The 227,808-nt window shown below is 58.2% G+C and carries 202 protein-coding genes, 10 tRNA genes and 13 pseudogenes (2 of these 225 running past the window's edge); 136 read left to right on the top strand and 89 right to left on the bottom strand.

The window, feature by feature from the left end:
* Positions 1–1,424 carry the 5' portion of an aldehyde dehydrogenase family protein gene (locus tag ACYZTM_RS05385; protein WP_461987455.1) on the bottom strand. Its footprint begins 67 nt before the window's first position, so 1,424 of the gene's 1,491 nt are visible here — the first part of the coding sequence; its start codon is at positions 1,422–1,424; its stop codon lies beyond the left edge, outside the window.
* A gap of 286 nt (positions 1,425–1,710) precedes the next feature.
* On the opposite strand from ACYZTM_RS05385, the gene ACYZTM_RS05380 reads away from it, so the two are divergent.
* Positions 1,711–1,965 carry a DUF1652 domain-containing protein gene (locus ACYZTM_RS05380; RefSeq protein ID WP_131059815.1) on the top strand — a complete coding sequence of 85 codons (255 nt, stop codon included), beginning with the start codon at positions 1,711–1,713 and terminating at the stop codon, positions 1,963–1,965.
* Between the two features lie 49 nt (positions 1,966–2,014).
* Here the strand turns inward: ACYZTM_RS05380 and ACYZTM_RS05375 are convergent, their stop codons facing one another.
* Positions 2,015–2,371, bottom strand: a complete 357-nt coding sequence (locus ACYZTM_RS05375) for a hypothetical protein (protein WP_131059816.1) — start codon at positions 2,369–2,371, stop codon at positions 2,015–2,017.
* A 345-nt stretch (positions 2,372–2,716) separates the two neighbouring features.
* On the opposite strand from ACYZTM_RS05375, the gene peaA reads away from it, so the two are divergent.
* From peaA to peaD, 4 genes are all read left to right on the top strand, one after another.
* A complete protein-coding gene (peaA, locus tag ACYZTM_RS05370; RefSeq protein WP_461987452.1) occupies positions 2,717–4,297 on the top strand; it encodes a quinohemoprotein amine dehydrogenase subunit alpha in 1,581 nt (526 codons plus the stop codon).
* Between the two features lie 93 nt (positions 4,298–4,390).
* Positions 4,391–5,821, top strand: coding sequence for a quinohemoprotein amine dehydrogenase maturation protein (gene peaB, locus ACYZTM_RS05365; RefSeq protein WP_131059818.1), 1,431 nt, complete (start codon positions 4,391–4,393; stop codon positions 5,819–5,821).
* 1 nt (position 5,822) lies between these two features.
* The gene (gene qhpC, locus ACYZTM_RS05360; RefSeq protein WP_008027961.1) at positions 5,823–6,146 is read left to right on the top strand and encodes a quinohemoprotein amine dehydrogenase subunit gamma; all 324 of its coding nucleotides are present in this window, start codon (positions 5,823–5,825) and stop codon (positions 6,144–6,146) included.
* Positions 6,147–6,169: 23 nt separating this feature from the next.
* On the top strand, positions 6,170–7,288 hold the full coding sequence (peaD, locus tag ACYZTM_RS05355) for a quinohemoprotein amine dehydrogenase subunit beta (protein WP_461987450.1): 1,119 nt from the start codon (positions 6,170–6,172) through the stop codon (positions 7,286–7,288).
* Positions 7,289–7,408: 120 nt separating this feature from the next.
* Here peaD and ACYZTM_RS05350 read toward each other — a convergent pair whose 3' ends face one another.
* Complete coding sequence (locus tag ACYZTM_RS05350; RefSeq protein ID WP_131063537.1) at positions 7,409–8,404, bottom strand: IS110 family RNA-guided transposase; 996 nt, start codon at positions 8,402–8,404, stop codon at positions 7,409–7,411.
* A 312-nt stretch (positions 8,405–8,716) separates the two neighbouring features.
* Entirely contained in the window at positions 8,717–9,118 is a 402-nt protein-coding gene (locus ACYZTM_RS05345) for a lysozyme inhibitor LprI family protein (protein ID WP_461987448.1), read from the bottom strand.
* 274 nt (positions 9,119–9,392) lie between these two features.
* On the opposite strand from ACYZTM_RS05345, the gene ACYZTM_RS05340 reads away from it, so the two are divergent.
* The 4 genes from ACYZTM_RS05340 to ACYZTM_RS05325 all read left to right on the top strand — a co-directional run bounded on the left by ACYZTM_RS05340 (position 9,393) and on the right by ACYZTM_RS05325 (position 13,729).
* A complete protein-coding gene (locus ACYZTM_RS05340; protein WP_461987446.1) occupies positions 9,393–9,881 on the top strand; it encodes an SRPBCC family protein in 489 nt (162 codons plus the stop codon).
* Between the two features lie 7 nt (positions 9,882–9,888).
* Positions 9,889–10,689 (top strand): aminoglycoside phosphotransferase family protein, encoded by an 801-nt coding sequence (locus tag ACYZTM_RS05335; protein ID WP_461987444.1) that lies wholly within the window; start codon positions 9,889–9,891, stop codon positions 10,687–10,689.
* Between the two features lie 461 nt (positions 10,690–11,150).
* Positions 11,151–12,299, top strand: a complete 1,149-nt coding sequence (locus tag ACYZTM_RS05330) for an acyl-CoA dehydrogenase family protein (protein WP_461987442.1) — start codon at positions 11,151–11,153, stop codon at positions 12,297–12,299.
* 116 nt (positions 12,300–12,415) lie between these two features.
* On the top strand, positions 12,416–13,729 hold the full coding sequence (locus ACYZTM_RS05325) for an IS4 family transposase (protein WP_461987440.1): 1,314 nt from the start codon (positions 12,416–12,418) through the stop codon (positions 13,727–13,729).
* A gap of 114 nt (positions 13,730–13,843) precedes the next feature.
* On the opposite strand, the gene ACYZTM_RS05320 is transcribed toward ACYZTM_RS05325, so the two are convergent.
* From ACYZTM_RS05320 to ccoN (ACYZTM_RS05235), 18 genes are all read right to left on the bottom strand, one after another.
* Entirely contained in the window at positions 13,844–14,392 is a 549-nt protein-coding gene (locus ACYZTM_RS05320; RefSeq protein WP_461987438.1) for an adenine phosphoribosyltransferase, read from the bottom strand.
* A 79-nt stretch (positions 14,393–14,471) separates the two neighbouring features.
* The gene (gene fnr / locus ACYZTM_RS05315) at positions 14,472–15,206 is read right to left on the bottom strand and encodes a fumarate/nitrate reduction transcriptional regulator Fnr (protein ID WP_131059978.1); all 735 of its coding nucleotides are present in this window, start codon (positions 15,204–15,206) and stop codon (positions 14,472–14,474) included.
* A 156-nt stretch (positions 15,207–15,362) separates the two neighbouring features.
* The gene (hemN, locus tag ACYZTM_RS05310) at positions 15,363–16,745 is read right to left on the bottom strand and encodes an oxygen-independent coproporphyrinogen III oxidase (protein WP_131060010.1); all 1,383 of its coding nucleotides are present in this window, start codon (positions 16,743–16,745) and stop codon (positions 15,363–15,365) included.
* A 194-nt stretch (positions 16,746–16,939) separates the two neighbouring features.
* A complete protein-coding gene (locus ACYZTM_RS05305; protein WP_131059977.1) occupies positions 16,940–17,623 on the bottom strand; it encodes a sulfite exporter TauE/SafE family protein in 684 nt (227 codons plus the stop codon).
* Positions 17,616–17,834: a cbb3-type cytochrome oxidase assembly protein CcoS gene (gene ccoS, locus ACYZTM_RS05300; RefSeq protein WP_109628926.1), complete on the bottom strand. Its 219-nt coding sequence runs from the start codon at positions 17,832–17,834 to the stop codon at positions 17,616–17,618. The genes ACYZTM_RS05305 and ccoS overlap by 8 nt, the downstream gene beginning before the upstream one ends.
* Before the next feature lie 22 nt (positions 17,835–17,856).
* Positions 17,857–20,307, bottom strand: coding sequence for a heavy metal translocating P-type ATPase (locus ACYZTM_RS05295; RefSeq protein WP_131059976.1), 2,451 nt, complete (start codon positions 20,305–20,307; stop codon positions 17,857–17,859).
* 174 nt (positions 20,308–20,481) lie between these two features.
* Positions 20,482–21,021, bottom strand: coding sequence for a FixH family protein (locus ACYZTM_RS05290; protein WP_131059975.1), 540 nt, complete (start codon positions 21,019–21,021; stop codon positions 20,482–20,484).
* A gap of 11 nt (positions 21,022–21,032) precedes the next feature.
* A complete protein-coding gene (gene ccoG / locus ACYZTM_RS05285) occupies positions 21,033–22,448 on the bottom strand; it encodes a cytochrome c oxidase accessory protein CcoG (RefSeq protein WP_461987434.1) in 1,416 nt (471 codons plus the stop codon).
* A gap of 206 nt (positions 22,449–22,654) precedes the next feature.
* A complete protein-coding gene (locus tag ACYZTM_RS05280; protein ID WP_131059973.1) occupies positions 22,655–23,065 on the bottom strand; it encodes a type II toxin-antitoxin system VapC family toxin in 411 nt (136 codons plus the stop codon).
* The gene (locus tag ACYZTM_RS05275; RefSeq protein WP_178083828.1) at positions 23,065–23,319 is read right to left on the bottom strand and encodes a type II toxin-antitoxin system Phd/YefM family antitoxin; all 255 of its coding nucleotides are present in this window, start codon (positions 23,317–23,319) and stop codon (positions 23,065–23,067) included. Before ACYZTM_RS05275 ends, ACYZTM_RS05280 begins: the two co-directional genes overlap by 1 nt.
* 178 nt (positions 23,320–23,497) lie before the next feature.
* The gene (ccoP, locus tag ACYZTM_RS05270; RefSeq protein ID WP_131059971.1) at positions 23,498–24,481 is read right to left on the bottom strand and encodes a cytochrome-c oxidase, cbb3-type subunit III; all 984 of its coding nucleotides are present in this window, start codon (positions 24,479–24,481) and stop codon (positions 23,498–23,500) included.
* Positions 24,478–24,663 carry a CcoQ/FixQ family Cbb3-type cytochrome c oxidase assembly chaperone gene (locus ACYZTM_RS05265; protein WP_003175465.1) on the bottom strand — a complete coding sequence of 62 codons (186 nt, stop codon included), beginning with the start codon at positions 24,661–24,663 and terminating at the stop codon, positions 24,478–24,480. The genes ccoP (ACYZTM_RS05270) and ACYZTM_RS05265 overlap by 4 nt, the downstream gene beginning before the upstream one ends.
* Positions 24,664–24,668: 5 nt before the next feature.
* Positions 24,669–25,277, bottom strand: a complete 609-nt coding sequence (gene ccoO / locus ACYZTM_RS05260) for a cytochrome-c oxidase, cbb3-type subunit II (RefSeq protein WP_131059970.1) — start codon at positions 25,275–25,277, stop codon at positions 24,669–24,671.
* The gene (gene ccoN / locus ACYZTM_RS05255) at positions 25,277–26,719 is read right to left on the bottom strand and encodes a cytochrome-c oxidase, cbb3-type subunit I (RefSeq protein ID WP_131059969.1); all 1,443 of its coding nucleotides are present in this window, start codon (positions 26,717–26,719) and stop codon (positions 25,277–25,279) included. The genes ccoO (ACYZTM_RS05260) and ccoN (ACYZTM_RS05255) overlap by 1 nt, the downstream gene beginning before the upstream one ends.
* Before the next feature lie 483 nt (positions 26,720–27,202).
* Complete coding sequence (gene ccoP, locus ACYZTM_RS05250; RefSeq protein WP_131059968.1) at positions 27,203–28,156, bottom strand: cytochrome-c oxidase, cbb3-type subunit III; 954 nt, start codon at positions 28,154–28,156, stop codon at positions 27,203–27,205.
* Positions 28,153–28,353 (bottom strand): cbb3-type cytochrome oxidase subunit 3, encoded by a 201-nt coding sequence (locus tag ACYZTM_RS05245; RefSeq protein ID WP_131059967.1) that lies wholly within the window; start codon positions 28,351–28,353, stop codon positions 28,153–28,155. Before ACYZTM_RS05245 ends, ccoP (ACYZTM_RS05250) begins: the two co-directional genes overlap by 4 nt.
* Positions 28,354–28,356: 3 nt before the next feature.
* A complete protein-coding gene (gene ccoO / locus ACYZTM_RS05240) occupies positions 28,357–28,965 on the bottom strand; it encodes a cytochrome-c oxidase, cbb3-type subunit II (RefSeq protein WP_461987431.1) in 609 nt (202 codons plus the stop codon).
* A gap of 10 nt (positions 28,966–28,975) precedes the next feature.
* A complete protein-coding gene (gene ccoN, locus ACYZTM_RS05235) occupies positions 28,976–30,400 on the bottom strand; it encodes a cytochrome-c oxidase, cbb3-type subunit I (protein WP_131059965.1) in 1,425 nt (474 codons plus the stop codon).
* A gap of 99 nt (positions 30,401–30,499) precedes the next feature.
* Between ccoN (ACYZTM_RS05235) and ACYZTM_RS05230 the strand changes: the two genes are divergently transcribed.
* Complete coding sequence (locus ACYZTM_RS05230; RefSeq protein WP_461987428.1) at positions 30,500–31,177, top strand: alpha/beta family hydrolase; 678 nt, start codon at positions 30,500–30,502, stop codon at positions 31,175–31,177.
* Positions 31,178–31,386: 209 nt separating this feature from the next.
* Here the strand turns inward: ACYZTM_RS05230 and ACYZTM_RS05225 are convergent, their stop codons facing one another.
* The 3 genes from ACYZTM_RS05225 to acnA all read right to left on the bottom strand — a co-directional run bounded on the left by ACYZTM_RS05225 (position 31,387) and on the right by acnA (position 36,936).
* A complete protein-coding gene (locus ACYZTM_RS05225) occupies positions 31,387–32,952 on the bottom strand; it encodes a methyl-accepting chemotaxis protein (RefSeq protein ID WP_131059963.1) in 1,566 nt (521 codons plus the stop codon).
* 103 nt (positions 32,953–33,055) lie between these two features.
* Positions 33,056–33,847 carry a CPBP family intramembrane glutamic endopeptidase gene (locus ACYZTM_RS05220; protein ID WP_131059962.1) on the bottom strand — a complete coding sequence of 264 codons (792 nt, stop codon included), beginning with the start codon at positions 33,845–33,847 and terminating at the stop codon, positions 33,056–33,058.
* A gap of 347 nt (positions 33,848–34,194) precedes the next feature.
* On the bottom strand, positions 34,195–36,936 hold the full coding sequence (gene acnA, locus ACYZTM_RS05215) for an aconitate hydratase AcnA (RefSeq protein ID WP_461987425.1): 2,742 nt from the start codon (positions 36,934–36,936) through the stop codon (positions 34,195–34,197).
* A gap of 210 nt (positions 36,937–37,146) precedes the next feature.
* On the opposite strand from acnA, the gene rlmM reads away from it, so the two are divergent.
* Positions 37,147–38,220 carry a 23S rRNA (cytidine(2498)-2'-O)-methyltransferase RlmM gene (gene rlmM / locus ACYZTM_RS05210; RefSeq protein WP_461987423.1) on the top strand — a complete coding sequence of 358 codons (1,074 nt, stop codon included), beginning with the start codon at positions 37,147–37,149 and terminating at the stop codon, positions 38,218–38,220.
* Positions 38,221–38,414: 194 nt separating this feature from the next.
* Complete coding sequence (gene tusA / locus ACYZTM_RS05205; protein ID WP_123403368.1) at positions 38,415–38,666, top strand: sulfurtransferase TusA; 252 nt, start codon at positions 38,415–38,417, stop codon at positions 38,664–38,666.
* On the opposite strand, the gene ACYZTM_RS05200 is transcribed toward tusA, so the two are convergent.
* Positions 38,663–40,072 (bottom strand): MATE family efflux transporter, encoded by a 1,410-nt coding sequence (locus ACYZTM_RS05200; protein ID WP_131059959.1) that lies wholly within the window; start codon positions 40,070–40,072, stop codon positions 38,663–38,665. The two genes, tusA and ACYZTM_RS05200, sit on opposite strands and share 4 nt — an antisense overlap.
* Before the next feature lie 331 nt (positions 40,073–40,403).
* Between ACYZTM_RS05200 and pdxB the strand changes: the two genes are divergently transcribed.
* The gene (gene pdxB, locus ACYZTM_RS05195) at positions 40,404–41,546 is read left to right on the top strand and encodes a 4-phosphoerythronate dehydrogenase PdxB (protein ID WP_461987421.1); all 1,143 of its coding nucleotides are present in this window, start codon (positions 40,404–40,406) and stop codon (positions 41,544–41,546) included.
* 185 nt (positions 41,547–41,731) lie between these two features.
* On the opposite strand, the gene ACYZTM_RS05190 is transcribed toward pdxB, so the two are convergent.
* Entirely contained in the window at positions 41,732–41,911 is a 180-nt protein-coding gene (locus ACYZTM_RS05190; protein ID WP_131059957.1) for a PA1571 family protein, read from the bottom strand.
* A 257-nt stretch (positions 41,912–42,168) separates the two neighbouring features.
* Here ACYZTM_RS05190 and ACYZTM_RS05185 point away from each other — a divergent pair, with 257 nt between their 5' ends.
* Both ACYZTM_RS05185 and ACYZTM_RS05180 read left to right on the top strand, forming a co-directional pair.
* Positions 42,169–43,935, top strand: a complete 1,767-nt coding sequence (locus tag ACYZTM_RS05185; RefSeq protein ID WP_461987418.1) for an ABC transporter transmembrane domain-containing protein — start codon at positions 42,169–42,171, stop codon at positions 43,933–43,935.
* A gap of 68 nt (positions 43,936–44,003) precedes the next feature.
* Positions 44,004–44,737: pseudogene (locus tag ACYZTM_RS05180) on the top strand (Fic family protein).
* Positions 44,738–44,817: 80 nt separating this feature from the next.
* Here ACYZTM_RS05180 and ACYZTM_RS05175 read toward each other — a convergent pair.
* Positions 44,818–46,746 (bottom strand): transglycosylase SLT domain-containing protein, encoded by a 1,929-nt coding sequence (locus ACYZTM_RS05175; protein ID WP_461987416.1) that lies wholly within the window; start codon positions 46,744–46,746, stop codon positions 44,818–44,820.
* Positions 46,747–46,959: 213 nt separating this feature from the next.
* Between ACYZTM_RS05175 and ACYZTM_RS05170 the strand changes: the two genes are divergently transcribed.
* Entirely contained in the window at positions 46,960–48,879 is a 1,920-nt protein-coding gene (locus tag ACYZTM_RS05170) for an ATP-binding cassette domain-containing protein (RefSeq protein WP_461987414.1), read from the top strand.
* Between the two features lie 190 nt (positions 48,880–49,069).
* Here ACYZTM_RS05170 and ACYZTM_RS05165 read toward each other — a convergent pair whose 3' ends face one another.
* Entirely contained in the window at positions 49,070–49,507 is a 438-nt protein-coding gene (locus tag ACYZTM_RS05165; protein ID WP_008151425.1) for a universal stress protein, read from the bottom strand.
* Positions 49,508–49,611: 104 nt separating this feature from the next.
* Here ACYZTM_RS05165 and ACYZTM_RS05160 point away from each other — a divergent pair, with 104 nt between their 5' ends.
* The 7 genes from ACYZTM_RS05160 to ACYZTM_RS05130 all read left to right on the top strand — a co-directional run bounded on the left by ACYZTM_RS05160 (position 49,612) and on the right by ACYZTM_RS05130 (position 58,030).
* A complete protein-coding gene (locus ACYZTM_RS05160) occupies positions 49,612–50,049 on the top strand; it encodes a hypothetical protein (protein WP_131059952.1) in 438 nt (145 codons plus the stop codon).
* A 540-nt stretch (positions 50,050–50,589) separates the two neighbouring features.
* Positions 50,590–52,737 (top strand): fatty acid oxidation complex subunit alpha FadB, encoded by a 2,148-nt coding sequence (gene fadB / locus ACYZTM_RS05155; protein WP_131059951.1) that lies wholly within the window; start codon positions 50,590–50,592, stop codon positions 52,735–52,737.
* 32 nt (positions 52,738–52,769) lie between these two features.
* Positions 52,770–53,945 carry an acetyl-CoA C-acyltransferase FadA gene (gene fadA, locus ACYZTM_RS05150; RefSeq protein WP_008007076.1) on the top strand — a complete coding sequence of 392 codons (1,176 nt, stop codon included), beginning with the start codon at positions 52,770–52,772 and terminating at the stop codon, positions 53,943–53,945.
* Positions 53,946–54,045: 100 nt separating this feature from the next.
* On the top strand, positions 54,046–54,282 hold the full coding sequence (locus ACYZTM_RS05145) for a DUF1653 domain-containing protein (RefSeq protein WP_461980604.1): 237 nt from the start codon (positions 54,046–54,048) through the stop codon (positions 54,280–54,282).
* 114 nt (positions 54,283–54,396) lie between these two features.
* Positions 54,397–57,024 carry a type I DNA topoisomerase gene (gene topA / locus ACYZTM_RS05140; protein WP_461987411.1) on the top strand — a complete coding sequence of 876 codons (2,628 nt, stop codon included), beginning with the start codon at positions 54,397–54,399 and terminating at the stop codon, positions 57,022–57,024.
* 141 nt (positions 57,025–57,165) lie between these two features.
* Positions 57,166–57,690, top strand: coding sequence for a DUF6586 family protein (locus ACYZTM_RS05135; RefSeq protein WP_131059949.1), 525 nt, complete (start codon positions 57,166–57,168; stop codon positions 57,688–57,690).
* Positions 57,691–57,796: 106 nt separating this feature from the next.
* A complete protein-coding gene (locus ACYZTM_RS05130) occupies positions 57,797–58,030 on the top strand; it encodes a hypothetical protein (protein WP_010456352.1) in 234 nt (77 codons plus the stop codon).
* Between the two features lie 93 nt (positions 58,031–58,123).
* Here ACYZTM_RS05130 and sulA read toward each other — a convergent pair whose 3' ends face one another.
* Positions 58,124–58,597, bottom strand: coding sequence for an SOS-induced cell division inhibitor SulA (gene sulA, locus ACYZTM_RS05125; RefSeq protein WP_461987409.1), 474 nt, complete (start codon positions 58,595–58,597; stop codon positions 58,124–58,126).
* Positions 58,598–58,607: 10 nt separating this feature from the next.
* Positions 58,608–59,216, bottom strand: a complete 609-nt coding sequence (gene lexA, locus ACYZTM_RS05120; RefSeq protein ID WP_026286346.1) for a transcriptional repressor LexA — start codon at positions 59,214–59,216, stop codon at positions 58,608–58,610.
* Positions 59,217–59,445: 229 nt separating this feature from the next.
* Here lexA and ACYZTM_RS05115 point away from each other — a divergent pair, with 229 nt between their 5' ends.
* The 4 genes from ACYZTM_RS05115 to ACYZTM_RS05100 all read left to right on the top strand — a co-directional run bounded on the left by ACYZTM_RS05115 (position 59,446) and on the right by ACYZTM_RS05100 (position 65,414).
* Complete coding sequence (locus ACYZTM_RS05115; RefSeq protein WP_131059947.1) at positions 59,446–60,153, top strand: TetR/AcrR family transcriptional regulator; 708 nt, start codon at positions 59,446–59,448, stop codon at positions 60,151–60,153.
* 170 nt (positions 60,154–60,323) lie between these two features.
* A complete protein-coding gene (gene nagZ / locus ACYZTM_RS05110; protein WP_461989101.1) occupies positions 60,324–61,322 on the top strand; it encodes a beta-N-acetylhexosaminidase in 999 nt (332 codons plus the stop codon).
* Positions 61,323–61,334: 12 nt separating this feature from the next.
* A complete protein-coding gene (locus ACYZTM_RS05105; RefSeq protein WP_131059945.1) occupies positions 61,335–62,072 on the top strand; it encodes an S-methyl-5'-thioinosine phosphorylase in 738 nt (245 codons plus the stop codon).
* Positions 62,073–62,117: 45 nt separating this feature from the next.
* The gene (locus ACYZTM_RS05100; RefSeq protein ID WP_461987406.1) at positions 62,118–65,414 is read left to right on the top strand and encodes a DEAD/DEAH box helicase; all 3,297 of its coding nucleotides are present in this window, start codon (positions 62,118–62,120) and stop codon (positions 65,412–65,414) included.
* Positions 65,415–65,562: 148 nt separating this feature from the next.
* Here ACYZTM_RS05100 and ACYZTM_RS05095 read toward each other — a convergent pair whose 3' ends face one another.
* The 3 genes from ACYZTM_RS05095 to mfd are packed head-to-tail and all read right to left on the bottom strand — an operon-like array spanning position 65,563 to position 72,294.
* On the bottom strand, positions 65,563–68,256 hold the full coding sequence (locus ACYZTM_RS05095) for an SNF2-related protein (protein ID WP_461987404.1): 2,694 nt from the start codon (positions 68,254–68,256) through the stop codon (positions 65,563–65,565).
* 11 nt (positions 68,257–68,267) lie between these two features.
* Positions 68,268–68,834 (bottom strand): CsiV family protein, encoded by a 567-nt coding sequence (locus ACYZTM_RS05090; protein WP_461987402.1) that lies wholly within the window; start codon positions 68,832–68,834, stop codon positions 68,268–68,270.
* A 10-nt stretch (positions 68,835–68,844) separates the two neighbouring features.
* The gene (gene mfd, locus ACYZTM_RS05085; RefSeq protein ID WP_131059941.1) at positions 68,845–72,294 is read right to left on the bottom strand and encodes a transcription-repair coupling factor; all 3,450 of its coding nucleotides are present in this window, start codon (positions 72,292–72,294) and stop codon (positions 68,845–68,847) included.
* A gap of 363 nt (positions 72,295–72,657) precedes the next feature.
* On the opposite strand from mfd, the gene ACYZTM_RS05080 reads away from it, so the two are divergent.
* Positions 72,658–74,121: a glyceraldehyde-3-phosphate dehydrogenase gene (locus tag ACYZTM_RS05080; RefSeq protein ID WP_131059940.1), complete on the top strand. Its 1,464-nt coding sequence runs from the start codon at positions 72,658–72,660 to the stop codon at positions 74,119–74,121.
* Between the two features lie 171 nt (positions 74,122–74,292).
* Here the strand turns inward: ACYZTM_RS05080 and tcuC are convergent, their stop codons facing one another.
* A complete protein-coding gene (gene tcuC / locus ACYZTM_RS05075; protein ID WP_461987399.1) occupies positions 74,293–75,591 on the bottom strand; it encodes a tricarballylate/proton symporter TcuC in 1,299 nt (432 codons plus the stop codon).
* A gap of 444 nt (positions 75,592–76,035) precedes the next feature.
* Here tcuC and ACYZTM_RS05070 point away from each other — a divergent pair, with 444 nt between their 5' ends.
* Together ACYZTM_RS05070 and sthA are read left to right on the top strand one after the other, a co-directional pair.
* Positions 76,036–76,980 carry an FAD:protein FMN transferase gene (locus ACYZTM_RS05070; protein WP_461989100.1) on the top strand — a complete coding sequence of 315 codons (945 nt, stop codon included), beginning with the start codon at positions 76,036–76,038 and terminating at the stop codon, positions 76,978–76,980.
* A gap of 207 nt (positions 76,981–77,187) precedes the next feature.
* Entirely contained in the window at positions 77,188–78,582 is a 1,395-nt protein-coding gene (gene sthA, locus ACYZTM_RS05065; RefSeq protein WP_007907752.1) for a Si-specific NAD(P)(+) transhydrogenase, read from the top strand.
* Positions 78,583–78,624: 42 nt separating this feature from the next.
* On the opposite strand, the gene ACYZTM_RS05060 is transcribed toward sthA, so the two are convergent.
* Together ACYZTM_RS05060 and ACYZTM_RS05055 are read right to left on the bottom strand one after the other, a co-directional pair.
* Positions 78,625–79,347: a glycerophosphodiester phosphodiesterase gene (locus ACYZTM_RS05060; protein ID WP_131059938.1), complete on the bottom strand. Its 723-nt coding sequence runs from the start codon at positions 79,345–79,347 to the stop codon at positions 78,625–78,627.
* A 14-nt stretch (positions 79,348–79,361) separates the two neighbouring features.
* On the bottom strand, positions 79,362–79,940 hold the full coding sequence (locus ACYZTM_RS05055) for a PilZ domain-containing protein (protein ID WP_131059937.1): 579 nt from the start codon (positions 79,938–79,940) through the stop codon (positions 79,362–79,364).
* 94 nt (positions 79,941–80,034) lie between these two features.
* Between ACYZTM_RS05055 and ACYZTM_RS05050 the strand changes: the two genes are divergently transcribed.
* The 3 genes from ACYZTM_RS05050 (at position 80,035) to ACYZTM_RS05040 (ending at position 83,286) form a co-directional block, all read left to right on the top strand.
* A complete protein-coding gene (locus tag ACYZTM_RS05050) occupies positions 80,035–81,285 on the top strand; it encodes a lipoprotein-releasing ABC transporter permease subunit (RefSeq protein ID WP_131059936.1) in 1,251 nt (416 codons plus the stop codon).
* Positions 81,286–81,292: 7 nt separating this feature from the next.
* A complete protein-coding gene (gene lolD, locus ACYZTM_RS05045; RefSeq protein WP_165557440.1) occupies positions 81,293–81,976 on the top strand; it encodes a lipoprotein-releasing ABC transporter ATP-binding protein LolD in 684 nt (227 codons plus the stop codon).
* Positions 81,977–82,041: 65 nt separating this feature from the next.
* Complete coding sequence (locus tag ACYZTM_RS05040) at positions 82,042–83,286, top strand: lipoprotein-releasing ABC transporter permease subunit (protein ID WP_461987396.1); 1,245 nt, start codon at positions 82,042–82,044, stop codon at positions 83,284–83,286.
* 38 nt (positions 83,287–83,324) lie between these two features.
* Here ACYZTM_RS05040 and ACYZTM_RS05035 read toward each other — a convergent pair whose 3' ends face one another.
* The 3 genes from ACYZTM_RS05035 to ACYZTM_RS05025 all read right to left on the bottom strand — a co-directional run bounded on the left by ACYZTM_RS05035 (position 83,325) and on the right by ACYZTM_RS05025 (position 86,816).
* Complete coding sequence (locus tag ACYZTM_RS05035; protein ID WP_461987394.1) at positions 83,325–84,638, bottom strand: IS4 family transposase; 1,314 nt, start codon at positions 84,636–84,638, stop codon at positions 83,325–83,327.
* 148 nt (positions 84,639–84,786) lie between these two features.
* Positions 84,787–86,136, bottom strand: coding sequence for a heavy metal sensor histidine kinase (locus ACYZTM_RS05030; protein WP_131059933.1), 1,350 nt, complete (start codon positions 86,134–86,136; stop codon positions 84,787–84,789).
* Positions 86,136–86,816: a heavy metal response regulator transcription factor gene (locus tag ACYZTM_RS05025; protein ID WP_461987391.1), complete on the bottom strand. Its 681-nt coding sequence runs from the start codon at positions 86,814–86,816 to the stop codon at positions 86,136–86,138. The genes ACYZTM_RS05030 and ACYZTM_RS05025 overlap by 1 nt, the downstream gene beginning before the upstream one ends.
* A 155-nt stretch (positions 86,817–86,971) precedes the next feature.
* On the opposite strand from ACYZTM_RS05025, the gene copI reads away from it, so the two are divergent.
* Both copI and queF read left to right on the top strand, forming a co-directional pair.
* Positions 86,972–87,496, top strand: a complete 525-nt coding sequence (copI, locus tag ACYZTM_RS05020) for a copper-resistant cuproprotein CopI (RefSeq protein WP_461987389.1) — start codon at positions 86,972–86,974, stop codon at positions 87,494–87,496.
* Between the two features lie 61 nt (positions 87,497–87,557).
* Positions 87,558–88,388: an NADPH-dependent 7-cyano-7-deazaguanine reductase QueF gene (gene queF / locus ACYZTM_RS05015; protein WP_461987387.1), complete on the top strand. Its 831-nt coding sequence runs from the start codon at positions 87,558–87,560 to the stop codon at positions 88,386–88,388.
* 171 nt (positions 88,389–88,559) lie between these two features.
* On the opposite strand, the gene ACYZTM_RS05010 is transcribed toward queF, so the two are convergent.
* Both ACYZTM_RS05010 and ACYZTM_RS05005 read right to left on the bottom strand, forming a co-directional pair.
* The gene (locus ACYZTM_RS05010; protein ID WP_131059929.1) at positions 88,560–88,823 is read right to left on the bottom strand and encodes a DUF4404 family protein; all 264 of its coding nucleotides are present in this window, start codon (positions 88,821–88,823) and stop codon (positions 88,560–88,562) included.
* 109 nt (positions 88,824–88,932) lie between these two features.
* The gene (locus ACYZTM_RS05005) at positions 88,933–89,553 is read right to left on the bottom strand and encodes an HAD family phosphatase (RefSeq protein ID WP_131059928.1); all 621 of its coding nucleotides are present in this window, start codon (positions 89,551–89,553) and stop codon (positions 88,933–88,935) included.
* Positions 89,554–89,753: 200 nt separating this feature from the next.
* Between ACYZTM_RS05005 and ACYZTM_RS05000 the strand changes: the two genes are divergently transcribed.
* Positions 89,754–90,443, top strand: coding sequence for an MlaA family lipoprotein (locus ACYZTM_RS05000; protein ID WP_131059927.1), 690 nt, complete (start codon positions 89,754–89,756; stop codon positions 90,441–90,443).
* Between the two features lie 61 nt (positions 90,444–90,504).
* Here the strand turns inward: ACYZTM_RS05000 and ACYZTM_RS04995 are convergent, their stop codons facing one another.
* Positions 90,505–90,804 carry a PilZ domain-containing protein gene (locus ACYZTM_RS04995; protein WP_131059926.1) on the bottom strand — a complete coding sequence of 100 codons (300 nt, stop codon included), beginning with the start codon at positions 90,802–90,804 and terminating at the stop codon, positions 90,505–90,507.
* 276 nt (positions 90,805–91,080) lie between these two features.
* On the opposite strand from ACYZTM_RS04995, the gene rssB reads away from it, so the two are divergent.
* The gene (gene rssB, locus ACYZTM_RS04990; protein WP_010456296.1) at positions 91,081–92,262 is read left to right on the top strand and encodes a two-component system response regulator RssB; all 1,182 of its coding nucleotides are present in this window, start codon (positions 91,081–91,083) and stop codon (positions 92,260–92,262) included.
* Positions 92,262–92,744, top strand: a complete 483-nt coding sequence (rssC, locus tag ACYZTM_RS04985; RefSeq protein ID WP_007935262.1) for an anti-sigma factor antagonist RssC — start codon at positions 92,262–92,264, stop codon at positions 92,742–92,744. The genes rssB and rssC overlap by 1 nt, the downstream gene beginning before the upstream one ends.
* Before the next feature lie 114 nt (positions 92,745–92,858).
* Here rssC and tal read toward each other — a convergent pair whose 3' ends face one another.
* On the bottom strand, positions 92,859–93,785 hold the full coding sequence (tal, locus tag ACYZTM_RS04980; protein ID WP_461987383.1) for a transaldolase: 927 nt from the start codon (positions 93,783–93,785) through the stop codon (positions 92,859–92,861).
* Positions 93,786–94,125: 340 nt separating this feature from the next.
* Here tal and ACYZTM_RS04975 point away from each other — a divergent pair, with 340 nt between their 5' ends.
* Positions 94,126–94,509 (top strand): hypothetical protein, encoded by a 384-nt coding sequence (locus tag ACYZTM_RS04975; protein ID WP_131059925.1) that lies wholly within the window; start codon positions 94,126–94,128, stop codon positions 94,507–94,509.
* Between the two features lie 16 nt (positions 94,510–94,525).
* On the opposite strand, the gene ACYZTM_RS04970 is transcribed toward ACYZTM_RS04975, so the two are convergent.
* The gene (locus ACYZTM_RS04970) at positions 94,526–95,482 is read right to left on the bottom strand and encodes a glycosyl hydrolase family 5 (RefSeq protein ID WP_461987381.1); all 957 of its coding nucleotides are present in this window, start codon (positions 95,480–95,482) and stop codon (positions 94,526–94,528) included.
* Between the two features lie 316 nt (positions 95,483–95,798).
* On the opposite strand from ACYZTM_RS04970, the gene ACYZTM_RS04965 reads away from it, so the two are divergent.
* The 8 genes from ACYZTM_RS04965 to ACYZTM_RS04930 all read left to right on the top strand — a co-directional run bounded on the left by ACYZTM_RS04965 (position 95,799) and on the right by ACYZTM_RS04930 (position 105,392).
* Positions 95,799–96,239 carry a low molecular weight protein-tyrosine-phosphatase gene (locus ACYZTM_RS04965; protein ID WP_461987379.1) on the top strand — a complete coding sequence of 147 codons (441 nt, stop codon included), beginning with the start codon at positions 95,799–95,801 and terminating at the stop codon, positions 96,237–96,239.
* A gap of 44 nt (positions 96,240–96,283) precedes the next feature.
* Entirely contained in the window at positions 96,284–98,512 is a 2,229-nt protein-coding gene (locus ACYZTM_RS04960; protein WP_461987377.1) for a polysaccharide biosynthesis tyrosine autokinase, read from the top strand.
* A 105-nt stretch (positions 98,513–98,617) separates the two neighbouring features.
* On the top strand, positions 98,618–99,700 hold the full coding sequence (locus tag ACYZTM_RS04955; protein WP_461989099.1) for a glycosyltransferase: 1,083 nt from the start codon (positions 98,618–98,620) through the stop codon (positions 99,698–99,700).
* Between the two features lie 14 nt (positions 99,701–99,714).
* Positions 99,715–100,827, top strand: a complete 1,113-nt coding sequence (locus ACYZTM_RS04950) for a polysaccharide pyruvyl transferase family protein (RefSeq protein ID WP_131059922.1) — start codon at positions 99,715–99,717, stop codon at positions 100,825–100,827.
* The gene (locus tag ACYZTM_RS04945; protein ID WP_131059921.1) at positions 100,824–102,044 is read left to right on the top strand and encodes an MATE family efflux transporter; all 1,221 of its coding nucleotides are present in this window, start codon (positions 100,824–100,826) and stop codon (positions 102,042–102,044) included. Before ACYZTM_RS04950 ends, ACYZTM_RS04945 begins: the two co-directional genes overlap by 4 nt.
* A complete protein-coding gene (locus tag ACYZTM_RS04940) occupies positions 102,044–103,147 on the top strand; it encodes a hypothetical protein (RefSeq protein ID WP_131059920.1) in 1,104 nt (367 codons plus the stop codon). The genes ACYZTM_RS04945 and ACYZTM_RS04940 overlap by 1 nt, the downstream gene beginning before the upstream one ends.
* 12 nt (positions 103,148–103,159) lie before the next feature.
* Entirely contained in the window at positions 103,160–104,197 is a 1,038-nt protein-coding gene (locus ACYZTM_RS04935; protein WP_461987374.1) for an acyltransferase family protein, read from the top strand.
* 43 nt (positions 104,198–104,240) lie between these two features.
* Positions 104,241–105,392: an SGNH/GDSL hydrolase family protein gene (locus ACYZTM_RS04930; protein ID WP_461987372.1), complete on the top strand. Its 1,152-nt coding sequence runs from the start codon at positions 104,241–104,243 to the stop codon at positions 105,390–105,392.
* A 4-nt stretch (positions 105,393–105,396) separates the two neighbouring features.
* Here ACYZTM_RS04930 and ACYZTM_RS04925 read toward each other — a convergent pair whose 3' ends face one another.
* Together ACYZTM_RS04925 and galU are read right to left on the bottom strand one after the other, a co-directional pair.
* A complete protein-coding gene (locus ACYZTM_RS04925) occupies positions 105,397–105,804 on the bottom strand; it encodes a mannose-1-phosphate guanylyltransferase (RefSeq protein WP_461987370.1) in 408 nt (135 codons plus the stop codon).
* Between the two features lie 28 nt (positions 105,805–105,832).
* Positions 105,833–106,666, bottom strand: coding sequence for a UTP--glucose-1-phosphate uridylyltransferase GalU (gene galU / locus ACYZTM_RS04920; RefSeq protein ID WP_131059916.1), 834 nt, complete (start codon positions 106,664–106,666; stop codon positions 105,833–105,835).
* 304 nt (positions 106,667–106,970) lie between these two features.
* Between galU and galE the strand changes: the two genes are divergently transcribed.
* The 6 genes from galE to ACYZTM_RS04890 all read left to right on the top strand — a co-directional run bounded on the left by galE (position 106,971) and on the right by ACYZTM_RS04890 (position 113,081).
* Positions 106,971–107,987 (top strand): UDP-glucose 4-epimerase GalE, encoded by a 1,017-nt coding sequence (gene galE / locus ACYZTM_RS04915; protein WP_461987368.1) that lies wholly within the window; start codon positions 106,971–106,973, stop codon positions 107,985–107,987.
* 142 nt (positions 107,988–108,129) lie between these two features.
* Positions 108,130–108,372: a hypothetical protein gene (locus ACYZTM_RS04910; protein ID WP_131059914.1), complete on the top strand. Its 243-nt coding sequence runs from the start codon at positions 108,130–108,132 to the stop codon at positions 108,370–108,372.
* A gap of 86 nt (positions 108,373–108,458) precedes the next feature.
* Positions 108,459–109,568, top strand: coding sequence for a polysaccharide biosynthesis/export family protein (locus tag ACYZTM_RS04905; RefSeq protein ID WP_461987366.1), 1,110 nt, complete (start codon positions 108,459–108,461; stop codon positions 109,566–109,568).
* Between the two features lie 14 nt (positions 109,569–109,582).
* Positions 109,583–110,248 carry a YjbF family lipoprotein gene (locus tag ACYZTM_RS04900; RefSeq protein WP_131059912.1) on the top strand — a complete coding sequence of 222 codons (666 nt, stop codon included), beginning with the start codon at positions 109,583–109,585 and terminating at the stop codon, positions 110,246–110,248.
* The gene (locus tag ACYZTM_RS04895) at positions 110,245–111,006 is read left to right on the top strand and encodes a capsule biosynthesis GfcC family protein (protein ID WP_461987363.1); all 762 of its coding nucleotides are present in this window, start codon (positions 110,245–110,247) and stop codon (positions 111,004–111,006) included. Before ACYZTM_RS04900 ends, ACYZTM_RS04895 begins: the two co-directional genes overlap by 4 nt.
* Positions 111,003–113,081, top strand: coding sequence for a YjbH domain-containing protein (locus ACYZTM_RS04890; RefSeq protein ID WP_461987361.1), 2,079 nt, complete (start codon positions 111,003–111,005; stop codon positions 113,079–113,081). The genes ACYZTM_RS04895 and ACYZTM_RS04890 overlap by 4 nt, the downstream gene beginning before the upstream one ends.
* 256 nt (positions 113,082–113,337) lie before the next feature.
* On the opposite strand, the gene ACYZTM_RS04885 is transcribed toward ACYZTM_RS04890, so the two are convergent.
* The 4 genes from ACYZTM_RS04885 to ACYZTM_RS04870 form a co-directional block, all read right to left on the bottom strand.
* Positions 113,338–114,732 carry an undecaprenyl-phosphate glucose phosphotransferase gene (locus ACYZTM_RS04885; RefSeq protein WP_461987359.1) on the bottom strand — a complete coding sequence of 465 codons (1,395 nt, stop codon included), beginning with the start codon at positions 114,730–114,732 and terminating at the stop codon, positions 113,338–113,340.
* A gap of 360 nt (positions 114,733–115,092) precedes the next feature.
* Positions 115,093–115,782 (bottom strand): helix-turn-helix domain-containing protein, encoded by a 690-nt coding sequence (locus ACYZTM_RS04880; protein WP_131059908.1) that lies wholly within the window; start codon positions 115,780–115,782, stop codon positions 115,093–115,095.
* Between the two features lie 29 nt (positions 115,783–115,811).
* Positions 115,812–116,564, bottom strand: a complete 753-nt coding sequence (locus ACYZTM_RS04875; protein WP_461987357.1) for an EAL domain-containing protein — start codon at positions 116,562–116,564, stop codon at positions 115,812–115,814.
* Between the two features lie 28 nt (positions 116,565–116,592).
* On the bottom strand, positions 116,593–117,333 hold the full coding sequence (locus ACYZTM_RS04870) for a winged helix-turn-helix domain-containing protein (protein ID WP_461987355.1): 741 nt from the start codon (positions 117,331–117,333) through the stop codon (positions 116,593–116,595).
* A gap of 500 nt (positions 117,334–117,833) precedes the next feature.
* Between ACYZTM_RS04870 and ACYZTM_RS04865 the strand changes: the two genes are divergently transcribed.
* Positions 117,834–118,667 (top strand): undecaprenyl-diphosphate phosphatase, encoded by an 834-nt coding sequence (locus ACYZTM_RS04865; RefSeq protein ID WP_131060005.1) that lies wholly within the window; start codon positions 117,834–117,836, stop codon positions 118,665–118,667.
* 59 nt (positions 118,668–118,726) lie between these two features.
* Here the strand turns inward: ACYZTM_RS04865 and dusA are convergent, their stop codons facing one another.
* Positions 118,727–119,722, bottom strand: a complete 996-nt coding sequence (gene dusA, locus ACYZTM_RS04860; RefSeq protein WP_461987353.1) for a tRNA dihydrouridine(20/20a) synthase DusA — start codon at positions 119,720–119,722, stop codon at positions 118,727–118,729.
* 250 nt (positions 119,723–119,972) lie between these two features.
* Positions 119,973–120,257 carry a type II toxin-antitoxin system YafO family toxin gene (locus tag ACYZTM_RS04855; protein ID WP_256656906.1) on the bottom strand — a complete coding sequence of 95 codons (285 nt, stop codon included), beginning with the start codon at positions 120,255–120,257 and terminating at the stop codon, positions 119,973–119,975.
* A 551-nt stretch (positions 120,258–120,808) separates the two neighbouring features.
* Here ACYZTM_RS04855 and ACYZTM_RS04850 point away from each other — a divergent pair.
* A pseudogene (locus tag ACYZTM_RS04850) lies at positions 120,809–121,010 on the top strand (hypothetical protein).
* A gap of 134 nt (positions 121,011–121,144) precedes the next feature.
* Here ACYZTM_RS04850 and ACYZTM_RS04845 read toward each other — a convergent pair.
* The 4 genes from ACYZTM_RS04845 to ACYZTM_RS04830 all read right to left on the bottom strand — a co-directional run bounded on the left by ACYZTM_RS04845 (position 121,145) and on the right by ACYZTM_RS04830 (position 124,811).
* Entirely contained in the window at positions 121,145–121,930 is a 786-nt protein-coding gene (locus ACYZTM_RS04845) for a transporter substrate-binding domain-containing protein (RefSeq protein ID WP_461987350.1), read from the bottom strand.
* Positions 121,931–121,976: 46 nt separating this feature from the next.
* Complete coding sequence (locus ACYZTM_RS04840; protein ID WP_131059512.1) at positions 121,977–123,158, bottom strand: PAS domain-containing sensor histidine kinase; 1,182 nt, start codon at positions 123,156–123,158, stop codon at positions 121,977–121,979.
* Complete coding sequence (locus tag ACYZTM_RS04835) at positions 123,145–123,963, bottom strand: alpha/beta fold hydrolase (RefSeq protein ID WP_131059513.1); 819 nt, start codon at positions 123,961–123,963, stop codon at positions 123,145–123,147. Before ACYZTM_RS04835 ends, ACYZTM_RS04840 begins: the two co-directional genes overlap by 14 nt.
* A gap of 143 nt (positions 123,964–124,106) precedes the next feature.
* Positions 124,107–124,811 carry a murein L,D-transpeptidase catalytic domain family protein gene (locus ACYZTM_RS04830; protein WP_131059514.1) on the bottom strand — a complete coding sequence of 235 codons (705 nt, stop codon included), beginning with the start codon at positions 124,809–124,811 and terminating at the stop codon, positions 124,107–124,109.
* Between the two features lie 81 nt (positions 124,812–124,892).
* Here ACYZTM_RS04830 and ACYZTM_RS04825 point away from each other — a divergent pair, with 81 nt between their 5' ends.
* Positions 124,893–126,644, top strand: coding sequence for a L,D-transpeptidase family protein (locus ACYZTM_RS04825; protein ID WP_461987347.1), 1,752 nt, complete (start codon positions 124,893–124,895; stop codon positions 126,642–126,644).
* 73 nt (positions 126,645–126,717) lie between these two features.
* Here the strand turns inward: ACYZTM_RS04825 and ACYZTM_RS04820 are convergent, their stop codons facing one another.
* Positions 126,718–127,185 carry a hypothetical protein gene (locus ACYZTM_RS04820; protein ID WP_131059516.1) on the bottom strand — a complete coding sequence of 156 codons (468 nt, stop codon included), beginning with the start codon at positions 127,183–127,185 and terminating at the stop codon, positions 126,718–126,720.
* Between the two features lie 49 nt (positions 127,186–127,234).
* Between ACYZTM_RS04820 and ACYZTM_RS04815 the strand changes: the two are divergent.
* A pseudogene (locus ACYZTM_RS04815) lies at positions 127,235–128,593 on the top strand (sensor domain-containing diguanylate cyclase); the annotation flags it as partial.
* A gap of 142 nt (positions 128,594–128,735) precedes the next feature.
* On the top strand, positions 128,736–129,311 hold the full coding sequence (locus ACYZTM_RS04810; RefSeq protein WP_131059517.1) for a DUF1254 domain-containing protein: 576 nt from the start codon (positions 128,736–128,738) through the stop codon (positions 129,309–129,311).
* A gap of 640 nt (positions 129,312–129,951) precedes the next feature.
* On the opposite strand, the gene ACYZTM_RS04805 is transcribed toward ACYZTM_RS04810, so the two are convergent.
* Both ACYZTM_RS04805 and ACYZTM_RS04800 read right to left on the bottom strand, forming a co-directional pair.
* On the bottom strand, positions 129,952–131,220 hold the full coding sequence (locus ACYZTM_RS04805; RefSeq protein ID WP_461983557.1) for an IS110 family RNA-guided transposase: 1,269 nt from the start codon (positions 131,218–131,220) through the stop codon (positions 129,952–129,954).
* 293 nt (positions 131,221–131,513) lie between these two features.
* Positions 131,514–132,087 (bottom strand): annotated as a pseudogene (locus ACYZTM_RS04800) (GNAT family N-acetyltransferase).
* Positions 132,088–132,256: 169 nt separating this feature from the next.
* Between ACYZTM_RS04800 and ACYZTM_RS04795 the strand changes: the two are divergent.
* The 3 genes from ACYZTM_RS04795 to ACYZTM_RS04785 all read left to right on the top strand — a co-directional run bounded on the left by ACYZTM_RS04795 (position 132,257) and on the right by ACYZTM_RS04785 (position 136,661).
* Complete coding sequence (locus tag ACYZTM_RS04795; protein ID WP_461987344.1) at positions 132,257–134,827, top strand: bifunctional diguanylate cyclase/phosphodiesterase; 2,571 nt, start codon at positions 132,257–132,259, stop codon at positions 134,825–134,827.
* Between the two features lie 99 nt (positions 134,828–134,926).
* Positions 134,927–135,721: an exodeoxyribonuclease III gene (locus tag ACYZTM_RS04790; protein WP_461987342.1), complete on the top strand. Its 795-nt coding sequence runs from the start codon at positions 134,927–134,929 to the stop codon at positions 135,719–135,721.
* 112 nt (positions 135,722–135,833) lie between these two features.
* On the top strand, positions 135,834–136,661 hold the full coding sequence (locus ACYZTM_RS04785; protein WP_461987340.1) for an arylamine N-acetyltransferase family protein: 828 nt from the start codon (positions 135,834–135,836) through the stop codon (positions 136,659–136,661).
* 106 nt (positions 136,662–136,767) lie between these two features.
* On the opposite strand, the gene ACYZTM_RS04780 is transcribed toward ACYZTM_RS04785, so the two are convergent.
* Positions 136,768–137,100 (bottom strand): BrnA antitoxin family protein, encoded by a 333-nt coding sequence (locus tag ACYZTM_RS04780; protein ID WP_131059521.1) that lies wholly within the window; start codon positions 137,098–137,100, stop codon positions 136,768–136,770.
* Between the two features lie 3 nt (positions 137,101–137,103).
* A complete protein-coding gene (locus ACYZTM_RS04775) occupies positions 137,104–137,385 on the bottom strand; it encodes a BrnT family toxin (protein WP_131059522.1) in 282 nt (93 codons plus the stop codon).
* 254 nt (positions 137,386–137,639) lie between these two features.
* Here ACYZTM_RS04775 and ACYZTM_RS04770 point away from each other — a divergent pair, with 254 nt between their 5' ends.
* Positions 137,640–139,157, top strand: a complete 1,518-nt coding sequence (locus ACYZTM_RS04770; protein WP_461987337.1) for a nucleobase:cation symporter-2 family protein — start codon at positions 137,640–137,642, stop codon at positions 139,155–139,157.
* A gap of 120 nt (positions 139,158–139,277) precedes the next feature.
* Here the strand turns inward: ACYZTM_RS04770 and ACYZTM_RS04765 are convergent.
* Positions 139,278–139,353, bottom strand: a tRNA-Asn gene (locus ACYZTM_RS04765).
* A 227-nt stretch (positions 139,354–139,580) separates the two neighbouring features.
* Here ACYZTM_RS04765 and ACYZTM_RS04760 point away from each other — a divergent pair.
* Complete coding sequence (locus ACYZTM_RS04760; protein ID WP_131059524.1) at positions 139,581–139,811, top strand: hypothetical protein; 231 nt, start codon at positions 139,581–139,583, stop codon at positions 139,809–139,811.
* Here ACYZTM_RS04760 and ACYZTM_RS04755 read toward each other — a convergent pair.
* On the bottom strand, positions 139,808–140,017 hold the full coding sequence (locus ACYZTM_RS04755) for a hypothetical protein (RefSeq protein WP_131059525.1): 210 nt from the start codon (positions 140,015–140,017) through the stop codon (positions 139,808–139,810). The genes ACYZTM_RS04760 and ACYZTM_RS04755 overlap by 4 nt on opposite strands.
* Before the next feature lie 237 nt (positions 140,018–140,254).
* Positions 140,255–141,451 (bottom strand): amino acid aminotransferase, encoded by a 1,197-nt coding sequence (locus tag ACYZTM_RS04750; protein ID WP_131059526.1) that lies wholly within the window; start codon positions 141,449–141,451, stop codon positions 140,255–140,257.
* A 351-nt stretch (positions 141,452–141,802) separates the two neighbouring features.
* On the opposite strand from ACYZTM_RS04750, the gene uvrB reads away from it, so the two are divergent.
* Positions 141,803–143,818 carry an excinuclease ABC subunit UvrB gene (uvrB, locus tag ACYZTM_RS04745; protein ID WP_131059527.1) on the top strand — a complete coding sequence of 672 codons (2,016 nt, stop codon included), beginning with the start codon at positions 141,803–141,805 and terminating at the stop codon, positions 143,816–143,818.
* Positions 143,819–144,004: 186 nt separating this feature from the next.
* Here the strand turns inward: uvrB and ACYZTM_RS04740 are convergent.
* Positions 144,005–144,196 (bottom strand): annotated as a pseudogene (locus ACYZTM_RS04740) (HlyD family secretion protein); the annotation flags it as partial.
* 220 nt (positions 144,197–144,416) lie between these two features.
* On the opposite strand from ACYZTM_RS04740, the gene gltX reads away from it, so the two are divergent.
* Entirely contained in the window at positions 144,417–145,898 is a 1,482-nt protein-coding gene (gltX, locus tag ACYZTM_RS04735; protein WP_461987334.1) for a glutamate--tRNA ligase, read from the top strand.
* 101 nt (positions 145,899–145,999) lie between these two features.
* Here the strand turns inward: gltX and ACYZTM_RS04730 are convergent, their stop codons facing one another.
* On the bottom strand, positions 146,000–147,313 hold the full coding sequence (locus tag ACYZTM_RS04730; RefSeq protein ID WP_131063535.1) for an IS4 family transposase: 1,314 nt from the start codon (positions 147,311–147,313) through the stop codon (positions 146,000–146,002).
* A 235-nt stretch (positions 147,314–147,548) separates the two neighbouring features.
* Between ACYZTM_RS04730 and ACYZTM_RS04725 the strand changes: the two genes are divergently transcribed.
* The 9 genes from ACYZTM_RS04725 to ACYZTM_RS04685 all read left to right on the top strand — a co-directional run bounded on the left by ACYZTM_RS04725 (position 147,549) and on the right by ACYZTM_RS04685 (position 151,841).
* Positions 147,549–147,624 (top strand) — tRNA-Ala (locus ACYZTM_RS04725).
* Positions 147,625–147,703: 79 nt separating this feature from the next.
* Positions 147,704–147,779, top strand: a tRNA-Glu gene (locus ACYZTM_RS04720).
* A 53-nt stretch (positions 147,780–147,832) separates the two neighbouring features.
* Positions 147,833–147,908 (top strand) — tRNA-Ala (locus ACYZTM_RS04715).
* 80 nt (positions 147,909–147,988) lie between these two features.
* Positions 147,989–148,064, top strand: a tRNA-Glu gene (locus ACYZTM_RS04710).
* 183 nt (positions 148,065–148,247) lie between these two features.
* On the top strand, positions 148,248–148,787 hold the full coding sequence (locus ACYZTM_RS04705) for a TetR/AcrR family transcriptional regulator (protein WP_008028313.1): 540 nt from the start codon (positions 148,248–148,250) through the stop codon (positions 148,785–148,787).
* Positions 148,788–148,818: 31 nt separating this feature from the next.
* A complete protein-coding gene (locus tag ACYZTM_RS04700) occupies positions 148,819–149,652 on the top strand; it encodes an alpha/beta fold hydrolase (RefSeq protein WP_131059529.1) in 834 nt (277 codons plus the stop codon).
* Between the two features lie 48 nt (positions 149,653–149,700).
* Entirely contained in the window at positions 149,701–150,150 is a 450-nt protein-coding gene (locus tag ACYZTM_RS04695; RefSeq protein WP_131059530.1) for an acyl-CoA thioesterase, read from the top strand.
* 168 nt (positions 150,151–150,318) lie between these two features.
* Entirely contained in the window at positions 150,319–151,278 is a 960-nt protein-coding gene (locus ACYZTM_RS04690; protein WP_461987331.1) for a tRNA dihydrouridine synthase, read from the top strand.
* 119 nt (positions 151,279–151,397) lie between these two features.
* Positions 151,398–151,841: an Hsp20 family protein gene (locus ACYZTM_RS04685; RefSeq protein ID WP_131059532.1), complete on the top strand. Its 444-nt coding sequence runs from the start codon at positions 151,398–151,400 to the stop codon at positions 151,839–151,841.
* Positions 151,842–152,070: 229 nt separating this feature from the next.
* Here ACYZTM_RS04685 and ACYZTM_RS04680 read toward each other — a convergent pair whose 3' ends face one another.
* Together ACYZTM_RS04680 and ACYZTM_RS04675 are read right to left on the bottom strand one after the other, a co-directional pair.
* A complete protein-coding gene (locus tag ACYZTM_RS04680) occupies positions 152,071–155,349 on the bottom strand; it encodes a PAS domain S-box protein (RefSeq protein WP_131059533.1) in 3,279 nt (1,092 codons plus the stop codon).
* Positions 155,350–155,414: 65 nt separating this feature from the next.
* The gene (locus tag ACYZTM_RS04675) at positions 155,415–156,305 is read right to left on the bottom strand and encodes a LysR family transcriptional regulator (RefSeq protein WP_131059534.1); all 891 of its coding nucleotides are present in this window, start codon (positions 156,303–156,305) and stop codon (positions 155,415–155,417) included.
* A gap of 147 nt (positions 156,306–156,452) precedes the next feature.
* Between ACYZTM_RS04675 and leuC the strand changes: the two genes are divergently transcribed.
* From leuC to ACYZTM_RS04555, 24 genes and pseudogenes are all read left to right on the top strand, one after another.
* Entirely contained in the window at positions 156,453–157,871 is a 1,419-nt protein-coding gene (leuC, locus tag ACYZTM_RS04670) for a 3-isopropylmalate dehydratase large subunit (protein WP_131059535.1), read from the top strand.
* A gap of 11 nt (positions 157,872–157,882) precedes the next feature.
* On the top strand, positions 157,883–158,527 hold the full coding sequence (leuD, locus tag ACYZTM_RS04665; protein ID WP_131059536.1) for a 3-isopropylmalate dehydratase small subunit: 645 nt from the start codon (positions 157,883–157,885) through the stop codon (positions 158,525–158,527).
* 177 nt (positions 158,528–158,704) lie between these two features.
* Positions 158,705–159,472 (top strand): annotated as a pseudogene (locus tag ACYZTM_RS04660) (class I SAM-dependent methyltransferase).
* Between the two features lie 51 nt (positions 159,473–159,523).
* Positions 159,524–160,606, top strand: coding sequence for a 3-isopropylmalate dehydrogenase (gene leuB / locus ACYZTM_RS04655; protein ID WP_461987328.1), 1,083 nt, complete (start codon positions 159,524–159,526; stop codon positions 160,604–160,606).
* A 69-nt stretch (positions 160,607–160,675) separates the two neighbouring features.
* Positions 160,676–161,788, top strand: coding sequence for an aspartate-semialdehyde dehydrogenase (gene asd / locus ACYZTM_RS04650; protein ID WP_054052925.1), 1,113 nt, complete (start codon positions 160,676–160,678; stop codon positions 161,786–161,788).
* 252 nt (positions 161,789–162,040) lie between these two features.
* Positions 162,041–163,051: an aspartate-semialdehyde dehydrogenase gene (locus ACYZTM_RS04645; RefSeq protein ID WP_131059539.1), complete on the top strand. Its 1,011-nt coding sequence runs from the start codon at positions 162,041–162,043 to the stop codon at positions 163,049–163,051.
* 208 nt (positions 163,052–163,259) lie between these two features.
* A complete protein-coding gene (locus ACYZTM_RS04640) occupies positions 163,260–165,905 on the top strand; it encodes a FimV/HubP family polar landmark protein (protein WP_461987325.1) in 2,646 nt (881 codons plus the stop codon).
* Between the two features lie 280 nt (positions 165,906–166,185).
* A complete protein-coding gene (truA, locus tag ACYZTM_RS04635; protein ID WP_461987322.1) occupies positions 166,186–167,040 on the top strand; it encodes a tRNA pseudouridine(38-40) synthase TruA in 855 nt (284 codons plus the stop codon).
* Between the two features lie 63 nt (positions 167,041–167,103).
* Complete coding sequence (locus ACYZTM_RS04630; RefSeq protein ID WP_461987320.1) at positions 167,104–167,727, top strand: phosphoribosylanthranilate isomerase; 624 nt, start codon at positions 167,104–167,106, stop codon at positions 167,725–167,727.
* Between the two features lie 213 nt (positions 167,728–167,940).
* The gene (gene accD, locus ACYZTM_RS04625; protein ID WP_461987318.1) at positions 167,941–168,861 is read left to right on the top strand and encodes an acetyl-CoA carboxylase, carboxyltransferase subunit beta; all 921 of its coding nucleotides are present in this window, start codon (positions 167,941–167,943) and stop codon (positions 168,859–168,861) included.
* The gene (gene folC / locus ACYZTM_RS04620; protein ID WP_461987316.1) at positions 168,858–170,165 is read left to right on the top strand and encodes a bifunctional tetrahydrofolate synthase/dihydrofolate synthase; all 1,308 of its coding nucleotides are present in this window, start codon (positions 168,858–168,860) and stop codon (positions 170,163–170,165) included. The genes accD and folC overlap by 4 nt, the downstream gene beginning before the upstream one ends.
* Positions 170,149–170,814 carry an SPOR domain-containing protein gene (locus tag ACYZTM_RS04615; RefSeq protein WP_131059545.1) on the top strand — a complete coding sequence of 222 codons (666 nt, stop codon included), beginning with the start codon at positions 170,149–170,151 and terminating at the stop codon, positions 170,812–170,814. Before folC ends, ACYZTM_RS04615 begins: the two co-directional genes overlap by 17 nt.
* A 98-nt stretch (positions 170,815–170,912) precedes the next feature.
* On the top strand, positions 170,913–171,473 hold the full coding sequence (locus tag ACYZTM_RS04610; protein WP_109633196.1) for a CvpA family protein: 561 nt from the start codon (positions 170,913–170,915) through the stop codon (positions 171,471–171,473).
* 41 nt (positions 171,474–171,514) lie between these two features.
* Entirely contained in the window at positions 171,515–173,020 is a 1,506-nt protein-coding gene (gene purF / locus ACYZTM_RS04605) for an amidophosphoribosyltransferase (protein WP_131059546.1), read from the top strand.
* Positions 173,021–173,152: 132 nt separating this feature from the next.
* Positions 173,153–174,364, top strand: coding sequence for an O-succinylhomoserine sulfhydrylase (locus tag ACYZTM_RS04600; protein ID WP_461987314.1), 1,212 nt, complete (start codon positions 173,153–173,155; stop codon positions 174,362–174,364).
* Positions 174,361–175,137, top strand: coding sequence for an SDR family oxidoreductase (locus tag ACYZTM_RS04595; RefSeq protein ID WP_131059548.1), 777 nt, complete (start codon positions 174,361–174,363; stop codon positions 175,135–175,137). The genes ACYZTM_RS04600 and ACYZTM_RS04595 overlap by 4 nt, the downstream gene beginning before the upstream one ends.
* A 193-nt stretch (positions 175,138–175,330) precedes the next feature.
* A tRNA-Val gene (locus tag ACYZTM_RS04590) sits at positions 175,331–175,406 on the top strand.
* A gap of 55 nt (positions 175,407–175,461) precedes the next feature.
* Positions 175,462–175,538: transfer RNA gene (locus tag ACYZTM_RS04585), tRNA-Asp, on the top strand.
* 105 nt (positions 175,539–175,643) lie between these two features.
* A tRNA-Asp gene (locus tag ACYZTM_RS04580) sits at positions 175,644–175,720 on the top strand.
* 248 nt (positions 175,721–175,968) lie between these two features.
* Positions 175,969–176,478, top strand: coding sequence for a sigma-70 family RNA polymerase sigma factor (locus ACYZTM_RS04575; RefSeq protein WP_461987311.1), 510 nt, complete (start codon positions 175,969–175,971; stop codon positions 176,476–176,478).
* Entirely contained in the window at positions 176,475–177,425 is a 951-nt protein-coding gene (locus ACYZTM_RS04570; RefSeq protein ID WP_461987309.1) for a FecR domain-containing protein, read from the top strand. Before ACYZTM_RS04575 ends, ACYZTM_RS04570 begins: the two co-directional genes overlap by 4 nt.
* Positions 177,426–177,492: 67 nt before the next feature.
* A pseudogene (locus tag ACYZTM_RS04565) lies at positions 177,493–179,914 on the top strand (TonB-dependent siderophore receptor).
* 222 nt (positions 179,915–180,136) lie between these two features.
* Positions 180,137–180,745, top strand: a pseudogene (locus ACYZTM_RS04560) (c-type cytochrome); the annotation flags it as partial.
* 1 nt (position 180,746) lies between these two features.
* Positions 180,747–181,717 (top strand): annotated as a pseudogene (locus ACYZTM_RS04555) (XdhC family protein).
* 142 nt (positions 181,718–181,859) lie between these two features.
* On the opposite strand, the gene ACYZTM_RS04550 reads toward ACYZTM_RS04555, so the two are convergent.
* A complete protein-coding gene (locus tag ACYZTM_RS04550) occupies positions 181,860–183,143 on the bottom strand; it encodes an NAD(P)/FAD-dependent oxidoreductase (RefSeq protein ID WP_461987307.1) in 1,284 nt (427 codons plus the stop codon).
* Between the two features lie 183 nt (positions 183,144–183,326).
* On the opposite strand from ACYZTM_RS04550, the gene ACYZTM_RS04545 reads away from it, so the two are divergent.
* The 3 genes from ACYZTM_RS04545 (at position 183,327) to ACYZTM_RS04535 (ending at position 184,541) form a co-directional block, all read left to right on the top strand.
* Positions 183,327–183,403, top strand: a tRNA-Val gene (locus ACYZTM_RS04545).
* A 140-nt stretch (positions 183,404–183,543) separates the two neighbouring features.
* The gene (locus ACYZTM_RS04540) at positions 183,544–183,720 is read left to right on the top strand and encodes a hypothetical protein (RefSeq protein WP_461987305.1); all 177 of its coding nucleotides are present in this window, start codon (positions 183,544–183,546) and stop codon (positions 183,718–183,720) included.
* 626 nt (positions 183,721–184,346) lie between these two features.
* Entirely contained in the window at positions 184,347–184,541 is a 195-nt protein-coding gene (locus tag ACYZTM_RS04535; protein ID WP_131059553.1) for a hypothetical protein, read from the top strand.
* A 72-nt stretch (positions 184,542–184,613) separates the two neighbouring features.
* Here ACYZTM_RS04535 and ACYZTM_RS04530 read toward each other — a convergent pair.
* Positions 184,614–185,055 (bottom strand): annotated as a pseudogene (locus tag ACYZTM_RS04530) (carbonic anhydrase).
* A 219-nt stretch (positions 185,056–185,274) separates the two neighbouring features.
* Here ACYZTM_RS04530 and istA point away from each other — a divergent pair.
* The 3 genes from istA (at position 185,275) to ACYZTM_RS04515 (ending at position 188,672) form a co-directional block, all read left to right on the top strand.
* Positions 185,275–186,789, top strand: a complete 1,515-nt coding sequence (gene istA / locus ACYZTM_RS04525) for an IS21 family transposase (RefSeq protein WP_461984080.1) — start codon at positions 185,275–185,277, stop codon at positions 186,787–186,789.
* A gap of 20 nt (positions 186,790–186,809) precedes the next feature.
* Positions 186,810–187,565 (top strand): IS21-like element ISPsy14 family helper ATPase IstB, encoded by a 756-nt coding sequence (gene istB, locus ACYZTM_RS04520; protein ID WP_461984078.1) that lies wholly within the window; start codon positions 186,810–186,812, stop codon positions 187,563–187,565.
* 651 nt (positions 187,566–188,216) lie between these two features.
* The gene (locus tag ACYZTM_RS04515) at positions 188,217–188,672 is read left to right on the top strand and encodes a DUF2214 family protein (protein ID WP_461987303.1); all 456 of its coding nucleotides are present in this window, start codon (positions 188,217–188,219) and stop codon (positions 188,670–188,672) included.
* 194 nt (positions 188,673–188,866) lie between these two features.
* On the opposite strand, the gene csrA is transcribed toward ACYZTM_RS04515, so the two are convergent.
* Positions 188,867–189,061 carry a carbon storage regulator CsrA gene (csrA, locus tag ACYZTM_RS04510; protein WP_007938114.1) on the bottom strand — a complete coding sequence of 65 codons (195 nt, stop codon included), beginning with the start codon at positions 189,059–189,061 and terminating at the stop codon, positions 188,867–188,869.
* Positions 189,062–189,311: 250 nt separating this feature from the next.
* Here csrA and ACYZTM_RS04505 point away from each other — a divergent pair, with 250 nt between their 5' ends.
* Both ACYZTM_RS04505 and ACYZTM_RS04500 read left to right on the top strand, forming a co-directional pair.
* Complete coding sequence (locus tag ACYZTM_RS04505; protein WP_131059555.1) at positions 189,312–189,677, top strand: SPOR domain-containing protein; 366 nt, start codon at positions 189,312–189,314, stop codon at positions 189,675–189,677.
* 101 nt (positions 189,678–189,778) lie between these two features.
* Positions 189,779–190,690 carry a siderophore-interacting protein gene (locus ACYZTM_RS04500; RefSeq protein ID WP_131059556.1) on the top strand — a complete coding sequence of 304 codons (912 nt, stop codon included), beginning with the start codon at positions 189,779–189,781 and terminating at the stop codon, positions 190,688–190,690.
* Between the two features lie 57 nt (positions 190,691–190,747).
* Here ACYZTM_RS04500 and ACYZTM_RS04495 read toward each other — a convergent pair whose 3' ends face one another.
* The 3 genes from ACYZTM_RS04495 to ACYZTM_RS04485 form a co-directional block, all read right to left on the bottom strand.
* Positions 190,748–191,437: an endonuclease gene (locus ACYZTM_RS04495; RefSeq protein WP_131059557.1), complete on the bottom strand. Its 690-nt coding sequence runs from the start codon at positions 191,435–191,437 to the stop codon at positions 190,748–190,750.
* 4 nt (positions 191,438–191,441) lie between these two features.
* Entirely contained in the window at positions 191,442–191,732 is a 291-nt protein-coding gene (locus tag ACYZTM_RS04490; RefSeq protein WP_131059558.1) for a DUF1654 domain-containing protein, read from the bottom strand.
* 169 nt (positions 191,733–191,901) lie between these two features.
* Positions 191,902–192,990 carry an asparaginase gene (locus ACYZTM_RS04485; RefSeq protein WP_131059559.1) on the bottom strand — a complete coding sequence of 363 codons (1,089 nt, stop codon included), beginning with the start codon at positions 192,988–192,990 and terminating at the stop codon, positions 191,902–191,904.
* 344 nt (positions 192,991–193,334) lie between these two features.
* Between ACYZTM_RS04485 and ACYZTM_RS04480 the strand changes: the two are divergent.
* The 8 genes and pseudogenes from ACYZTM_RS04480 (at position 193,335) to ACYZTM_RS04445 (ending at position 200,938) form a co-directional block, all read left to right on the top strand.
* Positions 193,335–193,772 (top strand): annotated as a pseudogene (locus ACYZTM_RS04480) (hypothetical protein).
* 188 nt (positions 193,773–193,960) lie between these two features.
* Entirely contained in the window at positions 193,961–194,917 is a 957-nt protein-coding gene (locus tag ACYZTM_RS04475) for a substrate-binding domain-containing protein (protein ID WP_461987299.1), read from the top strand.
* Between the two features lie 54 nt (positions 194,918–194,971).
* A complete protein-coding gene (locus ACYZTM_RS04470; protein ID WP_131059561.1) occupies positions 194,972–196,525 on the top strand; it encodes a sugar ABC transporter ATP-binding protein in 1,554 nt (517 codons plus the stop codon).
* On the top strand, positions 196,522–197,499 hold the full coding sequence (locus ACYZTM_RS04465) for an ABC transporter permease (RefSeq protein ID WP_010455954.1): 978 nt from the start codon (positions 196,522–196,524) through the stop codon (positions 197,497–197,499). The genes ACYZTM_RS04470 and ACYZTM_RS04465 overlap by 4 nt, the downstream gene beginning before the upstream one ends.
* 3 nt (positions 197,500–197,502) lie before the next feature.
* Positions 197,503–198,522, top strand: a complete 1,020-nt coding sequence (locus ACYZTM_RS04460; RefSeq protein WP_461987297.1) for a LacI family DNA-binding transcriptional regulator — start codon at positions 197,503–197,505, stop codon at positions 198,520–198,522.
* 24 nt (positions 198,523–198,546) lie between these two features.
* Positions 198,547–199,464 carry a ribokinase gene (gene rbsK / locus ACYZTM_RS04455; RefSeq protein ID WP_131059563.1) on the top strand — a complete coding sequence of 306 codons (918 nt, stop codon included), beginning with the start codon at positions 198,547–198,549 and terminating at the stop codon, positions 199,462–199,464.
* A complete protein-coding gene (rbsD, locus tag ACYZTM_RS04450; RefSeq protein WP_461987294.1) occupies positions 199,461–199,865 on the top strand; it encodes a D-ribose pyranase in 405 nt (134 codons plus the stop codon). The genes rbsK and rbsD overlap by 4 nt, the downstream gene beginning before the upstream one ends.
* A gap of 44 nt (positions 199,866–199,909) precedes the next feature.
* On the top strand, positions 199,910–200,938 hold the full coding sequence (locus tag ACYZTM_RS04445; protein WP_461987292.1) for a nucleoside hydrolase: 1,029 nt from the start codon (positions 199,910–199,912) through the stop codon (positions 200,936–200,938).
* Positions 200,939–200,974: 36 nt separating this feature from the next.
* Here the strand turns inward: ACYZTM_RS04445 and ACYZTM_RS04440 are convergent, their stop codons facing one another.
* Complete coding sequence (locus ACYZTM_RS04440) at positions 200,975–201,184, bottom strand: hypothetical protein (RefSeq protein WP_461987290.1); 210 nt, start codon at positions 201,182–201,184, stop codon at positions 200,975–200,977.
* A gap of 133 nt (positions 201,185–201,317) precedes the next feature.
* Here ACYZTM_RS04440 and ACYZTM_RS04435 point away from each other — a divergent pair, with 133 nt between their 5' ends.
* Together ACYZTM_RS04435 and ACYZTM_RS04430 are read left to right on the top strand one after the other, a co-directional pair.
* A complete protein-coding gene (locus ACYZTM_RS04435) occupies positions 201,318–201,623 on the top strand; it encodes a hypothetical protein (RefSeq protein WP_131059567.1) in 306 nt (101 codons plus the stop codon).
* A gap of 166 nt (positions 201,624–201,789) precedes the next feature.
* Positions 201,790–202,110, top strand: a complete 321-nt coding sequence (locus ACYZTM_RS04430; RefSeq protein WP_131059568.1) for an I78 family peptidase inhibitor — start codon at positions 201,790–201,792, stop codon at positions 202,108–202,110.
* Between the two features lie 72 nt (positions 202,111–202,182).
* Here ACYZTM_RS04430 and ACYZTM_RS04425 read toward each other — a convergent pair whose 3' ends face one another.
* The gene (locus ACYZTM_RS04425) at positions 202,183–202,395 is read right to left on the bottom strand and encodes a cold-shock protein (protein ID WP_007905882.1); all 213 of its coding nucleotides are present in this window, start codon (positions 202,393–202,395) and stop codon (positions 202,183–202,185) included.
* 290 nt (positions 202,396–202,685) lie between these two features.
* The gene (locus ACYZTM_RS04420; RefSeq protein ID WP_131059569.1) at positions 202,686–202,988 is read right to left on the bottom strand and encodes a hypothetical protein; all 303 of its coding nucleotides are present in this window, start codon (positions 202,986–202,988) and stop codon (positions 202,686–202,688) included.
* 373 nt (positions 202,989–203,361) lie between these two features.
* On the opposite strand from ACYZTM_RS04420, the gene thrS reads away from it, so the two are divergent.
* From thrS to ACYZTM_RS04375, 9 genes are all read left to right on the top strand, one after another.
* The gene (thrS, locus tag ACYZTM_RS04415) at positions 203,362–205,284 is read left to right on the top strand and encodes a threonine--tRNA ligase (protein WP_131059570.1); all 1,923 of its coding nucleotides are present in this window, start codon (positions 203,362–203,364) and stop codon (positions 205,282–205,284) included.
* On the top strand, positions 205,284–205,835 hold the full coding sequence (gene infC, locus ACYZTM_RS04410; RefSeq protein WP_176469887.1) for a translation initiation factor IF-3: 552 nt from the start codon (positions 205,284–205,286) through the stop codon (positions 205,833–205,835). The genes thrS and infC overlap by 1 nt, the downstream gene beginning before the upstream one ends.
* Before the next feature lie 60 nt (positions 205,836–205,895).
* Positions 205,896–206,090: a 50S ribosomal protein L35 gene (rpmI, locus tag ACYZTM_RS04405; RefSeq protein WP_008145659.1), complete on the top strand. Its 195-nt coding sequence runs from the start codon at positions 205,896–205,898 to the stop codon at positions 206,088–206,090.
* A 27-nt stretch (positions 206,091–206,117) separates the two neighbouring features.
* A complete protein-coding gene (gene rplT, locus ACYZTM_RS04400; RefSeq protein ID WP_007905879.1) occupies positions 206,118–206,474 on the top strand; it encodes a 50S ribosomal protein L20 in 357 nt (118 codons plus the stop codon).
* Between the two features lie 109 nt (positions 206,475–206,583).
* Positions 206,584–207,600, top strand: a complete 1,017-nt coding sequence (pheS, locus tag ACYZTM_RS04395) for a phenylalanine--tRNA ligase subunit alpha (RefSeq protein WP_007905876.1) — start codon at positions 206,584–206,586, stop codon at positions 207,598–207,600.
* 26 nt (positions 207,601–207,626) lie between these two features.
* Complete coding sequence (gene pheT, locus ACYZTM_RS04390; RefSeq protein ID WP_131059571.1) at positions 207,627–210,008, top strand: phenylalanine--tRNA ligase subunit beta; 2,382 nt, start codon at positions 207,627–207,629, stop codon at positions 210,006–210,008.
* 3 nt (positions 210,009–210,011) lie between these two features.
* Positions 210,012–210,314 (top strand): integration host factor subunit alpha, encoded by a 303-nt coding sequence (gene ihfA / locus ACYZTM_RS04385; protein WP_002553164.1) that lies wholly within the window; start codon positions 210,012–210,014, stop codon positions 210,312–210,314.
* A complete protein-coding gene (locus tag ACYZTM_RS04380) occupies positions 210,295–210,651 on the top strand; it encodes a MerR family transcriptional regulator (protein ID WP_003179985.1) in 357 nt (118 codons plus the stop codon). Before ihfA ends, ACYZTM_RS04380 begins: the two co-directional genes overlap by 20 nt.
* An 89-nt stretch (positions 210,652–210,740) precedes the next feature.
* Positions 210,741–210,817: transfer RNA gene (locus ACYZTM_RS04375), tRNA-Pro, on the top strand.
* 84 nt (positions 210,818–210,901) lie between these two features.
* Here ACYZTM_RS04375 and ACYZTM_RS04370 read toward each other — a convergent pair.
* The 3 genes from ACYZTM_RS04370 to ACYZTM_RS04360 form a co-directional block, all read right to left on the bottom strand.
* Positions 210,902–211,174: a hypothetical protein gene (locus tag ACYZTM_RS04370; protein ID WP_131059624.1), complete on the bottom strand. Its 273-nt coding sequence runs from the start codon at positions 211,172–211,174 to the stop codon at positions 210,902–210,904.
* Between the two features lie 417 nt (positions 211,175–211,591).
* On the bottom strand, positions 211,592–212,299 hold the full coding sequence (locus ACYZTM_RS04365) for a metallophosphoesterase (RefSeq protein ID WP_461987286.1): 708 nt from the start codon (positions 212,297–212,299) through the stop codon (positions 211,592–211,594).
* A 163-nt stretch (positions 212,300–212,462) separates the two neighbouring features.
* A complete protein-coding gene (locus tag ACYZTM_RS04360; RefSeq protein WP_131059626.1) occupies positions 212,463–212,663 on the bottom strand; it encodes a hypothetical protein in 201 nt (66 codons plus the stop codon).
* Positions 212,664–212,922: 259 nt separating this feature from the next.
* Between ACYZTM_RS04360 and ACYZTM_RS04355 the strand changes: the two genes are divergently transcribed.
* The 5 genes from ACYZTM_RS04355 to ACYZTM_RS04335 all read left to right on the top strand — a co-directional run bounded on the left by ACYZTM_RS04355 (position 212,923) and on the right by ACYZTM_RS04335 (position 217,187).
* On the top strand, positions 212,923–213,438 hold the full coding sequence (locus ACYZTM_RS04355; RefSeq protein WP_131059627.1) for a gluzincin family metallopeptidase: 516 nt from the start codon (positions 212,923–212,925) through the stop codon (positions 213,436–213,438).
* Positions 213,432–214,637 carry a gluzincin family metallopeptidase gene (locus ACYZTM_RS04350; protein ID WP_461987283.1) on the top strand — a complete coding sequence of 402 codons (1,206 nt, stop codon included), beginning with the start codon at positions 213,432–213,434 and terminating at the stop codon, positions 214,635–214,637. Before ACYZTM_RS04355 ends, ACYZTM_RS04350 begins: the two co-directional genes overlap by 7 nt.
* Positions 214,638–214,743: 106 nt before the next feature.
* On the top strand, positions 214,744–214,887 hold the full coding sequence (locus ACYZTM_RS04345) for a hypothetical protein (protein WP_461987281.1): 144 nt from the start codon (positions 214,744–214,746) through the stop codon (positions 214,885–214,887).
* A 4-nt stretch (positions 214,888–214,891) separates the two neighbouring features.
* Positions 214,892–216,337 (top strand): MBL fold metallo-hydrolase, encoded by a 1,446-nt coding sequence (locus ACYZTM_RS04340; protein WP_461987279.1) that lies wholly within the window; start codon positions 214,892–214,894, stop codon positions 216,335–216,337.
* A 343-nt stretch (positions 216,338–216,680) separates the two neighbouring features.
* Positions 216,681–217,187: a hypothetical protein gene (locus tag ACYZTM_RS04335; protein WP_461987277.1), complete on the top strand. Its 507-nt coding sequence runs from the start codon at positions 216,681–216,683 to the stop codon at positions 217,185–217,187.
* A 174-nt stretch (positions 217,188–217,361) separates the two neighbouring features.
* On the opposite strand, the pseudogene ACYZTM_RS04330 reads toward ACYZTM_RS04335, so the two are convergent.
* Positions 217,362–217,496: pseudogene (locus ACYZTM_RS04330) on the bottom strand (cupin domain-containing protein); the annotation flags it as partial.
* Positions 217,497–217,560: 64 nt separating this feature from the next.
* Here ACYZTM_RS04330 and ACYZTM_RS04325 point away from each other — a divergent pair.
* Positions 217,561–218,817 (top strand): IS256 family transposase, encoded by a 1,257-nt coding sequence (locus ACYZTM_RS04325; RefSeq protein WP_461964636.1) that lies wholly within the window; start codon positions 217,561–217,563, stop codon positions 218,815–218,817.
* 39 nt (positions 218,818–218,856) lie between these two features.
* Here ACYZTM_RS04325 and ACYZTM_RS04320 read toward each other — a convergent pair.
* Positions 218,857–219,370 (bottom strand): annotated as a pseudogene (locus tag ACYZTM_RS04320) (helix-turn-helix domain-containing protein); the annotation flags it as partial.
* Entirely contained in the window at positions 219,367–219,534 is a 168-nt protein-coding gene (locus ACYZTM_RS04315; protein ID WP_461987275.1) for a hypothetical protein, read from the bottom strand. The pseudogene ACYZTM_RS04320 and the gene ACYZTM_RS04315, both read right to left, overlap by 4 nt.
* 276 nt (positions 219,535–219,810) lie before the next feature.
* Here ACYZTM_RS04315 and ACYZTM_RS04310 point away from each other — a divergent pair, with 276 nt between their 5' ends.
* The 3 genes from ACYZTM_RS04310 (at position 219,811) to ACYZTM_RS04300 (ending at position 222,546) form a co-directional block, all read left to right on the top strand.
* Positions 219,811–220,026 (top strand): TOBE domain-containing protein, encoded by a 216-nt coding sequence (locus ACYZTM_RS04310; RefSeq protein WP_461987271.1) that lies wholly within the window; start codon positions 219,811–219,813, stop codon positions 220,024–220,026.
* Positions 220,027–220,283: 257 nt separating this feature from the next.
* A complete protein-coding gene (locus ACYZTM_RS04305) occupies positions 220,284–221,303 on the top strand; it encodes an ABC transporter substrate-binding protein (RefSeq protein WP_461987269.1) in 1,020 nt (339 codons plus the stop codon).
* A gap of 16 nt (positions 221,304–221,319) precedes the next feature.
* On the top strand, positions 221,320–222,546 hold the full coding sequence (locus ACYZTM_RS04300; protein WP_131059632.1) for an RtcB family protein: 1,227 nt from the start codon (positions 221,320–221,322) through the stop codon (positions 222,544–222,546).
* Between the two features lie 54 nt (positions 222,547–222,600).
* Here the strand turns inward: ACYZTM_RS04300 and ACYZTM_RS04295 are convergent, their stop codons facing one another.
* Entirely contained in the window at positions 222,601–223,014 is a 414-nt protein-coding gene (locus ACYZTM_RS04295; protein WP_461987267.1) for a VOC family protein, read from the bottom strand.
* A 36-nt stretch (positions 223,015–223,050) separates the two neighbouring features.
* On the opposite strand from ACYZTM_RS04295, the gene ACYZTM_RS04290 reads away from it, so the two are divergent.
* Complete coding sequence (locus ACYZTM_RS04290; RefSeq protein WP_131059634.1) at positions 223,051–223,326, top strand: hypothetical protein; 276 nt, start codon at positions 223,051–223,053, stop codon at positions 223,324–223,326.
* Here the strand turns inward: ACYZTM_RS04290 and ACYZTM_RS04285 are convergent.
* From ACYZTM_RS04285 to ACYZTM_RS04270, 4 genes are all read right to left on the bottom strand, one after another.
* Positions 223,323–224,207 (bottom strand): hypothetical protein, encoded by an 885-nt coding sequence (locus ACYZTM_RS04285; RefSeq protein WP_131059635.1) that lies wholly within the window; start codon positions 224,205–224,207, stop codon positions 223,323–223,325. The genes ACYZTM_RS04290 and ACYZTM_RS04285 overlap by 4 nt on opposite strands.
* Before the next feature lie 4 nt (positions 224,208–224,211).
* The gene (locus ACYZTM_RS04280) at positions 224,212–225,003 is read right to left on the bottom strand and encodes a HipA family kinase (protein WP_461987264.1); all 792 of its coding nucleotides are present in this window, start codon (positions 225,001–225,003) and stop codon (positions 224,212–224,214) included.
* 338 nt (positions 225,004–225,341) lie between these two features.
* Positions 225,342–225,947, bottom strand: coding sequence for a TetR/AcrR family transcriptional regulator (locus tag ACYZTM_RS04275; protein WP_461987262.1), 606 nt, complete (start codon positions 225,945–225,947; stop codon positions 225,342–225,344).
* Positions 225,934–226,785 (bottom strand): 3-hydroxybutyryl-CoA dehydrogenase, encoded by an 852-nt coding sequence (locus ACYZTM_RS04270; protein ID WP_131059639.1) that lies wholly within the window; start codon positions 226,783–226,785, stop codon positions 225,934–225,936. Before ACYZTM_RS04270 ends, ACYZTM_RS04275 begins: the two co-directional genes overlap by 14 nt.
* A 165-nt stretch (positions 226,786–226,950) precedes the next feature.
* Here ACYZTM_RS04270 and ACYZTM_RS04265 point away from each other — a divergent pair, with 165 nt between their 5' ends.
* On the top strand, positions 226,951–227,808 hold the 5' portion of the coding sequence (locus ACYZTM_RS04265; RefSeq protein ID WP_461987260.1) for an AraC family transcriptional regulator. 174 nt of this gene lie beyond the right edge of the window; 858 of the gene's 1,032 nt are visible here — the first part of the coding sequence; it begins with the start codon at positions 226,951–226,953; its stop codon lies off the right edge, out of view.

The raw sequence follows: 227,808 nt of genomic DNA, 5'->3' as shown, positions 1-227,808 counted from the left end.
CCAACCCCGGACATCTTGTACCCGCCAAACGGCAGCGCCGGGTCCAGGGCGCTGTGGCAATTGACCCACACCGAGCCTGACTTGATCCGCGGAATCATCCGATGCACCGCCGCCAGATCGTTCGACCAGATACTCGCGCCCAGCCCATAAGGACTGTCATTGGCCATGCGCAACGCATCGGCTTCATCATCAAATGGAATCGCCACCAGCACCGGGCCGAAGATCTCTTCCTGCACCAGCGAGTGCTTCTGATCGACATCGACAATCACCGTCGGTTTGACGAAGAACCCCGGCCCGAACTGCTCGCCGCCGCAGGCGATGGTCGCGCCACTTTCCCGACCCTTTTCGATGTACCCATACACCCGTTCCTGCTGCCGCGCCGAGATCAGCGGCCCCATCTCGACACTCGGGTCCAGCCCGTTACCGAGCTTCATGGCGTTGGCAATGTCGGCGATGTCCGCCACCACATTGTCGAAATGCTTGCGCTGCACATACAGCCTGGAACCTGCGCAGCACACTTGGCCCTGATTGAAGAAAATCGCGCTGGCGGCACCGGCCGCGGCGGTTTTCATGTCGGCATCGGCCATGACGATGGTCGGCGATTTACCGCCCAGTTCCAGGGTGACCCGGGTCATGGACTCCATGGCGATCTTGCCGATCTGCTTGCCCACGGCGGTGGAACCGGTGAAGGTCAGCTTGTCCACCAGCGGATTGTGGGTCAGCGCCGAGCCGGCGGTGATGCCGGTGCCGGTGACCACGTTGAACACGCCCTCGGGATAACCGGCTTCCAGCACCAGTTTGGCGAGTTTCAGTGCAGTCAGCGGGGTTTCGTCGGCGGGCTTGAGCACCACGGTGCAACCGGTGGCCAAGGCCGGGCCGAGTTTCCAGCAGGCCAGCAGCAGCGGGAAGTTCCAGGCGACGATGGCACCCACTACGCCAACCGCTTCGCGGCGGATGAAGCTGTGGAACTGATCGTTGGGCATCAGCGGCAACGACACTTCAACGCTGGAACCCTCGATCTTGGTCGCCCAGCCCGCCATGTAGCGTAGAAAATCGATGGACAGCTGCACGTCCATCACCTGGGCCACCGCCGCGCTTTTGCCGTTGTTCAGGCATTCCAGTTGCGCCAGCAGTTCGGCGTCGCGTTCCATCAGATCGGCGAGTTTCCACAACAGGTTCTGCCGCTCCCGTGGGCGAGTGCGGGTCCAGGCCGAATCATCGAAGGCCTGACGAGCGGCGAGCACGGCGCGGTCGACATCCTCGGGCGTGGCCATCGGAACGACGCACAGCACTTCACCGGTGGCCGGGTTGTGCAGGGGCATGGTCTGGCCATCGGCGGCCTCGACCCAGGCACCGCCGATGAGCATGCGCGGGGCGCACTGGATGAAGGCGCAAGTGGCGGGAAGCAGATAGGGGAGGGGCATTTGGCGAGACCTCTTGTTGTTCGTGAAAACGTGGCTTTCTTAACGGCTGGCAATGGCTGTGCCAAGTACCTGCAAAGGCAGGAGCGCCCCTGGCCGGCGGGGTTTTGGGACGCTAAAGGGCATCGCGGACGCTGTGGCGCTGTTGCAAATTGCGACAACCATGAGACGACGAGCGACCCGCTTGCGGTCTTGAGGCACTCAGCGTTCAGGACTAGAATTTTCAGGCTCGGTGGGTGATATGAAGGAGCAATTACCCGGCCACACATCTGGCGTGAGGGAGGTAACGATGTTCCTTTCAACCCTGGAAATTCAAAACATCATTGAACACAGCATGCTGCCCGCCGTCTGCACATGCAGCATGGAGGCAGACCAGTCCATGACGATCCGGGTCTGTGATTGCATGACTGGCAAAGTGGAACTGGTGGCGACTCATGTTCCGCTATGGGAACTGGACAGCCCCCATGCGATCGCCTCGCTGGTGGCGGACATGCGGCTGGAAATCGAAGCGCACAAAGGCATTCAGCCGACGTCCTTTAGCTGAAGTGGCGACACGCCGCACCACAGAGGTGGTGCGGCGAGCCGCCGACGTTTCACGCGGGTATTTTCCGCAAAATCTCTTCGAACGTGGCGCCATCTACGGCAGCCAACAGCTTTTTGTCATCTTTGAGCGTCGCCAGAAAGGTCACTTCGGTTTCCTTGCCGGCCATCATAAACCCGGCAATCGCGCCGATAGGGCCCAACAGCATCGCGCCCGCCACGCCGAAGCCGATGGCGTCCTTGATGTGGTTGATCGATTCCTCGTTGGCGACTTCCACGCACTTGAACGATGAGAGCGGGAGGGTGATGCCGGGCCACGGGTGAAGCGACGTTCTAAGGGTAAAAACGCCGTCTCGGTACTCTCCATCACCCTGCAGAAAGTCCCCCGCCAGGACAGTGATGCTTGCCATTTTGTCAGCTCCTGACTAGCAATCGGTGAACAACCATTTCGCACCCGCCTGCAACGGCCGTCAATCGTGGGGCGATGAACTGTCCCGGGCGGGGCATCTATGCTTGTCTCAGGTTGCAACACCTGTCGCGATATTAGACGCAGGTGAACTCGCCCAGACGCGATTCAAAGGCTTTGTCTTTGCGTAACTGCTTGATAAGAAAGGCTATACGCAAGCTGGCACGCTCCGTGTATTGCTCATCGCAGACGTTTCTCTTGCCTCCGTCAGCGGTGCGCCGCCGACGGCAGAAACCATAAAAACGATAAGCCACAAAAATAAGAAAGCACCGTGCGAGGTTCGACGTTGATGAAGAGAAGACTCCGATCAGGCCTGAGCGCCAGCCTGCTGGCCGTGGCCGCGTGTGTGGCGCTGCATTCGCCTGACAGCCTGGCAGCCCGCGACGCCCATACCATCCTCAAGGAAACCTGCCAGGGCTGTCACACCCCCGAAGCCGACAATGCCTTGAGCCGCATCAGCCACCAGCGCAAAACCCCGGAAGGCTGGCTGATGAGCATCGCCCGGATGCAGACCATGCACGGTTTGCAGATCAGCGATGACGACCGCCGCACCCTGGTCAAATACCTGGCCGATACCCAGGGCCTGGCGCCGAGCGAGACCGATGGCGTGCGGTATGCGCTGGAGCGTCGACTCAATACCGTCGAGAAGTTCGACGACCAGACCAGCCAGATGTGCGGCCGCTGCCACTCCGGTGCGCGGGTCGCCCTGCAACGGCGTCCGGCGCAGGAATGGGAACGTCTGGTGAACTTCCACCTCGGCCAATGGCCGTCCCTGGAATACCAGGCCCTGTCTCGCGACCGTGACTGGTTCGACTTGGCTCGAAAAGACACGGTGCCGCTGTTGGCCAAGCGTTATCCGCTGGACAACCCGGCCTGGAAAAAATGGCTGAGCACAGCACCGAAAGCCGAGGCGCTGGTGGGCGACTGGAGCTTCAGCGGCCACTTGCCGGGTAAAGGCGAACTGGCCGGGGTGATGAGCGTCACGGCCGATGGCAGCGACACTTTCAAGGTCAGCGTCAAAGGCCAATACGCCGACGGCAGCCCGTTCAACGGCGATGGCAGCGCGATTCTCTACACCGGCTACGAATGGCGCGGCAACGTGATCATCGACGGCGTGACCATGCGCCAGGTGTTCGCCGCTCAAGGCAACGCGATGCGGGGCCGGATGTTCGAGGCCGAGCATGACGAGCGCGGGCTGGACTTCGTCGCCGCCAAACAGGGCAGCAGTCGTTTGCTGGCGGTTCAACCGGGTTACCTGAAGGCTGGCGTCGAGACTGAAATCACCCTGATCGGCAGCGGTCTCACCGGCAAACCGAATTTCGGCAAAGGCGTGGAAGTGGTCGAAGTGCTGGAGCAAAGTCCTGAGCGTCTGCGCGTCAAACTCAAGGCCGCTGCTAACGCCCAACCGGGCCTGCGCAATGTCACTGTCGGCACGCTGAAAGGCCCGACCCTTTCGGTCTACAGCAAAATCGCCGAGGTCAAAGTGGTGCCCGAGTTCTCGGTGGCCCGCGTTGGTGACGGCGGTGGTTCGACGCCGAAAGTCCAGGGCCGTTTCGACGCTGAAGCCTGGGGCAAGGGCGCTGATGGCAAGCCGTATCGCATCGGCGTGTTCCCGGCGCAGTGGTCGGTCGAAGCCTTCGACGATCGCGCCAAGGAAGACGAAGACGTCAAGTTCGCCGGCACCATGCAGGCCGACAGCGGCGTGTTCACACCGGGCGATGCCGGGCCGAACCCGCAACGCAAGATGTCCACCAACAATGCCGGCAATCTCAAGGTGATCGCCGCGGTCGACGACGCAGGGAAATCCCTGACCGGCGAAGGCCACATGATCGTCACCGTGCAACGCTGGAACAATCCACCCATTCCATGAGCTTGAAAACGTGAGCTGGCTGACTTAACGGTTTCAGACACTTTTTGGAATGACCGCAAGCCCCGTCAGACGGGGTTTGCACAGGAGGTTGCAATGGGCGCTATTTTGAATCTGGTCGAGCGGAACCTGCACGAAGTGCACGTCGATGCCGACCGCATGCTGTTTCACATTCCCAGCAGTTCGCTGTTCGCCAGCGATGAGCTGACGGGCACCATCATCGATACGTTGCGCGGTCCCGGCTGTTCGTCGGACGACCTGATCCAGCGTTTGGCTTCGCGGTTCAACGGCGAGGAAATCACTGAGACCCTGCGGGAGCTGATGTCCCTGGAACTGGTCAGCGACGGCTCGCCGCTGACCCCGGACATCGGCACCAAACGGGTCGAGCGCACTGCGATCAACACCGTGGTGCTCAACGTCAACACCGGCTGCAATCTGAGCTGCACCTACTGCTACAAGGAAGACCTCGACAAGCCGTCGGCCGGCAAGAAAATGGACGTCGAAACGGCGGTCGCGTCGGTGGAAATGCTGCTGCGCGAATCGCCCGACGAAGAGCGTTTCACCGTGGTGTTTTTCGGTGGCGAGCCGCTGAGTAATCGCAAGCTGATCGAGTACATGGTCGACTATTGCGAGAAGCGTTTTCGCGAGGCCGGCAAGTTCGTCGAGTTCGTCATGACCACCAACGCCACGCTGCTCACCGAAGAGACCGTGGACTATTTGAATGCCCACCGTTTCGGGCTCTCGGTGAGTATCGACGGGCCGAAAACCGTGCACGACCGCAACCGCATCACCGTGGGCGGGCAGGGCACGTATGACGTGGTGCGGCGCAAGGCCGAGATGCTGCTGTCGCGCTACAACAGCCGCCCGGTGGGTGCTCGGGTCACGCTGACTACCGGCGTCACCGATGTCGAAACCATCTGGGATCACTTGTTCAACGAACTGGGTTTTGCCGAAGTCGGTTTTGCCCCGGTGACCTCTGGCGACATCAGCACTTTTAACCTGTCGAGCGACGAGCTGATCGAAGTCTTCGCCAACATGAAGAAGCTCGGTCGGCGTTATCTGGAGGCGGCGCTGGAACACCGAAATATCGGTTTCTCCAACCTGCACCAGTTGATCACCGATATTCACGAAGGCCACAAAAAAGCCCTGCCATGCGGCGCGGGCCTGAAGATGCTGGCGGTGGATCACAAGGGCGAACTGAACCTGTGCCATCGCTTTACCGGTTCGAGTCTGCCGACCTTCGGCAACGTGCACAGCGGTGTGAAACAGGTCGAGTTGAACGACTTCCTGTCCCAGCGCCTGGACCGCACCAACACCGGTTGCGAAGACTGCCAGATCCGCAATCTCTGCTCCGGCGGCTGCTACCACGAGAGCTACGCCCGTTACGGCGACCCTACTCATCCGACCTATCACTACTGCGAACTGATGCGTGACTGGGTCGACTTCGGCATCGAGGTCTACACCCGGATCATGGCCCACAACCCTGCGTTTATCAGCAGCTACATCACTCCGCGCAAGGCTCACTGATATGAAACATCTGAAGGCAATCAATAACAAAGCGTTGAAGCTCGATGAAGCCGCGGCCGAAAACCGTATCGAAGAAGTGGTGGCGATGAGCTCTGTTGCGGGCTGCGCCTCGACCACCGACCCGGGTTGGGAAATTGATGCGTTTGGTGGTGTGTCGTCGCTGTGCCAGCCGATGGAAGCCGACCTTTATGGCTGCTCCGACCCGTGCTGGTGGCCGGCCCAGGTGCCCGACATGATGAGCACCTACCCGGACTGGAACAAGGATGCCCAGGCGTCCAACGACAACTGGCGCAACCTCGGGACTGTCTTTCCAAAAGACAAGTGATCGGATTTCAGAAGGATTCCAGCATGCACAGCATCAAAGCCTGCGGCCTGGCCGCGTTTGCCGTCCTGAGCGTCTGTTCGCTCACTGTTCTGGCCGATGAAAACACTGCATTGCAAGCGGGTCACGAGTACATGGTGACCACCAATTACCCGAACAACCTGCACGTCATCGACCTGGCCACCGACACCGTGCTCAAGACCTGCAAGATGCCGGACGCCTTCGGCCCCGGCAGCGTCCAGATGTCGCCGGATCGCAAGACCGCTTACGTACTCAACAACCACTACTCCGATGTCTATGGCGTCGAGCTCGACAGCTGCAAACAGGTATTCCACGCCAGCATCACCCAGAAACCGGGGGAAAAAGCGAAGTCGATGTTCGCCTTCACCCTCAGCCACGACGGTAAGGAACTGTTCGCCATCGCCAACCCGACATTGATGCTCAACGACCGTTACGAAGTGCAGCAGCCTCGGCTCGATGTGTACGCTACCGACGCCGGTATGGACGCCAAACCCGTGCGCAGTTTCCCGGCGCCGCGGCAACTGACGATCATGCAGAGCGGTGACGACGGTACGTTGTACGTGGCGGGGGCGGATGTATACAAGGTCGACGTGAAGACCGGCAAGTTCGATGTACTGATCCCCAGTCGTCACTGGAAACGGGCGAACTACAGTGCGCCGGACGTGCTTTACGTGTGGAACCAGCAGACCTATCGCCATGATTTCTCGCTGCTCTACACCACGGCGAAATTCAAGGACAAGAAACAGGATCCCGCCACCGCTGAATACCTCTACGGACTGTTCAGCATCGACCTGAAAACCGGCAAGACCGAAACCAGCGACATTGGTCCTCTGACGGAAATCTACTTCAGCGGCATGCGCTCGCCCAAGGATCCGAACCTGATGTTTGGCGTGCTGAACCGCTTGGCCAAGTACGACATCAAGGAGAAGAAAATGCTGCATGCGGCGACGCTGGATCATTCCTACTACTGCATTTCCTTCAACAAGGACGGCAGCAAGATCTATCTGGCGGGGACGTTTAATGATGTGGCGATCTTTGATCCCGAAAGCATGAAGCAGATCGGCAACATCAAATTGCCGGGTGGGGATATGGCGATCACCACTGCGCAGATATTTGTCCGGTAAAGGGTGGCGTCTGACCTGACGCCTTCGCGGGCAAGTCGGATCGCCGCCCGCTCGCTCCTACAGGTCGAAGTCGTACCCAATGGTGCGATCACTCCGAACCTGTAGATACTCTGTTCACGGTCAAGCTTTCGCGAGATGTTTTTCGCTAAAAAGCTTGGCCGTATTAAATTCTTCTCCAGAACGCATGCATGCCCATAACCCGGTCAGGTATTTACGCATCACTGCTCCGATGGCCTGCATTTTCTTCTTGCCGCGGGCTACCAGCGCCTCGTAAAAGGCTTTCACATTCTCATCACAGCGAATTGCCGTCATTGCCGGCATGAACATCGCTGCCCGTAAATACGCGTTGCCGCATTTGGACATTCGCCCTGGCCGGTTCACGCTGGTGCCTGACTGGGTCAGTCTTACATCGAGTCCTGCATAACGGCTTACCTGCGCCGATTTAAGCGTCACAGGAAGTGTCGTCAACTCAGCCAGTGCTGCGATGGCCGAGGCCTCTCCCACGCCGGGTGCAGCCATCATGCAGCGAAACTGCAAACTCAGATCCGGGCATTTGGCGATGGCCTCGCGTGCAGCCTTCTTCAAACGATCAATCCGTGTGTCTAGCGCTGCAATCGCATCTTTTTCATCCTCGATCAGCAGCTCAACGCTCGTTTGCGTCGCTTGTAGTGCGTGCAACTCGTTCTTGGCTCGGGTCCGATGGCCAATCAGCCGGTTGATATGGCGCCCAATCGCACGCAGCATCAGTTGATCTGCGGTAGGTGGCACCCACAGTCTTGGCGCCATGCGTTCGCCATACTCGGCCAGCAACTGAGCATCAATCTGGTCAGTTTTGCTGTTTTGCAGCATCAGCTTGGCAAAGTTATGGAAGCTTTTGGGGTTGATCACCGAGACCGGTAAGCCGGCGGCATGCAACTCTATCGCCAGGTCCAGGTAGTAAATGCCGGTGGCCTCCATGACCACGCTCAGCGGTTTGAGGCCCAACATCTTGGTCACGGCAGCCTTACGCCCCTTGGGGGTGTGCTGAATGTCCCACTGGCCTGATGTTTTACCGTTCTGCCGCCATCCCATAGCAGACGTGCGGGCACCAATGTCTATGCCGACATGAGTATTCATGGTTTTCACTTCCCTGATTTTCGGTAAGATTGCTCCTGGTTCCCCCGACCCCGAACTTCATGCCACTGCAACCTTGTAATGCGAAGTCCGACTTGTCGGCTTCTCGATACTCTTCGTGGTGGGCAATGAGGCGGGGGGGCCTCTCTACAGACAAGGTCAGGAGCAAATCCTGCCTTCAGGAGCGATCGGCCTCCCCCAGAAACGCACTTGCTGTTGTATGAATCCTTAAGCGTAACCTCTCTCGTTGGAATCAGGGTCAACATACAAGGAGCGAGGCTTGCCCGCGAAGAGGCCCTCACAGGCACCGAATCATCAAACCCTAGGCACCGGGCAACCCATATCACCTTCCTGACACTTCAAATAATTCTTGAAAGTTTCCACCCGCGCCTTGGTCAATTCAGTCACGCAGTTGCTGTAGATCAGCGGATACACACTCCCGCCTTCCACCGCAGACGCCGAAAACTTGCACTCGGCATCCCGAAACGCAATCCACGAACGCTGCGCCCCCAACAGCAACTTTTTACTGTCCGGATTGCTCTTCAAACGGTTGGTGATCTGCTGGTAAAGCGCATTCAATTCCTTATCCGCAGCCTTGTGCTGCTGCGCCGCACACTGGTTCATCGTGGCCTGGTTGGTGGCGTTGTCGCAGTCGTCCGCGTGAACAACGGTGGTGAACAGCAAAGGCGTCAGCGCCAGAAGGAAGCGTGGGTGCATAGTGATTCTCGCTGTGATGGGTAAAAGTTGAGATGCAGTGTATCGAAGAGGGTGGTCAATCAATTACGAAGTCAGGCGCAACCTCTTTAGCCACAGGGCTTGTCTGTGTCGACGGTCCGCCCCTTTTTACCAGGCATTCGTCTGCGAACCAGAACTTACCACTGCAAATGCAGCCGAATATTTCAGACATGCTTGATTACAACGCCCCATTGATACAACTTTAGGGTTGGTCTTGTGGTCTTACAGGCCTACTGTTCAGTACAGGAGGTGACTTATGAATCCAGCATCAGATCGCATCGAAAGGAAAATCCTGCTCAAATCACCGCGCTCGCACGTTTGGCGCGTGCTGGCCAATGCCGAAGCCTTCGGGCAGTGGTTTGGCGTGGCGCTGGAGGGTAAGCGCTTTGTCGCCGGTGAATGGACGCAAGGGCAGATTACCTACCCGGGTTATGAGCACTTGCTGTGGAACGTGCTGGTGGAGCGGGTCGAGCCAGAGCGGGTATTTTCGTTTCGCTGGCACCCGTATGCGATTGAGCCCGAAATCGATTACTCCCAGGAACCCACCACTCTGGTTAAATTCGAGCTCGAAGACATGGATGAAGGCACCTTGTTGAAGGTCACTGAGTCCGGTTTCGATCACATCCCGCAAACCCGCAGGCTCAAGGCGTTCCGCATGGACAGCCGTGGCTGGGATGAGCAGATGAGCAATATCGAAGAGTTTCTGAAAACCAGCGCCAAGGCTCACGAGCGCCAGGAAGAGTAAAGGCTGGATGTTTGAACCTTGGTTGAAGCGCTGGGCCCTGGTGCCGGACGGTGAACCCATCATTACGCCCGGCAGTCGTTTGCTGCCGGTACGGATGGGTGATTCGCCGGCCATGTTGAAGATTGCCGTCGATGCCGAGGAAAAGTTCGGCAATCTGCTGATGACCTGGTGGGACGGCGAGGGCGCTGCGCGGGTTTACGCTCATCACGGCGATGCGTTGGTGCTGGAACGTGCCGAGGGCGAGCGATCGCTGATGCACATGGCGCTCAACGGCCAGGATGACGAAGCCAGCCGGATTCTGTGTGCGGCGCTGGCTCGGCTTCACGCTCCGCGTCCCTCTTTGCCACCACCGCTGGTTCCTTTGTCATCATGGTTCGCTTCGTTGCGCCTGACGGCCGAACAGCAAGGCGGCACGTATTTACTCAGCCTGAAAACCGCCGAAGCGTTGCTCGCCGAGCCGCAGGATGTGGTGGTTTTGCACGGCGATATACATCACGACAATGTTCTGGATTTCGGTTCGCGAGGCTGGCTGGCCATCGATCCCAAGCGGGTGATCGGCGAGCGCGGATTCGACTTCGCCAACCTGATCTGCAATCCCGAATTGCCGACGGCGACTGATCCGCAGCGATTGCGCAGGCAAATCGACGTAGTGGCGCAAGCCGCGGAGCTTGAACGTAGGCGGCTTCTGCAATGGGTGTTGGCGTTTGCCGGTTTGTCGGCGGCATGGTTTCTTGAGGATAACGATGACGTAGCTGCACGAGGTCAGCTGCAGGCCGCTGAACTCGCGGCTTCCCTGCTGGTTGCCTGACACGTCTAAGGGTTTTCGGAAGGGCGGGTATAGCGAATGTCTTACGCGCGATGGTAGCTATGTCGTCTATTGCACATTGGATCCGAAGCGTAATCTAGCCTCATCAACTGAAGCACAGGAAGCGCTTCAGGATCACGGACGATCGACCATTAGCAAGGATTCGCTGCCGACAGGGAGTCGATATGGTCTTGGGAAAACCCGCTTCGGCGGGTTTTTTTTCGTCTGCTGAAACTGCGATCCCATGTATCAGCTGCCGAAGGCTCGGGCCGCGTTCGGACGAAGCAGTCGCAGGATCAGACCCTGCGACCTTTCAGGTACACCGAGTTCGCAGGGTTTACGAGTGCTGTAGGAGCGAGGCTTGCCCGCGAAGGCCGCGCCTCGGTCTATCTGATTCACACAATTCTATTGAAAACCAAGCAAGCGCTCGGTTAACTTCGCTGAACCTTCAGTGGAGCTCGCCGATGTCTGCCTTTCAGGAATACTTCGATCCCAGCCACCAATTGGTCCGCGACAGCGTCAGACGTTTCGTCGAGCGTGAGATTCTTCCGGACATTGATCAGTGGGAAGAAGCTGAAAGCTTTCCCCGCGAGCTCTATCTCAAGGCCGGTATGGCGGGGATTTTGGGCATTGGCTATCCCGAATCCCTGGGCGGCAGCCACGAAGGTGATCTCTTCGCCAAGGTCGCTGCCAGCGAAGAGCTGATGCGCTGTGGTTCCGGCGGTCTGGTGGCCGGCCTCGGTTCACTGGACATCGGACTGCCGCCGATTCTCAAATGGGCCAGGCCTGAAGTCCGTGATCGTGTCGTCCCGCAAGTGCTGGCCGGCGAGAAGATCAGCGCCCTGGCCGTCACCGAGCCCAGCGGCGGCTCCGATGTGGCCAATCTGCAAACCCGCGCTGTGCGTGACGGCGACTTTTACAGGGTCAGCGGCAGTAAGACCTTTATCACCAGTGGCGTCCGCGCCGATTTCTACACCGTTGCGGTGCGCACGGGCGAGCCGGGTTTCGGAGGCATCAGTCTGCTGCTGATCGAAAAGGGCACGCCCGGTTTCACCGTCGGTCGTCAGTTGAAGAAAATGGGCTGGTGGGCGTCGGACACGGCCGAATTGTTCTTCGACGATTGCCGGGTGCCTGTGGGAAATCTGATTGGCGCCGAGAACATGGGCTTCGCCTGCATCATGGGCAACTTCCAGAGCGAACGCCTGGCGTTGGCGTTGATGGCCAACATGACGGCGCAGTTGGCGCTGGAGGAAAGCCTGAAATGGGCGCGTCAGCGCGAAGCCTTTGGCAAACCCATCGGCAAGTTCCAGGTGCTTAAACACCGCCTCGCGGAAATGGCCACGGCATTGGAGGTATCACGGGAGTTCACTTACCGTCAGGCGGCGAAAATGGCGGCGGGGCAGAGCGTGATCAAGGAGATTTCCATGGCCAAGAATTTTGCGACCGACACGGCTGACCGGATTACGACGGATGCGGTGCAGATCCTCGGCGGTCTTGGTTACATGCGCGAGAGTCTGGTGGAGCGGCTGTATCGGGATAACCGGATTCTGTCGATTGGTGGCGGGACGCGGGAAGTGATGAACGAGATCATCAGTAAACAGATGGGGCTTTAATCCTGGGTGTGGCGGCTGACGCTTTCGCGGGCAAGCCTTAATGCCAGTCAGTTAAGAAATTGACTTGCCCGCCCAGCAGTAATAGAAACGGGCTTATGTTTTTATGAGCCCGCTTCATGTCCCTACAAAACGCCCTTCAAGAAGTTACCAAACTCAATCCGATCTCTTTCGAACGCTTTGCGCAACTGATCGATCCCCTGTGGATCGAGCAAGCGCTGGCCTCGACCGGAACGGTTTCTCTGCGCCGTAGACGCCTGCCGGCCGAGCGTATTGTCTGGTTGGTGGTGGGGTTGGCCTTGTTCAAGAACGAGCCGATTTGGCTCATCGTGCAGCAGCTGGGACTGGCTTTGGGCGAAGCAAAGGTGCCTGTGCCCAGCGCAGCAGTCCAGGCCCGGCAACGGCTGGGAGCAGAGCCCCTTGCCGCACTGTTTAAGCAATTGGCAGAGTCATGGGGCGGTGCTGAGCAGCCAGCTTCGGCTGGCTTTTTAGGGTTACGCAGCTTTGCGGTAGACGGCGTGGTTTGGTCCACCCCTGACACACCAGAAAACCGCCAAGCCTTTGGTGGCGGGCGGACTCACTCGGGAGACGGAGCCTGGCCACAAGTGCGCGGTGTTTGCCTGATGGATACCTATAGTCACTTGATTCGGGCTGCCTGTTTTGGCGAGTTTGCTGTCGGCGAACTTCGCTATGCCAAAGGTCTGGAGAAAGCGGTAAGCGATCATTCGGTGACGATTTTTGACCGCGCCTATTACTCGGCGGCCCTCTTGCTCGACTGGCAGCACAGTGGAACCGAACGGCACTGGCTCATGCGGGCACGCAAACCGCTCAAGTACGAGGTGATCGAAGAGTTGGGCGTCGGTGATTGGCTTGTGCGACTGACGGTTTCCAGAGATGCGCTCAAGCAACGTCCAGACCTTCCTAGCCATTGGCAGGCAAGACTGATTGAGTACTCGATAGACGACAAACCCCGCCGCTATCTCACCTCGTTGATCGATGCCGAACGTTACCCTGCCAATCAGGTGGCGGGGCACTACAACGAACGCTGGGAAATCGAGTTGGGTTACCGCGAGATCAAGCAAAACCTGCTCAAAGGAGAGCAATTACGCAGTAAACAACCTGATCTGGTGCGTCAAGAACTGTGGGGAACTCTGCTGGCCTACAACCTGATCCGTCAGGAAATGCGCTTGATGGCTGAAGAAATAAAGGTGGTACCGCAACGCTTGAGTTTTCTCTGGTTGTCTCAAGCGGTCAGCAATGCGCTGCGCTTCTGTCCGCTGGAAACGCCAGGCACGATCCCTAAACGACTGGCAGAACTGAGAATCCAGGCTCAGCACTTCATACTGCCAGCCAGACGAGAGCGAAGTTACCCAAGAGTGGTCAAGCCTAGACCAGTCAAATACCCCAAAAAGAGGGCTGGAGGGCTTAACTGACTGGCATTAGGGCAAGCCTCGCTCCTACGAATTTCTGTTAGGGCCGAATTTTCGACACAACTCTAATCTTGTAGGAGCGAGGCTTGCCCGCGAAGGCGTCAGTGAGGACGCCGCTTACTTCTCGCTCAATGCAAACTGCGTCAGGCAAAAAGTCGGAATCCCCATCTCTTTCAGCCGCTGCGACCCACCCAGCTCCGGCAGATCAATAATCGCCGCCGCTTCATGAATCCGCGCGCCCATGCGCCGAATCAGGTTCGCCGCCGCAATCAGCGTACCGCCGGTGGCGATCAAATCATCAAACATCACCACCGAGTCACCTTCGCACAGGCTGTCGGCGTGCACTTCGAGGAAGGCTTCGCCGTATTCGGTGGCATAGCCCTCGGCCAGCACGTCGGCCGGCAGTTTGCCTTGCTTGCGGAACAGCACCAACGGCTTGTTCAGCTGATAGGCCAGGACCGAGCCGATCAGGAAACCACGGGCATCCATCGCGCCGATATGCGTAAAGTCTGCTTCGACATAACGATGAGCGAAGCTGTCCATCACCAGGCGCAGGGCCGTAGGCGACTGGAACAACGGCGTGATGTCGCGAAAGATAACGCCCCGCTTGGGGAAGTCGATCACGGGGCGGATCAGGGATTTGATGTCGAAGGAGTCGAAGACCATCGTCGAAGTGTCCTGGCAGGCTGCAAACGTCGCAGTATAACGGCGGCTGAACCGTTTCGCTCAGCCGCAATTGTTGCCGTCAGCCTTCGAGTGAGCCACCGGCCAGTGCGCAGAGCTGGATTGGGTCGAGGATATGGATTTCCTTGCCTTCGGCGGCGATCAGCTCGTTTTGCTGGAAGCGCGTGAACACCCGGGAAACGGTTTCCACCGCCAGGCCCAGGTAATTGCCGATTTCGTTGCGCGACATGCTCAGGCGGAACTGGTTGGCCGAGAAACCCCGGGCGCGGAAACGTGCCGAGAGGTTGACCAGAAACGTGGCGATGCGCTCGTCGGCGGTTTTCTTCGACAGCAGCAACATCATTTGTTGATCGTCGCGAATCTCGCGGCTCATGACACGCATCAGCTGACGGCGCAGTTGCGGCAGTTGCAGGGCCAGTTCGTCGAGGCGTTCGAAGGGGATTTCGCACACCGACGTGGTTTCCAGGGCTTGCGCCGAGACCGGGTGCTTTTCCGTGTCCATGCCCGACAGGCCGACCAGTTCGCTCGGCAAGTGGAAACCGGTGAGCTGTTCTTCACCGCCATCGCTAAGGCCGAAGGTCTTGAGGGCGCCGGAGCGGACTGCATAAACGGAATCGAAGGTGTCGCCCTGGCGGAACAGAAACTCGCCTTTTTTCAGCGGACGCCCACGTTTAACGATCTCGTCCAGCGCATCCATGTCTTCCAGATTCAGAGAAAGTGGCAAGCAGAGGGGGGCCAGGCTGCAATCCTTGCAATGGGCCTGACTGTGAGCGCGCAGCTTTACTGGCTCGGACATTTCTTCAATCCTTGTGGGAAAACACACATAAGCCGTAAGGGTAACTCACGGGAGGACATTCAGGCCAGTTTGTGCCGTTTTTGTCGCATGGTGATAAAGGGCCGCGGTCGGCGGCCAATAACCTTGCATCCGAACTCGTGCAAGGTTTCACGGCCATCAGATCACCCGGGAAAACCGCTGGTGATTGTGCTGTTGCAAATAGGCATCGAACACCATGCACACCGAGCGCACCAACAAGCGACCGGCGGGCAGTACGCTGATCCGATCGTTGTCGAGGCTGATCAATCCGTCATCGGCCATGGTCAGTAGCTGAGGCCACAGTTCACCGAAGTAACCGCGAAAATCGATGTTGAAGGCCTGTTCGATGTCCGCGAACTCCAGGGTGAACGTACAGATCAACTGCTGAATCACCGCCCGCCGCACGCGGTCGTCGGCGTTGCATTTCAGGCCGCGGCTGGTCGCCAATTGCGCGACGGCGAGGGCATTCTGGTACTGGTTCAGGTCGCTGTTGTTCTGGCAGTAGAGGTCGCCGATCTGACTGATTGCCGACACCCCCAAGCCGATCAAATCGCAATGACCGTGAGTGGTGTAGCCCTGAAAGTTGCGCTGCAGGGTCGATTCTTCCTGGGCAATCGCCAACTCGTCGTCGGGCAGGGCGAAGTGGTCCATGCCGATGTAGCGGTAACCGGCAGCGGTCAGCTGTTCGATGGTGCGCTGGAGCATTTCCAGTTTCTGCGCCGGCGTCGGCAGTTCGTTGCTGTTTATTCGCCGTTGCGGCATGAAGCGTTCCGGCAGGTGCGCGTAGTTGAACACCGAAAGCCGATCCGGTTGCAGCGCGATGACTTCGTCGACCGTGCGGGCGAAGTTTTCCGGTGTCTGCTTCGGCAGGCCGTAGATCAGGTCGATGTTGATCGAGCGAAATTGCAGGGTCCGGGCGGCGTCGATCACGGCGCGGGTTTCTTCCAGGCTTTGCAGGCGATTGACCGCCCGTTGCACTGCCGGATCTAGGTCTTGCAGGCCAATGCTGACCCGGTTGAAGCCCAACTCGCGGAGCAAGCCCATGGTCGACCAATCGGCTTCGCGAGGATCGATCTCGATGCCGTAGTCGCCGGAATCGTCGTCCAGCAGGTTGAAGTGCTTGCGCAACTGAGCCATCAACTGGCGCAGTTCGTCGTGGCTGAGAAAGGTCGGGGTGCCGCCGCCGAAGTGCAGTTGTTCGACTTTTTGCGTCGGGTCGAGGTGGCAGGCGATCAGCTGAATTTCCTGCTCAAGGCGCTGCAAGTAGGGCAGGGCGCGGCCCCGGTCCTTGGTGATGACTTTGTTGCAGGCGCAGTAGTAGCAAATGTTCGCGCAGAACGGCACGTGCACGTACAGCGACAATGGGCGCAGGGCCTTGCGGCTGTCGCGCAGGGCGTGGAACAGGTCGAACGTGCCGACTTGTCCGTCAAATTGCACCGCAGTCGGGTAAGAGGTGTAACGCGGCCCCGCCAGGTCGTAACGGCGGATCAGATCGGTGTCCCAACGAATGGCGTCGAGCATCATGCGGGCATTCCCCCGGATAGGCTGGCAGTGTTTGCAAGTCTATGGGGTGCGACGCTGGGGCATCTTGATTTGCATCAACGGTCAGGATTTGTGTTGTCAGTGAGGGCCTCTTCGCGGGCAAGCCTCGCTCCTACAGAAGTTTGCGATCCCTTGTAGGAGCGAGGCTTGCCCGCGAAGGGCGCCCCGCCGATCTAATGCCCCATGAGCCAATGCTGATGCGGCCCCGGCAATGTCCAGATACCGAACAGCATCACCAGCAACCCGCCCGTCATGCGCACACCACGTTTGCGCAACAACGCCGTGACGCGCTCCGCCGCCAGTCCGGTGGCCAGCAGCACCGGCCAGGTGCCGAGCCCGAACGCGAGCATCAGCAGCGCACTGTCCAGCGCATTGCCCTGGCTCGCCGCCCACAGCAACGTGCTGTAAACCAACCCGCACGGCAGCCATCCCCACAGCGCGCCCAGCAGCAACGCGCGGGGCAGGCTCGACACCGGCAGCAGTTTGTTGGCAACCGGCTGGATATGCCGCCAAAGGCCGCGACCGAGGCTTTCGATGCGGGTCAGGCCGCTCCACCAACCGGCGAGGTACAAGCCCATGGCGACCAACAGCAATCCGGCGATGACGCGCATGAACATCGCCGCCGGGCTATTGGCCACTGCCCAACCCGCCAGGCCGATCAGCAGGCCGGCCGTTGCATAGCTGAGAACTCGCCCCAGGTTGTAGGCCAGCAGCAGTCGAAAGCGTCGGCTGCGTTGTTCCTTGGGAATCGCCAGGGTCAGCGCGCCCATCAAGCCGCCGCACATGCCCAGGCAATGCCCGCCACCGAGCAGGCCGAGAATCACCGCAGACACCAGCAGTGGCGCCAACTCAAGCATGAGGCGGTGCCTTGTCGTCCGGTTTGGCAGGATGGCCGCTGGCTTCGTCGACCGCAGCCTTGTGGTTCGGGTCCTGGTCGTCGAACAGAATGCTGTGGGCCGGGCCGTCGAGGTCGTCGTACTGACCGCTGTCGACCGCCCAGAAGAAGATAAAGATAGCGATGGCCACGATCAGCAGCGCGGCCGGGATCATCACGTAGAGAGCTGGCATCTGGACTCCATGCCCGCGCGGCTCAGGCCGGCAGCGGACGGGTTTCTGGCGTGGTGCGGGCAGCAGGCGCGCTCGGCAGGCGAGTCAGGCGCAGGGCATTCAGCACCACGGTCAACGAACTGATGGACATGCCGACCGCAGCCCACACCGGCGTGATCCAGCCGAGGGCGGCGAACGGCAACATGAGGCCATTGTACAGCCCGGCCCACAGCAGGTTCTCGATGATTACCCGACGGGTGCGCCGTGCCAGGCTGAAGGCTTGCACCAGCGCGTCGAGACGGTTCGACAGCAACACCGCATCGGCACTGGTTTTCGCCAGATCAGTGGCCGAACCCATCGCCACGCTGATGTCGGCGGCGGCCAGCACCGGCACGTCGTTGACCCCGTCACCGAGCATCAACACCTTGCGGCCTTCCTTGTGCAGCTGTTGCAGGACCTGCAATTTATCGTCCGGACGCAAACCGCCCCGGGCTTCGTCGATGCCCAGTTCGGCGGCCACGCTGGCGACCATCGGCGATGTATCACCCGACAACAGCAATGTGCGCCAGCCGCGAGCCTTGCAAGCTTCCAATAGCGCCGGGGCATCGGCGCGCAAACGGTCATCGAGGACGAACCACGCGAGCGGGCTCTGGCTGTTGCCGAGCAGCAACCATTGGCCCGCTTCGTCGGGCATCACCGGTACAGCAGCGCCACTGAGTTCGCAGACAAAACCCGGCTGGCCGATACGCAAGCGTTGCGTGCCGACCAGACCTTCAAGACCAAGCCCCGGCATGCTGAGAACTTCTTCGGCCGCCAGTGGCGCTCGGCCAAATGCGCGAGCGATCGGGTGTTCGGAGCGGTTTTCCAGGGCTGCGGCCAGGCTCAGGCATTGATCGCTATCGAGCGCGCCGAGAGGGCGGATCGAACGCAAGGCCAGGCGACCTTCCGTTAACGTGCCGGTCTTGTCGAATATCACCGTGTCGATCTGGTTCAGGCCTTCCAGCACATGACCGCGCGTCAGCAGCAAGCCGAGTTTGTGCAGCGTGCCGGTGGCGGCGGTGAGGGCGGTGGGCGTGGCCAGCGACAAGGCGCACGGGCACGTTGCAACGAGCATCGCCAGGACAATCCAGAAGGCTCGTGATGAATCCAGTTCCCACCACAGCAGGCCGATGCAGGCGGATGCGATCAGCGTGAGCAACAGGAACCATTGCGCGGCGCGGTCGGCGATTTCAGCCAGTCGCGGCTTCTCGGCCTGGGCGCGGTCCAGCAGACGGACGATGGCTGAAAGCCGCGTGTCCTGACCCAGTGCCAGCACTTCCACGGTCAACGCGCCTTCCACGTTCAGGGTGCCGGCGGTGACCGCATCGCCCTGTGCGCGCGGCTGTGGCAGGTACTCGCCGGTCAGCAGCGATTCGTCGATGCTCGACTGGCCATCGAGGATCTTGCCGTCGGCCGGCAGGATCGCGCCCGGATGCACCAGCACCTGATCGCCGACGCGCAGTTCATTGAGCAGGATCCGCTCGCTCTGGCCGTTGGCACTCAGGCGCAGGCACGAAGCAGGCAACAGGTTTACAAGCTGTGCGGTAGCGGCGGCGGTGCGCTCCCGGGCGCGACGTTCCAGATAACGCCCGGCCAGCAGGAAAAGCGCAAACATTCCCACCGCATCGAAATACAACTCGCCGACCCCGGTGATCGAGGTCCAGATCCCGGCGATGTAGGCACTGCCGATCGCCAATGACACCGACACATCCATGGTCAGGTGGCGTGTACGCAAATCGCGCATCGCCCCTTTGAAGAACGGAGCGCAGCTGTAAAACACGATCGGCGTGGTGAGGAACAGCGCGACCCAGCGCAGGATGGTGTGCAACTCGGGGCTCAAGTCGATGTTGAATTCCGGCCAGGTGGCCATGGTCGCCATCATCGCCTGGAACCACAGCAGCCCGGCGACACCGAGTTGGCGCAAGGCCAGACGGTTTTCGCTGGCCAGTTGTTCACTGGCGCGGTCTGCTTGATACGGGTGCGCGGCGTAACCGATGTGGCGCAATTCGCTGAGGACCTGGCTCAACGGCAATTGCGCGTCGGCCCAACGCACGTGAAGGCGATGGTTGGACAGGTTCAACCGTGCCTCGGCCACCGCCGGCAAGGCGCGCAGGTGTTTCTCGATCAACCAGCCGCAGGCGGCGCAGCTGATGCCTTCCATCAACAGAGTGGTTTCGGCGAGTTCACCGTCGTGGCGCACGAAGGGCTTTTGCACGTCGGCGCGGTCGTAGAGCGCCAACTCATCCACCAACTGCACTGGCAAGGCTTCGGGGTTGGCCGATGACTCGCTGCGATGCTGGTAGTAGCTTTCCAGCCCACCGGCCACGATCGCTTCAGCCACGGCCTGGCAACCCGGGCAGCAGAACTCGCGGGTTTCACCGAGGACGGCGGCGGTGAAGCGGCTGCCGGCCGGGACGGGCAGGGCGCAGTGGTAGCAGGGCAGTTGAGTGGTCATCTAAGTGGCCATGAAAACAATTGTTAAAACCGGGCCAGGTTCTGTGGCGAGGGGATTTATCCCCGTTGGGCTGCGAAGCGGCCCCCTGCATTCTTCCAGTCATATTTTGCTAACAGGTTTCACGACTGCTTCGCAGCCGAACGGGGATAAATCCCCTCGCCACATTGCTGGTTGTTACTTCTTCAGGTCTTCCGCGCCTTGCAGCGGTTCATCACCCAGCAGCAGGTCCTTGTCATGGCTGACCAGTTCTTCTTCGAACATGCGCCAGATGTGGTCGTCCTGTGTGCCTAGCAATTCGACAAAACGACGGCCTTCAACCTTGTCGCTCAACTGACCGATGTAGCGGCCCTGTTCGGTTTCGCTGCGGGCGAGGCTGATTTTGCGATCCTTCTCCGGCTGGGTCGGTGAAATAAGGTTCAGCTCAAGGGTTTTTGGTTGGCTGTTGCCGCTCAGGCGCAGATCGACTTCACCGGTCACGTCATCCAGGTGAACGCTGGCCCGCAGCAGCAGGGTCTGGGCCAGCAGCTCGCGGTCGAGGGAGCGGTTGATGCCTTTGCCGGCCTCGTAGTAGTTGTCGTTGACCAGGTTATCCGGGTTGTTCACCGCGATCGTCACCATGGACAACGTCAGGGTCACGGAACAGGCCAGGATGGCGATGATGATCCACGGCCAAAGATGCTTGTACCAAGGGCTTGCGGCGTTTGCTGCGGGCATGATCACTTCTCTCAACGAATTTGTGGGCCGATAAATCGGCTCTTGGCTTCAACGTGGACGCTGTCGTCGTCGGCATCCTTGAGGATGAATTTCACCTCGTTGGTGCTCGACGGCAGTTTTTCCGGTGCGATCGACAGTTCGACCGGCTGGCTGAAAATCTCCCCGGCGGCGACTTTGATTTCGCGCTTGCCTTGCAGCTTCAGGTCCGGCAAACCAGAGGCTTCCAGCACATAGGTATGGTCGCGCTGGTCTTTGTTCATGATCTTCAGGCTGTAGACGTTCTCGATTCGGCCTTCAGCGTTCTCGCGGTACAGCACACGGTCCTTGCTGACGTCGAAACCGACCAGCGAACGCATGAAGAACGCGCCCGCCAGCAATCCCATCATGGCCAGCAGCACCAGGGCATAGCCGATCAGGCGCGGGCGCAGTTTATGGGTTTTTTGCCCGGACAGGTTGTGTTCGGTGGTGTAGCTGATCAGGCCGCGAGGGTAGTCCATCTTGTCCATGATGCTGTCGCAGGCATCGATACATGCCGCGCAGCCGATGCATTCGATCTGCAGACCGTCGCGAATGTCGATACCGGTCGGGCAGACTTGGACGCACATGGTGCAATCGATGCAGTCGCCCAGGCCCTGGGCTTTGTAGTCAACGCCTTTCTTGCGCGGGCCGCGGCTTTCACCACGGCGCGGATCGTAGGAAACGATCAGCGTGTCCTTGTCGAACATCACGCTCTGGAACCGCGCATACGGGCACATGTAAATGCACACTTGCTCGCGCAACCAGCCGGCGTTGCCGTAGGTGGCCAGGGTGAAGAAACCGACCCAGAAATACGACCAGCCATCTGCTTCGCCGGTGAAAAAATCGATCGTCAGTTCACGAATGGGCGAGAAGTAACCGACGAAGGTCATGCCGGTGACGAAGCCGATCAACAGCCACATCGTGTGTTTGTTGAATTTGCGCAGGAATTTGTTGGCGCTCATTGGCGCCTTGTCGAGCTTGATGCGCTGGTTGCGGTCGCCTTCGGTGACCTTTTCGCACCACATGTAAATCCACGTCCAGACGCTCTGCGGGCAGGTATAACCGCACCACACACGACCGGCGTACACGGTAATGAAGAACAGGCCGAAGGCGCTGACGATCAAAATGCCTGAGAGCAGGATGAAGTCCTGAGGCCAGAAGGTTGCGCCAAAAATAAAGAATTTGCGCTCCGGCAGGTTCCACCAGACGGCCTGATGACCACCCCAGTTCAGCCAGACCGTACCGAAATACAGCAGAAACAACCCGGCACCGCCCATCATCCGCAGGTTACGGAACAAGCCGGTGAAGGTGCGGGTGTAGATCTTTTCTCGTGAGGCGTAGAGGTCGACGCTGTTGTTCGCGTTCTTGGCAGGCGGAGTGACGTCGTGTACCGGAATCTGATTGCTCATCATTGCATCCCACGGCAGTGGAAAAACGCCTCGGTCAGTACATGCCGACCGCGGTCAAAAAGAGGTGTTGCAGTGGCGCAATGATACGCCTGTCGCTCTAGCTCAAGGGTGCGACCTTTGGTCACGTTGGTTGAAATCAACTGACGGTGTAATGACTTGAATCAATTGACTTGTGAATTATGGACGGTTTTACGAGTGCCTACGTTTCAATCGGCCCATGGATTGATCAAGGCAACGCCGCTGGATTGAAAGTCGCCGATATTGCGAGTGACCACCGTCAGACCATGAACCAGGGCAGTCGCTGCAATCAAGGCGTCGCTTTCATTTGCGCTGCCTGGAACATGCAAACCGGCACAGCGCAGAGCCACGGCGGCGTCGACCGGCAAGATTCTGGCATCAAAGGCTGGCATGACATGTCGCTTCAGCCAGGTACGCAAAACCTTTCCCTGCGCGGGGTCACGACGCTCCATTCGCAGAACACCGGCCTCCAGCTCCTTTAGGGTAATGGCGGAAATAAACATACGTGGCGCGATGACACTTTTGGCCCAGGCGACGACGTTTGCGTCCGCCCGGGGTTTGCGTAGTTCAGAAATCACATTGGTGTCGAGTAGAAACATCAGGACAGGTCCACGGGTCGATGAGTGATCACGGCGCGCTCGGTTTCGAGCTCGATATCTGCCGCTTCCGGCATCACCAATAGATCGACGATGTTGACGTTGCTGCCGGTGAGATTTTGGTAGTCCTCAATGCTTAGCAGTACATGGGCCGGCTTGCCACGGTCGGTGATGATTACCGGACCCTGACGCGTGGCTTTTTTGGCACTACTTGTGTCCTGGTTGAATTCACGACTGGAAATGGTGGTGATGGCCATCATGGTTGCCCCTCCTGAAGTACTTTGTAGAAACGTTACTACCAGGCGGGCCGGATCGCAACCACGAAGGGGTAAGCGTCGCTACCGCTGGTCGCTGGGGCCGGACTTGAGGGGCAAAAAAAACGGCCCCGCCAATTCACATTGGCGGGGCCGTTTTTTGTTGCATCAAGCGTTTGCCTTACTGGGCGTCCGCCACCGGCGCTTTCTCACCGTGAGACAGGCTGTAGACGTAAGCGGCCAACAGGTGAACCTTGTCGTTGCCTTGCAGCTGTTCTTGCGCAGGCATCTGGCCCTGACGGCCGTAACGGATGGTCTGCTGCAGTTGAGCGAAGCTCGAACCGTAGATGAACCCGGCCGGGTGGGTCAGGTCGGGGGCGCCCATCGCTGGCGTACCTTTGCCTGCCGGGCCGTGGCACACCGCACAGTTGGCGGCAAACAGCTTCTGGCCGGCAACCGGATCGGCCTTGGTGCCTTCCGGCATTTTGCGGCCGTCGAGGTTGGTCAGCACGAACGAAGCAACGTCCGCAACGCCTTGCTCGCCGATCACGTCAGCCCACGCCGGCATGACCGCGTGACGGCCGCCCATGATGGTGGTCTTGATGGTTTCCGCTTCACCGCCCCAGCGCCAGTCGGCGTCGGTCAGGTTCGGGAAGCCATAAGCGCCTTTGGCGTCGGAGCCGTGGCAGACCGAGCAGTTGGAGGCGAACAGGCGGCCACCCATCTTCAGGGCTTGCGGGTCCTTGGCGACTTCTTCAATCGGCATGGAAGCGAACTTGGCGAAGATCGGACCGAACTTCGCGTCCGACTTGGCCATTTCCTTTTCCCACTCGTGAACGCCGGTCCAGCCGGTCTGGCCGTTGGCGAACGCGGTCTGCTTTTCGTTATCCAGGTAGTTGTAACCCGGCAGCAGGCCTTTCCAGTTGCCCAGGCCCGGGTACAGCACCAGGTAGCCCAGGGCGAAGATGATGGTGCCCACGAACAGCATGAACCACCATTTCGGCAGGGGGTTGTCGTACTCCTCGATCCCGTCGAAGGAGTGGCCAACCGTTTCCTCTGTCTGCTCGGCGCGCTGGCCCTTGCGGGTAGACAGCAGCAGCCAGGTCAGGGCGAAGATGGTGCCGAGACTGAGGACTGTGACGTACAGACTCCAGAACGTAGTCATTCTTTGTTACTCCTAGAAGCTTGCTCGACGTGCTTAATGGCTTCGGGATCATCCGCGAAAGGCAGCAAGGTCGCGTCTTCAAACTCCGACTTGCGCTTGGGGCTGAACACCCACAGCGCCAGTCCGATGAAGGCCACCATCACAACAACGGTGCCCAGGCCACGAATCATCCCGATATCCATCTAAATCACCGTTTGCTTTTGATGATGGTGCCCAGGCCTTGCAGATAGGCCACCAGCGCGTCCATTTCGGTTTTGCCCTTCACAGCATCCTTGGCACCGGCGATGTCTTCGTCGGTGTAAGGGACGCCGAGCGTGCGCAAGACTTCCAGTTTCTTGGCGGTGTCTTTGCCGTCGAGCTTGTTTTCCACGAGGAACGGGTAGGCCGGCATTTTCGACTCAGGCACCACGTTGCGCGGGTTGTACAAGTGCGCACGCTGCCAGTCATCGGAGTAACGACCGCCGACACGGGCCAGGTCCGGACCGGTGCGCTTGGAGCCCCACAGGAACGGGTGGTCCCAGACGCTTTCACCGGCAACCGAATAGTGGCCGTAACGTTCGGTTTCAGCGCGGAACGGGCGGATCATCTGCGAGTGGCAGCCGACGCAACCGTTGGCGATATAGACGTCACGTCCTTCGACTTCAAGGGCGGTACGAGGCTTCATGCCTTCGACCGGCTTGTTGGTGACGTCCTGGAAAAACAGCGGAACGATCTGGGTCAGGCCGCCGATGCTGACGGCGATAACCATGAAGAAGGCCAGCAGGCCAATGTTCTTCTCGACTGCTTCATGCTTCATCAGTGAGCTCCAACTACAGCAATCTGAGCGGCTGCTTCGGCTTCAGCCGGGTTCGAGGCACGTACGGTGCGCCATACGTTGTAGGCCATGAACAGCATGCCGCTGGCAAAGAACGCACCGCCCAAGGCGCGAACGATGAAGCCAGGGTGGCTGGCTTGCAGGGCTTCGACGAACGAGTAGGTGAGGGTGCCGTCGTCGTTGATTGCACGCCACATCAGACCCTGGGTGATGCCGTTGACCCACATCGAAGCGATGTACAGAACGGTACCGATGGTCGCGAGCCAGAAGTGCGTGTTGATCAGGCCGATGCTGTGCATCTGCGCGCGACCGAACAATTTCGGGATCATGTGGTAAATGGCGCCGATCGAGATCATCGCAACCCAACCCAAGGCACCGGCGTGTACGTGGCCGATGGTCCAGTCGGTGTAGTGCGACAGCGAGTTGACGGTCTTTATGGCCATCATCGGGCCTTCGAAGGTCGACATGCCGTAGAAGGCCAGCGATACCACGAGGAAGCGCAGGATCGGGTCGGTGCGCAGCTTATGCCAGGCGCCCGACAGGGTCATCATGCCGTTGATCATGCCGCCCCAGCTCGGAGCCAGCAGGATGATCGACATCGCCATGCCCAGGGACTGAGCCCAGTCCGGCAGGGCGGTGTAGTGCAGGTGGTGCGGACCGGCCCAGATGTACAGGGTGATCAGCGCCCAGAAGTGCACGATCGACAGGCGGTAGGAGTAGATCGGACGCTCGGCCTGCTTCGGAACGAAGTAGTACATCATCCCCAGGAAGCCGGTAGTCAGGAAGAAACCGACCGCGTTGTGGCCGTACCACCACTGGATCATCGCGTCAGTCGCACCGGCGTAGGCCGAGTAGGACTTGAAGAAGCTGACCGGCAGGGACGCGTGGTTGACGATGTGCAGCATCGCCGTCACGACGATGAAGGCACCGTAGAACCAGTTACCCACATAGATATGCTTGGTGTTGCGCTTGGTGATGGTGCCGAAGAACACCAGACCGTAGGACACCCAGACGATGGCCAGCAGAATAGCCAGGGGCCATTCCAGTTCCGCGTATTCCTTGGTGGTGGTGTAACCCAGCGGCAAGGTAATGATCGCGCCGACGATCACCGCTTGCCATCCCCAGAAGGTGAAGGCGGCGAGGCTGTCGGAAATCAGTCGCGTTTGGCAGGTTCGCTGCACGACGTAATAAGAAGTGGCAAACAGAGCACAACCACCGAAGGCGAAAATCACCAGGTTGGTGTGCAACGGGCGTAAGCGTCCAAAAGTCGTCCACGGCAGACCGAAGTTCAATTCCGGCCATACAAGCTGTGAGGCGATGAAGACACCAAGCCCCATGCCAAGGATCCCCCAGACCACCGTCATGATGGCGAACTGGCGGACTACCTTATAGTTATAAGCAGTCGGACTGATTGCTGTGCTCATTCTAAGGTTCCACGGTTTGGGTGTTTTATTAGGAGTAAAAATCGGCCGCAAGTATGTAGAAAGCGGGGGGTCATTGCAACGCGCCATGACCTGGGTCAATGCTTTCAAAAGCTGATTCTGCGGCCTTTCCATGCGCCGCGTAAGGACAAAATCGGCCTAGGACAAAACGTCGCAGCGAACGAAAAGGGTGAGGGGGTCAGGTCAGTTGTTACGGGGTGTGTTCAAACACAACGAGCAGGTGACCGATGGCAATTGGCATGACAGCCGGTATCTACCAGCCTTTGCGGCTTGTCATCGAGCAGATTTGTCGAACACATCGGGTTGGGTCGACCTGGAACCGGCTCATGCCAGTCCGCATCGGAGCAAGCTTAGACCCGAATGTGGTGAACCGAAAGGAGGACCATCGGAGGGGTGCGACACTTGGTCGCAAAGAGGCAGGGAACTGCCGCATCCGGGAGAATGCGGCAGTAGAGCGGTCGAGATTTATTCGCGTTTGCCTTCAGCTTGCAAACGCTCGGTGCTCAAACCGTGAGACAAGCTGTAAACGTAAGCGGCCAGCAGTTGCACCTTGTCGTTGCCGAGCAATTCGTTCTGCGCTGGCATATGACCCTGACGGCCATGACGAATGGTCTGTTGCAATTGCGCCAGGCTGGTTCCGTAAATGAATCCGGCCGGTTGCGTCAGATTCGGCGCCCCCATGGCTTCAGTGCCCTGGCCGTTTGCCCCATGACAGGCTACGCAGGTGGTGCTGAACGCTTGCTGTCCGGCTTGCAGATCGGCGGTGCTGTCCGCGGGCAGTGGCAGGCCGGCCAATTCATGACGCACATACGCGGCAACGTTTTTCACGCCGGCATCACCGAGGATTTCACCCCAAGCCGGCATTGCCGCTACGCGACCACCCATGATCGTGGTCTTGATCATCTCGGCATCACCGCCCCAGCGCCAGTTGCTGTCGGCCAGGTTCGGGAAGCCGAAGGCACCCTTGGCATCCGAGCCGTGGCACACCGAGCAGTTGGACGCGAACAGGCGACCACCCATTTTCAGCGCTTGCGGGTCCTTGGCCACTTCTTCAACGGGCATGGCGGCGAATTTGGCGAAGATCGGTCCGAACTTCGCGTCCGCCTTGTTCATCTCCTTTTCCCATTCGTGGACGCCCGTCCAGCCGTCCTCGTAACCCGGCAGGACGCCTTTCCAGTTGCCCAGGCCCGGATAAAGGATCAGGTAACCCACGGCAAACACCAGCGTGCCGGCGAACAGCATGAACCACCACTGCGGCAGCGGATTGTCGTACTCCTCGATGCCGTCGAAGCTGTGGCCCATGGTCTGGTCGACGCTGCCCTTGGTTTCGCCCTTGCGGGTGCCGATCAGCAGCCAGGTCAGGCCGATCAGGCTGCCGATGGTCAGTACGCAGATCCACGTACTCCAGAAGGTGGTCATGGCCGGGTACTCCTTGTTGTTGCGGGTTCTTGGGTGCTGTCGGGTTGTGGTTCGTCGGCGAACGGCAGCAGGCGCGCTTCGGCGAATTCCGGGCCGCGCTTGCTGTTGAACACCCACAGGGTCAGGCCGACGAATGCCACGAACACCACGACAGTGCCGAGGCCGCGGATCAGGCCCGTGCTCATTTCAAAGACCATGGCTCACCTCTTGCTCTTGATCGCAGTGCCGAGCACTTGCAGGTAAGAAACCAGGGCGTCCATTTCAGTCTTGCCCTTGATGCTGGCCACCGCGCCGCTGATGTCGTCGTCGGTGTACGGCACGCCGAGGGTGCGCATGACCTTGAGCTTGGTTTCGGTGCTGCTGCTGTCCACCGGTTGGGTGACCAGCCATGGGTAGGCCGGCATCTTCGATTCCGGTACCACGTTGCGCGGGTTGTACAAGTGCGCACGGTGCCAGTCATCCGAGTAGCGCCCGCCGACCCGGGCCAGGTCCGGACCGGTGCGTTTGGAGCCCCAGAGGAACGGGTGATCCCAGACGCTCTCGCCCGCCACCGAGTAGTGCCCGTAACGTTCGGTTTCGGCGCGAAACGGGCGGATCATCTGCGAGTGGCACTGCACGCAGCCTTCACGGATGTAGATGTCGCGACCTTCCAGTTGCAGCGCGGTGTAGGGTTTCATGCCTTCCACCGGTTTATTGGTCACGTCCTGGAAGAACAGCGGGACGATCTGGGTCAGACCGCCGATGCTCACGGCCAGGACCATCAGCAGCATCAGCAGGCCGACGTTTTTCTCGATTGTTTCGTGTTTCATGGCGGACTCCTCAGGCCATCTGCGCGGCAGCGGCGACTTCGGCAGGCTGCGAGGCCCGCACGGTGCGCCAGGTGTTGTAAGCCATCAGGAACATGCCGCTGAGGAAGATCGCACCGCCCACCAGCCGCACGACGAAGCCTGGGTGGCTGGCCACCAGGGTTTCGACGAAGGAGTAGGTCAGCGTGCCGTCTTCGTTGACTGCACGCCACATCAGGCCCTGGGCGATGCCGTTGACCCACATGGACGCGATGTACAGCACGGTGCCGATGGTGGCGAGCCAGAAGTGCGCGTTGATCAGGCCGATGCTGTGCATCTGCGGGCGACCGAAGATTTTCGGGATCATGTGGTACAGCGCGCCGATGGAAATCATCGCGACCCAGCCGAGTGCCCCGGCGTGAACGTGGCCGATGGTCCAGTCGGTGTAGTGGGAGAGGGCGTTGACCGTCTTGATCGCCATCATCGGCCCTTCAAAGGTCGACATGCCGTAGAAAGCCAGCGATACCACGAGGAAGCGCAGGATCGGGTCGCTGCGCAACTTATGCCAGGCGCCCGAGAGAGTCATCATCCCGTTGATCATCCCGCCCCAGCTTGGCGCCAGCAGGATCAGCGACATCACCATGCCCAGCGACTGCGCCCAGTCCGGCAGCGCGGTGTAGTGCAAGTGGTGCGGGCCGGCCCAGATGTACAGGGTGATCAGCGCCCAGAAGTGTACGATCGACAAGCGGTAGGAATACACCGGACGCTCGGCCTGTTTCGGCACGAAGTAGTACATCATCCCGAGGAAACCGGCGGTGAGGAAAAAGCCTACGGCGTTGTGTCCGTACCACCACTGAACCATGGCATCGGTCGCACCCGCGTACACCGAGTAGGACTTGGTGAAACTCACCGGCAGCTCAAGGTTGTTGACGATGTGCAGAATCGCCACGGTGATGATGAATGCACCGAAGAACCAGTTGCCGACGTAGATGTGCTTGGTCTTGCGATTCGCCAGCGTGCCGAAGAACACCACGGCGTAGGCGACCCAGACGATGGTGATCAAAATGTCGATCGGCCATTCCAGCTCGGCGTATTCCTTGGAGCTGGTGTAACCCAGCGGCAAGCTGATGGCCGCCAGCAGGATCACCACTTGCCAGCCCCAGAAGCAGAACGCGGCGATTTTCGGTGCGAACAGTTGCGTTTGGCAGGTGCGTTGCACCGAATAGAACGAACTGGCGAACAGGGCGCAACCGCCGAAGGCGAAGATCACTGCGTTGGTGTGCAGCGGGCGCAAGCGGCCGAAACTGGTCCACGGTAAATCGAAGTTGAGTTCAGGCCAGACCAATTGAGCCGCGAGAAAAACCCCGAGCCCCATGCCGACGATGCCCCACACCACCGTCATAATGGCGAATTGGCGGACCACCTTGTAGTTGTAGGCGGTACTGATAGAAGTGTTCATGGTTCCCCATCCACGGTTCAGCCGAAGTGAGCACGCTTGCAACAAAAAGGCAGCGCGTCCTTCGCCTGGAGTTATAGGCAGACTAAAAGCGAGGCAAGCATGGACAAACAGCACAAGGCCAGTATTGACGGGGATCAATGGGCGCAGTGTGTGCGGGATCACGGATGGTTGTGGAATGCCGCCTCAGGACCTGCATCGGCAACGCTGATCCTCGCCCATGGTGCCGGCGCACCGATGGACAGTGGCTGGATGAACGACATGGCTGCACGCCTCGCCGATCAAGGCATCAACGTACTGCGCTTCGAGTTTCCGTACATGGCGCAACGGCGTGTTGACGGGGGCAAGCGTCCACCGAATCCGGCGCCGAAACTGCAGGAATGCTGGCGTGAGGTGTATGCGGAGGTGCGACGCCATGTCACTGGGCGTTTGGCCATTGGCGGCAAGTCCATGGGCGGGCGGATGGCCAGTCTTTTGGCGGATGAGCTGCAAGCGGACGCGCTGGTGTGCCTGGGGTATCCGTTTTATGCGGTCGGTAAACCGGAGAAACCTCGGGTCGAGCATTTGGCCGGGCTCAAGACGCCGACGTTGATTGTTCAGGGTGAGCGGGATGCGCTGGGCAATCGTGAAGCGGTCGAGGCTTACACGTTGGCGCCGAGTATCGAGGTGTTCTGGCTGGGGGCGGGGGATCATGATTTGAAGCCATTGAAAGCTTCGGGGTTTACCCATGAGCAGCATTTGGCTTCGGCGGTGAGTCGGGTAGCTGCATTTCTCAAATGAGATTTGTGTTGGGCATCAGGGCCTCTTCGCGGGCAAGTCGGATCGCCGCCCGCTCGCTCCTACAGGTTGTCGGTGCTCGGATGAACGGTACCAAACCTGTAGGAGCGAGGCTTGCCTGCGAAGAGGCCCTGACAGGCGCCATCACTTTCAGATTGGCAATAAAAAACCCGGAAGCTTTCGCCGTCCGGGTTCTTTGTTTCCAGCATCAATCAGCGATTAAACCGCTCCACCAACGAATACTGAGTATTCGCCGTCTTCGTCAGCTCCTCACTCAACAACGCCGAGTGCTGCGCCTGTTCCGAGGTCTGATCCGCCAGTTGCGAGATGTTGCTGATGTTGCGGCTGATCTCTTCAGCCACCGCACTTTGCTCTTCGGTCGCGGCAGCGATCTGGGTGGTCATGTCGGTGATGTTGGCCACGGCTTCGCTGATCCCGACCAGTGCCTGGTCCGCCTCAAGTACCCGCGCCACACCTTCTTCCGCCTGGCGATGCCCGGCTTCCATGGTTTGCACGGCGGTGCTGGCGGTTTGTTGGAGCTTGGCGATCAGGGCGTGAATCTGCCCGGTGGATTCGCTGGTACGTTGTGCCAGTTGGCGTACTTCGTCAGCCACCACCGCAAAACCACGGCCCATCTCGCCGGCACGCGCGGCTTCGATAGCGGCGTTCAGGGCCAGCAGGTTGGTCTGGTCGGCGATGCCTTTGATCACATCGACCACGCCGCCGATTTCGTCGCTGTCCTTGGCCAGTTGGGTCACGGTCAGCCCGGTTTCACCGACCACCGCCGACAAGCGCTGGATGGCTTCACGAGTTTCGCCGGCGATGTCGCGGCCGCGACCGGTCAGGCGATTGGCTTCCTGGGTGGCGTCGGCGGTGCGTTGTACGTGGCTAGCGACTTCCTGGGTGGTGGCGGCCATCTGATTGACGGCGGTGGCCACTTGCTCGGTTTCGACCCGTTGACGTTCCAGGCCAGTGGAGCTGTTGTGGGCCAGGGCGTCGGACTGTTTGGCTTGCTCGGTCAGGTGCTCGGCGGTGTCCTGCAGGCGGGTCAGGCAGGTTTTCAGGCGCGCTTCCTGGCTGAGAATCGACATCTCCAGGCGTGCCTGAGCGCCACGACTGTCGGTGTACATCTGCGCGATCAGCGGGTCGGAGGTGGTCTGCTCGGCCAGGCGCAGCAAGCGCTTGAGGCCACGCTGTTGCCAGCTCAGGCCCAACAGGCCCAACGGCACCGAAAGACCGGCGGCGAGGGCGAAGCCCCACTGGGAGTTGAGGGACGCACCGATCATGAAACTCAGCTGGCTGACCAGAATGAACGGCAGCCAGTCCTGAAGCACCGGCAACCATTTGTCTGTCGAAGGGACGGCCGACTTGCCCTGGTTGATGCGTTGGTAGAGCGCTTCGGCACGGCGGATCTGCTCGGCGGTGGGTTTGACCCGCACCGATTCGTAACCGATCACCTGATTGCCTTCGAAAACCGGAGTGACATAGGCGTTAACCCAGTAGTGGTCACCGGTCTTGCAGCGATTCTTGACAATGCCCATCCATGGCAAGCCTTGTTTCAGTGTGCCCCACATGTGCGCGAACACCGCGGCCGGGACGTCGGGGTGACGGACCAGGTTATGCGGCGCACGGATCAGCTCCTCACGGGAAAACCCGCTGATTTCGACAAAGGCGTCGTTGCAGTAGGTGATCACGCCTTTGGCATCGGTGGTGGAAATCAACCGTTGCTGAGCCGGGAAGGTCCGTTCGCGTTGTGTGGTGGGCTGGTTGTTACGCATGGCTTTTTCAATCCGCAAGGCTTTGAGAGGTTGTCGGCGGCGTCAGGATTTTATTGAAATTATTTTTCAATAATCAGCGGCGCGTCGCAAAACGGCCATTGCATCAGCCGGCGAGCATCGGGTAGGTGAACAGTGCGAAATGCAGCAGGTTCAAGCCGAAATGGGTGGCGATGGCCGCCCCCAAACCGCCAAAACGGTAGGCCAGACCATAGCCGATACCTGCCAGACTCGCCAGCAGCACCCATTGCCAACCCGCCCCCACATGCACCAGACCGAACAACAGCGACGCAAGCAGCAACGCCAGGTTTTCACCGTAGGGCAGGTTTTTGAACTGCCGACTCAGACCGCCCTGGATATAACCGCGAAACAGCGCTTCCTCCACCAGCGTGACCAGCAGCAGATTGTTCAGCACCCACAACCCGGCTTGATCCGGCCACTTCGGTGCCCAACTGATCACACCCAGCACAAGTGCGCCGCCCAAGGCCAGCACGGTGCTCAGGGTCAGGGCGAGTGCCGTGGCATAAGCCGAAAGGCGCAGGGAGCGCCGGCCGACAATCCAAGGGCACACCAGTAACAGCCAGAAGCCGATCAGGGGTTTGTCCTGATTCAGGTACATGGAAAACGGCACTGCATCATCGGTGAAGCGTTGCGGATCGATGCCTCGACCGTTGTAGAAACCCGGCAGCCAGTGCATCGCCAGCGCCAAGGCCAGGAAGATGAACAAGCCGTGGCCTAGGAAGCGAGCGATGGGCAGCTTTTGTTGGCGGACGGCGAAACCGGCGACCAGTAGCAGCGCGACGGAGATGCCGGCCAGCCAGCCGAGTTGGCCGTAAGTCAGAGCGAGGGCGTAACCGAGGGAGAGAAGGGCCAGGTAGATCCATGGCAGGGCAATCATGTGAAGTCCTTGTGTCCAGAAATTTGCGTGGCGCCGCGGTCCCTTGTAGGAGTGAGCCTGCTCGCGATAGCGGAGTATCAGTCAACGATTAGTTCAATGTGATGTCCCCATCGCGAGCAGGTCGAATCGTCGCACCGTCACTCCCACAGGGTATTGATGTTGTTCACATTATCGAGGCCCGACACATCATACCTGTGGGAGCGAGCTTGCTCGCGATAGCGGAGTGTCAGTCAACGATGATTTTGAGTGTTATGGCCTCATCGTCGAAACTCCACCCGGAGCAAGCTCGCTCCCACATGACACAAACAAAAACACCGCCCGAAGGCGGTGTCCGTGTCAGCAGGCGGTTACGACGCAATCAACTGCCGCAACACGTAATGCAAAATCCCCCCCGACTTGAAGTACTCCACTTCATTGAGCGTATCGATTCGGCACAACACCTCGACTTTCTCGCGGCTTCCATCCTCGCGGGTAATGATGAGTGTCAGGTTCATCCGTGGCGTCAACTCCACGCCAGTCAAACCCAGGATATCCAGCGTCTCCTTGCCGGTCAGGTTCAGGCTCTTGCGGTTCTGATCCAGCTTGAACTGCAATGGCAGCACGCCCATGCCCACCAGGTTGGAGCGGTGAATCCGCTCGAAGCTTTCAGCGATGACCGCTTTCACACCCAGCAGATTGGTGCCCTTGGCCGCCCAGTCGCGGCTTGAGCCGGTGCCGTATTCTTGACCGGCGATCACCACCAGCGGCGTTCCCGCCGCTTGATAACGCATGGCCGCGTCGTAGATTGGCATCCGCTCCCCGGTCGGAATGTAAATCGTGTTGCCGCCTTCTTCGCCGCTGAGCATCTCGTTGCGAATGCGGATGTTGGCGAAGGTGCCGCGCATCATCACTTCGTGGTTGCCGCGACGCGAACCGTAGGAGTTGAAGTCCCGTGGTTCCACGCCTTTCTCGCGCAGGTAATGACCGGCCGGGCTGTCGGCCTTGATGTTGCCGGCGGGGGAGATGTGGTCGGTGGTCACCGAATCGCCGAGCAGCGCAAGGACCCTGGCACCGGCGACGTCCTTGACCACGGGTGGCGGGCCGCCGATGTCATCGAAGAACGGCGGATGCTGGATGTAGGTCGAATCATCCTGCCAGACATAGGTCGCCGCTTGCGGCACTTCAATCGCTTGCCATTGCTCGTCGCCGGCAAACACTTCGGCGTATTCCTTGTGGAACATGGCGGTGTTGACTTGATTCACGGCGTCAGCAATCTCTTGGGTACTCGGCCAAATATCTCGCAGGTAAACCGGATTGCCATCCTTGTCGTTGCCCAACGGCTCGCTGCTGATGTCGGTCCGCACCGTACCGGCCAGTGCATAGGCCACAACCAGAGGCGGGGAGGCCAGCCAGTTGGTTTTCACCAGCGGATGCACCCGACCTTCAAAGTTACGGTTGCCCGACAGCACCGAGGCGACGGTCAGGTCGGCAGCCTGGATGGCTTTTTCGATCGGCTCCGCCAAGGGACCGGAGTTGCCGATGCAGGTGGTGCAGCCGTAGCCGACCAGGGCAAAACCCAACTCATCCAGGTACTGGGTCAGGCCGGCAGCCTTGTAGTAGTCGGTGACCACTTTCGAGCCTGGGGCCAGCGAACTCTTGACCCACGGTTTGCGCTTGAGGCCTTTCTCCACCGCTTTTTTTGCCACCAGCCCGGCGGCCATCATCACGCTCGGGTTGGAAGTGTTGGTGCAGGAGGTGATCGCGGCGATCACCACCGCGCCGTTTTTCAATCGATAGATCTGGCCGTCGTATTCGTAGTCGGCTTCACCGGCCAGGTCGGCATTGCCTACCGCGACACCGCCGCCGCCTTCGCTTTCGAGGCGACCGACTTCCTTGCTGGTGGGTTTGAATTGCAGGTCGATGAAATCACTGAACGCTTGCGCGACATTCGGCAGCGAGACCCGGTCCTGTGGGCGTTTCGGCCCGGCCAGGCTGGCTTCGACGCTGCCCATGTCCAACGCCAGCGTGTCGGTGAACACCGGTTCCTGGCCCGGCAGGCGCCACAGGCCCTGGGCTTTGCTGTAGGCCTCGACCAGTTTCACGGTTTCATGTGGGCGACCGGACAGGCGCAGGTACTCCAGCGTGATGTCGTCCACCGGGAAGAAGCCGCAGGTGGCGCCGTATTCAGGGGCCATGTTGGCGATGGTCGCGCGGTCGGCCAGCGGCAGATCGGCGAGGCCGTCACCGTAGAACTCGACGAATTTGCCGACCACGCCTTTCTTGCGCAGCATCTGTGTGACGGTCAGCACCAGGTCGGTGGCGGTGATGCCTTCCTTGAGCTTGCCGGTGAGTTTGAAGCCGATCACTTCCGGAATCAGCATCGACACCGGCTGGCCGAGCATCGCCGCTTCCGCTTCAATCCCGCCGACGCCCCAGCCGAGTACGCCGAGGCCATTGATCATGGTGGTGTGGGAATCAGTGCCGACCAAGGTGTCCGGGAAGGCGTAGGTGCGGCCGTCCTCGTCCTTGGTCCAGACCGTGCGACCGAGGTATTCCAGATTGACCTGGTGGCAAATGCCCGTGCCCGGCGGCACCACGCTGAAGTTGTCGAAGGCGCTCTGGCCCCAGCGCAGGAACGCATAACGTTCTCCGTTGCGCTGCATTTCGATGTCGACGTTCTGTTCGAAGGCGCTGGAACTGCCGAATTTGTCGACCATCACCGAGTGGTCGATCACCAGGTCCACCGGCGACAACGGGTTGATGCGCTGCGGATCGCCGCCGGCCTTGGCCATGGCCGCACGCATGGCGGCCAGGTCGACCACCGCGGGAACACCGGTAAAGTCCTGCATTAATACCCGCGCGGGGCGGTATTGAATTTCACGGTCGGAGCGACGCTCCTTGAGCCAGGCGGCAATCGCCCGAAGGTCAGCGCCGGTGACAGTTTTTTCATCTTCCCAGCGCAGCAGGTTTTCCAGCAGCACTTTCAACGACATCGGCAGCTTGTCCAGATCGCCCAGGCTTTTGGCGGCATCCGGCAAGCTGAAATAGTGATAGGTCTTGTCGTCGATTTGTAAGGTTTTAAGGGTTTTCAGGCTATCGAGGGACGGCATTGAAATGACTCCTTTGGGTCCGCACGGCTACGGACTGAGGGAACGAACTGAGGTTTAAACCTAGTCCTGTTTGATGCTTAAGGCTAATTACTGGACTCTATGGCCAAGTCCAAGGTTCCGAACTCGGCTATCATGCGCCGGTTTTCGTGACAGGCTTTGCTACAGGGCAAGTTTGCGCATCGATTCATTGCCGATTGCCCAGGAGATTCAATGAACACCCTCTTTATGCATTGCCGGCCGGGCTTCGAAGGCGAAGTCTGTTCCGAGATTTCCGAACACGCTGCGCGGCTGAACGTGGCCGGTTATGCCAAGGCCAAGACCGCCAGCGCCTGCGCCGAATTCATCTGCACCGAAGAAGACGGCGCCGAGCGCCTGATGCGCGGCCAGCGTTTCGCCGAGCTGATCTTCCCGCGCCAATGGGCCCGCGGGATTTTCATCGACCTGCCGGAAACCGACCGCATCAGCGTGATCCTCGCCCACATGGCGGACTTCCCGCTGTGCGGCAGCCTGTGGCTGGAGATGGTCGACACCAACGATGGCAAGGAACTGTCGAACTTCTGCAAGAAATTCGAAGGCCACCTGCGCAAAGCGCTGATGGCGGCCGGCAAGTTGGTCGAAGATGCGCATAAACCACGCCTGCTGCTGACCTTCAAAAGCGGCCGTGAAGTGTTCATGGGCCTGGCAGAGTCCAACAATTCGGCAATGTGGCCGATGGGCATTCCGCGGCTGAAGTTTCCCCGTGAAGCGCCGAGCCGTTCGACGCTGAAGCTGGAAGAAGCGTGGCACCACTTCATCCCCCGCGACCAGTGGGATGAACGCTTGCACAGCGACATGACCGGCGTCGACCTCGGTGCCGCACCCGGCGGCTGGACCTGGCAACTGGTCAACCGCGGCATGCTGGTGACCGCGATCGACAACGGCCCGATGGCCGAAAGCCTGATGGACACCGGTCTGGTGCAACACTTGATGGCCGACGGTTTCACCTTCAAGCCGCGGCAGCCGGTGGACTGGATGGTTTGCGACATCGTCGAGAAACCGGCGCGCAACGCCGCGATGCTGGAAGAATGGATTGGCGAGGGGCATTGCCGCGAAGCGGTGGTCAACCTGAAGTTGCCGATGAAACAGCGTTACGCCGAAGTGAAACGCTTGCTGGAGCGCATTGCCGAGGGGTTCAAGGAACGCGGGATTCGGGTCGAGATCGGCTGCAAACAGCTGTATCACGACCGTGAAGAAGTAACCTGCCACTTGCGCCGACTCGACGTAAAGAAACCCAAGTCCCGCTAATGCACACTGCTTACCCCCGTATATGCGGGGCGCCACACAACCCTGTAGAGCGAGGCTTGCCCGCGAAGCTTTTGGCGTCTTCAAGGACGCCTTCGCGGGCAAGCCTCGCTCCTACAAGGGCGGGGGCGGTGTACGACACAGATGACCGAACACCCGGCAATACGCGACAATGCCGGCAGTTTCAGGAGTGAATCATGAGTGAAATGATTGATACGCCGGTAGACGGCACCCTCGACGCCACCGGCCTCAACTGCCCGGAACCGGTGATGATGCTGCACCAGCACATCCGGGACCTGGCACCCGGCGGCCTGCTCAAAGTGATCGCGACTGACCCATCGACCCGTCGCGACATTCCCAAGTTTTGCGTGTTTCTGGATCACGAACTGGTCGGGCAGCATGAAGAGGCAGGCACCTACCTCTACTGGATCCGCAAGAAACTCGCTTAACCCGCCGAATGACTGATGCGGATCCGCTTGCGTGCACTGCGCGTCAGGCGGATCGACAGCATCAGCGCCGCGCAACTCAAGCCCACAATCAAACCCTGCCACAGCCCACTCGGGCCGCTCGGCGTGCCGAACCAGTCGGTCAGGCCCAGCGCGTAACCCACCGGCAAACCGATCCCCCAGTAGGCGAACAGCGTCAGGATCATCGTCACCCGAGTGTCCTGATAACCACGCAACGCGCCGGCCGCAGTGACCTGGATCGCATCGGAAAACTGGAACAGCGCCGAATACACGATCAACATTGCCGCCACTCGAATCACCGTCGGGTCGGCGGTGTAGATCGTTGCGATGTGTTCGCGCAACAACAGCATCATGCTCGCCGAAATACACGCATACGCCAGCGCCGTGCCCATGCCGACACCCGCGGCGAAGCGGGCTTCACGCGGCTCCTGACGACCGAGCGCCTGGCCGACCCGCACGGTCACGGCCATGCCGAGGGAGTAGGGGATCATGAACACCAGCGAGCTGAAGTTCAGGGCAATCTGGTGTCCTGCAACCACGGTGGCGCCGAGGCTGCCGATCAGCAGGGCGATCACGGCGAAGATGCTCGACTCGGCGAACACTGCTATGCCGATGGGCAGGCCGATGCCCAGCAGGCGTTTGATCACCGACCATTGCGGCCAGTCGAAACGGCTGAACAACTGGCTCGACTGATAGGCCGGTGCCCAGCGCTCCCAGCCGGCCATGCCCAGCGCCATGACCCACATCACAATCGCCGTGGCCCAGCCGCACCCGACACCGCCCATGGCCGGCACACCGAAGTGGCCATAAATGAAGATGTAGTTCAGCGGGATGTTCAGCGCCAACCCGCACAGGCCGAGGACCATCGCCGGGCGCGTACGCCCCAGGCCGTCACTGAAACAGCGCAGCACATGATAGAAGGCGACGGCGGGCAGGCCGCTGGCGATGCCGTGCAGGTATTGCATGCACGGGCCGATCAGTTCGGGATCGACCTTCATCATGTGCAGGATCGGTTCGGCACTGAACAGCATGCCAGTCGCCATCAAACCCACCACCAAGGCCAGCCATAACGCCTGGCGTACGATCGGACCGATTTCGCTGTGGGTGCCGGCACCGAAGCGCTGCGCGACTTTCGGGGTGGTGGCCAGCAAGGTGCCGGTCATCAACAGAAACACCGGAACCCAGATCGAGTTGCCGAGCGCCACGGCCGCCAGGTCACGAGGGCCGACCCGACCCGCCATCACCGCATCGACAAAGCCCATGGCGGTGGTCGCCAGTTGCGCGATCATGATCGGCAACGCCAGGCCGAGCAGGTTTTTCAGCTCCAGGCGAACCCGGGCCGGGCGGGTGAGGGAAATAGCGGCGGGGCGGTCAGTCACGGAATTCAAGGGCGAAACGTCCAGAGATTTTGATGCACGAGGCGGCGCATTCTACGCCTTGACGCAGTGGTCAGGAAAAGTCCTGTGTTACCTATTTGTAATTGCCTTTGAAGTGCTGCGATCCCCTGTGGTGAGGGGATTTATCCCCGTTCGGCTGCGAAGCCGTCGCCAAACCAGTGCACGCGGAGTGTCTGCAATAACGCGGATTCAGGAACAGGGGCCGCTTCGCAGCCCAACGGGGATAAATCCCCTCACCACAAGGACCGTGGTGATCCTTAATGCCCGCTGGTCCACTACAGGCATCTGCGCCTACACTGCCGATCCGCCAAAGGAGCCTGCCATGCTGATTGTTGCCGACGAAAATATCCCGCTGCTCGATGCCTTCTTCGAAGGGTTCGGCGAAATCCGCCGGGTGCCGGGACGTTCCATCGACCGCGCTACCGTCGAGCAGGCCGATGTGCTGCTGGTGCGTTCGGTGATCAACGTCAATCGCGCGTTGCTCGAAGGCAGCAAGGTGCGCTTTGTCGGCACCTGCACCATCGGCACTGATCACCTGGATCTGGATTACTTTCAGCAGGCCGGCATTACCTGGTCCAGCGCGCCCGGCTGCAATGCCCGGGGCGTGGTCGACTATGTGCTCGGCAGTTTGCTGACCCTGGCCGAAATCGAAGGCGCTGACCTGACTCGGCGCACTTACGGCGTGGTCGGTGCCGGTGAAGTCGGCGGTCGACTGGTCAACGTCTTGAAGGGCCTGGGCTGGAACGTGCTGGTCTGTGATCCGCCAAGACAAGCCGCTGAAGGTGGCGATTACGTCAGCCTCGAACAGATCATCGAGCAGTGTGACGTCATCAGCCTGCACACCCCGTTGAAGAAACACGGCGCTCAGTCAACCTGGCATCTGTTCGATAAAAATCGTCTGAACCAACTCAAGCCGGGCACCTGGCTGATCAACGCCAGTCGTGGCCCGGTGGTGGACAACGCCGCCCTGCGCCAGGTGTTGTTGCAGCGCGAAGACCTGCAAGCGGTGCTCGACGTTTGGGAAGGCGAGCCTGAAGTTGATGTGGCGCTGGCCGAACTCTGCGTGCTGGCGACGCCGCACATTGCCGGCTACAGCCTCGATGGCAAACAGCGAGGGACAGCGCAGATCTATCAGGCCTATTGCGAATTTATCGGGCAGCCGGCCCAGGTCAGCTTGAGCGATTTGCTGCCGGCGCCGTGGTTGTCGCAAGTGACCCTGAACGCTGAAAGCGATCCGGCCTGGGCGCTGGCGATGCTGTGCCGCGGCGTGTACGACCCGCGCCGGGACGATGCGGATTTCCGACGCAGCCTTGTAGGCAATGTGAGCGAGCAGCGTGCGGCGTTTGATGCGTTGCGCAAGCATTACCCGCAGCGGCGGGAGATTGATGGGTTGGCAGTGCGGATTGAGGGCGAGTCGGCTGAGTTGCAGAAGATTGTGGCGGCTTTGGGCGCTACGGCTGTCTGAATATCGAGTTGGCCCTTTCGCGGGCAAGCCTCGCTCCTACAGGATTTGGGTGTTCGCTAAATAGGCGGACGACGCCAACCTTGTAGGAGCGTGGCTTGCCCGCGAAAGGGCCGCACCGCAATTCCCGGATAAGCACCCATAAAAAACCCGGCCATCAGGGCCGGGTCAAGAAGACGGTGGCTATATCACTTTTGTTCGGCAGGCTTGACCAATCGCTGCTCCAGTTCGCGGCAAGCGTCCTGGATCATGCCTTCAGTGATCGGTACTTCGCGCCCTTCCTTATCGATAATCGAGCAACCCAGAGACTGGTTTGGCTGCGTGCGGATCACTTCAATTTTGTCTTCGCTGCTGTTTTGCAAGGACATGGCCTGTCTCCTCATCAGGTTGTGTGCTTACTCTAAAACCGTCAGGTGACCGGGCTGTGACAACTCCCTACGGTCTCTCCCGAGCGGCAACGTCAGTCCACCAGAAATCCCCCAACGTTGCCACCCGGACTTTAGACCAATAGCGTCTAGGCGCTAGTCGTTGTGGTCATAATTAACCTGACTCATTGTGATTTACAGAGTTCCACCCCACTTAAGCGGTATAGGCTGGCCCCATCAATTGCGTACTGGATAACCCGATGCTCTCTGCCCGTCACCGCCGCGCGATTCGCCTGACCAGTCGTTTTCTTGCACCTTATCGCTGGCCGGCGTTTGGCGCGTTGTTCGCCCTGATCGTCACCGCCGGCATCACCTTGTCGATGGGGCAGGGCATTCGTTTGTTGGTGGATCAAGGGTTCATGACCCAATCGGCGCATTTGCTCAACCAGACCATCGGTCTGTTCATGGTGCTGGTGATCGGGCTGGCGATAGGCACTTTTGCGCGCTTTTATCTGGTGTCGTGGATCGGCGAGCGCGTGGTCGCTGACATCCGCAAGCATGTGTTCAACCACCTGGTTTATCTGCATCCGGGTTTCTATGAAGACAATCGCAGCTCCGAAATCCAGTCACGGCTGACCGCCGACACCACGTTGCTGCAATCGGTGATCGGCTCTTCGTTGTCGCTGTTTTTGCGCAATTTGCTGATGGTGATCGGCGGGATCGTCTTGCTGTTTATCACCAACCCCAAACTCACCAGCATCGTGGTCGTGGCATTGCCGCTGGTGATCGCGCCGATTCTGATTTTCGGCCGCCGGGTACGCAGCCTGTCGCGCCTGAGTCAGGACCGAATTGCCGACATTGGCAGCTACGTCTCCGAAACCCTCGGCCAGATCAAAACCGTGCAGGCCTACAACCATCAGGTCCAGGACGAGCAGCGCTTCGCCGTGACGGTAGAGGAGGCATTCAACACGGCGCGCAAACGCATTTTTCAACGGGCCTGGCTGATTACGCTGGTGATCGTGCTGGTGCTGGGCGCGGTTGGCGTAATGTTGTGGGTCGGCGGCATGGACGTGATCGCCGGACGGATCTCGGCAGGTGAACTGGCGGCATTCGTCTTTTACAGCCTGATCGTCGGCAGCGCCTTCGGCACGTTGAGCGAAGTGATCGGTGAGTTACAGCGAGCGGCGGGCGCGGCCGAGCGGATTGCCGAACTGCTACGTTCGGAAAACATCATCCAGCCGCCAACCTCGGGTTTGGTCACCTTGCCTGATCGGGTGAAAGGCGATCTGGCGCTGCAAGACGTGCGCTTTTCCTACCCGTCGCGTCCAGAAAGCTATGCCGTCGACGGCTTGAGCCTGACCATCAATGCGGGCGAAACCCTCGCCCTGGTCGGTCCGTCCGGTGCCGGTAAATCCACGGTGTATGACCTGCTGCTGCGTTTTTACGATCCCGCCTCGGGACAGATCCTGCTCGATGGCGTGCCGCTGATCCAGCTCGATCCCCTTGACCTGCGTCGCTGCTTCGCGTTGGTCTCGCAAAACCCGGCACTGTTCTTCGGCAGCATCGAAGAGAACATCCGCTACGGCAACCCGACAGCAACCCTGGCCCAGGTCCAGGAAGCGGCAAAAATCGCTTACGCACACGACTTCATCGAGCAAATGCCCCACGGCTACCAGACACACCTCGGCGACGGCGGCCTCGGGTTGTCCGGCGGCCAACGCCAACGCCTGGCCATCGCACGGGCGCTGCTGGTGGACGCGCCGATCCTGTTGCTGGACGAAGCCACCAGCGCCCTTGATGCACAGAGCGAACACCTGATCCAGCAAGCTCTGCCGAGCCTGATGAAAAACCGCACCACCCTAGTCATCGCCCACCGTTTGGCCACGGTGAAAAATGCCGACCGGATCGCGGTGATGGATCAAGGAAAACTGGTGGCGGTGGGGACGCATCAGGAGTTGATTGCCAGCAATGCGCTGTATGCGCGGTTGGCGGCGTTGCAGTTTAGTGATGGGCACGAAGCGGCATGAATGAGAGCTGCTGAATGCTGCAAGGTTCGGGCATTATGTCGGCCTCAGTTGCGAGCCTGGATGAGGATATGAGCCGTTATCAACCACCGTTGACCCTGATCACCAGAATGCTGACGTTGATCGCCGGGATCAGCGAACAAATCGGTCAGCTTACGGCTGTGGACGAACGCCTACAGACGCCTCAACTACGTCGCAGTAATCGAATTCGTACGATTCAGGCTTCTTTGGCGATCGAGAACAACACCCTTAGCATTGAGCAGGTGACCGCAGTTCTGACTGGGCGACGGGTTCTTGGGCTGCCGCGAGAAATCCAGGAAGTGCGTAACGCGTTTGCGGCTTATGAAGCCATGCCCGAATGGCGGTCGAGCAGCCGGTCCGACCTGCTACGGGCACATGAATTGCTGATGGGCGGATTGATTGATGACTGCGGGCAGTTTCGCCGAGCGGGTGTGGGTATTTGCCGTGGCGAAAAATTAGTCCACATGGCACCGCCGCCGAGTCGTGTTGCGCACTTGATGGACGATTTGCTGGCGTGGCTCAGCGAATCAGATTGGCACCCTTTGATCGTCAGCCCGACCAAGTAGCGAAACTACTCATCGCTCTGCGTGGAACCGCTCCACTCAAGGTTAATGATCTGATGGCAGAGGTTGGTCTAGCCCACAAGGCGACCTTCAGGGCTAACTATCTCAAGCCCGCATTAGCTGTCGGCTTGATTGAAATGACTGACCCCGATTCCCCCCGCAGTCCGGTTCAAAGGTATCGCCTGACCGAGCTTGGCGAACGAACGGCGGTGCGGTACTGACTCGACATAGCTGTTTGAACACCATGAAAAAATGCCCGCATTTCTCAATGCGGGCATTTTTTTAGCGCGTCAAACCACCATCACTGATCGTCGAAGTACCGCTCATGCCAATCCACCAACGGTTGTGGCGAGTTAAGCTTCTGGCCGTAGATCACCGAGTACGACAGCACGTTCTGCACATACTGGCGGGTCTCATCGAATGGGATGCTTTCCACCCAGACGTCGAAGCTAAGGTGATCAGCACCGCGCAACCACTGGCGCACACGGCCGGGGCCGGCGTTGTAGGCGGCGGAGGCGAGGACGCGGTTGCCGTTGAACTGGCTGTGAACCTGGCTCAGGTAAGCGGCGCCGAGCTGGATGTTCTTGTCCGGGTCGAACACTTGCTGCGGCGAGGCCAGCGGGATACTGAACTTGCGCGCGGTTTCCTTGGCGGTGCCAGGCATCAGCTGCATCAGGCCGCTGGCGCCGACGCCGGAGCGGGCGTCGTCCATGAAGGCGCTTTCCTGGCGGGTAATGGCAAACACCCAGCTCGAGTGCAGGCCACGGACCTTGGCTTCGCGCACCAGGGTCTCGCGGTGAGCCATCGGGAAGCGAATGTCCAGATCGTCCCAGTATTGCGCCTGGCTGATGGTGCGGATCGCCGGGAAATACCATTTCAGGTCGTAGGCCAGTTTCGCCTGGGCGACCATTTCGTCACGGCTGAAATGACGGCTGACGTGGTACCACTCGCGACGACCGTCGACGATTTGCCCGCGGGCGTGGAACTCAAGGGCGCGACGAACGCCTGGTGTGTTGCGCACCTTGTTGATCAGCGCCTGGCTCAGTACCAAGGGTTTGTTGTTCAGCGAATAAGGTGATTGCGAACGATCGGCAGCCAGGAAACCGTAAAAATCCCGCTCACGAGCGAGGTTCTTGTAAAGCGTTTGCGCTTCCGGGTTCTGTGGTTGCGCCAGTTCCAGGCTGCGGGCCTGCCAGTAGCGCCAGCGGTTGGTGGTCGCCAGATCCTGCGGCAAGCGGCGAGTCAGCTGATAGGCATCATCCCAGCGGGCCAGACGCAACAGCAGGCGCATACGCCATTCGGACACAGTGTTGTCGCGCAGTTCCGGGTCGTACCGGGTCATCATGTCCAGCGCACGAGGATCGAAGCGTTTGGCGAGGGTCAACCCGATTTCACGGGCGATCGCCACTTTTTCATCGCGGGAGAAGTGCATGCTGCTGGCATAGCCGTCGAGCAGGTTCATGGCCTTGTCGGGGTCCTGGCGGGCCAGGCGGCGCAGGCCGAGGCTGACCACGTCGGACATCGGTTCATCGGCCGGGGTAAAGCGCGAAGGTTGGTTCAGCAGTTCGGGTTTCTGCGCCACATCCACCAGCAAACGACCGCGAGGGGCGAGGGTGGTCAGGCCGTTGACCAGGCTGTTGGCCAGCGGATAGTTGCGCGCCTGGGCGGCGAGCTTGGTGCGTTCCCAGCGTTTTTGTTCGGTCAGTTGACCTTCGGCAGCCCATTGCCCGAACAGCGCGTCGCAGGCGGCAGGCTGGGATTTGCCGGTCAGCCAGAGTTTGTTGGCGTTGGTGTAGCCTTCGGTTTTCTGGTTATGACCGATCTGGTACTGCGCGTTCAGGCAGTCCAGTTCGGTGAAATTGAGCTTGGGGTCGTAGTACTTGAGGAAGGTCGCCCAGTCGCCGCGATCGGCCAGCCAGCGCAACCAGCGCAATTTCATCCAGTTGGCCTGGGGCAAGTCACCGTGTTCGGCGAGGAATTTTTCGATCTCGTCATTGCTGGCGGTTTTCAGGCGCGCGGTCAGTTCGTCATAAGCCAGATACGGCTCCAGCGGATAATCGCTGAGGGCCTGGCTATAACGAAAATAAGGGCCGGTATCGCCCTTGGCCAAGGCACGCTTGGCCTCATCGTAATATTGACGCTGGGTGGACAAGTCCACCGCCTGGGCGGTTTGAACGGCAGTGGCAGAAAGAAGCAAGCAAGATAAAAGACTGAAAAGGCGACTGCGCATGAGACGTCCGGGCAGAGAAATCACGACAAGCGCAGGCTTAACCTGCACTGAATTGTCTGTAGCTTAGCCTTTTGCCAGCAACGGGCGAAAGCTTTGCCGGCCTCTCTGCACAAGTTCGCAACAATTGTCATGCAGAGTGCTTCGACATTGAAATAGCCGGCCTTCTGAAGCCTCAAGTCAGGTAGAATGCGCGCCCGGTTTTTGGAGAAGCTCATGACCCTGCTCAAATTCAGCGATGTGTCCCTTGCTTTCGGCGCTATGCCGTTGTTGGACAAGGTGTCCTGGCAGATCGCCCGTGGTGAGCGGGTGTGCATTATCGGCCGCAACGGCACTGGCAAGTCGAGCATGATGAAGCTCGTCAAGGGCGACCAGAAGCCCGATGAGGGCTCCGTTTGGCGCGCCCCCGGCCTCAAGATTGGCGAATTGCCGCAAGAATTGCCGGTAGCCGACGAGCGGACCGTGTTCGACGTAGTGGCCGAAGGCCTGGACGGTGTGGGCGAGCTGCTCGCGCAGTATCACCACCTGAGCCAGAACATCGTCACTGACGCCGACCTGGACAAGTTGATGCACGTCCAGCACGACCTCGAGGCCCGCGACGGCTGGCGTTTGCAGCAATTGGTCGACAGCACCTTGAGCCGTCTGCAGTTGCCGGCCGACAAGACCCTCGCCGAATTGTCCGGCGGCTGGCGTCGCCGCGTCCTGCTGGCCCAGGCCTTGGTTTCCGAGCCGGACCTGTTGCTGCTCGACGAACCGACCAACCATCTGGACATCGGTGCAATTGCCTGGCTCGAAGAAGCGCTGAAGGATTTCCAGGGCGCCGTGCTGTTCATCACGCACGACCGTTCATTCCTGCAGAACCTCGCGACCCGCATTCTGGAACTGGATCGCGGCGGCCTGATCGACTGGAACGGCGACTACGCCAGTTTCCTCGTGCACAAGGAAGCCTCCCTGGCCGCTGAAGAAACGGCCAACGCGCTGTTCGACAAAAAGCTGGCCCAGGAAGAAGTCTGGATCCGCCAGGGCATCAAGGCCCGCCGCACCCGTAACGAGGGCCGAGTGCGCGCATTGAAAGCCCTGCGCGTCGAGCGTAGCGAACGTCGCGAGCGCACCGGCAAGGCCAACATTCAGCTGGATACCGCTGATAAATCCGGCAAGCAGGTGATGGTGCTCGAGAACGTGAGTTTCGCGCATCCAGGTGGCCCGTTCCTGATCAAGGATTTCTCGATGGTCCTGACGCGCGGCGACCGTATCGGTCTGCTTGGCGCCAACGGTACCGGTAAAACCACGCTGCTCAAGCTGATGCTCAGCGGTTTGCAACCAACCAGCGGCAAAGTGGAAGAAGGGACGCGCATCGACGTGGCCTATTTCGACCAGTTGCGCCATCAGTTGGACCTGGAAAAGACTGTGATCGACAACGTGGCCGAAGGTCGCGACTTCATCGATATCGATGGTCAGAGCCGCCACGTGCTGAGCTACCTCGGCGACTTCCTGTTCAGCCCGCAGCGTGCCCGCACGCCGGTCAAGGCGCTGTCGGGTGGTGAGCGTGCGCGTCTGTTGCTGGCCAAATTGTTCAGCAAACCGGCGAACCTGCTGGTCCTCGACGAACCGACCAACGACCTCGACGTGGAAACCCTCGAACTGCTGGAAGAGGTCTTGCTGACCTTCAACGGCACCGTGCTGATGGTCAGTCACGACCGGGCATTCCTCGACAACGTGGTCACCAGCACCTTGGTCTTCGAAGGTGAAGGCAAGGTTCGTGAATACGTTGGTGGTTACCAGGACTGGCTGCGTCAGGGCGGCTCGCCGCGCCTGCTGGGCGTGACCGAGAGCAAGTCCGGCAAAGCCGACCTGACTTCGGCGGTGGTGACGGCGCAAGCGGCGCCGGTTGCTGCAGCAGTCGAAGCGCCGGTGGTGAAGAAGAAGCTCAGCTACAAGTTGCAGCGTGAGCTGGAGATGTTGCCGGCTCAGATCGAAGCCATGGAACAGCAGATCGCTGCCGTCGAGGCTCAAATGGCCGATGCCGGTTTCTATCAGCGTCCTGCGGTCGAGACCGCTGCCGTGATCGCTCAGCTTGAGCAGTTGCAGGCTGAGCACGACGTGATGGTCGAGCGTTGGGCCGAGCTGGATGCCTGATTGATCCTGCAATAAAAAAGCCCGGCGTTCAGTGATGAACGCCGGGCTTTTCGTATGAAATGCGATCTACAGATTGACGCAAATCCCCTGTGGGAGCGGGCTTGCTCGCGAAGGCGGCGTATCAGTCGACACTTATATTGACTGATCCACCGCATTCGCGAGCAAGCCCGCTCCCACAATGGAAAGTATTTCAGCTTTTGATCAGGCGCACCGCGAGCACATCGCAAGGCGCACCGTGGAGCACGTCATTGGCCGTCGAGCCCAGCAGCAATGCCAGGCCGTGTCGGCCATGGCTGCCCACCACGATCAGGTCGCAGGTCTGTTCCTTGGCCAGGTGGTGGATCTCCTGGCGTGGCTGGCCGTAGGTCAGGTGGCTGTATTCTTTGGAAAGCTCCGGGTACTTCACGATCAGTCGGTCCAGGCGTTCCTTGGCCTGATCGAACTGCTGCTGTTGCAGTTGTGACAGGTCCATGGGGACGTCGCCACCAAAGGCCATGGCCATCGGTTCGACGATGTGGACCAGGGATAATTTCGCTCCGTTGCTCACCGACAACTCGCGAGCACGATGGATTACAGGGTCGCACTCTTCGGTTAGATCTACAGCGACCAGAATGTGGTTGTAGGGCATGAGGTGCTCCTCCTGAGGATTGCAATATTGGTAAGTATGGCTGGTTTCAAGCGCATTGGTTCCAAAGTGGCTCAAAGCGCTCATCAAGAATCGGGAGTACAGATATGACGGTCTGGATAGTGGTGTCAATCCTGCTGGTGGTACTGAGTCCGCTGGCATGGTTGCGACCGTCCCGTGGGCAGAGCGGGCGCATGGCCTTGCGCATGGAGGCGCGGCGTATCGGATTGGCTATGCAGCTTGCGCCCCAGGAATGGCCGCACTGGCTGAGCCAGGAGCCACCGAGCCCTTGCGCCCAGTACCATCGGCCGCGTCGTGGCAATCAGCCGGCGTGCTGGAGTTACTGGCAAAAATCGCCGGGTGTGTGGGTGAACCAGTGGCAGGAGGTTTGCGAAGACCGAGCGCTGCTCAATCATTTCGAAAAATTGCCAACCAACGTCTACAAGGTTGAGGCGGACAAGCAGATGATCACCCTGTACTGGGGCGAGAAGGGCGAGGCGACGATTTTGCAGGACATTGATGCAGTGCTGAAAGCGCTGGCATGATTCACGGACATTTCGCGCTGCAATGGCGCGAAACCTCCGACAGACAGGCAATAAAAAGCCCGACATCATCATCGGGCCGGGGTTGGCCAGGCAGGCCGGTAATTCTTTGTGCCGCTGATCTTGCGCCGGGCGTTCGCCCAAATTGTTTATATTTTTTTATCGAGTTCCCGCCAGCGTAGCCTGTTAAACAAAGGCTGTAGCGAATTAGGGCGACTTTTCTAACTATTGATACTATGAATGGGCTCACATGCAGATGCGTGTTGAAGATCTTCGCAGTACGGAAGTGACCGCAAAGTCGCGTTTCAACCCGTATTTTGGGCGATTGACAATTGTCGGAAATTCCGTGAAGGTGGCGTACCCAAATCAAACGGGCGTATGAATTGAGCGTTTGTATTTCAGACCGCTCCTACAGAATCCCGACTATCGCGTTGGCGGGTGTGCCGGGTGGATTGGCGTTAGCATCGACGATAAGCGTCCTGCCGAGCCATTCGCCTGCGTCCGACGTGTACTGTTCAGCTTCCATATCGTGGAGATCAGTTGATGATTTACGAAGGTAAAGCCATCACGGTTAAGGCTCTTGAAAGTGGCATCGTCGAATTGAAATTCGACCTCAAGGGTGAGTCCGTTAACAAGTTCAACCGTCTAACCCTGAACGAACTGCGTCAGGCCGTAGACACTATCAAGGCAGATGCTTCGATCAAGGGTGTGATCGTCAGCAGTGGCAAGGACGTCTTCATCGTCGGCGCCGACATCACCGAATTTGTCGAGAACTTCAAGCTGCCTGATGCAGAGCTTGTTGCTGGCAACCTGGAAGCCAACAAGATTTTCAGCGATTTCGAAGACCTCAATGTCCCGACTGTCGCCGCGATCAACGGCATCGCGCTGGGTGGCGGTCTGGAAATGTGCCTGGCGGCGGACTACCGCGTCATGTCCACCAAGGCCAAGATCGGTCTGCCGGAAGTCAAACTGGGCATCTACCCGGGCTTCGGCGGTACCGTGCGTCTGCCGCGCCTCATCGGTGCCGACAACGCCATCGAGTGGATTGCCGCCGGCAAGGAAAACCGTCCTGAAGACGCGCTGAAAGTCGGCGCCGTCGATGCCGTGGTTGCCCCTGAGAAATTGCAGGAAGCCGCCCTGGAGCTGATCAAGCGCGCCATCTCTGGCGAGTTTGACTACAAGGCCAAGCGTCAGCCGAAGCTGGAAAAGCTGAAACTGAACGCCATCGAACAAATGATGGCTTTCGAAACCGCCAAAGGTTTCGTGGCAGGTCAAGCCGGTCCGAACTACCCGGCACCGGTTGAAGCGATCAAGACCATCCAGAAAGCCGCGAACTTCGGTCGTGACAAGGCGCTGGAAATCGAAGCTGCCGGTTTCGTCAAGCTGGCCAAGACTTCTGCTGCGCAGAGCTTGATCGGTCTGTTCCTGAACGATCAGGAGCTGAAGAAAAAAGCCAAGGCCTACGACGACATCGCCAAAGAAGTGAAGCAGGCTGCCGTATTGGGCGCCGGCATCATGGGTGGTGGTATCGCTTATCAGTCGGCTTCCAAAGGCACGCCGATCCTGATGAAGGACATCAACGAGCACGGCATCGAGCAGGGCCTGGCTGAAGCCGCCAAGCTGCTGGTCGGCCGCGTTGATAAAGGTCGCATGACCCCGGCGAAAATGGCTGAAGTGCTTAACGGCATTCGTCCGACCCTGTCCTACGGTGATTTCGGTCACGTGGACCTGGTTGTTGAAGCTGTTGTCGAGAACCCGAAGGTCAAGCAAGCCGTTCTGGCCGAAGTCGAAGACAAGGTCAAAGAGGACACTATCCTCGCGTCCAACACCTCGACCATTTCCATCACCTTGCTGGCCAAAGCCCTCAAGCGTCCGGAAAACTTCGTCGGCATGCACTTCTTCAACCCGGTGCACATGATGCCGCTGGTTGAAGTGATTCGTGGCGAGAAGTCCAGCGAGCTGGCTGTTGCCACCACCGTTGCCTACGCCAAGAAAATGGGCAAGAACCCGATCGTCGTCAACGACTGCCCGGGCTTCCTGGTCAACCGCGTCCTGTTCCCGTACTTCGGCGGTTTCGCCAAGCTGGTCAGCGCTGGCGTGGACTTCGTCCGTATCGACAAGATCATGGAAAAATTCGGCTGGCCAATGGGCCCGGCCTACCTGATGGACGTGGTCGGCATCGACACCGGTCACCACGGTCGTGACGTGATGGCTGAAGGCTTCCCGGACCGCATGAAAGACGATCGCCGTTCGGCTATCGACGTGCTCTACGAAGCCAAGCGCCTGGGCCAGAAAAACGGCAAGGGTTTCTACGCTTACGAGACCGACAAGCGCGGCAAGCAAAAGAAAGTGGCCGATCCGTCGGTGCTGGAAGTGCTCAAGCCGATCGTTTACGAGCAGCGCGAAGTCACTGACGAAGACATCATCAACTGGATGATGATCCCGCTGTGCCTGGAAACCGTGCGTTGCCTGGAAGACGGCATTGTCGAAACTGCCGCCGAAGCCGACATGGGTCTGGTCTACGGTATTGGTTTCCCTCCATTCCGTGGCGGTGCGCTGCGCTACATCGATTCGATCGGTGTTGCCGAGTTCGTTGCCCTGGCTGACCAGTACGCTGATTTGGGCGCGCTGTACCACCCGACCGCAAAACTGCGTGAAATGGCCAAAACCGGCCAACGGTTCTTCGGTTAAGCGTCCCAACACTTGAGCGAGAGTGAAATTTTATGAGCTTGAATCCAAGAGACGTCGTGATTGTCGACTTCGGTCGTACTCCGATGGGCCGCTCCAAGGGCGGCATGCACCGCAACACCCGCGCCGAAGACATGTCGGCGCACTTGATCAGCAAATTGCTGGAACGCAACGTCAAGGTTGACCCGAGCGAAGTCGAAGACGTGATCTGGGGCTGCGTAAACCAGACTCTGGAGCAGGGCTGGAACATTGCCCGCATGGCGTCCCTGATGACGCAGATCCCGCACACTGCTGCCGGCCAGACCGTCAGCCGTCTGTGTGGTTCGTCGATGAGCGCGCTGCACACTGCCGCACAAGCGATCATGACCGGCAACGGTGACGTGTTCGTTGTCGGCGGCGTCGAGCACATGGGCCACGTGAGCATGATGCACGGTGTCGATCCGAACCCGCACATGTCGCTGTACGCGGCGAAAGCCTCGGGCATGATGGGCCTGACCGCTGAAATGCTGGGCAAAATGCACGGCATCACTCGCGAACAACAGGACGCTTTCGGCGTGCGCTCCCACCAGCTCGCTCACAAAGCGACCCTGGAAGGCAAGTTCAAAGACGAAATCATCCCGATGCAGGGCTACGACGAGAACGGTTTCCTGAAACTGTTCGACTACGACGAAACCATTCGTCCGGAAACCACCCTGGAAAGCCTGGCGGCTCTGAAGCCAGCGTTTAACCCCAAGGGCGGCACCGTAACGGCCGGTACTTCGTCGCAGATCACCGACGGTGCTTCGTGCATGATCGTGATGTCGGCGCAACGTGCACAGGACCTGGGCATCCAGCCAATGGCGGTTATCCGCTCGATGGCAGTGGCAGGTGTGGACCCGGCAATCATGGGCTATGGTCCAGTACCGGCCACTCAGAAAGCACTGAAGCGTGCAGGCTTGGGTATTAACGATATCGACTTCTTCGAGCTCAACGAAGCTTTCGCGGCACAGGCCCTGCCAGTGCTGAAAGATTTGAAAGTGCTCGACAAGATGAACGAGAAGGTTAACCTGCACGGCGGCGCGATCGCCCTGGGTCACCCGTTCGGTTGCTCCGGTGCCCGTATCTCCGGCACTTTGCTGAACGTGATGAAGCAGAATGGCGGCACCTTCGGGGTAGCCACCATGTGCATTGGTCTCGGCCAAGGCATCTCCACCGTCTTCGAACGCGTTTAAGCGTTTCGCTGATGGAAGCCGGGGCCAAGTGCCCCGGTTTTTGTTTTTCTGAATTTATTTTTTGTTTTTATTTTTAAAAGATTTGAGTGAGGGCCAAACCATGCCGATACAACCTGGGCTCTACCAGCATTACAAAGGTCCGCAGTACCGCGTATTCAACATCGCGCGGCATTCGGAAACTGAAGAAGAAGTGGTCTTCTACCAAGCCCTGTATGGCGATTACGGCTTTTGGGTGCGTCCCTTGAGCATGTTCCTTGAGTCAGTCGAGGTTGACGGCGAACAGGTGCCGCGCTTTGCTTTGGTGCAAGCCGAACCGAGCCTTTTTTCCAAGCCATAAGCTGAGTGCGCGCAAGACCCTGCGCTTGACCTCACCTTGTAGCCACTATATATAGCGGTGCCGCGTCAGGCGCCAACCGCCTTTCACTTCTAGAATTCAGGAATTTTCTGATCCATGGGCAAATCGCTGGTCATTGTGGAATCCCCGGCTAAGGCCAAGACCATCAACAAGTATCTGGGTAACCAATACGTGGTGAAGTCGAGTATCGGCCATATCCGAGACCTGCCCACCAGCGGTTCGGCTAGCGCCAGCAAAGAGCCAGCCGCCAAACGCGGCAAGGCCGCCGCGGGTGAAGGTCCGGTGCTCACGCCGAAAGAAAAGGCGCGCAAGCAGCTGGTCTCGCGGATGGGTGTTGATCCCGATCATGGCTGGAAAGCCAAGTACGAGATCCTCCCGGGCAAGGAAAAGGTCATCGAAGAGCTGCGCCGGCTCGCCAAAGATGCTGACACCATCTATCTCGCAACCGACTTGGATCGCGAGGGGGAAGCCATTGCCTGGCACCTGCGCGAAGCCATCGGTGGTGATGACAGCCGCTACAAGCGCGTGGTGTTCAACGAAATCACCAAGAAAGCAATCCAGGAAGCCTTCTCCAAACCGGGCGAGCTGGACATTGACCGTGTAAATGCACAACAAGCGCGTCGTTTCCTCGACCGCGTGGTGGGTTACATGGTTTCGCCGCTGCTGTGGGCCAAGGTCGCCCGTGGCTTGTCCGCCGGTCGCGTGCAATCGGTTGCCGTGAAGCTGGTGGTCGAGCGCGAACGTGAAATTCGCGCGTTCAACCCGGAAGAATACTGGGAAGTCCACGCCGACCTCGGCACCGCCAAGGGCGCGACTGTGCGCTTCGACGTGGCGCGTGAGAAGGGCGAGGCCTTCAAGCCGCTCAACGAAGCCCAGGCCATGGCCGCGCTGGAGAAGCTCAAGTCTTCCAGCTATAGCATCGTCAAGCGCGAGGACAAACCGACCAGCAGCAAGCCGTCGGCACCGTTCATCACGTCCACTCTGCAACAGGCCGCGAGTAACCGCCTGGGCTTTGGCGTGAAGAAAACCATGATGATGGCCCAGCGTTTGTACGAAGCTGGCTACATCACCTATATGCGTACCGACTCCACCAACCTCTCGGCCGATGCCGTGACGATGGCACGCACTTATATTGAAGGCGAGTTCGGCAAGAAGTACCTGCCGGAAAACCCGAATGTCTACAGCAGCAAGGAAGGCGCACAAGAGGCTCACGAAGCGATTCGTCCGTCCGACGCCAACACCGAGCCAAGCAAGCTGTCGGGCATGGAGCGTGATGCAGAGCGGCTCTACGAGCTGATCTGGCGCCAGTTTCTCGCTTGCCAGATGCTGCCGGCCCAATACCTGTCGACCACGGTCACAGTCGGTGCCGGCGATTTCGAGTTGCGCGCCAAGGGCCGCATCCTGAAATTCGACGGTTACACCCGCGTCATGCCGCAAATTGCCAAGCCAGGCGATGACGACGTGCTGCCGGACATGGCCCAGGGCGACGCGATGAAGCTGATCAAGCTTGATCCGACCCAGCACTTTACCAAGCCACCTGCGCGTTACTCGGAAGCGAGCCTGGTTAAAGAAATGGAAAAACGCGGCATCGGTCGTCCTTCGACCTACGCGGCGATCATTTCGACCATTCAGGACCGTGGCTACGTAGCGCTGCACAACCGTCGTTTCTATTCGGAAAAGATGGGCGACATCGTGACCGAGCGTTTGGCCGAGAGCTTCTCCAATCTCATGGACTACGGCTTCACCGCCGGCATGGAAGAGAACCTTGATGACGTGGCCCAGGGCGAACGCGACTGGAAAAGCGTGCTCGACGAGTTCTACGGCGACTTCAAGAAGAAGCTCGAAGTAGCTGAAAGCGCCGAAGGCGGCATGCGTGCCAACCAGCCGGTGATGACTGACATTCCGTGCGTGTTGTGCGGTCGTCCGATGCAGATTCGTACCGCATCGACCGGCGTGTTCCTCGGTTGCTCGGGTTACAGCCTGCCGCCGAAAGAACGCTGCAAGGCTACCGTCAACCTGGTGCCGGGCGACGAAATCGCTGCGGATGACGAGGGTGAGTCCGAATCTCTGGTGTTGCGTGGCAAGCACCGCTGCCCGATCTGCAGCACGGCGATGGACGCTTATCTGCTGGATGAGAAGCGCAAGCTGCACATCTGCGGTAACAACCCGGATTGCGCTGGCTATGAAATCGAAGAGGGCACCTATCGCATCAAGGGCTACGAAGGTCCGAGCCTGGAATGCGACAAGTGTGGCAGCGAGATGCAGCTCAAGACCGGCCGTTTCGGCAAGTTCTTCGGTTGCACCAACGCAACGTGCAAGAACACCCGCAAGCTGCTGAAAAGCGGTGACGCTGCGCCACCGAAGATGGACCCGGTGAAGATGCCTGAGCTGAAATGCGAAAAGGTAAATGACACCTACATCCTGCGCGACGGTGCTTCCGGCCTGTTCCTGGCGGCCAGCCAATTCCCGAAAAACCGCGAGACGCGTGCTCCATTGGTCATCGAAATTGTGCCGCACAAGGATGAGATCGATCCGAAGTACCACTTCCTCTGCGAAGCACCAAAGAAAGATCCGGACGGCCTGCCTGCTGTAATCCGTTACAGCCGCAAGACCAAAGAGCAGTACGTGCAGACTGAAGTCGACGGTAAGCCGACTGGCTGGAAGGCGTACTACGACGGCGGTAAATGGACGGTTGAAGACAAGCGTCCGGCAGCCAAAGCGTAAAAGAGGCTGTACACAAAAGGCCGCATGACAACCCTCGGGTTTTCATGCGGCCTTTTTGTTTTGTGCTTGCGGTCAGCTCGGCTGATCCTCGACACTGTCTGACCTGCGTTAAGCAATTATTTCGTTGTGGAGGCTGCCGTCATGGCCCACGAACTCTATACCCGTACCAACCAGAAGATTTATTTCGCCGGCCTGTCGCTGGAAGCGCTCGCCAGAGCCGAAGAGGGGCGAGCGATGAATTCTCTGGCACTGATTCAGGCCGGGCGCGAGTCGGCGTTGTTTCATCTGTACGGCGCGTTGCTGGGGCTGTGCCATGAAATTGCCGGCTTCTACCGCTTGCCTCAGGCCAATGCGCCCCGGGCAGAGATGTTGCTAACTCGCGAAGTGCTGGAAGCCATCGCCATCCCTGAGATGGCTGAGATGGTCGAGCTGGCTCAGAATCGGGAAACCTGGCTAGCCAAGCTGCTGGCGGCTCACGCGGCGATGTTTCAACCGCCTCGCGCTCCGCACAAGCCCAAGGGTGACGTGACCCAGCCGCTCATCCTCGCGGTTAACCTGGATGAAGAAGAGGCGCCTGAGGAGTTGAGTCGCGAAGAGCTGGAGAGCTGGCGTCAAAACCTGAAAGCGCTGGCGATCCGGTTTCGCGAAGGCTTGAACGAGTGCTGATCGACTGAGAGCCGGCGGTGCGATTAAAAGCGCTGCTGGTCAAGTTACCGAGCGAAGCCTGGCCGATGCCTATATAATCCCCGCCTTTCGTGGAGAACAGACCTTTATGCCAACGTCCTTTCTAGAAATTGTCGAGTTACCAGACGGCCGAATCGAGCTGCGCAGGGCCGAGGACGAGGGTTCTCTGGTTACTTTGGATTTCTCCGAGGATGCCAAGGCTTTCCTGCAGGGCCAGCACGTGGAAGTCGCCAAGGCGATGTTGAGCGTCGGTGTCCAGATGGCAGGACGCCTGGTTGAAGGCGAATTCAATACCGATGAGAGTTCGCGGGTCCTCCACTGATCCCATTCTTCGCTTTCTGCTGATATGGCTACGGATCGGCTTCTCTATCCTTTGAGAAGCCCCGCGCTATGCATTGCGCGCTTTGTTTACACGTTAACCCAAGCGAATATTCAGGCTCTGCGCATCCCCGATACGGGCTGCGTTGATCAACTGTTGCCGTGAATTTGTGTTCAGCGGGTTGAGCCAGCTGACAACCGTGTGGCTGCGGCCCAGGCGCAAGGCTTCGCAGGTCAGCTGCTGAGCACTTTGAGTGCCGCGAGGTTGCAGAAGCAGGATGCGTTCACGGTTAAGGCCGGCGTCTCGCAACCACGCCTGAGTCAGGCTGGCGGGTGGGGCGATCAGAGTCAGCCACCGCGCGTCCTGATCCTGACTCAGTTCCCGGAGAATCGACGCCAAAAGGTTCAGGCAGTTCCCGGCCGCACCACGCAGTGAAAGCTCGCTGAAGACTTCAGGTTCGGCACTCCAGGGCGACTCGACCACGTCTTTCAGAATCGGCGCCAACGGTTGCACCATGAATGCCTCGAACAACGGCAGTTGGGCTTGCTGTGATGTGTGTGGGAACTGCATAAAGCCTCCTTTAGCGGCGAATGACGCCGACACTCAAGCCTTCGATCACTAGCTCCTGATCTTTCAGGTTTACTTCGATAGGGGCGAATTCAGGGTTTTCCGCAATCAACCAGACCTTGCTGCCATCGCGCTTGAAGCGCTTGACGGTCACTTCGTCGCCGATTCGCGCCACTACGATCTGGCCGTTACGGGCTTCACGGGTGGTGTGCACGGCCAGCAGGTCACCGTCGAAAATGCCCACGTCCTTCATGCTCATGCCATGAACCCGCAGTAGATAATCGGCGCGAGGATGGAAGAACGAAGGGTTGATGTTGCAGGATTCCTCGATGTGCTGCTGGGCCAGAATCGGCGCACCGGCAGCCACTCGGCCAATGATCGGCAGGGTGGAATCGTCGGCCTTGGCTTCGAAGCCCGGGATGCGAATGCCGCGGGAAGCGCCCGGGGTCATCTCGATCGCACCCTTGCGGGCCAGCGCCTTGAGGTGTTCTTCCGCCGCGTTGGGCGACTTGAAACCCAGTTCCTGAGCGATTTCCGCACGGGTCGGCGGGTAGCCGTTGTCTTCGAGGCAGCGTTTGATGAAGGCCAGAATCTCTGCTTGGCGTGGCGTCAGCTTTAGCATATTGATCGCTCTGTCTTTTTATACAGTGACTGGGATTATATACAGTGGACCGGTCTTGGCAATGCCCCTTTTTTGGCCGGCCGCTGGACGGTCAATCAGCCTGCTGATTAAAGCCTCGCCGTTGTATGGTTAAATAGCTGACCGACCATTCCCAAAACGAACCGGCAAGCTTGACAACGCACAGGCTGAAACGTATGTTTCAAACAAGTGTTTGTCAGGCGGAGTAGCCATGGCCCAGTCGGAAACCGTTGAACGCATTCTTGATGCTGCCGAGCAGTTGTTCGCGGAAAAAGGTTTCGCCGAAACCTCGTTGCGTCTGATCACCAGCAAGGCTGGGGTCAATCTGGCGGCGGTCAATTATCACTTCGGTTCGAAGAAGGCGCTGATCCAGGCTGTCTTCTCGCGCTTTCTCGGGCCGTTTTGCCTGAGCCTTGATAAAGAGCTGGAGCGGCGTCAGTCCAAGCCTGAAAACAAGCCGACCCTTGAAGAGCTGCTCGAAATTCTCGTCGAGCAGGCCCTCGTCGTGCAGCCTCGCAGCGGCAACGATCTGTCTATCTTCATGCGTTTGCTGGGGCTGGCGTTCAGTCAGAGCCAGGGCCACCTGCGTCGTTATCTGGAAGACATGTACGGCAAGGTGTTCCGCCGCTACATGATGCTGGTCAACGAAGCCGCGCCGCGCATTCCACCGATCGAGTTGTTCTGGCGCGTGCACTTCATGCTCGGCGCCGCAGCGTTTAGCATGTCGGGGATCAAGGCATTGCGGGCCATTGCCGAGACCGATTTCGGCGTCAACACGTCCATTGAGCAAGTGATGCGCCTGATGGTGCCGTTCCTGGCCGCAGGCATGCGTGCCGAAACCGGCGTCACCGACGCGGCCATGGCCACCGCGCAATTGCGTCCGCGCAGCAAGTCGGCCCCGGCTGCCGCCAAGGTTTAACCGCGCACGGGTGGGCGCGGCGGCTGACATCCGCTAAGCTAGCCGCCCATGCCGACTCTCGTTCTGAATTCGCTTCCCATTGATATCGCCGACCTGCCGGGCACAGCCCAAGGCGGCGTATTTACGCGAGCCGGGTTTTTCGTTATCAAGGAATTTCTATGACTGCTGGCCTGCAAGGCTCGTTGATGGTGGACGTCGCCGGTACCTGGCTGACGGCCGAAGATCGCCAATTGTTGCGTCAGCCCGAAGTGGGCGGCCTGATCATTTTCGCCCGTAACATCGAAAACCCGCGCCAGGTGCGCGAGCTGAGCGCCGCGATCCACGCCATTCGTCCCGATCTGTTGCTGGCGGTGGACCAGGAGGGCGGTCGCGTTCAGCGTCTGCGCCAAGGCTTCGTGCGATTGCCGGCCATGCGCGCCATCGCTGACAATCCGAACGCCGAGTACCTGGCCGAGCAGTGCGGCTGGATCATGGCCACCGAAGTGCTGGCCGTCGGCCTCGACCTGAGCTTTGCCCCGGTGCTGGACCTGGATTACCAGCGCAGCGCCGTCGTCGGCACCCGTTCGTTCGAAGGTGATCCTGAGCGCGCAGCGCTGCTGGCCGGTGCATTCATTCGCGGCATGAACAGCGCCGGCATGGCCGCCACCGGCAAGCATTTCCCCGGTCACGGTTGGGCCGAGGCGGATTCCCACGTCGCGATCCCGAACGACGAACGCAGCCTCGACGAAATCCGCGCCAACGACCTTGTGCCGTTCGCCAAATTGAGCAAGCAACTGGCCGCCGTCATGCCGGCCCACGTAATTTACCCGCAAGTTGATTCCCAGCCCGCCGGATTCTCCCGTCGCTGGTTGCAGGACATCCTGCGCGGCGAGCTGCAATTCGATGGCGTGATCTTCAGCGACGACCTGTCCATGGCCGGCGCCCATGTGGTTGGCGATGCGGCCAGCCGTATCGAAGCCGCGCTGACCGCTGGTTGCGACATGGGCCTGGTATGCAACGACCGCGCTGCTGCGGAACTGGCCTTGAGCGCCGCCCAGCGCTTGAAGGTCCAACCGTCCGATCGCATTGCGCGGATGCGTGGCCAGTCGTATGCCAATACTGAATACCGTCAGAACCCGCGCTGGCTGACCGCCATAGGCGCGCTTAAAGAAGCTCAACTGATTGAATAAGGACTTTTCGTTATGACGGTTTACGCGATTATCGGTGGCACCGGCCTGACTCAACTTGAAGGTCTGAGCATTCGTCAGTCACTGGCGGTGGATACGCCCTTTGGCCCGCCTTCGGCAGAAGTGCAGATCGGTGAATACGCCGGCAAGGAAGTGCTGTTCATCGCCCGTCACGGTCACCCACACCGTTTTCCTCCGCATCAGGTGAACTACCGCGCCAACCTCTGGGCGCTGAAACAGGCGGGGGCCGAAGCGATCCTCGCGGTCAACGCCGTGGGCGGGATTCATGCAGCCATGGGCACCGGGCATTTCTGTGTGCCGCATCAACTGATCGACTACACCAGCGGCCGTGAACACACCTATTTCGCCGATGACCTGGAGCACGTCACCCACATCGACTTCAGCTATCCCTACAGCGAATCACTGCGTCAGCAATTGATCGCGGCGTTGGCGGCTGAAGGTGTCGATTACAGCAGTCAAGGCGTCTACGCCTGCACTCAGGGTCCACGTCTGGAAACCGTCGCTGAAATCGCGAAACTGGAACGTGATGGCTGCGACATCGTCGGCATGACCGGCATGCCGGAAGCGGCATTGGCGCGTGAACTGGAACTGGATTACGCGTGTCTGGCGCTGGTGGTGAACCCGGCAGCGGGCAAATCCACGGCGGTGATCACCATGGCCGAGATCGAGCAGGCGTTGCAGGACGGGATGGGGAAGGTCAAGTCGACGTTGGCGCGGGTGTTAAAAGTCTAAGTTGTACGCCACCATCATTAATTCATTATCAAAAGCATTGAGTGTATGTCGACAATCATCGAGCAACTTCAACAGCTGCCGTGGGCGGAGGCATTCAGTCATCGCGCTCTGGATAAGGCGCGCAGATATGCCCCTGAGCATCGGGTAAAAATCCTCGAACTTGATGATGTGTTGGTTCGTGCGACCTGCAGGGGCTCCCAAGGTAACGTCTACGAACAGCACATTGAGCTGGTCGAAGATGCCAATGGTACTTTTGAGCTGGACTGCAACTGCTCATGCCCCGTTGTGATCGATTGCAAACATTGCGCAACCGTTATCTATCACCTGCAAGACCTTCCGGTCGCTGTTGCTGACAGTACGGCTTCCATTCACCTGAATCGTGAACTGGAGCGCTGGCTTGACGGTATTCCATCTGCCAGCAATCCCCCCGATGAGCCGTCGCAGGTGACGAGTACGCGCCTGTTTTACAAACTCAGGGCCACGCCAACCGCCGGGAAATGGACGCTAGAGATCTTCAAGGCGCGTCAGCTCAAGGACGGCCGTATGCAAGACATCAAGTCGATGTACTCGCTGTCGGACACGCTGATACGCCAGCCCGGTTACCTGACCGAGCTCGACCTTCGAATCGCCAGGCTATTAGTCGCCGTTCACTCCCATCACGCCTATTACGCAGGCTACCCCTTGGAAGGCAGCAGTGGCGCCGAACTCATCGAAATGCTGTTGCGAACCTCGCGCCTTTTCCTGGATCTCGAACAGCCACAACCCCTGACGCCGGGAATGAGAAGAACGGGTCAATTTGCTTGGGCCGAACAAGCCAATGGCAGTTTTCGCCCGCAATGGGGCAGTGACGCGGCCCCAGTGGAAACGATCCTGGCCCTGGAGCCCTTGTACTATCTGGATCGCGAGCGGCTGCAAGTAGGGCCGCTGTTCAGCGAGATGGATGAAAAACTGGCTTGTCACTTGTCGTTGGTCCCGGATATTCCGGCGCGTCAGGCAATGCAGTTCAGTCATCGAATGAGGGCGGCGACGCAAGTTGCACCGCCGCCTCACACACTGACGGAGCGGGTCATTGACGGCGTTTTTCCTCAGGCTCACCTGACACTCGCCAGCGGCAAGCGCTACGTCCGCTGGCAGCATGAGCCAGAGCATCGCGCCGCATTGGTGTTCACCTACAACGGCCATCCGACGTCGGACAGAAATCCGGAAGTGTTAATCCTTTCCGGGACTGAAACCCAGCGTATACAGCGCAACCCCTCCGCCGAGAAAGCCCTGCGTCAGGCCCTGCAAAAACACGGTTTTAAAAAGGCCGCGCGCAAAAGCAGCCTGGACCGTCCCGGCGAAATGTTCACCCTGGCGGATGACGCAGCCTGGCTTGCCTTTGCTCAGGACGGAGTCCCGGCGCTGAGGGAGAAAAACTGGCTGATCGATATCAGCGATAACTTTCACTTCAACTTGCAGCCTGTAGAAGAGTGGTATGCGCAAGTCGAGGAAGGATCGGGGCACCAGTGGTTCGATCTGCAACTGGGTATCGTCGTCAACGGCGAACGTCACAGCCTGCTGCCGATATTGCTGCATTTGCTGCGTAGCCAGCCACAGTTGATGGATCCCGCAAGCCTGGCCCAACGCAACGATGACGAACTGTTGCTGATTGGACTTGGTGATGGGCGTTTCGGTGCCAAACCCCATGGCAAAGTCGCGCTGCCCTATGGTCGGATCAAACCGCTGATGGTTACCCTGGGCGAGTTGTACCTGGGGACGCATCAAGGCGATTCATTGCGTTTGAGTTTGCCGGATGCCGCGCGCCTCAGCGCGCTGGAAGGCGTCCCGCTAATTTGGCAGGGCGGTGAACGACTGCGCAGTTTTGCAAAGCGTCTGCGTGAGTCGAACCATGCTCATGTCTCGGCGCCCGAGGGGTTGAAAGCGACACTGCGACCGTATCAGCTTGAAGGGCTGAACTGGATGCAAACCCTTCGTGAACTGGAGGTCGGCGGCATCCTCGGCGACGATATGGGCCTGGGGAAAACCCTGCAAACCCTGGCTCATTTGCTAACGGAAAAGCAGGCTGGGCGGCTTGATCGTCCGGCACTTGCCGTGATGCCCACCAGCCTGATCCCCAACTGGCTCGACGAGTCACTGCGCTTTGCTCCGCAGCTCAAGGTACTGGCGCTGCATGGCGCCGCGCGGCAAAAAGACTTTGCCCGCCTTGCCGAATACGACTTGGTGTTGACCACCTACGCATTGCTGCCTCGGGACCTGGAGGTATTGCAGCCTCAGGTATGGAGTGTGCTGATTCTCGATGAAGCGCAGAACATCAAGAATCCGGTCAGCAAAGCTGCTCAGGCAGCCCGCGACCTGCAGGCCCGCCAGCGATTGTGCCTGTCCGGCACTCCGCTGGAAAACCACCTCGGCGAGTTGTGGTCGCAGTTTCACTTTTTGCTGCCCGGCTGGCTTGGCGACAGCAAAACCTTTAATCGCGACTACCGCACGCCGATTGAAAAGCACGGTAACACCGAGCGGATGCAACACCTGACGGCCCGGATAAAGCCCTTTTTGCTACGTCGCAAGAAAGATCAAGTGGCGACCGAGTTGCCGCCCAAGACCGAGATTGTGCATTGGGTTGATCTCAGCGATGGACAACGGGATGTGTATGAAACCGTGCGCGTGGCGATGGACAAGAAGGTGCGTGACGAAATTGCCCGCAGTGGTGTCGGGCGCAGTCAAATCATCATCCTCGATGCATTGCTCAAGCTGCGTCAGGTGTGCTGCGATCTGCGGCTGATCAAAATGCCGCTCACCGCCAAGGCCCTTCGTTCTGGTAGCGGAAAACTGGTCAGCTTGATGGAGATGCTGGAAGAGTTGCTCAGCGAAGGTCGCAAGGTGTTGCTGTTTTCACAGTTCACTTCGATGCTTGCCTTGATTGAGGAAGAGTTGCAGCAACGTGGTCTGGGCTACTCGTTGTTGACGGGTGAGACGACGGATCGGCGCACGCCGGTCAAGGATTTCCAGAGCGGTAAAGTACCGCTGTTTCTGATCAGTTTGAAGGCTGGCGGCACAGGTCTGAACCTGACGGCTGCGGATACGGTCATCCATTTCGATCCCTGGTGGAACCCGGCGGTGGAAAACCAGGCGACTGACCGGGCCTACAGGATCGGGCAAAACAAACCTGTGTTTGTCTACAAGCTGATAGCCCGTGGCACCGTAGAAGAAAAAATACAGGCACTGCAGCTAGAGAAGGCTGCGCTGGCCGGGGCGGTGCTTGAAGGTGGAACGACTGGCGGCTGGAAGCTTGAGCAGAGTGATATTGAGGCGCTGTTTGCGCCGTTGCCAAATCTCAAGTCCTGATGTCTTCAGTGAGATCGAGTCGATCCCTTCGCGGGCAAGTCAGATCGCCGCACCGCTCGCTCCTACAGGATTGGTGTGAACCCTGTAGGAGCGAGCGGTGCGGCGATCCGACTTGCCCGCGAAGACGATCTACCAGACGACGAAGATTTCAGCGCTTTTCCAGCTTATCCGGCAACGGTGCAAACAACGCTTCGATATCATCGCTCTGCAACTTCCAGTCACCAGTCTTGCGCCCATCCAGCACCCCCGCCGCCAGGTCGGATTTTTCCTTTTGCAGGTGCTGAATCTTCTCTTCCACCGTGCCACGGGCAATCATCTTGTAGACGAATACCGGCTTCTCCTGGCCGATGCGATACGCCCGGTCAGTCGCCTGGTTTTCCGTCGCCGGGTTCCACCAGGGATCGTAGTGGATCACCGTATCCGCCTCTGTCAGGTTCAAACCGACACCACCGGCCTTCAAGCTGATCAGAAAGATCTGACGCTTGCCGCTCTGGAAGTCTTTCACCGGCGCCCGTCGGTCACGGGTCTGCCCCGTCAGCAATGCATATTCAACACCGCGTTTCTTCAGTTCGACCTCGATCAGCGCCAACATCGACGTGAACTGCGAAAACAGCAAAATCCGCCGACCTTCCTCAAACAATTCATCCAGCATTTCCATCAAGCTGTCGAGCTTGCCCGAGGTGCTGCCGCGAGTCGGCAGCACGGCATCGTTGACCAGGCGTAAATCGCAGCACACCTGGCGCAGCTTCAGCAGCGCTTCAAGAATGATGATCTGGCTGCGTGCCACGCCTTTGCGAGTGATCTCGTCGCGGACTTTCTTGTCCATCGCCAGGCGCATGGTTTCATACACATCGCGCTGGGCTTCGTTGAGCTCGACCCAATGGATGATTTCGGTCTTCGGCGGCAACTCCGTCGCCACCTGCTCCTTGGTTCTGCGCAGCAGGAACGGTTTGATCCGACCATTGAGGTGCTGAAGCCTGACTTCGCTGGCGCGCTTTTCGATCGGCACGCGGTAATCGCGGTTGAAGCTTTTTACGTCACCGAGCCAGCCAGGCAAGAGGAAGTGAAACAGCGACCACAGTTCACCCAAGTGGTTTTCCAGCGGCGTGCCACTCAGGCACAGACGCTGGCGCGCATTCAACTCACGGGCAGCGTGAGCGGCCTTGCTGTTGGGGTTCTTGATGTACTGCGCTTCATCCAGAACCAGCACATGCAGAGGCTGCGCCGCCAGACGTTCGACGTCCTTGGGCAGCAACGCATAGGTGGTCAGAATCAGGTCGTAATCGGCCAGATTGTCGAAATGCTTTTTGCGACTGGCACCGTACAACGCCAGCACTTTGAGTTGCGGCGTGAAGTGCGCGGCTTCGTCGAGCCAGTTAGGGATCAGGCTGGTGGGCATCACCACCATGCACGGCCGATCGAGGCGTCCGGCGTTTTTCTCACTGAGAATATGCGCCAGTGTCTGTAGGGTTTTACCCAAACCCATGTCGTCCGCGAGAATTCCGCCGACTTCAAGTTGCCGCAACGATTGCATCCAGCTCAAGCCTTCCAGCTGATACGGGCGCAAGGTTGCGTTCAAGCCTTCGGGGGCCGTCGCGGTGTAGTCCTTGACGTCCCGCAGGCGCTGGGCAAACGTGCGGATCTGCTCGCCACCTTCCCAAAGCAGCGGCATGCCTTCCAGTGGATTCAGGCGCGTGGCGTCGGCCTTGCTCAGGCGCAGCGTGGTTTCGCCAGGCTCTTGCAGGTAGAACTCGCCGAGGGTTGCCAGCACCGGCTTCAACCGACCGAAGGGCAGGGCGACCTGTAAGGGACCGTATTGGGAGTTCGGGCGGTTGGGAATGTTCACCAGAATCAGTTCGTCGTCACGACGTCGGGCGAGGCGTTCCGGATTGAGGATTTCGGTGTGGGAACGCATCAGGTTCAACAGGATCGGCAGCAGACTCAGGCGCTCGCCGTTGACGATGATCCCCAGTTCCAGATCAAACCAGTCGCGTTCCGGCGCCTGCTCGACGGTGGCGTACCAGTCATCCACGGCGGTCAGGTCGAAACCGAATTCCTCGTCGATCTGCAGCTCCCAGCCCTGGGTGCGCAACTTCGGCAGCTCGTTGAGGGTGAAGGTCAGCCAGGCGCTGTCGTTGACCATCTCATACAGATCGCCGGCACTTTCCGGCAAGGCTTTGCTCTGGCGGGTGGCGATTTTGAAGCCGAGGATTCGCAACTGCTCCCTGTAGGCCTGTTCGGCTTCCGGATGGCGATTTATCCGCAGCGTCTGGGTTTCCTGCCGAATCAGGACGTCGGCGTTTTTCTGCCCGCAGACGTATTCATCCAGGTAGCTGAAAGACAGCGCCGCACGATGCTGGATGTAGCGCTGCATCTTACCGTTGCGCGGTTCGAAGGCGCTGAACTCGATGCTCGCCAGCCACAGGCGCGGCACCGGTTGCACGTTATCCACAAGGACTTGGGGCGGGGCCTTCGGGCTGCGGTTTTCCAGCACGGCCTGAAGTTTTTCCAGCAGTTCGGCGTCTTGGGCGGCTGCGGGATAGGCCAGGGTTTCCTGCACTTTCAGCAACACCGCCGCGCAATGTTTGCAGTTGGCGTGAACCGGGCAAGTGCACGTGGCGTCGACCATCAGCAACGTCGCTTTGGCTGACTCGCGAAGGCGAATGGTCTGACGGTAAACGTTACCGCCAGAGCCTTCGCAAGCGGCGACGATCGTGGCGTCGCCTGCCTCGACGATCCTGACGCGGTTCTCCAGCGCGTAGCGACGGCCACGCTCCAGGCTCTGTTCCTTGAATCGGCTGACCCAGGAAGGTGCGAGGGGTTTGCTCAGGGTCGGAGGCATAAGGACTTCAATCAGTCCGGAATTTCATCAGGGACTGGCCGAGGCGCAGGGGCGGTCAACGAGGTGATCTTGATCAACATCCCCAGATGGCCGTTATCGAGGAAATTCAGCTGGCCGTTCTTGGTGTGGCTTTCCTGCTTCATGCGTTCGCTGGCGGTGACCATGCCATTGGCGTCGATCTGGTTGACCCAAAAGTCCGCATCCACATCCGTGAAGCGCCCCAGTTTCAGGCTCAGGGTGCCCTCGATCGGGAACTGGCCGAACTGCTCCGTGCCGTCGCTGATCGCGATTTTGCTGGCTTCTTCACCGAGGGTCTGCTGCCAGGCCTTATGCAGCAACACGGTGTATTCGTTGCTGGCGGTCAGTTTTTCCACTTCGCCATTCAGGCTTGGCGTGCGCAGGCTGTCGGGGTTGATACGTTGGGCGCCGGCAGCCCAGTCTTCGGGTGCGGCTTTGCTGACAACGGCAGGCACAGCGTTCTGGCGGACCAGAATCATTTCAATCTGATACAGGTCGTCGGCAAAGGCCGTTGGGGCGACCAGGGTGGTCAGCAAGGTCAGTAAACGAAACAGGCGCATGCGGCGTCCTTCAAGCAGTTTTCGGAATGAGGCACTCAAGCAGCGCCTCTACAGTATTAAAGCGCTCTTGCGGGCTTTCCATCGGGACCATGAATTTAAACATCGTGGCACCTTCGAATTTGTAGCGTTTGGGCTGGCCCTGAATCAGTTTGATCAGGGTCAGCGGGTCGACCGGCGTCTGCGCCGCGAACTCGATCCGGCCGCCTTGCGGGCCGCCGTCGACTTTCTTGATGCCCAGCAATTCGGCTTGCAGCTTCAACGCCGTGATGCGCATCAGGTTCTTGGTCGGCTCCGGCAGCAAGCCGAAGCGGTCGATCATCTCCACTTGCAGGTCCTTGAGGCCTTCCTCATCGGTGGCCGAGGCAATGCGTTTGTAGAGAATCAGTCGGGCATGCACATCCGGCAAGTAGGCTTCTGGAATCAACGCCGGGACACGCAGGTTGACTTCGGGGCCACCGCCCAGCGGCTGATCGAGGTTCGGTTGTTCGCCCTTGCGGATCGACTTCACCGCGCGCTCGAGCATCTCCATGTACAGGGTGAAACCGACGGCCTGGATCTGACCGCTTTGACCGTCACCCAGCAATTCACCGGCGCCACGGATTTCCAGGTCGTTGGTGGCGAGCACGAAGCCCGCGCCGAGGTCCTGGGTGTTGGCGATCGCTTCCAGGCGCTTTTCCGCGTCCGGGGTGATTTGCTGGCGTGGCGGCGTCAGCAGGTATGCATAAGCCTGGTGGTGACTGCGACCGACGCGGCCGCGCAACTGGTGCAACTGCGCCAGGCCGAATTTGTCGGCACGCTCGATGATGATGGTGTTGGCACTCGGCACGTCGATGCCGGTCTCGATGATGGTCGAGGCGATCAGCACGTTGAAGCGCTTGTGGTAGAAGTCGCTCATTACCTGTTCGAGATCGCGTTCGCGCATCTGCCCGTGGCCGATGCCGATCCGTGCTTCCGGCACCAGTTCGGCGAGGTCGGCGGCGCACTTCTCGATGGTCTTCACGTCGTTGTGCAGGTAGTAGACCTGGCCGCCACGCAGCAACTCACGCAGCAAGGCTTCTTTGACCGTGCTCTTGTTCTGCTCCATGACGAAGGTCCGCACCGACAGGCGACGGGCCGGCGGTGTGGCGATGATCGACAGGTCGCGCATGCCCGACACCGCCATGTTCAGCGTGCGCGGAATCGGCGTGGCGGTCAGGGTGAGAATGTCGACTTCACTGCGCAAGGCCTTGAGCTGTTCCTTCTGACGGACACCGAACCGGTGCTCTTCGTCGATGATCACCAGCCCGAGGTTTTTGATCTTCACGTCGTCCTGCAGCAGCTTGTGCGTGCCGATGACGATGTCGATCTTGCCTTCGGCGAGGTCCGCGACCGCGGCGTTCACTTCCTTGGTCGACTTGAAGCGGCTCATCACTTCCACGCTCACCGGCCAGTCGGCGAAGCGGTCGCGGAAGCTGTTGTAATGCTGCTGGGCGAGCAGGGTGGTCGGCACCAGAATCGCCACCTGACGACCGCCGTGCACCGCGATGAACGCCGCACGCATGGCCACTTCGGTCTTGCCGAAACCCACATCGCCGCAAACCAGTCGGTCCATCGGTTTTGGCGCGAGCATGTCGGCGCGCACGGCATCGATGGTGGTTTGCTGGTCCGGGGTTTCTTCGAACGGAAAACCGGCGCTGAAGGTTGCGTAATCGGCTTTCGGGTCTTCGAACGCGTAACCTTCGCGAGCGGCGCGACGTGCATAGATGTCGAGCAGTTCGGCGGCGACGTCGCGCACCTGTTCGGCGGCTTTGCGTTTGGCTTTCTGCCAGGTTTCGGAGCCGAGACGGTGCAGCGGGGCCAGGGCATCGTCGCTGCCGGTGTAACGGGCGATCAGGTGCAGGTTGGCCACCGGCACGTACAACTTGGCGCCTTCGGCGTATTGCAGAGTCAGGAACTCGGCGGCTTGATCGTCGATTTCCAGGGTCGCGAGCCCGAGGTAGCGACCGACGCCGTGATCGATATGCACCACCGGCGCACCTTCGCGCAGCTCGGTGAGGTTCTTGATGACGGCATCGTTGTTGGCGTCGGTGCGTTTTTCGCGGCGACGACGCTGCATCACGCGCTGACCGAACAACGGGCTTTCGGCGACCAGCGCCAAGGCAGGGTTGTCGAGCACCAGACCTTCATCGAGCGGAGCGATGGTGATCGCCAGGCGCTCCTTGCTCGCGACGAAGTCCGGCCAACTGTCGACGGTTTTCGGTCGCAGCTTCAGGCGTTCGAGCAGCTCCAGCAGCACTTCACGACGGCCCGCGGACTCGGCGGTAAACAACACGCGCCCGGGGAACTCGTCGAGGAAACCGGCCAGCGCCGCCAACGGCTGAGTGGCCTTGGCTTCGATGGCCAGGTTCGGCAGTTCTCGTGCCGGGAAGCGCTCGCGGCCGACACCGGTTTCCACGTCCTGTTGACTGGCAACCACCCGTGGCCAGCTCTTCAGGCGTGCGAAGCAATCGTCCACCGGCAAGAACAGCTCAGCCGGTGGCAATAAAGGACGGGACGGATCGACGCGGCGCTCTTCATAGCGATTGCGCACATCGTTCCAGAAGTTCTCTGCGGCCTGCTCGATGCCCGGCAGGGAAAACACTTGGGTGTCCTGGGGCAGGTAATCGAACAGCGTCGAGGTTTCGTCGAAAAACAGCGGCAGGTAGTACTCGATACCGGCCGGTGTAATCCCGCTGCTCAAATCCTGGAAGATCGGGCAGCGACGGAAGTCGACATCGAAGCGCTCACGAAAGCGTGCCTTGAAGCGGGTGACCGCATCTTTTTGCAGCGGGAATTCCCGCGCGGGCAGCAGGCGGACGGTGTCGACCTTGTCGATGGAGCGCTGGTTTTCCGGATCGAAGGTACGCAGCGTCTCGATTTCGTCGTCGAACAAGTCGATACGGAAGGGCAGTTTACTGCCCATCGGGAACAGATCGATCAACGAACCGCGGACGGTGAACTCGCCGTGCTCGTACACCGTGTCAACGTAGCGATAGCCGCTGGCTTCAAGTCGGGTGCGCATCTGCTCGACGTCGAGCTTCTGGCCAACGTCCAGCACCAGGCTGCTGCCGAGCAGGAATTTGGTCGGCGCGAGGCGGTGCAGCGCCGTGGTGATCGGCACGACCAACACGCCATGACTCAGCTCCGGCAACCTGTATAAGGCGGCGATGCGCTGGGAAATGATGTCCTGGTGTGGCGAAAACAGATCGTAGGGCAGGGTTTCCCAGTCCGGGAAATGCAGTACGGGCAAATCCGGGGCGAAGAAACTCAGCTCCTGTTCCAGCCGTTCGGCACTTTGGCTGTCGGCGGTCAGCAGCAGGGTAAAGCGCTTGGCAGCGCTGGCAGCCTCGGCGATGGCCAGGCTCAGGGCGGCACCGGGCAGGTTGCCCCAGTGCTGTTTACCTGCCGCGGCAGGGAGAAGCGGTAGACGCAGAACGGGCACGGAAGGTTGAGCTCCAAGCGTTGCGACAAAGTCGGTAATTGTAGCGGCCTCGGGTGCCGCCTGTCAGTTGCAGACTGTGTCTATTACGCAGGTTTGGCGAAATGTAGTGGTAAAGACAAAATCCGCCGGTTTTTTACCGAAAATTGATGATTATGTAGTGGCAAAACGACTGAGTGTTACGGAGGGTTACGGATAAGACAGCGGTGTCTCCAAAAAATTGACTGCGCTGAAGGCCGCGGTTTTACTGGGCTTTAGCGGTGCGTAATTTTTTTGAACAGGAATTTGTTACGGATCGCACGACAGGCGCGCATTGCTACGGGAGGCACTCGGCGGCATAATGTAGCCCCTTTTTTCTGCCCCTACATGTGGAAGGTTCCCGTGACTCAGAAGCCCGACCAGTGTCTTGGTGAATGGATCGACCGTGAAGCACTCGCAGAAGCGATGATTCCGCTTATCGGTCAGCTCTACCGCAATAACAACGTGGTGAGCTCGATCTATGGCCGCAGCCTGATCAATCGTTCAGTCATTGCGATTCTCAAAGCTCACCGCTTTGCTCGTCATCGTCAGTCCGATGACAGCGAATTGTCCGTCCACGAAACATTCCCGCTGCTCAAAGCGATGAGCGAGCTCAAGCTCGGTGCCGCTTCGGTTGACCTGGGCAAGCTTGCGGTCAAGTTCAAAGCCGAAGGCAATGGCCGCACCGCCGAGCAGTTCGTCCGCGAAGAACTGGCTGACGTCGTGGGTCAGCAAAACGTTGCCGCCCGCAAAGGCACCGACGTTGTCCTGTACGGTTTCGGTCGTATCGGCCGTCTGCTGGCGCGCATCCTGATCGAGAAAACCGGTGGTGGCGACGGCCTGCGTCTGCGCGCCATCGTTGTCCGCAAGGGCGCCGAGAACGATCTGGTCAAGCGTGCAAGCCTGCTGCGTCGTGACTCGGTTCATGGTCCGTTCGATGGCACCATCACCATTGATGAAGCCAACAACACCATCACCGCCAACGGCAACCTGATCCAGGTTATCTACGCGAAAAACCCGACTGAAGTGGATTACACCCAGTACGGCATCAAAGACGCGCTGCTGGTGGACAACACCGGCGTATGGCGTGACGCCGAGGGCCTGGGCCAGCACCTGGCTTGCCCGGGTATCGATCGCGTTGTTCTGACCGCTCCGGGTAAAGGCAAGCTGAAGAACATCGTTCACGGCATCAACCACGGTGAAATCACCGCTGACGACAAGATCGTTTCGGCTGCCTCCTGCACCACCAACGCCATCGTGCCGGTGCTGAAAGCTGTCAACGACAAGTTCGGCATCATCAATGGCCACGTTGAAACGGTTCACTCGTACACCAACGACCAGAACCTGATCGACAACTTCCACAAAGGCGATCGCCGTGGCCGTAGCGCCGCGCTGAACATGGTGATCACCGAGACCGGTGCTGCCACCGCTGCTGCCAAGGCGCTGCCTGAACTGGCCGGCAAGCTGACCGGTAACGCGATCCGCGTTCCGACGCCAAACGTGTCGATGGCCATTCTCAATCTGAACCTTGAGAAAGCCGCCACCCGTGAAGAGATGAACGAGTACCTGCGCTACATGGCGTTGCACTCCGATCTGCATAAGCAAATCGACTACGTCAACTCGCAGGAGGTGGTTTCCACCGACTTCGTTGGCTCGCGCCACGCAGGCGTTGTGGACGCTGAAGCAACCATCACCCAAGACAACCGCGTTGTTCTGTACGTTTGGTACGACAACGAATTCGGTTATAGCTGCCAGGTGGTTCGCGTGATGGAAGACATGGCCGGTGTAAACCCGCCAGCATTCCCGCGCTAAGCGTTAGCTGCACATGAAAACGCCCCGACTTTGGTCGGGGCGTTTTTGTTTGTGTGTCTGTTGGATCTTTGTTGCCTGTACCGGCCTCATCGCTAGCAGGCTAGCTCCCACAGGGGCTTTTGAGCGCCACAGATCCAGTGTGGGAGCTAGCCTGCTAGCGATGGCGATCTGTCAGGCGCCGCCGACTACCGCCGCTTGCGCAGTCCGCAATTCATGTCGATTGCCTTTGAACAACACCAGCGTCGCAATCAACCCCAACACCGCCGCGCCACTGAGCCAGATTCCTGGCGCAGCCTTGTTGTCCAGCACGTGGATGAGGTACGTGCAAGCCGCGGGCGTAAACCCGCCGAACGTTGCAGTCGCCAGGCTGTAGGCCAACGAAAAACCGGTCGTACGAACTTCCACCGGCATGATCTCGGTCAGCGCCACGACCATGGCGCCGTTGTACAAGCCATACAGGAACGACAGCCACAACTCGACGATCAGCAAATGGCTGAAGCTCGGGTTCGCCACCAGCCACGACAAGGTAGGGTAGGCCGTGAGGATTGCCAGAATTGTCGCCGCCAGGAGTAGAGTTTTGCGTCCGATCTTGTCGGACACAGAACCCATCACCGGCAGCCAGAAGAAGTTGGACAGGCCGATACACACCGTCACCAGCAACGCATCCAGATCCGACAGGTGCAGTTCGGCTTTGCCGAAAGTCGGGGTGTAGGCGGTGATCAGGTAGAACGATACGGTGGTCATCACCACCAGCGCCATGCCGGCGATGACGATGCCGAAGTTCTGACTGATCGAGCGGACGACGTCACCCAGGGTAGGGCGGTGTTTACGCGCCTGGAACTCCGGCGTTTCTTCCAGTGAACGACGAATCACGAAGATCACCGGCACAATCATGCAGCCGATCAGGAACGGCACGCGCCAGCCCCAGTCGCCCATTTCTTCGGGGCTGAGCCAGTGGTTCAAGCCGACCCCCAACAGGCCGGCGAACACCACCGCGGCTTGCTGACTGGCAGACTGCCAACTGACAAAAAAGCCCTTGCGACCCGGCGTGGAGATCTCCGCCAGGTACACCGACACACCGCCCAGTTCTACGCCGGCCGAGAAGCCTTGCAGCAGGCGGCCGAACAATACGAGCAGTGGCGCGGCGACGCCGAGGGTGGCGTAACCCGGCACGCACGCAATCAGCACCGTGCCGGCCGCCATCATCGCGAGGGTAATGATCAGGCCTTTGCGGCGGCCATGACGGTCGATGTAGGCCCCGAGGAAAATCGCCCCCAAAGGACGCATCAGGAAGCCGGCACCGAACGTGGCCAGCGATAACATCAGGGAGGCGAAAGCGCTGTCGGCGGGGAAGAAGGTTTTAGCGATGGCCGTGGCGTAAAAGCCATAGACCATAAAGTCGAACATTTCGAGAAAGTTACCGCTGACAACGCGAATAATCGCTATGCCTTTGCCCGTATTCGAGGACATTTCAACGTGCTCACTTTGGCTATCTTGTCGGAAATCCCTGATTTAGACGCGTCCTCGCTGTCGCCATGAAGGCGGGTTCCCTCGGCGAACAGTTTGTAACGATATGTGTATGAAGATCGTTAGGCAACAACTAGTTAGCTTGCTGCTTAAACGATATAGCCATTAAGCGGTATGAATCTCGGAGTGGAGCGAATTAAAAATTTCTGACCGGCGCCGATTAAATGTGGGAGCGGGCTTGCTCGCGAAGGAGGCGCTGCGGTGTATTCAGGATAACCGCGTCATCGTTCTTCGCGAGCAAGCCCGCTCCCACCTTTCTATCGCATAATGGCTGGCCTTGGCGGTGGGTCAGGTAATGCTTTTGGGAGTGTGGAATTGTTGAATGGGTGTCGGGGCGTTTTATTGGTTCTGCTCGGCGCACTGTCCGGCTGCGGCAACTCCAACTCCATGGAAACCTTCGGAGGTCCAACCATGGGCAGCACTTATTCAATCAAATATGTGCACCACACCGGTCTTCCCGCTCAAAAGGACATCAAGGCGCAGGTCGAAAAGATCCTGGCCGACATCGATCAGCAAATGTCCACCTACCGCAGCGATTCGGACATCGAGGTTTTCAACGATCTCCCGGCCCATCGCTGTCAGAAAATGCCCGCGTCGATCCTTAAGCTGGTCCGCGTCGGCGAGCAGCTCTCGGAACAAAGCGAAGGCTCCTACGACCTGACGGTCGAACCGCTGCTCAACCTCTGGGGTTTCGGCCCGCAGGCCCGTGAGGAAAAAGTGCCCGCTGCCCAGGCGCTCGCCGGAGTACGGCAGCGGGTGGGTTACCAACACCTGCGCATCGACCGCGATCAGTTGTGCAAGGACGCCGCCGTCGAAGTCGACTTCAACAGCATCGCCGCCGGTTACGCCGTCGACACCATTGCCGAAAAACTCGAAGCGCTGGGTATCCACAACTACCTGGCCGAAGTCACCGGCGAGCTCAAGGCAGCGGGTAAAAAACTCGACGGCTCAGCCTGGAAAATCGCCCTGGAAGTGCCCCGCGACGACCAGCAGGTCGCGCAAAAAATCATCGTGGTCGATGGCTATGGCCTGTCCACCTCCGGCGACTACCGCAACTATTTTCAGCAGGACGGTAAGCGTTATTCTCACACCTTCGATGCCCGAACCGGTGCGCCGGTCTCACACACCCTGGCGTCAGTCACGGTCATTAATCCTTCAGCGTTAATGGCCGATGGCTTATCGACGCTGTTGCTGATTCTCGGCCCGGAGCGCGGTTGGGACTACGCCGAAAAACACGATATCGGCGCATTTTTTGTGATTCGTGCCGATACAGGTTTCGTCACACGAACCAATCAGGCTTTTGAACGCCTCAGTGGCAGCAAAACCGAATGATTGCAGCGATCCGCGCATTGAAGAATGGCGTTGTAGTGCAGGCAAAACTAGCCTACGACGCGACCAAGGGTTAATGTGCCCGGCGTTGACGCTTCTATAGACTGTGTCCGGGTTCTGCACTGGCCCCAAATTGTTCCTTCACGCCGCAGATCGGCGTGATTTAGCCGCAGGTGCCGAGGGCGCCGCGGCCTGTTCTGAGGAGTACGCATGGCTGTCTACAACTACGACGTGGTGGTGCTGGGTTCCGGCCCGGCGGGAGAAGGCGCGGCAATGAACGCCGCCAAAGCAGGGCGCAAGGTGGCGATGGTCGATAGCCGTCGCCAGGTCGGCGGCAACTGCACCCACCTGGGTACCATCCCGTCCAAGGCACTGCGTCACTCGGTCCGGCAGATCATGCAGTTCAACACCAACCCGATGTTCCGGGCCATTGGTGAGCCGCGCTGGTTCTCGTTCCCGGACGTGCTGAAAAGCGCCGAAAAAGTCATTTCCAAACAAGTCGCCTCGCGCACCGGCTACTACGCCCGTAACCGCGTCGACGTGTTCTTCGGCACCGGCAGCTTCGCCGACGAGCAAACCATCGAAGTGGTCTGCGCCAACGGCGTGGTCGAAAAACTGGTGGCCAAGCACATCATCATCGCCACCGGTTCGCGTCCTTATCGCCCGGCGGACATCGATTTCCATCACCCGCGTATCTACGATAGCGACACCATCCTCAGCCTCGGCCACACCCCGCGCAAACTCATTGTTTACGGCGCTGGCGTGATCGGTTGCGAATACGCGTCGATCTTCAGTGGCCTGGGTGTACTGGTTGAACTGGTGGACAACCGCGGTCAGTTGCTGAGCTTCCTGGACTCGGAAATTTCCCAGGCCTTGAGCTACCACTTCAGCAACAACAACATCACGGTTCGCCACAACGAAGACTACGACCGCGTCGAAGGCGTGGACAACGGCGTGATCCTGCACCTCAAGTCCGGCAAGAAGATCAAGGCCGACGCCTTGCTCTGGTGCAACGGCCGTACCGGCAACACCGATCAGCTGGGTCTGGAAAACATCGGCGTCAAGGTTAACAGCCGTGGCCAGATCGAAGTCGACGAAGCCTATCGCACCTGCGTTCCGAACATTTACGGAGCCGGTGATGTGATCGGCTGGCCGAGCCTGGCCAGTGCTGCGCACGACCAGGGCCGTTCGGCCGCTGGCAGCATCGTCGATAACAACAGCTGGCGCTTCGTCAACGACGTGCCGACCGGCATCTACACCATTCCCGAGATCAGCTCGATCGGCAAGAACGAGCAGGAGCTGACTCAGGCCAAGGTGCCGTACGAAGTGGGCAAGGCGTTCTTCAAGAGCATGGCGCGTGCACAGATTGCCGGCGAGCCCCAGGGTATGCTGAAAATCCTGTTCCACCGCGAGACACTGGAAGTGCTGGGCGTTCACTGCTTCGGTTATCAGGCGTCGGAGATCGTTCACATCGGTCAGGCGATCATGAGCCAGCCGGGCGAATTGAACACGTTGAAGTACTTCGTCAACACGACGTTCAACTACCCGACCATGGCCGAAGCCTATCGGGTAGCGGCATACGACGGCCTCAACCGGCTTTTTTGAGTGGCTCCGGCCGGTGGCCTGAGCCGGCCGGGGAGACCGATTTCAGCAATTCTCGAGGGTGGCGCTGGCCAAACCGGGAAAGTCTGTAATCAGGCTGTCAACGCCGAAGTCGGCGAGTCTGCGCATCAGCGCGGGCTCGTTGACTGTCCACACCGACACATGCAGCCCCTGACGCTGCGCCTTCTGCAGGCGTTCCGGCGTACACAGGGTCCAGTTCAGCGCCAGAATCTCACAGCCATAACTTTGCGCGACCTTCAACGGGTCAAGCCACGCGTACTCGGCCACCAGACCGCGGGACACGTCCGGCACCAGGTCCAGCGCGGCTTTCAATACTTCACGTGAACTCGACGTGATGGTGACCTTGTCGAGCAGGCCGAAACGCTGAGCCATTTCGCGAATCGCCAGCACGGTCGTCGCGGCGCGGGTGCGTGAAGCGCTTTTGACTTCCAGTTGCCAGTGCTCGAAATCGCATTTCTCGAACAGTTCTTCCAGTGTCGGAATCAGGCAGGGCTTGATCCAGCCCGGGCCGCCCTTGCGTGCGTCGTAGGTCACCAGGTCTTTTGCGGTGTGCTCGACGACCTTGCCGCGTCGGTCGGTGGTGCGCTTGAGCGTCGGGTCGTGGATGACCATCAGCTCGTTGTCCATGGACAGGTGCAGGTCCAGTTCGCAGCGGCGTACGCCGTGCTGGAGGCATTGCTGAAAACCGGTCAGCGTGTTTTCCGGTGCTTCGCCCTTGGCGCCGCGATGGCCGTAGATGAGGGTCACGGTTCTTCCTTAAATTAAATGCCGGATTCGTTTTCGCGGGCCAGACGTCGTTCCTGGGCCTGCTTCTGCAAAATGTAGCGGGCCAGCAATTGGCGTTGGGCATCGGTCGGGTATTGGAACTCGGTGCCGACGTCGTAGGCGCCAGCCTTGCGATCGCAATGCGTGACCTTGGCCCGCAGCAACAGGCCGAGGGCTTGCGGCATCAGTACCAGTTTGACCGACAGGTGCGCGCCCACGGCGATGGGTGTCGGGTACTGAAAGTCGATGCCGCCTTCGGAAATGATCACCGGCTGCGGCTCGCCGATCTGCCCGAGCACGGTGATGGCGATCACCTGGCTCATTAGATCGATGCGTTTGTTCTGGGATTTCAGGAACGCCGCGAGGTTGCGGTCGCGCTCGCTGATCTGGCGTAACAGGTGTTGCGACTCGAATTCGCTCAGGTGCAGTTCGCTGAGCAAGTTGAACAGTGGGGAAGCATCCTGCAACACTTCCTGGCCTGCGGCTTCGGGAGCGGACAGGGGCCGAATTTCCAGTGCGATCGTGTCCTCGATACGGTAGTATTCTCGGCGATCTTCTTCATCTAATGTCGACATGGCGAACCCATGGTAGCGGCGGTGGTCTGAGTGTAAAGCTGGTTATCGACCCCCGCCACAAGGACGTTCCTTTTCCCTCCGAACAAGCCCCGACATGTTCAGACCTCTCTTCGTATTTATTGGCACGCGTTATACCCGTGCAAAGCGTCGCAATCATTTTGTGTCATTCATTTCCCTGACCTCGATGATCGGACTCGCCCTCGGCGTGGTCGTGATGATCGTCGTGCTTTCGGTCATGAACGGCTTCGATCATGAGATGCGCACCCGCGTGCTGGGCATGGTGCCCCACGCGACCATCGAGTCCGGTGAACCGATCAGCGACTGGCAAAGCCTGGCTGCCAAGGTCAAGCAGAACCCGCAGGTGACGGCCGTGGCGCCGTTCACCCAGATGCAGGGCCTGCTGACCAACAACGGCAAGGTTTCCAAAGTCCTGCTCAATGCCATCGACCCTGCGCTGGAACGGCAGGTCTCGATCATTGATAACTTCATGCAGCAGGGCAAACTCGACGATCTCACGCCGGGCAGTTTCGGCATCGTCATCGGCGACAAGGCGGCCGCCAAGCTCGGCGCTGCGGTCGGCGACAAGCTGACGTTCGTGGCGCCGGAAGTCACGGTGACCCCGGCCGGGATGTTCCCGCGCATGAAACGCTTTACCGTTGTGGGCATTTTCCATGTCGGCGCCGGTGAGATCGACGGGTATCTGGGTGTCACCAACCTGCAGGATCTGGCGAAGCTGCATCGCTGGAAGCCGGATCAGGTTCAGGGCATCCGCCTGAAGTTCGACGACCTGTTCCAGGCCCCGCGCACGGCGTGGAATATCGCCCAGCAACTCGGCGAAGACCATTTCTATGCCCGCGACTGGACGCGCACCCACGGCAATCTGTATCAGGCAATCCGCATGGAAAAAGCCATGATCGGCCTGCTGTTGCTGCTGATCGTCGCCGTCGCCGCCTTCAACATCATTTCCACGCTGGTGATGGTGGTGAATGACAAGAAGGGCGACATCGCGATTCTGCGCACCCTTGGCTCCACGCCGGGGCAGATCATGGCCATCTTCATGGTCCAGGGCACGGTCATTGGCGTGATCGGTACGCTGATCGGCGCGGTGGTCGGGATCTTCGCCGCGCTGAACGTCAGCGCCGCGATCTCGGCCCTCGAAGGCCTGATCGGGCACAAGTTCCTCAACGCCGACGTGTACTTCATCGATTACCTGCCGTCGCAAGTGCAGAGCCAGGATGTGTTGATGGTCTGCGCCGCCGCGTTGGTCCTGAGTTTCCTCGCCACCCTGTATCCAGCCTGGCGTGCCGCGCGCACCCAGCCTGCGGAGGCGCTACGTTATGAGTGAGTTGGGCATGAGTGATAAAGCAATCTTGAGCTGCCGCAACCTGGGCAAATCCTACGAGGAAGGCCCGGAGTCGGTAGAAGTTCTGGCCGGCCTGCAACTGGAGCTGCATCCGGGTGAGCGCGTGGCGATTATCGGCACCTCGGGTTCGGGCAAAAGTACGTTGCTCAATCTGCTGGGCGGCCTCGATACGCCGACCAAGGGCAGCGTCTGGCTGGCCGGTGAAGAGCTGTCTGCGCTGAACGAAAAGGCTCGCGGTTTGCTGCGCAATCGGTCGCTGGGTTTCGTTTATCAGTTCCACCACTTGCTGCCTGAGTTCACCGCGCTGGAAAACGTCTGCATGCCGCTGCTGATCGGCAAAACCGCAATCCCGGAAGCGCGTCAGCGTGCGACCGCGTTGCTGGAGCGAGTAGGGCTGGGTCATCGCCTGGAGCACAAACCGTCCGAACTGTCCGGCGGCGAACGTCAGCGCGTGGCCATCGCCCGCGCTCTGGTGAACAAGCCAGGCCTGGTGATGCTCGACGAGCCGACCGGCAACCTCGACTCCCACACCGCCCAGGGCATTCAGGATTTGATGCTGGAACTCAGCACCTCGATGCGCACGGCGTTCCTGGTGGTGACTCACGACATGAACCTGGCTCGCCAGATGGATCGCGTCCTGCATTTGCAGGAAGGTTGCCTGACGCCCATCTGATTGACCAAAACCCGGCGTACTGAAGAGTACGTCGGGTCTTTTATTTTTTTACGGTGCCCCAGCGAATGTTCAGACCGTTATCGATCTTTATCGGCATGCGCTATACCCGCGCCAAGCGCCGCAATCGCTTTGTTTCCTTCATCTCGATGACCTCGATGATCGGCCTCGCCCTCGGCGTGCTGGCGATGATCGTGGTGCTGTCGGTGATGAACGGCTTCCAGCGCGAAATGAGCTCGCGCATCCTTGGCATGGTGCCGCACGCGACCATCGTCGGCGTGAACCCGATCGACGACTGGCAGCCCGTGGCCGCCGCCGCGATGAAAAATCCGGAAGTCACCGCCGCCGTGCCGTTCACCGAGATGGAAGGCATGCTCTCCTATAAAGGCACGATGCAGCCGATTCAGGTCAGCGGCATCGACCCGGCGCAGGAGGGCAAAGTGTCGATCGTTGCCCTGCACATCGTTCAGGGCCGTCTCGATGCATTGAAGCCGGGCGAGTTCGGCGTGGTGATCGGTGAGATCACCGCGCGGCGTTTCCGCCTGAATGTCGGCGACAAGATCACCCTGATCGTGCCGGAAGTCAGCACGGCACCGGGTGGCATTACCCCGCGCATGCAGCGGCTGAATGTGGTCGGCGTGTTCAAGGTCGGTGCCGAGCTGGATGGCTCGATGGCGCTGATCCACGTCGCCGATGCTGCGCAGATGCAGCACTGGGAGCCGAATCAGGTGCAGAGCGTGCGGCTGGCGGTGAAGGATTTGTACGCTGCGCCGAAAGTCTCCAGCGATATTGCTGGCGGACTGGGCACTGCTTACAAGGCTGACGACTGGACCCACACCCAAGGCAGTCTGTTCAGCGCGATGAAGATGGAAAAAACCATGATCGGCCTGCTGTTGCTGATGATCGTCGCCGTGGCGGCGTTCAACATCATCGCAACGTTGATCATGGTGGTGAACGACAAGGGCGCGGACATCGCGATCCTGCGCACCATTGGCGCTACACCCCGACAGATCATGGCGATCTTCATGGTGCAGGGCACGGTGATCGGGATTGTCGGCACCTTGATCGGTGGCGTGCTCGGCGTGATTGCGGCGTTGAACGTCAGTGAGCTGGTGGGGTGGATGGAGCGGGTCAGTGGCCAGCACATCTTCAGTTCTGACGTGTATTTCGTCAGCAACTTGCCGTCGGAATTGCAGGGTGGGGATGTGTTGTTGATCTGCTCGGCGGGTTTCATCTTGAGCTTCCTGGCGACGGTGTACCCGGCCTGGCGTGCAGCGAAAATCGAGCCGGCTCACGCGTTGCGGTATTCGTAAGCCGTTACACCGCTTTCGCGGGCAAGCCTTAATGCCAGTCAGTTAAGCCCTCCAGCCCTCTTTTTGGGGTATTTGACTGGTCTAGGCTTGACCACTCTTGGGTAACTTCGCTCTCGTCTGGCTGGCAGTATGAAGTGCTGAGCCTGGATTCTCAGTTCTGCCAGTCGTTTAGGGATCGTGCCTGGCGTTTCCAGCGGACAGAAGCGCAGCGCATTGCTGACCGCTTGAGACAACCAGAGAAAACTCAAGCGTTGCGGTACCACCTTTATTTCTTCAGCCATCAAGCGCATTTCCTGACGGATCAGGTTGTAGGCCAGCAGAGTTCCCCACAGTTCTTGACGCACCAGATCAGGTTGTTTTCTGCGTAATTGCTCTCCTTTGAGCAGGTTTTGCTTGATCTCGCGGTAACCCAACTCGATTTCCCAGCGTTCGTTGTAGTGCCCCGCCACCTGATTGGCAGGGTAACGTTCGGCATCGATCAACGAGGTGAGATAGCGGCGGGGTTTGTCGTCTATCGAGTACTCAATCAGTCTTGCCTGCCAATGGCTAGGAAGGTCTGGACGCTGCTTGAGCGCATCTCTGGAAACCGTCAGTCGCACAAGCCAATCACCGACGCCCAACTCTTCGATCACCTCGTACTTGAGCGGTTTGCGTGCCCGCATGAGCCAGTGCCGTTCGGTTCCACTGTGCTGCCAGTCGAGCAAGAGGGCCGCCGAGTAATAGGCGCGGTCAAAAATCGTCACCGAATGATCGCTTACCGCTTTCTCCAGACCTTTGGCATAGCGAAGTTCGCCGACAGCAAACTCGCCAAAACAGGCAGCCCGAATCAAGTGACTATAGGTATCCATCAGGCAAACACCGCGCACTTGTGGCCAGGCTCCGTCTCCCGAGTGAGTCCGCCCGCCACCAAAGGCTTGGCGGTTTTCTGGTGTGTCAGGGGTGGACCAAACCACGCCGTCTACCGCGAAGCTGCGTAACCCTAAAAAGCCAGCCGAAGCTGGCTGCTCAGCACCGCCCCATGACTCTGCCAATTGCTTAAACAGTGCGGCAAGGGGCTCTGCTCCCAGCCGTTGCCGGGCCTGGACTGCTGCGCTGGGCACAGGCACCTTTGCTTCGCCCAAAGCCAGTCCCAGCTGCTGCACGATGAGCCAAATCGGCTCGTTCTTGAACAAGGCCAACCCCACCACCAACCAGACAATACGCTCGGCCGGCAGGCGTCTACGGCGCAGAGAAACCGTTCCGGTCGAGGCCAGCGCTTGCTCGATCCACAGGGGATCGATCAGTTGCGCAAAGCGTTCGAAAGAGATCGGATTGAGTTTGGTAACTTCTTGAAGGGCGTTTTGTAGGGACATGAAGCGGGCTCATAAAAACATAAGCCCGTTTCTATTACTGCTGGGCGGGCAAGTCAATTTCTTAACTGACTGGCATTAGGGCAAGCCTCGCTCCTACATGATCGCGTAGGAGCGAGGCTTGCCCGCGAAGGGGCCGGACCTGCTGGCCTCATTCTCCCTTGGGCATGTCAATCACAAACCGCGTCCACCCATTCTCCGATTCACACCGAATCTGCCCACCATGGGCTCGGATGATCGACTGGGTAATCGCTAACCCCAACCCTGCATGCTCACTGCTACCTTCCTGACGCGCCGGATCCGCGCGATAAAACCGGTCAAACAATCTCGGCAGCAACGCCCCGTCAATCCCGTCCCCGCTGTTCTCAATCGTCAAACTCAAGCCTTTGACCTGATCAACAATCCGCACCCGCACCTCTCCATCAGCGGGCGTAAACCGCAACGCGTTATCCAGCAAATTGGACAGCGCCCGCCGCAACATACTGCGGTCACCCTCCATCTGCGCGCTGCCCTCGCGGCTCAACGTCACTCGGGCGTCTTCAGCCAGCGGCGCAAAAAATTCCAGCAACACATCCGCTTCCTCTGCCAGCTCCAGGGATTCCCGCTTGGGCGTCAGCAACCCATGGTCAGCCTTTGCCAGGTACAACATGTCGTTGACCAGTTGCGCCATCCATTGCAGTTCTTCGAGGTTGCTGTGCAGCGCTTCCCGGTAATCGTCGATAGGCCGAGGGCGGGTGAGGGTGACCTGGGTGTGGGTCAGCAGATTCGACAGGGGTGTGCGCAGTTCATGGGCAATGTCGGCAGAGAAGGCCGATAGCCGCTGAAAAGAGTCGTCCAGGCGTCCGAGCATGGCGTTGAAGCTGTGGGCCAATTCGGTGAGTTCCGACGGCATATTCTCTTCGGGGAGCCGGGCGTTTAGCGATTGCGCCGAAACGCCGCTGGCGATCGCACTCATGCGCCGCAACGGGCGCAAGCCACTGCGCGCCGCCCATGCACCGAGCAACGCGGTGGCCAGGGCTGACAAACCGACGGTCAGCCAGATCAGGCGCTGCATGCGTTGCAGAAAGTGCTGGTGATGGGTGATGTCCAGCAGCAAGGTCAGTTGCGGTGAGTCGGGCCGATCGACAAACAGCGGCGCATTCAGCACGCGATAATCGGTGCCGTCGTCGTTCAACGTGGATAAGCCGGGTTTATGCGGGAGCTTTTCCGGCAGGTGCGTCGAGCTGTCGTACCAGCGCTGGCCATCGCTGCCGGTGATTCGCAGCGACAGATCCGCCTGCCGGCTCAGTTCATCCGCCAGTTTGACTTCACTTTCACTTGATCGAACGTCGTGCAGCGCGCGGCGCAAACCAATCAACTTACCGTCCAGCAACTGCTGATCGAGCTCGATGAAATGCGCCTCACTGGCGCGACTGAACAACACCCCGGCAAACAACGAAACCACGGCCGTACAGGCCGCAAACAGCAGCGCCAGGCGACTGCTTAACGAAAGTCGACGCATCAGACAGGGCGCTCTTCAAGGACATAACCCATGCCGCGCACGGTATGAATCAGCTTGTTGGGGAATTCATCGTCGATTTTCAGACGCAAACGGCGGATCGCGACCTCGATGACATTGGTGTCGCTGTCGAAATTCATGTCCCAGACCTGGGAGGCGATCAGTGATTTGGGCAGCACTTCGCCCTGGCGCCGCAGAAGCATTTCCAGCAAGGCGAACTCTTTGGCGGTCAGGTCGATACGCTGACCACTGCGTTCCACCCGGCGGCGGATCAAGTCCAGGCGCAAGTCGGCAAGTGCAAGGCTCGTTTCCTGAGGCGAAACGCTACCGCGTCGCAACAGGCTGCGGACCCGAGCCAGCAATTCGGAGAAGGCGAACGGTTTGACCAGGTAATCGTCGGCGCCGAGTTCGAGGCCGTGAACTCTGTCCTCCACCGCATCTCGCGCTGTCAGAAAAAGTACCGGCGTATCCAGACCGGCACTGCGTACCGCTTGCAGAATTTGCCAACCATCACGACCGGGCAGCATCACATCAAGGATCAACAACGCGTAGTCACCACTCAATGCCAGTTGTTGGCCGGTGTTGCCGTCGGCCACCAGCTCGGTGTTGAAACCGGCCTCGGTCAGGCCCTGGCGCAAGTAATGGCCGGTTTTCGGTTGGTCTTCGACGATCAGCAGCTTCATAGGCAACTCGAGGCAAATGGAACGAACGCTTTATACCGTGGGCAGCGTAAACACAGGTCAACCTGACAAAGTTGTAATCTGGCTGTCAGGTTGTGGGCAGTGACGACAGTTTAGAGTTTTCCACAGGCTGAACCTTATCTTGTTGGAGTACGACTATGTTTTTGCGCAAGCCTCTGGTGCGGGCCGCGTGTTTGTTGGCATTGAGTTCGCCGGTGTGGGCATCGCCGGCGCATACCTACGATTTCGGTCAACCGGCCCCGACGGCCAAGGCTGCCCGCAGTGTTGAAGTGGTGATGGGCGACATGTCCTTCACGCCCAAGGCGATCGATATCAAGGCCGGTGAGACGGTTCGTTTGGTGCTGGTGAATAAAGGCCAGTTACTGCACGAATTCAACCTGGGTGATGCGGCGATGCATGCCAAACATCAGCAGGAAATGATGAAGATGCAGCAGAGCGGCATGCTCACGCCTACAGGCATGAAGGAAATGGACCACGGTTCGATGGCTGGCATGGATCACGGAATGATGAAGCACGACGACCCGAATAGCGTCCTCGTCGAACCGGGAAAAACGGCAGAGCTGACCTGGACCTTTACCAAGGCCACCAACCTGGAATTTGCCTGCAATATTCCCGGCCATTACCAGGCGGGCATGGTCGGCAAACTGACTGTCAGTCAGTAAGCACTCTAAGGCGGACGCAAAGGCTGGTAGAATCCGCTGATTCTTCAGTCAGGTTTCCGCCATGCATCCCGCAGCCGAACACTCGCCGCTGGGCAAATCCAGCGAATACATCGCCACCTATACGCCGTCCTTGCTGTTCCCGATCCCGCGCACCGCGAAATGGGCCGAGTTGGGCCTGACGGCGCAAACCCTGCCTTATAAGGGTGTGGATTTCTGGAACTGCTTCGAGCTGTCGTGGTTGTTGCCGTCGGGCAAGCCGGTGGTGGCGATTGGCGAGTTCAGCATCCCGGCGGATTCGCCGAACATCATTGAGTCGAAGTCGTTCAAGTTGTATCTGAATTCGTTGAATCAGACGCCGTTTGCCGACACCGCGACCCTTGAATCGACGCTGGTGAAAGACCTCTCGGCCGCCGCCGGCAAGCCGGTTGGCGTGCGGATTCGCAGCCTCAAGGATGTTGAAGCCGAAGGCGTCGTGGCGTTGCCGGGTGTGTGCATCGATGACCTGGAGATCAGTGTCAGCAGCTACGAGCATCCGCGTCCCGAACTGCTGCGTTGCGATGATTCGCGCATTGTTGAAGAGAGCCTGCACAGCCATTTGCTCAAATCCAACTGCCCGGTCACCAGCCAGCCGGACTGGGGCAGCGTGGCGGTGGAATACCGTGGCGCGGCGCTGGATCACGCGAGTTTGCTGGAATACATTGTGAGCTTCCGTCAGCACTCGGACTTCCATGAACAGTGCGTGGAGCGGATTTTCCTCGACTTGCAGCGGTTGCTGAAACCGGAGAAGTTGACGGTTTATGCACGGTATGTGCGACGCGGTGGGTTGGACATCAACCCGTATCGCAGCACTGAAACTGTTCAACTGCCGAACCACCGCCTGGTCCGCCAATAAAGATCTAATGTGGGAGCGAGCCTGCTCGCGATGGCGATGGCTCATCCAACATAGATGTCGCCTGACACTCAGCCATCGCGAGCAGGCTCACTCCCACAGGGGGGATTGCATTGCACACCGATAAGAAAAAGCCCCGCTAGCGATAGCAGGGCTTTTTTTCATCTGGCAGGTTCAGATCCCCATGTTGCCGAGGGCTTGCACGATGTTGCGCAAGGTTCCGGCAAGGGTAGGGTGTTCAATTTCGAAGCGCTCGACGGCCAGGTTCACATTGTCGGCGAGGTTGGTGTCCTGGGTTTTGGTTTCAAGTTCAAGCTCAAGTTCGATCTGTGCCATCAGCGCGTGCAGGTCTTCGCGCTCGGCTTCGGTCAGCGGTGGATTCTGTTCCAATTGCTCGCGCAGAGTATTGAGCTGTTGTTGCAGTTCGCGGGCAGGCATGGCGTTCTTCCTTTTATCGATAGGCACTGGCATAGACCGCAGCAGCGCGCCAAAGGTCTATGGCTTGCCTTTAGATTAATCCACTCCAGCTGAACCTGCATGATCTCGATCAGGGCTTTTCGCCCTTGAGCCGACGCAGACTGATGTCGGCCAGGCAGGTATCCAGTTCGCCCAGATGATCGATCACCGAATGCACCCCCAGACCGAACAGCTGTACCGTCGCTTTGCCGCGCAGGTGTTCGCGTTCCTTTTGGCTCAAGGCCTGCCATTCACTGGGCGCCAACCCGCAGAGCGAGCCGCAGGACGCCAGGCCGATCGTCCACAGCCCGGCATTCAGTCCCGATTGCAGCAATCGCGGTTCGCCGCTGACCAGTACGCAACCATCGAGTTGTTCGACATTCAATGCCATTAACGCTTGCCAGCAAGCGTTCGGCGCCGGCCACGGATTGATTGTTGCGGGGTGTTGCGAAGGTTTGATCCACGCCGGCAGGGCGCCGGCCAGGGAATGGCTGACGGCCGGGGGCAACTCGTCGAGCCAGGCGCAAGGAATCTGCTGGCGCTGCAAGCTGTTCAGACTGTCCAGCGCGCCGGGCGTGACCTCGGCGTGCTCGGGCGTGTGAGTATCGTGCTGGCGCATCCGGGCGCCGAAATCCACCAGGCAACCACTGAGCCCGAACAGTACGGCGGTCAGGCTGGGTGCAGCGAGGGGCAAGGTTTCGGCGTGCGGCATATCAACGTCCCTGAAATAGTGACAAGGCTATGCGCCGCCGGTGACAGTTGAGTGACACTGATGTGAAGCGCTATCAATCAGGACGAATCATCCGTAGGCCATCACTTGCGAGGCTGCCCTAAATCGGCTTTTCCGTCTTATACTAGCCAGCTTATCGCCTGGGCCAAGCGCCCTTGCCAGTACAATCCAAGGAGTTTTCTATGCGCTGGAGCAATCGTCTAGCTCAGCTTTGTGTGTGTGCCAGCGTTTTGCTGGTTCCGTTCGCAGCCCAGGCTGCCACGGAAGAAGACCCTTGGGAAAGCGTCAACCGTCCTATCTTCCAGTTCAACGACTTCGTCGACACTTACGCACTGAAGCCAATCGCTCAAGGCTATGAGTTTGTGACGCCGCAGTTCCTGGAAGACGGCATTCACAACATGTTCCGCAACGTCGGTGATGTTACCAACCTTGCCAACAATGTCTTGCAGGTCAAACCTGCTGCAGCGGGCGTAGACACCGCGCGTCTGATCTTCAACACCACCTTCGGCCTGCTGGGCTTCTTCGATGTCGGCACCCAAATGGGCCTGAATCGTAGCGACGAAGACTTCGGCCAGACGCTCGGTTACTGGGGTGTGGGCAGCGGTCCGTACGTGATGTTGCCGCTGATGGGCCCAAGCACCTTGCGTGATGCACCTTCCAAGTTCGTCGACGGCTACACCGGCCCGTACCGCTACATCAACGACGTGCCGGTGCGTAACTCGGTCTTCGGCCTGAATATCGTCGACACCCGCGCCAGCTTGCTGTCGAGCGAGAAGTTGATCAGCGGCGACAAGTACACCTTCATCCGCAATGCGTACTTGCAGAACCGCGAGTTCAAAGTCAAAGACGGCCAGGTCGAAGACGATTTTTGATCTCGACCAGTAAAATGAAGAAGGCGGCCAATCGGCCGCCTTCTTTCGTTTGGATCCGGGCTTATTTCATCTTCAAGATTGTAAGCCCGAGTTTCTGAGTGCCACCGTCCTGTTCTTTCACCCTCACCACTTCGGTATCGGCCTCAAGCCCTTTGAGCGCTGCGTGATCGGAGTCGATGCGCACGCTGATCCGGTCCCCGACCTTGAACAGGCGGGGTGCCTCAACCTGCATACCGCTGCTGGAAAGGTCGATGCAGACGGCTGGCACCTCATCGCCTTCGTGAATCAGCGACACATCGGCATCGACCCGCATGCGGATGAAATCGCGCTTTTCGCTGTAGTCCCGATCGGTTTGACTCATGGGCTTCATCCTTCCATAGGGTTACGGTTTTACCTGTTCTTATAACTCCCGGTGATTTGACAAGTAAAGACGTCAAGCGACCATCGGCGTGAGCTTGAAACGCCCCGCGGATGGGAGTACCGTCTGCGCCTTAGAAGGGCACCTCTGGTGAACCTGTGTGTAGGGCAAACGCTCGAAAACGGTGCAGTAGAGAGGCTAGAAAGCGAATCCAGTAGTGTGAGCCGGGACAAAACCCCTGCCTGCTACGCCAACCTAATTCTGGCGCCGTTTGCCCACATGCCAAAAACCAGTGCCACGCTGCTGATAATCGATGATGACGAAGTAGTGCGCGCGAGCCTCGCGGCCTACTTGGAAGACAGTGGTTTCAGTGTCCTGCAGGCCAGCAATGGCCAGCAGGGACTTCAGGTATTCGAGCAAGACAAGCCCGACTTGGTCATCTGCGATCTGCGCATGCCGCAGATGGGCGGACTCGAACTCATTCGCCAGGTCACCGAGCTGTCGCCGCAAACCCCGGTGATCGTGGTTTCGGGTGCCGGCGTGATGAACGACGCGGTCGAGGCCCTGCGCCTGGGCGCGGCGGACTACCTGATCAAGCCTCTCGAAGATTTGGCTGTGCTCGAGCACTCTGTGCGCCGGGCCCTGGATCGCGCGCGCCTGCTGCTGGAAAACCAGCGCTACCGCGAGAAGCTGGAAAAGGCTAACCGAGAGCTCGCCGCCAGCCTGAACCTGCTCCAGGAAGACCAGAACGCCGGTCGCCAGGTGCAGATGAACATGCTGCCGGTCAGTCCCTGGACCATCGATGAGTTCCAGTTTGCTCACCAGATCATCCCGTCGCTGTACCTGTCGGGTGATTTCGTTGACTACTTTCGGGTCGACGAGCGTCGGGTAGCCTTCTACCTGGCGGACGTTTCCGGTCATGGCGCCTCTTCAGCCTTCGTTACCGTGCTGTTGAAGTTCATGACCACGCGCTTGCTGTTTGAATCCAAGCGCAGCGGCACATTGCCAGAATTCAAGCCTTCAGAGGTCCTTGGTCATATCAACCGAGGCCTGATCAGTTGTAAGCTGGGTAAACACGTCACAATGGTCGGTGGAGTCATCGACGAGGAGACAGGTTTGTTGACCTATAGCATCGGTGGTCATTTGCCGTTGCCTGTGTTGTACACGCCAGACAGTGTTCGTTATCTGGAAGGGCGCGGTCTGCCGGTGGGCCTCTTTAATGAAGCTACCTATGAAGACCACGTGCTGGAGCTGCCGCCGACGTTCAGCCTGACGCTGATGTCCGACGGCATTCTGGACCTTTTGCCAGAACCTACACTCAAAGAAAAAGAAGCGGCTTTGCCCCAACGGGTCAAGGCAGCGGGCGGCAGCCTGGATGGTCTGCGGCAGGTTTTCGGATTGGCCACGCTAGGGGAGATGCCGGATGATATCGCCCTGTTGGTGTTGAGCAGGAATCTTTAATGAGTACCGGTAGAATCCAGTTCGCCGAGCAGGATGGCACCTTCGTCCTGAAGTTCGTCGGTGAAGTTCGCCTGACCCTGTGTTCGGCATTGGATGCGACTATTGAGCGGATCTTCACCGCGTTGAACTTCAACGCGATCGTGATCGACCTGACCGAAACCCGCAGCATCGACAGCACCACCCTTGGCCTGCTGGCCAAACTGTCGATCCTGTCGCGGCAAAAGGTCGGCCTGCTGCCGACCGTCGTCACCACCCACGAAGACATCACCCGTCTGCTGCAGTCCATGGGTTTCGAGCAAGTGTTCAACATCGTTGACCGCCCGATCCCGTGCCCCGAATGCCTGACCGACCTGCCAGACCAGGATCAGTCCGAAGAAGTCGTGCGGATCAAAGTGCTTGAAGCACACAAAATCCTCATGGGCCTGAACGACTCCAATCGTGAAGCTTTCCATGATTTGGTGAATGCTTTAGAGCGTCATTGATCCTTGTAGGAGCGAGGCTTGCCCGCGATGGCGACATAACAAACACCCCAAATTCAAAGCATAAAAAAGGGCGAACCCGTTAAGGTTCGCCCTTTTTTGCATTTGCTTACTGAATCAGAGCTTGGCTTGCAGCAGTGCTTCGAGTTTTTCCTGGTCGCGGGCGAACTGACGAATCCCCTCAGCCAGTTTCTCGGTCGCCATCGCATCCTCGTTGGACAACCAACGGAACTGCGCTTCTTTCAGGCTCAAGCGCGCCTCACCCGCATGGCCCGGAGCCAACTTGCGCTCCAGCTTGCCAGTGTCAGCCGCCAGCTTCTCCAGCAGGTCCGGGCTGATGGTCAGGCGATCACACCCAGCCAACTGCTCGATCTGATTGAGGTTACGAAAGCTCGCGCCCATGACCACAGTCTTGTAGTCATTGGCCTTGTAGTAGTTGTAGATACGCGTCACCGACTGCACGCCCGGATCATCCGCGCCAATGTAGTCGTTGCCGTTAGCCTTCTTGTACCAGTCGTAGATGCGACCTACGAACGGCGAAATCAGGAATACCCCGGCGTCAGCACAGGCCGCAGCCTGAGCAAACGAGAACAGCAGCGTCAGGTTGGTCTGAATGCCTTCCTTTTCAAGCTTCTCGGCGGCGCGGATGCCTTCCCAGGTGGAGGCGATTTTGATCAGCACGCGGTCGCGGCCAATGCCGGCCTTGTCGTACAGCTCGATCAGACGGTGCGCACGCTTCAATACGGCGTCAGTGTCGAACGAAAGGCGCGCATCCACTTCAGTGGAAATTCGGCCCGGTACAACCTTCAGAATCTCTTGGCCTACCGCCACGCCAAAACGGTCGCTGGCCAGGCCCACATCGCCCTTGCAGTCGTGAACGCAGGCGTTCAGCAACTCGGCATAACCGGGGATGGCAGCGGCTTTCAGCAGCAGGGAAGGGTTGGTGGTAGCGTCGACGGGTTTTACGCGAGCGATAGCTTCGAAGTCGCCGGTGTCGGCAACTACGGTGGTCATTTGTTTGAGTTGTTCCAGCTTGGAAGTCATGGGCGTGCTCTGTCCTATGGGTCTGATGACATTACCCGAGCGCTGACAGCCACTCAAGGGCGCATGTACGTATCGGTGGCCCCGGTGGCAACAACCGGGAAACGGATGTTTGAAAGGCGGGGCGCGGGTATCGGTAAATACGATGCCAAAACGCGGCGCAGGTTCAAAGCAACTGACCGTTGACGCTTCGCTGGCAACTCCGGCGACTGCGCTGCCATGCCTGCATTCGGGTGCCTGTGACTGTTAGAAATAGTCAAGTTCAGTCGTTATAAGATGTCAATTAGTGCCACCCGGATGGCGTGTAATGTGGCGCCGATAAATGTAGGTATTGGATGGGGAAATGACTTCACAAGGGGAGCGGGTGTCTGCAATTGTGGAGGCCTTCGATGACTTTATTCTCGGTTATGTCTTGAAGAAATTGACCGAAGTATTTGAAGAACTGATGACTGCTTCAAAGAAGAACCACCCGGACAATATGAATGGTCTGGTGGAGATGGGAAGAGTGAAAGCCGCGAAGAAAATTCCCGGCTGGCTAAAACGAGTGAAATCCAGCATGCCCAGTCAAGTCACTCGCGTGTTGATGGAACAAATGAACGACTCCCAGAAGTCCAGACATGACCTGCGGTTTGAAGCGCAAGCCGTATTGTTCGAGGTCCTGGTGGAGGAGTCGCTGGCAATGGACGCCGCGAGTTATGCGGAGTGGATGAATAAAAGCCCCTGTTAAGGGAAGGGTGCGGTCGTTACTTTAGTAACATTCTGACGGCCACTTGCGCAGGTTTTGATTTTCCATCAGATGACGTTAGCCCGAAACTTCGTTCGCGATCGTTACTGCCTGAGTCGCTGTTTTTCCATTCGTAAAGGGATGTCAGCGGTATATTCAGTTTTTTGACATCCGAGATGAATCTTGTAATGCGTGATGCTTGTCCGGCGGTGCCCCCGATGGAACTGAGCGATGGCACTCCCCATTCGGTAATGACCCCCGGTACATGGAAGTTATCGAGGATAAACGCTTGAGCACTGCTGATCTCGGTGCCCGACATGCCATAGGGATGGTAGGAGACTGCACTGAGGCATTGTGGGTAATCCTTAATGATTTTAGTCAGTGCGACGGTCGCCTTGGAGTCTTTGGTTGGCACCTTTGCGAACCCAAACCCGATCAGTGGGGTTGAATGATCCCGCTGTTGTAACGCGTTGCACACTGCACTCATGAAAGGCACAAACGTTACTTCAAAATCCCGGGTGGGCCAGTATTTCGGCAAGTCTGGTTCATTCCAGATTTCAATGGCGACAAGCTGCGTGCTGAAGGCTTTTTCCAGGCCGATGACCGAGTTCGCGAAGGAATCTCCCGCAGCGGCGAGATCACTGCCGCTGCTTTGCGTTTTGTGAGTTAACGCTTTGGTTGAGCGAACGGTCATCAATACCGGCAGTTCGGCGGATTTGGCAGCAGCGAAGGCTTCATTGATCTGGTGTTGATACGCCGGGTTGCCCAGGCTGTTCGTCCATACGCCAAAGCGTACGAATCCGAACCCTGAGGCTTTGATCTGATGGGCGTCGGCGGCTGAGAAATTTTGAATCTTCACCTGAACGCCTATTGTCTTGTTGTCTTGCGCCAGCACTGAAAAAGCCTGGCTGGCGTAAGCGGGGCTGAGTGCGCCAAGTATAAACAGCGTTGAAGTGGCGATCAGTCGAATACGCATATCGGGATTTCCTGTTGAGTCAGTATGTCGTCCCTGGCATGGGCCAGGGTCAAAATAGCATTAGCCAGTTAGTACAGCGATATCATTAATCCTCTATGTCATTCCCTTCATTGTTAATTTTTGTCGGATAAATAACTTCCAGATCGCAAGTGTTATTTATGGTCCGGTTTTCTGGTTGGGTGTTTTTATGCGTCGTGGTATTTAATACACTTGTATTTTCATGACGGATCCATCTCTGAATGCGGGACGATCTAATCGGTTCACTCAACTCCTCGCTATACGTTGGCCGATTCGACACTACACGGGAAGAGTAGCCTTGTTCAGAAAGATTCTTGTGGTCTGCGTCGGCAATATTTGCCGAAGTCCTACCGCTGAACTGTTGCTTCGCCATGCGCTGCAACCTTCAGGTATCTCAGTGACCTCCGCGGGATTGAACGCGCGGGTGGGTGAGTCTATGGAGCCCGACGCACTTCTGGCTCTTGAAGAGCAGGGCCACGAAGCCCAAGCGTTTAAAGCGCGACAGATTACTCCCGCCATTGTTAATGAATCAGATCTCATTCTGGTCATGGAAAAAGAGCATGTACAGGCCGTACTAAGGATTGCATCGCACGCCAGGGGCAAAGTGTTTCTTCTGGGTAAGTGGCAGAGTGAACGCGAAATAAAGGACCCGTATCGTCAAGGAAAAGCTGCTTTTGTCCATGCCCATGCATTGATTGAAGATGCCGTTTGCTCATGGGCGCAGCGCCTCGGACGTTGATGGATGATTTTCAGATTAGTAATAATGGTAAAAGAATAGACCTTATGCAGTTACCGTCAGTAGTCAGCACCCGGGATAAAGAGAGAGACGAGATTGATCTGCTCGGTTTATTAGGCACATTGATTGACCATAAATGGTTGATCGGTGCCATCACCGGGGCGTTCATGGTGAGCGGTGCCGCGTATTCGATCTTATCGCCGCCAGTGTATCTGGCGAACGCTCTGGTACAGGTCGAGCCGAAAAAGAACGACATGTTGGGCTTCTCGGATATCAGTAGCATGCTCGGTGGGCAATCCCCGGCGGCTACCGAGATCGGCATTATCAAGTCCCGCGCGGTGATTGGTAAAACAGTCGATGATCTGCGCCTTGATATCGTGATAACGCCCAACACCTTTCCGGTTGTCGGCGGCTTTCTTGCGCGGCGATATAAAAGTACCCCGACCGAAAGTGTTTCACCGCCGCGTTTCGGCATGAACAGTTATGCATGGGGCGGCGAACGCCTTGATATTGAACAGCTCAATCTGCCGAATGAACTGTTAGGCAAGAAATTGAAGCTGGTTGCCGAAGAGCAGAATCGATTCAAACTCTACGATGACAATGGCGGTTTGTTGGCCGCCGGCGCCACAGGCGAAGCCATCGCGCAAGACGGTGTAGAGGTGCTCGTCGCGAGCATGGCCGCGAATCCAGGCACCCAATTTGAAGTCGTGCGCAATCCACGCATTGTCACCATTCAGAATTACCAGGACGCCCTCGAGGTCTCCGAGCAAGGTAAAGAGTCGGGCATTATAAGTCTGGCCTTGGCCAGCACCGACTACGCGCTGGCGGTGAAGATTCTCAACAAGATCTCAAGACTGTATGTGCAGCAGAATGTGCAACGCACCTCAGCCGAGGCAGCCCAGAGTCTGGAGTTCCTGCAGGCACAACTCCCGCAAGTCAAAGACGATCTGGTCAAAGCCAGTAACGCGCTGAACAGCTATCAAACCCGCGGAAATACAGTAAACATTTCGCTCGAAACCAAGTCAGTCCTGGAACAGATGGTGGTGCTGGATACGCGCATCTCGGACCTGAAACTCCAGCAAGCGGACATGGATCGAAAGTTCACTAGAGAGCATCCGGCTTACCGCGCCTTGATGGCTCAGATGGGGGATTTGAACAAACAGCGACAAGGGTTGGAAAAAAAGGTCCAGGGGCTTCCGGCTACACAGCAGGAGCTGTTGAACCTGACCCGTGATGTGGAAGTGGCGACACAGATCTACACCCAGCTGCTGAACAAATCCCAGGAGCTGGATATCGTAAGGGCAGGGGCGGTCGGCAATGCGCGGTTGATTGATACGGCGGATGTCGACATCACGACCCCGGTCAAACCCCGCAAAGCCCTGATCGTACTGATTGCGACTTTCCTGGGTGGGTTTGTCGGTGTTGCCCTGGTGTTAGTGCGTAAATCGCTGAGCAGAGGACTCGAGGGGCCAGAAGCCATCGAACAACTTGGACTGCCCGTCTATGCCTCCATTCCTTACAGCACCCTGCAACAGGAAGAGGACAGTAAAAAAGTCCGCTTGGGCGATAGTGCCAACCACCAGGCGTTTCTATTAGCGCTGCGTAACCCTACTGACCTGTCCATCGAGTCGATACGCAGCCTGCGAACCTGTCTGCATTTTGCGGGGCTGGATGCGACCAATAACCGGATCATGATTTCCGGTCCGAGCCCCCAGGTCGGCAAGACGTTTGTCTCCTCTAACCTGGCCGCGGTCATTGCTCAAAGCGGGCAGAGAGTCGTACTGATCGATGGCGATATGCGCAAAGGTCATCTGCACAAGACGTTGGCCACCCCGATCAGCAATGGTTTATCCGATCTGTTGACCAAGCGCTGCAGCATTGAGCAAGCAATCAATAAGCTCGAAGTCGATAACTTGCATTTCATCAGTCGTGGACAGGTACCGCCTAACCCGTCAGAGCTGTTGATGCATGCCAACTTCAGAGAGCTCCTGGCAGAACTGAGTGAGCGCTACGACGTGGTGATCATCGACACGCCACCTCTTCTGGCCGTGACAGATGCTGCAATCGTTGGGCGTGAAGCCGCCATTAATCTGATCGTGACTCGCTTCGGTGTAAATCCTGCCAAAGAGATCGAATTGACTATTCGTCGGTTTGCTCAAAACGGTATCGAATTAAAAGGCGCGATTTTTAATGGCGTCGAGAAACGAGCGTCCAGCTATTACGGTAATGGCAGTTACGGCTATTACAACTATGAATACGCCTCTGACAAGTCGTGAAGCGAGTTCTATCTACCAAGTCATTGGATTGAAAGTGGGTTGACGATTTTTAACCACTTTCAACTCTCTTTTGCCTGCGTCTACGTTCATGGAATTGGGTGGATTGTGAAAAAAATACTACACGTTGCGGAAACGATCAAAGGTGGTGTTGCGACTGTCATCCGGACGATATCAACCCCTCCTGAGGGCGACGCCCGGCAGTATGAACTGGTCTATTTGATCCCGTTCGACCAGAAGAAAGAACTGCATGGCATTGATGAAAAGGACATCAGGACCTTCTCCAGAAACAAGAGAGGTGTTGTCTCCCTTCTGCGGTTTGCCTGGCAACTCATCCGTGTGATCTTCAAGGAAAAACCTGATGTGGTGCATTTGCACAGCACGTTCTCCGGTGTCATTGGCCGATGTGTTTGTTTGGTCGTGCGCCCTTGGCGGTCACCGAAAGTCATCTATTGCCCGCACGCGTTTTCGTTCTTGATGGAAAGTTCTCCCGCCAAGCAGAAAGTGTATTCGCTGATTGAGCGGCTTTTGCAAAAAGTGACGGATGTCATTATTTGTGTGAGCCAGTATGAACTGGATAAAGCGGCTTCGTTTGGTATCGACCGCCACCGTATGAAGCTGATCTACAACGGCATTCATTATAAAAACGATGAGGGTCTGTCTCATCAGCGTACGGATATTCAGCTTTTATTTGTGGGTCGACTGGACTACCAGAAAGGCTTTGATGTTTTGCTCAAGGCGTTCACGGAAGTCGAACGCAAGGACTTGAAACTGACGGTTGTCGGCAGTGCGGTAAATGAGGAGTCGGTAGAGTGCCCCGTCATTGACGCCGTTGAATACCTGCCCTGGGTAACCCCGGCAGAGGTGAATGAACTCTATAAAACGGCAGACGCCCTGATTGTCCCCAGTCGCTGGGAAGGTTTTGCCATGGTCCCACTCGAAGGAATGGCCATGGGCGTGCCCGTTATTGCCAGTGACTGTACATCGCTGCCTGAACTGGTGACGCACGACGTTACGGGCTACATATTTTCGACGGGCGATCACCAGGCGCTCGCCAATATCTTAGTAAATATCAAGAAACAAAAGTTGCTGGAGCTGGGCACCGAAAGCCGCAATCGAGTGCGCAAACGGTTCAGCGCAACGCTGATGATCCAGCAAACCTATGACGTGTATTCCGCTCAAACTTATTAAGTAGATATCAAGATATGAACGTAACTATTTTGCATGGCTACAGTGCGTCAAATTCGGGTGATGGCCTTCTCGTGGATTTGGCCATCGCCTTGGTGTTGCGAAACTTTGGTGCTGACACGTTAATCAACGTCGTTGCGTCGGACCCCAAGTCATTTAGTTATCTTCCCTATAAGCGGTATGACGCGCCGGTCATGGCGGCTAAAGGACTGGGGCGCGTGAAGGAAGCTGTGTTCCTTAAACAGTCTTACGCGCCACTCGCGGACCTCTTGAGCACCAGTGATCTGATCGTCGGGGTAGGCGGTGGGTACATGCGCTCAAAAAGTGCCTTTGAACACATCAAGTTGAAACTGGGTCATGCCAAGCAGCTCGAAACGGCGATTTTGAGCAAGGTGCCGTCGGTTTACCTGCCGCAAAGTATCGGCCCGTTCCACGGTGAGAGCAGCGCTATCGTAGAACACTACGCCAGTGCCGATGCGGTGTTTGTCCGGGACAACAGGTCGTCGGCTATTTTCGAGTCCAATGCCAATGTCTATCGAGCGCCAGATCTGGCGGTCCAGGCGTTGGCGAAGAAGATACTGGTGCAACCCAAGTTCACCCGCTGTGCGGCATCGCCGGCCGTGGTCTGCGTGGTTTTACGCAAGCCGCCGGAATGGAGCAAAGAGAAGAAAGTTGCCTACGTTGCCAACTTGAAGCTTCTGTTGAAGCGACTAAGGGCCAAGAGCAAAGTGGTCTGCGCTGTCCAAAGCGCCGTCCGTGGCAACGATGACGGGGCGTTCTATCGGGAACTCGGCATTACCGAGGACCTCTTGCCCTTGAAGGCAACCCTGTCAAAGTATCAGCCCGATCTGGTCATTTCCGTAAGGCTGCATGGAGCCATTGAGTCTCTACTCGCCGGCGTGCCTGCGTTCCATATCAGCTATGAACGCAAAGGTTTTGGCGCCTATCAGGATATGGGCGTGGAAGACTGGGTGATCAATGGTGGAGATATCAATGTCGACACCATCATCGACACCGTTTACGCCCCGAATGCGTTGTCCAGATTCGGTAAAAAACTGACGGACACCTGCAAGGAAATCGAAGCCAAAACGGAGTTGATGGACACTATCATCAAAGGGATTGTTCGATGATATTTCGGTTGTTGCTACGGGGAGGTGCATTAGGCGCGAAGTTTTTGCTGGTGTTGGCCATCACTCATTACCTGGGTTATGACGCATTGGGTTTCTACGGCGTAGTGGTAGCTGCCTCCTTGATCGCCTCGAAGTTTTACAGTGTAGGGTTCAGCTCTGAAATCAATCGGCTGATCAGCGTGGGGGGCAGTACGAAGCTCGTCGTTGATAAGGTACTGGTTCTATACCTGGCCGTTGGTTTGTTGTTATCGGTGGGCACGGTCGCCCTTTACTCACTGTTCAGTGATGTTGAGGCGAGTGTCGCGTTGATCGCGTGCGTCACGTTTTTGCTGCTCACCGAGCATCTTTCCTTCGAAATAAACTCGTTTGTCTTTTCCGCACAAAAAGCCAACTGGGGCGCGTTGTTGTTCTTCATCAAAACCGGCCTCTGGGCGCTCCTTGCCGTTGGCGGACTCATGGCGGGCGTGGTGTCCACCATCGCCAGTGTTCTTTGGTTATGGGTGGCCACCAACCTTCTGGTGATCGTGGCCGGTTACTTCATTGTGGTTAACGTTCACAGGGGGCGGGAAGTCAGTGTCGTCACCACGGCTTCTGTCTGGAGAGCAGGGCTGCCGTTTTATCTGGGAGGCGGGCTGATCGCATTAAGTCAGTACGCTGAACGTTTTCTCATTCTGGACATGGAACCGTATGCCAGCCTCGGCAAGTACGTGTACTCCTGGTCTGCCGCAAACACGTTACAAGCGCTGTCTTACGCGGTCGTTGCCGTGGTGGGCATTCCCGTGCTTGCCAAGCGTTATAAAGATAACCAGCAGGCGCTGACGGTCCGGCAATTATTTGTGAATCAATGGGTGCTGCGTTCACTCGTTGTTTCCTGCGCGGTTGCTGTGCTGATTTATGCCTTCTTTAACATCCTGCTTGATTATGTGGCCGCGGCAGTTCCGCGTCCGGATAACCGGATTTTAGCGATCCTGATTTTCTCTTTTGCCCTGCGCGCCGTCGGCGACATCGTATGGGGAGGCCTTATTGCCTCAAAAAATAGTCGGGTTTCATTAGCCAGTGCGGCAATCTGCCTGGTGATTTCACTGCCTGTCAGCTATGTGCTCATCAAGCACTATTCAATTTATGGCGCGGCGTGGGGCAATGTCTTTTCGATTACGATGCAGTTGGCCGTCATTGCTTTGCTGACCAGGTTCGCCCAGGCGAAGGGGAGCTTGTAATGGCTATTTCTCTACCGTCCATAGAGTTTCGCGGAAGAAAACTCGACTCGCCCATCTCATTCCTGATTCTGCTGTGTGGTCTTTTTCTGTCTATTGCGATGCCGCTGCTGATGCACCGCGATCCTGGTCCTGATGCAATGACGTTGTGGTCGTCATACGTTCGTTCAGACAACTGCAATTTCTGGAATCCGTTTTCACCAGACCGGTCTTCTTACGAGTGCTCGGCCTATCTGCTGCGTCCCACCGGTATCAACCTGACCAATGCGTGGGCCTACGGGATGCTGTGCAACCTGTTTCTGACTTCCATCCCGGTCTTCATCTTCAAAAAAATACCAATAACGTTGTTTCTAACCTTGTGTCTATGGGGTGTGGTCAGGTCGTTTTTTCTGGATAACCTGACCAAGGAAATCATTGTCTCGGTGGCGGTGATTGCCATTCTGTTTTTCTCCTTTTCGAAACGATACCGAGCGGGCTTTTTTCTTTCTGCGCTGTTTTACGGCGTGCTGATTCGGCCCTACTGGATATTGTTCTCGCTGGTCTGGGTTGGCGTGTGCGTGATGAAAAAGCATGTATCGCGTTTCAGTTTTTTCGTGATGTTGTTCATGTTCTATCTGGTGATCGCGACGGCGATTCAGTTGCTGGTCGGCTATTCGGTTTCGTCCATTCGAGCCAGTAACAATGAACAGCGCACCCTCGGTGAAGAGGGGTCAAAGTCATTGATCGTGTCGTGGTTTAGCGGCGGTGATTTCGTTTCACAGGCCGTGGACTCGATGAGCATATTCTTCAGGCTGTCTTTCCCGGTGGAGTTGATACTTCTCTCCGGCCTGGGCCAGATCATCTTCGTCGTGCTGATGATGATGACCTCGTTGTTGATGTTCAAAATGATGACGTCGAGTCACTACAAGGGCTCAATCATCGAGCCGAAAGTCAAAGAGCTGATTGCGATTCCACTGTCCTTTTTATTGGTGCAGGGTTTGTTCGAGCCTGACTTCGGCTCGTTTGCCCGACATTTCTCTATGGTGGTTCCGGTGCTGTTTCTGGGGTTGGGGTTGCAGTTGCGCTCAAAAAAACCTGAGTCGGTTGAATCAAGCGTCTTGCGCTGAGGTTTGTGGTTTATGCAAAGCAAGAAAAAATCGTTGGAAATAGAAACGCTCAGAGGCCTGGCGTGTCTGCTGCTGGTGCTCTATCACGTGATAGGGCCGTTGGGCGGTGGACTGAAAATAGACCTGGGATCACCGTTTCGGGTTTTGGCGGATTCGATGGTGTACGTCAGGATGCCGCTGTTCACTTTTATATCGGGCTATATCTATTCGATTTACAAAATCAGGGGCAATGACTTTTCCGCTTACTGCGTTGGCAAGGTGAGAAGGTTGATCGTGCCTTTGTTTTTTGTCGGTATTCCATTTTCCGTGCTACAGGTTGTCGGACCGGGTGTGAACAAGGACCTCGGTTTAATCGACGCCTTGTTGTCGTTTTACGTGCCGGTGAACCATTTCTGGTTTTTACAGGCGGTATTTATCATCTTCATGTTTGTCGGTTTTCTGCAGTGGCGCGGTCTGTTGCAGACGGCGACGCGGCTGTACCTGCTGTTTTTGTTTTCGGCGGTGGTGTTCTTGCTCCCGATCTTTCCGGTCGATGCGTTTGGTATCAATGGCGCGGTCTATTTGCTGCCGTTCTTCGTCACGGGAATGATTTGCCACGAAAAGGTCAGTGCTTTAAAGCGATCGCTGAAAGTGATCGGGCCGGTCGTGTTCGTCTTGATATCGGTTGCGCTGCTATACATTGCCGCCGTGGATCGTGAACTCATTGTCGATCGCCGAAGTCTTGTCGGCTTGCTCGTTGGCTGTACGTCCTGCGTCGCGCTACTGTCGAGTGACATGCGCTCGAAAGCACTGATCTGGCTCGGCGGATACTCTTACGCCATCTTCCTCTTTCACGTGCTGTTTGCCGCCAGTTCACGGTTCGCCTTGGGTCGGTTGGGTGTTACAGACGAAAGCATCCTGGTCGTGGGCGGTGTGCTGTGCGGATTGTTGGGCCCCGTGCTGTTGTCGAATGTTTTCAGCCGTTTTGCCATTACTTCTGTTCTGTTTTTGGGCGAACGTGCAAGCAACAAAAAGACTCCAGAGACAGGGTTTAAGGTGTCTCAAACCTGAGCGCCGATTCAGCCTACTGGCTGATAGATAGAAGGATGAGCCAATGGACTATGTCGAAGATGTGCGATCCGTTCCGGCTCCGGTGATCGAAGCAAGAAGTTCGCGCGAGCGGCTTGCCGGGATGTCCAAGGGTAAAGCGGAGGAGGTGCTGAACATCTCGGTGATTGGCGACAGCTACAGCGCCGGGCAGGACTTTTATCTCAAAGACCTCACTCAGCACCTGGCGAAAGATTTTGGTTTCGCTGGGCCTGGCTATGTCGGGTTCAATCACGGTGCCGCACTCGGCGGTTCGAATTTCAAATACACCCGCAGCAACAAGAAGTATTTCGGTGGAGATTGGGATGTTTCCAGTCTGGGCGAGGCAAGTCCGGACAGCCGCACCGTTACCGGGCAAGTGGGCGCTTATCTTGAGCTGGATTCCACCGAAACGGCTGCCATCAATACGTCCATTGCCCACGCCAAATTGCTCTACCTGGGCGATGGCAAAACCAGTGAGATGCGCTATCGGTGGACACCTTCAGACACCTGGCACCCTTTGACCATGGCCGGTTCAGGGGTTCAGGAAATACAACTAAGTGCCCCCGCCAATGATAAATGGGCGTTAAGGCTTGAAGTGGTGAAAGGCTCGCCGACGTTGTTCGGGTTGTGGCTGGCCAATAATCAGGGCGGTGTCAGGGTCTCCAAACTCGCCGCTTCCGGCGCAGCCTCCGGTGACTTTTATAAAAGCGACCGCCAATGGCAAACCCAATGGAAGGCCGTCTTCTCAAAGATACCGGCGGACGTTTACCTGATCATGTTGGGCGGTAATGACCAGGGGTTTGGCGTTAAGCCCAAGGACTATCTGGAGAACATGAAAGGGCTGGTGCGGATGATCCGCGACGTTCATCCGGCGGCGAGCATCAACGTGATCCTGCGTCAGGACACAACGCGCGCAAGTACCTATCCGATGACGGAGTACGCTCAGGTGCTTGAACCTTGGGCACGTTCGGAAAACATCGCGTATGCGAGTTTGCAGTGTACGTTCGGTCCCGACTTCAAACGCTACGCCAATGACGGGCCGACACCCATGATCGGCCCGGACAAAATACACCCCATCCCGGGTTCGGGCGGTCGGCTTATCGCGGATTACTTGTATCGCCTGATGGTCGGTGGTGTCAGTGAAGCGCCGGGTAAGTGCGGTTCCGCGTTGAAGTAATCATTCACCGTTCAAAGTGTTCCAGATGGCTCAGTAACTCTGCGGTTTTCAGAGGCATCAAGTCAGGATCGCATCGGGTTTCAACGTTGAAGACGATGGCCGGGTCGCTGTAGCGGACGCGAACCCGGAATCGCCAATCGTTGAAAATCACTTTAAGCCCGTCGCGTTCATCTATATCCAAAGCCTGGTGGACGTACAGGCTGTTTAAGTGGGTCAAGAGCGCAAAGGGGTCCCTGACCGGGCGATAGATATCGCCCGAAGAGGGGAACACCCCGATACGCTCAACCAACAAGGTTGTGCCAAACCAGGCAGCCGAGGTGGAAGATAACGACGGGTTTCTTGACAGCCAGGCCATCACCCCGAAGTTGCTCGCTTGCTGTTCGATGTCTACCGAGCGTTTTGCAGTGGTCATAGTGGCCTGCCTGGGTGAATGAGTTGGGTTAAAGACCGTTGAGATACAGCTGCTCATAGCAAAAGTTGGTGGCGTCGATATAGCCTTCTGCGCCACCGCAATCAAAGCGCAGGCCTTCGAACTTGTAGGCCAGCACGCAGCCATTTTGCGCCTGCTTCATCAGCGCGTCGGTGATCTGGATTTCGCCGCCCTTGCCGGGTTGGGTATCGGCGATCAGATCAAAAATATCGGGGGTCAGAATGTAGCGGCCAATGATCGCCAGGTTGGACGGTGCGTCCTCGGGCGCCGGCTTCTCGACCATGCTGTTGACCCGGTAGATCCCTTCGGAAATCAACTCGCCAGCGATCACGCCGTATTTGTGCGTCTGATCATGGGGGACTTCCTGAATGGCCACGATCGAGCAGCGGAATTTTTTGTAGAGCTTGATCATCTGCGCCAACACGCCGTCACCTTGCAGGTTCAGGCACAAGTCATCCGCCAGCACCACGGCAAAAGGTTCGTCGCCGATCAAGGGACGACCGCTGAGAATCGCGTGCCCCAAACCTTTCATTTCGACCTGACGGGTGTAGGCGAACGTGCAGGTTTCAATCAGCTCCCGTGTGCCGGCCAGAAACTTTTCCTTTTCGGTGCCGCGAATCTGGTGTTCCAGTTCATAGCTGATATCGAAATGGTCTTCCAGTGCACGTTTACCCCGACCGGTCACAATTGCCATGTGTTGCAAACCCGCGTCCCGCGCTTCTTCAACGGCGTACTGGATTAAAGGCTTGTTGACGATCGGCAGCATTTCCTTCGGCATGGCTTTTGTTGCAGGCAAGAAGCGCGTGCCATAACCAGCGGCGGGGAACAAGCATTTACGAATCATAGATATATCCTGGAAAGTCATTGTCCACAGCCACACAAAAAGAGTGTGGTTGTGGGTTTTGATGTATTACTGAGGTTGTACTTTAATACCTTAGACAAGATTTGATGGCAATTAATAGCATGTGCAGAGTGGGGTAAATGTTATTAGTTGTCGGGCTTGACGGTTTTTAGTTAATTTTAGTCGGCATCTATTCATAGTGTCGGTTGTTCTGAAGTGCTAATAAGTCATTGGCTTCAATTGATGATGCGTGCATTTAAACATTGCACGCAATTGAGCACTTCAAATCCCCTTTATGGACCGCTCTATGAAGATTCTGGTAACGGGTGGAACCGGCTATATCGGTTCTCACACCACACTTGCGCTGCTTGAGGCGGGCTTCGACGTAGTTGTTCTGGACAACCTTTGCAACAGCTCTGATGCGTCCCTGCACGCGATTGAATCCATCTGCGGTAAATCCGCGTCAATGATTCACGGGAATGTGTGCGACCGAGCATTGCTGGACCGGATTTTTCAGGCGCATTCCATCGACGCTGTCCTGCATTTTGCCGGTCTCAAAGCCGTAGGCGAGAGCGTGCGCAAGCCGCTTGAGTATTACGAAACCAACGTGTGCGGGAGCATTACCCTGTGCCAGGCGATGTCCGCGGCCGGGGTGTTCCGGTTGGTGTTCAGTTCATCGGCCACGGTGTACGGCGCGCCTGAGCAGATGCCGATTCGTGAAGATTTTCCTACAGGCACACCCACCAATCCTTACGGGCAATCCAAGCTGATCATCGAAAACGTGCTGCATGATCTGTGTGCGGCAGAGCCGCGCTGGAGCGTCGCGCTGTTGCGTTACTTCAACCCGATCGGCGCTCACGCCAGTGGGCACATGGGTGAAGACCCCAGCGGGATCCCCAATAACCTGGTGCCTTACATCAGCCAGGTTGCCGTCGGCAGTCTGCAGGAACTGTCAATATTTGGTGATGATTACCCCACCGTCGATGGCACCGGCGTGCGCGACTACATCCACGTGGTGGATCTGGCGGACGGACACCTCAAGGCGTTGCAGTCGATCTCGACGCGTACCGGAATAAATATTTGGAACCTGGGCACGGGAGACGGTTACAGCGTTCTGGAGGTACTCCGGGCATTCGAGCAGGCTTCGGGGCGGACAGTGCCTTATCGAGTGATGCCGCGACGTTCGGGCGATGTCGCCGAGTGTTGGGCCGATCCCTCCAAAGCGGCGAAGGAGCTCGGTTGGAAGGCCACGCGGAATTTGCAGGAGATGATGACGGACACTTGGCGCTGGCAATCGAACCATCCCAGGGGCTACCTCGAGTAAGGCTTGAGGGTGTGCCTTCAGCGCCCGGTTTTTCTGCTGAACTGTTATATCAGGCTTCGATGTTAATTATGGTCGGGAAAATTGACTGGAAACACCTCCCGCAAGTCCGTAGATATAAAGAACACGCAGGAAGGAGTTCGATATGAAAAAGATGATGGTAATTGCCATGTTGTCCATGATGAGCAGCGGGGCTTTCGCTGTAGAAGTACCGCTCTCGCTGGAAACAAAAGTGCTGGGTGATGTAACGGCGGCACAAGCAGCACTGGCCAGCACTGCGCTGGTTTCAGGTGCCGTGGCTGCCTCCAGCAGTGGTGGAAGTTCCAATGGCGGAACCACCGGAAGTACCGGGACAACTGGCACTACCGGGACCACCGGCACAAACTGAGAAATACCGCAGGTGTTGTACAAGATTGCCCGGCTAACACTGGGCGATCTTGTTTTGGGTTTGCCCTTGAATAGCGTAGTGCCATTATGATTCGTAGTGTTCCTTTTTTAATGCTGGCAAGTATTGCTTTGCAAGGTTGTATGTTTTCGCCGGGTCAACATATGAGCACCAGCGATATTACTCGCGAAGGTGCCAGCGAAAACAGTCGGGTTGAGCTTATTCCGATTACCCCCAAGCTCATCGCCATGGACAGGGCCACTCAGATACGTGAGTCACTGCCCCCGGAATTGTTGGCCACACCGGACGAATACCGCATTGGTAACAACGATGTCTTGTACATCACGGTATGGGATCACCCCGAGCTGACCGCACCTTCAGGCGCGCAACAGCAGATCGATGCAAACGGTCGCCTTGTGCGTTCCGATGGCACGCTCTACTACCCCTACATCAAAGAAGTCCAGGCTGCCGGAAAGACCATCCAGCAACTGCGATCCGATATCGCCGAGCAGTTGTCGACTTTCATCTCGGACCCGCAAGTGGATGTCGCGGTATTGCGCTTTGCCAGTCAGAAAGTGGTGGTGTCGGGCGCCGTATTGAAAGCAGGCCCGCAAGCGATTTCCACCAACCCGCTCAATGTGGTTGAAGCCTTGGGTTCTGCGGGTGTCGACCCTCTGAATGCTGACTTGTCGGGGTTGCTGTTGACGCGAAACGGGCGGGTTTATCCACTGAATCTCGACGCGCTCAATCAACAGAATGCCGAGTTGCAGAAGGTCTACCTCAGAGGCGGCGATCAGTTGTATTTGCCGTACAACGACAACAAAAAGATTTACGTGATGGGCGAGGTCAATCAGCCGCGCGCGTTGACGTTCAAGACCCGCACCATGAATCTTTCCGACGTCATTGGCTCGGTAGGGGGGTTGAACCAGACCACCTCAAACGGCAATGCCGTGTACGTCATCCGGGGCGTGGAAAACCTCGATGTGGAACCCGCCAAAATCTATCAACTGCAAGCCGAGTCACCTTCGGCCATGGCGCTCGCCACTCATTTCGACGTTCGTCCCCAGGACATTGTTTACGTAGGTCCTGCCAACGTCACCCGCTGGAACCGCTTCATCAGTCAATTGGTGCCATCGGCCTCGATTCTGGGCATGGGCGCGGCGGCACAAAACAACTTAAGTGAAGCCAACAGCAGATAAGGTCTGGTCCCACTGTGAGAACGTTGAAAGTTAGCGTCTGCTTGATGGCGGCCTTGCTGTTGTGTGGATGTAATCCGCTGATGAAGGCCACGCTGGCCAACTTCAAGGCCGTGGCCACCGGGCCCGACGACCTGGAGTTGACCCCGGCGCAAGTGGCCGAGGTTCAGTACCCCCAACTCAAGTTGACCACCCCTTCTGGTGAAGGGGTGTTGGCGATGGTGCGTGAGCGAGGCGACTTGCAGTACTGGGTCGCGTCCGGCAAGCAGGTGCTGTTGCTGCGTGACGGTTTGGCGGTTCGCACTGTCGGACTGGGCTTCGAGGGGGATCTGGACGGTACGCGAATCGAAGCGCAATCGCCGTTCAAGCAAGGCCTTCACCGGTTGCCCGATGGATACACCAGCCAGCGCTTTATCGATCTCTATCGGGGTTACGAAGTGGGCGTTGCCGTGAGCAGTCGCTTCACCCGAAAACCTATGGAAACCATCAGGATCCTGGACAAGGAATACGCTGTGCTGCGTGTCGATGAGCAGATAGAGGCACCGGCTATTGGCCTGCGCGCGACCAATCATTATTGGGTCGATCCGGACAACGGTTTCATCCTGCAGAGCGAGCAGCAACTGACTGGGCGACTCCGGCTGAAGATCGTGCAGTTGACCGCTGAACGCAGGGCTGTCCGTTGAAGTTTCCCAGGGCGTTATGGACGTGCCTGTTGTTGATTTCCAGCGGCGCGAGTGCGGCAGTCACCGTCAGCGGCGATGTGCGCAATCCGGGACCGGTCGAACTGCAACCCGGGGGCCGCGTGCTGGACGTGATGCGTGATACGCAACCCAATCCTGAAGGCTACTGGCTGGCGGCCGCCTGGCTGCGACAACCCTTGCTCGAACAGCAGGCTCGGCTCAAAGCCGGGGTCTTGTTCGATTTGAAGGTGCTGCAACGCACCGCATTGCTCTTTGATCGTCCCAGCCGGGCGGCATTGGCGTTGCGGTTGTACGAGCAAGTCAGCCGCTTGCCGGTTACCGGGCGCCAGGTGGCCGTGCTCGATCCGATCGCGGTAGAAGTCGGATTCGCTCGCAACTTTCGCCTCGATGACGGCGACAGCCTGGTCTACCCGATGCGTTCCGATGCGGTTGAAGTGCTGGGCGCTGTCGCCGAACCGTGCCGGGTCGCCTATCGTCCGCTGCAGGAGGCCCGGGATTACCTGCAAGGGTGTTCACCGCGGGCCGATGCCGACGCCGATTACCTCTGGATCATTCAGCCCGATGGCGTCACCCACCGGGTCGGCATTGCGCCGTGGAATCGCGAAAGCGGGCAGGTGCCTGCCGCCGGCAGCAAAATCCTCGTTCCTGTCAAAACCGATGATCTTAATCCGCCTATACCTGAACTGAATCAGCAGTTGGCCGAATTTCTTGCCACGCAACTGGCTGAGGTGGTTCCTTGAATTTACGTTTTGCTGCAGTGCTGTTGTTGCCTTGTGGTTTGGCTCACGCAGAGCCGCGATTGACTCAAAATGATTTCGGCGGCGTGGGCTTGATGCAGACACCGACTGCCCGAATGGCCCCGGCCGGCGAGTTGAGTGTGAATGCCAGTCGAACCGATCCCTACACCCGTTACAGCGTTTCATTGCAGCCGTTTGAATGGCTGGAAGGTTCGTTTCGCTACACCGCGATCACCAACCGCAGGTATGGCCCCGAGTCATTGAGTGGCGACCAGAGTTACAAAGACAAGGCCGTGGACCTCAAAGTACGCCTTTGGCAAGAAAGCCACTGGGCACCTGAACTGGCCCTGGGCTTTCGCGATGTCGGTGGTACCGGCCTGTTCTCCAGCGAATTCCTGGTCGCCAACAAACGCTATGACGACTTTGATTTCAGCGCGGGTATTGCCTGGGGATACATCGGCAATCGAGGCGATGTCGACAACCCGTTGGGTTGGGCGGCTGATCGCTTTAACACCCGGCCGGACGGCGAGGGCACCGGTGACGTCAACACCAACGCCTATTTCCGTGGGCGACCTTCATTGTTTGGCGGCGTCACCTACCAGACACCGTGGGACCCGCTCAGCCTGAAGCTCGAGTACGAAGGCAACGACTACAAAAACGAGCCGAAAGACAACGCCATCAAGCAAGACTCGCCCATCAATATCGGTGCGGTGTTCAAGCTGAGCGATTCGGTGGATCTCAGCGCTGGCTGGGAACGCGGCAATACCGCTATGTTTGGCATCACCCTGCACACCAACTTCGACAGCCGCAAGACACCGGCCAAGACTTACGATCCGCCAGCGGAGCGTCTGCCGGCACAGGCACCCGCCACGCCACCGGATCAGGTCAACTGGGCCAACGTGTCGCAACGCCTGCAGAAAAATGCGGGCTATAAAGTCGAGCGCATCACCCAGCGCGGCCCCGAGTTGTTTGTGTACGGCGAGCAGACGAATTATTTCCATTCGGCAAAAGCCGTCGGCCGCGCCAGCCGGATTCTGGACAACAGCGTCAACGACGATATCGACTGGTTCACCCTGGTGAACAAGCGCTACGACATGCCGCTGGAAGAAACCAGTGTGCCTCGCGAGATCTTTCGCGAAGTGGTCAATAACGAGGAGCCGCTGCAAACTTTGCACCGTACCACCGAGGTCAATGGGGCGATGCCGCACACCGAGACCACGCTCTATACCGCGACGCGCGATCCATTCAACTACGGCATCGGGCTGGGCTATAAACAGAACGTCGGTGGCCCTGATGGTTTGCTCTATCAGTTGAGTGCCGATGCGGACGCCGAGTATCGCTTCACGCGCAATACCTGGTGGAGCGGCATGCTCAGCGCCAACCTGGTGAACAACTACGACCACTTTACCTACGACGCCCCGAGTGGATTGCCCCGGGTGCGGACGGACTTGCGCAAGTACCTGACGACCTCTGACGTCACCATGCCCACGTTCCAGGTCAACCACGCCGAGCAGTTGGATAAAGACCTGTACGGCATGGTCTACGGCGGCTATCTGGAGTCGATGTTTGCCGGTGTTGGCGGTGAGGTGTTGTTCCGTCCAGCGGGCCAGCGCTGGTCGGTGGGTGCAGATTTGAACTACGTGCGTCAGCGCGAGTTTAATCAGGGTTTTGGCTTGCGTGATTACTCGACCGTTACCGGCCATATCACCGGCTATACCGACTTGCCGTTCGATACCCAGGCAGCCGTCAGTGTCGGCCGTTACCTGGCGCGGGATTGGGGCACCACCATCGACCTGTCACGGGAGTTGCGCAATGGTGTGCGATTCGGTGCCTGGGCCACGCTCACCACCGCGACAAAAGCGGAATACGGCGAAGGCAGTTTCGACAAGGGCATCTACATCTCGATTCCTTTCGACGAACTGATGAGCATGTCGACCATGCGTCGCGCCAACATCGTCTGGTCGCCGCTGACCCGGGACGGTGGTGCACGGCTCAATCGCAGCTACTGGCTGCACTCGATGACCGATAGCCGTGACAGTGATTTGTTCTACCGCAACTTCGACAAGATCACTGAGTGAAGGCGGGCGAACTACAGGGCGACAGACGCTGTAGTTCGTGACGCGGTCAACCGGAAGGGGGATGCCCGGAAGGTTTCACAGTGAGCACACTTCTGCGCAGGGTTCTCTGCGCTATCCCAACACACTTCAACGGTAAGCCGGGGGCTGACATAAGTCCCTGGTTATGGTCTTGCATGGGCACCAGAGCCTGATAGACGCCCATGAAAAAGGGGACTTGCGTCCCCTTGTCGTTTTTCGGTTTCTGACTTCGAAGCCGTCAGTAAATGTCTTTTGACAGCAGGGTGAAGGGTGTCTTCACCAGGATCTTCAGATCCAGCCACAACGACCAGTTATTGATGTACGTAAGGTCGATCTCCACACGCTTTTGCATTTTGTCGATGGTGTCGGTCTCACCGCGGCAACCGTTGATTTGAGCCAGCCCGGTAATCCCCGGTTTGATTCGGTGACGCGCCATGTAGGCGAGAATTTTCCCGGAGTAGTAATCGTTGTGCGCAACGGCGTGCGGACGTGGCCCGACCAGGGCCATATGGCCTTGCAGCACATTGATCAGTTGCGGCAACTCATCGAGGGAAGTGCGGCGGATAAAGCGTCCGACAGGAGTGATTCGCGAATCGTTACGGCTAGCCTGCTTGACCTCCTTGTCATCGTGCACACGCATCGAGCGAAACTTCCAGACCTGGATCACCTTGCCATTCCAGCCGTGGCGGTCCTGCTTGAAGAACACCGGGCCCGGGGAGTTGAGTTTGATAGCCAGGGCAATCAGCAACAGGACCGGGCTTAGAAGAACAATGGCCAACAGCGCCACGCTCTTCTCCAGCAGACTTTTACTCAGTGCCGCGGTCGGCTGGCTGGTCAACGGACTTTCATTCAGGTAGATCGCCGGCAAGCCGTCCACGACCCTGACCGAGTGATTGAGCAGCGTCAGGCTGTTCAAGTCCGGCACCCAGACCACGTCTACGTTGGCGCCCAGCAAATCGATATACATGGCTTCGATTTTTGCCGCTTCACTCAGGGGCAGCGTGATGTACAAACGTCGGATGTCATGGGCTTTGATTAACTCCAGCAACTGCTCTTGCGGGCCTACGATCGGCGGTGAGCCCATCGCCAGCGGGAGCGTGGTGTCGGTGCTGACCAACCCAACCAGCGGAAAATGTTCAAGGCTACGCAGCTTTCTGGCGAGTCCCAACGCCAACTCACCCGTACCGACTATCAGGGTTTTATGCTCGCTTTGAAGTGAGCGTTGATAGTATTGCGAGAAGCCGTGCAGCGGAACGTACAACAGTGCCTGCCCGATGTAACCGCAGGCTGCCCATACCAGGATCAGTTGACGAGAAAACAGGTCATCCGCCTTGCAGATGAACGCCACGCAGGCCAATGCCGCGAGGGTTATTGTCCAGCCCATCAGCAAACGTCCCAATCCCTCCAGGTAGTTATCTTTCTTCGCGTAGACGCCACACCATGTATAGGCGGGCACCGAGGCAAGTACCGTCAGAATTGCGCACGCACGATAATAGAACTCTACCGTCCCGGTCTGGTAATAAACCAATAGAAACAACAGGGCAACAACAAAGCCCTGACCCAGTGCCCATTGTCCCCAGAAGGTCAATCCTTTGAGGTGGGTATTTCGATTGATACGAAGATTGTTAACCATGCGATATCCCCAAAATACGTCCATTCGCGCGTCGACAGACAAGAGCCAAGTTGATGTAACAAAAATTATTGTTTTTATAAGAGGGCAAAACGTTAACGGGCGAAACGCCACTGTGCGGCGCGCTCGTCAGTGAATAGATTAATTTATTGAGTTGAAAGCTGTCTGACGACTTTTAACGAGTGGTTAGTTAATCTGGCGATTATGTTGGGGTGGCGAGGCGTTAGAAATAGTCGAGAATGTAAGTTGGTTTGATGGTGTGGCAGGCGGGATTTATTTGAGGGGCGGGAGGAGCTGGAAAAGTGAAATGGCGGGGTGCTTTTTTATTTTTGTATGCACTACCATCGTGGTCGTTTCATTTACTCAGGTGAAGGTTTTTCCCCTTGTGATTTTTTGAATCAGGCAATATCCGCGATTCCTGACCGCCCGAAAAAGACGTTCGCCATTACTGGCATTTTTGAACTTTTCCTGTAGTCGGCTCAGGCACATTTCCAGACCTCGATAATGTTCGGGTTCTCTGCCAATGCTCCGAATAAGATCATCTTTGCTGACTACACGGTCATCATGGTGCAGCATCTTTTTGACCAGGGCGGCCTCCAGGCCAGTCAAGACAATCTCCACGTCATCTTTAATCAAAGCGCCATTGACATTGCTCAGTCGCCAGGCTTCTTCATAGGGATAGTGTGGTCTGGCTGTCACGCTGGAGAGGGAATCCCGGGTGTCATCTCGATCTTCATCCGCAAGTGAGGAGATGTTATTGAACCGCGTATCGGACTGGGCCGCTCGCCACTCGGATTCGAATGTCGAGAGTATGCGCTGTGTATCATGTCTGATAACAGGAGGGACGATTCTGTCCAAGTGAGGGGAAATAAATTCCATGAGCTTAGGGGCGGAAGAGGGTAGGCCAGCATCTTCGACAAACATCTTTGCCTGCGACGTACCGAATGAGTTATATCGCTCACTCGAGAGTAAAGCCTCAAGCTCAAGTTGTAATGCCGGGCTATGAGTAACGACAACAAAATATTTTCTGGGGAGGGGGGTAGTGCTTTCCATGTCTCTCTCCTGAAGGGGCGCGCTCGGTTTTAATTTAATAGGCTGTCGGCAGGGGAGTAATGACTCCCTTGAAAGTAATCAAAAGGCAGCGCGCGTGCCAGTATATGGCTAGCGGCATGCTCCACTCTGTCAGCTATAAAAGCGACTTTGGTGGTGTGAGTCAGCATGGTCATGCGTTCATGGAGTCGATTGAATAAATCGGGGTTGCCCGTCAGATTAAGGCTCAAGTCTAGGGCTGAAAGGGGAATCTTGATATAGTCAAAAAGATTCAGGGTTGTAAATATTTCGATACTTTGTTCATCGATGTTATAGCCGTCGAACGCGATTTCTACGCCGTGATCTTTCAACAGATAAACATTGTTGAGGATTTTCTTTTTATCAATGAAGCTGACCGCCGAAAGGGGCAACTCATTGAAAGCGATAACCAGTGTCTGGCCAAAATCGCGCAGGGCATCGCTGGACTGTATCAACTCTTCCGTGAGTGCGGAATCGGCAAGATCTGCCTGTCCAACGCAAACGAATAGTCGACTTAAGTATTTGTTTTCGTTAGAAATATTGTGATCTTTTAGCGAAAAGGCAATCAGCCGGGTCTGCATGAGAACTTCACTGTAAATGCCATTCATCTGCTGCATGGGGGCAACAAAGGATGCATGAGCCTGACCGTCGTCAAACTGTATTCTGATCTCGCTGCCAAATGGGCAGTCATCGCGAGTGAGGATCAATTGTCGAGACAGATAATGACTCGCACGATAGGTGTGTGACGCGCTCATCGTTGCGTTCATAATGCTATAACTCCCTGCATATTAATCTTCAGGTGGTCGAAATCAGACCCCTGACAAGACGATATCCATGCCCACGAATACTTTGAATGGCGTTGGTGCCATACATACCTTTAATCTTTCCGCGAAGGCGGCTGATAGATTTTTCCAAGGCTCTTGGGTCATAAAACGTTATATTAAGCCCCATGATTCTGGCGATTTCATCATGGCTCAATATCTGGTTTCTTGTTTCTGCAAACGCTTCAAGAATTTTCATTTCCGGAAACGATACATCCAGCTTTTTATAGTTTTCAATCAGGCACATTCGAGTCGGGTCCAAGAGCAAATGGTGCTGCTGTTGCCATTCTTCGCTATTAAAAAATTCGGAAAGTGCGTCCGGGTTTTCTTCGGGAAGCGTACTGAATTTAATGCAATGGTCGGCCCCGGCAAGATAGTATTTCATCTTGTTGTAGGTGCCTCTGCCGGTGATCGCTACAAAAATAATAAGGGCCTGGTTATCGGTACGCATATTTTCCACAAGGGCGAGGCTTTCATTAAACGCCTGAGGGCAGTCAATGATAATGAATACTGCACGGTATGAATGGGCGTCCTTATTTTTTTTAAACAAGTTGTTGTAGCACGAGGTGTCAACGGGTATATCTTGCGCTACACGACGTGTTACTAATGTCTTGAAACCCTCAGCTAAACTATGGGTCCGCCCAATGGTGAGAATACCTGTCACCTCCTTTGCGTGGCTGTGGCTGGTATTCGTTAATTTCCCTGTAAGCATCATGCTTTGACTCGGCTGGGTGCTGACATTTGGATGTTAAAGCACCGATTCTCATTTGTGACTGACAATTGGTAACATTTCCCGGGTTTTTCAAGCAGGCGTCACAATTTTTTTAACATTGTTGGTCAATCTGGCGAGATTCTTTGCGCTCTTGGCGCGTGGCATGCCAGCAGGCACGGGAGTGTCATTGTGCCATCTTTTGCCGCAATGTCCCGCTTTTCCAGATAAATACGCTGTGACGCTGACTAATGCTGCCGTTGTTTATTTTTGTTTATAGAAAGTTATGAATTATCAGCACTTGGCTACTCGACGTGCTAGTTAGTGCTTTTCCTAGGTTCAGAACTATCTCCTATTTGCCGCTGTATAACATTGGATTTGTTAGTTGTGGTTCTGGACATTTGCTAACGTTGGGTTTTAATGTTCAGTTGAATGCGCTTTACTTGCTCGTTGGCGATAAATTAAAAGTATGCCAGCAGATTTCTGTTGTCGATGAGGGGGGGGTGATGGATTTTTGGACTACCGTAACGGTATTGATTTTAGGCGTGGTGGAAGGGCTGACAGAGTTTTTGCCCATATCAAGTACAGGGCACCAAATCATTGTCGCGGACCTGCTCGGCTTCGGTGGTGAGCGTGCAATGGCCTTCAATATCATTATTCAGCTGGGCGCAATCCTGGCCGTTGTCTGGGAGTATCGGCGCAAGATTCTCGAAATCGTCACAGGCCTGCCAACCCAACGGAATGCGCAACGCTTTACTTTGAACTTATTGATCGGTTTTATGCCGGCCGTTGTCTTGGGCGTTCTGTTCGCCGATAAGATTCACGAGTATCTGTTCAATCCAATCACCGTGGCGGTGGCATTGGTGGTGGGCGGCATCATCATGTTGTGGGCTGAGCGGCGAGAACATGTGGTGTATGTCGACCATGTTGACGACATGCGCTGGTCCGACGCCCTGAAGGTCGGTTTCGCTCAATGCCTGGCGATGATACCGGGCACCTCACGCTCTGGATCGACCATTATCGGTGGGTTGCTGTTTGGACTGTCGCGCAAGGCGGCCACCGAGTTTTCGTTCTTCCTGGCCATGCCGACCATGGTCGGTGCCGCCGTCTACTCAGGCTACAAGTATCGCGATCTGTTCCAGGCCGGCGACCTGCCAGTATTCGCCCTGGGCTTCGTCACGGCATTCTTTTTCGCCATGATCGCCGTACGCGGCTTGCTCAAGTTTATCGCCAGCCATAGCTACGCCGCATTCGCCTGGTATCGAATCGTATTCGGTCTGGTGATCCTGGCCACATGGGCATTCGGTTGGGTTAACTGGACTGAAGCAGCAGCGCTCTGACACTCGAACCAGGCTGCGGACCCACCAGCCTGGTATTTACTTCGATAAAACGCTGACCATTAACGACCGTCAAGCAACTCCGCTGCTTGATCCAGCAACACCAAAGGCTCTTTAGCCTTGTGAATATCCACTGACAACAACTGCCGAAACTTGCGCGCCCCCGGGAACCCGGTGCCCAGCCCCAGCACATGCCGCGTGATATGGTGCATCGAACCGCCGGCCTCAATATGCGACGCTATATAAGGGCGCAACTGCGCCAGCGCCTCGGCCCGACTGATCACCGGCGCCGTGCTGCCAAACAACTGCTGATCCACTTCAGCCATCACATAAGGATTGTGATACGCCTCACGACCCAACATCACACCGTCAAACGTCTGCAAATGCGCGTGACACGCCTCCAGCGTCTTGATCCCGCCGTTAAGAATAATCTCCAACTCCGGAAAATCGGCCTTCAGCCGCGCCGCCACGTCATAACGCAAAGGCGGAATGTCACGGTTTTCCTTCGGCGACAACCCCTCCAGAATCGCAATCCGCGCATGCACCGTAAAACTCGTGCACCCGGCATCCCGAACCGTACCGACGAAATCACACAACGCCTCGTAACTGTCCCGCCCATTAATCCCGATCCGATGCTTCACCGTCACCGGAATCGACACCGCATCGCGCATCGCCTTCACACAATCCGCCACCAACTGCGGATGCCCCATCAGGCACGCACCAATCATATTGTTCTGCACCCGATCACTCGGGCAGCCGACGTTTAGATTCACCTCGTCGTAGCCGTGGTCTTGGGCCATGCGGGCGCAGGCGGCCAAGTCCAATGGAACGCTACCGCCGAGTTGCAGGGCGAGCGGGTGTTCGGCTTCGTTGTGACGGAGAAAGCGCTCGTGATCGCCGTTGAGGAGCGCGCCGGTGGTGACCATTTCGGTGTAGAGGAGGGCGTGTTTGGAGAGTAGGCGTAGGAAAAAGCGACAATGTCTATCAGTCCAATCCATCATCGGTGCGACGGAGAAGCGGCGGGAGAGCGGGGCGGGTGTGGCGGTGATTGGGGGCATTGGGGATCTGGAATTGGTGGGGCTGGGAGGTGGGGGAGTTTATCAGGAATGAGTCTACCGGGTCAGACAAGTCCCGATGCGATGCATCGGGCGTTGGGGTGAAACAGATGTAAGTCTATTTCAGGACTACACAGTTCACAGGTCATCCAGATCAGGGAAGTAGAGCCTGCCAACAATCCAGGGTTCTACGATATCGTTGCGCATCGTACGCAGAAACGAACCCCATTCTCCGCGATTGTGAGCATCCGAGTCAGTATTCATCTCTGAAGTCGTAGGCATAGATGAGCCAGAAATCATTATCGGCGTCATCAACAAGAGCGGTGCGATAGTACTGGCGATTGATTTTTGCCCAGCGAGTTTGTGTCACTTCTGTACTGGCGAGGTGGATATGATGCATTTCGCTCAGGTCGAGCTTCTCGTCTCTACCAAAAATCGCGGGTAGATCGCCGAATAGTTTGTAGTTGTAGAGCTGTGTGGCGATGGTTTCCCAATGTTTTACTTTTTCAAAGACTGCAGCAATTTTGACTGCCGGCATCCAGGCCTACTTTGTAATAGGAAGCTTGCCAGTGATCACAAATGTATCGAACACGTTTTGCCTATCACGTGCTGCTTCCCGAACATCCAGGAACGTCAGTTCTTTATGAATGACCTTTCTGCGGGGCTTGTCGGTTTTTTTTTGTGGTGGCCATCGGAGCCTCCGAAGGATGTGTATTCATGCTGACCAGCTTATGTGATAGATGGTGTCCGGGCAAACCGCAAAAGCGGTAGGCGGGGTTACTTTTTCCTGCCAGCTTCCATTCGTCCAGGGCCGAAGGAGTTGCCTTGCGAGCTGGTTCTGTGACGGGCGTTTTTGACTATAGGCCTCGTAAAAGAAGCGCAGCAATGGGTAGGAATACGGACGATTCCTAGTGTCGTGTAGGATGTGAACGTTTGTCTGGTGGAACGCCCATTATTTTGCATCAAAAAGCCGCCATAGCTGAACCAATGCTGTCGCCCAGCCAGGTTTCATAATGTCTGACGAATTCTCAGCCTAGGATAAGGAGCAACGGTCCTATCACCACGCGCCCAACCCCCAGGAACCTGAAAATGATCTCAAACCTTTTGAAAGTCGTGATGATCACCAGCGCTTTGCTGCTAAGCGCCTGCTCAGGCGTCAGCACCAGCACCTGTTTTTCAGAAGGCTGCCAATCGTTCGATGGTCATGGTGCCAACAGAGTTGAACCTTGGCGGGAGTGCGATCGGTAGCAGTTTTAGCGAGTACAGCTCGGGGTTGCTGCACGAAGACTAAGGTGTGACGTAACGGCGGAAGATGTTTCCGCCGGGTCACGTTGTTGCCTAATGCATTGCGAGTGCTGAGTTGGCGACTGCTTCGCAGCCGGACGCAGGCTTCGCCAGCTGCTACAGGGGATTTATGCGCGGCTGCTATTTGGAATCAGGCGTTGCTATCCACTGGCCCAAAACGTTCTGATAGTTGCCGGTCACTTTGGCCAGGTGCAGCCATTGGTCAACATATAACTTCCAGGTCATGTCGTCACGGGGCAGCAGATAGGCCTTCTCACCGTACTGCATAAACTGGCTCGGGTTAACCGCACACAGCCCGGGTTTAAGTTTTTGCTGATACAACGCCTCCGACGCATCGGTAATCATCACGTCAGCCTTCTTATCCAGCAGCTCCTGAAAGATCGTCACGTTGTCGTGAAGGCTCAATTGCGCCTTGGGCAGAAACGCGTGAACAAACGCTTCGTTGGTGCCACCGGCCGGTTCAACCAAACGAACCGAAGGCTGGTTGATTTGTTCGACGGTCTGGTACAGCGCCTGATCTTCGCAGCGCACTAACGGGATCTTGCCGTCGACATCCAGTGTGGTGCTGAAGAAGGCTTTTTTCTGGCGTTCCAGGGTGACCGAGATGCCGCCAACGCCGATGTCGCACTTGCCGGCCAGCATGTCGGGCATCAGGGTTTTCCAGGTGGTCTGCACCCATTCAACTTTGACGCCCAGGCTGTCGGCCAGTGAGCGAGCCATGGCGATGTCGATGCCCGAGTATTCGCCGTCCTCGGCTTTGAAGGTATAGGGTTTGTAATCGCCGGTTGTGCATACGCGCAGTTGGCCTTGCTGGATGACGCTGTCCAGATGCGATGGCTCTGCCTGAGCGGCAAACGACAGAGCGAACAGACCACCGAGCATGATTTTGCTTTTTATGTTTTTCATTGTTATCCGGCTTCCATGATGGACTTGATAGTTCTCGGCGTAGCGTTTAAGGCGCAGCGGCCCCCAACGGAAAATAAACACTAAACACTGTCCCACCCTCCAGGCTCGAACTCACCGAAACATCCCCGCCATGCGCCTTGGCGATTTCCCTGACGATAAACAATCCCAGCCCCACACTGCGCACATCACTGTCCGTCTCCGTGCCACGAGTCATCGGTTCAAACAGCACCGCCATCAACGACTCCGGAATAACCGGTCCGTGGTTTTGCACCGACACAACGGCCTGATCGTCTTTCAGTCGCGAAGAAATGGTAATCGGCTGCTGCAAATCGCCATAAGCCACGCTATTGGCGACCAGGTTGCCAATGATTTGCTGGACCCGATCAGCATCCAGGTGCGCGCTGCCGGTGCCGATGGACTGGTGCAGCAACGTCGCCTCAGGGAACGCTACGCGCAGCTCATCAACGCTGTGGCTGACGAAGGAATGCAAGTCCAGCGACGTAAGAGAAATCCCGATGCCGCGTCCGACTCTGGCCAGCGCGAAGTCCAGCAGGTCGGCGATCATGCGTTGCGCACGTTCCGCCGATTGGCTGATGTGGCCGAGCATCTTGGTTTCTTTGGCGGTGCGTTGTCCTCGGGCGAGGATGTCGGAGGCCATTTTAATTGCGGTCAGCGGGTTTTTCAGGTCGTGGCTGACGATGGCGACCATTTGTTCGGCGAAGGAGGCGCGGCGTTTGGCTTTTTCGTAGGCCAGGTTCAGTTGGGTCTGAGCTTCGAGAAGGGCGGCATCGGCGGCGGTCTTTTTGGTCAACAGGTCCTCAGCGAGTTTTCGGGCGTTGAGCAGTTCGCGCTCGTACTTGTCGCGGTCGGTGGTGCCGAACAGCGCCAGTTCATAAAACGTACCGCTGGCGTGCTCGCGTCTCACGCCGTTGAGCAGCATGGTGACGATCCGTTTGTCCTGGTGAACCAGATCGAGTTTCACCTCGGCCACGGAGCCTTGCATTTGCATCAGCGGCGCCCAGTGGGTTTGATGAAAAATGCGTCCGCCCATGGTCAGCAGGTCTTGAAAGCGCCGGCCGATCAATGCTTGGGCATCGAAGCCGATCCAGTTGCTGAACGTCTGATTGCTGCGCAGGATCGTGCCGTCCTCTTTCGTCACCACTAATCCGCAAGGCGCACCTTCGAATAGCGTCTGCGGGTCGGGCAGTGACGGATCATCGGTCGGCATGAGCGCCCACCCACGGCGACAGGAAGCTGTCCATGGCTTCGGAACAGGCACTCGGCGCACTCATGTGCGGGCAGTGGCCGACGTTGGCCACCAGGCAAAGCGTGCTGTTGGGGAGTGCGGTGTGCAGGTATTCGCCCACGACGATCGGGGCGATAAGGTCGTCGGTGGATTGCAGAATCAGGGTCGGGGTGGTCAGGCCCGCGATGTCTTTGCGGTTGTCCGACATGAACGTTACCCGCGCAAACTGCTTGGCGATCTCGGGTTCGGTGCGGCAGAAACTGTTGGTGAGTTCTTCGCCGAGCGCCGGTTGCCCGGGTGCGCCCATGATCACCGGGGCCATCGTGCTGGACCAGCCGAGGTAGTTGCTGTCGAGGGTGTCGAGCAGTGAGTGGATGTCTTCTAGTTTGAATCCGCCCACGTAGTTGTCGGAATCGATGTAGCAGGGCGAAGGACCAATCATGACGTGGGCGGCGATGTTGCCGGGGGACTGACGATCCGCCAGGACACCAACCATGGCGCTGACGGAGTGACCCACTAGAATCACCGGGCCGCTGGCGAACTGATCGATTATTTCGCCCAGGTCCTGGGCATATCCGGCCAGTGAATTGTATTTTTCTTTTTCGTAGGCATCGAGATCCGACTGCCCTGCACCGACTAGGTCATACAAAACAACGTTGAAACGACCGGTAAAGTTGTCAACGAGATAGCGCCACATGGTTTGATCGCAGCCGAAGCCATGGGAGAAGATCAGCGTTGCCGGACCGTTGCCCATCACTTTTACGTTGTTGCGATGTTGAAGGTCCATGCGTGTCTTCCCGGGCGGGCCAAGTGTGTTTTGGCCTCCGAGGGAGTTTAGATAGTCGCGGGCATCAGGTCACGCGTTGCTACATGGAAAGAGGGCGCCCTGATGAGGCGCCCTCTGTTATTTACAGGACAGGTTCACGATGTTCACTTGCGGACAGTCGTTTTCGATGCAGACGCCACGGTGCCGCTGCCACAATTGATATACGAAGAAGACTTCAGCCAACGCTGATCCGGATAGTAAGAAAACAACAGCTGCCCGCCCTTCATCGAATCAATCAGCCGACGAGCAACCGCCGGCCGTACCGCCGGGCAGCCGAGGCTTCTGCCAATCCGCCCATTCGCACGGGCCAGGACCGGACTCACATAAGGCGCGCCATGAATCACGATTGCGCGGTCAAAGGCGTTGTCATTGAAACCCGGCTCCAGGCCTTCCATGCGCAGCGAGTAACCGTTCTGCCCGACATAACTTGACTGTGTGCGATACAAGCCGAGACTGGTAGCGAAGCTTTCGTTTTGGTTGGAGAAGTTGACTGCCATGTTCTCGCCGCTGTTTCGACCGTGAGCCACCAGTTCATGAAACAGCAATTTGCGCTTCTTTAAATCGAACACCCAGAGGCGCTGTTCGGTCGAAGGCAGGGAATAGTCGATGACCGCAAGCCTTTGGGCTGGCGCTTTGCCTTGAGCGATGCTGCATTGCGAGGCGCGAACGGCGAGGTTAATGACGTTGGCGTTAGCCTTCGGAGCCGCTTTGATGAGGGCTGCCGCGAGCGAATCGGCGTAGGCTGACGGTACGGACATTGCAGTCAGTAGCAGGGCCGATAATAGATAGCCAAAACGTAGTAGCGCCATATAGATGTCTCATCATGTTAAGTTCGAGTCTAGCAGTGTGTTGAAAGCCAGGCGTTGAATGCGGGAGATTAGGGATTATTCATGGTGCTTTTAACAAGGTTATTCGTCATAAGCCGCGTATTTTTTATGGGCTTTCTGATCAGCGGCACAGCGCTCGCGGAAACTTCGCCGATTGAGCCGACAACTGCGCCAACCTCCATAATCGAGGCAGCAGCGGACGATAACGTCGGGCAAGCGATTCAGACCTCGCTTGAGCCGCTGAAAACCGCGTTTCCACCGCTGCTCACTGGACCTCGTCATCGGCGAGTGGATGTCAGTCGTCTGGTCATGGATTTTTATACGCACCGTGACTATCGCGCGGCGTGGACGAATGACAGCGATGTCGCGCAATTGATTGCCAGCCTGAACGCGACTGAGGCCGATGGTCTGACCCCGGCGGATTTTCATATCGATGAATTGATCCGGTCGCAGACTACGATGCAGACAACGCCGGTAACGCCCGAGCAACGGGCGGCTTTTGATTTGGCGACCACGCATACTTTCATCACCGCGCTGCTGCAGTTGCGCCGCGGCAAGGTTGATCCTTCGCGGCTCGACATTCACTGGAACTTTGATTCGAATGGCGTCGATCCACGTGACGACGTCAATGCCTTCTTCGCTGCGCTCGACAATCACGACGTGGCCAAGGCGTTTGCTCAAGCGCCGCCACAAGAAGCGGTGTACGTCGGTTTGCGTCAGGCCCTGGCGCAATTGCGCGGTATCCGGGACCGGGGCGGTTGGCCGAAAGTGGTTGTCGACCATTCACTCAAGCCTGGCATGGACGAACCGGCCGTCGCGCAGTTGCGCGCGAGGATGGTCGCGGCAGGTTTTCTCGATCCACGATTGATCCACGGTACCCTGTACGACGGCGCTGTCACCGCAGCGGTGAAAAAGTATCAAAACGAGCAATACCTGGGCGCGGACGGCATGGCTGGGGCGACAACACTCGCGACGCTGAATGTGCCTGTTGATGCTCGAATCGACCAGGTACGGGTGAACATGGAGCGGGCGCGTTGGCTGCTCTATAAACTCCAGGGCACGTTCGTCATCGTCGATATCGCCGGCTACAAGGTGGCGATGTACCGCGATGGCCTGCCGATCTGGCGATCCCGAGTGCAGGTCGGTAAAACCGCTCGCAATACGCCGATCTTCCAGGCGCAGATCACCTACATCACGTTTAACCCGACCTGGACCGTACCGCCGACGATCCTCAAGGAAGATATGCTGCCGAAGGTTCAGAGCAATCCCGGCTACCTCGCGGCCAACCGGATACGAGTGCTTGATCGCGAAGGCAATGTGCTCGATCCGTCGACCGTCGACTGGACCAACCCGCGCGGCCTCAAATTGCGCCAGGATGCCGGGCCCGACAGCTCGCTGGGTCAGGTGGTGATCCGGTTTCCCAACGATTACGCGATTTACCTCCACGACACACCGCACCGCGAGTTGTTTGCCAAAACCGTCCGCGCGACCAGCTCGGGTTGCATACGGGTAGAGAATCCGCTGCAACTGGTAGAGCTGTTGTTCAACGACCCGGTCCGGTGGAATAGTGAAGGGATTCAAAAGCAATTGGCTAACGGCAAGACCGAGAACATTCGGCTTCCTGTGAAAGTGCCGGTTTTGCTGGCGTACTGGACCGTGGATTTGGGCAGTGACGGGCGAGTGGCGTTCAAGCCTGATGTTTATGGCTACGATGCGCCGGTGTTGCGTGCCTTGAACCGGCCTTCGCAAATGCCTGTGCTGGATTTGCACACGGTGGTGGGGTCGGTGGTGGCGGCGGGGCCGGCGCGGCAGTAGGGGGGTGGGCTTGATTTAATAAGTCTGTCTCCTTTCCCGGTTGTCCCCTTTCCCGGTTCTGGGTTCAGTCTCTCTAAAGCTCCAGCCCCTCTTGCACCACCGCCAGCAGGTTGTGCTCGGTCAACGCAACCGCATCCAGTTGCTGTCCGGCCTGCTCAATCGCCTGCAGCCACCAATGCGTCTCGCCATGCTCGTCCACCGTGCGTAGCAGCGCGAGTTCTTTGCCTTTCGAGTGAATCTCGACACGCCCAGCGCCATCACCGGTGAAGCGCGCAACAGGGTCGAAGGTGATGCTGTGGTCATTGCCTTCGATCAGCAGTTGGTCGATCGCGTAGTCGTAAGTCGCACCCTCTGAATCGCACTCGAAGACATGCGTGGGATTACGCCGCAGAACCAGGCCCACCTCGGTCACCGGCAGCAGCCACGCCTTGATCTGCTCATACAGCTCGTAGACTTGGCCGGGCCAGCTGTCGATCATCTGATCCGCGCTGGAAGGCTGGGTTTGTTTCAACTTCGCCGCAAGCTCGTCTGCCTTACTCATTTCGATTCCCTGTCGTGATGTAAGAGTAATCGTAGCTCCTTCAACGCCATCCACCTTCATGAAAGCCGACCTGGTGCTGACCAGTCTGGTGGACTGGATTCAGGCCGATGGCTACGGCGCGGCACAAAAACCACGCTTGCAGAAAACCTTCGCCCGGCGGGTGCAGGCGCTGGGTCAACTGCACGGAATATTTCTGTTCGACAAGCAAGGGCGGTGGGTCGTGACCTCGTTCGAGGATTTGAACCGCGGTCCGGGCGTGTCGGATCGGGAGTACTTCAAGTTCCACCAGCAGAACGCGTCCACCCTCGCGCACATCGGGCCGGCGCTTCGCAGTCGGGAGAATGGCGAGTGGATCATTCCGGTATCGAAACGGGTGAACGACAAGAACGGCAATTTCCAGGGCGTGGTGTTGGCCGGAATCAAAATGGCCTACTTCGATCAGTTCTTCAAAAGCTTCAGCATCGATGACAACGGCTCGATGTTTTTGGCGTTGACCGACGGAACGTTGCTGGCGCGAAGGCCGTTTGTGGAATCGCTGATCGGGACGTCCCTGGCCAAGGGCGAAATCTTTCAGAAATACTTGCCCAGCGCGCCCGCCGGCAACGCGATGATCAGCTCGGTGGTCGATGGTGTTGTGCGTTTGTATGGCTACCGTCAGCTCGACGCCTATCCGCTGGTGGTGTCGGCGGCATCGTCCAGGGATTCGATTCTCAAGGAATGGTACGACACCGCGTTCCAATCCAGCGTCATCGTTGCCCTGGTGGTGTTGGGTGTGGGGCTGTTCGGTTGGGTGTTCGTTCGCCAGGTGCGCGTCGGCGTGCGGGTCGAGGCCGATTTGCGCAAGGCCAAGGAAGCACTGAAGCTGATCGCGACTCACGACAGCCTGACGGGCCTGGCCAATCGTCGGCTGTTCGAGCAGGCGCTGGACATTGAGTTTGGCCGAGGCGCCCGGCAGTCCAGTTCGCTGAGCCTGATCATGCTCGATATCGATTTTTTCAAACGCTACAACGATGCTTACGGCCACGTGGCGGGGGATCATTGCCTGGCGGAAGTGGCGCGTGCGGTCAAGGGTTGCTGCCACCGCAAAGCCGATCTGGCGGTGCGTTATGGCGGTGAGGAATTTGCGGTGTTGCTGCCCGACACCGACCTTCACGTTGCAATGGTGATTGCCGAGCAGATCCGCCGCAGCGTCATGGACAAGAACATCACCCACAGCGGTTCACCCACGGGTTACGTGACGGTCAGCCTTGGCTGTTACGCGTTTGTGCCGACCGGCCGCGACAGCATCGAAGTGTTCATCGAGCGAGCGGATGCGGCGTTGTATCAAGCCAAGCATTCGGGGCGAAACCGTGCGGCGGTGTTGTCGATCGAAGGCGGCGTGGAGGCGCTGATGCGCTCCGACCGTTGAGGTATTTCGTGCCGTTGTTTCAGACCTGTAACACTCGCACGTCCGTCTGTCTCCCTGTCAGTTCCGTCTGTTTTGATCGTCTAGAGTTCCGGTAGCTCTGTCGAACCCGCCAGATCTCCCCACAGCACGGACGATCGCCAAAATGTTGATACCTCAAGCATTGACAGTCGTTGCTCTAACCCTTGCAGTTACCGTTGTTTTGCCGCTGGACAGCCAGGCTCAATCGAAAGTCATATCGCAGGAAGCCAACGCCTTTGTGACTGTGCCGCAGTACCCGTCTGAAGATTTCAAAGCCGTGGTGCAGTCGAACGTCGACACGTTGTATTCCATCGCCTGGCTCGATTTGACCAAAGAGCCGCAGGTGATTACCGCGCCGGACACCGCCGGGCGTCTGTACGTGTTGCCAATGCTCGACATGTGGAGCGATGTGTTTGCCTCGCCCGGTGGATATGCGACGGGCACACAGTCCAGTGAGTTTGTGGTGACGCCACCGGGATGGACCGGAACGGTGCCGGCAGGGCTGAATCATTTGCCGGCGCCCACGCCCTTCGTCTGGGTCGTCGGTCGCACCGACGTCAGCGGGGCGGTGGACTATGCGATGGTGAACAGGATTCAGGCGGGCTACACCGTGACGCCGTTGTCGCAGATCGACAAAAGAACCGAGCAGGTCGACCCGGAGATTGCAATCCGCGCTCGTGTGGTCACGGCGGGTCGATGAACGCTGACACCCTGGCGGTCCGTGGCAACTACGTTAAGAACACTGAGTAGAAAGCAGCCGACGATTTCCCGTCATTGGTTGCTTCTGCGTGTCCAGCTGCCGGTCCCGCCTCCTGCACCGCCGGTGCCCCCACCGGCAGCGCCCGTGCCACCGCCCGCACCCGAGCCGCTGGCACCGGCATTTCCACCATTGCCCTCTCTCGATGAGCCATATCCGCCTTTGCCCCGGTCTGGGTTATATCGACCTGAGGGTTGGTCCGTATCGTTGTTGGGCGCCATGATTGAGCCGCGGCTAGACCAGGACCGGGTCTCGGTCGCGTCAGCGTTATCGCCGGAGGCTGCGTAAGCGGCTCCTGTTGCTGCGGTCAGCAAACCTATCAACAACTGCGAGGTGAGCTTGATGTTCATCAGTGCACGTCTCCAAAGCTGAGTCGTTACCTGCTGATGGTGTGACGGGGAGGGCGGTGGGTGTTGGCGGGATGACGAATGGTCGATGGTGAGTTGTCGCCGGGGTAGTGGGGCCGATCACGGAAAGTGTGTGCAACATCCATCATTGTGGGAGCGGGCTTGCTCGCGAAGGCGGCGGATTAGTCACCATTGACGTCGACTGGTACGCCGCCTTCACGCCCTGAGCCTTTCCGTCAACGCGGTTTTGCTGTGTCCAGCTCGCTGGTCAACGGTGAGCCGTGCCGGAGCAAGGCCTGTAAATAAACCTTTTCGTCGTACACGGTACTGGTCTTCCAGCACCGATAAACGATCCGGATCCACTTGAACGCCAAGGCCCTGAGGGCCGCTTGGTAAGAGCTGCCTTTGGCCCTTTGCTGGCGATAATACGCCTCTGCCCACACCGATTGATTGATGCTGTGGGCAGCCCACTCAACAAAGGTCTGGCGCAAAAAAGTTGCGCATTGATAGCGCCAGTGGACGACTTTTTTCTTGCCACTGCGTTCGGTGACCGGGGCAATTCCGGCATATCGCTGCACCGCACTGGCATCCTTGAAGCGATCACGCTGCTCACCAAAGGCGACCATCAACCGTGGGGCAAGCTGCTGTCCCGCGCCGGGCAAGGCCTTGAAGAGTCGGTAGTCGGCCAGGGTGTTGGCAGTTTTTTCGATCTCCCGATCAAAGTCTTTGATCGCCGTGACAACCCCTTTCAGTTGCGAGACCAGGGCCACCACATACAGCGCTGAAGGACTGACCACGCCTGGATCTTCAGTCAACGGCATGGCTTTGGCGATCAACGCCAAACGCTGCTGATTGAGCTCAGCATGGCGAACATTGTGCGCGTGAAGGAACTTCAAAACGCTGGCCGGCCGAGCGTGCTTAAGCACTTCAAAGGTCGACCAGCGCGCCAAAAAATCACAGAAAACCAGCGTGTCATGGTCATGAAACAGCTCAAGAGCCAACGGATAATACTGTTTGAGCATGCAGACCAGACGGTTGCTGAGCTTGACCCGGTCATCGACCAGCCCGCGCCGATGTTCGGTCAGGCTGGCGAGCGAACGCATGGCGGAGCTTTGCTGGACCAGTTGAGGAAACCGTTCGGGGTGATTCAGCAACAGCTCAAGCGCCCATTGAGCATCCGTTGGATCATCCTTGGCGCCACTGGGGACGAAGGTTTTACGGTGCCGGGCCAAGGTGCTCGGATTGATCGGAAAGATACAAAAAAACTCATATTTTTGCAGAGCCGCTATCAGTGGGCCTTTGTTCAACTCCACGGCGATCGCGATAGGGCCACCGTAACGTTGATGCAGCGACTTGGCCCAGCGATCAATCGACTCGGGCTTGTGGTCGATGACCTCGAAACTGCGCTGAGCCTCTCCAGCTATCTGCAAACAGATGTCGTGCTTGGCGTCTGCCCAATCAATTCCGATATAAGCAGTGAAACTCTGAGACAGGAGCGTTTGCATGGAACACCTCAACAGGCGCTAAAGTACATGCAGGGACATGCATGCTTGCGTCCAGCGAAGGCGATATAGAGAGCCGTGTCGGGCTTTCCCTGAGAATTCGTTAGAGGGCGCAAGCGCACCTGTGGACTCGAAGGTGAAGGCGTAATCATCGAGTGCTGCGCGAGCATATTCGTAGCCCACAGGTGCATGTTCCTTCCTCGCCGACAACTGACTTCCAGCGATATCAGTATGGAAGAGAAAGGAACGGACTACCTATATCGCGAGCAAGCCCGCTCCCACATTGGTTTGGGGTGTCAGTGAGGGCTGTATTCGGTCAGTTTGTTTTCAAGATTCTCCTGCACCAACGGCCATTCCTCATCAATGATGCTGAACCGCACCGAGTTGCGCTTGCGTCCGTCCGGCATGATCCGTTCGTGGCGCACGATACCTTCCTGTTGCGCGCCGAGTCGCAGGATTGCGTTGCGTGACTTCTGGTTGTTTTCATCGGTGGTGAATTGCACTCGCACGCAGTCCAGTACGTCGAAGGCGTAACGCAACATCAGGTATTTGGCCTCGGTGTTGACGAACGTTTTCTGCCAGCGTGCAGAGATCCAGCTGCTGCCGATTTCAAGCTTGCGGTTGAGGCGGTCGATTTTCCAGAAGCGTGTCGAACCAATGACCTCGCCGGTGTCCTTGAGCACGATCACGAAGGGCAGGACCGTTCCCGCATCGCGACCGTCGAGGGCTTTCTTCAAGTAGCTATCGAGAGGGCACGACGGTGACCGTCAGGTTCCACAATTCGCCATCCCGCGCGGCGTTGACCAGCGCATCGGTATCGCTGGTTTGCAGGGCGCGCAGGGTAATTCGTTGACCTTCCAGAGTGTCCATGAGCGAGGCGTTCTCGGCAAACAAAGTTTCGCGGGTGATGCGCGCCATTACAGGGTAGCGGCTGTCGATTGGCAATAGTCGTGGCGCGATGACGGACCATGGCTGCTATGGTCAATGGACGCTTGCCTGTGATGCACCCGATCAGGCAATCGATTACAGGATCCCATGCATGGAATTGAGCGCCACGACCACCGCCGCCCCCGGGCGCCATACGCCGATCACACGGAACCTGATCTGGTCCGTCGGACTGGTATTCGTACTGGGGGTGCTGATCGCCCTGGTTGCCTTGTTCAACATTGCCGGCCGGCTCGATGCCCAGGACCTGGCAAAGACCACGTTCTACACCCAGCGCGCGCTAGAAAACCGCATCAGTGCTTCGAAAAACTACGTCGCCAGTTATGCAACCTGGACGACCGCCTACGACCGTCTCAACGGTGAAGTCGATGTGCAGTGGGCTTATGTCGAGCAGAACATGGGTAAAACCTTGTACACCATGGATCACTACGACAGTGTGTTGGTGGTCGATCACCAGCGAACCAAATACGCCACGGTGCGTGGCCTTCAGGTGCAGGATGATGCGGCGGCCCGTCTTTCGATATCGATGGCGGCATTGATCAAGGAGGTTCAGGGGCAAGAAAGCCTGCTCGTCCCCGTCAGCCGCTTCACGCTGTTTGAGGGCCAGCCCGCACTACTGACGGCTGCGGCGATCGTGCCGAATGACGAAAGACCTGCGGTCGATCCCCAAAGCACTTCGATGCTGGTGTTCGTCGATCAATTGAGTCCGGAAAAGCTCAGTGCCTTGAGTGCCGACTACGGTTTGCATGACTTGAGCCTCGCGCCTGACAATAAACTCGCGCCAGGTCAGCCCGTGGTGGCACTCACGGGCACCGGTTACAGCCTGGTCTCGCGGCTCGAACAGCCAGGCCATCAGCTTCTTTGGTCACTGCTGCCGCCACTGGGCGGCGCGTTGTTGATTCTGGCGTTGTTGACGGCTTACTTCTTCCGATATGTGTTGCGCTCGTCGGTGCACGTGGATGCCAGTTACATCAACCTGGATTTATCGAACCAGGCGCTGGAGGCCAGCGAAGAGCGTTTTCGTGCCGTGGCCGAGGCCGCTTCCGACTGGATCTGGGAAATCGACGACAAGCATCGCATCACGTATCTGTCGGGGCGCTTCGGCGCCGTCACCGGTTTTTCCGATCAGCAATGGCTGGGGCAGGACATCGAGCAACTGCTGTATTGCGACACCACGCCGTTGTCACTGTGGCTGAACAGGCTCGACGAAGAGCACAGCGTCAGTCACCTGCGTTGTTCCTATCGCGACCAGTCGGGGCAGCAACGTGTCTGCCGGGTTTCGGCACGACCGATCCATAGCAAGGGCGCGGTGCTGGGTTACCGCGGAACGGCCAGTGACATCACCGATGAAGTCGCCGCCCATGCACAGATCCAGCATCTATCTTTGCACGACGCGCTGACCGGCCTGCCCAATCGCAACAAACTGGCGCGTTACCTCGAAGACGCTTTGGTGCTGAAAGAACATTCAGCGCCGCTGACGTTGTTGATGATCGACCTGGATAACTTCAAGCCGATCAATGACTCCCTCGGCCACCCGGCCGGCGATGCTGTGTTGCTGGAAGTGGCCACCCGTTTGCGTGAATGCACGCGGGACATCGATCTGGTCGCGCGACTGGGCGGCGACGAGTTTGTGCTGGTGCTCAATGGCATGGACATCCACACGGAAATCGACCGGATTTGCGAACGTATTCTCGAAAGCCTGCACCGGCCGATCCACTATGATCATCACACGTTGCACATCGGCGCGAGCATCGGCATCGCCTTGAGTCGGCGTCAGGGGCACATGCCGGAGGAACTGATCCGGTGTGCCGACATCGCGCTGTATCAGGCCAAATCCGATGGCAAGAAGACCTGGTGCTATTTTGCGCCACACATGAACGATCAGATCCAGCATCGCCGCAAATTGGAAAACGACCTGCGCCAGGCGATCAAGAACAACGAGTTCGTTATGCACTATCAGCCGCGTTATCACGTCGATGGCAAGCAGATCGTCTCGGTCGAGGCGTTGCTGCGCTGGCAGCATCCGGTGCAGGGATTGCTAAGCCCCGACTCGTTTATTCCGTTGGCCGAGCAGACCGACCTGATCGTGCCATTGGGGCGTTGGGTTTTACGTGAAGCTTGCGAGACGGCCCTGACCTGGCCGGGTGAGCTGATGGTGTCGGTCAACCTGTCGCCCGTGCAGTTCGTACGCAGTGACGTGGTGGAGGATGTCAGGGAAGCGTTGATCCACACCCGTTTGCCGGCCAGTCGACTGGAGCTGGAGATCACCGAAAACGTGATGCTCAACGACGTCGACGGCGCTCTTGCGACCATGAACGCACTGAAGGAGCTGGGTGTGCGGCTGAACATGGACGACTTTGGCACCGGTTATTCATCACTGGGTTACCTGCGCACGTATCCGTTCGACGGGATCAAGATCGACAAGCGTTTCATCTCGTCCATGAGCGGTGCAGGTAACGACCGCGCGGTGGTGCAGGCGATCATCAACCTGGGCAAGGCCATGGGCCTGACCGTCACCGCAGAAGGCGTCGAGACGCTGGAGCAACTGGACTTCCTGATCTCTGACGAGTGCCATGAAGTGCAGGGTTTCTACCTCAGCCGGCCGATGGAAAATCAGGCGCTGTTGCCGTTGCTCAAGGCATCGCATGACGAGCATCCGGTGTAATGGGGGGACCTTTAGTCGCCTGTTTCGTTTGTCGTGGCAACTGCCATCACGCACCTCGGTCACAACTGGATACCGTCCATCCGTTGCGAGCCTCGGCCCATGAAAAATCTGAAAATCGCCACCTTCAACGTCAACGGCATGCGTGCCCGGCTGCCGAATCTGCTGGCCTGGCTTGAGCGAGAAAAACCCGACATCGCCTGTTTGCAGGAGCTCAAGTCGGTGGACAGCGCGTTCCCGGCCTCCGAGCTTGAGGCCGTTGGCTACGGCGCAATCTGGCAAGGTCAGTCGTCGTGGAACGGGGTGGCGATTCTGGCGCGTGATGCGCAACCGTTAGAGAGCCGGCGCGGTCTGCCCGGTGACGACACCGACACGCATAGCCGCTACCTGGAAGCCGCGGTGCACGGGATTCTGGTGGGCTGTCTGTATTTGCCCAACGGCAATCCGCAACCCGGGCCGAAGTTCGACTACAAACTGGCGTGGTTCGAGCGGCTGATCGCCTATGCCAAGGATCTCCAAGGCAGCGAACACCCGGTGGTGCTGGCCGGCGACTACAACGTGGTGCCCACCGATCTGGACATCTACAACCCGCGCTCATGGCTCAAGGACGCGTTGCTGCAACCGGAAAGTCGCGAGTGTTACCAGCGCTTGCTGGATCAGGGGTGGACCGATTCCCTGCGCCATTTATACCCGGAGGATCGGCTCTACACCTTCTGGGATTATTTCAGGCAGCACTGGCAGAAAAACTCGGGGTTGCGCATCGATCATCTGTTGCTCAACTCAGGCCTGAGTCCTTATCTGCATGAGGCCGGGGTCGATGCCTGGGTTCGCAACGAACCGCACGCCAGCGATCACGCGCCGACGTGGATTCGCTTGAGTTCGCGCAAACGGCGTTGATGTTCAGAGGGAGTGCGATTGGCTAAATCAATTGTCAGTCGAACCGCTTTATCCCTTATACATGGCGCCCATCGGCGGAGAGATCCGCGGCCCCATGCAAAAGGACCGAGCAATGAGCGAGCCACGCCTGACGAACCGTGCGTTATACCTGCAACGCCTGGGTTTCGACGCGCCCCCGGCGCCGACCCTGGACACCCTGCGCCAACTTCAGCTACGCCACACCGGGGCCTTCCCGTTCGAAAACCTCACCACGCTGTCCGGCGAGCCGGTACTCATCGACCTGCCATCCATCGAACAGAAAATTCTGCACGAGGGGCGCGGCGGTTATTGCTACGAACTCAACTGCGCGTTTCTGGCCTTGCTCCAGGAGCTGGGCTTCGACGCGCGCGGCATCACCGGCCGAGTGGTCATGGGCCAGCCCGAAGGCGCATGGACTGCCCGCACGCACCGCTTGAGCCAGGTCACTCTGGATGGCGTGCGCTACATCACCGACGTCGGCTTCGGCGGCATGGTGCCCACCGCACCGCTCATGCTCGACACCGATGCTGCACAGCTCACGCCCCACGAGCCCTATCGCATAGAGCGCCATGAAGACGGCTACACCCTGCGCGCCAACGTCGGCGGCGAGTGGCGGCCGATGTACATCTTCGACCTGCTACGCCAGGAAGACATCGATTACGCCGTCGGCAACTGGTACGTCTCGACCTATCCCGAATCGTCTTTTGCTAAACAACTGATGGTCGCGCGCACCGGGGATGGCTGGAGGCGTACGTTGAACAACGGCAGTTTTGCGATTCATCGGGTGGGTGCCGAAAGCGAACGACGGCAAGTGACCGATGTGGAGGAATTGATTGGGGTGCTGGAGGATGAGTTCGGGATACGGGTGCCGGAGCATGCGGGGTTGAAGCGAGTGCTTGAGCAGTTAATTCAGGCGACATAGCCGCCACCCAGAAAGGGCAGAGCGAATACATCTGCCCTTTTCCTTTGAATTGATACCAGGCCTTGTACGCCATCGGGTACTGCACTGTTTTTGAACCGCGACAAACTCAAGGCTCAATTACTCGGTGGATTTCGCTCAAGACTTCTGACAATTTTTTCTCCAGGCTCTTCAGTTCAGATGCTGTTACTCCTGCTTTGAAATGTCCTGCATTCGCAACTGCGGCGTACTGATCGTGCCCGGCAGTTTTTTCTCTGTTGCTGAGCAACGTCTGGCGCAAGGTGTTATTGATCACCGTCTGATAGCCATACCCCTCGCCCTCAGCCAAGGCACGTGCCGCTTCGATGACGACGTCATCAAGCATGATCGTAATTCGGGTTTTACCCTTGCTGGAGGCAACCGCTCCACGCTTGGCATTGCTGAAGTCGTATTCGTCTTTCACCGGTCAATCCTCCATATAGCGGCGACGCTCGTTTTTGTTAGCGATGCGCGCGGAAATGATTCGAACGAAATTCGGATCGCGATAGGTGTACGCAACGACCAGCAAACGAGCCTTGGCATCCATTCCCATGACGATCCACCGCTGTTCATCGTGATGGTTGTCCTGAATCGTCAGTGCTCGTTCGTCATAAAACACTTGTTCTGTTTCAGCGAGGCTGATGCCGCGGTGCTTTAATTTGTTGGCTGCGTTTTTTGCCTTGTGATACTGAATTTCGAATGACTTCATTATGCATACTTTATATGTATAAGCGAGAGGCGTCCGTGCCGGCGGTCGCTTGGAATGCAAAAGACTAGCGGGCAGGGGAGAAGGCGAACGCCAGATGTATTTCAGGATTTTTTGGAGGGGAAACCGCGCAGCCAAAGGGCAGCATGGACACATGTCCATAATCCGACTGGTGAGTTGTATACAACTCTATAGACATTTGTCCTGAGTCTTGCATACAGTGTGCGCATAACAAAAAACCAGGGAACCCCCCAACCATGAAAACGCCCCATGTTTCACACCAACGGCCTGAGGACGAAAACCTCGGGGTCGGCGCGAATATGGCTTACGGCCTGCAACATGTTCTGACCATGTACGGTGGCATCGTCGCGGTGCCTTTGATCATCGGCCAGGCGGCCGGGCTCTCGCCGGCGGACATCGGTTTGTTGATTGCTGCTTCATTGTTTGCGGGGGGCTTGGCGACATTACTGCAAACCCTCGGTTTACCGTTTTTCGGGTGTCAGTTACCGCTGGTACAGGGTGTGTCGTTCTCGGGTGTTGCGACGATGGTGGCGATTGTCAGCAGCGGCGGGGAGGGCGGCTTTCAGTCGATTCTCGGGGCGGTGATCGCCGCGTCGTTGATCGGGTTACTGATCACACCGGTATTCTCGCGAATCACCAAGTTCTTCCCGCCGCTGGTGACGGGCATTGTGATCACCACCATCGGTCTGACGCTGATGCCAGTGGCCGCACGCTGGGCCATGGGCGGCAACAGCCATGCCCCGGACTTCGGCAGCATGGCGAACATCGGTCTGGCGGCAGTGACGCTGCTGCTGGTCCTTCTGTTGAGCAAGATCGGCAGCGCGACCATCTCCCGGTTGTCGATCCTGCTGGCGATGGTCATCGGCACGATCATCGCGGTGTTCCTCGGCATGGCGGATTTCTCGTCGGTCACGCAAGGCCCGATGTTCGGCTTCCCGACACCGTTCCACTTCGGCATGCCGACGTTCCACTTCGCCGCGATCCTGTCGATGTGCATCGTGGTGATGGTGACCCTGGTGGAAACCTCGGCGGACATCCTCGCCGTCGGTGAAATCATCGACACCAAGGTTGACTCCAAACGCCTGGGCAACGGCCTGCGTGCTGACATGCTGTCGAGCATGATCGCGCCGATCTTCGGCTCCTTTACCCAAAGCGCCTTCGCCCAGAACGTCGGGCTGGTGGCGGTGACCGGCATCAAGAGTCGCTTCGTGGTCGCCACCGGCGGCTTGTTCCTGGTGATCCTCGGTCTGCTGCCGTTCATGGGCCGGGTCATCGCCGCCGTACCAACCTCGGTGCTCGGCGGCGCCGGCATCGTGCTGTTCGGCACCGTGGCGGCCAGTGGCATTCGCACACTGTCCAAGGTTGATTACCGCAACAATGTCAACCTGATCATCGTCGCCACCTCCATCGGCTTCGGCATGATCCCGATCGCCGCGCCGAATTTCTACGACCACTTCCCGAGCTGGTTCGCCACGATCTTCCACTCGGGCATCAGTTCCTCGGCGATCATGGCCATCGTGCTCAACCTGACCTTCAACCACCTCACCGCCGGTAACTCGGATCAACAATCGGTGTTTGCGGCCGGTACTGAACGGGTTCTGCGTTATCAGGACCTGGCAGCGTTACGGGAAGGGGATTACTTCAGCGAAGGCAAACTGCGTGACTGCGACGGGAAAGAGATTCCGGTGGTGGAAGCGGCGCATGATTCGAGCGAACATCGAGCGGTTCACGCTAAAAGCAGTGAGCATGTCTGATAGGCGCACGGGTTAAAAAAGGCCGATCTGTTGTTTAGACAGATCGGCCTTTTTATTTTCCGTTGGCCACAAAAAAGCCCCTGAACCTTTCGATTCAGGGGCTTTTCGATTTTTGCTGTCTGGCTCCACGACCTGGACTCGAACCAGGGACCCAGTGATTAACAGTCACTTGCTCTACCAACTGAGCTATCGCGGAATGGCGTGTATGTTACTGATTCAAAAAGAGAAGTCAAGCGTCTGTTAACAACTTGATGGATTCATGGAGACGGACGGTGGTTTATCGGCCATGGGCGGTTACCAGAATCGCCTCAGAGGTCTACCATGGCCGCCCGGAAGTGGTTACACGCGCTGCCGGCCATTCGCCGAAAAGGTACGTGCCATGAATCACCCAATCCTCACCCTTCAAAACAATGGGGTGTTCGCATGAGCATCGCTCAAATCAGCCTGCCCAAAGGTGTCGGCCCGCACGCCGAGAAGCTGTTCGACGCAATCACTCAGGCCAGCACCGCTGACGATTTGAATCGCGCGGGCGGCAAGGCTGAAGGCTTCGTCCTCGGTCTGGAAAGCGCAAAAGCGATCAAGAGTCAGGTCGCTGAATCGCTCTACGTCGCCTATGACGACGCCGCCACTCAGCGTGCCACCGAACTGGCTTAACCGCCGAACGTGACCGTGGCGAGCATCAGTTTGGCGTACAGCATCGTGGCGGCCAGTTGCACCAGCCACAAGGCCAGGCCGCCGAGAAATACGCCAGCGGCCACTTGCAGCACCAGGTTGTTAGCGCGTTTGGCCGGGGTGCGAGGGGCGAAATCATTCAAGTCGTCCAAGTCATCGCGCTCAGCGCGCAGGTCATCGTTTTTCATGTGGGCTCTCTTCAGAATTCTCAGGTGTACACATAATCTGTAGGAGCGAGGCTTGCCCGCGAAGGCGTCCTCTCTGACGCTCAAAGCTTCGCGGGCAAGTCGGATCGCCGCCCGCTCGCTCCTACAGGTGCATCGTTGTGTGGAGTTTAGAGGGCGCCGATAGCGCTTTGACACTTATCTGCGACAAATAAAAAACGGGAAGCCCTGAGGCTTCCCGTTTTTCGTACCGCACGGGACTCAGATCACCGCAACGATGGCCTTGGTCACCGCATCGATGTTGCTCTGGTTCAACGCCGCCACGCAGATGCGGCCGGTGTCCAGGGCGTAGATGCCGAACTCGGTGCGCAAGCGGGTGACTTGCTCAACGGTCAGGCCGGAGTAGGAGAACATGCCGCGCTGACGACCGACGAAGCTGAAATCGCGTTGTGGTGCGTTTTTCGCCAGCAGGTCGACCATCTGAGTGCGCATGCCGCGAATCCGCAGGCGCATTTCCGCCAGTTCTTCTTCCCACTGAGTGCGCAGCTCCGGGCTGTTCAGCACAGCAGCAACGATGCTTGCACCGTGGGTCGGCGGGTTGGAGTAGTTGGTGCGGATCACGCGCTTGACTTGCGACAGCACGCGCGCGCTTTCTTCTTTCGATTCGCTGACGATCGACAGGGCGCCAACGCGCTCGCCGTACAGCGAGAAGGATTTGGAGAACGAGCTGGAGACGAAGAAGGTCAGGCCCGACTCAGCGAACAGGCGTACGGCCGCGGCGTCTTCGTCGATGCCATCGCCAAAGCCCTGGTAGGCCATGTCGAGGAAAGGTACGTGACCTTTGGCCTTCACCACGTCCAGCACGTTTTTCCAGTCCGCAGGGCTGAGGTCCACGCCGGTCGGGTTGTGGCAGCACGCGTGCAGCACAACGATCGAGCCGGACGGCAGGGCGTTCAGGTCTTCGAGCAGGCCGGCACGGTTAACGTCGTGGGTCGCGGCATCGTAGTAACGGTAGTTCTGCACCGGGAAACCCGCGGTTTCGAACAGGGCGCGGTGGTTTTCCCAGCTCGGGTCGCTGATCGCCACGATGGCGTTCGGCAGCAGTTGCTTGAGGAAGTCGGCGCCGATTTTCAGTGCGCCGGTGCCGCCAACGGCCTGGGTGGTGATGACGCGGCCAGCGGCGATCAATGGCGAGTCATTGCCGAACAGCAGTTTCTGCACAGCCTGGTCGTAGGCGGCAATGCCATCGATCGGCAAGTAGCCACGGGACGCGTGTTGAGCGACGCGAATCGTCTCGGCTTCGACAACGGCGCGCAGGAGTGGAATTCGCCCCTCCTCGTTGCAGTAAACACCGACCCCCAGGTTGACCTTGGTGGTACGTGGATCGGCGTTGAATGCTTCGTTGAGGCCCAGGATTGGATCGCGTGGTGCCATTTCGACAGCGGAGAACAGGCTCATTTTTGCGGCGGCTCTGAATGGAGTGTGGAGGGACGTGTCGCGCTCCAGCCGAATGCACTAGAGCGGTGCACAAACGGGGAGCTAGTATAGAGGCCATCTGCGATTGATGGCGACAGACGATTCGGCTTTTAGGTTAAGTTTTTTCGATTATTTTTCGACCGTTAGTCGAATGTCGGCATCAAAGACTTCAAGGGATGTAGGACGTTTGCCTTGAAAGCGCGGGCAATCGGCACCACATTGAGCACAATCCAGTTTTTTCCTCGGGCGACGTGAGTCGTTTGCGGCCTTTCTCGTTGCTGCCGGTTTGACCGCGCTGGCGCGATACCCTGCTTCGAGAATCGAGAGGTATGCATGTCTGAATTCCAGCTAGTCACCCGCTTCCAGCCCGCCGGCGATCAACCGGAAGCCATCCGCCTGATGGTCGAGGGCATCGAAGCCGGCCTGGCGCACCAGACGTTGCTCGGTGTGACCGGCTCTGGCAAGACCTTCAGCATCGCCAACGTGATCGCCCAGGTGCAACGTCCAACCCTGGTGCTGGCGCCAAACAAGACCCTGGCCGCGCAGTTGTACGGTGAGTTCAAGGCGTTCTTCCCGAACAACGCCGTCGAGTACTTCGTTTCCTACTACGACTACTACCAGCCCGAAGCTTATGTGCCGTCTTCGGACACCTTCATCGAGAAGGACGCCTCGATCAACGACCACATTGAGCAGATGCGGCTGTCCGCGACCAAAGCGCTGCTGGAGCGCAAAGATGCGATCATCGTCACCACGGTGTCGTGCATCTACGGTCTGGGCAGTCCGGAAACCTATTTGAAGATGGTTCTGCACGTGGATCGCGGTGACAAGCTCGATCAGCGCGCGTTGCTGCGCCGCCTGGCAGACCTGCAATACACCCGCAACGACATGGATTTTGCCCGGGCAACGTTCCGGGTGCGCGGCGATGTGATCGATATCCATCCGGCGGAATCCGACTTTGAAGCAATCCGCATCGAACTCTTCGACGATGAAGTCGAGAAGATTTCCGCGTTCGATCCGTTGACCGGCGAAGTGACCCGTCAGTTGCCGCGCTTCACCTTCTATCCGAAAAGCCACTACGTGACGCCACGGGAAACCCTGCTGGGCGCCGTCGAAGGGATCAAGGTCGAATTGCAGGAGCGCCTGGATTACCTGCGTTCCAACAATAAACTCGTTGAAGCCCAGCGCCTGGAGCAGCGCACCCGTTTCGACCTGGAGATGATCCTCGAACTGGGTTACTGCAACGGCATCGAAAACTACTCGCGCTATCTGTCGGGTCGTGATTCCGGGCAGGCACCGCCGACTTTGTTTGATTACCTGCCGGCCGATGCCTTGCTGGTGATCGACGAGTCCCACGTCAGCGTGCCGCAGGTCGGCGCCATGTATAAGGGCGACCGGTCCCGTAAAGAGACGCTTGTGGAATACGGCTTCCGCCTGCCGTCAGCGCTGGATAACCGACCGATGCGTTTCGACGAGTTCGAAAACATCAGCCCGCAGACGATCTTTGTTTCGGCCACGCCGGGCAATTACGAGGCGGAACACGCCGGTCGAGTGGTCGAGCAACTGGTGCGTCCGACTGGCCTGGTGGACCCTCAAATTGAAATCCGCCCGGCGCTGACCCAGGTCGACGATCTGCTTTCGGAAATCGGCAAGCGCGTGGCGCTGGAGGAGCGGGTGCTGGTCACGACCCTGACCAAACGCATGTCCGAAGACTTGACCGATTACCTGGCTGACCACGGCGTGCGCGTGCGTTACCTGCACTCGGACATCGACACGGTCGAGCGGGTGGAAATCATCCGCGATTTGCGTCTGGGCACCTTCGATGTGTTGGTGGGGATCAACCTGCTGCGCGAAGGCCTGGACATGCCGGAAGTCTCGCTGGTGGCGATCCTGGATGCGGACAAGGAAGGATTCCTGCGGTCCGAGCGTTCGCTGATCCAGACCATTGGCCGTGCGGCACGTAACCTCAATGGTCGGGCGATTCTCTACGCGGATCGCATCACCGGTTCCATGGAGCGGGCGATTGGCGAAACCGAGCGTCGTCGCGACAAGCAGATTGCGTTCAACCTGGCCAACGGCATCACGCCCAAAGGGGTGTTCAAGGATGTGGCCGACATCATGGAAGGCGCCACCGTGCCCGGTTCGCGCAGCAAGAAGCGCAAAGGCATGGCCAAGGCCGCTGAAGAAAGCGCCAAGTACGAAGCCGAATTGCGATCGCCGGGGGAAGTCGCCAGGCGTATCAAGGCGCTGGAAGAGAAGATGTACCAGCTCGCCCGCGACCTGGAATTCGAAGCCGCGGCGCAGATGCGTGACGAAATTACCAAGTTGCGGGAGCGGTTGATTACTGTCTGAGATTTGCATGGGCTATATGGGCCTCTTCGCGAGCAAGCCCCACATTAGATCAAGGTGTCCGGGCGGACACGGTCAAATGTGGGAGCGGGCTTGCCTGCGAAGGCGTCCGACAAAACACCACAATTTTCAGCTAGTGCGCTTCCCCTGTCTTCAACCCCGCCGGCAACGTCTTGGTCAACAACACCTGTCCTGCACCAGCACCTGATCGATGCGCGCGCCCAATTGGCTCGAGACACGGGTGATCTCGCCTTGGACATAGGCGTTGTCGGTGCTTTCATAAAACCGTCCCTTGAAGAACCATTGGGCAAAAAAGCCCCCGGCAATCAGCAGGACGATCAACAGGAAAATAAACAGGCGACGCTTGAGTTGGGCAGGCATGGGGCAGACTGTAGGCGAGAAATTGTAAGGAAAGTTATCAGCAGGTGAATCTGGCATACAGTCGGTAGTGGGTAAATGTCATCGGCTGATAGTCCATCATTCATCGCGGTTCAGGCCCGTTGTAGACGCAACCTTGGCTTAAATGCCCTGCTGACTGGAGCCGGGCGGCTGTCGCCTGTTACCATTCGCCCTTTGTTTTATCTTCATTTCGAGACTTGCCATGACCACCGTCCGCACGCGCATCGCGCCATCGCCTACCGGGGACCCCCACGTAGGTACCGCTTACATCGCTTTGTTCAACTACTGCTTTGCCAAGCAGCATGGCGGTGAGTTCATCCTGCGGATCGAAGATACCGACCAATTGCGCTCGACCCGCGAGTCCGAACAGCAGATTTTCGATGCCCTGCGCTGGTTGGGTATCGACTGGAGCGAAGGCCCGGACGTTGGTGGCCCGCACGGCCCGTACCGTCAAAGCGAGCGCGGCGACATCTATCAGAAGTACTGCCAGCAACTGGTCGAAATGGGCCACGCCTTCCCGTGCTTCTGCACCGCCGAAGAACTGGACCAGATGCGCGCCGAGCAAATGGCCCGTGGCGAAACCCCGCGTTACGACGGCCGTGCGCTGTTGCTGTCCAAGGAAGAAGTCGCTTCCCGACTGGCCGCCGGCGAGCCACACGTGATCCGCATGAAAGTGCCGAGCGAAGGCGTTTGCGTGGTGCCGGACATGCTGCGTGGCGATGTCGAGATCCCGTGGGATCGCATGGACATGCAAGTGTTGATGAAGACCGACGGCCTGCCGACGTACTTCCTGGCCAACGTGGTCGACGACCACCTGATGGGCATCACCCACGTGCTGCGCGGTGAAGAGTGGCTGCCATCGGCGCCGAAACTGATCCTGCTTTATGAGTACTTCGGCTGGGAACAACCGGAGTTGTGCTACATGCCGCTGTTGCGTAACCCGGACAAGAGCAAGCTGTCCAAGCGCAAGAACCCGACCTCGGTGACGTTCTACGAGCGCATGGGCTTCATGCCGGAAGCGATGCTCAACTACCTCGGCCGCATGGGCTGGTCGATGCCGGACGAGCGCGAGAAGTTCTCGTTGCAGGAAATGGTCGACCACTTCGACCTGAGCCGTGTGTCCCTCGGCGGGCCGATTTTCGACATCGAGAAACTGTCGTGGCTCAACGGTCAGTGGCTGCGTGATCTGCCGGTGGAAGAGTTTGCTTCGCGCCTGCAAACCTGGGCACTCAACCCTGAATACATGATGAAGATCGCACCGCACGTGCAGGGACGCGTCGAAACCTTTAGCCAGGTTGCACCGTTGGCCGGTTTCTTCTTCGCCGGTGGCGTGAGCCCGGATGCCAAGCTGTTCGAATCGAAGAAGCTTTCGGGCGATCAGGTGCGTCAGCTGATGCAACTGATTCTGTGGAAGCTGGAAAGCCTGCGTCAGTGGGAGAAGGACAGCATCACTGCGACGATTCAGGCGGTGGTCGAATCCCTCGAGCTGAAGCTGCGTGATGCCATGCCGCTGATGTTCGCCGCGATCACGGGCCAGGCCAGCTCGGTATCGGTGCTTGATGCGATGGAAATCCTCGGCCCGGACTTGACCCGTTTCCGTCTGCGCCAGGCCATCGATCTGTTGGGCGGCGTGTCGAAGAAGGAAAACAAGGAGTGGGAAAAACTTCTGGGCAACATCGCCTGATCACCACGGTTCTGTAGGAGCGTTGCTTGCTCGCGAAGAACGATGATGCGGTTTATCAGACACACCGAGGCGTCTCGTTCGCCGGCAAGCCTTAATGCCAGTCAGTTAAGCCCTCCAGCCCTCTTTTTGGGGTATTTGACTGGTCTAGGCTTGACCACTCTTGGGTAACTTCGCTCTCGTCTGGCTGGCAGTATGAAGTGCTGAGCCTGGATTCTCAGTTCTGCCAGTCGTTTAGGGATCGTGCCTGGCGTTTCCAGCGGACAGAAGCGCAGCGCATTGCTGACCGCTTGAGACAACCAGAGAAAACTCAAGCGTTGCGGTACCACCTTTATTTCTTCAGCCATCAAGCGCATTTCCTGACGGATCAGGTTGTAGGCCAGCAGAGTTCCCCACAGTTCTTGACGCACCAGATCAGGTTGTTTACTGCGTAATTGCTCTCCTTTGAGCAGGTTTTGCTTGATCTCGCGGTAACCCAACTCGATTTCCCAGCGTTCGTTGTAGTGCCCCGCCACCTGATTGGCAGGGTAACGTTCGGCATCGATCAACGAGGTGAGATAGCGGCGGGGTTTGTCGTCTATCGAGTACTCAATCAGTCTTGCCTGCCAATGGCTAGGAAGGTCTGGACGTTGCTTGAGCGCATCTCTGGAAACCGTCAGTCGCACAAGCCAATCACCGGCGCCCAACTCTTCGATCACCTCGTACTTGAGCGGTTTGCGTGCCCGCATGAGCCAGTGCCGTTCGGTTCCACTGTGCTGCCAGTCGAGCAAGAGGGCCGCCGAGTAATAGGCGCGGTCAAAAATCGTCACCGAATGATCGCTTACCGCTTTCTCCAGACCTTTGGCATAGCGAAGTTCGCCGACAGCAAACTCGCCAAAACAGGCAGCCCGAATCAAGTGACTATAGGTATCCATCAGGCAAACACCGCGCACTTGTGGCCAGGCTCCGTCTCCCGAGTGAGTCCGCCCGCCACCAAAGGCTTGGCGGTTTTCTGGTGTGTCAGGGGTGGACCAAACCACGCCGTCTACCGCAAAGCTGCGTAACCCTAAAAAGCCAGCCGAAGCTGGCTGCTCAGCACCGCCCCATGACTCTGCCAATTGCTTAAACAGTGCGGCAAGGGGCTCTGCTCCCAGCCGTTGCCGGGCCTGGACTGCTGCGCTGGGCACAGGCACCTTTGCTTCGCCCAAAGCCAGTCCCAGCTGCTGCACGATGAGCCAAATCGGCTCGTTCTTGAACAAGGCCAACCCCACCACCAACCAGACAATACGCTCGGCCGGCAGGCGTCTACGGCGCAGAGAAACCGTTCCGGTCGAGGCCAGCGCTTGCTCGATCCACAGGGGATCGATCAGTTGCGCAAAGCGTTCGAAAGAGATCGGATTGAGTTTGGTAACTTCTTGAAGGGCGTTTTGTAGGGACATGAAGCGGGCTCATAAAAACATAAGCCCGTTTCTATTACTGCTGGGCGGGCAAGTCAATTTCTTAACTGACTGGCATTACGGCAAGCCTGGCTCCTACAGATGTAGGTATACCCCGGATTTATGGGGGGAGGGCGGTAAGTGATTGTTATGGCGACAAAAAATTTTGGAAATTGTTAAAAATAAGTTTGACAGCTTTCCGAAGCGCCATTAAGATTCGCCCCGTCCTCAGCGATGAGGGGCTATAGCTCAGCTGGGAGAGCGCTTGCATGGCATGCAAGAGGTCGACGGTTCGATCCCGTCTAGCTCCACCAATTTACACTTCAAGGTCTGGCCACACAGGCCTTGAAGCGATCAGCGCTCAGCGTTGATCTGTTGTATAGAAGGGTTTGCGTCCCCTTCGTCTAGTGGCCTAGGACACCGCCCTTTCACGGCGGTAACAGGGGTTCGAGTCCCCTAGGGGACGCCAGTTTTACAGAAGCGATGTTGCAAAATGTCGCTCCGCCGCGAGGCGAAAAATCCGGGGCTATAGCTCAGCTGGGAGAGCGCTTGCATGGCATGCAAGAGGTCAACGGTTCGATCCCGTTTAGCTCCACCAATTTTACAGTTCAAGGTCTGGCCACACCGGCCTTGAATCGATCAGCTCTCAGCACTGATCAGTTGTATAGAAGGTTTTGCGTCCCCTTCGTCTAGTGGCCTAGGACACCGCCCTTTCACGGCGGTAACAGGGGTTCGAGTCCCCTAGGGGACGCCACGATTACCCGCTCTGCGGGATTTTATAAGGGTCATTCAATTATTGAATGGCCCTTTTGTTTGTCTGGCGTTTGGCCAATTCCCCCATTTCTTTCAAACTGTTCTTCAGACCAGCGGTCACATCCACGACTTGCGGAAAATTATTATGAGAATAATATTCTAGTCGTAATATTCGGAGGCAACGATGAACGATAAAAAAGCTCAAACCCGCGAACGCATTCTCAAGGCCGCCAGCGCAGCGCTGATTCAGCGTGGCCCTGCCGAACCGAGCGTGGGCGAAGTGATGGGCGCAGCCGGCCTGACGGTTGGCGGCTTCTATGCACACTTCGAAAGCAAGGACGCCATGATGCTGGAAGCGTTCAAGCAACTGCTCGGTCACCGCCGTGGCTTGATCGCCGACATGGACGCCGAACTGACCGGCGAAGAACGTCGCGCGTTGGTGGCTGCGTTTTATCTGTCGCGCAAACACCGTGATTCTTCTGAGTCGGCGTGCCCGATCCCGGCATCTGTCGGTGAGCTGGGTCGCCTGCCGGACGCGTTTCGCGTGGCGTTGAATGAGCATGTGGAAATGATGGTCGCGCAGTTGGCGGCCAGCCCGGAAGACACCGACAAAGCCTTGGCCGACATGGCGTTGATGGTCGGTGGTCTGGCTCTGGCACGGGCGCTGGGGCCAGGAGAGTTGTCCGATCGATTGCTGCGCGCCGCCAAGTCGGCGGTGCTATGACCTGAAGGCATTGGCCTGAGGAGTGAGAGCGATGAACACGTTGAAGTGGGTTCGTGGCGTTAATGGCACCTTGGGCTGGTTCGCACCGAAACTGGTCGCGAGTATAATGCGACTGGCGTTCATGACGCCGCGGGACTTGCCGCCGCGTGATTGGGAGTTGCCGCTGCTGGCAAAATCCGAACGAATCACCTTGCGCTTCGGCCTCTCGGCGTTGCGCTGGGGGCAAGGTCCTGCCGTGTTGCTGATGCACGGTTGGGAAGGCCGGCCGACGCAGTTTGCGAGTCTCATCACGGCGCTGGTCGATGCCGGCTATTCGGTCGTAGCGCTGGACGGTCCGGCTCATGGCCGTTCGCCGGGTAACGAAGCGAATGTCGTGCTGTTTGCCAGGGCCATGCTCGAAGCGGCTGCCGAGTTGCCGCCGCTCCAAGCGGTCATCGGTCACTCCATGGGCGGCGCCAGTGCGATGCTCGCCGTGCAGCTGGGCTTGCGCACCGAAACCCTGGTCACCATCGCTGCACCAGCGCGGATTCTTGGCGTGTTGCGCGGCTTTGCCCGTTATGTGCGGCTGCCGCCCAAAGCGCGTTCGGCATTCATTCGTCAGGTCGAGAAAGACGTCGGCATGCGCGCTGCCACGCTCGATGTTGCGCACTACCAGCTCGACATGCCCGGCCTGATCGTCCATGCCGAAGATGACAACTTCGTCCCGGTCAAGGAATCCCAGTTGATCAACGAGGCTTGGTTCGACAGCCGGCTGTTACGCCTGGAAGAGGGCGGTCATCAGCGCGTGCTGGCGGATCCTCGGGTAATTGATGGCGTGCTGTCACTGCTGGCCGGTCGCAGTCTGCAATCGCGCCAATCGGCATAAGCATCCGTTACACTGCCCCGGTCGACATCATCTGACCGGGAGTGGGGCATGGGCTGGGATCGGGCAACGCCATTTATCATTGATCTGGAAGTCGGCGCCGAGGACATCGACGGACTGGGGCACGCGAACAACGCGGTGTACGTGACCTGGCTCGAACGTTGCGCCTGGCGCCACTCGCAGCGGCTGGGCCTGGACCTGGTCGAATACCGTCGGCTGGATCGGGCAATGGCGGTAGTGCGGCATGAGATCGATTATCTGGCCGCCGCCTATGAAGGCGACGGGCTGCAATTGGCAACCTGGATTGTCGACTGGGATCAGCGTCTGAAAATGACCCGACACTTCCAGTTGAAGCGCCCCAGCGACAACACCACGTTGCTGCGTGCGCAAACCACCTTCGTCTGCATCGAGCTGTCGACGGGCAAGCCCAAGCGCATGCCGGCCGAGTTCATCGAAGGCTACGGCCCGGCGTTGCAGGTGTTCGATACGACCAAAATCTAAATGTGGGAGCGAGCCTGCTCGCGATAGCGGTGTGTCAGCCAACAGTGATGCGGCTGATGCACCGCTATCGCGAGCAGGCTCGCTCCCTCAGGGGGAATCTGCGATGTTCTGCAGATTTCCCGCGCAATCCAGTAAACTGCCGCACGTTTTTCGTTGAGTGTGTTTTTCATGCAAATTGCTTTGGCGCCCATGGAAGGGTTGGTCGACAACATCCTGCGGGACGTGCTGACCCGTGTGGGCGGTATCGATTGGTGCGTGACCGAGTTCATTCGGATCAACGATCAACTGCTCACGCCTGCCTATTACCACAAGTTCGGCCCGGAATTGTTGACCGGCGCCCGCACGGCGTCCGGCGTGCCGCTGCGGGTGCAGTTGCTCGGTTCCGATCCGGTGTGCCTGGCAGAAAACGCCGCGCTGGCTTGTGAATTGGGTTCCGAGGTTATCGACCTGAACTTCGGCTGCCCGGCCAAGACTGTCAACAAGTCCCGTGGCGGCGCCGTCCTGCTTAAAGAACCTGAACTGCTCAACGAAATCGTTGAACACGTGCGCCGCGCTGTGCCTGCGCACATTCCGGTCACGGCAAAAATGCGTCTGGGTTTCGACAGCCCGGACGGTTCGCTGGTCTGCGCAACCGCGCTGGCCGAAGGCGGCTCGGCGCACATCGTGGTTCACGCGCGGACCAAAACCGACGGTTATAAGCCGCCTGCTCACTGGGAATGGATCCCTCGCGTGCAGGAAGTGGTCAAGGTTCCGGTGTTCGCCAATGGCGATATCTGGAGCGTTGAGGACTGGCGCCGTTGCCGCGAAATCAGCGGCGTGGAGGACATCATGCTCGGTCGCGGCCTGGTTTCGCGTCCGGACCTGGCCCGGCAAATTGCAGCGGCACGGGCCGGTGAAGAAGTGGTCGAGATGACGTGGGCAGAGTTGCTACCACTGATTCAGGACTTCTGGTTGCAAGCCAAGGCGCAGATGACAGCACGCCAATCGCCGGGTCGTTTGAAGCAATGGCTGGCAATGCTGACCCGCAATTATCCTGAAGCGGTCGAGCTGTTCACCGTCCTGCGTCGAGAGACTGAGCTGGATCAGGTCTCGCGTTTGCTGGGTCTTCAGGTGGCTGAAGCGGCCTAAAAAATCTGCAAATATTCTCTTGAAAAGCAATCAGCGATCCCTATCTAAGGATTACGCGATGCCGAATACGGGTCGCGGAGACAAAAAACCTTGCTGATTGTTTTCAGGAGATTTGAGCCATGACTACTGCATTTTCCCTGGCCCCACTGTTCCGTTCCTCGGTAGGCTTCGACCGTTTCAACGACCTGTTCGAAACCGCCCTGCGCAACGAGCCAGGCAGCACCTACCCACCCTACAACGTTGAAAAACACGGTGATGATCAATACCGCATCGTCGTGGCCGCGGCCGGTTTCCAGGAAGAAGACCTGGACCTGCAAGTCGAGAAAGGTGTGCTGACCATCAGTGGTGGCAAACGCGACGCGACTGAAGGCGTGACGTTCCTGCACCAGGGCATCGCCCAGCGCGCGTTCAAGTTGTCGTTCCGCCTGGCCGATCACATCGAGATCAAGGCCGCTGACTTGCGCAACGGTCTGCTGAGTATCGACCTGCTGCGCATCGTGCCGGAAGAGGCAAAAGCCAAACGCATCCCGATCAACGGCACGCAAAAACCAGCTCTGCAGTAACAAGCCAGAGCAATGAAAAGGGCGCCATTGGCGCCCTTTTTTGTACCAATCATCTCGCGCTCGACGCACGACTTGCAGCTGCCCTGTGGCGAGGGGATTTATCCCCGTTGGGTTGCGAAGCAGCCCTCTACATTCCTTCAGGCGCATAGAGCTTGCAGGATTGACGACTGCTTCGCAGCCGAACGGGGATAAATCCCCTCGCCACAGGGCAGCTGCTAAAGGGCCCGTGTTACTTGAGGAGTTTCTGGAACTCCTCCACCGACAACGGCCGGCTGTGCAGATACCCCTGATAGAAATGGCACCCCAGCCCCTGCAAAAACTCCAGCTGCTCCGGCGTCTCCACCCCTTCGGCGATCACTTTCAGTTCCAGGCTGCGGGCCATGGCCACGATGGCGCGGATGATTTCGGCGTCGTTGGGGTCGGTAGTGGCATCGCGGATGAACGACTGGTCGATTTTCAGGGTGTCGACGGGCAGGCGCTTGAGGTAGGTCAGCGAGGAGTAACCGGTGCCGAAGTCGTCCATCGCAAAACTCACGCCGAGTTTTTTCAGGCTGCGCATTTTGTTGATGGTGTCTTCCAGGTTCTGGATGACGATGCCTTCGGTGATTTCCAGTTTCAGCAGAGAGCAGGGCAGGCCGTGGCTGCTGAGGCTGTGTTCGATGCGTTCGACGAAATCGTTTTGACGAAATTGCCTCGGGCTGATGTTGACGCACAGGCTGAAGCTGAGCGGGTTGATTAAGCCTTTTGTGATCAGTTTTTTGAAGGCCGCGCAGGCCTCATCGATGATCCAGGTACCGACTTCCAGAATCAGCCCGCTGTCCTCCAGCACCTTGATGAACTCGGTGGGCGATTGCGGGCCGAGTTCCGGATGGTCCCAGCGCACCAGCGCTTCGGCGCCGACAATGCGGTTGCCCTGGGCGTCGACCTGGGGTTGGTAATGCACATGAAATTCGCCCCGTGAAAGGGCCAGGCGCAGGTCGGTTTCCATGCGCAGGCGCTCGCTCGCCGCCTTCTGCATGGTGTTGTGGTACATCTGCGCGGTGTTCCGACCTGAGTCCTTGGCGCGGTAAAGCGCGATGTCGGCACGTTTGAGCAGGTCGGTCGGCGTCGAGCCGTGGTCGGGAATCAGCGCGATGCCGATGCTCGGGGTGACTTGCAGGCGCTGGCCGTCGAGGAACATCGGCTCCGACAACAGTTCGCGCAAGGTGTCGGCCAGGTCACTGACCTGGGCGCTGACTTCGTTGCGCGAGCCCTCGAGGCCGCTGAGCAGCACCACAAATTCGTCGCCACCCAGGCGCGCCACGGTGTCTTCCATGCGCACGCTGGCTTCAAGGCGAGCCGTGATGATTTTCAGCACCGTGTCGCCCACCGGGTGACCGAGGGAATCGTTGATGTGCTTGAAGTGATCGAGGTCGAGGAACAGTAACGCGCCGCGCAGGTTGTGGCGCTTGAGCAGGGCAATCTGCTGGCTCAGGCGATCCATCAACAGCGCGCGGTTCGGCAGGTTGGTCAGCGGGTCGTGGTAGGCCAGGTGACGGATCTGCGCTTCGGCATTCTTCAGCAGGCTGACGTCCCGGGCGGTCAGCAACAGGCACGCGGTCTCGTTGAGGGTGATCGGCTCCACCGAGACTTCGACGGTCAGCAACTCGCCGCGTTTATTGCGGCCGAGCATTTCCTGGTGGTGCACTCGGCCCTTGATCTGCAACTCGGCCAGCAGCGCCGAGCGTTGTTTCTCTTCGGCCCAGATACCGACCTGATACACCGTGCGGCCGACCACTTCGTCGGCGCGGTAACCGGTCAGGCGGCAGAAACCATCGTTGACCTCCAGGTAGCGACCGGTATCGCGCTCGGTGATGGTGATCGCGTCGGGGCTCGAGTGGAACGCCTTGGCAAACTTCTCTTCGCTGGCCTTCAGAGCGGCTTCGGAACGTTGCTGCTGGGTGATGTCGCGCAGGGTGGTGACGATGCACGGCTGTTCGCCGACGCTGATTTGCCGGCTGGAAATCACGCAAGTCAGGGACTGCCCGTCTTTGTGCTGGGCGACGATCGCTACATTGTTCAGGCCCTGTTCGCGGATGACCTGCTCGATCCGTTGCAGGCTTTTCGCCGAAGCGTCCCACAAGCCGATCTCGTCGGCGCTGCGACCAATCACCTCGTCGGCGCTCCAGCCAAAGGTTTGGGTGAAGCTGGAATTGATCTCGATGAACTGGCCGGTGTCCTGGCGCGTGACGCAGATCGGGTCAGGGCTCACCTGGAACAGCGTGGCGAATTTCTCTTCCGAGGTCACCAGCCGCTGCTCACGTTCGACCTGGTCGGTGATGTCCAGCAGGGTGCCGGCCATGCGCAGCGGCGTGCCGTTTTCATCGCGGTAGAGGCGGGCGCGGCTTTCCAGGTAGCGTGAACTGCCGTCCGCCAGTTGCACGCGATAGGTCAGTTGATAATTGCCGGCCGGTCCTTCGCGCAGGCTGCGGTAAGCGTCGCGCATGGTGCCGCGTTCTTCATAGGGCACGCCTTCGAAAAACGCGTCGAAGGACTCGTGGAAGGGTATGGCCTCCAGCCCGTGCAACTGCGCGGCCCGCGCCGAGCCGTACAGCATGCCGCTGGGAATGTGCCAGTCCCAGGTGCCGAGTTGCGCCGAATCCAGCGCCAGGTCGAGGCGTTCCTGGCTGTCTTTCAGCGCGTGTTCGGCGGCTTTGCGTTCAGTGGTGTCGAGGAAAGTGCTCAGCAGGTACGGCTGGCCTTCGAGTTCGACTTTCTGTGCGCTGAGGATGCCGTCGTGGATCTGGCCATTGCTGGCGCGAAACTGCACCTCCATGCTGATGAGTTCGCCCTTGGCTTTGGTCGCTTTAACCAGCACGTCCCGTTGTTCCGGATGCACCCAGAGACCCAGTTCAACGGTGGTTCGGCCAATCGCGTCCTGCACCGGCCAGCCGAACAGGCTTTCGAAATACTGGTTGGCTTCGGTAATCAGGCCGTCTTCCTGGCGGGTCAGCAACACCATGTTCGGGCACAGGTGAAACAGCGTGGCGAAGCGTTTTTCCGAGCTGCTCAGCGCCTGTTCCCGCTGGCGTTGGTGGGTGATCTCGCGAATGACCCCGATCATCCGTGGCCGGCCGTGCTTGTCCGGCAGCAGGCTGCCGTTGATCTCCAGCCAGTGCAGACTGCCGTCGGGCCAGCGAATGCGGTGGTGCATCGCCTGTTCCAGTGGGGCGCCGGCAATCACGGCATGAAAGGCGCGGATGGTTTTTGCCCGATCCTCCGGGGGCAGCAAGTCGAGGTATTCCAGATCGGCCGGCAACGGTTGCCGGGGATCGAAGCCGAACAACGCCTGAGTACCCCGCGACCAGCTGATCTGCCCGCGCTCGATGTCCCAATACCAGGCGCCCAGACGCGCGCCATTGAGAGCGGCCAGCAACTGCGGTGCGCTTTCCCAGCTCTGCTCGGACCGTTTCGGGTCAAGCGCCTGAATACGGGGCATCGGCGGAATACGGTCAACAGATTTCGGCATTGGCAAGCCTTGGGCTGAATTGGGCGTTAGGCACAGGAATTCGCGGCTCATGGCGGTAGAACAGGTTAGCCTTGAGTCCCTGGCAGATCGATTTGTGCATCCAGCAGAGCCATGAAGGCCCGTGCCGCATTCGACAGCGTCCGTTCGGTGTGCAGGATATAGCCTAGCTGGCGAGTCAGTTGTATGCCCGGTAAAGGTATTCGTGCAACTTGATCATCGAGCATGGTGCGTGGCAACACGCTCCAGGCCAGGCCGATCGACACCATCATCTTGATGGTTTCCAGGTAATTGGTGCTCATGGCGATGTTCGGCGTCAGGCCTTGGGCTTCGAACAACCGATGGACGATGTGGTGAGTAAAGGTGTTGCCGCCAGGGAACACCGCCGGGTGCAGGGCGATGTCCGCCAGGCTGACCGCACCGTTGCTGACCAGTGAATGCTCCGGGGCGACCACGAAATCCAGCGGGTCGTCCCACACCGGTGTGGCCTTGACCAATGCGTGGGGCTCCGGCGCGAGGGTGATGACGGCCAGTTCGGCGCGACCATGGAGAATTTCTTCGTAGGCCACTTCCGAATCGAGGAACTGAATATCCAGCGCCACTTGTGGGTAGCGTCGGGTGAACTCCCTTAATAAGGGCGGTAAACGGTGCAAGCCAATGTGGTGACTGGTGGCCAGCGTCAAGCGACCGGTCACTTCGCCGGTCAGGTTGGTCAGGGCGCGGCGGGTGTCATCCAGCACATTGAGAATCTGATAGGCCCGAGGCAACAGGGCGCGACCCGCTTCGGTCAGCCCAACTTCACGGCCCAGGCGATCGAACAGCCGCACCTTCAATTGCTGCTCCAGCCCGGCGATGCGCTTGCTGATCGCCGGCTGCGTCAGATGCAGGCGTTCTCCCGCGCCGGAGAAGCTTCCAGTCTCGGCAATCGCGATAAAGGCATTTAGGTTGGCAAGGTCCATTGCGGTATTCCAGTTGGTTATCCAAAGCATAAAAAATATGAATTTGAGTTATTTAATGTAACCCCCTAGGATCGACCTCACAAGCCAAAGGGTTATTGAATGTCTCAAGACCCGGGGCATAGAAATACGCTGATGAGGAACCGTCTGATGGCCGGCAAAACGCTCTACGACAAGCTCTGGGATTCGCACTTGGTCAAACAGCGCGACGATGGCTCCGCGCTGATTTACATCGATCGTCACATCATCCACGAAGTGACGTCGCCGCAAGCCTTTGAAGGCCTGCGTCTGGCCGGGCGCAAGCCTTGGCGCATCGATGCCAACATCGCGACCCCGGACCACAACGTACCGACCACCCCGGAGCGCAAGGGCGGCATCGAAGCCATTGCCGACGAGGTCTCGCGTTTGCAGGTTCAGACCCTCGACGACAACTGTGATGAATATGGCATCGTCGAGTTCAAGATGAACGACGTGCGCCAAGGCATCGTCCACGTCATCGGCCCGGAGCAGGGCGCAACCTTGCCGGGCATGACCGTGGTCTGCGGCGACTCCCACACCTCGACCCACGGCGCGTTTGGCGCTTTGGCTCACGGTATCGGCACTTCCGAGGTCGAGCACGTGCTCGCCACTCAGTGCCTGGTCGCCAAAAAGATGAAGAATATGCGGGTGTCGGTCGAAGGCAAATTGCCGTTCGGCGTGACGGCCAAGGACATCGTTCTCGCCGTGATCGGCAAGATTGGCACCGCCGGCGGTAACGGCCATGCCATCGAGTTCGCCGGCAGCGCGATCCGTGATCTGTCGGTCGAAGGCCGCATGACCATCTGCAACATGTCCATCGAGGCCGGCGCTCGCGTAGGGCTGGTGGCCGCTGACGAAAAAACCGTGGCCTATGTGAAGGGCCGTCCTTTCGCCCCGAAAGGCGCGGAGTGGGACTTGGCGGTCGAAGCCTGGAAAGACCTGGTGACCGATAAAGACGCCCAGTTCGATACTATCGTCGAGCTCGACGCCACCCGGATCAAACCGCAAGTCAGCTGGGGCACTTCGCCTGAAATGGTGCTGGCCGTGGACCAGAACGTGCCGGACCCTTCGAAGGAAATGGACCTGGTCAAGCGTGGCTCCATCGAACGCGCCTTGAAGTACATGGGCTTGACCGCCAATCAGGCGATCACCGATATCCAGCTGGACCGCGTATTCATCGGCTCCTGCACCAACTCGCGAATCGAAGATTTGCGCGCTGCCGCCGTGATCGCCAAGGGCCGCAAAGTCGCTTCGACCATCAAGCAGGCCATCGTGGTGCCGGGCTCGGGTCTGGTGAAGGCTCAGGCTGAATCGGAAGGCCTGGACAAGATTTTCCTCGAGGCGGGTTTTGAGTGGCGCGAGCCGGGTTGCTCGATGTGCCTGGCGATGAACCCGGACCGTTTGGAGTCGGGCGAGCATTGCGCGTCGACCTCCAACCGCAACTTCGAAGGCCGTCAGGGCGCCGGTGGCCGTACCCACCTCGTGAGCCCGGCCATGGCCGCCGCCGCCGCTGTAAACGGTCGTTTCGTCGACGTCCGTGAATTGATCTAAAGGAGCGCAGCATGAAAGCTTTTACCCAGCACACTGGTCTTGTCGCGCCTTTGGATCGTGCCAACGTCGACACCGACCAGATCATCCCGAAGCAGTTCTTGAAGTCGATCAAGCGCACGGGTTTCGGCCCGAACCTGTTCGATGAGTGGCGCTACCTGGATGTCGGGCAGCCGTATCAGGACAACTCGAAACGCCCGTTGAACAAGGACTTCGTTCTCAACGCCGAGCGTTATCAAGGCGCCAGTGTGCTGCTGGCCCGCGAGAACTTCGGTTGCGGCTCCAGTCGTGAGCACGCGCCGTGGGCCCTGGAAGAGTACGGTTTGCGCAGCATCATCGCGCCGAGCTACGCCGACATCTTCTTCAACAACAGCTTCAAGAACGGCTTGCTGCCGATCATCTTGAGCGATGCCGACGTGGATGAGCTGTTCCAGCAGGTTGAAGGTACTCCGGGTTATCAGTTGCAGGTTGACCTGCAGGCCCAGACCGTGACCCGTCCGGATGGCAAAGTGTTGAGCTTTGAGATTGATGCGTTTCGCAAGCACTGCTTGCTCAATGGTCTGGACGATATCGGCCTGACGTTGATGGACCACGAGGCGATTGCGACGTTTGAAGCCAAGCACCGTGCCAGCCAACCGTGGTTGTTTCGCGACGCTTGAATTTGCGTAAGGCGTGATGACGCCTTCGCGGGCAAGTCGGATCGCCGCATCGCTCGCTCCTACAGGATCGAGTCGAACCCAGGATCGAGAGCTAGCCTCGCCCCTGTAGGAGCGAGGCTTGCCCGCGAAGAGGCCCGCCCAGACAACACAAGACTCACCCTAAAAAAGGAAGTCCCGATGACCAGCACCGCCCAGCACAGTCAGGTAGTCCAAAAGCAATTCGGTGAACAGGCCTCGGCCTATCTGAGCAGCGCCGTACACGCTCAAGGCACCGAATTCGCGCTGCTACAGGCAGAACTGGCCGGGCAGGGCGATGCACGGGTGCTGGACCTGGGTTGCGGTGCCGGTCACGTCAGTTTTCACGTGGCCTCGCTGGTCAAGGAGGTTGTGGCGTACGACCTGTCCCAACAGATGCTCGACGTGGTCGCCGCCGCCGCTGTCGACCGTGGTTTGAGCAATGTGACCACGGTCCTCGGCGCCGCTGAGCGGCTGCCCTTCGCCGACGGCGAGTTCGACTTCGTGTTCAGCCGTTACTAGGCGCACCATTGGAGCGATCTCGGCTTGGCCCTGCGCGAAGTGCGCCGGGTGCTGAAACCGGGTGGCGTGGCGGCGTTCGTCGACGTGTTGTCACCGGGCAGTCCGTTGTTCGACACTTACCTGCAAAGCGTCGAAGTGCTGCGCGACACCAGCCATGTGCGCGATTATTCCGCCGGTGAGTGGTTGCGTCAGGTCAGCGAAGCGGGGTTGCATACCCGCAGCACCACCCGGCAGCGCCTGCGTCTGGAATACAACAGCTGGGTCGAGCGCATGCGCACGCCAGAGGTGATGCGCGCGGCGATCCGCGAGTTGCAGCAGTCCATGGGCAATGAAGTGCGCGAATATTTCGAGATCGAGGCCGATGGTTCGTTCAGTACAGATGTGCTGGTGCTGATGGCAGAACGATAAAATTTTTCCGGGTGTGCCTGCGGGCACACCGACTGATGACATGAGGAAAGCATGAGCAAGCAGATTCTGATTCTCCCAGGTGACGGTATTGGCCCGGAAATCATGGCCGAAGCGGTCAAGGTGCTGGAATTGGCCAATGACAAATACAGCCTGGGCTTCGAGCTGAGCCACGACGTGATCGGTGGCGCCGCCATCGACAAGCACGGCGTGCCGCTGGCCGACGAAACCCTGGCTCGCGCACGCGCTGCCGACGCGGTATTGCTGGGCGCCGTGGGCGGCCCGAAATGGGACACCATCGAACGTGACATCCGCCCTGAGCGCGGCCTGCTGAAAATTCGTGCGCAACTGGGCCTGTTCGGCAACCTGCGTCCGGCGATCCTGTATCCGCAACTGGCTGAAGCCTCGAGCCTGAAGCCTGAAATCGTGGCTGGCCTGGACATCCTGATCGTCCGTGAGCTGACCGGCGGCATCTACTTCGGCACACCGCGTGGTACCCGCACCTTGGAAAACGGCGAGCGTCAGGCCTATGACACCCTGCCGTACAGCGAAAGCGAAATCCGCCGCATCGCCCGTGTCGGTTTCGACATGGCCATGGTGCGCGGCAAGAAGCTGTGCTCGGTGGACAAGGCCAACGTACTGGCTTCCAGCCAGTTGTGGCGTGAAATCGTCGAGCAAGTGGCCAAGGATTACCCTGAAGTCGAACTGAGCCACATGTACGTCGACAACGCCGCCATGCAGCTGGTGCGTGCACCGAAGCAATTCGACGTGATCGTCACCGACAACCTGTTTGGCGACATTTTGTCCGACCAGGCATCGATGCTCACCGGTTCCATCGGCATGCTGCCGTCGGCGTCGCTGGATACCAACAACAAAGGCATGTACGAGCCGTGCCACGGTTCGGCGCCGGACATTGCCGGCAAAGGCATTGCCAACCCGTTGGCGACCATTCTGTCGGTGTCGATGATGCTGCGTTACAGCTTCAATCTGCAGGATGCGGCCGATGCCATCGAGAAGGCCGTCAGTCTGGTTTTGGACCAGGGCTTGCGCACGGGCGACATCTGGTCGGCCGGTTGCACTAAAGTCGGTACGCAGGAAATGGGTGACGCAGTAGTCGCCGCTCTGCGGAATCTGTAATCTCTCGGGCCCGCTGCCACTTTCACTCTTGAAAGCAGCGGCCCACTTTTTAAAGAAGGTGTAGTTGCGATGAAACGTGTAGGTCTGATCGGTTGGCGCGGTATGGTCGGTTCCGTGCTCATGCAGCGGATGCTGGAAGAGCAGGATTTCGATCTTATTGAGCCGGTGTTTTTCACCACTTCCAATGTCGGTGGCCAAGGCCCGTCCGTGGGCAAGGACATTGCTCCGCTCAAGGACGCTTACAGCATTGAAGAGCTGAAAACCCTCGACGTGATTCTGACCTGCCAGGGTGGCGACTACACCAGCGAAGTCTTCCCGAAACTGCGCGAAGCCGGCTGGCAGGGTTACTGGATCGACGCCGCTTCCAGCCTGCGCATGCAGGATGACGCGGTGATCGTGCTGGACCCGGTGAACCGCAAGGTCATCGACCAGCAGCTCGACGCGGGCACCAAGAACTACATCGGCGGCAACTGCACCGTCAGCCTGATGCTGATGGGCCTGGGCGGTCTGTTCGAAGCCGGGCTGGTCGAGTGGATGAGTGCCATGACCTATCAGGCGGCCTCCGGGGCCGGCGCGCAGAACATGCGTGAACTGATCAAGCAAATGGGCGCGACCCACGCCGCTGTCGCCGATCAACTGGCCGACCCGGCCAGCGCGATCCTCGACATCGACCGCCGTGTCGCCGAAGCCATGCGCAGCGACGCGTACCCGACCGAAAACTTCGGGGTACCGCTGGCTGGCAGCCTGATCCCGTGGATCGACAAGGAACTGCCAAACGGTCAGAGCCGCGAAGAGTGGAAGGCTCAGGCCGAAACCAACAAGATCCTCGGTCGCTTCAAGAGCCCGATCCCGGTCGATGGCATCTGCGTGCGCATCGGCGCCATGCGCTGCCACAGCCAGGCGCTGACCATCAAGCTGAACAAAGACGTGCCGATCGCCGACATCGAAGGGCTGATCAGCCAGCACAACCCTTGGGTCAAACTGGTGCCGAATAACCGCGAAGCCAGCATTCAGGAACTGAGCCCGACGAAAGTCACCGGCACCCTGAACGTACCGGTTGGCCGTCTGCGCAAGCTGAACATGGGCACGCAGTACGTCGGCGCGTTCACCGTTGGCGACCAGCTGCTGTGGGGCGCGGCCGAACCGCTGCGTCGTATGCTGCGGATCCTGCTTGAGCGTTGATCGATTGAAGTAATGAAAGAACCCGCACCTTGAAAGAGGTGCGGGTTTTTTTTTTTGCCCGGTGTGTCGTCAGTGAGGGCCTCTTCGCGGGCAAGCCTCGCTCCTACAAGGGATCCGGGCGTCCACATAACTGTAGGAGCGAGGCTTGCCCGCGAAGAGGCCGGTGTAATCACCACAAATCCCCAGCCGAATTGCCTGCATGCCCCCCGCCCGGTAAAGTGCCGCTCCCCCCGTTTCGCCAGAGGTAGAACCATGAGCCAGTCCTTTGATATTGCCGTGATCGGCGCCACCGGTACTGTCGGCGAAACACTCGTGCAGATTCTCGAAGAGCGCGACTTCCCGGTCGGTAACCTGCACCTGTTGGCCAGCAGCGAATCCGCCGGGCATTCGGTGCCGTTTCGCGGCAAGAACGTTCGGGTGCGTGAAGTCGACGAATTCGACTTCAGCAAAGTCCAGCTGGTGTTCTTCGCGGCCGGCCCGGCAGTAACCCTGAGTTTCGCCTCGCGCGCCACCGCCGCCGGTTGCTCGCTGATCGACCTGTCCGGCGCCTTGCCGGCCGATCAGGCGCCGCAAGTGGTGCCGGAAGCCAACGCCGACATCCTCGCCGGTCTGAAAAAACCGTTCCAGGTCAGCAGCCCTAGCCCGTCGGCCACGACGCTGGCCGTGGTGCTGGCGCCGTTGCTCGGTTTGCTCGACCTGCAACGCATCAACCTGACCGCCAGCCTGGCCGTCTCCGCCCAGGGCCGCGAAGCAGTGACCGAGCTGGCACGGCAAACCGCCGAGCTGCTCAACGTGCGCCCGCTGGAGCCGACCTTTTTCGATCGGCAAATGGCGTTCAACCTGTTGGCTCAGGTCGGCAAGCCTGATGAACAGGGCCACACGCTGTTGGAAAAACGCCTGGTGCGTGAGCTGCGTCAGGTCATGGCTCTGCCTTTATTAAAGATTTCCGTCACTTGCATTCAAGCCCCGGTGTTTTTTGGCGATAGCTTTAGCGTGACCTTGCAGTCAGCGAGCGCTGTCGACCTAGCAAAAGTCAACGCGGCACTGGAAGACGCGCCGGGTATCGAGCTGGTGGAAGCCGGCGATTACCCGACAGCGGTAGGCGATGCGGTAGGGCAGGACGTGGTTTACGTTGGTCGGGTTCGCCAAGGTATCGACGACCCGTCGGAACTTAATGTGTGGCTGACGTCAGATAACGTACGCAAAGGCGCCGCGCTCAATGCTGTGCAGGTGGCTGAATTGTTGATAAAAGACCTGCTGTAAAAGATACTTGGCAACAATTTTTCGAATGAGTCCGGTCGAGCGTTATGCTGGACCGGATTGCTGATGGCGAGCCACCCTGCGGGGCTTTCCGGGGCATGAATGAAATGATCGCGCGTGACGACCCTTCGTCGCCGCGCGCAATGCCTTACGGCAGCGGCTATCAACACCTTCTCGCTGGCCGAGGAATGTTCAAACAAAGGATGAGGCTATGGTTCAAGTTCGCAAACTGGTGTTAGCAATAGCGGCCGCCTCGGCGCTGTCCTCCGGTATGGCGCATGCCCTCGGGCTTGGGGAATTGACCCTGAAGTCGACGCTGAACCAACCTCTGGTGGCGGAAATCGAGCTGCTCGACGTCAAGGACCTCACCGCCGCGGAAGTGGTGCCGAGCCTGGCTTCGCCCGAAGATTTCGCCAAGGCAGGCGTCGATCGCCAGGCGTTTCTCAACGACCTGACCTTCACGCCAGTGCTCAACGCCAGCGGAAAAAGCATCCTGCGTGTGACGTCCAGCAAGCCACTGTCCGAGCCCATGGTGAAATTCCTGGTTCAGGTGATGTGGCCCAACGGTCGACTGCTGCGCGATTACAGCGTGCTGCTCGATCCGTCCAAATTCTCCCCGCAGACCGCTGAAGCGGCTGCGCAGCCTGCGCCGACCCAAACGATCACTGCGCCGGTCACTGGCGCCACCAAGCCAATCCAATACACCACCACGCCGCGCGATACCCTTTGGGAAATCGCCGCGAAGGCGCGTAATGGCGGGTCGGTTCAGCAAACCATGCTGGCTATCCAGGCGCTGAACCCCGATGCCTTTATCGACGGCAACATCAACCGCCTGAAAACCGGCCAGGTGCTGCGCATGCCCGATCAGGCGCAGAGCACCGGCCTGCCGCAAACCAAGGCAATCGCTGAAGTCGCTGCACAGAACACCGCATGGCGACAGGGTCGTCGTTATGTGGCTAAGCCCGGCACCGGGCAGCAGCAACTCGATGCCACCAAGCGTGGCCGCGCTGACGCAGCCCCGTCGCAAGCGGCGAAAGACAATCTGAGCCTGGTCTCTGCCGAAACCGGCAAAGCCCGTGGCAAAGGCGCTGCAGGCGATGCCAAAGCCTTGGGCAACAAACTGGCTGTCACCCAGGAAAGCCTCGACACGACCCGTCGTGACAATGCCGAACTGAAAAGCCGCATGACCGATCTGCAAAGTCAGATGGAAAAGCTGCAACGCCTGATCGAGCTGAAGAACAATCAATTGGCCAAGTTGCAGGCCGAAGGCGCTGCTGATGCGCCGGTTGCAGCCGCGGCCGCTCCGGCAATGTCTGCTGAGTTGGCCGCCGACCCTGCGGCGGCGCCGACGGAAGTGGCTCCTGCACCGGTAGCGCCTGCGCCAGAGGCGGCGGCACCTGAAGCCGCTCCGGTGCCAGCGCCCGCCGAGCCACCTGTCGAGCCGACGCCAGTCGCTTCCGACGACCAGAAATTCAACGAGCTGCTGACCAATCCGGTGCTGCTGGGCCTGGTGGGCGGCGGTGCAGTGGTTCTGCTGTTGTTGCTGCTGTTGCTGGCACGTCGCCGCAAAGCGCAGCAAGAAGCCGAGAAACACCTGCGCATGGCGCGTGCCCTGGAAGAGGAGAAGGAGTTCTCCGCCGAGCAGGACCTGCCGGAAAGCAGCTTCGAAGGCCTGGAAGTTCCGCCGCCGAGCGTGAAACTCGCTACGTCGCCGACTCCTGCGCCAGCGCCGATGCCTGCTCCGGCTCCAGTGATTGCTCCGGTAGTGGTCACGCCGCCGATTGCCGCACCACTGATATCGCCGGCAGCCGACCGCGATGACGATGTACTGACCAAGGCTCAGTCGCACATTGCCGCCGGTCGTTTGAACCAGGCAGTGGCGTTGCTCGAAGACGGCATCAAGCAAGAGCCGCAACGCAGCGACCTGCGCCTGAAGCTGATGGAAGTCTACGGTCAGCAGGGCGATCGCGATGCGTTTGTCGCTCAGGAGCGTCAGTTGGTGGCCAACGGTGACAACTTCGCCCAGGTCGAACAGCTTAAAACCCGTTTCCCTGCGATGGTTATCGCGGCTGCCGGTGGTCTCGCCGCTGCCGCCATCGCCGCCGAGCTGGACGCGCAGTACGTCAAAGACCTGCTACTGGACGAGCCGGAAGCGCCAGCCCCCGCCGATGACGACTTTGACAGCGCCTTCGATCTAAGCCTGGACGATCTGGAAGCCGCTTCTCCGGCGGTGGTTGCACCCGAGCCGGAATCGGCGGCTGACCTTGAAGAATTCCCGCTGGACGACGACCTGAGCTTTGAGTCGGTGTTGAAGGAGCAGACCGAAATCAAGGAAAACCTCGACGACCTGTCGGACTTCGACCTGGACATGGATCTGGGGGGAGACCCATCGCCGGCGATCCTCGCTGAGGACGACTTCCTGCTGGATCTCGACGAAGGCGTGAAGGACTTGCCTACCGAGCCTGTGAAGCCTGAAGTTCCGCAGGATGACCTGGAGTTGCCGGCCAATTTCGACTTGTCGCTGGCCGATGAAATGGACACCGCCACCACCACCCCGGCCGAGCCGGACGCCTTCGCCGCTGAGCTGGAAGACGTCAACGCCGAGCTGGATCGTCTGTCCCAGAGCATGGGTGAGCCGACCTTTACCGCAGAAGACGCTATGGCTTCCGCGGCGGACGAGCCGGATTTCGACTTCCTCTCCGGCACCGATGAAGTCGCCACCAAACTCGATCTGGCCCAGGCCTACATCGACATGGGCGACAACGACGGCGCTCGGGACATCCTCAATGAGGTGGTGACCGAGGGTAATGCTGGCCAGAAGAGCGAAGCCAAGGAGATGCTTTCGCATCTGGCTTGAGTGTTCGGCAGGCAGTAAACAGAACGGCAGCCCAGTGAGGCTGCCGTTTTTGTTTTCGCTTAGCTGCGGTGTTGCCTGTCCAACCGCTTTCGCGAGCAAGCCCGCTCCCACATTGGTTCGTGTTGCCCAAAGTATTTAAGCCGGGCGCGAATACCTTGTGGGAGCGGGCTTGCTCGCGAAGAGGGCCTGACATTCGATATCCTGTTTTCTGTTGCACTGGCATCCCGGTGGCGCGGCCTTATAATGCCCGCCTTTGCGCTTATCAGCAGGCTGTTACTCCTTGGCAAATATAGATAACCCGGCCGTCGAACTGGCGGCCGACGGCTTTTTCCGGATCGCGCTGGGCGTTGAATACAAAGGCTCGCGTTATCGCGGCTGGCAGCGCCAGGCCTCCGGCGTGCTCACCGTGCAGGAAACCCTCGAAAAGGCCTTGTCCAAAGTCGCCGACTCACCGGTGTCGCTGCTCTGCGCCGGGCGCACGGACGCTGGCGTGCATGCCTGCGGCCAGGTGGTGCATTTCGATACCCAGGTCGAGCGTTCGATGAAGGCCTGGGTCATGGGCGCCAATATCAACTTGCCCCACGACGTCAGTGTCAGCTGGGCCAAGGTCATGCCGGCGCATTTTCATGCGCGTTTCAAGGCCATCGCCCGCCGCTATCGCTACGTGATCTACAACGATCAGATCCGCCCGGCGCACCTGAACGAAGAAATCACCTGGAACCACCGTCCGCTCGACGTCGAGCGCATGGCCGAGGCGGCCCAGTATCTGGTTGGCACCCATGATTTCAGCGCGTTCCGCGCCGGTCAGTGCCAGGCCAAGTCGCCGATCAAGGAACTGCATCACCTGCGTGTCACGCGTCACGGCAAGATGATCGTGCTGGATATCCGCGCCAGCGCCTTCCTGCACCACATGGTGCGCAACATCGCCGGTGTATTGATGACCATCGGGGCCGGCGAGCGTCCGGTGGAGTGGATGAAGGAAGTGCTGGAGAGTCGGATCCGTCGTTCTGGCGGGGTGACGGCGCATCCGTTCGGTCTGTATCTGGTGCAGGTCGAATATCGCGACGAGTTCGAATTGCCCGAGCGTTACATCGGCCCACACTTCCTCACAGGCTTCTCTGAACTTGACGGCTGACGCCCTCGAACGCATTTGTTACCATCCGGGACTTTCTCGGATTTGCCCTGAGGTTTTATCGACATGTCAGCCGTTCGCAGCAAGATTTGTGGGATTACCCGCATAGAAGATGCGTTGGCGGCGGTCGAGGCCGGGGCGGATGCCATCGGATTTGTGTTTTACCCCAAAAGCCCGCGGGCGGTGACGGTCCAGCAGGCGCGCGAGATTATCAAGGCGCTGCCGCCATTCGTGACCACCGTGGGGTTGTTCGTCAACGCCAGCCGCTGCGAGTTGGGCGAACTGCTCGACGCCGTGCCGCTGGACCTGTTGCAGTTCCATGGTGATGAAACCGCGGCCGATTGTGAAGGCTGGCACCGCCCGTATATCAAGGCGCTGCGGGTCAAGGCCGGCGACGACATCGCGGCGGCATGCGATGCATTTCCTAGTGCCAGCGGTATGCTGCTCGATGCCTACGTTGAAGGCGTACCCGGCGGAACCGGTGAAGCGTTCGACTGGTCTTTGATACCGCAAGGCTTGAGCAAGCCGATCATCCTCGCTGGCGGCTTGACTCCGGATAACGTGGCGCAGGCAATCGACCGGGTTCGGCCTTACGCGGTGGACGTCAGCGGTGGGGTAGAGGCGAGCAAAGGCATCAAGGATCACGCAAAGATTCAGGCATTCATCAAGGCTGTACGTAGTAGCACGTAGTTGATGTGACGGCTGGCAGACTGCCGCCGTCCCAAAATGCACTGCGCTGCACAAAGCAGGCACGGCTGAGGATTGATGGGTTGTACGCAGGTCACGCTCCACCGACCCGACCATCCACCGATCATCGCCACACACACACATGAATTTAGCTCAAGGGCATACGCGGGGCTGCGAACCAGAGCGTTCGGGCCGCCGGTACTGGAGAAAGAAAGCATGAGCAACTGGTTAGTAGACAAACTGATCCCTTCGATCATGCGTTCCGAGGTCAAGAAGAGCTCGGTGCCTGAAGGTCTGTGGCACAAATGCCCGTCTTGCGAGGCTGTGCTGTACCGTCCGGAGCTGGAAAAGACCCTGGACGTTTGCCCCAAGTGCAACCACCACATGCGTATCGGCGCCCGCGCCCGCATCGACATCTTCCTCGACGCCGAAGGCCGTGCCGAATTGGGCGCGGACCTGGAGCCGGTTGACCGTCTGAAGTTCCGCGACGGCAAGAAGTACAAGGATCGCCTGACCGCTGCGCAAAAGGCGACCGGCGAAAAAGACGCACTGATCTCCATGAGCGGGACCCTGCTGGGCATGCCGGTGGTGGTTTCGGCGTTTGAATTCTCCTTCATGGGCGGTTCGATGGGCGCCATTGTGGGTGAGCGGTTTGTCCGCGCCGCCAACCACGCGCTGGAAAACAAATGCCCGATGATCTGCTTCGCCGCCTCCGGTGGTGCGCGGATGCAGGAAGCCCTGATCTCCCTGATGCAAATGGCCAAGACCTCTGCGGTACTGGCGCGTCTGCGTGAAGAAGGCATTCCGTTCATCTCCGTGCTGACCGACCCGGTCTACGGTGGTGTTTCCGCCAGTCTGGCAATGCTGGGCGACGTGATTGTCGGTGAGCCGAAAGCCCTGATCGGCTTTGCAGGTCCGCGCGTTATCGAGCAAACCGTGCGCGAAAAACTGCCGGAAGGCTTCCAGCGCAGCGAGTTCCTGCTGGAGCACGGCGCGATCGACTTGATCGTTCACCGTCAGGAACTGCGTCCACGCCTGGGCAACCTGCTGGCACAAATGATGGGCCTGCCGACGCCGAAATTCGTCGCCGCACCCATCGAGCCGATCGCGGTTCCACCGGTACCTGCCAACCTATGACCGAACGTACCCTTGGCGAGTGGCTCGCCTACCTTGAGCAGTTGCACCCTTCGGCCATCGACATGGGCCTTGAGCGCTCGCAACAGGTAGCGTCCCGCATGGGGCTGGGCAAGCCGGCGCCTCGGGTGATCACGGTCACCGGCACCAACGGCAAGGGTTCTACCTGCGCATTCGTGGCTTCGCTGCTGCGGGCGCAGGGCCTGAACGTCGGTGTCTACAATTCTCCGCACCTGTTGCGTTACAACGAGCGGGTGCAGGTCAACGGCGTCGAAGCGACTGACGCCGAGCTGTGCGAAGCCTTTGCTGCAGTCGAGGCGTGGCGTGGCGACACTTCCCTGACGTACTTCGAAATGGGAACCCTGGCGGCGTTCTGGCTGTTCCAGCAGGCCGGGCTTGATGCCGTGGTGCTGGAAGTCGGCCTCGGTGGGCGTCTGGATACGGTCAACGTGGTCGATGCTGACATGGCGCTGGTCACCAGCATCGGTGTCGATCACGCCGATTACCTGGGGGATACCCGCGAGTCCGTGGCTTTTGAAAAGGCCGGCATCTTCCGTCAGGGCGCGCCTGCGCTCTGCGGCGACCTGAATCCTCCACAACCTCTGCTGGATAAAGCCCGCGAGCTCAATTGCCCGTTTTTCTTGCGTGGCCGCGATTTTGATCTCGGTATCACCGATCAAAACTGGCAATGGCGCGGAGTAGACGCTCAAGGGCGTGTGCTCGAGTTGCGCGATCTGCCGTTGCTCGACCTGCCGATGGAAAACGCTGCACTGGCTTTGCAGGCTTACCTGTTGCTCGGTTTGCCGTGGGTGGCTGCACAGATTATTGAGGCCCTGAAAGCGACGCGGGTGGTCGGTCGTCTCGATCGCCGTCAGTTCGACTGGCAGGGCAAGCGCCTGAGCCTGTTGCTGGATGTGGGGCATAACCCGCATGCGGCCGAGTATCTGGCGCGCCGTCTGGCCAGTCGTCCGCCGGTCGGCAAGCGTCTGGCGGTGTTCGGATTGCTGGCGGACAAGGATCTGGATGGTGTTGTCAGTGAATTGAATGCTAGTGTCCAGCAATGGGCTGTCGCGCCGCTGGATTCACCGCGTGCGCGCCCGGTTGCCGATTTGCAGGCGGCGTTGCAGAACCTTGGCGCCGCGGTAACGTCCTATGACAGTGTGGTCGCCGCCCTGGAAGGGCAGTGTGCGCTGGCGACGAGCGACGACGAGATTCTGTTGTTCGGATCATTTTATTGTGTCGCCGAGGCCCTTGAATGGCTGGCCCGGCGCTCCACGGAGGAAGCGGCAAATGGCATTGCTGGATAAGGCATACAAACAGCGCATGGTTGGCGCCCTGGTTCTGGTGGCGCTGGCGGTTATTTTTCTGCCGATGCTGTTTTCCCGTCAGGATGAGCAGCGTCAAGTGACGGTCGAAGCCCCGACTGCACCGCAAGCACCGTCGATGCCGCAAGTGCAGGTCGAGCCGGTGGTGGTGCCTGAGCCGCAAGCGCTGCCTCAAGAACCGGTGCCGAGCGATGATGAGATCGCTCAGCAAGAAGCACCGTCCGCGCCGATTGCACCGAGTGCACCAGTGGCGCCTGCGCCTGTTGCCAAACCGGTCGCGCCAGCACCTGCTCCTGCTATGGCTGCCAAGCCTGCAACCGCGCCCCCTCAGCCAATCACTGCTGCACCGGGCAAGCCGGACACGACTCAGAGTCGCGTCGACGCCAATGGCCTGTCGGTCAGCTGGTCGGTGCAATTGGCCAGCCTGTCGAGCCGTGCAAGTGCAGAAAGCCTGCAAAAAGACCTGCGCAGTCAGGGCTATAACGCCTACATCCGTACGGCAGATGGCAAGAACCGGGTGTTTGTCGGACCGCTGATCGAGCGCGCCGAAGCCGATCGTCTGCGTGACTTGTTGGGCCGCCAGAAGAACCTCAAGGGGTTTGTGGTGCGTTTCCAGCCTGAGCGCGGTTAAAACTATCGCCCCGATTTGAAATGCACTGACAATCGCAGCTTACCGATAGCCATGGGCTCTGCTAAAATGCGCCGCCTTATCCGTCTGTAGGCTGCACTGTGCCATTTACCTGGGTTGACTGGGCGATCGTTGCAATCGTCGCCATCTCCGCATTGATCAGTCTGAGCCGCGGCTTCGTCAAAGAAGCATTATCGCTGGTGACCTGGATCATCGCAGGAGTCGTCGCCTGGATGTTCGGTGGTGCATTGTCCGAGTACCTCGCCGGATACATCGAAACGCCATCGGCTCGTGTGATCACGGGCTGTGCCATCATGTTTGTCGCCACTTTAATCGTGGGCGCAATGATCAATTATCTTATCGGCGAGTTGGTTCGCGTCACCGGGTTGTCCGGGACCGATCGATTCCTCGGCATGGCCTTCGGCGCCGCGCGTGGCGTGCTGCTGGTGGTCGTGGCGGTCGGGCTGTTGAGCCTGGGGCCGGTACAGCAGGACGGGTGGTGGCAACAGTCGCAGCTCGTGCCAAAATTTCTATTGGTCGCAGACTGGTCCAAAAACCTGATCCTCGGGTGGAGCAGTCAGTGGCTTGCCAGCGGTATCAGCGTACCCGCTGAGATACCGTTCAAGGAGCACCTCTTGCCGATGGCCAAAACGCCTCAGTGAGTTGTGTTCAGTTCAGATCCATTAAGTAGGGGTTGCGTCGCATGTGTGGCATCGTCGGTATCGTCGGTAAGTCGAACGTCAATCAGGCGCTGTATGACGCGCTAACCGTCCTCCAGCACCGCGGCCAGGACGCTGCCGGTATCGTGACCAGCCATGATGGCCGGTTATTCCTGCGCAAGGACAATGGCCTGGTGCGTGACGTGTTCCATCAGCGTCACATGCAGCGCCTGGTCGGCCACATGGGCATTGGCCATGTGCGTTACCCGACCGCGGGCAGCTCGACCTCGGCCGAAGCTCAACCGTTTTACGTCAACTCGCCTTACGGCATCACCTTGGCGCATAACGGCAATCTGACCAACGTTGAACAGCTGGCCAAGGAGATTTACGAATCTGACCTGCGCCACGTCAACACCAACTCCGATTCGGAAGTGCTGCTCAACGTGTTCGCGCACGAGCTGGCCCAGCGCGGCAAATTGCAGCCGACCGAAGAAGACGTGTTCGCTGCCGTCACCGACGTGCACAACCGTTGCGTCGGTGGTTACGCGGTCGTGGCGATGATCACCGGTTATGGCATCGTCGGTTTCCGCGACCCGCACGGCATCCGCCCGATTGTCTTCGGCCAGCGTCACACCGACGAAGGCGTCGAGTACATGATCGCCTCCGAAAGCGTTTCCCTGGACGTGCTCGGTTTCACCCTGATTCGCGACCTGGCACCGGGCGAAGCGGTCTACATCACTGAAGACGGCAAGCTGCACACCCGTCAGTGCGCGACCAACCCGTCCCTGACCCCATGCATCTTCGAACACGTCTACCTGGCGCGTCCGGACTCGATCATCGATGGCGTGTCGGTCTACAAGGCCCGCCTGCGCATGGGGGAGAAACTCGCCGAGAAGATCCTGCGCGAGCGTCCAGAACATGACATCGACGTGGTTATCCCGATTCCGGACACCAGCCGTACCGCGGCCCTGGAGCTGGCGAACCACCTGGGCGTCAAGTTCCGCGAAGGCTTCGTGAAGAACCGCTACATCGGCCGGACCTTCATCATGCCGGGCCAGGCTGCACGGAAAAAATCCGTACGCCAGAAGCTCAACGCCATCGAACTGGAATTCCGCGGCAAGAACGTGATGCTGGTGGACGACTCGATCGTTCGTGGCACCACGTGCAAGCAGATCATCCAGATGGCCCGTGAAGCCGGCGCGAAAAACGTCTACTTCTGCTCCGCAGCCCCGGCCGTTCGCTACCCGAACGTCTACGGCATCGACATGCCAAGCGCCCACGAGCTGATCGCTCACAACCGTTCGACTCAGGACGTTGCTGACCTGATCGGCGCTGATTGGTTGATCTATCAGGACCTGCCTGACTTGATCGAAGCGGTCGGTGGCGGCAAGATCAAGATCGAGAAGTTCGATTGCGCGGTGTTCGATGGCCAGTACGTGACCGGCGACGTCGACGAGGCTTACCTGAACAAGATCGAGCAGGCACGTAACGATGCCTCCAAGGTCAAGACGCAGGCAGTCAGTGCAATCATTGATCTGTATAACAACTGAGTAAACGAGCGGCCTGTAGGAGCGAGGCTTGCCCGCGAAGCTTTTGGCGTTCCCAAAGGCCCCTTCGCGGGCAAGCCATGCTCCTACAGGCCGGTTTTGTATCTATTACTGAGCAGGGCAAGGAGTGACAGCATGAGTCAGGATTGGGATGCCGGTCGGCTGGACAGCGACCTCGAAGGCGTAGCGTTCGATACCCTGGCCGTACGCGCCGGTCAGCACCGCACGCCGGAAGGCGAACACGGTGATCCGATGTTCTTCACTTCCAGCTACGTCTTCCGTACCGCTGCCGACGCCGCGGCGCGCTTTGCCGGCGAAGTGCCGGGCAACGTTTACTCGCGCTACACCAACCCGACCGTGCGCGCGTTCGAAGAGCGCATCGCTGCGCTGGAAAGCGCCGAGCAAGCGGTGGCCACGGCCACCGGCATGGCAGCGATCATGGCGGTGGTGATGAGCCTGTGCAGCGCCGGCGATCACGTACTGGTGTCGCGCAGCGTGTTCGGTTCGACCATCAGCCTGTTCGAGAAGTACTTCAAGCGCTTCGGCATTGAAGTCGATTACGTGCCTCTGGCGGACTTGTCCGGTTGGGACGCGGCGATCAAGGCCAACACCAAATTGCTGTTCGTCGAGTCGCCGTCCAATCCCCTGGCCGAACTGGTGGATATCGCCGAGCTGGCGAAAATCGCTCACGCCAAAGGCGCGATGCTGGTGGTGGACAACTGCTTCTGCACCCCTGCGTTGCAGCAGCCGCTGAAGATGGGCGCGGACATCGTCGTGCACTCGGCGACCAAGTTCATCGACGGCCAGGGCCGTTGCATGGGCGGTGTTGTGGCCGGTCGTAGCGAGCAGATGAAAGAAGTCGTCGGTTTCCTGCGCACTGCCGGGCCGACCCTGAGCCCGTTCAACGCCTGGATCTTCCTGAAGGGCCTGGAAACCTTGGGCCTGCGCATGAAGGCGCATTGCGCCAACGCCCAGCAACTGGCCGAGTGGCTGGAGCAGCAGGACGGCATCGAGAAAGTCCATTACGCCGGCCTCAAGAGCCATCCGCAGCACGAACTGGCTCTGCGCCAGCAGAAGGGCTTCGGTGCGGTCGTGAGTTTTGAGGTCAAGGGAGGCAAAGAGGGCGCCTGGCGCTTTATCGATGCGACCCGTTTGATTTCGATCACCGCCAACCTCGGTGACAGCAAAACCACCATTACGCACCCGAGCACCACCTCCCACGGCCGTCTGGCGCCGCAAGAACGTGAAGCGGCGGGCATTCGTGACAGCCTGATCCGCATCGCGGTCGGTCTGGAAGATGTGGCTGACCTGAAAGCCGATCTGGCGCGCGGGTTGGCTGCCTTGTGATCGAGTTGTCGACGCCGGGCACCGGCACCCATGGCCGCGTTGCACTGGTCACCGGTGCCGCACGCGGCATCGGGCTGGGGATCGCGGCCTGGCTGATCAGCGAAGGCTGGCAAGTGGTGCTGACCGACCTTGATCGAGAGCGCGGTTCGAAAGTGACGAAGGTGCTGGGCGAAAACGCCTGGTTCATCGCCATGGACGTCTCGAACGAGGGGCAAGTGGCGTTGGGCGTCGCCGAGGTGTTGGGGCAGTTCGGGCGTCTGGATGCGTTGGTGTGTAACGCGGCGATTGCCGACCCGCACAACATTACTCTGGAAAGTCTCGATCTGGCTTACTGGAATCGGGTGCTGGCGGTCAATCTAAGCGGCCCGATGCTGTTGGCCAAGCACTGTGCGCCGTATCTGCGCGCTCACAGCGGTGCGATCGTCAATCTGGCCTCGACCCGCGCTGCGCAGTCCGAGCCGGACTCAGAGGCTTACGCGGCGAGCAAGGGCGGTCTGTTGGCCCTGACTCACGCGTTGGCCATCAGCCTTGGGCCGGAAATTCGCGTCAACGCGGTCAGCCCCGGCTGGATCGATGCGCGAGACCCGGTGGCACGGCGTGCTGAGCCCCTGACAGAGGCCGACCATGCCCAGCATCCGGCGGGCAGGGTAGGGACCGTCGAAGACGTTGCGGCAATGGTCGCTTGGCTGCTGTCGAAGAACGCCGGTTTCGTCACGGGTCAGGAGTTTGTGGTCGATGGCGGCATGACCAAGAAGATGATTTACAGCGAGTGATGGGGCAGAGGTGCTGTCTTCAGCATTGATGTTGGGTGTGCCGTCCTCATCGCGAGCCTGCTCGCGAAGCGGTCTGACGGTTTGCGGCCCTGGTGTGGAATGACACGATTCTGTCTTTTTCAGAAAAACTTCAATCCTGCTATTGACTTAGGTTCGCTACCTGCGTAAATTTCGCGGCCTCGGAGATGCAAACGGGTGATTAGCTCAGCTGGGAGAGCGTCTGCCTTACAAGCAGAATGTCGGCGGTTCGATCCCGTCATCACCCACCAAATCCGAGAGTCTTGCGAAAGCAAGATGGAAGCTTTTAAAAGCCTCCACCGACGCGCAGCGGTAGTTCAGTCGGTTAGAATACCGGCCTGTCACGCCGGGGGTCGCGGGTTCGAGTCCCGTCCGCTGCGCCATATTTTCCGCGTCAGGCTTGCCCTGATTCGAGATTGAAAGAGAGACTGAAAAGTCTCAGAGCTTTCAATCAGACGAGTTACTTGGACGCAAGTCCAAAGCGATACGCAGCGGTAGTTCAGTCGGTTAGAATACCGGCCTGTCACGCCGGGGGTCGCGGGTTCGAGTCCCGTCCGCTGCGCCATATCTGCCTCAAGGCCCACTGAACGCCTTGGAGCTACGAAGAAAGCCACTGGCAGTCTTCGAGTCGATAGCAAAGACCCTGGTCGAAAGACCGGGGTTTTTTGTGTCTGCGATTTGGCTTTTCCTCCCTTCATTCCTTGTCAATCCAACCTTTCTGCTCAGCCGATGCATAAAGGGCTTCCTTCATATGTCCGACATTAATTAGAATCACTCTCATTTACGATAACTCCTGGCACAGGGCTTCTTGAAATGAGTGATGCAGCGATGCCGGAGGAGCAAACTTTCCACGATGTGTACCGCGACCATCGCGGCTGGCTCGAAAGCTGGTTGAGACGACGCATGAGCAATGGTCACGATGCGGCGGACCTGAGCCAGGACACATTCGTGCGCTTGCTCGCCAGCTCCCAGCGTATTGCTGACCTGCAAGAACCCCGCGCCTACCTGGCGACCGTGGGCAAACGGCTGCTGACCAACTTCTACAAGCGCCGCAGCCTGGAGCAGGCTTACCTCAATGCGCTGGCGCTGCTGCCAGAAGACTGCGTGTCATCCCCTGAGCAGCGCTGGATCCTTCTGGAAACCTTGCAAGCCCTCGACGAATTGCTCGATGGATTGCCGACCGCGGTACGACGGGCGTTTCTCTGGAGTCAACTGGAGGGCTTGGGTTATCAAGAAATTGCCGAGCGCCTGCAAGTCTCGGAGCGCACGATCAAGCGCTACATGGCCCAAGCCTACGAGCATTGCCTGCTGGTGGCGCTGTGAGCGGTTCCGCCCCTTCGGCCGACGCCCGTCAAGTCATACGGGCTGCCGCGCAGTGGCTGGCGCTCATGGAATCGGGCACCGCCAATGAGCGAGACCGAGCCGAATTGCAGAGCTGGCGCGACAGCCATTCCAGCCACGAACAGGCATGGCAGAAAGCGCAACTCTTGCGCCAGCGCTTCACCGACCTGCCGTCAGCACTGGCGATGGCCAGTCTGGATCGACCGCAGCCGAGCCGACGCGCGGTGCTCAAGCGCGCCGTCGGCGCGGTGGCGTTGGTGCCGGCCGCCTGGCTGATCAGTCGGCAGTTGCCTTTGGATGCCTGGAGTGCCGACCTGCGGACAGCGACCGGGGAGGGCAAGAAAGTCCAGTTGGCCGACGGAAGCTCGCTGCAATTGAACACCGCGAGCGCCGTCGATATTGATCTGAGCAACCGTCTACTCAAGCTTGTTGAGGGCGAAATTGCCCTGAAAGTCCCTGGCACCTCGCCGCTAACGATCCAGACGCACTTCGGCCAGGTGGTCGTCAGTCAAAGTGAAGTATGCGTTCGTCAGTGGCAGACGGGGTGCAAGGTGTCGGTGCTTAACGGCACGGTGCAGTTGCAGCCTTTGCATGGATCGGTCTTTTCGTTGCGCGCAGGCCAGCAAGCCAGCCTTCAGGCTACGGGTGCCGGCGCTGTGGAGCCATTCGACGTCCTTGCTCCAGGCTGGCGCGACGGTGTGCTGATGGCGCAGAACCAGCCCCTGGGGGACTTTTTGCGCGAACTCAGCACCTATCGCCCGGGTGTGTTGCGCTGGGAGCCAGAACTGGATTCCCTACGCGTCACCGGCAGTTTTCGCCTGGAAGACACCGATCGAATTCTGGCGCTGCTGGCGGCCAGCCTGCCGTTGGAGGTGCATTCGCGTACGCGATATTGGGTCACGCTGCTGCCGCGCAAAAATAGTGTTTGAAGGGTGTCCCCTTTTTTCGCCTCGCTTGTCATTCAAGGCAAGTGAACGAACTAAGAGAGCTTCTTCAATGCCCGCAGTGTTCCCGTCCAGTCCGCGTTTGGCTTCATCCCGCCTGCGCCCGTTAATGCACTTGAGTCTGTTGCTGAGCCTCAGTGCCTGTCCGTTGTTCATCACCGCCGGTTGGGCCGAAGACGCGCCTCGACGCAGTTATCAGGTGCCGGCCGGCAGCCTCAGCGCAGCGCTGACCCGTTTCGCTGGGCTGGCCGGGGTCAATCTGTCGGTGGACCCGGCGCTGGTGAGTGGTCGTAACAGCCCCGGCCTGTCCGGCGAATTTGCAGTGGAGGAGGGCTTTGTCCGGTTGTTGCAGGGTTCCGGTCTGCAACTGCAGTCGGTGGGCGAACAGGCATATATTCTGACTCCAGTGCCAGAAGGCAGCGGCCTGCAACTGGGTGCCACCTCGATTCTCGGTGCCATCGACCCGGTGGACGGCGATCCGTATGCCGGCGGCCAGGTGGCGCGCCGTGGTTCGCAAGGCTTGCTGGGTTCGAAAGACTTTATGGAAACGCCTTTCAGCATGACCACCTACACCAGCGAGGTGGTCAAAAACCAGCAGGCTCGTACCTTGGGCGACCTGATCGCCAACGATCCCTCGGTTCGCGCCACCAACCCGGCGGGTGGGCGTTACGAGCAGTTCACCATTCGCGGGCTCAGTCTGTTCAACAGTGATGTTGCCTATAACGGTCTCTACGGCGTCCTGCCGACCTACACGATCGACATGGAAATGGCCGACCGCGTCGACGTCCTCAAGGGGCCAAGCCAGCTGATCAACGGCATCTCGCCGAGGGGTAGCGTGGGTGGCGGGATCAACGTGGTGCCCAAGCGCGCAACCGACAAGCCCATCACTTCGTTCACCGGCAGCTACGCGTCCGACAGTCAGGTTGGCGGTGCCGTGGATGCCGGCCGGCGCTTTGGTGAAGACAACAAGTTCGGCATTCGTTTCAACGGCGTCAAACAGTCCGGCGACACCGAATGGGATCAGCAGAATGTCGACCGCGAGATGGCCGTGCTCGGCCTGGATTTTCGCGGTGAACGCTTGCGGCTTTCGACGGACATCGGGCGCACCGAGCGTGACACCGACGCCCCGCAGGAACGCGTGCAGGTCAACGCCAGCGCGCAGGTTCCGCGTGCCAGCGATGTGCGCCACAACTATGCGCAGCCGTGGAGCAAGGCGAGCACCAACGACACGTTCGGCGCGGTGAACGGCGAATTCGATGTCAACGATTCCGTCATGCTGTACGGCGGTGTGGGCGCGCGCAAAAGCAACCATGACTTTCTCCGGCATGCCGTTGCGGTCACCAACAACGCGGGTGATTTCAGTGTTCAGCCACGTGATTTCACCCGCGACGAAAATGTCCGGACGGCCACGGCAGGGGTGCGCAACTGGTTCCACCGGCCCGGTGAGCCATGAGGTCAACCTGGCCGCCAGCTATTTCTACATGGACTTCGAAAATGGCGGCGCGCGTTACGCGGCGGCCCCCAGCAACCTCTACAACCCGGTGGAAACCCCCACGCCGCTCAGGCCCACGCGACAGGATGCGAAGGTCTATACCGAGAACCGCTTCAGCGGCGTGGCGTTGTCCGACACCCTGGGCTTTTTTGATGATCGGCTGCTGCTGACCCTCGGCGCCCGCTGGCAGCGGGTGAAGGTTGATGACTGGTCGGGCAATGTGAAAGGCGACACCGCCTACGATGAGGAAAAGGTTTCGCCGTCGGGTGGCATCCTGTTCAAGGCTACCGATAAGCTGTCGCTGTACGCCAACTACATGGAAGGCCTGAGCCAGGGCAAGATCGCGCCGTCGACTTCGGTAAACGAGGACGAAATCTTCCCGCCGTTCATCAGCCGCCAGGTCGAGGTCGGCGCCAAGTACGACGCGGGCGCATTTGCCGTGACCGCCGCAGTGTTCCGGATCAAGCAGCCGGCCTACGAAACCAACGCCACGACGCGCGTCTTCGGCCCGAACGGCAAGCGTGAGAACACAGGAGTGGAACTGAGTGTGTTCGGTGAGCCGCTCGATGGTTTCCGCCTGCTCGGCGGTGTCATGTACATCGACAGCGAGTTGACCAACACCGCCAATGGCGCCTTCGACGGCAACCGGGCGCCGGCCACGCCGAAATACAACGTCAACCTGGGCGCCGAGTGGGACGTGCCGACCGTAGAGGGCCTGACCCTCACCAGCCGAGGCATCTATTCCAGCTCGCAGTACCTGGACCAATCCAACAACAAGGAAATCGACTCCTGGGAGCGTTTCGACGTGGGCGCACGCTACGCGTTCAAGGTCGAGGAAAAGAACATCACCTTGCGCGCCAATATCGAGAACGTGGCGGACAAGCGCTACTGGAGCTCGGCCGGGGCCTCGGATGACAGCGAGCCTGGTTTGACGCTTTCGACGCCACGCACCTACTTGCTTTCAGCGACCGTCGATTTCTGAGTCGATTCCACTGCGAGGCTGCCTACGCCTGTAGCAGCTGTCGAGCCCCAGCGAGGCTGCGTTCGACTGCGAAGCAGTCGTAATACCTGCCACCCCGATCTTCCTGAAAGACCGTGGTGGTCGTTCTACGACTGCTACACAGTCGAACGCAGCCTCGCTGGGGCTCGACAGCTGCTACAAGCGGACGCAAGCGTCTATCGGTTCAGCCTTGCAAGTAGATCGCATGGGTACCTGGCGCCGAGTCTGCTGGCCAATGACCTGGCCGCTCGCGGCTGGAATCATCAGGACCTGAGCTCGTTCCTCAAACACGGCATGAGCGCCCAGGGCACGATGTTCAACGAGATGTTCCCGGTGTTCCACAACAGCACCCAAGGCCTCAATGACCCGGACCTGGCGGCGATGGCGACCTTCCTGCTCGGCGATCAACCGCCGGCGGCGAAGGTGCAGACGGACGTGCCGTTGGACAAACTCAGTACCAGCGCCCAGCGCGGTCGTCAGGACTACCTGAACGTCTGCGCCGGTTGCCACGCGGTCGGTGGCGAAGGCAAACCGCACTTCGCCGTGGCCATGCGCGGCAACACTACGCTGCGCCTGGAAGATCCGCGCAATCTGGTGCGGGTGATCGACGAAGGTATCGGCGAGCAGAAGTTCGCCGGGTTCGAAAACATGCAGCCGATGCCGGGGTTCGCCGAAAAACTCAGCCACGAGCAACTCACCGATCTGGTGAACTACCTGCGTCAGGGGTGGGGTGGTCGGTCGGGTGATCTCGCGGTGAAGGACGTGCAGACGTTGCGAGCCGATGCACCGCCGCTCGAGCACAAGGCGCACTGACATGCAGCATCTCGATCTGCAAGTCGTGCGACGGGCGCTTGAATGGTCGATGGCTGGCCGCCGCATCTGGCTGTGCACGGTGCTCGCCACTTATGGCTCGGCACCGCGTGCGCCAGGCTCGTTGCTGGCGGTGAACACCGACGGACAATGGATCGGCTCACTGCCCGGCGGCTGCGTCGAGGAAGACTTTCTTGAGCGCGTCGCTGAGGGGGCGTTTTTTGATGCGGTCAGCGTCATTCGTTATGGCGAAGGCGATGATCCGCGCTCGCGCGTGAGTTTGCCCTGTGGCGGCGTGCTCGATGTGCTGGTGGAGAAGCTTGAGTCCGAGTGCGAGGTTCAGGCTCATCTGCGGGAACTGGAGTCGGCGTTGTTGGGCCAGCGTCTGCTGATCCGCGAGGTCGATCTGGCCAGCGGTGCGCGCAGTCTGTTTGTCGATCGCGAGCAGGGCGTGCGCATCGAACGTGAGATTGACCGGGTGCGTGTGCGGATTGGCGCGGCTCAGCGTTTGCTGTTGGCGGGGTATTCCAGCGTCGCTCTGGCGTGTGCGGAGTTGGCGGTTGGCCTGGGTTTCGAGGTGATTCTTTGTGATCCACGGGACGAAGTGCTGGAAGGCGTCGTGCTAGAAAACGTCGAGATTCGTCGTCAATTGCCGTCAGTGTTCATCGCTGACGGCGGCTGCCACAGCGACACCGCGGTGGTGGCCTTGGCTCACGACCCGCGCATCGACGATCTGGCGATGATGGAAGCCGTGCGCACCGAGGCGTTTTACATCGGCTGATGGGCTCCATGCAGGCCTCGCAAAAGCGCTTCGAGCGGTAACGCAGGATTGGCGGTCTGGGAGGCGCGGAGTTGGCGTGGATTCATGCACCAATCGGGCTGAGCCTAGGGAGTAAAACCCCGGCAGAAATCGCCCTGGCCGTTCTTGCCGACATCCTGCGAATCCGTAGCGGCATCGCGCGGGATCGGCTTTAAGCACCATTTTCCCTGTGGGAGGAACCATTTCCCCTGAGGGAGCGAGCCTGCTCGCGATAGCGGACTGACAGGCAGCATTGATGTTGAATGTGACGGCCTCATCGCAAGCAGGCTCGCTCCCACAAAATCGTTGCTGTGTCGGTTAGTACCCGAACTTGTCTCGCAATCCGTAATACCACGCACCCAACGCTGCAAACGGCGTACGCAGCAATTGTCCGCCGGGGAACGGGTAGTGCGGTAGATCGGCAAACGCGTCGAAACGCTCAGCCTGGCCACGCAACGCTTCGGCCAGCACCTTGCCTGCCAAGTGTGTGTACGTCACACCGTGGCCGCTGCAACCCTGGGAATAGTAAATGTTGTCGCCGATGCGTCCGACCTGAGGAAGGCGCGACAGAGTCAGCAGGAAATTGCCGGTCCAGGCGTAGTCAATCTTCACGTCCTTGAGCTCAGGGAACGCCTTGAGCATCTTCGGCCGGATGATCGCTTCGATGTTCGCCGGATCCCGCGCTCCATAGACCACGCCGCCACCGAAGACCAGGCGCTTGTCGCCGGTCAGTCGGTAGTAATCGAGCAGGTAATTGCAGTCCTCGACGCAGTAATCCTGCGGCAGCAGGCGCTTGGCCAATTCGTCGCCCAAAGGCTCCGTGGTGATGACCTGAGTTCCGCAGGGCATCGACTTGGCCGCCAGCTCAGGCACCAGATTGCCGAGATAAGCATTGCCGGCAACGATAATGAACTTGGCCCTGACCTTGCCCTGTGGCGTATGCACCACTGGATTGGCACCGCGCTCGATGCGTACCGCCGGCGACTGCTCATAAATCGTGCCGCCCAGCGACTCGACCGCCGCCGCTTCACCCAACGCCAGGTTCAGCGGATGAATGTGCCCGCCGCTCATGTCGAGCATGCCGCCGATGTATTGATCGCAGGCCACCACTTCACGAATGCGCTTTTGATCCAGCAACTCCAGCTGCGTATGACCAAAACGTTCCCACAGACGTTTCTGCGATTCCAGATGCCCCATCTGCTTGGCGGTAATAGCAGCAAACACGCCACCGTCCTTCAAGTCGCACTGGATATTATATTTGGCGACCCGCTCACGAATGATCCGCCCGCCCTCAAACGCCATTTGCCCCAGCAACTGAGCTTGCTTGGGGCCGACGCTGCGCTCGATCACATCAATGTCACGGCTATAACTGTTAACGATCTGGCCGCCGTTACGACCCGACGCGCCGAAACCCACCTTGGCGGCTTCCAGCACCGTGACCTTAAAACCGTTCTCCAGCAGAAACAGGGCAGAGGACAGGCCGGTGTAGCCGGCACCGATCACACAGACATCAGTCTCTACGTCATCCTGCAAGGCCGGACGCGGCGGAACTGCATTGGCCGACGCGGCGTAGTAGGACTCGGGGTAGGGGGTGTTCGCCATCCGGCTGCCTCTGTTTAATATATTTTACGAGTGCATCGATCCTACCCGAGTTAAAAATCGACCGCCAGCCACCGGAAAATCTTCTTTGCCACCGCGAAATTAAATATTTTGCATATTCATAGGGTTAGCTCGAAAAAAGGTGTTGACACCCCTCCGGAATTCCGTAGAATGCCGCCTCACAGCAGGCACGTAGCTCAGTTGGTTAGAGCACCACCTTGACATGGTGGGGGTCGTTGGTTCGAGTCCAATCGCGCCTACCAAACAAAATCCGCTCTGCTGGGCGGTCTAGAAGGGCTCACCGAAAGGTGGGCCCTTTTTTGTTGTCTGGTGTTTAGCAATTCCCGCCGCTCACCGGCAGGCGATATGGTTTAGTAAGCGGAATTCTTCAGGAGATGTTGCTATGGATAAGGCGTTTCGAAATGCAATGTTTCTAACCGGCATACCGCTGACAATCTGCGGATTCAGCTTTGGTCTGACTGGGCTTTTGAACGAATCGACGCTCAGTTACATGGCGCCCGGGCTACTTATTCCAGGACTCGCTTTTATGTTGATCGGCTGGATGCAGAGCAATAAGTGAGCTTCTCGGCTTCACCGAGGTCCGTGTTCTTATTGGTGTGATACAAAGCCCACACATCTCAAGCCGTTGAAAGGACGCTCCGCTGTGGGTCGATACATTCTTTTTGTGTTGTTGTTTCCACTGGACTCGGCATCTGCGTTCGAGACCGATCCAGCAATAAATAGTTTTTCGGATGAGCATACTGACTGCGCCGGGTTCTATTTGGTCTCGGCAAGGGCTGTTAGGGCGCAACCATAACTGGCTGAGCAGAAGAAGCAGGCAGCGGTCAGTGCTTTAGCCTTTTCAAAAGAAATCACGGATGAGAACGTGACTCGAGCCAAAACGGAAAAAGCGATCAGATCAATGCTTGAAGAGGTCAATGGTGACGCCGCGAAATGGTCGAATCTAATAAATAAGTACTCGGCTAAATGCGATGAAATCGTGGCTAACCCGGGGAAGCGAGCGGATTGCTGGTTCAAGAAGTAAGATTGATCAATCGTGTGCGCCTGCTCTCTCATTGATCCTTGGCTTCTGTCGCCTGTTCCTGCCAGCAAAACTTACGGCGGTCCGCAAGGTGTTTTCAGCGACGTGGAAACCTGCAATTCAGGCGTAAACTGGCGGTGCTAGCTCATCAAAAGGAGCCGCATATGATCGCCGACCAAATGAACAAACAGGCATCTGAAGACAGGGCTGTTTGGGATCAATACTTCTGCGCTGCGTTGATTGCGGAAAGCAATCTGACGGCACCGGTTGTAGGAGGGGCTACTCACGAAGACAGGCAGAACCTGCTGGTTGAAAGGGCCAAGGCTCTTGCCGACAAGATGATGGAAAACCGGAAATAACCAGAGCCCAGCCATCGCGCTGGGCTCTTCACATCCGGCCATCTCAATGACGGTCGATGTACGCGTTATGAATCAAGCGATCAGGTCTACTTTGCCGCTCGCCAGGCGATAGATGCCGCCCACTATCTTCAACGTGCCTTTACTGAGGGCATCAGTCAGCAGTGGCGAATCATTTTTTTAGGCGCTTGACCGAGTCTTTGACATCTTGCGCGACGGCGTCGGTGGGAAGATTTCCGTGTTCCTTGAGCTCTGTCTCGATATCGTTCGGCCTTGAAGTCATTTGTCTTGGAGGTGCCGTAAACATACCGTTCATTTCCCTCCATTAGCCTTTGCAGGGCCTGGTCAGGATTGATTGAGTTTTGCGGTTTAGGTGCGGTTTCTCCGCAGCCTTGGGGACCTGGTTGGGCAGGGCGCCAGCCAATAACTGAGCGCCTTCTCCGAGTCCGGCTAATCGAAGGAACTTGCGGCGATCATTTTCGGCTTTAATCGGGTTTGAATCACACGATTTACACATGGCTGTGTACTCAGGTTGGGGATTCCATGCGCACTTGGACACCCAGTCCACGAACACTTGGACAGCGATTCCACGCTGACTTGGACACTCATTCCACGAGCACTTGGACAGTGATCTCTCACTGATCCGACCCAAGCTCAGGCAGGCAGCAACGCAGGATTATTCACTACCATCGACCTCTTTTCTCGAAGCGAAGAGGTCGTCGTGGAGCGTATATCCATGCGTAAAATCCGAGAGGTACTACGCCTAAAGTTCGACGCCGGCCTGTCCGTGCGCAAAATTGCTACCAGCCTGCGCATTAGCAGCGGCAGTGCCGGCAATTACCTGCACCGCTTCAACGCTTGCGGGCTGACTTGGCCCACGCAGTTGTCGGACGCCGAACTGGAGCGACGTCTATTCCCGCCAGCGCCGACGGTGCCCAGTGATCAACGTCCGATACCGGACTGGGCTCATGTCCATGCCGAGTTACGTCGCCCCGGCGTCACCCTGGCCCTGCTTTGGCAAGAGTATCGGCTCAGCCACCCGCAAGGTTTCCAGTACAGCTGGTTCTGCGAGCACTACCGCCTCTGGGCCGCCAAGGTCGACGTGGTCATGCGCCAGGAACACCGTGCCGGCGAGAAGCTGTTCGTTGATTACGCCGGCCAGACCGTGCCGGTCATTGATCGGCGAACCGGCGAGATCCGCCAAACGCAGATCTTCGTCGCCGTCCTCGGCGCGTCCAGCTACACCTTCGCCGAGGCCACCTGGTCGCAGAAACTGCCCGACTGGCTGGGCTCGCACGTGCGCTGCTTCGCCTTTCTCGGCGGTACATCGCAGATCCTGGTACCGGACAATCTGCGCAGCGGCGTTACCAAAGCGCATCGTTACGAGCCCGACATCAACCCCAGTTACCGCGACCTCGCCGAGCATTACGGCGTGGCCGTGTTGCCTGCCAGATCTCGCAAACCTCGGGACAAAGCCAAGGTTGAAGTCGGCGTCCAGGTGGTCGAGCGCTGGATCCTGGCGGTGCTGCGCAACCGCCAGTTCTTCTCGCTGGGCGAACTCAACACAGCCATCGCGCTGCTGCTGGATCGCCTCAATCAGAAGCCCTTCAAGAAGCTGCCCGGCTCACGCCGCTCGGCCTTCGAGACCATCGACCAACCCGCACTGCAATCGCTGCCAGCGCATCCTTATGTCTACGCCGAATGGAAAAAGGTGCGGGTACACATCGACTACCACGTCGAGGTCGACGGCCATTACTACTCGGTGCCGTATCAGCTGGTGAAGCACCAACTCGAAGTGCGGCTGACTGCGCAAACCGTCGAGTGCTTCCACGCCAACCAGCGCGTGGCCAGCCATCTGCGCTCAGCACATAAAGGCCGCCACACCACCCAAACTGAGCACATGCCCAAAAGTCACCGCGAACACGCCGAATGGACGCCCCAGCGACTGATCCACTGGGCAGAGCAGACAGGCCCGAATACGGCCGGCGTCATCGCCTACATCCTCGAACGCCGGATCCATCCGCAGCACGGCTTCCGCGCCTGCCTGGGCATCCTGCGCCTGAGCAAACAGCACGGCGAAGAGCGGCTGGAAGCCGCTTGCCAGCGAGCGCTGGCACTGGGCGCGTGCAGCTACAAAAGCCTTGAATCGATCCTGCGCCAAGGGCTGGAACGGCTGCCGCTGGCCCAGCAAAACCTGCCGTTACTGCCTGAAGAACACATCAACCTGCGCGGCCCTGGCTACTACCACTGACCTGAAAAAGGAGCACCAAAATGCTGCCCAACCCGACACTCGACAAGCTGCAAACCCTGCGCCTGCACGGCATGATCAAGGCGCTTGGCGAACAACACGCAACGCCTGACATCAACGATCTCAGCTTCGACGAACGCTTCGGTCTGATGGTCGACCGCGAGCTGACCGAGCGCGAAGACGCCCGCCTGACTACTCGCCTCAAGGCCGCACGACTGCGCCATAACGCCTGCCTGGAAGACATCGACTATCGCAGTCCGCGTGGCTTGGACAAGGCCTTGATCCTGCAACTGGGCAGCGGCCAGTGGCTGCGCGACGGCCTGAACCTGATCATCGGCGGCCCAACTGGCGTAGGCAAAACCTGGCTCGCCTGCGCGCTGGCTCATAAGGCCTGCCGCGACGGTTACAGCGTGCGTTATCTGCGCTTGCCGCGCTTGATGGAAGAACTAGGCCTGGCCCACGGCGACGGCCGCTTCGCGAAACTGATGGCGGGTTATGCCAAGACCGACTTGCTGATCCTGGACGACTGGGGCCTGGCGCCGTTTACCGCTGCGCAACGGCGCGACATGCTTGAACTGCTGGACGACCGCTACGGCAACCGCTCGACGCTAGTGACCAGCCAGATGCCAGTGGACAAATGGCACGCACTGATCGGCGATCCGACCTTGGGCGATGCGATCCTCGACCGGCTGGTGCACAACGCTTATCGGATCGAACTGAAGGGCGAATCGATGCGCAGACGCGCAACGAAATTGACGGCGACAGAGACTTCAGACTAACAATGCAAGCCTGCGTCGCTGCGCTCCGACTGCCTGCCCAAGTGGACGTGGATCAGGTGTCCAAGTGAGCGTGGAACGAGTGTCCAAATGATCGTGGGCTGAGTGTCCAAGTGTCGTGGAATCCGCACTCAGGTAACAGGGAGGGAATTGCTGTCAAAAGCGAGTGCTCAAGGAACCCTTCAGCACTGGTGTGATGAAGTCTTGACGGCTGTAGCGTTATGTTTCGGACGCTGTTTCCACGTTTGCTGGTTTGGCGCTTGATGCCCTGGCTTAGCTAGATTTCGTCTAGGAACCATAAAAATAGTGTGGATATTTAATGGGTTACGATATTTTTTAACCAGACAGTGATCGAAAATATATTGTTACAAGTGGGTTGTTAGGCTATTATCGCTCCGCGTTCACCACCACGGTTTATGCATTTTTAAGTCCCAAGCTTCCATCAGCTGCTTGGGATTTTTTTTGCCTGAAATTTGTCCTGGTTCGCTCGAGCATCAAAAGGACAGCTTCATCTATGTTCCCTTACTCTGAAAAAACGGCCATATGCCGTGTTGCTTCTATGGGAAAAGCGCGAAACGCCACTTGGGCGAACTCCGGTTTTTTGGACTACTACTGACTGGCCAAACTCAAACTCAGTCTGATGGGAGTCTATCGATGCTGGTTCATTGGTCGCTTGCGGCAATTCATCTGCTGGCTTTTGCCTTGGGGTTCTGGGCTGTTCTGACGCGGGGGACGGCATTTAGCCGCCTGGCTGCCGGCGCGGGGGAGGCTCGCCGGGTGTTGATGGCCGATAACCTGTGGGGCATCTCTGCCGTCATACTCCTGGTCACCGGTGTGATGCGTGCTTTTGGTGGGTACGAAAAAGGTACTGATTACTACCTCCACCAGCCATTGTTCCATCTCAAGATGACGCTCTTCGTTCTGATCCTGCTGCTTGAAGTTGCGCCAATGATCACGCTGATCAAATGGCGGATCGCACTGAGCCGTGGCGAGGCGATCAATACCGGGCGCGCGAAGCTGTTTGCACGGATCAGTCATGTCGAAGGGTTGCTGGTGTTACTGATGGTTGTGGCTGCCACGGGCATGGCGCGCGGCGTGACGTTTGGTTAGCCGAGTCTGATCACACTCTTCCTCGGGATTAATCCGAAACGTCTGACAGTCAGGGCAGGGGGCGTGCCGTTAATATCGGCTTCACGTTTTCAACAGGAATGGGCGAACGAATCAACGGATGGCGATACAGCGCTTGAATCTTTAGCCAGCCGTTGTCCGGGGTTGAACGGGCTGGCTACTGACTGCAACAGGATTCAGGGAGTTTGTGGCTTGTCTGGAGCGGTCAGGCCAGCCTGAATGCGTTGGTAGATTTCTTCGCGATGGACTGCGACGTCTTTCGGCGCGTTGATGCCGATCCGGACTTGCTGGCCGCTCACGCCCAGAATGGTGATCGTAATGTCGTCACCGATATTTATGCTTTCACCGACTTTGCGGGTGAGTATCAGCATGGTCTTCTCCTTGATTGCTTTGTAGGGCACCTGATTCGAACAGTGCAGAGGTCGGTGGTATGTATAGATTAGTGCGAAGTCTCACGGTTTGGGTGCCTCTTTCTGACGCGCAGATGCTGCATTAATTCCCAAGGCGTAACTATACAGAGGCCGCAACCATCATTCTCGTTGTTTTGAGCCCATTTTGCGGCACTCGGAAAGTATTCATGAATGTTAAAATCGCCGCTTTCAGCATTCAGAGGGACACGTTGTGCGCAAAATGGTCTTGGTAATCGCAGTACTGGCGTTGGTTGGGTGCGATCAAGGTAAGGGCGTTGACGCTCAAAAGCCTAAGCCGGCAGTTGTTTCCGCACCGGCGGCAGCCATCGGGCCGCAATGGGATCTCGAAGTGCGAGGCGAAACGACCCAGGCTGTCAGCGACCTGAGCGGCTGGCTGATCGAACACAGCTTTGTGCCCAGCGTCGTCAAGGAAAACGGCATGACCCGGATTCTGGTAGGGCCATTCAATTCGAAAGCCGAGGCCGAAGCCAAACAGGCCCAGGTAGCTGCAGCGCTTGTCCGGGCCAAGAAACAGAACATCGAATTGCTGGTGCTTGAGCGTCCGGTAGCCCAGTAACAGCCCTTTTCACGCAAGCCTTCTGTCGAAGCGCCTTAAAGGGGATCCACATTGACTCGTCTCTAAACGTAGTCACTGTCGATTCCCAGAAGGAGCTCTCCATGGCCTCCGCCACCCCTTACAAAATCTTCGACGCGGTTCTTGCGCACAAAACAAACCTCAGTCCTCATATGATGCGCGTGACCCTGGCCGGTCCGATGGTCACCGAAATGGCCACTTGGGCGCCGGATCAGCGGGTAAAACTGTTCTTCCCGGCCGAGGATGGGACGCCTGCCAGGCTGGCTCATGACCAGAATTGGTATGCGCGCTACCGATCAATGCCGGTGGCTCAGCGTCCGGCGATGCGCACTTACACCATTCGACACTTGCGGGCCGAGCAAGGCGAAGTGGACATCGATTTCGTTTTGCACGGTGAAACCGGTCCGGCCTCCCGCTGGGCGATGCGTGCGGTGACGGGCGAGCCTATCCAGATTGTTGCACCTGATCGCCAGTTTTCAGCGCAAGACACGGGAGGTTTCGAGTGGAAGCCGCCTCATACGCTCAAGCATCTGTTGCTGGTAGCCGATGCCACTGCATTGCCCGCCGCTCTCGGCATTCTGGATGAGATGGCTGCCTTGGCCGAGCCGCCGACCACCCAGGCATTTTTCGAGGTGGACAGTGCAGAAGACGCATTGCCGGTGCCTGAGTGGCCGGGTCTGTCGGTGCGGTGGCTGGTCCGGGATCATTCCAGCGATAAGGCAGCAGGCGCGCTGATGGTTGAAGCGGTCCGTCAGACGGAGCTGCCGGTCACTGCTTCGCTGGCTCACGAAACGGTGGAACTGGCGGAAGTCGATGTTGACGAAGAGATTCTCTGGGAAACGTCCGACTCGACCGGTGACGGTTTCTACGGCTGGATCGCCGGAGAAACGGTGGCCGTGATGAACCTGCGCAAGTATTTGATCAAGGAGCGCGGCATCGCTCGGGAGTCACTCAATCTGATGGGCTACTGGCGCTTCAACAAAAGCGGCGGATAGAAACGAACAAAGGCCTCGGGTATTACCTCCGAGGCCTTTTTGTTTTTCAGCGGTCGATCAGCCGCAGGCTTTCATGTCCACGGGCCCGACAAACTCGTTGCCGCGACCCATCACGCACGCCACGCTCTGGTTGCGCTGACGTTCCCAGGCTTCAACCGGATAGGTCTTGTTCCACGCGTCGTACAGTTGGCGATCCTGTTTCGACAGGCGCAAACCATACTGTTTGCTCATGTAGAAATACGTCCGGGCGATCATGCCGCGAATGGAAGGGCGGGGCATGACCTTCTTCGCCTTGAAGTCGACTTGGGTCAGGCACGAGCCATATTGACCCGATTGCACTGGCAGCCAACCAAAACTGAAGTTGCTGCGATCACCGTTCACCTCACCGATGCTCGGCACCAGGTTGTGCAGATCAGCCTCGGCCTTTTGATAGATAGGATCGTACCGCGTGCAGTTCTTGCGTCCGCCCTCTTGCCAGCACTGGCGCTGATGGCCGATCTGCCAGGCCGGAACGATGTGCTCCCACTCAATGCGGGCGGCGCGCTTGGCATTCTTGCGCGGCACATACCCACACGCTGCGAGGTTGACCTTATTGCCGGTGTATTTGCAGCCGCAATAGAACTCGGTGGATTGCGGCGCGTACAACTTCCAGGCGACTTTCTTGGCTTCGCTGAAGGTGCGTGGGGCGCCAGCCTGGGCGCCGAGGGTGATGAACAGAAACAGCAAAGCAAACCAGCGGACACTCATTGACTCAATCTTCCTTCGGCACAACCCAGAAAATCTGCACACCGCCATCGTCGCGATAGGCGAGCGTGACGTTGTCGTTCTCATCGATTTCTTCGAGCAATTGCTCCCACTCATCCACAGGTTCGTCCGGTAGACGGAAGATAAGTGCGGCTTTGGCTTTCTGAGCAGTGGGCGAATTGATGATTTTCTGAACGCGAATACCCATGCGTTCGTAGGCGTCAGGAGAGGCAGAGGTGGTGGCCACGGAATTATCCTTATTAAGCTGTACGTGCATACAGTATTTAACTGTAGGCATTTTCGCAACTGCTTAAAATTCAAGAAAATCCTCTGACAGCAGTTTTTTCCGTTTGGTGTAGGAAGAAGGGAAAATTTTTATCGGAATATCGGAAGGGGCGTAAACCACTCGCCAAGGCTGGCGAGTGGTGATTGCAGTGCCCGGCCGGAATCGGTCGGGCGAGGGTGAATCAGTATTCCCAGAACATCCGCTGCAGCTCTTTGCTGTCGTTGGTCTTGGTCAACGCGACCATGGCCAGGATGCGGGCTTTTTGCGGGTTCAGGTCATGCGCCACGACCCAGTCGTACTTGTCGTCAGGCTGTTCGGCGTTACGCAGGACGAAACCGCCGGCATTGACGTGGGACGAACGAATGATTTGCACGCCGTCCTTGCGCAGGGCTTGCAGGGCAGGAACCACACGCGAAGAGACCGAACCGTTGCCGGTGCCGGCATGGATGATCGCTTTGGCGCCGGACTGAGCCAGTGCCTTGTAGGCTGTGTCGCTGACGTTGCCGTAGGAATAGGCGATTTCGACGTCAGGCAGGCTCTTGATAGTTTTGATGTCGAATTCCGAGTCCATGGTGTGACGCTTGGCCGGCAGACGGAACCAGTAGGATTTGCCTTCAACCACCATGCCGAGCGGGCCCCAGGCACTTTTAAACGCCTCGGTTTTGATGTTGATCATTTTGCTGACGTCGCGACCCGACTGGATCTCATCATTCATGGTCACCAGCACACCTTTGCCGCGGGCTTCTTTGCTGCTGGCGACGGCAACGGCGTTGTACAGGTTGAGCATGCCGTCAGCCGACATCGCGGTGCCCGGGCGCATAGAGCCGACGACGATGATTGGCTTGTCGGTTTTTTCCACCAGGTTCAGGAAGTAGGCGGTTTCTTCCAGGGTGTCGGTGCCGTGGGTGATCACGATGCCATCAACGTCTTTGCTGTCTGCCAGTTCGGCCACGCGACGACCCAGTTGCAGCAGGTTGTCGTTGGTGATGCTTTCCGAAGCGATCTGCATGACCTGTTCGCCGCGAACATTGGCCAATTGGCTGAGTTCCGGAACCCCGGCGATCAGTTGCTCGATACCGACTTTCGCCGCCTGGTAGGTCGCGCTGTTAGCGGCGCTCGCGCCGGCGCCGGCAATGGTGCCGCCGGTGGCAAGGATCACCACGTTGGCCAGTTTCTGTTGGGTTTCGACTTCTTTTGCCTGAAGGGCAGTAGGCAGGAGCAGCAGGAGGGCCAAAGCGCCCGGAATAAAGGTGTTGAGGGCAGATTTCATTATTTTCTCTCTAGTAGTGAGACGGTGCTGATGCAAGTTCATCTAGATACGCCCCAGGCAGATCTGAACGCTTGGGCTATAGGTGAAGAGCAGGATCTGTACCAGCCATACGTTGAATGAGAAAAACTTTTAACATGATGATTTATATCAATATTTATCCATTGGATTACCGGTGTTGAACAGCCTCGTGTCCGGGTTTCCGAATAAGTTGAGGATTCGTGTTCGGCTCTCCGAAAAGGCCTACGACCTCTGGTGAACACATCGCCTTGCCAGAAAGAAAATCAGTGCTAAAGAAACCCGCGCACAGGTCGATACCCCTTCAAGGATTTTTTTCGGGAGTTCACATGTCTTTTTCTGTCGGTTTTCCAAATGCAGGCGCAATCACCATCGGTGGCAAGACTCCGTCGACGATCAATGCCTAGAGCGAAGCGACGGAAGAGACGTCCACGCAACTGACTGGAAAAGAAGAAAATCAGGTCAGGACCGGTGGTGCTGCTCAGGGCGAAAGCAAATCCGAGAGCAAAAGCAGTCAAAGTATCGCGGTGCAAGTACTGCTCAAGCGCATGCAGGAACTGCAATAGCAGATGCGCGAACAACAGCAGCAATTGGCGGCCGCTCAGGCAACGTCCTATCCAACCGAGGAAGCCAAAGCCACCGCCGTCATGTCGATCCAGGGGCAGATCGCCGATATCAATGGCGCGCTGGCGCAAGTCTCCGGCAATCTGGTGAAAGAACTGGCCAAAGACTCCAGCACCGGCACGCTGATCAGCACGACGGCGTAATGTGAAGGGTTGGTATTTGCCAACAGAGACGCAAAACAGGTCGTTGACAAATCTCAGCAGGGTTCGCATAGTTCGGTCTACGCAAACGTTTGCGCGCTGTTCGCGATGACTCGAACCATTGACGGACGCAATGAAGCCTACGCCAGCGCAAGCGTTGCTCACAATAATCATAAGATCGGAGTGAACCCATGAAGCTGCCATTCGCTGGACGTCTTCTTGCTGTCGCTATGCTGGCCGCCGCATCCGCCGCGCTGCCTGTCTCTTCGGCATTCGCCGAGACCCCTGAAAAACCCAAAGTCGCGCTGGTCATGAAATCCCTGGCCAACGAGTTCTTCCTGACCATGGAAGACGGCGCCAAGGCGTATCAGAAAGACCATTCCGGCGATTTTGAACTGATCTCCAACGGCATCAAGGACGAAACGGATACCGCTGGCCAGACGCGCATCGTCGAGCAAATGATTCTGGCCAAGGTCAATGCGCTGGTCATTGCGCCGGCGGACTCCAAGGCCATGGTTCCGGTGATCAAGAAAGCCATCGATGCCGGCATCACCGTGATCAACATCGATAACCAACTCGACCCGGCCGTGGTCAAAAGCAAGAACATCACCGTCCCGTTCGTAGGCCCGGATAACCGCAAAGGTGCGCGTCTGGTCGGCGAATACCTGGCCAAGCAGCTGAAGGCCGGTGACGAAGTCGGCATCATTGAAGGCGTGTCCACCACCACCAACGCCCAGGCCCGCACCGCAGGCTTCAAAGACGCGATGGAAGCGGCGCAGATCAAGGTCGTCTCGTTGCAGTCCGGTGACTGGGAGATCGACAAGGGCAACAAGGTTGCCGCCTCGATTCTCAGCGAATACCCAGAAGTCAAAGCCCTGCTGGCCGGTAACGACAGCATGGCCGTCGGTGCAGTGTCTGCCGTGCGTGCGGCAGGCAAGGCGGGCAAGGTGCAAGTGGTCGGTTACGACAACATCAACGCCATCAAACCAATGTTGAAAGACGGCCGGGTCCTGGCGACCGCTGACCAGTTTGCCGCGAAGCAAGCCGTGTTCGGTATCGAGACTGCGCTGAAAATCATCAAGGGCGAGAAGGTCGACAGCGGCACCAACGGCGTGATCGAAACTCCGGTAGAGCTCGTCACCAAGTAATCCTTCTGGCGACACAACGGTGCTCGCCCGTCCGGGCGAGTACATGGAGAGTTTATGTCAGTTTCCGCCCCGAACGCTGTCCTCTCGGTCAGCGGCATCGGCAAGACCTACGCCCAACCCGTCCTGACCGGTATTGACCTGACGCTGATGCGCGGCGAGGTGCTGGCGCTGACCGGCGAGAATGGCGCCGGCAAAAGCACGCTGTCGAAAATCATTGGTGGGCTGGTAACGCCGACCACCGGCCAGATGCAATTCCAGGGGCAGGATTACCGCCCCGGCAGCCGCACCCAGGCCGAAGACCTGGGCATCCGCATGGTCATGCAAGAACTCAATCTGTTGCCGACCCTGTCGGTGGCGGAAAACCTGTTTCTCGACAACTTGCCCAGCAATGGCGGCTGGATCAGCCGCAAGCAACTGCGCAAAGCCGCGATCGAGGCCATGGCCCAGGTCGGGCTCGACGCAATAGACCCGGACACCCTGGTCGGCGAACTCGGCATCGGTCACCAACAAATGGTCGAGATCGCGCGCAACCTGATCGGCGATTGCCATGTGCTGATCCTCGACGAACCGACCGCGATGCTGACCGCTCGTGAAGTCGAGATGCTGTTCGAACAGATCACCCGCTTGCAGGCTCGCGGCGTGTCGATCATCTATATCTCCCATCGCCTCGAAGAACTGGCGCGAGTGGCCCAGCGCATTGCGGTGTTGCGCGACGGCAACCTGGTCTGCGTCGAGCCGATGGCCAATTACAACAGCGAGCAATTGGTCACCCTGATGGTTGGCCGTGAACTCGGCGAACACATGGACCTGGGGCCGCGCAACATTGGCGCACCAGCCTTGACGGTCAAAGGGCTGACCCGCTCGGATAAAGTTCGCGACGTGTCATTCGAAGTACGCGCCGGCGAGATCTACGGGATTTCCGGATTGATCGGGGCAGGGCGTACCGAGTTGCTGCGTCTGATCTTCGGTGCCGACACAGCGGACAGCGGCACCGTCGCGTTGGGTTCACCCGCTCAAATAGTGAGTATTCGCTCGCCGGCTGATGCGGTCGGTCACGGCATCGCCCTGATCACCGAGGACCGCAAAGGCGAAGGCCTGCTGCTGACCCAATCGATCAGCGCCAACATCGCGCTGGGCAACATGCCGGTGATTTCCAGTGGCGGCATCGTCAACAACGCTGACGAAATGTCCCTGGCCCAACGTCAGATCGACGCCATGCGCATCCGCAGTTCGAGCCCGACGCAGTTGGTCTCCGAGCTGTCGGGGGGCAACCAGCAGAAGGTCGTGATCGGCCGTTGGCTCGAGCGCGACTGCTCTGTAATGCTGTTCGATGAACCGACCCGTGGCATCGATGTGGGCGCCAAGTTCGACATTTATGCACTGCTCGGTGAGCTGACCCGACAGGGCAAGGCGCTGGTGGTGGTGTCCAGCGACCTGCGTGAGCTGATGCTGATCTGCGACCGGATCGGCGTTTTGTCGGCGGGGCGCCTGATCGACACCTTCGAGCGCGACAGCTGGACCCAGGATGATTTGCTTGCCGCCGCGTTTGCCGGCTACCAAAAACGTGATGCGTTGCTCAACGAAGCAGCGCCTAGGGACCTTTCATGAAAACTGCATCTTCCGCCGGCAAACGTAGTGGCAATTTCTACGGTCTGGGCACCTATCTGGGCCTGGCCGGTGCCTTGCTGGCGATGGTTGCGCTGTTCTCGGTATTGAGCAGCCATTTCCTGTCTTACGACACGTTCAGCACCCTGGCCAACCAGATTCCCGATTTGATGGTGCTGGCTGTCGGCATGACGTTCGTGCTGATCATCGGTGGCATCGACCTGTCGGTCGGCTCGGTATTGGCGCTTGCGGCGTCGGCCGTCAGTGTGGCGATTCTTGGCTGGGGCTGGAGTGTCCTGCCTGCCGCGCTGCTCGGGATGGCGATTGCGGCTTTGGCCGGAACCATCACCGGATCAATCACCGTGGCGTGGCGCATTCCGTCGTTCATCGTGTCCCTCGGCGTGCTGGAAATGGCCCGTGGCGTGGCGTATCAGATGACCGGTTCGCGCACTGCTTATATCGGTGATGCCTTCGCCTGGCTGTCTAACCCGATTGCCTTTGGCATCTCGCCGTCGTTCATCATTGCCTTGCTGATCATCATCATCGCTCAGGCGGTGTTGACCCGTACCGTGTTCGGTCGCTACCTGATCGGCATCGGCACCAACGAAGAAGCGGTGCGTCTGGCAGGGATCAATCCAAAACCCTACAAGATCCTGGTATTCAGTCTGATGGGGCTGCTGGCCGGTATTGCTGCGCTATTCCAGATTTCCCGTCTGGAAGCGGCGGACCCGAATGCAGGCTCCGGACTGGAGCTGCAAGTGATCGCCGCCGTGGTAATCGGCGGCACCAGTCTGATGGGCGGCCGTGGTTCGGTGATCAGCACGTTCTTTGGGGTTCTGATCATTTCCGTACTGGCGGCAGGCCTGGCGCAGATCGGCGCGACCGAGCCCACCAAACGCATCATCACCGGCGCAGTGATCGTGGTGGCGGTGGTGCTGGATACTTATCGCAGTCAGCGCGCAAGCCGGCGGACCTGAGTCATGGCAACGATCAAGGATGTAGCGGCACTCGCGGGGATTTCCTACACCACGGTTTCCCACGTGGTGAACAAGACCCGGCCGGTCAGCGAAGAGGTGCGGATCAAAGTCGAGGCGGCGATCAAAACTCTGGATTACGTGCCGAGTGCCGTGGCCCGCTCATTGAAAGCCAAGACCACGGCGACCATCGGTTTGCTGGTGCCTAACAGCCTCAACCCGTACTTCGCCGAACTGGCCCGTGGCATCGAGGATTACTGCGAGCGTAACGGCTATTGCGTGATCCTCTGCAATTCCGACGACAACCCGGACAAACAGCGCAGTTACCTGCGCGTGCTGCTGGAAAAGCGTGTCGACGGGTTGATCGTGGCCTCGGCCGGCGGTGACGCGGGGCTGGCGGAAGGTCTCGCTGGCGTGCGCACGCCGATGGTCATCGTCGACCGCGGGCTGGAAGGTGTGAATGCCGACCTGGTGCGTATCGACCACGAATACGGCGCCTATCTGGCCACCCGGCATCTGCTGGAACTGGGCCATCGGGACATCGCCACCATTAGTGGCCCGGCGGGTACAAGCGTGGCGCAGATGCGTCTGGCCGGTTATTGCCGTGCCTTGCAGGAGGCGGGCGTCGAAGTGCATTCGGAGCGCATGCTGGAAAGTGACTTCACCAGCACTGGCGGTTACAACGCTGCCGCGATTCTGTTGGAAAAGAACCCGCCCAGCGCGATCTTCGCCGGCAACGACATGATCGGCATCGGTGTGTTGCGAGCGGCTGCCGAGCGCAATGTTCGTGTACCGACCGAACTGTCGGTGATCGGCTTCGACGATATCCAGATGAGCCGTTATGTCTACCCGGCGCTGACTACCGTGGGCCAGTCGATCCTGCGGCTCGGTGAGATGGCGGCCGAGGTTCTGTTACGACGCATCGCATCACCCGATATGGCCACCGATCAACGGATCGTGACGCCCAGTATTGTCCTGCGAGAATCGACTGCACCGCTCGCCGGTGTGTTCGACGAATACCGCTGAAACCGAATTGACGAGTAGTGATGTATGCCAGCAAAAGTAGTGGTGATAGGCAGCCTGAACATGGACCTGGTGACCCGGGCTCCACGGTTGCCCCGTGGCGGTGAGACGCTGATCGGCAAGTCGTTTGCCACGGTTTCCGGCGGCAAGGGCGCGAACCAGGCAGTCGCCGCGGCGCGGCTTGGGGCACAGGTGTCGATGGTCGGTTGTGTCGGCAGCGATGCTTATGGGGAAGAACTGCGCGGGGCGCTTTTGGCCGAGCAGATCGACTGCCAGGCAGTCAGCACGGTAGAAGGCTCCAGCGGCGTGGCCTTGATTGTGGTCGATGACAACAGTCAGAACGCAATCGTGATCGTCGCCGGTGCCAATGGTGCGCTGACGCCACAAGTCATCGACCAGTTCGATTCGGTATTGCAGACGGCGGACGTGATCATTTGTCAGCTGGAAGTGCCGGATGCCACGGTGGGTCATGCCCTCAAACGCGGCCGCGAGCTGGGCAAAATCGTGATCCTCAACCCGGCCCCGGCCAGTCGCCCACTACCGGCGGATTGGTATACGTCCATCGATTATCTGATTCCCAATGAAAGCGAAGCCTCGGCCCTGAGTGGCTTGCCGGTGGACTCCCTTGAAACCGCCGAAACCGCCGCGACCCGCCTGATCGCTCTGGGCGCCGGTAAGGTCATCATCACCCTTGGCGCTCAAGGATCGATGTTCGCCAACGGCGCCGGCTTCGAACATTTCCCGGCGCCGAAGGTGAAGGCTGTCGATACCACGGCGGCAGGCGACACCTTCGTCGGTGGGTTCGCCGCCGCGCTGGCGTCCGGCAAGACTGAAGCCGAAGCGATCCGTTTCGGCCAGGTCGCCGCGGCGCTTTCGGTCACCCGTGCCGGCGCGCAACCCTCGATTCCCACCTTGTCCGATGTCCAGGCGTTCAAAGCACCATGAAAAAGACACCATTGCTCAACGTCGCGCTGTCTCGGCTGATCGCGTCCCTTGGCCACGGCGATATGGTCGTGATCGGCGATGCCGGCCTGCCGGTACCGCCGGGCGTCGAACTGATCGACCTGGCCCTGACCCAGGGTATTCCGGATTTCGTCAGCACTTTGAAGGTCGTTCTCAGCGAAATGCAGGTTGAGCGCCATGTGCTGGCGCAGGAAATTCTGGACAAACAACCACCCGCCTTGAGCTCGCTGGATGAGCTGAATGCCAAAGGCGCACTGGGCCAGCGTGAGCTGCTCAGTCATGAGCAGTTCAAAGTCCTCAGCCAACAGGCGCGAGCGATTGTTCGTACAGGCGAATGTGCGCCGTACTGCAACATCGTGCTGGTATCGGGGGTGACGTTCTAACGCGCTGTACACACATTTGTTTCCCCACGCACAAGGAGTGCGATATGCACCGCTATGCTCAGAAACTGCACCACCTGCTCCGGAGTCTGCTGCTTTTGTCCCTGATTACTGCAACGAGCGCCCAGGCGGCGGAAAAGATCGATTTGATCATCGACACCGATCCCGGTGCCGACGACGTAGTCGCCTTGCTGTTTGCGTTGGCGTCGCCTGAAGAACTGAATATTCGTGCGCTGACCACCGTCGCTGGCAACGTGCGTCTGGACAAGACTTCGCGAAATGCACGACTGGCCCGTGAGTGGGCGGGGCGCGAGGAGGTGCCGGTTTACGCGGGCGCACCGAAGCCGTTGATGCGCACGCCAATCTATGCGGAAAACATCCATGGCAAGGAAGGTCTGTCGGGCGTCGCCGTGCACGAGCCGAAGAAGGGCCTGGCCGAAGGCAACGCGGTCAATTATCTGATCGATACCTTGAAGGCCGCCAAACCCCACAGCATCACCATCGCCATGCTGGGTCCACAGACCAACCTGGCCTTGGCGCTGATCCAGGAACCTGAAATCGTTCAGGGCATCAAGGAAGTGGTGATCATGGGGGGCGCACACTTCAACGGCGGCAACATTACCCCGGTGGCCGAGTTCAACCTGTTCGCCGACCCGCAGGCTGCGGAAGTGGTGCTCAAAAGTGGCGTGAAGCTGACTTATCTGCCGCTGGACGTGACCCACAAGATTCTCACCAGTGACGCGCGCCTGAAGCAGATCGCAGCGATCAACAACAATGCCAGCAAACTGGTGGGCGATATTCTCAATGAGTACGTCAAGGGCGACATGGAGCACTACGGTATTCCCGGTGGTCCGGTGCATGACGCAACTGTCATCGCTTACCTGCTCAAGCCTGAATTGTTCACCGGTCGTTCGGTCAACGTGGTCGTTGATAGCCGCGAAGGCCCGACCTTCGGTCAAACCATTGTCGACTGGTATGACGGCCTGAAAGCGCCGAAGAATGCGTTCTGGGTTGAGAGCGGCGATGCCCAGGGTTTCTTCGACCTGCTGACCCAGCGTCTGGCTCGTCTGAAGTAAGCCGCATGCCCGCAGGTGCTAGCCTGCGGGTTTTTACTATTTCTCGGTTTCTACTGTGCCTTTCAGCTCGGCGGGATACCTCTCGAATACCTGCTTGATGAATGAATGGGCTGCGTCAGTGCCCAGTGCCTTTACCAACAGATCGATACCAATGATTGCCAACTCTTCCGGGCTGCCCGGGCTGTAAGAGCTGTGGCCCTGCGGCCACTTGACGGTGATGTTGGCGTCGATGCTTACGGTGGTCATGATGGCGCTCGTGTAGTCGGAAAAGTCTGAGTGCCGAGTTAACCATTTTGCGCGGCGTTTGGCACTCCGACTTAGGCATGAGAAGAGGGCTATGCGACACTTGGTTTTTGACGAACTTTTCAAGGACCGCGCTGTGCAGATCGATTTGAACACGCCCGACGGCTTGACCCTTGAGGCGGTGCGCCAGTTGCTGGCTTCCGCCAGTGATGATGAGCACACGCAGTTGCGGGTGACCAAGGGCGGCATCGCCTACATTTCATCAGGCGTTGTGGGCGGCACCGATATCAGCGGCTTACTGTTTCGTCTGGAGACGTGGGCCAAGGGTTCCGGATATGTAGGATTGGTCGCGGCCAGCGACGAAGTCTGGGTCATGCAGATTTTCAATGCGCTGAAAGAAAACTGGCCGAACCCGCCCTATGATTACATCGACGTCTATTGAAGACTGTTCATATTCAGTCACGATTGAGTGATGAACCGCAGGACGATGCTCAGGCAAACTCGCGGCTCGTGCGGATTTAGGGCAGGGTGATGGCACTCACCTCGAAACCAAATGCCGGATTGGCGGTCGCAAAATCTCAGCTTAACTATTGAAAAAAGGAGGCTTCATGCCTTGGAAGTTCGCGTCATTGGGTACTTTGTTCGCTGTCACGCTGCTGGCGGGTTGCAGCAGTACGATGTCGGAATCGACGACAGACCCTGTTACGACGACTGACACTGGCCACAGCCGTTGTGAGGCTAAGGCGGCCGAATTCGCCATCGGCAAAGCGGCTTCGCCCGCACTGCTGGAGCAGGCGCGTACCCGCGCAGGTGCCCAGAACGCTCGGTTCCTGTCGCCTAACGATATGGTGACGCTGGAATACCGCTCCGATCGCCTGAACCTGAATACCGATGCCAGCCAGGTGGTGATCCGCGTCAACTGCGGCTGATCGCTTCAGGCTTTTGCTTCACCCATAAAAAACCCCGTCACATGGACGGGGTTTTTTTAGTGCGGCTGAAAATTACTCAGCGCGGACTTGTGCAGCTTGCATACCCTTTTGGCCTTTCTCAGCCACGAAGGAAACGGTTTGGCCTTCTTTCAGGCTTTTGAAACCGTCGCTTTCGATAGCTTTGAAGTGTACGAACAGGTCGTCACCGCCACCTTGAGGAGTGATGAAGCCGAAGCCTTTTTCATCGTTGAACCATTTAACGGTGCCGGTTTGGCGATTAGACATGGTGTATCTCCAAGAAACATATATTTTCAGTAGTGCTGTGCTGCTCAGGCCAACTGGGCACACCGGGGTATCATAGTCGAAATGTTCGCTTTGGGAGCCCCCCGGACGTGCTGTTTGCCCTACAGACGCGTTCCGTTTGCTGCTTGATGTAGCTGAAAGCCCCGTTTTATAAGGCTTTCAGCCGAAGGTAAAGACGATAAAAAAACCTGTAAAACCTGCATAAATTGTACGAAAAGGCTCAAATGCATCATTTTTTATCGGCTTTGGGCCGAGGCAAAAGGACTGTTTCGTCACTTTTTAACCGGCGTATTGGCCTTGCATTTGGCTATCTGACCCAGTGCTTTCTGTTGCAATTCCGGGCTGGCCTTGTTGTCCATCAATGCCTGGATATCGCCGGCCGGATACGATTTGATCGCATCGGCACCGCAAGCGCAGTGAGCCTTCGCTGCAGCAGCACCGATTTGCGGGGTCGCTGCTTGTGTGCATTGAGCCATGTATTTATCGCGCTCGCCCTTTGGCCAATCGGCGTGGGCGGCCAGTGGCAGCAGCAGAACGATGGGGGCGACGACTGCGAACAAACGATTCAGACGCATGCTGGGATGCTCCTTGTGGGTCAATGTCTTGTTATCTGAGGGGTAAAGTGGGGTTCAAGTTCAGCACTCTGGCATAAATTGCATGATTTGCCCCAGCACAAAGCCTCGTTGCATCGACGACCGTTCATCTGTGCTAGCATGCCTCGCTCGGGCGTTTGCAGGCTCCGGATGACCTTCAGTCCCGGTGGCGGCAATAGCGCGAATAACCCTGATTTGAATCCCAGTCACTCTGGTTCGGTTTTCCGGTTGGCCGCAAGGCTCCTGCCGCTGTAAGGCAGGCGTTCGTCATTGAATGGCCTGGATCGGATCTTGTACTGGCTCATCCCAACCCACGTGACCTTTGGTAGGGGTCACCACTAGGAGAGGAGGCGCCATGCCAACTATTACTCTTCCCGACGGCAGTCAACGTTCATTCGATCACCCGGTTTCCGTAGCCGAGGTCGCCGCATCCATTGGTGCAGGTCTGGCCAAGGCCACCGTGGCCGGCAAGGTCAATGGCAAGCTGGTCGACGCCAGCGACATCATCGACAGCGATTCCACGCTGCAAATCATTACGCCAAAGGATGAAGAGGGGCTGGAGATCATTCGCCACTCTTGCGCCCACCTGGTTGGCCACGCGGTCAAGCAGCTGTACCCGACGGCCAAGATGGTCATCGGTCCGGTCATCGACGAAGGCTTCTATTACGACATCGCCTTCGAGCGTCCTTTCACCCCGGACGACCTGTCCGCGATCGAACAGCGTATGCAGCAGCTGATCGAAAAAGATTACGACGTGATCAAGAAAGTCACTCCACGCGCCGAAGTGATCGAAGTGTTCAAGGCCCGTGGCGAAGACTACAAGCTGCGCCTGGTCGAGGACATGCCGAACGAGCAGGCCATGGGTCTGTACTATCACGAAGAATACGTCGACATGTGCCGCGGTCCGCACGTGCCGAACACGCGCTTCCTGAAATCCTTCAAGCTGACCAAGTTGTCCGGCGCCTACTGGCGTGGCGATGCCAAGAACGAGCAATTGCAGCGCGTTTACGGCACCGCATGGGCAGACAAGAAGCAGCTGGCGGCTTACATCCAGCGTATCGAAGAAGCTGAAAAGCGTGATCACCGCAAGATCGGCAAGCGTCTGGGCCTGTTCCACACCCAGGAAGAGTCGCCGGGCATGGTGTTCTGGCACCCGAACGGCTGGACTTTGTATCAGGTGCTCGAGCAGTACATGCGCAAGGTTCAGCGCGACAACGGTTACCTGGAGATCAAGACGCCTCAGGTCGTTGACCGCAGCCTGTGGGAGAAATCCGGGCACTGGGCCAACTACGCCGACAACATGTTCACCACTCAGTCGGAAAACCGCGACTACGCGATCAAGCCAATGAATTGCCCTTGCCACGTGCAAGTGTTCAATCAGGGCCTGAAAAGCTACCGCGAGTTGCCGATGCGCCTGGCCGAATTCGGTGCATGCCACCGTAACGAGCCATCGGGTGCGCTGCACGGCATCATGCGTGTGCGCGCATTCACTCAGGACGACGCCCACATCTTCTGTACTGAAGAGCAGATGCAGGCGGAATCCGCCGCGTTCATCAAGCTGACCATGGACGTTTATGCCGACTTCGGCTTTAAAGACGTCGAAATGAAGCTGTCCACTCGTCCGGAAAAACGCGTGGGTTCCGACGAGCTGTGGGATCGCGCCGAAGCTGCACTGGCTGCAGCCCTTGATAGCGCTGGCTTGCCGTACGATCTGCAGCCGGGCGAGGGTGCGTTCTACGGTCCGAAGATCGAGTTCTCGCTGAAAGATTGCCTTGGCCGTGTCTGGCAGTGTGGTACCCTTCAGCTCGATTTTAACCTGCCTGTCCGTTTGGGAGCCGAATACGTCTCCGAAGACAACAGTCGCAAGCACCCGGTTATGTTGCACCGGGCGATCCTTGGCTCCTTCGAACGTTTCGTCGGAATCCTGATCGAGCACTACGAGGGTGCATTCCCTGCGTGGCTGGCTCCGACCCAGGCAGTGATCATGAATATCACTGATAAACAGGCTGATTTTGCCGCCGAGGTTGAAAAAACCCTCAATGAAAGCGGATTTCGTGCCAAGTCTGACTTGAGAAATGAAAAGATCGGCTTTAAAATCCGCGAGCATACTTTGCTCAAGGTTCCTTATCTCTTGGTTATCGGAGATCGGGAAGTCGAGATGCAGACTGTCGCTGTGCGTACTCGTGAAGGTGCTGACCTGGGCTCGATGCCCGTCGCCCAGTTCGCTGAGTTTCTCGCGCAAGCGGTTTCCCGGCGTGGTCGCCCAGATTCGGAGTAATTACTATTAAGCGTGAAATGAGACAAGATAAACGAGCTGCACCGAAAGCCCCGATCAACGAGAATATCTCGGCACGCGAGGTTCGGTTAATTGGGGCTGAAGGTGAACAGCTTGGGATTGTGTCAATTGAAGACGCGCTTCTTAAGGCTGAAGAGGCCAAACTGGATCTGGTGGAAATTTCCGCCGATGCAGTACCCCCTGTTTGCAAACTGATGGACTACGGCAAATCGATCTTCGAGAAGAAGAAGCAGGTTGCCGCGGCCAAGAAAAACCAGAAGCAGATTCAGGTTAAAGAAATCAAGTTTCGTCCAGGGACGGAGGAAGGGGATTACCAGGTAAAACTGCGCAACCTGGTACGTTTCCTGAGTGATGGGGACAGGGCCAAGGTATCCTTGCGATTCCGCGGCCGTGAGATGGCCCACCAGGAGCTGGGGATGGAACTCCTCAAGCGAGTTGAAGGTGACTTGCTCGAGTACGGTTCGGTCGAACAGCATCCTAAGATGGAAGGACGCCAGCTGATCATGGTCATCGCCCCGAAAAAGAAGAAATAATCAATAGGGCACGGCAGGCCTTCTGATTATGTTTATCAACTGAATGCGGAGTATCCGAACATGCCAAAAATGAAAACTAAAAGTGGTGCTGCTAAGCGGTTTCTGAAAACTGCTAACGGTATCAAGCACAAGCACGCTTTCAAGAGCCACATCCTGACTAAAATGTCGACCAAGCGTAAGCGTCAACTGCGCGGTAGCAGCTTGCTGGCACCGTGTGACGTGGCAAAAGTCGAGCGCATGCTGCGCCTTCGTTAATTTAGTCAAGAATAGAGGAAGTAACTCATGGCTCGTGTAAAGCGTGGCGTCATTGCCCGTAAACGTCACAAAAAAATTCTGAAACTTGCTAAAGGCTACTACGGCGCTCGCTCGCGCGTATTCCGTGTTGCCAAGCAAGCGGTAATCAAGGCAGGCCAATACGCCTACCGTGACCGTCGTCAGAAAAAACGTCAGTTCCGCGCTCTGTGGATCGCTCGTATCAACGCTGGTGCACGTATCAACGGTCTGTCCTACAGCCGTTTCATCGCCGGCCTGAAAAAAGCGTCCATTGAGATCGACCGTAAGGTTCTGGCTGATCTGGCAGTGAACGAAAAAGCGGCGTTTGCTGCGATTGTCGAGAAAGCTAAAGCCACCTTGGCTTAAGTACCCCCGACAGTCACCCGGCCTCACCTCTGTGCGGCCAGGTGTTAAACGTCATAAATAGGGGAAGAGCCTTCAAGCTCTTCCCCTATTTTGTATCTGGAGTCTGTACATGGAAAACCTGGATGCGCTCGTCTCTCAAGCACTAGAGGCTGTGCAAAGCGCTGAAGATATCAATGCCCTGGAGCAAATCCGGGTTCACTACCTTGGCAAAAAGGGCGAATTGACTCAGGTGATGAAGACCCTGGGGAATTTGCCGGCAGAAGAGCGTCCGCAAGTCGGTGCTTTGATCAACGTTGCCAAGGAGCGTGTCACAGAAGTTCTCAATGCGCGCAAGGCGTTGTTTGAAGAGGCTGATCTAGCCGCCAAACTCTCCGCCGAGTCCATTGACGTGACCCTGCCTGGCCGTGGTCAGACCTCGGGTGGTCTGCATCCGGTTACCCGCACTCTGGAACGTATCGAGCAATTCTTCACCCACATCGGCTACGGCATTGCCGAAGGCCCTGAGGTCGAAGACGATTACCACAACTTCGAAGCGCTCAACATCCCAGGCCATCACCCGGCCCGGTCGATGCATGACACCTTCTATTTCAATGCCAACATGTTGCTGCGCACCCATACCTCGCCGGTACAGGTCCGCACCATGGAATCGAAACAACCACCGATCCGCATCGTCTGCCCAGGCCGTGTGTACCGTAGCGACTCCGATATCACCCACTCGCCGATGTTCCACCAGGTTGAAGGCCTGCTGGTCGATCGCGACATCAATTTCGCCGACCTCAAAGGGACCATCGAAGAGTTCCTGCGCGTGTTCTTCGAAAAAGAACTGGCCGTGCGTTTCCGCCCTTCGTATTTCCCGTTCACCGAGCCGTCCGCTGAAGTCGACATGGAATGCGTGATGTGCAGCGGTAAAGGCTGCCGTGTCTGCAAACAGACTGGCTGGCTGGAAGTGATGGGCTGCGGCATGGTTCACCCGAACGTGCTGCGCATGTCCGGGATCGACCCGGAAGAGTTTTCGGGCTTTGCCTTCGGCATGGGCGTCGAGCGTCTGGCCATGCTGCGTTACGGCGTGAACGACTTGCGTCTGTTCTTCGACAACGACTTGCGGTTCCTCGCGCAATTTCGCTAGTCGTAACGAATTCTTAGGAGAGCAGGATGAAATTCAGTGAACAATGGCTGCGTGGCTGGGTAAGCCCGCAGGTAAGTCGCGACGAGCTGGTTGCTCGTCTGTCGATGGCCGGTCTTGAGGTCGATAGCGTTACGCTGGCCGCCGGTGAATTCAATGGTGTGGTCGTGGGCGAGGTGCTGAGCACCGAGCAGCACCCGGACGCCGACAAGCTGCGCGTTTGCCAGGTCAGCAATGGCTCGGAGACCTTCCAGGTAGTATGCGGTGCACCAAACGTGCGCCCGGGCCTGAAGATCCCGTTCGCCATGATCGGTGCCGAACTGCCGGGCGACTTCAAGATCAAGAAAGCCAAGCTGCGAGGCGTTGAGTCCAACGGCATGCTGTGCTCGCAAGCCGAGCTGCAAGTCGGCGAAGGCAACGACGGCCTGATGGAGTTGCCGGCCGATGCGCCGGTCGGTCTGGACATTCGTGAGTACCTGAGCCTGGACGACGCCAGCATCGAGGTCGACCTGACCCCGAACCGCGGCGACTGCCTGTCCCTGGCCGGTCTGGCTCGTGAAGTCGGCGCACTGTATGACGTTGAAGTCACCCGTCCGGTGGTGGCTGTCGTGCCAGCCGTGCACGACGAAGTGCGTTCGATCGAGGTGCTGGCGCCAGCCGCATGCCCGCGTTACCTGGGTCGTGTGATCCGTAACGTTGACTTGTCCAGGCCGACGCCGCTGTGGATGGTCGAGCGCTTGCGTCGCGGCGACGTGCGCAGCATCGACGCTGCCGTCGACATCACCAACTACGTGATGTTGGAACTGGGTCAGCCGCTGCACGCGTTCGATCTCGCCGAAATCAATGGCGGTATTCGCGTGCGCATGGCCGAAGAAGGCGAGAAGCTGGTACTGCTCGACGGTCAGGAAGTCAGCCTGCGTAGCGATACGCTGGTAATTGCCGACCACACCCGCGCCTTGGCAATCGCCGGCGTCATGGGCGGCGAGCACAGCGGCGTCAACACCGCGACCACTCGCGACGTATTCCTTGAAAGTGCGTTTTTCGACCAGATCGCCGTCGCTGGCAAGGCCCGTTCCTATGGCCTGCACACCGATGCTTCGCACCGCTACGAGCGTGGCGTGGACTGGCAGCTGGCCCGTGAAGCCATGGAGCGCGCCACTGGCCTGCTGCTGGAAATCACTGGCGGCGAAGCTGGCCCGATCATTGAAACCGTCAGTGAGCAGCATCTGCCGTCGATTGCGCCGGTTACGCTGCGTGCGCAACGCATCACTCAGATGCTGGGCATGGAAATGGAGTCGGCCGAAGTCGAGCGTCTGCTCAGTGGCTTGGACCTGAAAATTTCTGCCGATGGGGCAGGGCAGTGGCGCGTAGAAGTGCCAAGCCATCGCTTCGACATCAGCCTGGAAGTCGATCTGATCGAAGAACTGGCTCGTCTGTACGGTTACAACCGTCTGCCGGTTCGTTACCCGCAAGCTCGCCTCGCACCGCAAGCCAAGGCTGAAGCGCGCAGCGATCTGCCTGAGCTGCGTCGCCTGTTGGTGGCTCGTGGTTATCAGGAAGCTATCACCTACAGTTTCATCGATCCGAAACAATTCGAGTTGTTTAATCCGGGTGTCGAGCCGCTGCTGCTGGCCAACCCGATCTCGAACGACATGGCAGCCATGCGCTCGTCCCTGTGGCCCGGTCTGGTCAAGGCGCTTCAGCACAACCTGAACCGTCAACAGGATCGCGTTCGTCTGTTCGAAAGCGGCCTGCGTTTTGTCGGTCAGCTGGAAGGCCTGAAGCAAGAGCCGATGCTGGCGGGAGTTGTTTGCGGTAGCCGACTGCCAGAAAGCTGGGCTCAAGGTCGCGATGTCGTGGATTTCTTCGACGTCAAAGCCGACGTGGAAGCGGTGCTGGGTTTTGCAGGTGCACTGGATTCGTTCACGTTCGTGCCGGGCAAACACCCTGCGTTGCACCCGGGTCAAACCGCGCGTATCGAACGTGAAGGTCGCCTGGTCGGTTTCGTCGGCGCTATCCACCCTGAATTATCGAAAACCCTCGGTCTCGACCGCCCGGTGTTCGTCTTCGAGCTGGTTCTGGCCGAAGTGGCATTGGGAAAAATGCCTAAATTCCAGGAGTTATCACGCTTTCCTGAAGTGCGTCGTGACTTGGCACTGATTGCGTCCACGGACGTTGCGGCCAGTGCCGTATTGGACGTAATCCGTGAAAATGCAGGCGAATGGCTCACAGACCTCAGGCTATTTGACGTGTATCAGGGTAAAGGCATTGATCCTGATAGAAAAAGCCTTGCAGTCGGCTTGACCTGGCAGCATCCATCGCGCACTCTTAACGACGATGAGGTGAATACCACGACGCAAAATATCCTCACCTCGCTCGAACAAAGGTTGAACGCCACGTTAAGGAAGTGACGTATGGGGGCTCTGACGAAAGCTGAGATGGCGGAACGTCTGTATGAAGAGCTGGGCCTGAATAAACGGGAGGCCAAGGAATTGGTCGAACTGTTTTTTGAAGAAATCAGGCACGCTCTTGAAGACAACGAACAAGTCAAATTGTCCGGTTTCGGCAATTTCGACCTTCGGGACAAACGCCAGCGGCCTGGCCGCAATCCGAAAACGGGTGAAGAAATCCCGATCACGGCTCGCCGTGTGGTCACCTTTCGTCCAGGGCAGAAGTTGAAGGCCCGAGTTGAGGCTTATGCTGGAACCAAGTCATAACGACGAGCTACCCGTCATCCCAGGCAAACGCTACTTCACCATTGGTGAAGTCAGTGAGCTGTGTGCGGTAAAACCGCACGTGCTGCGCTACTGGGAGCAGGAGTTTCCTCAACTCAACCCCGTCAAACGCCGCGGAAACCGTCGGTATTATCAGCGACAAGACGTGCTGATGATCCGGCAGATCCGCGCGCTTCTTTACGATCAAGGGTTCACAATCGGCGGCGCGCGCTTGCGTTTGTCCGGCGATGAAGCCAAAGACGACACCACTCAATACAAGCAGATGATTCGGCAGATGATTGCTGAGTTGGAAGATGTGTTGGTTGTTCTCAAGAAATAATTTCCTGCGTTTGAATACTTCCAGTTTTCAGAAGCTTGCGATATATTCTTGAGCGTTCTTCGAGGAGAGGAACGAGTTACACGCCTAGTCGGGGCGTAGCGCAGTCCGGTAGCGCACTAGCATGGGGTGCTAGGGGTCGAGTGTTCGAATCACTCCGTCCCGACCATTTTTCGTAAGGGGATCAAGTACTTAGTGGCTTGGTCCCCTTCCTCGTTCCAGGCTTGCGCAAAACCCGCACAAGGGCTCGCCACTATTGCTTTGGCTTCGTTACTTCATCCCCCGAGTCACTTGAAGTCGCTGCGTCTTTGTCCATTTCCTCCGACTCTGCACCAGAATTGGAACCCGCAGCTTCCTCCCCTTTTTTGTCCGCCTTTTCCGCGTTTGACTCACCCCCCTGATTAAGTCCCGGAAGAGCACTCGGCGGAATAGTAGCGTCTTCCGTATTCTTCTCGGCTGCGAGCGAGTAAACCGAGCAGATCGGCAGAAGCCCCGCGAGCATGAGAGCGGCAATTTTGCTGTTCATCGTTTGCGCCTACTGTGCGAGTGAATGTATGCATTGGAAGAGCACGGAGAGTGAACGTGCTGATGTCAGGACGAACGGTAAGTATGAGAAAGCCCAATAAGCCTCGCTACGTGAGCACAGGTGCCATCATTTTTTGCATGTAAGACTTTTACGCGGCTAATACAATGACGCCGAACCAGGGAAGGATAAGGGCGGAATGAGTCGGTACTCAAATTTCATTACATGGACAGTGAAAGTGTCGAATCGAATAACGAGGCGACATTGTTTGATCGCTGCCTTCGTTTTATTGCTTTGCTGGGGTGCAGCGATCTTCTTTCATTGGCCTGTCGAACCTGTTTTCTTCTTCGTCCTGGCCATGCAACTGGCGTTCTACTCGTTTCTCATAAAGGGTGCGACACCTGAATCGACAAAAATACGTCAAACCGCGGCTTCAAGCGTATCGAGATTCAAAAGGGTGAAGTAACCCACCTCCGGCTTCCATCCGGCGGTGTCGATATGAATCACGTTGCCAAGCCTGACCGGTTTTCGTATCGGTGTATGCCCAACGATCAATGCACGTAGACCCTCAACGCCATGCATCTCCCACTGATCGAGTCGGCTTCGTGACCACATGCAGCGGTGCTGCACCTGAATCAGGCGCTGGCTGCTCTCTGGCGATTCCAGTTCCTCACGCAGGCGCTCCCATGATGCAAATGGGCAATCGGCATGCACGATGCCAATCAGGCCTTGTGTCGTTTCGACTTCGATGGCGATGGGTAACTCGGCGAACTTCGCCGCGAATTCATTCTGCTCGGACAGTGATAGGCCCGTGAACCATAAGCCGCCGTTGTAGATCCAGCTATCGACGTCGCAGGTATCGAAGTGAACCACGTAGTCGTCATGGTTGCCGCGCACTGCATGGAACCACGGCTTGTCCAGCCAATCGAGCGCATTACGGCATTCGGGCCCGCGGTCAATCAGGTCGCCAACGCTGAACAGGCGATCGACCGTGGGGTTGAACCCGGCTCCTTCCAGAGCAGCCTGCAACCGAGTGAAATGGCCATGAATGTCGCCGACGGCGAAATCTCGACCGGCAGTGTTTTCGGCGTAGCGCTTTACGCGCGTGACCTCTGAGGTTTCGAACATGGCAGTGCCTCATCCGCCAATCGTCGGCGAGTTCGTGGTCACTTGAGTTTAGGCTGCGTCGACGCAAGTCGCGGGCAAGGCGTAGTGATAGGGCTTCGGGTTGATCACAAAGAACTAAAGAAAAACCCGGTATTGCACCGGGTTTTTTTCGACAGGGTCAGCGTTAGTAGCCAGCCGCCTGGGCGAGGTGGTTGTCCTGCGCCACAGTGATAAAGTGCAGTGGAACGTGCGGTTGCTCATCAGGGGTGCGGATTTCGACGCTACCGACGATTTGAAGGTGTCGCTCACTCAGCCCGGTCGACTCTGCTGCCTTTGCCATAGCCATTCTCGCGTGGTTCGCTGCGATTTCATTGAGAGTTGACACGTTACATCTCCGGGGGGACTGACCAAGCGTTAATTAGATTGCCGCCGCGTCAGAATTACGTCGTTCTGGGGCTGCATGACCGGCTTGTGCAATCCCTAAGCCAGACAGGGGCGCCTGTTACGCGCCAGGTTTTGATATACGACGAATGGTTATCGCGGACAAAAAAACCATCAACTTGACCCGGCGCTTCCCGCCGACTAGACCTTATGCCACTGGGGCGGCCGCTCTAACGCTAGTTCGTCAGACAAGGAGATCCGCAGTGGATAAGTCCGACTACCCGCCACCGCCAATGCGCAAACTGCGGGTCTATGCGTTCGACCCGCAAGCCTCGACTCAAATGGAAACGGTTGGGATCAACCACGCCACCATCGAGTTGCCTTGGGAGCAGCGCTGGGAAACCGATCTCTTGCCGGGACCTGTAAACGAGTATCTGGAAGTCATCGATGTTGATCCCACCAGCGGCCAACTCTACAAACCGGTGGATTTGAATAACCCGTATTTGTTGGCCCAGGACGGCATCGCGCCCTCCGAGGGTGACCCGCGTTTCCATCAGCAAATGGTCTTTACTGTTGCGATGAAAACCATCAGATTGTTCGAGCGAGCGTTGGGCCGCAAGGTGTTCTGGTCACCCAGGGTTGTCGACGATGAGCGCAACAAACCGACTCACGTCTATGTACGACGATTACGTATCTATCCCCACGCGTTGCGCGAGGCCAATGCCTATTACAGCCCGGCGAAAAAGGCGTTGTTGTTCGGTTACTTCAAAGCTTGCTGAGCGATGCCGGTGTGAACTTGCCGGGTGGCTGGATATTCACGGCGCTGTCCCGCGATATTGTCGCGCATGAAACAACCCACGCCATTCTGGACGGCCTGCACCGTCGTTTCGTCGAGTCGACCAGCGTCGATAGTTTGGCGTTTCATAAAGCCTTTGCCGATATTGTTGCGCTGTTGATGCATTTCACCTTGCCCGAAGTTGTCTCCAGTCAGCTGGAGGCACGCCGTGGCAACTTGAGTGAGCGCTCCTGGTTGAGTGGCCTGGCTCGCCAGTTCGGTGAGGCTTCGGGCCGTTATGCGGCATTGCGCGAAGCCATCGACGAAAAAGGCCAGGACGGCTTGCCGGACCCGACACGCCTTTCGCGGTTGAGCGAACCGCATGAGCGGGGCGCGATCTTGGTCGCCGCTGTTTTCGACGCCTTTATCACCATTTATGAGCAACGCACGACCGATCTTTTTCGGCTGGCAGGGCATGACAAGACGTCGACGGCAAACTTGTCGACAGAACTGATCGCACGCCTGACCCGCGAAACCGTTAAGTCTGCCGATCATGTACTGCGTATGTGCATTCGTGCACTGGATTATTTGCCGCCGGTGGATGTGCATTTTGGTGAGTTTCTGCGGGCGATCGTCACGGCCGATAACGACCTTGTGCCAGATGACCGCATGCACTATCGCCTGGCAGTGATCCAGGCCTTTCGCCGGCGCGGCATTTTTCCGGACAAGTGTTTGTCGCTGGCGCCGGACAGCCTGCTTTGGGAATCACTGAAGGGTTATCAGACAGACGAACTTCAACTGACGGCCGATGACCTGCTCGACTTCAAAGCACCCGCGAAACCAAATCGGAAGTGGCCGGGGGGATCGCTTGATCTCACGCCACAGTACCTGCGGGGCAACGCGTATCTCCAGTCAGAACACAATCGACAAGTTGTGTGGAGCTGGCTGATGGAAGAGTCAGATCACGACGCTGAATGGGAGAAAGTATTAGGGATTTACTTCGCGGCCCATCCGGATGCAACAAGGATGCAAGGGTCATTGTTCATCGGAGGGGATGGCGTTCAACCGGCCGTGGAAGTGCACTCGGTCCGAACCTGTCGCAGGGCAGGGCAGGGCAGGGCCGGACGGGCAGGATCTTCGGCAACTGGTCGTCGAGATTACTCAACGTCGTCGCGGCGACTTCGATGTCGAGCAACAACGTAAAGAGGATCTGCAACCAACCCGCGAGAAAGGTCACAGCCAATATGACTTTACGTTTCGAGGCGGCGCGACACTGATCATTGATCTGCGTGATGGCAGCCTGCGCTACGTGATCCGCAAGCGCATCAATGACAATGAGCGTCTGGACGCCCAGCGACGTTTCCTGCAAACCGGCAATGACGGTCTCGCCCTGACCTATCGACAGCCGAGCCCGGACGACAACCCTTTTGCCATGACCCACCGTGGAGTGTGACGCCATGACCCAGGCTGATTTGCAGGGCAAGGTAGCGATTCGCGTGTACCGCGGAATTCTCGGCGACTGCTTTCTGCTTCGCTACCCGGAAGCCGGGGCAACTCGCCACGTATTGATCGACTGTGGCGTGCTTCAAGGGGCGAAGGACGGCAAACTGAAAATGGCGCGCATCGTCGACGACATTCACAAGACCACTGGCGGCGTGCTGGACCTGGTGGTGGTGACCCACGAACATCATGATCACCTTTCCGGCTTCCTCTATGAGCAAGCACGTTTTTTTGGCGACGATTTTCGCATCGGTGAACTCTGGCTGGCCTGGACCGAGAACTTGAATGATGCCCAGGCCGTAGCGCTGCATGCCCGCTTTAAAAGGGCGAAAGTGGCGTTGGCCAGTGTCGTCGGCCTGAGTGGGAGCGGTACCGCATTGCACGAGGATGCGCGAATCAAGACGGTGCATGGCCTGTCGGCATTTATCGAGCCGCTTGCCGCTGCAGCCAACAAGGACAAGCGCACGACCATCGCAAAACTCGAAGCCAAGGCGGGATCGAAGGCGATCCGGTACCTGGAGCCCGGTGATGTGGTGCGACCGGTCGTCATCGAAACGCTCAAGGCGTACGTCATGGGACCGCCGCGATCCGAAGAGCGTTTGCGCAAGGACTTGCCGAGCGCAGGGGCGGGTAAAGAGGTCTACATGACCAGTCTGGACGAAGCCATGGCATTGGAGGCGCGGACACTCCTGCTCAAAGGTGTGCTTCCAACCGGTGCCGATATTCCGTTTGCCCCTCCTTATCAGCGTACGTACGCAAAGGCGCAAAGCGATTCCGAGAACCATAGCGGGGAGGATGAAGATTCGGCCAGTGTCGAGCAGCGCTATTTCAGCAGCGAAAACCAATGGCGTTGCATGGAAGACGAATGGCTGGATGGGGCGCAAACCCTGGCCTTGAAGATGGACTCGGACACCAACAACACAAGCCTGGTCCTGGCTTTCGAACTGCCCGACGGACAGATCCTGCTTTTTCCCGGTGATGCCCAAGTGGGTAACTGGATGTCCTGGGGAGATCAGACTTATCCCAAAGCGGGGGTGGCAGGAAACCCCGCGCCGCTGACCCGCGATGACATCCTTGCACGGGTGACTCTCTACAAAGTCGGCCACCATTGCAGCCATAACGCCACCGCTCGTGCGGCAGGGTTGGAGAAAATGCACGATCCCCGGCTGGTGGCGATGATCCCGGTGGGTGCTGATGTCGCGAAAGGCAAAGACTGGAAAATGCCCTATCCGGATCTGCTGAGTGCGCTGCAACAACGTACCCGACAGCGGGTTGTTTCATGTGATGGTCAACCCGCAAGCGAAATCCAAGCCTTCAATGATTCACCGACAGACCCGAATAACCCGGCCAGTCTGAGTTATGCACCGGATGAGTTGTGGGTGGAGTTATTGATCCCGTATTGAATTCAAGGGAGGCCGATATCCTCCACGTTCAGGCGTTTTCACTCTGGACTCATGCTTGAGAACGCAAAATTCGCGACGCTGTTTAGAACGATTATTTCCTTCGGTTATTTATATAGGCTTCGCTCGCATATCCATAACCTTGGAAAATACGCTGGGACTCGCCTGGCATCTGTCATAAAAGCCACACGTTCGTTGTGACGGACGTGAGTGTCCTGTTGATCCCGTTAATGTTGCTCCAGCATTCATTCCAGCTGTTTGATCGTCATCTTGTTGTGTGTGGGCCATTGCTTAGAATCCGCTCCATCAGCTTTGTCCTACTATCCATCCTTCAGGGAGCCACACCATGATGAACGCCATGCAGATGCAAATGCCGATGAACGCCAACATGCCGATGATGCCGATGATGGGCATGCCGATGATGATGGCGACCATGAGCTGCGAAATGATGGACGACGGCATGATGTGCAAAATGATGCCGGCCGCTGGCATGGACATGGCCATGTTCAAGAACAGCGCTGAAATGATGCAGATGATGAACTGCGGCATGCCGATGATGATGCATTGCGGCAACATGAGCATGATGTGCATGTCCCAGGCGAGCATGGCCATGCCGATGATGAGCACCATGATGCCAATGCCGATGATGGGCATGCCGATGCTGTCGATGAAGTGCGTGATGGAATGCACCCTGATGGCCGACTGCATGATGTGCAAAATCATGCCGATGGCCGGCATGAACATGGACATGATGAAAAACTGCTGCACCCTGATGATGAAGATGATGAACGACTGCAGCATGCCGATGATGATGAGCTGCAATGGCATGCCGCTGATGTGCTGCACCTGCTGATCCCGGGCGGCACAAAAAAAGCCCCCGCGGCCCTATGGTCACGGAGGCTTTTTCATTTCCGCAACACCACAAATCCCCGTTGGGTCGCGAAGCGGCCCTGAACTTGCGACTGCTTCGCAGCCGAAAGGGGATAAATCCCCTCGCCACAAAGGCTCGCTTCCACAGGGGTGTTGTTCAGTCCAGCCGTTCCGGGTAAGTGACCACCAGATACGCCACCGCTTCGCTGTCGGCGGGGTTGCGATAGCGGTGGGGCTGGTCGGCATAAAACAGAATCGAGTCGCCGGTGGACAGCAGGTAACGCGCGTCGTGAGGGTGTAATTAGTTTTGTGTAAACGGTCATTTGGCAGGAGACTGCCTACCCCAAGGAAATCCAATGACCGAGTCAAAACCCAAGCGAGCCAAACGAGTCAAGCCTGATCCTGAGCTGGTTAAACTGGCCGACAGTCTGTTGGCCAATTACAAAAAGCCCGAAGATCTCATCGGCGAAAACGGCCTGCTCAAACAGCTCACCAAGATGCTGGTCGAGCGGGCCCTTGAAGCCGAGATGACCGAACACCTGGGGCACGACAAAAGCGCGACGATCACCAACACCGCCGCCAATGCGCGCAACGGTCACAGCGGTAAAACCCTGAAGGGCGACTTCGGCGAACTGCCGCTCGACATCCCTCGCGACCGGCAGGCGTCCTTCGAGCCGCAGTTGGTGGCCAAGCATCAAACCCGCTGGACGGGCTTCGATGACAAAGTCATCTCGCTGTACGCTCGCGGTTTGAGTGTCAGAGAAATTCAGGCGCACTTGCAGGAAATGTACGGCACCGAGGTCTCTCCCAGCCTGATCTCGGCGATTACCGACGCGGTGAGTGATGAGGTCAAACTCTGGCAGGCGCGGCCGCTGGACGCGCTGTACCCGATCCTCTATCTGGACTGCATTCACGTCAAAGTGCGCGATGCCGGCGCCGTGCGCAACAAGGCGGTTTATCTGGCCATCGGCGTCAACATGGCGGGTCACAAAGAGGTGCTGGGCTTGTGGATCGCTCAAACCGAAGGCGCAAAATTCTGGCTGCAAGTGGTGACCGAACTCAAGAATCGGGGCGTGCAGGACATCTTCATCGCCTGCGTGGACGGCCTCAAAGGCTTCCCTGAGGCGATTGAAACGGTTTACCCAAAAGCCGTCGTTCAGCTGTGCATCGTGCACATGGTGCGCAACAGTTTGAACTTCGTATCGTGGAAACGGCAGAAGGAAGTCGCGGCTGACCTCAAGCTGATTTACACCTCGGCCACCGCCGAGCTGGCTGAGCAACGGCTCTGCGAATTTGAAGCCAAATGGGACGCCGAGTACCAATCGATCAGCCTGTCATGGCGACGAAACTGGGCTCGGGTGATTCCGTTTTTTGACTATCCAGCCGAAATTCGCAAGGTGATCTACACCACCAATGCCATCGAATCGATCAACATGAGTCTGCGTAAAGTGATCAAAACGCGTGCGTCATTTCCGACCGACGAGGCGGTGATGAAGCTGTTTTATCTGGCGCTGAACAACATCAGCAAAAAGTGGACAATGCCGATCCGGGACTGGAAAGCGGCTTTGAATCGCTTCAGTATCCAGTTTGAAGATCGGCTGTTAACGGTTTAATAGAAATCCCGTTTACACAAAATCAGGGACACCCTCCGCGTCGTTGACGCTGATTTCCAGCACGCCTTGAGACACCACCAGGTTCTCCGGAACACCGGGACCGTGACCCTCGGAAACGTCTTCGCCCAAAGGGCTCAGGCGCAGCTCGTAAAACTCTGATTGGCGTGCCACGTCGAACGGAAACAGCGCGCGACTGACAAACGCACCGCTGGCACTGACCAGGCGTTTGCTCTGGCTGGCCGACAGCACCGCCACGCCTTCGAAGGCCCGATGCTCAAGAAACGCAACCACCGAAACTTTCAGGCCCTTGGCGATTTTGCACAGCACCTTGATCGAGGGCACGCTGCGCCCCGATTCGATCTGAGCGAGCATGGTCTGGCTCACACCACATTGTCGGGCCAGGGCGTCGAGGGACACGCTTGCTTCGCAGACGTTGCAGGTTCTGCGCGACACGCTCGCAGATCGGGTCTTCTTCCAGATGCTCAAGGTTATTCAAGTCCAGCACAGGTGCGTCGGCGCTCGCCAGAAAGCGCGAGGGTTCGTTCGCGTTCACGCCTGGCGTGTCTCGGTCGATTGGCATGCCTGAACCCACTGAAAGGCCTGTAAGCCGGCGTTGCGTGCATACATTTCCCACATGGCCCGCGCCCGTTGCTGAGCCTGTTTGCGTTTGCGTTTGCGGTAGCTGGCGAAGTCGATGAGGTTGTCAGTCGGATTCATGGGGCACTTCACTGTGGTGATGAATGACGGGATGACCTGAGAGTACAAGGATATTTTTATAACTATAAATACTGATTTTGTTTTTATTAATGCCTTTTGGTTCTTATGAATGTGCAGCGCCATTTTAAGATTAGGAGAGCCTGCGCTTAGCTCTTGATATTCCATAAAGCTATAAATAGATAATTATATATTCCTTTTGTTGTCGGTTGAGGTGGTGCACTTTGAAGGCCTGCGCATCCATGCGGATGTGTCCGACACCAGACAGGAAGCCTCAACATGACCATCAAAGCGATCAACGTCCGCAACCAGTTCAAAGGCATCATCAAGGAAATAGTGACGGGCGAAGTGGTGTCCGAAATCGACGTACAAACCGCGTCCGGCATTGTCACCTCGGTGATTACCACTCGCTCGGTGCGCGACCTTGAATTGAAAGTGGGCAGCGAGGTGATTGCTTTCGTCAAATCCACCGAAGTGTCGATCGCCAAGCTCTGAAGAGCCCGTTCGAAATTCTACATCTGCGGCCTCGGCTAATGCCGGTAAGTCACGAGCGACGAAAATCCTGTGGGAGCGTGGCTTGCCCGCGGAGAATGCACCGCGGTTTTTCAGGTATTTTGCGTCATCGTTCTTCGCGGGCAAGCCACGCTCCCACAGGTTCTGCGTTTTGATTTACGGGTATTAGCGGCTTCGGCCGCTTTTTTTTGTCGGCGGCTCAGTGCCGCGATGGTTCTTCCAATCACGTTGAGGTTTTCATGGTGACTCCTTTCAAACGCTCCCCGTTGACCCTGTTGGCAGCCACCGTGGCGGCGATGAGTGCGTTACTCAGCGGCGGCGTTCAGGCCGAAGGCAAGATCAGCATTGCCCAGCAATTTGGCATCGGTTACCTGATCCTGGATGTGGTGCGCGATCAGCAGCTCATCGAGAGACATGGCAAGGAGCAGGGACTCGACATCAAGGTCGACTGGAACAGCATCTCCGGTGCCACGGCGATGAACGAGGCGCTGCTGGCCGGTGCGCTGGATGTGGTGTCGGCCGGCGTGCCGCCGATGCTGACGATCTGGGACCGGACCAAGGGTAAGCAAAACGTCAAGGCCATCGCGTCGCTGGGTTCGATGCCTAACTACCTGCTGACCAATAATCCGAATGTGAAAAGCCTCAAGGACTTCACTGAAAAGGATCGCATCGCCGTACCGGCGGCGGGTGTAGGTTTCCAGTCGCGCACGTTGCAGATCGAAACGGCCAAGCAGTTCGGCGCTGAGAACTTCAAAAAGTTTGACGACATCTCGATCAGCCTCGCGCACCCGGATGCGACGTCGGCGCTGATTGCTGGCGGTTCGGAGATCAACTCACATTTTTCCAGCCCGCCGTTCCAGTATCAGGAACTGCAAAGTCCCAGCGTGCACAAGGTGCTGAGTTCCTACGATGTATTGGGTGGCCAGGCCACGTTTAACGTGCTGTACACCACCGAGAAATTCCACGACGAAAACCCGAAAACCTACAAGGCGTTCTACGCGGCGCTGGCCGAGGCCGAGAAAATCATCAAGGCCGACAAGCCCGCAGCCGCCCAGACCTATATCCGCGTGGAGCAATCGAAACTATCCTTGCCATTGGTAGAGAAAATTGTCGCCGACCCCGAAATCGACTTTACCGTGGTGCCACAGCGCACCTTTATCTACGCCGAGCAACTGCAGGCGCTTGGCGTGCTGAAAAACAAGGCTGACAGCTGGAAAGATTACTTCTTTGAGGAAGCACATGGCGGTGCAGGCAGTTGAGAAAAGACCGGACATTATGCAAAAGCAGAGCTACCAAGTGCTGGAAGTCGCCAACGGCAAACCGATCAAACTCTGGACCGAAGGCGTCCCGGTAGAAAGCGAAGCCAGGCAGCAATTGATCAACACCGCGAAGATGCCGTTCATCTTCAAACATCTGGCGGTGATGCCCGACGTGCACCTGGGCAAGGGCTCGACCATCGGCAGTGTGATTCCTACCGTGGGCGCGATCATACCGGCCGCCGTCGGCGTGGATATTGGCTGCGGCATGATCGCCGCGCGCACGTCGCTGACCGCCGCTGATTTGCCGGACAACCTGCATGGTTTGCGCTGCGCGATCGAAAAAGCGGTGCCCCATGGCCGCACGGTTGGTCGTGGCATCAAGGACAAAGGTGCCTGGGACAGCGTTCCGAAACAGGCCGATCATGCCTGGGCTGCCTTGAGTCCACGGTTCAAGGCGATCACCGACAAGTACCCGAAACTCGCCAGCACCAACAACCGTGGACACTTGGGCACGCTGGGCAGCGGTAACCATTTTATCGAGGTGTGCCTGGATGAAACCAACCAGGTCTGGTTCATGCTGCACAGCGGTTCACGCGGGGTCGGCAACGCCATTGGCAACCTGTTCATTCAACTGGCCCAGGCCGACATGCGCCAGCACCTCGCCAATCTGCCGGACCGTGACCTGGCGTATTTCGAAGAAGGAAGCCGGCATTTTGATGATTACGTCGAAGCTGTCGGTTGGGCCCAGGATTTCGCCAGACAGAACCGTGCATTGATGATGCACGCGGTGATTCAGGCAGCACGCAAAGTGATCAGCAAACCGTTCGACGTCGCCCTGGAGGCGGTGAACTGCCACCACAACTACGTGCAGAAAGAACGGCATTTTGGTCAGGACATTCTGGTCACCCGCAAGGGCGCGGTGTCAGCGCAGAAGGGCGAGTTGGGGATCATTCCGGGATCGATGGGCGCGAAGAGTTTCATCGTTCGCGGGCTCGGCAACGAGCAATCGTTCTGCTCCTGCAGCCACGGCGCCGGCCGCGTGATGAGCCGCACCAAAGCGAAAAGCCTGTTCACCGTCGCCGACCAGATCCGCGCCACCGCCCACGTCGAATGCCGCAAGGATGCGTCGGTGATCGATGAAATACCGATGGCCTACAAAGACATCGACCACGTCATGCACGCCCAGCGCGAGCTGGTGGAAGTGCTGCACACCTTGCGTCAGGTGGTGTGCGTGAAGGGTTAGGCACTTCTGCGTCAGCCCAGCCCTTTCAGGCTGGGCTTTTTCAGGCCTGAACAGTCACTGATCCTTTTCGCAGTTCACCATCCACGACACACCGAAGCGGTCCACCAGCATGCCGAAGCGTGCCGCCCAGAAAGTGGCTTCCAATGGCATTTGAACTTTGCCTTCGTCCGATAAGGCGCCGAAGACACGCTCGGCTTCGGCAATGCTGTCGACATTCAGCGAGACCGAGCAACCGCTCATTTCATCAGTAGGACGATCAGGTGTGGTGTCCGAACCCATGATCGCCTGATCACCCACCGCCAGACGGGTATGGATGATCAGGTTGTGGTAGTCCGCGGGAAAGTGCTCGCGCGCCGGACTTTCGCCGAAGGTCATCATCATTTCGATCTGGCCTTGCAGGGCTTGTTCATAGAAGGTGAAGGCAGCTTTGCAGTCGCCGTTGAAGATGAGGTAGGGATTGATTTTCATGTTTGCTCCCGGTAACCGAGGGACTGGAGTCCCACTTTGGCCTTTGAATTGACTCCAAATAGCAAAGCGTTAGATGCGCGGTTGTGCAGAGTTTGTTTAGACGGTTTTTCTATGGAAGGGGCGGGGCTTATTGCTTCATTGATGCGTGACGACGCCGAAGACAAAGTATTTTTAACAATACTACGTGCTCTCGGCTGCCCCATGCTGCGTCTGCCCAACGGGACAAGCTATTGCGAATTTGGCAATAACATGCCCGGAGGGGCAGCTAAGCAGATGGTTTGCCTATTTTGTGGTGTTTCAATAATTGATTAAGCAGCACGCTCGTAGTCGATAATTGCTTCGGCCGCTTCCTCAGCTCCAAAAAACACGCGGGGCTCAATGCCGTCCTCCAAGCTTTGGCGCTGAAGATCTTCGAGACTTTGCTCATATTCGGTAATTAGCGCTCGATCGAATCGATCAAGTGACTTTGGCGTCCAGATGAAAAGGGTGCATTTGTCTTGAGGCGCATCGGCGATTTTGTGTTTTACAAAGTGGAGATCCCACAAGCGACTTTTGGCGCCATCGACATGGCGGCTAATCTGCTTTGAGGGTTTTATTTTTGCCAGACTAGCGACCATTTTGTTCCCGGAAAAAAATAAGCTACCCCGGGATCCCTGCATCGCTTGGGTGTGGAGTGGAAGGTTGAAACGGTCCCGTAGCCTAGGCAATATTCCAAGGACACGCTCTTGTATGTCGGAGCGAAGCTGACCCAGATTCTGTTCGTAAACGATCGGATCGTCTTCAGCGTCTTCTTCTTCAATAGCGTCGGAGTGAACTGAGGAGAGGCTTGATGTGAGGCTGCACGCCTGCTGAAGAATATGCTTCATGTTCACACCTAGACCCTTTCGGATTTTCCCAACGGAAACCCCGTGGATACCTGCTGAAAAACTGCCCTCAAAGCCGTTCTCTGCAAACTCAAGGGCTCTGTTAAGAGCCATCTCCATCATTTGCCGCATTCCTGTTGCAGAGGCTCCATACAGGCACTTTAATGCTTTTTCACTAATTGCCAGGCAACCGTCGACGCCGGTGCTCGATTTCGCAACAACCGCGATTGTCAGGCGTTCTCCCGATTGGACGATGGGCTCAAGGTAAATGGGAGCCCAATCGGCCTCATACTCTGGAAAACTTGGGAAGTCAGAAAGATCTGGAAGCATCTTGTTAGATCGCCAAACTGTTTTGTTTTACACCAAGCGCGCTATCCATTAGCACACCCATATGATGGACTCGGGACTCAAGGAATTCCACCACCCGGTCAACGTGCTCAATAGATACCTGGCAATACTCCGGCTGGCTAGCTGCCGCATATTTTCGGAAATCTGCGTCGTATATGGGGGCAGAGCTGTTCTTGAGCTTTTTGGCAGACAGGTGACGCTCGAAAACGGTGACCTCACCGATCACCATTTGCAGCAAGCGATTCTGGATGTTTTTTCCGGCCTCGGGCACGGGTGAAGCTAAAGCTTCTTCATGGTCGATCAGCCAAATTGTACCGTCGGCACCGACAAGCAAATTCCGCAGATTCCTATCCGTGTTGGCGACTAGCTCGTCAAATACGATTGCTGCGTGAAGATGAGACCATTTGTTCAGGAGGTGCGAGACTTTGTCGAATTTGATAGCACGACTGAAAGGAATGGCATTTGTGTCGATGCTGGCGAGGGCAATGCACTTGCCTGGTCCTCGCCCGAGTGACTCGCCTCTTGTGATGACTAGCGCGGTGAGGGGAATTGGGAGGCCAAAATACCGTCCGATTGTGGCGCTCATCGTTTCTGCGAACAAGCGCTCCGCCGGAAGGAATTTTACATAGGCATGAAGGCCGCGTTTGTATCCCTTTAGCCCGGTAATTGTCCCGTAGAACAGCGGGTGCTGACCCTTGATGTCCGGATCATCGATGGGGTCCCCCTGTAGGAAAAGTCCCAGCGGAATGTCCAAGACTTCCAGACTTGAGATCGACATCCTTTTCTACGCTTCCCTTGTCGCCTGACTTTTGATCAGCGACCTTCATTTTTAAGTAAATCCCCTGATCCGTTGGCTTCTGCCAGCAGTTGAGGGGCGGATTTTCTTGGCAAGTCATCAAGCTAACGAAACAGGGGAATGGAGCTCGCTCGCGGCTTTCTGGCTTAGAGGGAGAATGTAGGAGGTTAAGTCGTATGGCAATGTACGTTCACTTCAGGTCACAATTTTTTCGCGGTCGACCATCCACGGCCATAGGCGAGCATATGGAGAAGTCCGGCAGTGATGCGGCGACGGCCTAACCGGAGTGGTTAGCGCTGGCACTGAAGTAACGCTGGTCGTCAGGCCACCGCTCGGGCGGCAGGTGATGGGCGCAGCAAGCGTTCGACAGCACCCATCACCAGGTTTTCCAGTAACTCATCGCGCTGCGCTTCCTCCAGCGGATGCTGCGCCAGCCAGCCGGGTGCGCTGTTGAACAGGTTGGCGATGGCATGTCCCGTGGCGATCAAACCCTGTTCGCCGAGACGGGACGGGGCGCCGAGCATCTTCAGCAACGTGCGTTCGTATTGCTCGCGCAACTGGCGAACACGCGCTTGTTGCTCTTCGTTCAGGCAGCCGCTGTCGCGCTCCGCCAGGCGAAAATGCCACGGCATTTCCCGGTGCAGATTCAGGTGTACGCGGATCAGGTTCGGCAATTTGTCGCGTTTGGCCGAGGCCTTTTGATCGATGCGCCCGAGGGTCGACAGCAGTTCCTCGTAGAACTCCTCGATCAGGTCGAGCAGCAAGTGCTGCTTGCTCGGGTAATGGTGATACAACGAGCCCGGGGACAACCCCAGGCACGTTGCCAGCTCACGCATGCCGACCTGCCCGAACCCCTTGCTGGCAAACAACTCCAACACTTGGTCCCGGTACTCGGCGAAGCGCGAGCAACGCTCAGGCATAGGCATGGAAGCCACGTCCTGACTTGCGTCCCAGGTAGCCGGCGGCGACCATTTCCTTGAGCAGCGGAGCGGGGCGGTATTTGCTGTCGTTGAAACCGTCGTAGAAGGCTTCGAGAATCGCCAGCACGGTGTCCAGACCGATCAGGTCGGCCAATGCCAGCGGGCCGATGGGCTGGTTGCAGCCCAGGCGCATGCCGGCGTCGATGTCGTCGGCGCTGGCCAGCCCTTCCTGGAACACCAGAATCGCTTCATTGATCATCGGCACCAGAATCCGATTGACCACGAAGCCCGGGCGGTTGCCGGCGGTGATCGCGGTTTTGCCGAGAGTGGTGGCCATGTCCAGCGCCAAGGCGTGGGTCGCGTCGCTGGTTTGCAGGCCTCGGATCACTTCGATCAGGCCCATCACCGGCACCGGGTTGAAGAAGTGCAGGCCGATGAAGCGCTCAGGCTGGCTGACGCTGGCGGCGAGTTGAGTAATCGACAGCGACGAGGTGTTGGAGGCGATCACGCACTCGGCGCTGACCTGTGCGGCGATCTGTTGCAGCACGCGCAGTTTCAGGTCGAGGTTTTCGGTGGCGGCTTCAATCACCAGTTGCACGTTCTGGAGGCTGCTGTAATCGGTGCTGGTGCGGATTTTGTCGAGGGCGGTGAGCTTTTGCGCTTCGGTCAGGGTTTCCTTGGCGATCTGCCGGTCGAGGTTTTTGCCGACGGTGGCCAGCGCCTTTTGCAGGGCGCTTTCGGAGATGTCGAGCAAGGTCACGTTTAAACCGGCCAGCGCACAGACTTGTGCAATGCCGTTGCCCATGGTGCCCGCGCCGATCACGCCAATGTTTTGCAGATTCATGTACCCGTCCTTCCGATCAACCTTGCGATACCTTGGCCGCCGCAACGGCCGAAGGCGTACTATTGGCCGCGAGTCTAGAACCGGCAGGGCAGTTGTCCTATGCCGCAACTGTTCAACGGTGCTGGTGTTTTTTGCCATTCGGGCGATGAGGAGAGAAGCGTTCAAATGCGGGAAAAGGACTCGGTGGCGGCCTATTTCGTGCAGGCGATGATCCATTGGCAAGGGGACAATCCGCAGCGCTCGCGAGCTGCGCTGGAAGAGGCTGGCATCGACCCGGCATTGATCGAGCAGCCGACCGCACGAGTGCCGGCGAGCGCGTTTGCCGCGCTGTGGCTGATTCAGATCCGCACGTTGGACGACGAATTTTTCCGCCTCGACTCCCACGGCATGCCGCCCGGCAGCTTCGCGCTGATCTGCCGCGCCTTGATCCAGGAACCCGACCTGCACAAAGCCATGCGCCAATGCCTAGCCAACTTCGCGCTGTTCCTGCGCGACTTTCGCGGCACGCTGACCGTGCGCGGCAAACGCGCCATCATCAGCCTCGACACCCACGCGCAAAACGAAGACGCCAGCCGTTTCGGTGAAGAGACGTTTCTGGTGTTGATGATCAGCCTGTTGTGCTGGCTGGGCGGGCGGCGCATCCCCATTGACCGCGCAGATTTTCGCCATGAGCGCGTTCCCCTCAGCGATGACCGATTGCTCTGGGGCCCCAACCTGACCTTCGGCGCCGAACGCACCGAAATCGAATTCGCCAGCCACTACCTGCGCCTCCCGGTGGTCCAGGACCTGGCCTCACTGAAAGTGTTCCTGCGCACGGCGCCGCAATGGCTGGTGATCCGTTTCCGTAACCAGCATGGCCTCGCGTCACAAGTCCATCAGCGCCTGCGTAACAGCCATTACAGCCAATGGCCGACCTTGCAGGCGTTTGCCCTGGAACAACACCTGAGCCCCAGCACCTTCCGCCGCAAACTGGAACGGGAAGGGTGTTCGTATCAGGAGATCAAGGATGAAGTGCGGCGTGGG

It is taken from the genome of Pseudomonas sp. MDT2-39-1, assembly GCF_054898085.1.
The sequence above is the reverse complement of the archived record's forward strand: the minus strand, read 5'-3'. Positions and strand labels throughout refer to the sequence as shown.

Excerpts from the sequence above, each read along its gene's own strand:
- ACYZTM_RS05380 (WP_131059815.1), top strand. The coding sequence starts at position 1,711 with ATGTTCCTTTCAACCCTGGAAATTCAAAACATCATTGAACACAGCATG.
- ACYZTM_RS05375 (WP_131059816.1), bottom strand. The coding sequence starts at position 2,371 with ATGGCAAGCATCACTGTCCTGGCGGGGGACTTTCTGCAGGGTGATGGA.
- peaA (WP_461987452.1), top strand. The coding sequence starts at position 2,717 with ATGAAGAGAAGACTCCGATCAGGCCTGAGCGCCAGCCTGCTGGCCGTG.
- peaB (WP_131059818.1), top strand. The coding sequence starts at position 4,391 with ATGGGCGCTATTTTGAATCTGGTCGAGCGGAACCTGCACGAAGTGCAC.
- qhpC (WP_008027961.1), top strand. The coding sequence starts at position 5,823 with ATGAAACATCTGAAGGCAATCAATAACAAAGCGTTGAAGCTCGATGAA.
- peaD (WP_461987450.1), top strand. The coding sequence starts at position 6,170 with ATGCACAGCATCAAAGCCTGCGGCCTGGCCGCGTTTGCCGTCCTGAGC.
- ACYZTM_RS05350 (WP_131063537.1), bottom strand. The coding sequence starts at position 8,404 with ATGAATACTCATGTCGGCATAGACATTGGTGCCCGCACGTCTGCTATG.
- ACYZTM_RS05345 (WP_461987448.1), bottom strand. The coding sequence starts at position 9,118 with ATGCACCCACGCTTCCTTCTGGCGCTGACGCCTTTGCTGTTCACCACC.
- ACYZTM_RS05340 (WP_461987446.1), top strand. The coding sequence starts at position 9,393 with ATGAATCCAGCATCAGATCGCATCGAAAGGAAAATCCTGCTCAAATCA.
- ACYZTM_RS05335 (WP_461987444.1), top strand. The coding sequence starts at position 9,889 with ATGTTTGAACCTTGGTTGAAGCGCTGGGCCCTGGTGCCGGACGGTGAA.
- ACYZTM_RS05330 (WP_461987442.1), top strand. The coding sequence starts at position 11,151 with ATGTCTGCCTTTCAGGAATACTTCGATCCCAGCCACCAATTGGTCCGC.
- ACYZTM_RS05325 (WP_461987440.1), top strand. The coding sequence starts at position 12,416 with ATGTCCCTACAAAACGCCCTTCAAGAAGTTACCAAACTCAATCCGATC.
- ACYZTM_RS05320 (WP_461987438.1), bottom strand. The coding sequence starts at position 14,392 with ATGGTCTTCGACTCCTTCGACATCAAATCCCTGATCCGCCCCGTGATC.
- fnr (WP_131059978.1), bottom strand. The coding sequence starts at position 15,206 with ATGTCCGAGCCAGTAAAGCTGCGCGCTCACAGTCAGGCCCATTGCAAG.
- hemN (WP_131060010.1), bottom strand. The coding sequence starts at position 16,745 with ATGCTCGACGCCATTCGTTGGGACACCGATCTGATCCGCCGTTACGAC.
- ACYZTM_RS05305 (WP_131059977.1), bottom strand. The coding sequence starts at position 17,623 with ATGCTTGAGTTGGCGCCACTGCTGGTGTCTGCGGTGATTCTCGGCCTG.
- ccoS (WP_109628926.1), bottom strand. The coding sequence starts at position 17,834 with ATGCCAGCTCTCTACGTGATGATCCCGGCCGCGCTGCTGATCGTGGCC.
- ACYZTM_RS05295 (WP_131059976.1), bottom strand. The coding sequence starts at position 20,307 with ATGACCACTCAACTGCCCTGCTACCACTGCGCCCTGCCCGTCCCGGCC.
- ACYZTM_RS05290 (WP_131059975.1), bottom strand. The coding sequence starts at position 21,021 with ATGCCCGCAGCAAACGCCGCAAGCCCTTGGTACAAGCATCTTTGGCCG.
- ccoG (WP_461987434.1), bottom strand. The coding sequence starts at position 22,448 with ATGAGCAATCAGATTCCGGTACACGACGTCACTCCGCCTGCCAAGAAC.
- ACYZTM_RS05280 (WP_131059973.1), bottom strand. The coding sequence starts at position 23,065 with ATGTTTCTACTCGACACCAATGTGATTTCTGAACTACGCAAACCCCGG.
- ACYZTM_RS05275 (WP_178083828.1), bottom strand. The coding sequence starts at position 23,319 with ATGGCCATCACCACCATTTCCAGTCGTGAATTCAACCAGGACACAAGT.
- ccoP (WP_131059971.1), bottom strand. The coding sequence starts at position 24,481 with ATGACTACGTTCTGGAGTCTGTACGTCACAGTCCTCAGTCTCGGCACC.
- ACYZTM_RS05265 (WP_003175465.1), bottom strand. The coding sequence starts at position 24,663 with ATGGATATCGGGATGATTCGTGGCCTGGGCACCGTTGTTGTGATGGTG.
- ccoO (WP_131059970.1), bottom strand. The coding sequence starts at position 25,277 with ATGAAGCATGAAGCAGTCGAGAAGAACATTGGCCTGCTGGCCTTCTTC.
- ccoN (WP_131059969.1), bottom strand. The coding sequence starts at position 26,719 with ATGAGCACAGCAATCAGTCCGACTGCTTATAACTATAAGGTAGTCCGC.
- ccoP (WP_131059968.1), bottom strand. The coding sequence starts at position 28,156 with ATGACCACCTTCTGGAGTACGTGGATCTGCGTACTGACCATCGGCAGC.
- ACYZTM_RS05245 (WP_131059967.1), bottom strand. The coding sequence starts at position 28,353 with ATGGTCTTTGAAATGAGCACGGGCCTGATCCGCGGCCTCGGCACTGTC.
- ccoO (WP_461987431.1), bottom strand. The coding sequence starts at position 28,965 with ATGAAACACGAAACAATCGAGAAAAACGTCGGCCTGCTGATGCTGCTG.
- ccoN (WP_131059965.1), bottom strand. The coding sequence starts at position 30,400 with ATGAACACTTCTATCAGTACCGCCTACAACTACAAGGTGGTCCGCCAA.
- ACYZTM_RS05230 (WP_461987428.1), top strand. The coding sequence starts at position 30,500 with ATGGACAAACAGCACAAGGCCAGTATTGACGGGGATCAATGGGCGCAG.
- ACYZTM_RS05225 (WP_131059963.1), bottom strand. The coding sequence starts at position 32,952 with ATGCGTAACAACCAGCCCACCACACAACGCGAACGGACCTTCCCGGCT.
- ACYZTM_RS05220 (WP_131059962.1), bottom strand. The coding sequence starts at position 33,847 with ATGATTGCCCTGCCATGGATCTACCTGGCCCTTCTCTCCCTCGGTTAC.
- acnA (WP_461987425.1), bottom strand. The coding sequence starts at position 36,936 with ATGCCGTCCCTCGATAGCCTGAAAACCCTTAAAACCTTACAAATCGAC.
- rlmM (WP_461987423.1), top strand. The coding sequence starts at position 37,147 with ATGAACACCCTCTTTATGCATTGCCGGCCGGGCTTCGAAGGCGAAGTC.
- tusA (WP_123403368.1), top strand. The coding sequence starts at position 38,415 with ATGAGTGAAATGATTGATACGCCGGTAGACGGCACCCTCGACGCCACC.
- pdxB (WP_461987421.1), top strand. The coding sequence starts at position 40,404 with ATGCTGATTGTTGCCGACGAAAATATCCCGCTGCTCGATGCCTTCTTC.
- ACYZTM_RS05190 (WP_131059957.1), bottom strand. The coding sequence starts at position 41,911 with ATGTCCTTGCAAAACAGCAGCGAAGACAAAATTGAAGTGATCCGCACG.
- ACYZTM_RS05185 (WP_461987418.1), top strand. The coding sequence starts at position 42,169 with ATGCTCTCTGCCCGTCACCGCCGCGCGATTCGCCTGACCAGTCGTTTT.
- ACYZTM_RS05175 (WP_461987416.1), bottom strand. The coding sequence starts at position 46,746 with ATGCGCAGTCGCCTTTTCAGTCTTTTATCTTGCTTGCTTCTTTCTGCC.
- ACYZTM_RS05170 (WP_461987414.1), top strand. The coding sequence starts at position 46,960 with ATGACCCTGCTCAAATTCAGCGATGTGTCCCTTGCTTTCGGCGCTATG.
- ACYZTM_RS05165 (WP_008151425.1), bottom strand. The coding sequence starts at position 49,507 with ATGCCCTACAACCACATTCTGGTCGCTGTAGATCTAACCGAAGAGTGC.
- ACYZTM_RS05160 (WP_131059952.1), top strand. The coding sequence starts at position 49,612 with ATGACGGTCTGGATAGTGGTGTCAATCCTGCTGGTGGTACTGAGTCCG.
- fadB (WP_131059951.1), top strand. The coding sequence starts at position 50,590 with ATGATTTACGAAGGTAAAGCCATCACGGTTAAGGCTCTTGAAAGTGGC.
- fadA (WP_008007076.1), top strand. The coding sequence starts at position 52,770 with ATGAGCTTGAATCCAAGAGACGTCGTGATTGTCGACTTCGGTCGTACT.
- ACYZTM_RS05145 (WP_461980604.1), top strand. The coding sequence starts at position 54,046 with ATGCCGATACAACCTGGGCTCTACCAGCATTACAAAGGTCCGCAGTAC.
- topA (WP_461987411.1), top strand. The coding sequence starts at position 54,397 with ATGGGCAAATCGCTGGTCATTGTGGAATCCCCGGCTAAGGCCAAGACC.
- ACYZTM_RS05135 (WP_131059949.1), top strand. The coding sequence starts at position 57,166 with ATGGCCCACGAACTCTATACCCGTACCAACCAGAAGATTTATTTCGCC.
- ACYZTM_RS05130 (WP_010456352.1), top strand. The coding sequence starts at position 57,797 with ATGCCAACGTCCTTTCTAGAAATTGTCGAGTTACCAGACGGCCGAATC.
- sulA (WP_461987409.1), bottom strand. The coding sequence starts at position 58,597 with ATGCAGTTCCCACACACATCACAGCAAGCCCAACTGCCGTTGTTCGAG.
- lexA (WP_026286346.1), bottom strand. The coding sequence starts at position 59,216 with ATGCTAAAGCTGACGCCACGCCAAGCAGAGATTCTGGCCTTCATCAAA.
- ACYZTM_RS05115 (WP_131059947.1), top strand. The coding sequence starts at position 59,446 with ATGGCCCAGTCGGAAACCGTTGAACGCATTCTTGATGCTGCCGAGCAG.
- ACYZTM_RS05105 (WP_131059945.1), top strand. The coding sequence starts at position 61,335 with ATGACGGTTTACGCGATTATCGGTGGCACCGGCCTGACTCAACTTGAA.
- ACYZTM_RS05100 (WP_461987406.1), top strand. The coding sequence starts at position 62,118 with ATGTCGACAATCATCGAGCAACTTCAACAGCTGCCGTGGGCGGAGGCA.
- ACYZTM_RS05095 (WP_461987404.1), bottom strand. The coding sequence starts at position 68,256 with ATGCCTCCGACCCTGAGCAAACCCCTCGCACCTTCCTGGGTCAGCCGA.
- ACYZTM_RS05090 (WP_461987402.1), bottom strand. The coding sequence starts at position 68,834 with ATGCGCCTGTTTCGTTTACTGACCTTGCTGACCACCCTGGTCGCCCCA.
- ACYZTM_RS05080 (WP_131059940.1), top strand. The coding sequence starts at position 72,658 with ATGTGGAAGGTTCCCGTGACTCAGAAGCCCGACCAGTGTCTTGGTGAA.
- tcuC (WP_461987399.1), bottom strand. The coding sequence starts at position 75,591 with ATGTCCTCGAATACGGGCAAAGGCATAGCGATTATTCGCGTTGTCAGC.
- ACYZTM_RS05070 (WP_461989100.1), top strand. The coding sequence starts at position 76,036 with ATGGAAACCTTCGGAGGTCCAACCATGGGCAGCACTTATTCAATCAAA.
- sthA (WP_007907752.1), top strand. The coding sequence starts at position 77,188 with ATGGCTGTCTACAACTACGACGTGGTGGTGCTGGGTTCCGGCCCGGCG.
- ACYZTM_RS05055 (WP_131059937.1), bottom strand. The coding sequence starts at position 79,940 with ATGTCGACATTAGATGAAGAAGATCGCCGAGAATACTACCGTATCGAG.
- ACYZTM_RS05050 (WP_131059936.1), top strand. The coding sequence starts at position 80,035 with ATGTTCAGACCTCTCTTCGTATTTATTGGCACGCGTTATACCCGTGCA.
- lolD (WP_165557440.1), top strand. The coding sequence starts at position 81,293 with ATGAGTGATAAAGCAATCTTGAGCTGCCGCAACCTGGGCAAATCCTAC.
- ACYZTM_RS05040 (WP_461987396.1), top strand. The coding sequence starts at position 82,042 with ATGTTCAGACCGTTATCGATCTTTATCGGCATGCGCTATACCCGCGCC.
- ACYZTM_RS05035 (WP_461987394.1), bottom strand. The coding sequence starts at position 84,638 with ATGTCCCTACAAAACGCCCTTCAAGAAGTTACCAAACTCAATCCGATC.
- ACYZTM_RS05030 (WP_131059933.1), bottom strand. The coding sequence starts at position 86,136 with ATGCGTCGACTTTCGTTAAGCAGTCGCCTGGCGCTGCTGTTTGCGGCC.
- ACYZTM_RS05025 (WP_461987391.1), bottom strand. The coding sequence starts at position 86,816 with ATGAAGCTGCTGATCGTCGAAGACCAACCGAAAACCGGCCATTACTTG.
- copI (WP_461987389.1), top strand. The coding sequence starts at position 86,972 with ATGTTTTTGCGCAAGCCTCTGGTGCGGGCCGCGTGTTTGTTGGCATTG.
- queF (WP_461987387.1), top strand. The coding sequence starts at position 87,558 with ATGCATCCCGCAGCCGAACACTCGCCGCTGGGCAAATCCAGCGAATAC.
- ACYZTM_RS05010 (WP_131059929.1), bottom strand. The coding sequence starts at position 88,823 with ATGCCTGCCCGCGAACTGCAACAACAGCTCAATACTCTGCGCGAGCAA.
- ACYZTM_RS05005 (WP_131059928.1), bottom strand. The coding sequence starts at position 89,553 with ATGCCGCACGCCGAAACCTTGCCCCTCGCTGCACCCAGCCTGACCGCC.
- ACYZTM_RS05000 (WP_131059927.1), top strand. The coding sequence starts at position 89,754 with ATGCGCTGGAGCAATCGTCTAGCTCAGCTTTGTGTGTGTGCCAGCGTT.
- ACYZTM_RS04995 (WP_131059926.1), bottom strand. The coding sequence starts at position 90,804 with ATGAGTCAAACCGATCGGGACTACAGCGAAAAGCGCGATTTCATCCGC.
- rssB (WP_010456296.1), top strand. The coding sequence starts at position 91,081 with ATGCCAAAAACCAGTGCCACGCTGCTGATAATCGATGATGACGAAGTA.
- rssC (WP_007935262.1), top strand. The coding sequence starts at position 92,262 with ATGAGTACCGGTAGAATCCAGTTCGCCGAGCAGGATGGCACCTTCGTC.
- tal (WP_461987383.1), bottom strand. The coding sequence starts at position 93,785 with ATGACTTCCAAGCTGGAACAACTCAAACAAATGACCACCGTAGTTGCC.
- ACYZTM_RS04975 (WP_131059925.1), top strand. The coding sequence starts at position 94,126 with ATGACTTCACAAGGGGAGCGGGTGTCTGCAATTGTGGAGGCCTTCGAT.
- ACYZTM_RS04970 (WP_461987381.1), bottom strand. The coding sequence starts at position 95,482 with ATGCGTATTCGACTGATCGCCACTTCAACGCTGTTTATACTTGGCGCA.
- ACYZTM_RS04960 (WP_461987377.1), top strand. The coding sequence starts at position 96,284 with ATGCAGTTACCGTCAGTAGTCAGCACCCGGGATAAAGAGAGAGACGAG.
- ACYZTM_RS04950 (WP_131059922.1), top strand. The coding sequence starts at position 99,715 with ATGAACGTAACTATTTTGCATGGCTACAGTGCGTCAAATTCGGGTGAT.
- ACYZTM_RS04945 (WP_131059921.1), top strand. The coding sequence starts at position 100,824 with ATGATATTTCGGTTGTTGCTACGGGGAGGTGCATTAGGCGCGAAGTTT.
- ACYZTM_RS04940 (WP_131059920.1), top strand. The coding sequence starts at position 102,044 with ATGGCTATTTCTCTACCGTCCATAGAGTTTCGCGGAAGAAAACTCGAC.
- ACYZTM_RS04935 (WP_461987374.1), top strand. The coding sequence starts at position 103,160 with ATGCAAAGCAAGAAAAAATCGTTGGAAATAGAAACGCTCAGAGGCCTG.
- ACYZTM_RS04930 (WP_461987372.1), top strand. The coding sequence starts at position 104,241 with ATGGACTATGTCGAAGATGTGCGATCCGTTCCGGCTCCGGTGATCGAA.
- ACYZTM_RS04925 (WP_461987370.1), bottom strand. The coding sequence starts at position 105,804 with ATGACCACTGCAAAACGCTCGGTAGACATCGAACAGCAAGCGAGCAAC.
- galU (WP_131059916.1), bottom strand. The coding sequence starts at position 106,666 with ATGATTCGTAAATGCTTGTTCCCCGCCGCTGGTTATGGCACGCGCTTC.
- galE (WP_461987368.1), top strand. The coding sequence starts at position 106,971 with ATGAAGATTCTGGTAACGGGTGGAACCGGCTATATCGGTTCTCACACC.
- ACYZTM_RS04910 (WP_131059914.1), top strand. The coding sequence starts at position 108,130 with ATGAAAAAGATGATGGTAATTGCCATGTTGTCCATGATGAGCAGCGGG.
- ACYZTM_RS04905 (WP_461987366.1), top strand. The coding sequence starts at position 108,459 with ATGATTCGTAGTGTTCCTTTTTTAATGCTGGCAAGTATTGCTTTGCAA.
- ACYZTM_RS04885 (WP_461987359.1), bottom strand. The coding sequence starts at position 114,732 with ATGGTTAACAATCTTCGTATCAATCGAAATACCCACCTCAAAGGATTG.
- ACYZTM_RS04880 (WP_131059908.1), bottom strand. The coding sequence starts at position 115,782 with ATGGAAAGCACTACCCCCCTCCCCAGAAAATATTTTGTTGTCGTTACT.
- ACYZTM_RS04875 (WP_461987357.1), bottom strand. The coding sequence starts at position 116,564 with ATGAACGCAACGATGAGCGCGTCACACACCTATCGTGCGAGTCATTAT.
- ACYZTM_RS04870 (WP_461987355.1), bottom strand. The coding sequence starts at position 117,333 with ATGATGCTTACAGGGAAATTAACGAATACCAGCCACAGCCACGCAAAG.
- ACYZTM_RS04865 (WP_131060005.1), top strand. The coding sequence starts at position 117,834 with ATGGATTTTTGGACTACCGTAACGGTATTGATTTTAGGCGTGGTGGAA.
- dusA (WP_461987353.1), bottom strand. The coding sequence starts at position 119,722 with ATGCCCCCAATCACCGCCACACCCGCCCCGCTCTCCCGCCGCTTCTCC.
- ACYZTM_RS04855 (WP_256656906.1), bottom strand. The coding sequence starts at position 120,257 with ATGCCGGCAGTCAAAATTGCTGCAGTCTTTGAAAAAGTAAAACATTGG.
- ACYZTM_RS04845 (WP_461987350.1), bottom strand. The coding sequence starts at position 121,930 with ATGAAAAACATAAAAAGCAAAATCATGCTCGGTGGTCTGTTCGCTCTG.
- ACYZTM_RS04840 (WP_131059512.1), bottom strand. The coding sequence starts at position 123,158 with ATGCCGACCGATGATCCGTCACTGCCCGACCCGCAGACGCTATTCGAA.
- ACYZTM_RS04835 (WP_131059513.1), bottom strand. The coding sequence starts at position 123,963 with ATGGACCTTCAACATCGCAACAACGTAAAAGTGATGGGCAACGGTCCG.
- ACYZTM_RS04830 (WP_131059514.1), bottom strand. The coding sequence starts at position 124,811 with ATGGCGCTACTACGTTTTGGCTATCTATTATCGGCCCTGCTACTGACT.
- ACYZTM_RS04825 (WP_461987347.1), top strand. The coding sequence starts at position 124,893 with ATGGTGCTTTTAACAAGGTTATTCGTCATAAGCCGCGTATTTTTTATG.
- ACYZTM_RS04820 (WP_131059516.1), bottom strand. The coding sequence starts at position 127,185 with ATGAGTAAGGCAGACGAGCTTGCGGCGAAGTTGAAACAAACCCAGCCT.
- ACYZTM_RS04810 (WP_131059517.1), top strand. The coding sequence starts at position 128,736 with ATGTTGATACCTCAAGCATTGACAGTCGTTGCTCTAACCCTTGCAGTT.
- ACYZTM_RS04805 (WP_461983557.1), bottom strand. The coding sequence starts at position 131,220 with ATGCAAACGCTCCTGTCTCAGAGTTTCACTGCTTATATCGGAATTGAT.
- ACYZTM_RS04795 (WP_461987344.1), top strand. The coding sequence starts at position 132,257 with ATGGAATTGAGCGCCACGACCACCGCCGCCCCCGGGCGCCATACGCCG.
- ACYZTM_RS04790 (WP_461987342.1), top strand. The coding sequence starts at position 134,927 with ATGAAAAATCTGAAAATCGCCACCTTCAACGTCAACGGCATGCGTGCC.
- ACYZTM_RS04785 (WP_461987340.1), top strand. The coding sequence starts at position 135,834 with ATGAGCGAGCCACGCCTGACGAACCGTGCGTTATACCTGCAACGCCTG.
- ACYZTM_RS04775 (WP_131059522.1), bottom strand. The coding sequence starts at position 137,385 with ATGAAGTCATTCGAAATTCAGTATCACAAGGCAAAAAACGCAGCCAAC.
- ACYZTM_RS04770 (WP_461987337.1), top strand. The coding sequence starts at position 137,640 with ATGAAAACGCCCCATGTTTCACACCAACGGCCTGAGGACGAAAACCTC.
- ACYZTM_RS04760 (WP_131059524.1), top strand. The coding sequence starts at position 139,581 with ATGAGCATCGCTCAAATCAGCCTGCCCAAAGGTGTCGGCCCGCACGCC.
- ACYZTM_RS04755 (WP_131059525.1), bottom strand. The coding sequence starts at position 140,017 with ATGAAAAACGATGACCTGCGCGCTGAGCGCGATGACTTGGACGACTTG.
- ACYZTM_RS04750 (WP_131059526.1), bottom strand. The coding sequence starts at position 141,451 with ATGAGCCTGTTCTCCGCTGTCGAAATGGCACCACGCGATCCAATCCTG.
- uvrB (WP_131059527.1), top strand. The coding sequence starts at position 141,803 with ATGTCTGAATTCCAGCTAGTCACCCGCTTCCAGCCCGCCGGCGATCAA.
- gltX (WP_461987334.1), top strand. The coding sequence starts at position 144,417 with ATGACCACCGTCCGCACGCGCATCGCGCCATCGCCTACCGGGGACCCC.
- ACYZTM_RS04730 (WP_131063535.1), bottom strand. The coding sequence starts at position 147,313 with ATGTCCCTACAAAACGCCCTTCAAGAAGTTACCAAACTCAATCCGATC.
- ACYZTM_RS04705 (WP_008028313.1), top strand. The coding sequence starts at position 148,248 with ATGAACGATAAAAAAGCTCAAACCCGCGAACGCATTCTCAAGGCCGCC.
- ACYZTM_RS04700 (WP_131059529.1), top strand. The coding sequence starts at position 148,819 with ATGAACACGTTGAAGTGGGTTCGTGGCGTTAATGGCACCTTGGGCTGG.
- ACYZTM_RS04695 (WP_131059530.1), top strand. The coding sequence starts at position 149,701 with ATGGGCTGGGATCGGGCAACGCCATTTATCATTGATCTGGAAGTCGGC.
- ACYZTM_RS04690 (WP_461987331.1), top strand. The coding sequence starts at position 150,319 with ATGCAAATTGCTTTGGCGCCCATGGAAGGGTTGGTCGACAACATCCTG.
- ACYZTM_RS04685 (WP_131059532.1), top strand. The coding sequence starts at position 151,398 with ATGACTACTGCATTTTCCCTGGCCCCACTGTTCCGTTCCTCGGTAGGC.
- ACYZTM_RS04680 (WP_131059533.1), bottom strand. The coding sequence starts at position 155,349 with ATGCCGAAATCTGTTGACCGTATTCCGCCGATGCCCCGTATTCAGGCG.
- ACYZTM_RS04675 (WP_131059534.1), bottom strand. The coding sequence starts at position 156,305 with ATGGACCTTGCCAACCTAAATGCCTTTATCGCGATTGCCGAGACTGGA.
- leuC (WP_131059535.1), top strand. The coding sequence starts at position 156,453 with ATGGCCGGCAAAACGCTCTACGACAAGCTCTGGGATTCGCACTTGGTC.
- leuD (WP_131059536.1), top strand. The coding sequence starts at position 157,883 with ATGAAAGCTTTTACCCAGCACACTGGTCTTGTCGCGCCTTTGGATCGT.
- leuB (WP_461987328.1), top strand. The coding sequence starts at position 159,524 with ATGAGCAAGCAGATTCTGATTCTCCCAGGTGACGGTATTGGCCCGGAA.
- asd (WP_054052925.1), top strand. The coding sequence starts at position 160,676 with ATGAAACGTGTAGGTCTGATCGGTTGGCGCGGTATGGTCGGTTCCGTG.
- ACYZTM_RS04645 (WP_131059539.1), top strand. The coding sequence starts at position 162,041 with ATGAGCCAGTCCTTTGATATTGCCGTGATCGGCGCCACCGGTACTGTC.
- ACYZTM_RS04640 (WP_461987325.1), top strand. The coding sequence starts at position 163,260 with ATGGTTCAAGTTCGCAAACTGGTGTTAGCAATAGCGGCCGCCTCGGCG.
- ACYZTM_RS04630 (WP_461987320.1), top strand. The coding sequence starts at position 167,104 with ATGTCAGCCGTTCGCAGCAAGATTTGTGGGATTACCCGCATAGAAGAT.
- accD (WP_461987318.1), top strand. The coding sequence starts at position 167,941 with ATGAGCAACTGGTTAGTAGACAAACTGATCCCTTCGATCATGCGTTCC.
- folC (WP_461987316.1), top strand. The coding sequence starts at position 168,858 with ATGACCGAACGTACCCTTGGCGAGTGGCTCGCCTACCTTGAGCAGTTG.
- ACYZTM_RS04615 (WP_131059545.1), top strand. The coding sequence starts at position 170,149 with ATGGCATTGCTGGATAAGGCATACAAACAGCGCATGGTTGGCGCCCTG.
- purF (WP_131059546.1), top strand. The coding sequence starts at position 171,515 with ATGTGTGGCATCGTCGGTATCGTCGGTAAGTCGAACGTCAATCAGGCG.
- ACYZTM_RS04600 (WP_461987314.1), top strand. The coding sequence starts at position 173,153 with ATGAGTCAGGATTGGGATGCCGGTCGGCTGGACAGCGACCTCGAAGGC.
- ACYZTM_RS04575 (WP_461987311.1), top strand. The coding sequence starts at position 175,969 with ATGAGTGATGCAGCGATGCCGGAGGAGCAAACTTTCCACGATGTGTAC.
- ACYZTM_RS04550 (WP_461987307.1), bottom strand. The coding sequence starts at position 183,143 with ATGGCGAACACCCCCTACCCCGAGTCCTACTACGCCGCGTCGGCCAAT.
- ACYZTM_RS04540 (WP_461987305.1), top strand. The coding sequence starts at position 183,544 with ATGGATAAGGCGTTTCGAAATGCAATGTTTCTAACCGGCATACCGCTG.
- ACYZTM_RS04535 (WP_131059553.1), top strand. The coding sequence starts at position 184,347 with ATGATCGCCGACCAAATGAACAAACAGGCATCTGAAGACAGGGCTGTT.
- istA (WP_461984080.1), top strand. The coding sequence starts at position 185,275 with ATGCGTAAAATCCGAGAGGTACTACGCCTAAAGTTCGACGCCGGCCTG.
- istB (WP_461984078.1), top strand. The coding sequence starts at position 186,810 with ATGCTGCCCAACCCGACACTCGACAAGCTGCAAACCCTGCGCCTGCAC.
- ACYZTM_RS04515 (WP_461987303.1), top strand. The coding sequence starts at position 188,217 with ATGCTGGTTCATTGGTCGCTTGCGGCAATTCATCTGCTGGCTTTTGCC.
- csrA (WP_007938114.1), bottom strand. The coding sequence starts at position 189,061 with ATGCTGATACTCACCCGCAAAGTCGGTGAAAGCATAAATATCGGTGAC.
- ACYZTM_RS04500 (WP_131059556.1), top strand. The coding sequence starts at position 189,779 with ATGGCCTCCGCCACCCCTTACAAAATCTTCGACGCGGTTCTTGCGCAC.
- ACYZTM_RS04495 (WP_131059557.1), bottom strand. The coding sequence starts at position 191,437 with ATGAGTGTCCGCTGGTTTGCTTTGCTGTTTCTGTTCATCACCCTCGGC.
- ACYZTM_RS04490 (WP_131059558.1), bottom strand. The coding sequence starts at position 191,732 with ATGCCTACAGTTAAATACTGTATGCACGTACAGCTTAATAAGGATAAT.
- ACYZTM_RS04485 (WP_131059559.1), bottom strand. The coding sequence starts at position 192,990 with ATGAAATCTGCCCTCAACACCTTTATTCCGGGCGCTTTGGCCCTCCTG.
- ACYZTM_RS04475 (WP_461987299.1), top strand. The coding sequence starts at position 193,961 with ATGAAGCTGCCATTCGCTGGACGTCTTCTTGCTGTCGCTATGCTGGCC.
- ACYZTM_RS04470 (WP_131059561.1), top strand. The coding sequence starts at position 194,972 with ATGTCAGTTTCCGCCCCGAACGCTGTCCTCTCGGTCAGCGGCATCGGC.
- ACYZTM_RS04465 (WP_010455954.1), top strand. The coding sequence starts at position 196,522 with ATGAAAACTGCATCTTCCGCCGGCAAACGTAGTGGCAATTTCTACGGT.
- ACYZTM_RS04460 (WP_461987297.1), top strand. The coding sequence starts at position 197,503 with ATGGCAACGATCAAGGATGTAGCGGCACTCGCGGGGATTTCCTACACC.
- rbsK (WP_131059563.1), top strand. The coding sequence starts at position 198,547 with ATGCCAGCAAAAGTAGTGGTGATAGGCAGCCTGAACATGGACCTGGTG.
- rbsD (WP_461987294.1), top strand. The coding sequence starts at position 199,461 with ATGAAAAAGACACCATTGCTCAACGTCGCGCTGTCTCGGCTGATCGCG.
- ACYZTM_RS04445 (WP_461987292.1), top strand. The coding sequence starts at position 199,910 with ATGCACCGCTATGCTCAGAAACTGCACCACCTGCTCCGGAGTCTGCTG.
- ACYZTM_RS04440 (WP_461987290.1), bottom strand. The coding sequence starts at position 201,184 with ATGACCACCGTAAGCATCGACGCCAACATCACCGTCAAGTGGCCGCAG.
- ACYZTM_RS04430 (WP_131059568.1), top strand. The coding sequence starts at position 201,790 with ATGCCTTGGAAGTTCGCGTCATTGGGTACTTTGTTCGCTGTCACGCTG.
- ACYZTM_RS04425 (WP_007905882.1), bottom strand. The coding sequence starts at position 202,395 with ATGTCTAATCGCCAAACCGGCACCGTTAAATGGTTCAACGATGAAAAA.
- ACYZTM_RS04420 (WP_131059569.1), bottom strand. The coding sequence starts at position 202,988 with ATGCGTCTGAATCGTTTGTTCGCAGTCGTCGCCCCCATCGTTCTGCTG.
- thrS (WP_131059570.1), top strand. The coding sequence starts at position 203,362 with ATGCCAACTATTACTCTTCCCGACGGCAGTCAACGTTCATTCGATCAC.
- rpmI (WP_008145659.1), top strand. The coding sequence starts at position 205,896 with ATGCCAAAAATGAAAACTAAAAGTGGTGCTGCTAAGCGGTTTCTGAAA.
- rplT (WP_007905879.1), top strand. The coding sequence starts at position 206,118 with ATGGCTCGTGTAAAGCGTGGCGTCATTGCCCGTAAACGTCACAAAAAA.
- pheS (WP_007905876.1), top strand. The coding sequence starts at position 206,584 with ATGGAAAACCTGGATGCGCTCGTCTCTCAAGCACTAGAGGCTGTGCAA.
- pheT (WP_131059571.1), top strand. The coding sequence starts at position 207,627 with ATGAAATTCAGTGAACAATGGCTGCGTGGCTGGGTAAGCCCGCAGGTA.
- ihfA (WP_002553164.1), top strand. The coding sequence starts at position 210,012 with ATGGGGGCTCTGACGAAAGCTGAGATGGCGGAACGTCTGTATGAAGAG.
- ACYZTM_RS04380 (WP_003179985.1), top strand. The coding sequence starts at position 210,295 with ATGCTGGAACCAAGTCATAACGACGAGCTACCCGTCATCCCAGGCAAA.
- ACYZTM_RS04370 (WP_131059624.1), bottom strand. The coding sequence starts at position 211,174 with ATGAACAGCAAAATTGCCGCTCTCATGCTCGCGGGGCTTCTGCCGATC.
- ACYZTM_RS04365 (WP_461987286.1), bottom strand. The coding sequence starts at position 212,299 with ATGTTCGAAACCTCAGAGGTCACGCGCGTAAAGCGCTACGCCGAAAAC.
- ACYZTM_RS04340 (WP_461987279.1), top strand. The coding sequence starts at position 214,892 with ATGACCCAGGCTGATTTGCAGGGCAAGGTAGCGATTCGCGTGTACCGC.
- ACYZTM_RS04335 (WP_461987277.1), top strand. The coding sequence starts at position 216,681 with ATGATGAACGCCATGCAGATGCAAATGCCGATGAACGCCAACATGCCG.
- ACYZTM_RS04325 (WP_461964636.1), top strand. The coding sequence starts at position 217,561 with ATGACCGAGTCAAAACCCAAGCGAGCCAAACGAGTCAAGCCTGATCCT.
- ACYZTM_RS04315 (WP_461987275.1), bottom strand. The coding sequence starts at position 219,534 with ATGAATCCGACTGACAACCTCATCGACTTCGCCAGCTACCGCAAACGC.
- ACYZTM_RS04310 (WP_461987271.1), top strand. The coding sequence starts at position 219,811 with ATGACCATCAAAGCGATCAACGTCCGCAACCAGTTCAAAGGCATCATC.
- ACYZTM_RS04305 (WP_461987269.1), top strand. The coding sequence starts at position 220,284 with ATGGTGACTCCTTTCAAACGCTCCCCGTTGACCCTGTTGGCAGCCACC.
- ACYZTM_RS04300 (WP_131059632.1), top strand. The coding sequence starts at position 221,320 with ATGCAAAAGCAGAGCTACCAAGTGCTGGAAGTCGCCAACGGCAAACCG.
- ACYZTM_RS04295 (WP_461987267.1), bottom strand. The coding sequence starts at position 223,014 with ATGAAAATCAATCCCTACCTCATCTTCAACGGCGACTGCAAAGCTGCC.
- ACYZTM_RS04285 (WP_131059635.1), bottom strand. The coding sequence starts at position 224,207 with ATGCTTCCAGATCTTTCTGACTTCCCAAGTTTTCCAGAGTATGAGGCC.
- ACYZTM_RS04280 (WP_461987264.1), bottom strand. The coding sequence starts at position 225,003 with ATGTCGATCTCAAGTCTGGAAGTCTTGGACATTCCGCTGGGACTTTTC.
- ACYZTM_RS04275 (WP_461987262.1), bottom strand. The coding sequence starts at position 225,947 with ATGCCTATGCCTGAGCGTTGCTCGCGCTTCGCCGAGTACCGGGACCAA.
- ACYZTM_RS04270 (WP_131059639.1), bottom strand. The coding sequence starts at position 226,785 with ATGAATCTGCAAAACATTGGCGTGATCGGCGCGGGCACCATGGGCAAC.